Origin of the sequence: Gordonia malaquae, assembly GCF_037148075.1 — a bacterium.
In the GTDB taxonomy this organism is placed as follows: Bacteria; Actinomycetota; Actinomycetes; order Mycobacteriales; family Mycobacteriaceae; genus Gordonia; species Gordonia malaquae.
The window spans coordinates 57,672-288,357 of record NZ_JBBCUB010000002.1 but is presented as its reverse complement, the minus strand read 5'-3'; the positions used below and the strand labels follow the sequence as shown (position 1 = coordinate 288,357).

204 protein-coding genes, 3 pseudogenes and 1 riboswitch (2 of these 208 only partly in view) are annotated in these 230,686 nt (G+C 66.2%); of the genes and pseudogenes, 96 read left to right on the top strand and 111 right to left on the bottom strand.

The features are described from left to right. From WFK36_RS08400 to WFK36_RS08380, 5 genes are all read left to right on the top strand, one after another. Positions 1-195, top strand: partial view of a siderophore-interacting protein gene (locus WFK36_RS08400; RefSeq protein ID WP_336791303.1) — the end only. Its footprint begins 573 nt before the window's first position; 195 of the gene's 768 nt are visible here — the last part of the coding sequence; its start codon lies off the left edge, out of view; its stop codon occupies positions 193-195. A gap of 126 nt (positions 196-321) precedes the next feature. Continuing rightward, on the top strand, positions 322-969 hold the full coding sequence (locus WFK36_RS08395; protein ID WP_174316856.1) for an ABC transporter permease: 648 nt from the start codon (positions 322-324) through the stop codon (positions 967-969). Further along, positions 966-2,192 (top strand): ABC transporter ATP-binding protein, encoded by a 1,227-nt coding sequence (locus tag WFK36_RS08390; protein ID WP_336791302.1) that lies wholly within the window; start codon positions 966-968, stop codon positions 2,190-2,192. Before WFK36_RS08395 ends, WFK36_RS08390 begins: the two co-directional genes overlap by 4 nt. Next, positions 2,189-2,941 carry an ABC transporter permease gene (locus tag WFK36_RS08385; protein ID WP_008376305.1) on the top strand — a complete coding sequence of 251 codons (753 nt, stop codon included), beginning with the start codon at positions 2,189-2,191 and terminating at the stop codon, positions 2,939-2,941. The genes WFK36_RS08390 and WFK36_RS08385 overlap by 4 nt, the downstream gene beginning before the upstream one ends. Continuing rightward, on the top strand, positions 2,938-3,921 hold the full coding sequence (locus WFK36_RS08380) for a glycine betaine ABC transporter substrate-binding protein (protein WP_336791301.1): 984 nt from the start codon (positions 2,938-2,940) through the stop codon (positions 3,919-3,921). The genes WFK36_RS08385 and WFK36_RS08380 overlap by 4 nt, the downstream gene beginning before the upstream one ends. On the opposite strand, the gene WFK36_RS08375 is transcribed toward WFK36_RS08380, so the two are convergent. The 4 genes from WFK36_RS08375 to WFK36_RS08360 form a co-directional block, all read right to left on the bottom strand. After that, positions 3,911-5,215, bottom strand: a complete 1,305-nt coding sequence (locus WFK36_RS08375; RefSeq protein ID WP_336791300.1) for a flavin monoamine oxidase family protein — start codon at positions 5,213-5,215, stop codon at positions 3,911-3,913. The two genes, WFK36_RS08380 and WFK36_RS08375, sit on opposite strands and share 11 nt — an antisense overlap. Beyond that, positions 5,212-6,570 (bottom strand): flavin monoamine oxidase family protein, encoded by a 1,359-nt coding sequence (locus WFK36_RS08370; RefSeq protein ID WP_336791299.1) that lies wholly within the window; start codon positions 6,568-6,570, stop codon positions 5,212-5,214. Before WFK36_RS08370 ends, WFK36_RS08375 begins: the two co-directional genes overlap by 4 nt. A 93-nt stretch (positions 6,571-6,663) precedes the next feature. Continuing rightward, positions 6,664-7,266 (bottom strand): TetR/AcrR family transcriptional regulator, encoded by a 603-nt coding sequence (locus WFK36_RS08365; RefSeq protein ID WP_336791298.1) that lies wholly within the window; start codon positions 7,264-7,266, stop codon positions 6,664-6,666. Between the two features lie 64 nt (positions 7,267-7,330). After that, complete coding sequence (locus WFK36_RS08360; protein ID WP_336791912.1) at positions 7,331-8,338, bottom strand: AraC family transcriptional regulator; 1,008 nt, start codon at positions 8,336-8,338, stop codon at positions 7,331-7,333. Between the two features lie 158 nt (positions 8,339-8,496). On the opposite strand from WFK36_RS08360, the gene WFK36_RS08355 reads away from it, so the two are divergent. From WFK36_RS08355 to WFK36_RS08335, 5 genes are all read left to right on the top strand, one after another. Beyond that, positions 8,497-9,477 carry a quinone oxidoreductase family protein gene (locus WFK36_RS08355; RefSeq protein WP_336791297.1) on the top strand — a complete coding sequence of 327 codons (981 nt, stop codon included), beginning with the start codon at positions 8,497-8,499 and terminating at the stop codon, positions 9,475-9,477. A 21-nt stretch (positions 9,478-9,498) separates the two neighbouring features. Then, positions 9,499-10,380 carry a TauD/TfdA dioxygenase family protein gene (locus WFK36_RS08350; protein ID WP_008376317.1) on the top strand — a complete coding sequence of 294 codons (882 nt, stop codon included), beginning with the start codon at positions 9,499-9,501 and terminating at the stop codon, positions 10,378-10,380. A 94-nt stretch (positions 10,381-10,474) separates the two neighbouring features. After that, the gene (locus tag WFK36_RS08345; protein ID WP_336791296.1) at positions 10,475-11,527 is read left to right on the top strand and encodes a beta-keto acid cleavage family enzyme; all 1,053 of its coding nucleotides are present in this window, start codon (positions 10,475-10,477) and stop codon (positions 11,525-11,527) included. Between the two features lie 23 nt (positions 11,528-11,550). After that, the gene (locus WFK36_RS08340) at positions 11,551-12,888 is read left to right on the top strand and encodes an MFS transporter (RefSeq protein ID WP_336791295.1); all 1,338 of its coding nucleotides are present in this window, start codon (positions 11,551-11,553) and stop codon (positions 12,886-12,888) included. Beyond that, entirely contained in the window at positions 12,885-13,463 is a 579-nt protein-coding gene (locus WFK36_RS08335; RefSeq protein ID WP_336791294.1) for an RBBP9/YdeN family alpha/beta hydrolase, read from the top strand. The genes WFK36_RS08340 and WFK36_RS08335 overlap by 4 nt, the downstream gene beginning before the upstream one ends. On the opposite strand, the gene bluB is transcribed toward WFK36_RS08335, so the two are convergent. The 3 genes from bluB to WFK36_RS08320 all read right to left on the bottom strand — a co-directional run bounded on the left by bluB (position 13,448) and on the right by WFK36_RS08320 (position 15,581). After that, on the bottom strand, positions 13,448-14,095 hold the full coding sequence (gene bluB / locus WFK36_RS08330; RefSeq protein ID WP_336791293.1) for a 5,6-dimethylbenzimidazole synthase: 648 nt from the start codon (positions 14,093-14,095) through the stop codon (positions 13,448-13,450). The genes WFK36_RS08335 and bluB overlap by 16 nt on opposite strands. A 187-nt stretch (positions 14,096-14,282) precedes the next feature. Next, on the bottom strand, positions 14,283-14,750 hold the full coding sequence (locus WFK36_RS08325) for a nuclear transport factor 2 family protein (protein WP_336791292.1): 468 nt from the start codon (positions 14,748-14,750) through the stop codon (positions 14,283-14,285). A gap of 45 nt (positions 14,751-14,795) precedes the next feature. Then, complete coding sequence (locus WFK36_RS08320; RefSeq protein ID WP_008376329.1) at positions 14,796-15,581, bottom strand: SDR family oxidoreductase; 786 nt, start codon at positions 15,579-15,581, stop codon at positions 14,796-14,798. 104 nt (positions 15,582-15,685) lie between these two features. Between WFK36_RS08320 and WFK36_RS08315 the strand changes: the two genes are divergently transcribed. After that, on the top strand, positions 15,686-16,549 hold the full coding sequence (locus WFK36_RS08315; protein ID WP_336791291.1) for a helix-turn-helix domain-containing protein: 864 nt from the start codon (positions 15,686-15,688) through the stop codon (positions 16,547-16,549). A gap of 13 nt (positions 16,550-16,562) precedes the next feature. On the opposite strand, the gene WFK36_RS08310 is transcribed toward WFK36_RS08315, so the two are convergent. Continuing rightward, on the bottom strand, positions 16,563-17,894 hold the full coding sequence (locus tag WFK36_RS08310) for an HNH endonuclease signature motif containing protein (protein ID WP_336791290.1): 1,332 nt from the start codon (positions 17,892-17,894) through the stop codon (positions 16,563-16,565). Positions 17,895-18,315: 421 nt separating this feature from the next. Between WFK36_RS08310 and WFK36_RS08305 the strand changes: the two are divergent. From WFK36_RS08305 to WFK36_RS08290, 4 genes and pseudogenes are all read left to right on the top strand, one after another. Continuing rightward, positions 18,316-18,669: pseudogene (locus WFK36_RS08305) on the top strand (helix-turn-helix domain-containing protein); the annotation flags it as partial. A gap of 235 nt (positions 18,670-18,904) precedes the next feature. After that, the gene (locus WFK36_RS08300; RefSeq protein ID WP_336791289.1) at positions 18,905-20,113 is read left to right on the top strand and encodes a lipid-transfer protein; all 1,209 of its coding nucleotides are present in this window, start codon (positions 18,905-18,907) and stop codon (positions 20,111-20,113) included. Next, positions 20,110-20,619 carry a GNAT family N-acetyltransferase gene (locus WFK36_RS08295; RefSeq protein WP_336791288.1) on the top strand — a complete coding sequence of 170 codons (510 nt, stop codon included), beginning with the start codon at positions 20,110-20,112 and terminating at the stop codon, positions 20,617-20,619. Before WFK36_RS08300 ends, WFK36_RS08295 begins: the two co-directional genes overlap by 4 nt. A 6-nt stretch (positions 20,620-20,625) precedes the next feature. Beyond that, the gene (locus WFK36_RS08290; RefSeq protein ID WP_336791287.1) at positions 20,626-21,411 is read left to right on the top strand and encodes an acyl-CoA thioesterase domain-containing protein; all 786 of its coding nucleotides are present in this window, start codon (positions 20,626-20,628) and stop codon (positions 21,409-21,411) included. Here the strand turns inward: WFK36_RS08290 and WFK36_RS08285 are convergent. From WFK36_RS08285 to WFK36_RS08275, 3 genes are all read right to left on the bottom strand, one after another. Next, positions 21,404-22,348: an alpha/beta hydrolase gene (locus WFK36_RS08285; RefSeq protein ID WP_336791286.1), complete on the bottom strand. Its 945-nt coding sequence runs from the start codon at positions 22,346-22,348 to the stop codon at positions 21,404-21,406. The genes WFK36_RS08290 and WFK36_RS08285 overlap by 8 nt on opposite strands. 63 nt (positions 22,349-22,411) lie before the next feature. Then, entirely contained in the window at positions 22,412-23,173 is a 762-nt protein-coding gene (locus WFK36_RS08280; RefSeq protein ID WP_336791285.1) for an SDR family NAD(P)-dependent oxidoreductase, read from the bottom strand. 31 nt (positions 23,174-23,204) lie between these two features. Continuing rightward, positions 23,205-24,998: an acyl-CoA dehydrogenase gene (locus tag WFK36_RS08275; protein ID WP_336791284.1), complete on the bottom strand. Its 1,794-nt coding sequence runs from the start codon at positions 24,996-24,998 to the stop codon at positions 23,205-23,207. A gap of 131 nt (positions 24,999-25,129) precedes the next feature. Between WFK36_RS08275 and WFK36_RS08270 the strand changes: the two genes are divergently transcribed. Further along, positions 25,130-25,735, top strand: a complete 606-nt coding sequence (locus tag WFK36_RS08270; protein ID WP_040519377.1) for a TetR/AcrR family transcriptional regulator — start codon at positions 25,130-25,132, stop codon at positions 25,733-25,735. Here WFK36_RS08270 and WFK36_RS08265 read toward each other — a convergent pair. Both WFK36_RS08265 and WFK36_RS08260 read right to left on the bottom strand, forming a co-directional pair. Further along, positions 25,732-26,409: a type 1 glutamine amidotransferase domain-containing protein gene (locus WFK36_RS08265; protein WP_336791283.1), complete on the bottom strand. Its 678-nt coding sequence runs from the start codon at positions 26,407-26,409 to the stop codon at positions 25,732-25,734. The two genes, WFK36_RS08270 and WFK36_RS08265, sit on opposite strands and share 4 nt — an antisense overlap. 16 nt (positions 26,410-26,425) lie before the next feature. Continuing rightward, positions 26,426-26,998 carry a TetR/AcrR family transcriptional regulator gene (locus WFK36_RS08260; protein WP_336791282.1) on the bottom strand — a complete coding sequence of 191 codons (573 nt, stop codon included), beginning with the start codon at positions 26,996-26,998 and terminating at the stop codon, positions 26,426-26,428. 60 nt (positions 26,999-27,058) lie between these two features. Here WFK36_RS08260 and WFK36_RS08255 point away from each other — a divergent pair, with 60 nt between their 5' ends. Then, a complete protein-coding gene (locus WFK36_RS08255; protein WP_336791281.1) occupies positions 27,059-28,330 on the top strand; it encodes an NADH:flavin oxidoreductase/NADH oxidase family protein in 1,272 nt (423 codons plus the stop codon). A gap of 45 nt (positions 28,331-28,375) precedes the next feature. Here the strand turns inward: WFK36_RS08255 and WFK36_RS08250 are convergent, their stop codons facing one another. After that, positions 28,376-28,957 (bottom strand): TetR/AcrR family transcriptional regulator, encoded by a 582-nt coding sequence (locus WFK36_RS08250; RefSeq protein WP_336791280.1) that lies wholly within the window; start codon positions 28,955-28,957, stop codon positions 28,376-28,378. A gap of 114 nt (positions 28,958-29,071) precedes the next feature. Between WFK36_RS08250 and WFK36_RS08245 the strand changes: the two genes are divergently transcribed. Beyond that, positions 29,072-30,790, top strand: a complete 1,719-nt coding sequence (locus WFK36_RS08245) for a nitroreductase family deazaflavin-dependent oxidoreductase (RefSeq protein WP_336791279.1) — start codon at positions 29,072-29,074, stop codon at positions 30,788-30,790. Between the two features lie 54 nt (positions 30,791-30,844). Continuing rightward, the gene (locus tag WFK36_RS08240) at positions 30,845-31,540 is read left to right on the top strand and encodes a hypothetical protein (RefSeq protein ID WP_336791278.1); all 696 of its coding nucleotides are present in this window, start codon (positions 30,845-30,847) and stop codon (positions 31,538-31,540) included. A 37-nt stretch (positions 31,541-31,577) separates the two neighbouring features. Here the strand turns inward: WFK36_RS08240 and WFK36_RS08235 are convergent, their stop codons facing one another. From WFK36_RS08235 to WFK36_RS08225, 3 genes are all read right to left on the bottom strand, one after another. Beyond that, positions 31,578-32,126 (bottom strand): ferritin-like domain-containing protein, encoded by a 549-nt coding sequence (locus tag WFK36_RS08235; RefSeq protein ID WP_336791277.1) that lies wholly within the window; start codon positions 32,124-32,126, stop codon positions 31,578-31,580. A 604-nt stretch (positions 32,127-32,730) separates the two neighbouring features. Next, on the bottom strand, positions 32,731-33,621 hold the full coding sequence (locus WFK36_RS08230) for a hypothetical protein (protein WP_336791276.1): 891 nt from the start codon (positions 33,619-33,621) through the stop codon (positions 32,731-32,733). A 516-nt stretch (positions 33,622-34,137) separates the two neighbouring features. Next, on the bottom strand, positions 34,138-34,695 hold the full coding sequence (locus WFK36_RS08225) for a hypothetical protein (protein WP_336791275.1): 558 nt from the start codon (positions 34,693-34,695) through the stop codon (positions 34,138-34,140). Between the two features lie 80 nt (positions 34,696-34,775). Here WFK36_RS08225 and WFK36_RS08220 point away from each other — a divergent pair. Both WFK36_RS08220 and WFK36_RS08215 read left to right on the top strand, forming a co-directional pair. Then, positions 34,776-35,600: pseudogene (locus WFK36_RS08220) on the top strand (IS3 family transposase); the annotation flags it as partial. A 27-nt stretch (positions 35,601-35,627) separates the two neighbouring features. Continuing rightward, positions 35,628-35,798: pseudogene (locus WFK36_RS08215) on the top strand (IS481 family transposase); the annotation flags it as partial. Here WFK36_RS08215 and WFK36_RS08210 read toward each other — a convergent pair. Beyond that, the gene (locus WFK36_RS08210) at positions 35,795-36,271 is read right to left on the bottom strand and encodes a PaaI family thioesterase (protein ID WP_006896186.1); all 477 of its coding nucleotides are present in this window, start codon (positions 36,269-36,271) and stop codon (positions 35,795-35,797) included. The pseudogene WFK36_RS08215 and the gene WFK36_RS08210 sit on opposite strands and share 4 nt — an antisense overlap. Before the next feature lie 114 nt (positions 36,272-36,385). Here WFK36_RS08210 and WFK36_RS08205 point away from each other — a divergent pair, with 114 nt between their 5' ends. Together WFK36_RS08205 and WFK36_RS08200 are read left to right on the top strand one after the other, a co-directional pair. Next, positions 36,386-37,012 carry a TetR/AcrR family transcriptional regulator gene (locus tag WFK36_RS08205; RefSeq protein ID WP_006896187.1) on the top strand — a complete coding sequence of 209 codons (627 nt, stop codon included), beginning with the start codon at positions 36,386-36,388 and terminating at the stop codon, positions 37,010-37,012. An 86-nt stretch (positions 37,013-37,098) separates the two neighbouring features. Beyond that, the gene (locus WFK36_RS08200; RefSeq protein ID WP_006896188.1) at positions 37,099-40,140 is read left to right on the top strand and encodes an MMPL/RND family transporter; all 3,042 of its coding nucleotides are present in this window, start codon (positions 37,099-37,101) and stop codon (positions 40,138-40,140) included. 38 nt (positions 40,141-40,178) lie between these two features. Here the strand turns inward: WFK36_RS08200 and WFK36_RS08195 are convergent, their stop codons facing one another. Continuing rightward, positions 40,179-41,402, bottom strand: a complete 1,224-nt coding sequence (locus WFK36_RS08195) for an IS110 family RNA-guided transposase (protein ID WP_006896189.1) — start codon at positions 41,400-41,402, stop codon at positions 40,179-40,181. A gap of 237 nt (positions 41,403-41,639) precedes the next feature. Here WFK36_RS08195 and WFK36_RS08190 point away from each other — a divergent pair, with 237 nt between their 5' ends. Then, the gene (locus tag WFK36_RS08190; RefSeq protein WP_066172638.1) at positions 41,640-42,413 is read left to right on the top strand and encodes a metallophosphoesterase; all 774 of its coding nucleotides are present in this window, start codon (positions 41,640-41,642) and stop codon (positions 42,411-42,413) included. Positions 42,414-42,424: 11 nt separating this feature from the next. Here the strand turns inward: WFK36_RS08190 and WFK36_RS08185 are convergent, their stop codons facing one another. From WFK36_RS08185 to WFK36_RS08175, 3 genes are read right to left on the bottom strand one after another with little or no spacing between them, the layout of a single operon-like run. Next, a complete protein-coding gene (locus tag WFK36_RS08185; protein ID WP_226995584.1) occupies positions 42,425-43,888 on the bottom strand; it encodes a site-specific integrase in 1,464 nt (487 codons plus the stop codon). A gap of 17 nt (positions 43,889-43,905) precedes the next feature. Then, on the bottom strand, positions 43,906-44,271 hold the full coding sequence (locus WFK36_RS08180) for a helix-turn-helix domain-containing protein (RefSeq protein ID WP_062392913.1): 366 nt from the start codon (positions 44,269-44,271) through the stop codon (positions 43,906-43,908). Further along, the gene (locus WFK36_RS08175; RefSeq protein WP_062392914.1) at positions 44,268-45,419 is read right to left on the bottom strand and encodes a tyrosine-type recombinase/integrase; all 1,152 of its coding nucleotides are present in this window, start codon (positions 45,417-45,419) and stop codon (positions 44,268-44,270) included. Before WFK36_RS08175 ends, WFK36_RS08180 begins: the two co-directional genes overlap by 4 nt. 714 nt (positions 45,420-46,133) lie before the next feature. Here WFK36_RS08175 and WFK36_RS08170 point away from each other — a divergent pair. The 5 genes from WFK36_RS08170 (at position 46,134) to WFK36_RS08150 (ending at position 50,662) form a co-directional block, all read left to right on the top strand. Next, positions 46,134-47,240 carry a tyrosine-type recombinase/integrase gene (locus WFK36_RS08170; RefSeq protein ID WP_336791274.1) on the top strand — a complete coding sequence of 369 codons (1,107 nt, stop codon included), beginning with the start codon at positions 46,134-46,136 and terminating at the stop codon, positions 47,238-47,240. Then, complete coding sequence (locus WFK36_RS08165; protein WP_336791273.1) at positions 47,237-47,569, top strand: helix-turn-helix domain-containing protein; 333 nt, start codon at positions 47,237-47,239, stop codon at positions 47,567-47,569. Before WFK36_RS08170 ends, WFK36_RS08165 begins: the two co-directional genes overlap by 4 nt. A 385-nt stretch (positions 47,570-47,954) precedes the next feature. Further along, on the top strand, positions 47,955-49,082 hold the full coding sequence (locus tag WFK36_RS08160) for a hypothetical protein (protein ID WP_336791272.1): 1,128 nt from the start codon (positions 47,955-47,957) through the stop codon (positions 49,080-49,082). Between the two features lie 546 nt (positions 49,083-49,628). Next, positions 49,629-49,856: a hypothetical protein gene (locus WFK36_RS08155; RefSeq protein WP_336791271.1), complete on the top strand. Its 228-nt coding sequence runs from the start codon at positions 49,629-49,631 to the stop codon at positions 49,854-49,856. Further along, positions 49,853-50,662, top strand: coding sequence for a cytochrome c biogenesis CcdA family protein (locus WFK36_RS08150; protein ID WP_336791270.1), 810 nt, complete (start codon positions 49,853-49,855; stop codon positions 50,660-50,662). Before WFK36_RS08155 ends, WFK36_RS08150 begins: the two co-directional genes overlap by 4 nt. 114 nt (positions 50,663-50,776) lie before the next feature. Here the strand turns inward: WFK36_RS08150 and WFK36_RS08145 are convergent, their stop codons facing one another. The 8 genes from WFK36_RS08145 to WFK36_RS08110 form a co-directional block, all read right to left on the bottom strand. Continuing rightward, positions 50,777-51,691, bottom strand: a complete 915-nt coding sequence (locus tag WFK36_RS08145) for a M56 family metallopeptidase (protein WP_336791269.1) — start codon at positions 51,689-51,691, stop codon at positions 50,777-50,779. Positions 51,692-51,719: 28 nt separating this feature from the next. Beyond that, complete coding sequence (locus tag WFK36_RS08140) at positions 51,720-52,073, bottom strand: BlaI/MecI/CopY family transcriptional regulator (protein WP_336791268.1); 354 nt, start codon at positions 52,071-52,073, stop codon at positions 51,720-51,722. A gap of 49 nt (positions 52,074-52,122) precedes the next feature. Then, entirely contained in the window at positions 52,123-52,551 is a 429-nt protein-coding gene (locus WFK36_RS08135) for a hypothetical protein (protein ID WP_336791267.1), read from the bottom strand. A gap of 87 nt (positions 52,552-52,638) precedes the next feature. Next, a complete protein-coding gene (locus tag WFK36_RS08130) occupies positions 52,639-52,884 on the bottom strand; it encodes a hypothetical protein (RefSeq protein WP_336791266.1) in 246 nt (81 codons plus the stop codon). A gap of 37 nt (positions 52,885-52,921) precedes the next feature. After that, positions 52,922-53,854 carry a M23 family metallopeptidase gene (locus WFK36_RS08125; protein ID WP_419717485.1) on the bottom strand — a complete coding sequence of 311 codons (933 nt, stop codon included), beginning with the start codon at positions 53,852-53,854 and terminating at the stop codon, positions 52,922-52,924. Positions 53,855-54,148: 294 nt separating this feature from the next. Continuing rightward, positions 54,149-55,366, bottom strand: a complete 1,218-nt coding sequence (locus tag WFK36_RS08120; RefSeq protein ID WP_336791265.1) for a L,D-transpeptidase — start codon at positions 55,364-55,366, stop codon at positions 54,149-54,151. A gap of 139 nt (positions 55,367-55,505) precedes the next feature. After that, positions 55,506-56,993 (bottom strand): multicopper oxidase family protein, encoded by a 1,488-nt coding sequence (locus WFK36_RS08115; RefSeq protein ID WP_336791264.1) that lies wholly within the window; start codon positions 56,991-56,993, stop codon positions 55,506-55,508. 255 nt (positions 56,994-57,248) lie between these two features. Continuing rightward, positions 57,249-57,503: an SHOCT domain-containing protein gene (locus tag WFK36_RS08110; RefSeq protein WP_336791263.1), complete on the bottom strand. Its 255-nt coding sequence runs from the start codon at positions 57,501-57,503 to the stop codon at positions 57,249-57,251. Positions 57,504-57,821: 318 nt separating this feature from the next. Between WFK36_RS08110 and WFK36_RS08105 the strand changes: the two genes are divergently transcribed. Next, entirely contained in the window at positions 57,822-59,288 is a 1,467-nt protein-coding gene (locus WFK36_RS08105; RefSeq protein WP_336791262.1) for an NlpC/P60 family protein, read from the top strand. Between the two features lie 219 nt (positions 59,289-59,507). Next, positions 59,508-60,350, top strand: coding sequence for a DinB family protein (locus WFK36_RS08100; protein WP_336791261.1), 843 nt, complete (start codon positions 59,508-59,510; stop codon positions 60,348-60,350). Between the two features lie 53 nt (positions 60,351-60,403). Here the strand turns inward: WFK36_RS08100 and WFK36_RS08095 are convergent, their stop codons facing one another. Beyond that, positions 60,404-61,762 carry an MFS transporter gene (locus WFK36_RS08095; protein ID WP_336791909.1) on the bottom strand — a complete coding sequence of 453 codons (1,359 nt, stop codon included), beginning with the start codon at positions 61,760-61,762 and terminating at the stop codon, positions 60,404-60,406. A gap of 75 nt (positions 61,763-61,837) precedes the next feature. On the opposite strand from WFK36_RS08095, the gene WFK36_RS08090 reads away from it, so the two are divergent. Further along, positions 61,838-62,227, top strand: coding sequence for an ArsR/SmtB family transcription factor (locus tag WFK36_RS08090; protein ID WP_008376405.1), 390 nt, complete (start codon positions 61,838-61,840; stop codon positions 62,225-62,227). A gap of 323 nt (positions 62,228-62,550) precedes the next feature. On the opposite strand, the gene WFK36_RS08085 is transcribed toward WFK36_RS08090, so the two are convergent. Continuing rightward, the gene (locus WFK36_RS08085; RefSeq protein WP_005206748.1) at positions 62,551-62,904 is read right to left on the bottom strand and encodes an Rv2640c family ArsR-like transcriptional regulator; all 354 of its coding nucleotides are present in this window, start codon (positions 62,902-62,904) and stop codon (positions 62,551-62,553) included. 95 nt (positions 62,905-62,999) lie between these two features. Between WFK36_RS08085 and WFK36_RS08080 the strand changes: the two genes are divergently transcribed. Beyond that, positions 63,000-63,455 carry an ArsI/CadI family heavy metal resistance metalloenzyme gene (locus tag WFK36_RS08080; RefSeq protein WP_336791260.1) on the top strand — a complete coding sequence of 152 codons (456 nt, stop codon included), beginning with the start codon at positions 63,000-63,002 and terminating at the stop codon, positions 63,453-63,455. A 75-nt stretch (positions 63,456-63,530) separates the two neighbouring features. Here WFK36_RS08080 and nhaA read toward each other — a convergent pair whose 3' ends face one another. Together nhaA and WFK36_RS08070 are read right to left on the bottom strand one after the other, a co-directional pair. Beyond that, positions 63,531-64,799: a Na+/H+ antiporter NhaA gene (nhaA, locus tag WFK36_RS08075; protein WP_336791259.1), complete on the bottom strand. Its 1,269-nt coding sequence runs from the start codon at positions 64,797-64,799 to the stop codon at positions 63,531-63,533. 103 nt (positions 64,800-64,902) lie between these two features. After that, the gene (locus tag WFK36_RS08070; protein WP_336791258.1) at positions 64,903-65,856 is read right to left on the bottom strand and encodes a DUF1214 domain-containing protein; all 954 of its coding nucleotides are present in this window, start codon (positions 65,854-65,856) and stop codon (positions 64,903-64,905) included. Positions 65,857-65,947: 91 nt separating this feature from the next. Between WFK36_RS08070 and WFK36_RS08065 the strand changes: the two genes are divergently transcribed. The 6 genes from WFK36_RS08065 (at position 65,948) to WFK36_RS08040 (ending at position 70,350) form a co-directional block, all read left to right on the top strand. Continuing rightward, a complete protein-coding gene (locus tag WFK36_RS08065) occupies positions 65,948-66,526 on the top strand; it encodes a TetR/AcrR family transcriptional regulator (protein ID WP_336791257.1) in 579 nt (192 codons plus the stop codon). Positions 66,527-66,600: 74 nt separating this feature from the next. Continuing rightward, positions 66,601-67,686, top strand: a complete 1,086-nt coding sequence (locus WFK36_RS08060) for an ABC transporter permease (RefSeq protein ID WP_336791256.1) — start codon at positions 66,601-66,603, stop codon at positions 67,684-67,686. After that, positions 67,683-68,333: an ABC transporter ATP-binding protein gene (locus tag WFK36_RS08055; RefSeq protein WP_336791255.1), complete on the top strand. Its 651-nt coding sequence runs from the start codon at positions 67,683-67,685 to the stop codon at positions 68,331-68,333. Before WFK36_RS08060 ends, WFK36_RS08055 begins: the two co-directional genes overlap by 4 nt. A gap of 90 nt (positions 68,334-68,423) precedes the next feature. After that, complete coding sequence (locus WFK36_RS08050) at positions 68,424-68,804, top strand: ArsR/SmtB family transcription factor (protein WP_336791254.1); 381 nt, start codon at positions 68,424-68,426, stop codon at positions 68,802-68,804. Then, positions 68,801-69,910 carry an ACR3 family arsenite efflux transporter gene (arsB, locus tag WFK36_RS08045; protein WP_336791253.1) on the top strand — a complete coding sequence of 370 codons (1,110 nt, stop codon included), beginning with the start codon at positions 68,801-68,803 and terminating at the stop codon, positions 69,908-69,910. Before WFK36_RS08050 ends, arsB begins: the two co-directional genes overlap by 4 nt. Beyond that, positions 69,910-70,350: an arsenate-mycothiol transferase ArsC gene (locus WFK36_RS08040; protein WP_008376421.1), complete on the top strand. Its 441-nt coding sequence runs from the start codon at positions 69,910-69,912 to the stop codon at positions 70,348-70,350. The genes arsB and WFK36_RS08040 overlap by 1 nt, the downstream gene beginning before the upstream one ends. Positions 70,351-70,400: 50 nt before the next feature. Here WFK36_RS08040 and WFK36_RS08035 read toward each other — a convergent pair whose 3' ends face one another. From WFK36_RS08035 to WFK36_RS08005, 7 genes are all read right to left on the bottom strand, one after another. Further along, a complete protein-coding gene (locus WFK36_RS08035) occupies positions 70,401-70,826 on the bottom strand; it encodes a DUF6924 domain-containing protein (protein WP_008376422.1) in 426 nt (141 codons plus the stop codon). Between the two features lie 80 nt (positions 70,827-70,906). Further along, positions 70,907-71,440, bottom strand: a complete 534-nt coding sequence (locus tag WFK36_RS08030) for a hypothetical protein (protein WP_336791252.1) — start codon at positions 71,438-71,440, stop codon at positions 70,907-70,909. Further along, a complete protein-coding gene (locus tag WFK36_RS08025; RefSeq protein WP_336791251.1) occupies positions 71,441-71,965 on the bottom strand; it encodes a hypothetical protein in 525 nt (174 codons plus the stop codon). A 56-nt stretch (positions 71,966-72,021) separates the two neighbouring features. After that, positions 72,022-72,375: a transcriptional regulator gene (locus WFK36_RS08020; RefSeq protein WP_008376428.1), complete on the bottom strand. Its 354-nt coding sequence runs from the start codon at positions 72,373-72,375 to the stop codon at positions 72,022-72,024. After that, a complete protein-coding gene (locus tag WFK36_RS08015) occupies positions 72,368-72,805 on the bottom strand; it encodes a hypothetical protein (RefSeq protein WP_336791250.1) in 438 nt (145 codons plus the stop codon). Before WFK36_RS08015 ends, WFK36_RS08020 begins: the two co-directional genes overlap by 8 nt. Positions 72,806-72,924: 119 nt before the next feature. Then, on the bottom strand, positions 72,925-73,278 hold the full coding sequence (locus WFK36_RS08010; protein ID WP_336791249.1) for a hypothetical protein: 354 nt from the start codon (positions 73,276-73,278) through the stop codon (positions 72,925-72,927). 13 nt (positions 73,279-73,291) lie between these two features. Further along, complete coding sequence (locus WFK36_RS08005; protein WP_336791248.1) at positions 73,292-73,657, bottom strand: hypothetical protein; 366 nt, start codon at positions 73,655-73,657, stop codon at positions 73,292-73,294. A 469-nt stretch (positions 73,658-74,126) separates the two neighbouring features. Here WFK36_RS08005 and WFK36_RS08000 point away from each other — a divergent pair, with 469 nt between their 5' ends. Genes WFK36_RS08000 through WFK36_RS07990 form a run of 3 tightly spaced genes read left to right on the top strand, consistent with a single transcriptional unit; the run spans position 74,127 to position 76,577 of the window. Beyond that, positions 74,127-75,044 carry an alpha/beta hydrolase gene (locus WFK36_RS08000; protein WP_336791247.1) on the top strand — a complete coding sequence of 306 codons (918 nt, stop codon included), beginning with the start codon at positions 74,127-74,129 and terminating at the stop codon, positions 75,042-75,044. A gap of 18 nt (positions 75,045-75,062) precedes the next feature. Continuing rightward, positions 75,063-75,920, top strand: a complete 858-nt coding sequence (locus tag WFK36_RS07995) for an SDR family NAD(P)-dependent oxidoreductase (protein WP_336791246.1) — start codon at positions 75,063-75,065, stop codon at positions 75,918-75,920. Between the two features lie 21 nt (positions 75,921-75,941). Further along, on the top strand, positions 75,942-76,577 hold the full coding sequence (locus WFK36_RS07990) for a TetR/AcrR family transcriptional regulator (RefSeq protein WP_419717475.1): 636 nt from the start codon (positions 75,942-75,944) through the stop codon (positions 76,575-76,577). Between the two features lie 32 nt (positions 76,578-76,609). On the opposite strand, the gene WFK36_RS07985 is transcribed toward WFK36_RS07990, so the two are convergent. Next, positions 76,610-77,122: a flavin reductase family protein gene (locus WFK36_RS07985; protein WP_336791245.1), complete on the bottom strand. Its 513-nt coding sequence runs from the start codon at positions 77,120-77,122 to the stop codon at positions 76,610-76,612. A gap of 4 nt (positions 77,123-77,126) precedes the next feature. Further along, a complete protein-coding gene (locus WFK36_RS07980) occupies positions 77,127-77,744 on the bottom strand; it encodes a superoxide dismutase (protein WP_336791244.1) in 618 nt (205 codons plus the stop codon). Positions 77,745-77,822: 78 nt separating this feature from the next. Here WFK36_RS07980 and soxR point away from each other — a divergent pair, with 78 nt between their 5' ends. Next, positions 77,823-78,287, top strand: coding sequence for a redox-sensitive transcriptional activator SoxR (gene soxR, locus WFK36_RS07975; protein WP_008376443.1), 465 nt, complete (start codon positions 77,823-77,825; stop codon positions 78,285-78,287). 37 nt (positions 78,288-78,324) lie between these two features. Here soxR and WFK36_RS07970 read toward each other — a convergent pair whose 3' ends face one another. Continuing rightward, positions 78,325-79,914 (bottom strand): FAD-dependent oxidoreductase, encoded by a 1,590-nt coding sequence (locus tag WFK36_RS07970; protein ID WP_336791243.1) that lies wholly within the window; start codon positions 79,912-79,914, stop codon positions 78,325-78,327. Further along, positions 79,911-81,239, bottom strand: coding sequence for a cytochrome P450 (locus WFK36_RS07965; protein ID WP_336791242.1), 1,329 nt, complete (start codon positions 81,237-81,239; stop codon positions 79,911-79,913). Before WFK36_RS07965 ends, WFK36_RS07970 begins: the two co-directional genes overlap by 4 nt. Positions 81,240-81,366: 127 nt before the next feature. Between WFK36_RS07965 and WFK36_RS07960 the strand changes: the two genes are divergently transcribed. After that, a complete protein-coding gene (locus WFK36_RS07960; RefSeq protein ID WP_008376449.1) occupies positions 81,367-82,614 on the top strand; it encodes a PucR family transcriptional regulator in 1,248 nt (415 codons plus the stop codon). Here WFK36_RS07960 and WFK36_RS07955 read toward each other — a convergent pair. From WFK36_RS07955 to WFK36_RS07945, 3 genes are read right to left on the bottom strand one after another with little or no spacing between them, the layout of a single operon-like run. After that, positions 82,595-83,032 (bottom strand): nitroreductase family deazaflavin-dependent oxidoreductase, encoded by a 438-nt coding sequence (locus tag WFK36_RS07955; RefSeq protein WP_336791241.1) that lies wholly within the window; start codon positions 83,030-83,032, stop codon positions 82,595-82,597. The two genes, WFK36_RS07960 and WFK36_RS07955, sit on opposite strands and share 20 nt — an antisense overlap. Continuing rightward, entirely contained in the window at positions 83,029-83,787 is a 759-nt protein-coding gene (locus tag WFK36_RS07950) for an alpha/beta fold hydrolase (RefSeq protein WP_336791240.1), read from the bottom strand. Before WFK36_RS07950 ends, WFK36_RS07955 begins: the two co-directional genes overlap by 4 nt. Next, positions 83,784-84,713, bottom strand: a complete 930-nt coding sequence (locus tag WFK36_RS07945) for an oxidoreductase (protein ID WP_336791239.1) — start codon at positions 84,711-84,713, stop codon at positions 83,784-83,786. Before WFK36_RS07945 ends, WFK36_RS07950 begins: the two co-directional genes overlap by 4 nt. A 131-nt stretch (positions 84,714-84,844) precedes the next feature. On the opposite strand from WFK36_RS07945, the gene WFK36_RS07940 reads away from it, so the two are divergent. From WFK36_RS07940 to WFK36_RS07930, 3 genes are read left to right on the top strand one after another with little or no spacing between them, the layout of a single operon-like run. Further along, the gene (locus WFK36_RS07940; RefSeq protein ID WP_336791238.1) at positions 84,845-85,831 is read left to right on the top strand and encodes an adenylate/guanylate cyclase domain-containing protein; all 987 of its coding nucleotides are present in this window, start codon (positions 84,845-84,847) and stop codon (positions 85,829-85,831) included. Next, positions 85,828-86,766 carry a threonine/serine dehydratase gene (locus tag WFK36_RS07935; RefSeq protein ID WP_336791237.1) on the top strand — a complete coding sequence of 313 codons (939 nt, stop codon included), beginning with the start codon at positions 85,828-85,830 and terminating at the stop codon, positions 86,764-86,766. Before WFK36_RS07940 ends, WFK36_RS07935 begins: the two co-directional genes overlap by 4 nt. Positions 86,767-86,779: 13 nt before the next feature. Continuing rightward, a complete protein-coding gene (locus WFK36_RS07930; RefSeq protein WP_419717474.1) occupies positions 86,780-88,159 on the top strand; it encodes an amidase in 1,380 nt (459 codons plus the stop codon). Positions 88,160-88,229: 70 nt separating this feature from the next. Here WFK36_RS07930 and WFK36_RS07925 read toward each other — a convergent pair whose 3' ends face one another. Then, on the bottom strand, positions 88,230-88,862 hold the full coding sequence (locus WFK36_RS07925; RefSeq protein WP_336791235.1) for an LGFP repeat-containing protein: 633 nt from the start codon (positions 88,860-88,862) through the stop codon (positions 88,230-88,232). Between the two features lie 279 nt (positions 88,863-89,141). Here WFK36_RS07925 and WFK36_RS07920 point away from each other — a divergent pair, with 279 nt between their 5' ends. From WFK36_RS07920 to WFK36_RS07910, 3 genes are read left to right on the top strand one after another with little or no spacing between them, the layout of a single operon-like run. After that, on the top strand, positions 89,142-89,954 hold the full coding sequence (locus WFK36_RS07920) for an alpha/beta fold hydrolase (RefSeq protein ID WP_419717484.1): 813 nt from the start codon (positions 89,142-89,144) through the stop codon (positions 89,952-89,954). Then, positions 89,954-90,853, top strand: a complete 900-nt coding sequence (locus tag WFK36_RS07915; protein WP_336791233.1) for an alpha/beta hydrolase — start codon at positions 89,954-89,956, stop codon at positions 90,851-90,853. The genes WFK36_RS07920 and WFK36_RS07915 overlap by 1 nt, the downstream gene beginning before the upstream one ends. Next, positions 90,850-92,265: an MFS transporter gene (locus tag WFK36_RS07910; protein WP_336791232.1), complete on the top strand. Its 1,416-nt coding sequence runs from the start codon at positions 90,850-90,852 to the stop codon at positions 92,263-92,265. Before WFK36_RS07915 ends, WFK36_RS07910 begins: the two co-directional genes overlap by 4 nt. 66 nt (positions 92,266-92,331) lie before the next feature. Here the strand turns inward: WFK36_RS07910 and WFK36_RS07905 are convergent, their stop codons facing one another. Continuing rightward, complete coding sequence (locus WFK36_RS07905; RefSeq protein ID WP_008376466.1) at positions 92,332-94,566, bottom strand: NADP-dependent isocitrate dehydrogenase; 2,235 nt, start codon at positions 94,564-94,566, stop codon at positions 92,332-92,334. A 349-nt stretch (positions 94,567-94,915) separates the two neighbouring features. On the opposite strand from WFK36_RS07905, the gene WFK36_RS07900 reads away from it, so the two are divergent. The 3 genes from WFK36_RS07900 (at position 94,916) to WFK36_RS07890 (ending at position 97,159) form a co-directional block, all read left to right on the top strand. Then, positions 94,916-96,001, top strand: coding sequence for an NADH:flavin oxidoreductase (locus tag WFK36_RS07900; protein WP_336791231.1), 1,086 nt, complete (start codon positions 94,916-94,918; stop codon positions 95,999-96,001). Continuing rightward, positions 95,998-96,663, top strand: a complete 666-nt coding sequence (locus tag WFK36_RS07895; protein WP_336791230.1) for a DUF1345 domain-containing protein — start codon at positions 95,998-96,000, stop codon at positions 96,661-96,663. The genes WFK36_RS07900 and WFK36_RS07895 overlap by 4 nt, the downstream gene beginning before the upstream one ends. 106 nt (positions 96,664-96,769) lie before the next feature. Then, positions 96,770-97,159, top strand: a complete 390-nt coding sequence (locus tag WFK36_RS07890) for a GIY-YIG nuclease family protein (RefSeq protein WP_336791229.1) — start codon at positions 96,770-96,772, stop codon at positions 97,157-97,159. Between the two features lie 65 nt (positions 97,160-97,224). On the opposite strand, the gene WFK36_RS07885 is transcribed toward WFK36_RS07890, so the two are convergent. From WFK36_RS07885 to WFK36_RS07865, 5 genes are read right to left on the bottom strand one after another with little or no spacing between them, the layout of a single operon-like run. Continuing rightward, the gene (locus tag WFK36_RS07885; RefSeq protein WP_008376472.1) at positions 97,225-97,959 is read right to left on the bottom strand and encodes a MerR family transcriptional regulator; all 735 of its coding nucleotides are present in this window, start codon (positions 97,957-97,959) and stop codon (positions 97,225-97,227) included. A gap of 9 nt (positions 97,960-97,968) precedes the next feature. After that, positions 97,969-99,465: a flavin-containing monooxygenase gene (locus WFK36_RS07880; protein WP_336791228.1), complete on the bottom strand. Its 1,497-nt coding sequence runs from the start codon at positions 99,463-99,465 to the stop codon at positions 97,969-97,971. Between the two features lie 13 nt (positions 99,466-99,478). Next, positions 99,479-100,402, bottom strand: coding sequence for a ferritin family protein (locus tag WFK36_RS07875; RefSeq protein ID WP_008376476.1), 924 nt, complete (start codon positions 100,400-100,402; stop codon positions 99,479-99,481). Positions 100,403-100,417: 15 nt separating this feature from the next. Further along, entirely contained in the window at positions 100,418-101,302 is an 885-nt protein-coding gene (locus WFK36_RS07870) for an SDR family NAD(P)-dependent oxidoreductase (RefSeq protein ID WP_336791227.1), read from the bottom strand. Continuing rightward, positions 101,302-102,303, bottom strand: coding sequence for an alpha/beta hydrolase (locus WFK36_RS07865; protein ID WP_336791226.1), 1,002 nt, complete (start codon positions 102,301-102,303; stop codon positions 101,302-101,304). The genes WFK36_RS07870 and WFK36_RS07865 overlap by 1 nt, the downstream gene beginning before the upstream one ends. Positions 102,304-102,482: 179 nt before the next feature. Here WFK36_RS07865 and WFK36_RS07860 point away from each other — a divergent pair, with 179 nt between their 5' ends. The 3 genes from WFK36_RS07860 to WFK36_RS07850 are packed head-to-tail and all read left to right on the top strand — an operon-like array spanning position 102,483 to position 105,079. After that, complete coding sequence (locus WFK36_RS07860; protein ID WP_336791225.1) at positions 102,483-102,965, top strand: hypothetical protein; 483 nt, start codon at positions 102,483-102,485, stop codon at positions 102,963-102,965. Between the two features lie 7 nt (positions 102,966-102,972). Next, the gene (locus tag WFK36_RS07855; protein ID WP_008376483.1) at positions 102,973-104,250 is read left to right on the top strand and encodes a flotillin family protein; all 1,278 of its coding nucleotides are present in this window, start codon (positions 102,973-102,975) and stop codon (positions 104,248-104,250) included. A 10-nt stretch (positions 104,251-104,260) separates the two neighbouring features. Next, positions 104,261-105,079, top strand: coding sequence for a hypothetical protein (locus WFK36_RS07850; RefSeq protein WP_336791224.1), 819 nt, complete (start codon positions 104,261-104,263; stop codon positions 105,077-105,079). On the opposite strand, the gene WFK36_RS07845 is transcribed toward WFK36_RS07850, so the two are convergent. Further along, a complete protein-coding gene (locus WFK36_RS07845) occupies positions 105,064-105,684 on the bottom strand; it encodes a pyridoxamine 5'-phosphate oxidase family protein (RefSeq protein ID WP_336791223.1) in 621 nt (206 codons plus the stop codon). The two genes, WFK36_RS07850 and WFK36_RS07845, sit on opposite strands and share 16 nt — an antisense overlap. 14 nt (positions 105,685-105,698) lie before the next feature. On the opposite strand from WFK36_RS07845, the gene WFK36_RS07840 reads away from it, so the two are divergent. After that, entirely contained in the window at positions 105,699-106,163 is a 465-nt protein-coding gene (locus tag WFK36_RS07840) for a carboxymuconolactone decarboxylase family protein (protein ID WP_336791222.1), read from the top strand. A 97-nt stretch (positions 106,164-106,260) separates the two neighbouring features. Here WFK36_RS07840 and WFK36_RS07835 read toward each other — a convergent pair whose 3' ends face one another. The 5 genes from WFK36_RS07835 to WFK36_RS07815 are packed head-to-tail and all read right to left on the bottom strand — an operon-like array spanning position 106,261 to position 109,981. Further along, positions 106,261-106,593, bottom strand: a complete 333-nt coding sequence (locus WFK36_RS07835) for a GNAT family N-acetyltransferase (protein WP_008376490.1) — start codon at positions 106,591-106,593, stop codon at positions 106,261-106,263. Between the two features lie 5 nt (positions 106,594-106,598). Then, a complete protein-coding gene (locus tag WFK36_RS07830) occupies positions 106,599-107,561 on the bottom strand; it encodes a pirin family protein (protein ID WP_336791221.1) in 963 nt (320 codons plus the stop codon). Between the two features lie 10 nt (positions 107,562-107,571). Next, a complete protein-coding gene (locus tag WFK36_RS07825; protein WP_336791220.1) occupies positions 107,572-108,648 on the bottom strand; it encodes a heparan-alpha-glucosaminide N-acetyltransferase domain-containing protein in 1,077 nt (358 codons plus the stop codon). A gap of 14 nt (positions 108,649-108,662) precedes the next feature. Beyond that, positions 108,663-109,292, bottom strand: coding sequence for an LON peptidase substrate-binding domain-containing protein (locus WFK36_RS07820; RefSeq protein ID WP_008376496.1), 630 nt, complete (start codon positions 109,290-109,292; stop codon positions 108,663-108,665). After that, positions 109,289-109,981 (bottom strand): VOC family protein, encoded by a 693-nt coding sequence (locus WFK36_RS07815; RefSeq protein ID WP_336791219.1) that lies wholly within the window; start codon positions 109,979-109,981, stop codon positions 109,289-109,291. Before WFK36_RS07815 ends, WFK36_RS07820 begins: the two co-directional genes overlap by 4 nt. A 107-nt stretch (positions 109,982-110,088) precedes the next feature. Between WFK36_RS07815 and WFK36_RS07810 the strand changes: the two genes are divergently transcribed. The 3 genes from WFK36_RS07810 (at position 110,089) to WFK36_RS07800 (ending at position 113,486) form a co-directional block, all read left to right on the top strand. Then, on the top strand, positions 110,089-111,849 hold the full coding sequence (locus WFK36_RS07810) for an alpha/beta hydrolase (protein ID WP_008376500.1): 1,761 nt from the start codon (positions 110,089-110,091) through the stop codon (positions 111,847-111,849). Between the two features lie 27 nt (positions 111,850-111,876). Then, positions 111,877-112,734, top strand: a complete 858-nt coding sequence (locus WFK36_RS07805) for a crotonase/enoyl-CoA hydratase family protein (protein ID WP_008376501.1) — start codon at positions 111,877-111,879, stop codon at positions 112,732-112,734. Positions 112,735-113,090: 356 nt separating this feature from the next. Continuing rightward, positions 113,091-113,486: a hypothetical protein gene (locus WFK36_RS07800; RefSeq protein WP_336791218.1), complete on the top strand. Its 396-nt coding sequence runs from the start codon at positions 113,091-113,093 to the stop codon at positions 113,484-113,486. Here WFK36_RS07800 and WFK36_RS07795 read toward each other — a convergent pair. Next, a complete protein-coding gene (locus WFK36_RS07795) occupies positions 113,483-113,950 on the bottom strand; it encodes a nitroreductase family deazaflavin-dependent oxidoreductase (protein ID WP_336791217.1) in 468 nt (155 codons plus the stop codon). The two genes, WFK36_RS07800 and WFK36_RS07795, sit on opposite strands and share 4 nt — an antisense overlap. Next, entirely contained in the window at positions 113,950-115,908 is a 1,959-nt protein-coding gene (htpG, locus tag WFK36_RS07790) for a molecular chaperone HtpG (protein ID WP_336791216.1), read from the bottom strand. Before htpG ends, WFK36_RS07795 begins: the two co-directional genes overlap by 1 nt. Positions 115,909-115,952: 44 nt before the next feature. Between htpG and WFK36_RS07785 the strand changes: the two genes are divergently transcribed. Beyond that, complete coding sequence (locus WFK36_RS07785) at positions 115,953-116,717, top strand: PIG-L family deacetylase (protein WP_008376508.1); 765 nt, start codon at positions 115,953-115,955, stop codon at positions 116,715-116,717. Positions 116,718-116,723: 6 nt separating this feature from the next. Here the strand turns inward: WFK36_RS07785 and recD are convergent, their stop codons facing one another. The 4 genes from recD to WFK36_RS07765 are packed head-to-tail and all read right to left on the bottom strand — an operon-like array spanning position 116,724 to position 125,756. Next, a complete protein-coding gene (recD, locus tag WFK36_RS07780) occupies positions 116,724-118,574 on the bottom strand; it encodes an exodeoxyribonuclease V subunit alpha (protein ID WP_336791215.1) in 1,851 nt (616 codons plus the stop codon). Next, positions 118,571-121,924, bottom strand: a complete 3,354-nt coding sequence (locus WFK36_RS07775) for a UvrD-helicase domain-containing protein (protein WP_336791214.1) — start codon at positions 121,922-121,924, stop codon at positions 118,571-118,573. Before WFK36_RS07775 ends, recD begins: the two co-directional genes overlap by 4 nt. After that, positions 121,921-125,262, bottom strand: a complete 3,342-nt coding sequence (gene recC / locus WFK36_RS07770) for an exodeoxyribonuclease V subunit gamma (protein ID WP_336791213.1) — start codon at positions 125,260-125,262, stop codon at positions 121,921-121,923. The genes WFK36_RS07775 and recC overlap by 4 nt, the downstream gene beginning before the upstream one ends. A 38-nt stretch (positions 125,263-125,300) precedes the next feature. Continuing rightward, a complete protein-coding gene (locus WFK36_RS07765) occupies positions 125,301-125,756 on the bottom strand; it encodes an acyl-CoA thioesterase (RefSeq protein WP_223291377.1) in 456 nt (151 codons plus the stop codon). A 61-nt stretch (positions 125,757-125,817) separates the two neighbouring features. Between WFK36_RS07765 and WFK36_RS07760 the strand changes: the two genes are divergently transcribed. Beyond that, positions 125,818-126,423 (top strand): GNAT family N-acetyltransferase, encoded by a 606-nt coding sequence (locus WFK36_RS07760; protein ID WP_008376517.1) that lies wholly within the window; start codon positions 125,818-125,820, stop codon positions 126,421-126,423. An 88-nt stretch (positions 126,424-126,511) separates the two neighbouring features. Then, positions 126,512-127,945 (top strand): NAD(P)/FAD-dependent oxidoreductase, encoded by a 1,434-nt coding sequence (locus WFK36_RS07755; RefSeq protein WP_008376518.1) that lies wholly within the window; start codon positions 126,512-126,514, stop codon positions 127,943-127,945. 70 nt (positions 127,946-128,015) lie between these two features. Here the strand turns inward: WFK36_RS07755 and WFK36_RS07750 are convergent, their stop codons facing one another. Further along, positions 128,016-129,773, bottom strand: a complete 1,758-nt coding sequence (locus WFK36_RS07750; protein ID WP_336791212.1) for a BCCT family transporter — start codon at positions 129,771-129,773, stop codon at positions 128,016-128,018. 120 nt (positions 129,774-129,893) lie between these two features. After that, positions 129,894-130,298 (bottom strand): PaaI family thioesterase, encoded by a 405-nt coding sequence (locus tag WFK36_RS07745; protein WP_336791211.1) that lies wholly within the window; start codon positions 130,296-130,298, stop codon positions 129,894-129,896. 259 nt (positions 130,299-130,557) lie between these two features. Here WFK36_RS07745 and WFK36_RS07740 point away from each other — a divergent pair, with 259 nt between their 5' ends. From WFK36_RS07740 to WFK36_RS07705, 8 genes are all read left to right on the top strand, one after another. Beyond that, positions 130,558-130,950 (top strand): BlaI/MecI/CopY family transcriptional regulator, encoded by a 393-nt coding sequence (locus WFK36_RS07740; RefSeq protein ID WP_336791210.1) that lies wholly within the window; start codon positions 130,558-130,560, stop codon positions 130,948-130,950. Positions 130,951-131,013: 63 nt separating this feature from the next. Continuing rightward, positions 131,014-131,952 carry a M56 family metallopeptidase gene (locus tag WFK36_RS07735; RefSeq protein ID WP_336791209.1) on the top strand — a complete coding sequence of 313 codons (939 nt, stop codon included), beginning with the start codon at positions 131,014-131,016 and terminating at the stop codon, positions 131,950-131,952. 45 nt (positions 131,953-131,997) lie between these two features. Beyond that, complete coding sequence (gene guaB1 / locus WFK36_RS07730; protein ID WP_336791208.1) at positions 131,998-133,434, top strand: GMP reductase; 1,437 nt, start codon at positions 131,998-132,000, stop codon at positions 133,432-133,434. A gap of 9 nt (positions 133,435-133,443) precedes the next feature. Next, the gene (locus WFK36_RS07725; protein WP_336791207.1) at positions 133,444-134,820 is read left to right on the top strand and encodes a hemolysin family protein; all 1,377 of its coding nucleotides are present in this window, start codon (positions 133,444-133,446) and stop codon (positions 134,818-134,820) included. Next, on the top strand, positions 134,813-135,889 hold the full coding sequence (locus WFK36_RS07720; protein ID WP_336791206.1) for a hemolysin family protein: 1,077 nt from the start codon (positions 134,813-134,815) through the stop codon (positions 135,887-135,889). Before WFK36_RS07725 ends, WFK36_RS07720 begins: the two co-directional genes overlap by 8 nt. Further along, complete coding sequence (locus WFK36_RS07715) at positions 135,889-136,806, top strand: 3-methyladenine DNA glycosylase (protein WP_336791205.1); 918 nt, start codon at positions 135,889-135,891, stop codon at positions 136,804-136,806. Before WFK36_RS07720 ends, WFK36_RS07715 begins: the two co-directional genes overlap by 1 nt. A gap of 61 nt (positions 136,807-136,867) precedes the next feature. After that, entirely contained in the window at positions 136,868-139,033 is a 2,166-nt protein-coding gene (locus WFK36_RS07710; RefSeq protein WP_336791204.1) for a malate synthase G, read from the top strand. Between the two features lie 80 nt (positions 139,034-139,113). Then, positions 139,114-140,337 (top strand): hypothetical protein, encoded by a 1,224-nt coding sequence (locus tag WFK36_RS07705; protein ID WP_336791203.1) that lies wholly within the window; start codon positions 139,114-139,116, stop codon positions 140,335-140,337. 26 nt (positions 140,338-140,363) lie between these two features. On the opposite strand, the gene WFK36_RS07700 is transcribed toward WFK36_RS07705, so the two are convergent. Continuing rightward, a complete protein-coding gene (locus WFK36_RS07700; protein WP_008376539.1) occupies positions 140,364-141,002 on the bottom strand; it encodes a dihydrofolate reductase family protein in 639 nt (212 codons plus the stop codon). A gap of 213 nt (positions 141,003-141,215) precedes the next feature. Here WFK36_RS07700 and sfnG point away from each other — a divergent pair, with 213 nt between their 5' ends. From sfnG to WFK36_RS07670, 6 genes are read left to right on the top strand one after another with little or no spacing between them, the layout of a single operon-like run. Then, entirely contained in the window at positions 141,216-142,382 is a 1,167-nt protein-coding gene (gene sfnG, locus WFK36_RS07695; RefSeq protein WP_336791202.1) for a dimethylsulfone monooxygenase SfnG, read from the top strand. A gap of 35 nt (positions 142,383-142,417) precedes the next feature. Further along, a complete protein-coding gene (locus WFK36_RS07690) occupies positions 142,418-143,623 on the top strand; it encodes an acyl-CoA dehydrogenase family protein (protein ID WP_008376542.1) in 1,206 nt (401 codons plus the stop codon). Between the two features lie 4 nt (positions 143,624-143,627). Beyond that, positions 143,628-144,803 carry an SfnB family sulfur acquisition oxidoreductase gene (locus tag WFK36_RS07685; protein WP_336791201.1) on the top strand — a complete coding sequence of 392 codons (1,176 nt, stop codon included), beginning with the start codon at positions 143,628-143,630 and terminating at the stop codon, positions 144,801-144,803. 39 nt (positions 144,804-144,842) lie between these two features. After that, the gene (locus WFK36_RS07680; RefSeq protein ID WP_336791200.1) at positions 144,843-146,015 is read left to right on the top strand and encodes an LLM class flavin-dependent oxidoreductase; all 1,173 of its coding nucleotides are present in this window, start codon (positions 144,843-144,845) and stop codon (positions 146,013-146,015) included. Positions 146,016-146,055: 40 nt separating this feature from the next. Next, positions 146,056-146,568, top strand: a complete 513-nt coding sequence (locus WFK36_RS07675; RefSeq protein ID WP_008376547.1) for a flavin reductase family protein — start codon at positions 146,056-146,058, stop codon at positions 146,566-146,568. Continuing rightward, complete coding sequence (locus WFK36_RS07670) at positions 146,565-146,999, top strand: hypothetical protein (RefSeq protein WP_008376548.1); 435 nt, start codon at positions 146,565-146,567, stop codon at positions 146,997-146,999. The genes WFK36_RS07675 and WFK36_RS07670 overlap by 4 nt, the downstream gene beginning before the upstream one ends. Before the next feature lie 18 nt (positions 147,000-147,017). Here the strand turns inward: WFK36_RS07670 and gcvP are convergent, their stop codons facing one another. Next, entirely contained in the window at positions 147,018-149,909 is a 2,892-nt protein-coding gene (gene gcvP, locus WFK36_RS07665) for an aminomethyl-transferring glycine dehydrogenase (RefSeq protein WP_336791199.1), read from the bottom strand. A gap of 155 nt (positions 149,910-150,064) precedes the next feature. Continuing rightward, a riboswitch (glycine riboswitch) is annotated at positions 150,065-150,165 on the bottom strand. 125 nt (positions 150,166-150,290) lie between these two features. Between gcvP and WFK36_RS07660 the strand changes: the two genes are divergently transcribed. Together WFK36_RS07660 and WFK36_RS07655 are read left to right on the top strand one after the other, a co-directional pair. After that, complete coding sequence (locus WFK36_RS07660) at positions 150,291-150,842, top strand: hypothetical protein (protein ID WP_157435748.1); 552 nt, start codon at positions 150,291-150,293, stop codon at positions 150,840-150,842. An 11-nt stretch (positions 150,843-150,853) separates the two neighbouring features. After that, positions 150,854-151,021 (top strand): hypothetical protein, encoded by a 168-nt coding sequence (locus WFK36_RS07655; RefSeq protein ID WP_336791198.1) that lies wholly within the window; start codon positions 150,854-150,856, stop codon positions 151,019-151,021. A 73-nt stretch (positions 151,022-151,094) separates the two neighbouring features. On the opposite strand, the gene WFK36_RS07650 is transcribed toward WFK36_RS07655, so the two are convergent. From WFK36_RS07650 to secA2, 7 genes are all read right to left on the bottom strand, one after another. Then, on the bottom strand, positions 151,095-151,691 hold the full coding sequence (locus tag WFK36_RS07650) for a MerR family transcriptional regulator (RefSeq protein ID WP_052005283.1): 597 nt from the start codon (positions 151,689-151,691) through the stop codon (positions 151,095-151,097). Between the two features lie 259 nt (positions 151,692-151,950). After that, positions 151,951-152,466, bottom strand: a complete 516-nt coding sequence (locus WFK36_RS07645) for a bifunctional nuclease family protein (RefSeq protein WP_008376555.1) — start codon at positions 152,464-152,466, stop codon at positions 151,951-151,953. Positions 152,467-152,497: 31 nt separating this feature from the next. Next, positions 152,498-153,226: a transcriptional regulator FtsR gene (gene ftsR / locus WFK36_RS07640; RefSeq protein ID WP_008376557.1), complete on the bottom strand. Its 729-nt coding sequence runs from the start codon at positions 153,224-153,226 to the stop codon at positions 152,498-152,500. Then, positions 153,223-153,669 carry a glycogen accumulation regulator GarA gene (gene garA / locus WFK36_RS07635; protein ID WP_008376559.1) on the bottom strand — a complete coding sequence of 149 codons (447 nt, stop codon included), beginning with the start codon at positions 153,667-153,669 and terminating at the stop codon, positions 153,223-153,225. Before garA ends, ftsR begins: the two co-directional genes overlap by 4 nt. 274 nt (positions 153,670-153,943) lie before the next feature. Beyond that, positions 153,944-154,348, bottom strand: a complete 405-nt coding sequence (gcvH, locus tag WFK36_RS07630) for a glycine cleavage system protein GcvH (RefSeq protein ID WP_008376561.1) — start codon at positions 154,346-154,348, stop codon at positions 153,944-153,946. A gap of 108 nt (positions 154,349-154,456) precedes the next feature. Next, positions 154,457-155,065, bottom strand: coding sequence for a CDP-alcohol phosphatidyltransferase family protein (locus WFK36_RS07625; protein WP_008376563.1), 609 nt, complete (start codon positions 155,063-155,065; stop codon positions 154,457-154,459). Then, complete coding sequence (secA2, locus tag WFK36_RS07620) at positions 155,062-157,356, bottom strand: accessory Sec system translocase SecA2 (RefSeq protein ID WP_336791197.1); 2,295 nt, start codon at positions 157,354-157,356, stop codon at positions 155,062-155,064. The genes WFK36_RS07625 and secA2 overlap by 4 nt, the downstream gene beginning before the upstream one ends. A 99-nt stretch (positions 157,357-157,455) precedes the next feature. Here secA2 and WFK36_RS07615 point away from each other — a divergent pair, with 99 nt between their 5' ends. From WFK36_RS07615 to WFK36_RS07600, 4 genes are read left to right on the top strand one after another with little or no spacing between them, the layout of a single operon-like run. Then, positions 157,456-158,307, top strand: a complete 852-nt coding sequence (locus WFK36_RS07615; protein WP_336791196.1) for an META domain-containing protein — start codon at positions 157,456-157,458, stop codon at positions 158,305-158,307. A 27-nt stretch (positions 158,308-158,334) separates the two neighbouring features. After that, the gene (ppk2, locus tag WFK36_RS07610; protein WP_008376568.1) at positions 158,335-159,171 is read left to right on the top strand and encodes a polyphosphate kinase 2; all 837 of its coding nucleotides are present in this window, start codon (positions 158,335-158,337) and stop codon (positions 159,169-159,171) included. Positions 159,172-159,175: 4 nt separating this feature from the next. Continuing rightward, the gene (locus tag WFK36_RS07605) at positions 159,176-160,429 is read left to right on the top strand and encodes a polysaccharide pyruvyl transferase family protein (protein ID WP_336791195.1); all 1,254 of its coding nucleotides are present in this window, start codon (positions 159,176-159,178) and stop codon (positions 160,427-160,429) included. A gap of 13 nt (positions 160,430-160,442) precedes the next feature. After that, complete coding sequence (locus WFK36_RS07600) at positions 160,443-160,739, top strand: DUF503 domain-containing protein (RefSeq protein ID WP_008376572.1); 297 nt, start codon at positions 160,443-160,445, stop codon at positions 160,737-160,739. A gap of 3 nt (positions 160,740-160,742) precedes the next feature. On the opposite strand, the gene WFK36_RS07595 is transcribed toward WFK36_RS07600, so the two are convergent. The 3 genes from WFK36_RS07595 to WFK36_RS07585 all read right to left on the bottom strand — a co-directional run bounded on the left by WFK36_RS07595 (position 160,743) and on the right by WFK36_RS07585 (position 164,964). Next, a complete protein-coding gene (locus tag WFK36_RS07595) occupies positions 160,743-162,110 on the bottom strand; it encodes an MFS transporter (protein ID WP_336791192.1) in 1,368 nt (455 codons plus the stop codon). A gap of 68 nt (positions 162,111-162,178) precedes the next feature. After that, a complete protein-coding gene (locus WFK36_RS07590) occupies positions 162,179-162,526 on the bottom strand; it encodes a VOC family protein (RefSeq protein ID WP_008376576.1) in 348 nt (115 codons plus the stop codon). 38 nt (positions 162,527-162,564) lie between these two features. Next, entirely contained in the window at positions 162,565-164,964 is a 2,400-nt protein-coding gene (locus WFK36_RS07585; RefSeq protein WP_336791190.1) for a Tex family protein, read from the bottom strand. Positions 164,965-165,029: 65 nt separating this feature from the next. Here WFK36_RS07585 and WFK36_RS07580 point away from each other — a divergent pair, with 65 nt between their 5' ends. Continuing rightward, positions 165,030-166,217, top strand: coding sequence for a CaiB/BaiF CoA transferase family protein (locus WFK36_RS07580; protein WP_336791188.1), 1,188 nt, complete (start codon positions 165,030-165,032; stop codon positions 166,215-166,217). Here the strand turns inward: WFK36_RS07580 and WFK36_RS07575 are convergent. After that, positions 166,163-167,422 (bottom strand): MFS transporter, encoded by a 1,260-nt coding sequence (locus tag WFK36_RS07575; RefSeq protein ID WP_336791906.1) that lies wholly within the window; start codon positions 167,420-167,422, stop codon positions 166,163-166,165. The genes WFK36_RS07580 and WFK36_RS07575 overlap by 55 nt on opposite strands. A 118-nt stretch (positions 167,423-167,540) precedes the next feature. Here WFK36_RS07575 and WFK36_RS07570 point away from each other — a divergent pair, with 118 nt between their 5' ends. After that, on the top strand, positions 167,541-168,560 hold the full coding sequence (locus WFK36_RS07570) for a zinc-dependent alcohol dehydrogenase family protein (protein ID WP_336791187.1): 1,020 nt from the start codon (positions 167,541-167,543) through the stop codon (positions 168,558-168,560). Here the strand turns inward: WFK36_RS07570 and WFK36_RS07565 are convergent. Further along, positions 168,538-169,362 carry an ABC transporter ATP-binding protein gene (locus WFK36_RS07565; RefSeq protein ID WP_336791185.1) on the bottom strand — a complete coding sequence of 275 codons (825 nt, stop codon included), beginning with the start codon at positions 169,360-169,362 and terminating at the stop codon, positions 168,538-168,540. The genes WFK36_RS07570 and WFK36_RS07565 overlap by 23 nt on opposite strands. Beyond that, positions 169,359-170,030 (bottom strand): FadR/GntR family transcriptional regulator, encoded by a 672-nt coding sequence (locus tag WFK36_RS07560; RefSeq protein WP_040519357.1) that lies wholly within the window; start codon positions 170,028-170,030, stop codon positions 169,359-169,361. Before WFK36_RS07560 ends, WFK36_RS07565 begins: the two co-directional genes overlap by 4 nt. 158 nt (positions 170,031-170,188) lie before the next feature. Here WFK36_RS07560 and WFK36_RS07555 point away from each other — a divergent pair, with 158 nt between their 5' ends. Continuing rightward, positions 170,189-171,778 (top strand): 2-isopropylmalate synthase, encoded by a 1,590-nt coding sequence (locus tag WFK36_RS07555; RefSeq protein WP_336791182.1) that lies wholly within the window; start codon positions 170,189-170,191, stop codon positions 171,776-171,778. On the opposite strand, the gene WFK36_RS07550 is transcribed toward WFK36_RS07555, so the two are convergent. Beyond that, entirely contained in the window at positions 171,748-172,227 is a 480-nt protein-coding gene (locus tag WFK36_RS07550; protein WP_336791905.1) for a MarR family winged helix-turn-helix transcriptional regulator, read from the bottom strand. The two genes, WFK36_RS07555 and WFK36_RS07550, sit on opposite strands and share 31 nt — an antisense overlap. A gap of 127 nt (positions 172,228-172,354) precedes the next feature. On the opposite strand from WFK36_RS07550, the gene WFK36_RS07545 reads away from it, so the two are divergent. Continuing rightward, positions 172,355-173,806, top strand: coding sequence for an MFS transporter (locus WFK36_RS07545; RefSeq protein WP_336791180.1), 1,452 nt, complete (start codon positions 172,355-172,357; stop codon positions 173,804-173,806). 377 nt (positions 173,807-174,183) lie between these two features. Here the strand turns inward: WFK36_RS07545 and WFK36_RS07540 are convergent, their stop codons facing one another. From WFK36_RS07540 to WFK36_RS07515, 6 genes are all read right to left on the bottom strand, one after another. Then, positions 174,184-175,164 (bottom strand): glutathione S-transferase family protein, encoded by a 981-nt coding sequence (locus tag WFK36_RS07540; protein ID WP_336791178.1) that lies wholly within the window; start codon positions 175,162-175,164, stop codon positions 174,184-174,186. Positions 175,165-175,166: 2 nt separating this feature from the next. Continuing rightward, positions 175,167-175,871, bottom strand: a complete 705-nt coding sequence (locus WFK36_RS07535; protein WP_336791176.1) for a hypothetical protein — start codon at positions 175,869-175,871, stop codon at positions 175,167-175,169. Positions 175,872-175,945: 74 nt separating this feature from the next. Then, positions 175,946-176,440 carry a M15 family metallopeptidase gene (locus WFK36_RS07530; RefSeq protein WP_336791174.1) on the bottom strand — a complete coding sequence of 165 codons (495 nt, stop codon included), beginning with the start codon at positions 176,438-176,440 and terminating at the stop codon, positions 175,946-175,948. Between the two features lie 44 nt (positions 176,441-176,484). After that, on the bottom strand, positions 176,485-177,378 hold the full coding sequence (locus tag WFK36_RS07525; protein ID WP_336791172.1) for a crotonase/enoyl-CoA hydratase family protein: 894 nt from the start codon (positions 177,376-177,378) through the stop codon (positions 176,485-176,487). 9 nt (positions 177,379-177,387) lie between these two features. Next, the gene (helR, locus tag WFK36_RS07520) at positions 177,388-179,520 is read right to left on the bottom strand and encodes an RNA polymerase recycling motor ATPase HelR (protein ID WP_336791170.1); all 2,133 of its coding nucleotides are present in this window, start codon (positions 179,518-179,520) and stop codon (positions 177,388-177,390) included. Between the two features lie 96 nt (positions 179,521-179,616). Then, the gene (locus WFK36_RS07515) at positions 179,617-180,531 is read right to left on the bottom strand and encodes a LysR family transcriptional regulator (RefSeq protein ID WP_336791168.1); all 915 of its coding nucleotides are present in this window, start codon (positions 180,529-180,531) and stop codon (positions 179,617-179,619) included. A gap of 76 nt (positions 180,532-180,607) precedes the next feature. Here WFK36_RS07515 and WFK36_RS07510 point away from each other — a divergent pair, with 76 nt between their 5' ends. Then, the gene (locus tag WFK36_RS07510; RefSeq protein ID WP_336791166.1) at positions 180,608-181,801 is read left to right on the top strand and encodes an MFS transporter; all 1,194 of its coding nucleotides are present in this window, start codon (positions 180,608-180,610) and stop codon (positions 181,799-181,801) included. Here the strand turns inward: WFK36_RS07510 and WFK36_RS07505 are convergent. From WFK36_RS07505 to WFK36_RS07480, 6 genes are read right to left on the bottom strand one after another with little or no spacing between them, the layout of a single operon-like run. Further along, positions 181,785-184,133, bottom strand: coding sequence for an FdhF/YdeP family oxidoreductase (locus WFK36_RS07505; RefSeq protein ID WP_336791164.1), 2,349 nt, complete (start codon positions 184,131-184,133; stop codon positions 181,785-181,787). The genes WFK36_RS07510 and WFK36_RS07505 overlap by 17 nt on opposite strands. Further along, positions 184,130-184,993, bottom strand: a complete 864-nt coding sequence (gene fdhD / locus WFK36_RS07500) for a formate dehydrogenase accessory sulfurtransferase FdhD (protein ID WP_336791162.1) — start codon at positions 184,991-184,993, stop codon at positions 184,130-184,132. The genes WFK36_RS07505 and fdhD overlap by 4 nt, the downstream gene beginning before the upstream one ends. Next, positions 184,896-186,077, bottom strand: coding sequence for a sulfate/molybdate ABC transporter ATP-binding protein (locus tag WFK36_RS07495; RefSeq protein ID WP_336791160.1), 1,182 nt, complete (start codon positions 186,075-186,077; stop codon positions 184,896-184,898). Before WFK36_RS07495 ends, fdhD begins: the two co-directional genes overlap by 98 nt. Next, the gene (locus WFK36_RS07490; RefSeq protein WP_336791158.1) at positions 186,074-186,862 is read right to left on the bottom strand and encodes an ABC transporter permease; all 789 of its coding nucleotides are present in this window, start codon (positions 186,860-186,862) and stop codon (positions 186,074-186,076) included. Before WFK36_RS07490 ends, WFK36_RS07495 begins: the two co-directional genes overlap by 4 nt. Next, entirely contained in the window at positions 186,859-187,614 is a 756-nt protein-coding gene (gene modA / locus WFK36_RS07485) for a molybdate ABC transporter substrate-binding protein (protein ID WP_336791156.1), read from the bottom strand. The genes WFK36_RS07490 and modA overlap by 4 nt, the downstream gene beginning before the upstream one ends. Continuing rightward, positions 187,611-188,027 (bottom strand): TOBE domain-containing protein, encoded by a 417-nt coding sequence (locus WFK36_RS07480; RefSeq protein WP_336791154.1) that lies wholly within the window; start codon positions 188,025-188,027, stop codon positions 187,611-187,613. The genes modA and WFK36_RS07480 overlap by 4 nt, the downstream gene beginning before the upstream one ends. Before the next feature lie 99 nt (positions 188,028-188,126). On the opposite strand from WFK36_RS07480, the gene WFK36_RS07475 reads away from it, so the two are divergent. The 5 genes from WFK36_RS07475 to WFK36_RS07455 are packed head-to-tail and all read left to right on the top strand — an operon-like array spanning position 188,127 to position 191,926. Beyond that, complete coding sequence (locus tag WFK36_RS07475; RefSeq protein WP_336791152.1) at positions 188,127-189,218, top strand: ThiF family adenylyltransferase; 1,092 nt, start codon at positions 188,127-188,129, stop codon at positions 189,216-189,218. Beyond that, positions 189,215-190,417, top strand: coding sequence for a molybdopterin molybdotransferase MoeA (locus WFK36_RS07470; protein ID WP_336791150.1), 1,203 nt, complete (start codon positions 189,215-189,217; stop codon positions 190,415-190,417). Before WFK36_RS07475 ends, WFK36_RS07470 begins: the two co-directional genes overlap by 4 nt. Further along, a complete protein-coding gene (moaC, locus tag WFK36_RS07465; RefSeq protein WP_336791148.1) occupies positions 190,414-190,890 on the top strand; it encodes a cyclic pyranopterin monophosphate synthase MoaC in 477 nt (158 codons plus the stop codon). The genes WFK36_RS07470 and moaC overlap by 4 nt, the downstream gene beginning before the upstream one ends. Continuing rightward, positions 190,887-191,693 carry an NTP transferase domain-containing protein gene (locus WFK36_RS07460; RefSeq protein ID WP_336791146.1) on the top strand — a complete coding sequence of 269 codons (807 nt, stop codon included), beginning with the start codon at positions 190,887-190,889 and terminating at the stop codon, positions 191,691-191,693. The genes moaC and WFK36_RS07460 overlap by 4 nt, the downstream gene beginning before the upstream one ends. Then, positions 191,690-191,926: a MoaD/ThiS family protein gene (locus WFK36_RS07455; protein WP_336791144.1), complete on the top strand. Its 237-nt coding sequence runs from the start codon at positions 191,690-191,692 to the stop codon at positions 191,924-191,926. The genes WFK36_RS07460 and WFK36_RS07455 overlap by 4 nt, the downstream gene beginning before the upstream one ends. A 22-nt stretch (positions 191,927-191,948) precedes the next feature. Here WFK36_RS07455 and moaA read toward each other — a convergent pair whose 3' ends face one another. Genes moaA through WFK36_RS07440 form a run of 3 tightly spaced genes read right to left on the bottom strand, consistent with a single transcriptional unit; the run spans position 191,949 to position 193,862 of the window. Next, positions 191,949-192,950: a GTP 3',8-cyclase MoaA gene (gene moaA, locus WFK36_RS07450; RefSeq protein WP_336791142.1), complete on the bottom strand. Its 1,002-nt coding sequence runs from the start codon at positions 192,948-192,950 to the stop codon at positions 191,949-191,951. Next, positions 192,947-193,372 carry a molybdenum cofactor biosynthesis protein MoaE gene (locus tag WFK36_RS07445; protein WP_336791140.1) on the bottom strand — a complete coding sequence of 142 codons (426 nt, stop codon included), beginning with the start codon at positions 193,370-193,372 and terminating at the stop codon, positions 192,947-192,949. Before WFK36_RS07445 ends, moaA begins: the two co-directional genes overlap by 4 nt. Continuing rightward, complete coding sequence (locus WFK36_RS07440; protein ID WP_008376619.1) at positions 193,347-193,862, bottom strand: MogA/MoaB family molybdenum cofactor biosynthesis protein; 516 nt, start codon at positions 193,860-193,862, stop codon at positions 193,347-193,349. Before WFK36_RS07440 ends, WFK36_RS07445 begins: the two co-directional genes overlap by 26 nt. Positions 193,863-193,934: 72 nt before the next feature. Between WFK36_RS07440 and WFK36_RS07435 the strand changes: the two genes are divergently transcribed. The 3 genes from WFK36_RS07435 to WFK36_RS07425 all read left to right on the top strand — a co-directional run bounded on the left by WFK36_RS07435 (position 193,935) and on the right by WFK36_RS07425 (position 198,009). Beyond that, positions 193,935-195,395: an ABC transporter permease subunit gene (locus tag WFK36_RS07435; protein ID WP_336791138.1), complete on the top strand. Its 1,461-nt coding sequence runs from the start codon at positions 193,935-193,937 to the stop codon at positions 195,393-195,395. Beyond that, on the top strand, positions 195,392-196,141 hold the full coding sequence (locus tag WFK36_RS07430) for an amino acid ABC transporter ATP-binding protein (protein ID WP_336791136.1): 750 nt from the start codon (positions 195,392-195,394) through the stop codon (positions 196,139-196,141). The genes WFK36_RS07435 and WFK36_RS07430 overlap by 4 nt, the downstream gene beginning before the upstream one ends. A gap of 536 nt (positions 196,142-196,677) precedes the next feature. Continuing rightward, positions 196,678-198,009 carry an HNH endonuclease signature motif containing protein gene (locus tag WFK36_RS07425; RefSeq protein WP_336791134.1) on the top strand — a complete coding sequence of 444 codons (1,332 nt, stop codon included), beginning with the start codon at positions 196,678-196,680 and terminating at the stop codon, positions 198,007-198,009. Between the two features lie 44 nt (positions 198,010-198,053). Here WFK36_RS07425 and WFK36_RS07420 read toward each other — a convergent pair whose 3' ends face one another. The 11 genes from WFK36_RS07420 to WFK36_RS07370 form a co-directional block, all read right to left on the bottom strand. Further along, a complete protein-coding gene (locus WFK36_RS07420; protein WP_336791132.1) occupies positions 198,054-199,229 on the bottom strand; it encodes an MFS transporter in 1,176 nt (391 codons plus the stop codon). Then, on the bottom strand, positions 199,226-200,356 hold the full coding sequence (locus WFK36_RS07415) for an alkaline phosphatase family protein (RefSeq protein WP_336791130.1): 1,131 nt from the start codon (positions 200,354-200,356) through the stop codon (positions 199,226-199,228). Before WFK36_RS07415 ends, WFK36_RS07420 begins: the two co-directional genes overlap by 4 nt. Before the next feature lie 52 nt (positions 200,357-200,408). Next, positions 200,409-213,038: an amino acid adenylation domain-containing protein gene (locus tag WFK36_RS07410; protein WP_336791128.1), complete on the bottom strand. Its 12,630-nt coding sequence runs from the start codon at positions 213,036-213,038 to the stop codon at positions 200,409-200,411. Beyond that, entirely contained in the window at positions 213,035-221,839 is an 8,805-nt protein-coding gene (locus tag WFK36_RS07405; protein WP_336791126.1) for an amino acid adenylation domain-containing protein, read from the bottom strand. Before WFK36_RS07405 ends, WFK36_RS07410 begins: the two co-directional genes overlap by 4 nt. Continuing rightward, positions 221,836-223,671 (bottom strand): siderophore-interacting protein, encoded by a 1,836-nt coding sequence (locus tag WFK36_RS07400; protein ID WP_336791124.1) that lies wholly within the window; start codon positions 223,669-223,671, stop codon positions 221,836-221,838. Before WFK36_RS07400 ends, WFK36_RS07405 begins: the two co-directional genes overlap by 4 nt. A gap of 40 nt (positions 223,672-223,711) precedes the next feature. After that, the gene (locus WFK36_RS07395) at positions 223,712-224,986 is read right to left on the bottom strand and encodes a lysine N(6)-hydroxylase/L-ornithine N(5)-oxygenase family protein (RefSeq protein WP_336791122.1); all 1,275 of its coding nucleotides are present in this window, start codon (positions 224,984-224,986) and stop codon (positions 223,712-223,714) included. 75 nt (positions 224,987-225,061) lie between these two features. Beyond that, positions 225,062-225,940 carry an ABC transporter ATP-binding protein gene (locus tag WFK36_RS07390; RefSeq protein WP_336791120.1) on the bottom strand — a complete coding sequence of 293 codons (879 nt, stop codon included), beginning with the start codon at positions 225,938-225,940 and terminating at the stop codon, positions 225,062-225,064. After that, positions 225,937-226,989, bottom strand: a complete 1,053-nt coding sequence (locus WFK36_RS07385; protein WP_336791118.1) for a FecCD family ABC transporter permease — start codon at positions 226,987-226,989, stop codon at positions 225,937-225,939. Before WFK36_RS07385 ends, WFK36_RS07390 begins: the two co-directional genes overlap by 4 nt. Then, entirely contained in the window at positions 226,986-228,020 is a 1,035-nt protein-coding gene (locus tag WFK36_RS07380) for a FecCD family ABC transporter permease (protein ID WP_336791116.1), read from the bottom strand. Before WFK36_RS07380 ends, WFK36_RS07385 begins: the two co-directional genes overlap by 4 nt. 47 nt (positions 228,021-228,067) lie before the next feature. After that, a complete protein-coding gene (locus WFK36_RS07375) occupies positions 228,068-229,072 on the bottom strand; it encodes an ABC transporter substrate-binding protein (RefSeq protein ID WP_336791114.1) in 1,005 nt (334 codons plus the stop codon). Between the two features lie 67 nt (positions 229,073-229,139). Then, positions 229,140-230,686: the 3' portion of an ABC transporter ATP-binding protein gene (locus WFK36_RS07370; RefSeq protein WP_336791112.1), read on the bottom strand. Its footprint extends 226 nt past the window's final position; only the last 1,547 of its 1,773 coding nucleotides appear in the window; its start codon lies off the right edge, out of view — the gene reads right to left on this strand; it ends in the stop codon at positions 229,140-229,142.

Genomic DNA, 230,686 nt, shown 5'->3' with positions numbered 1-230,686 from the left:
TCGCGAATCCCGGGCGCGGCGCTCGACGAAGCGCTCCGCGCAGCGTCGGTCGCATCTGATGTGGGTCTGGTGTGGCTGTGCGGAGAACGGTCTGCGATTCGCCGCATGCGGCGACACCTCGTCGAGGATCGAGGAGTCGGGCGCGAGCGGATTCTCTTCTCCGGGTACTGGCGACTCGGCGAAGCGCGCGGCTGACTTTCCATCCGGAGAAGCCCTGGCCAGGACCCTTAAACTGCGTCCTGGGATCGTCGATAATCGTATGAACGAACGATTGACTGTGCGAACTGGGCTACGGTCTATATCGATTAGAGGAGAAATCCACTGAACGATATCTGGAATTTCATCAGCCACCGGCGGTCACAACTGGCCGTCGATTCGTACCTGCACGTCAGTGCCGTCATTCAATGCCTTCTTCTCGCGACGGTCATCGGGGTCCTGGTCGGAATCGCCGTGTATCGGAGCCCGGCCGGGTCAGCGATCGCCACCGCTTTGTCGAGCACCATTCTCACGATTCCGTCCTTTGCACTCCTGGGCCTGCTGATCCCGATTCTCGGTCTGGGAGTTCCTCCAACTGTCATCGCGCTGACCATGTACTCGCTGTTGCCGATCGTGCGGAACACGATCGTCGGTCTCGGCGCCGTCGACCCCGCCGTGACAGACGCGGCACGCGGCATCGGCATGAGTCGGCTCCGTGTCCTCACCCGAGTCGAGCTGGTTCTCGCATGGCCTTCGATCTTGACCGGCATGCGCGTCAGCACTCAGATGGCGATGGGAATCCTCGCGATCGCGGCCTACGCCAAGGGGCCCGGTCTAGGAAACCTGATCTTCTCCGGACTGTCCCGAGTGGGCAGCCCGACAGCGATCCCACAAGCACTCACCGGCACGGTCCTGATCGTGATCCTCGCGCTGATCCTCGACGGGATCTACGTTCTGATCGGCCGGCTCACCACCTCGAAGGGAATCCGATGACCGAGAGTCCAGAATCGAGATCCGGTGACGTCTCCGGCGTGGAGATCGTTCTCGATCATGTCTCGAAGACGTATTCCGGCCAGAAGACGCCGGCGGTCGCCGACGTGTCGATGACGATTCCCGCAGGCGAGATCGTGGTGTTCGTCGGGCCGTCCGGCAGTGGGAAGACGACCACGATGAGAATGATCAACCGGCTGATAGAACCGACGTCCGGCCGGATCACCATCGGTGGACGCGACGCGTTGTCGCTCGACGCGAACAAGCTCCGGCAGAGCATCGGGTACGCCATCCAGCAGGGTGGCCTGTTTCCGCACATGACTGTCGCCCAGAACATCGCGGTGGTCCCGAAACTGCTGAAGTGGGACAAGCAGCGGATCGCCGATCGCGTCGCCGAACTCCTCGACATGGTCGGACTCGACGCCGACCAGTTCGCACATCGCTATCCCCGTCAGCTGTCCGGAGGGCAACAGCAGCGGGTCGGCGTGGCTCGCGCGCTGGCGGCCGACCCGCCGGTCCTCCTGATGGACGAACCGTTCGGCGCGGTTGATCCCATCACCCGCGGCCTGCTCCAGGACGAACTCATGCAGCTTCAAGAGGAACTGCGCAAGACTATCGTCTTCGTGACCCACGACTTCAGTGAAGCGGTGAAACTCGGTGATCGCATCGCCGTCCTCGGCGAACAGTCCCGAATCCTCCAGTACGACACACCCGAGGCCATCCTCGCCAATCCCGCCAACGACACGGTCGCGGGCTTCGTCGGGCAGGGCGCCTCACTCCAGCAGTTGAATCTCAAACGGGTCCGTGACGTCGACATCGAAGACCGTCCGACTGCCAGAGAAGACGAACCTGTGTCCGACTTCGCTACACGCATCGACGACTGGGGCGTGATCCTGGACAACCGGGATCGTCCCGTCCGGTGGACGGACCGCGCTCACCTCGCGGGAGCCACGTCGCTCCGGAACGTCGGGCTCCCGCTCGGGGAGATGGTAACCACCTCCTCGACTCTCCAGGACGCGTTGGAGGCGATCCTGGCCGAACGGAACGCATCGACAGTGGTCACGGGCACTCGCGGCCGGTACGCAGGAGTGGTCACGATCGAGACGCTGATCGACGCGATCAGGTCGATGCGTGACGAGCACCGCGGCGATCCGCCGATCGCCGAAGCCGGGCTCGTTGCGAATCCCGTCGAGACGCCTGCGGCGACCGACGGCCCGGCCCGATGACCACCGAGACGAAGGTCGCGCGCTCGACGACCATCCAACTCTGGGCGCAACCGCTCGTGGTGGCAGTTCTCGCGGGCGGCGTCCTCACGTGGGCGTTGAGCAGAGACTTGACCGACACGCAGAAGGCGACGATCAACACCTCGTACATCGCCCAGTTGATCGGCGAGCACCTCGCACTGACCGTGGCGATCACTGCGATCGTGCTGGCCGTGTCCGTTCCGCTCGCCGTCCTCGTCACCCGGAACCGCTTCCGCTGGCTGGCGCCGTTGTTCGTCGGCATCGCGAACATCGGGCAGGCGGCGCCCGCCATCGGTCTGCTGGTGCTCTTCTTCCTGTGGACGGCGACCACCGGCTTCTGGATCGGTGTGCTGCCGGTCGCGTTCTACTCACTGCTGCCGGTGTTGCGGAACAGCATCCTCGGCCTCAACGAGGTCGATCGCGCGTTGATAGACGCCGCGCGCGGCCAAGGCATGTCGGAGGTCCGGATCCTGCTGACCGTGGAATTGCCGCTGGCCGTGCCGTTCATCCTCGCGGGACTGCGGACCTCCCTCGTCCTCGCAGTGGGCACGGCGACCCTGTGCTTCCTCGTCGACGCGGGTGGTCTCGGCATCCTCATCGACACCGGCTACAAACTCCGGGACAACGTGACGCTCGTCCTGGGTGCCGTGCTCGCGGTGAGTCTCGCTCTGATCGTCGACTGGTGCGGCGCACTCGCCGAACGGTACCTGGGACCGAAGGGACTCCGATGAGAAGACGTTCACTGCGCATCGCGGTCGCCGCGACCGTCGCAACCGTCATGGTCGCTGCTGGAGCCGCGTGCGGCCTCGAATCGGGTGGTGCGCTTCCCTTGCCGGTGAAGCCGGGGTCGATCACCGAACAACCCGACCTGGTCGGCGCCAAGATCACCGTCGGCTCGAAGGATTTCACCGAACAGGTGACGCTCGGTTACATCCTGGAGTTCGCGGTGGCCGCGGCGGGCGCGGACGTCCGGGATCTGACGAACATCCAAGGATCGAACTCGTCCCGCGACGCGATGGTGGCCGGACAGGTCGACCTCGCGATCGAGTACACGGGAACCGGATGGATCAACTATCTCGGCAACGAGAAGCCAATCGCCGACCCGACCGCACAGTTCGATGCGGTTCGCGATGCGGACCTCAAGCAGAACGACGTCGTATGGGTGAACCCCGCGCCGCTGGACAACACGTACGCGCTCGCGGTCAATCAGAAGAATCTCGCCTCGCTGGGAGTTCGGACGCTCTCGCAGTACGCGGACCTGGTCAAGCGTGATCCGGGTTCGGCCAGCACATGTCTGGAGACCGAGTTCAGGAGCCGTCAAGACGGTTTTCCCGGGATGGCCAAAGCGTATGAGTTCCCGGTGTCGGCTGCGCCGACGCAGATCCTGCAGACGGGGATCATCTATCAGGCCACTGCGAACGGCAACTGTGCGTTCGGCGAGGTGTTCACGACGGATGGCCGCATCAAGGCGCTGAATCTGGCACTTCTCGAGGACGACCGCCACTTCTTCCCGCACTACAACGCGGCGGTCACGATGCGGTCGGAGACTGCCGAGGCTCACCCGTCTATCGCGAGGGTCACCAAGCCGGTGATGGACGCGTTGACGTCCGAGGAGATGAGCGAACTCAACCGCCAGGTGGACGTCGACGGACGGGAACCCGCCGACGTCGCACGCGACTGGATGGTCAAGAAGGGATTTGTCACGGTCTGAGGTCGGTGATCTCGGCAGCCGCACGCCGGCCTGCGCAGATCGCCCCCTCCAGATAGCCGGGGTGATCGTCGGACGTCTCGGTTCCCGCCCAATGGACCCGACCGGACGCCGTCGAATATGCGGGGAGGTCTGCGCCGACGGTTCCAGGCAGCGGCATCGCGACGTATCCGCCCTCGACAAAGGCGTCCAGATGCCACACCTTGTCGTGCCAGTCGGCAGGAGTGCGGGCGTCGTCTCCGAACAGGTCTCCGAGGACGTCGAGAATGCGAGCCCGGCGTTCCTGCGGGCCGAGATCGTCGAACGTCCGAGCGTCCGATCCTCCGACAAGCACGGTGAGGTGACCTGCCCCGCCGGGGGCAGACGAATCGAAGACGCCGATTCCGATGTCGCCCATCGCCAAGGTCTCCGCGGGACCGTCCTTTCGCCAGAACGGCGTCGGGTAGACGGCGACGGCTTTGTACACCGACCCCATGCGCATCGACCGCTCCGCGTTCGTTCGGCCGTCTGGCAGTCGCGGGTGATGGGCGATGCGCTTCGCCACCGGCGGCGGCACCGCGATCACCACATGATCGGCTGCTATCCGCCCCGCCGAGGTCGATACGTCGACTCCCTCATCGCCCCGTCGCACCGCGGTGGCCCTCACACCGAGCACCACTCGCGCGCCGAGGTCGTCGGCCATGCGATCGACCAGGTGACCTGCTCCTTCAACGATCAGGGACTCCTGTGCGCCACCCCGTGACGAGAGCATTCCCACGGTGCCACCCATCACGCCCACTGTGGTCGCGAACGCACCCAGAGTGACTTTGTCGAGTTCGGCCGTCGACGACACGCCCGCCACCAACGAGAGCAGTCTGCGGGTCCGTGCACCGGGGACACGTGAGATCAGTCGGTCGAGCGTGAGGCCGCTCCACTTGTGGGGCACGCGGGTCCGCGACATCAGTTCGAGCGCGGCGATACTCGCGACCCCGGTGAGCATGGCGGGGGAGTACGGCCGAACCCGGCGACCGCAGTCGACGATGCGCGGAACGCGCGGAGTCTCCATCGGGTAGACCGTTCCGCCGAGTTCGTCGGTCAACGCGAGCAGCCGCTCGTGCCCGGCCCCGACCCACTGTCCGCCGAGGTCGAGCCGGGAGCCGAGGCTCGACGTGACACCGTAGGCGCGTCCGCCGGGTCGATCCGCTGCCTCGACGACGCAGACGTCGAGGCCGGCGCGCGTCAGATCACGCGCGGCGACGAGTCCGGACATGCCTGCGCCGACGACCACGACATCCACGCGATCCGGGAGGCCACTCATGCGTCCGCGCGTCCCGAATCGCGGATCTCGGCCGCAGCGCGGCGACCGGACCTGATCGCGCCGTCCATGTATCCGTTCCAGACATCCGACGTCTCGGCGCCCGCCCAGTGGATGCGGCCGACCGGTGCCGCCAGCGCCCGGCCGTACTGGGTCCACACGCCCGCACCGAGCCGACCGCCGTAGCACCCGCGGGTGAACTCCTCGGCCATCCAATCCTGTTCGATCACCTCGATCGGCTCAGAGGCCTGCGGTCCGAAGTACTCGACCAACTGCGCGATCACGGCAGCCCGACGCTCGTCGGCGGTCTGCTCGGCGGCCGTGCGGGCGTGCGCGCCTTCGATGAATCCGACAAGCACGCCGCAGGAGGCGTCGTTCGGTGAGTTGTCCAGGACCACTCCGAACGCACTGTCCAACCCGAGTACGAACCCGCTCAGACCGTCTTCACGCCAGAACGGGGTGTTGTACGCGACGTGGTACTTGATCACCGATCCCGCAGGCATCTGCTGCGTGAGGGCGTCGCGCGCGGACGGCAGCGGCGGCGAGTACCGGAAGCGTGAGGCCAGTGTGGTCGGCACTGCGACGACGATATGCGACCCGGACACCTGTCCGCCCTCAAACGTGACGACCACGCCGTCGTCGTCCTGCGCGATGTCGCGCACCACAGTGTTCAAGCGAACGCGCTCACCCAGTTCGGCGGCCATGCGCTCGGAGATGAGATGTGTGCCGCCGACCACGCGGCGCTCCTGCGCGCCGCCCGTGGTGGCGGCGAGGATCTCGAGGCTGGTGCCCGACTTCACGTAGAACACGAAATGGAGAAGCGACAACTCGGGAGTCTCGGCGGAGAAGATGGCCGGCACCAGGGTGCGGAACATCCGGATCGCGATGGAGTCGTCGGAGATTCCGGTGAGCCACCCGTCGAGCGTCTGCCGGTCGAGAGTCGCTGCGTCCGGAGAAGCCCATGGCTGTGCGAGGTCGACAGTCGACGCCAGGATCTCGATCTGCTCCCAGATCCGCCCGACCTCGATTGCCACCTCGACCGGCAGACCGAACGTCTCGTCCGAGTACCGCAGCCGCTGACCGTCGACGTACGTGATCGCCTCGCCGTCGTCGTAGGTGGGGAAGGTCTCGAGACCGAGTTCGTCGATGAGGTCGAGGACCACATCCTGCGTCGCGCCGACCCACTGACCGCCGAGTTCCACTGGGACACCGTTCGAGAGGAATCCGCCGTGGTTTCGACCGGCGACACGGTCGCGCGCCTCCAGCACCACAACGCGCTTGCCGTCCGCCACAAGGGAGCGCGCAGCGCTCAACCCTGCCAGTCCGGCCCCGACCACGATCACATCGACGTTCTCCATGCCGCTCTCCTCAGCGCTTGTCACGAACTCAGTCAGTCGTATGACTGTGTCAGGAGTGTAAGGCAGATCACACCAAAGATCCAGAGTCGTGGATCAGGCGGAGATGCCCGCGACGGCGACGACCATGTCGATGACGCGTTCGAGGTCTCGTTCGGAGCGGGCGTTGTCCGGATTCACGACGCTCTGCAAGAGCAGCCCGTCGATTCCGCCGACGAGCAGACGTGCGAGCTGACTGAACTCGAGCGCCGCCGTTTCTCCCGACCGGTCCGCGGCCGCGGTGAACCACGAGGTGACCGCATCGACGTACGAGTCGTATTGGCGGCGCGGAAGTTCTTGCAGCCCAGGAGTTCTCAAAGCGTGGGTGACCAGTTCGTACTGCAGAAGCTGGAGATCCGCATGCTCGACGACGAGACTCGACCAGAACGTCCTGACGCCCTCGCGAATCGAGTTCTCCAACCCTGATTCGACCGATCCGGATGCCCGAAGAACACGTGCGATCTCATCGACGAGATCATCGATCACTGCCTCGAGGAGACCGAGCTTGGTGGGGAACACGTACTGGAGGGTGCCGAGCGGAATCCCCGCCTCCGCAGCCACCACCCGCATCGACACACGACCGACCCCCTCACGCATCAACGCGACACGCGCAGCGTCGATCACCTGCCGACGACGTTCACCCGACTCGACGTAGACCATGCGGAATCCCTCCGATCACGAGCGGCACACCGTGACCGGCGGACCCATCAATCGAGTATCGCAGTCACGTGCCGTCAGACCGCGCAGCCCGCCACTCACGTGGGGTGCAGTCGAACCGCGCGCGAAACCACCGCGAGAAGTTCGACGGGCTCGCGAACCCGAGAATCGAGGCGATCTCGGTCAGCGAGTAGCGGCGACCGGCCACCAGATGGCCGGCGAGGGCCGCCCTGGTGTCGTCGACGACGGCGCTGAACGTCGTCCCCTCCGCGCTCAATCGGCGGTGCACGGTGCGACGGTCGACACCAAGACTCCGCGCCACCTGATCGACCGAACACCGTCCGGTCGGCAAGAGCATCTCGACGAGCTGACGAGTGCGTTTGGCGACCGTGGGCGCATTCTCGGCACTCGTGTCGGCAAGCATCCGTCGTGTGTACTCGAGCAGCTGCGGATCCGACGCGCCGATCCTCGTGTCCAGGTCGGACGCGTGGAACGTGACTCCGTCGAAGTCGCGGTCGTATCGTGCGAGGCCGGAGAACATACGCGTCGCCATCGCCTGGTCGACCGGAGGCGAGTGGGTGAACGACACCGACAGCGGGCGCCACGTCGCAGGCGACAACTCCCTCATCAGCGAGTAGAGCACACCGACACCGAGGTCGATGGACTGCCGGTCCGGAGCGGGAACGCCCAGATCGATCTCGATCCGCACAGTGGCGACACCGTCGGCCTCCGACAGGCTGGTGTGCAACGCCTCGTTGTACATCCGCTCGTGACGAATCAGAAGTGTCAGCGCGTTCCGCATGCTCGACTCTTCGCGGAGCACAAGGCTCAACGGCCCGAGGTGTGACAGCCTGCGGAGTTCGGCGAGCCGCAGGCCGATGTCGTCGCGCTGCGCCTGTGCCGCCGTCGCCTCGAGCAGTTCGACGACGGCCTCCGCGGGAATCCACCTGTCCTGCAGGCTGATTCCGCCCGGATCGAGCCCAACCGATCGGAGCATTCCGAACGGGTCGACTCCGAGCGACCGCGCCAGATCGACGTAGTTCGCCAGCGAGGCGTACCGAGCCAGTGGTTTCACATCACTCCTTTCGACGATAGTGACTGCCATCACGATAGTGTCCCGATATGAATAGTTCCGCGTCCCGTCAGGAACAGTTTATCGAGTTTGTGGCCCATAGTGTCGTTCGCATCACATCACGGCGAGGCCTCCGGGCCACTGAGAGGATCACGATTCACATGGCACAGGCGATTCGCTTCCACAAGGTCGGCGGACCCGACGTCCTCCAGCTCGAAGACGTCGTCGTCGGCGAACCGGGCGCAGGCGAGGTCCGCGTCCGCCACCACGCGATCGGCCTCAACTTCGCCGACACGTACTATCGCACCGGCCTCTACCCGGTCCCACTGCCCAACGGCATGGGCGTCGAAGCGTCCGGCGTGGTCGAGGCGGTCGGCGAGGGCGTCTCCGACTTCGCCGTCGGCGACCGGGTCACCTACACCTACACCGGCAGCCCGCTCGGCGCGTACAGCACCCACTTCGTGCTTCCGGCCCGCCACCTGATCGCGCTGCCCGACGAGATCTCGTTCGAGACCGCCGCGGCCTGCACCATGCGCGGCCTCACCGCCTCATACCTGATGCGCCGCATCACCCAGTACCGCGAGGGTGACACCATCCTCCTGCACGCGGCCGCGGGCGGAGTCGGACTCATCGTCGCCCAGTGGGCCAAGATCCTCGGCCTCACCGTGATCGGCACCGTCTCCACCCCGGAGAAGGCTGCCGTCGCCGTCGCGGCCGGCGTCGACCACATCGTCTACTACCGCGATGAAGACACTGCCGCCCGGGTCCGCGAGATCACCGGCGGCAAGGGCGTCCCGGTGGTCCTCGACAGCATCGGCAAGGCCACCTACGAGACCTCACTCAACTGCCTCGCCAAGCGTGGGCTCCTCGTCTGCTTCGGCACCTCGTCGGGCCCGATCCCGCCGATCGACCCGATGCAGCTCGCCATCAAGGGCTCCCTGTTCGTGACCCGCCCAGGTCTGGCCGACTACATCGCCGACCCGGAAGAGCGTGCCGAACTCGCGGGCGAACTGTTCGGGCACATCGCCGCGGGCCGAATCACGGTCCAGGTCAACCAGAGCTACCCGCTCGCCGAAGCGCCGCGGGCCCACACCGAACTCGAGTCCGGCGCCCTCACCGGCTCGTCCATCCTCACCATCTGACCGCAAGGAGGAGACACCGCCATGACACTCATGCACGACGCACCGCGCACCGCGATCCGGGCCGAACGCCTCACCGCTCACCTCGGAGCCGAACTGTTCGACGTCGACCTGGCCGCAGTCGCCCACGACGACGAACTGTTCGCCCAACTCCGCGGACTGCTCACCGAGCACAAAGTCCTCTTCGTCCGCGACCAGCCGATCAGCCGCGCCGACCACGTCGCACTGGCCCGCCGCTTCGGCGAGTTGGAGGACCACCCGGTCGCCTCGTCCGATCCCGACCACCCGGGGCTCGTCCAGATCTACAAGGACCTCGACAGCCCGGCCGAACACTATGAGAACGCCTTCCACTGCGACGCCACCTGGCGCGAGTGCCCGCCGTTCGGCTCGATTCTGCGGTGCGTCGAAGGACCCGCGGTCGGAGGCGACACCATCTGGGTGGACATGGTCGCCGCCTACAACGCGCTTCCGGCCGACGTCAAGACTCGCATCGAGGGCCTGACCGCTCGGCATTCCATCGAAGCCAGCTTCGGCGCCGCGATGCCGGCCGAGAAGCGCGCGGGTCTGCACGCGTTGTACCCCGACGCCGAGCACCCCGTGGTCCGCACCCACCCGGACACCGGCGAGAAGATCCTGTTCGTCAACGCGTTCGCCACCCACCTGACGAACTTCCACACCCCCGACAACGTGCGGTTCGGCTACGACTACGCGCCCGGTGCGTCCGAGCTGCTGAATTACCTGGTCCGCCAGGCGTCCGTACCCGAGTTCCAGGTGCGCTGGCGGTGGACGCCGAACAGCTTCGCCATCTGGGACAACCGCTGCACCCAGCACTACGCCGTCCAGGACTACTGGCCTGCCGTCCGCCGTATGGAGCGCGCAGGCATCGTCGGCGACCGGCCGTACTGACCCCTCGACTGCGCTCGGGGACCGACTCGACTGCGCTCACAGACCACCCCTCGACTCCGCTCGGGGAACCTATCAATCACACAAGGAGATCACCATGTACTTCCACGACGACTCGTTCTTCCCCGAGACCCAGGAGAAGCAGGTCATCACCGTCGCACCGTATGGCCCGGAGTGGGAGGTCGACGACTTCCCGGAGGACCTGCCGCTCAGCATCGACCAGCACGTCCAGCAGGCCGTCAACTGCTACGAGGCAGGCGCCACCGTGCTGCACATCCACGTCCGCGAACTCGACGGAAAGGGCAGCAAGCGGCTCTCCAAGTTCAACGAGCTCCTCGCCGGTCTGCGTGAGGCCGTGCCGGACATGATCCTGCAGGTCGGCGGCTCGATCTCGTTCGCACCCGAGGGCGAGGGCGCCGACGCCAAATGGCTGTCCGACGATACCCGCCACATGCTGGCCGAGCTCGACCCGAAGCCCGATCAGGTCACCATCGCCATCAACACCAGCCAGATGAACATCATGGAGCTGATGACCGAAGACGACATCGCAGGCACCTCGATGCAGCGCCCCGAGCTGTACGACACGTACCGAGAGATGACCGTGCCGGCCGGCCCCGCATGGGTTGAAGAGCACCTGCGTCGTCTCACCGCCAACGGCATCCAGCCGCACTTCCAGCTCTCGAGCATCCCGCAGTTGGAGACCGTGGAGCGCCTGATCCGTCGCGGCAAGTACATGGGCCCGCTCAACCTGACCTGGGTCGGCATCGGCGGCGGCTTCGACGGCCCCAACCCGTACAACATCACCAACTTCATGCAGCGCGTCCCGGACGGCGCGATGCTGACCCTCGAGACGCTGATGCGGTCGGTGCTCCCTGTCAACACCCTGGCCATCGCGATGGGTCTGCATACCCGCTGCGGCAACGAAGACACCATCTGGCGCCACAAGGGCGAGAAGATCACGTCGGTCGAGCAGGTCCGCCAACTCGTCCGCATCAGCAACGAGCTCGGCCGCGAAGTCGCCACCGGCAAGGAAGCCCGCGACATCTACCGCATCGGTGAGCAGTACGACTCGGTCGACGAGACGCTCGCCAAGCTCGGCTACGCGCCGAATCGTCAGCCCGGTCAGCTCGGTTTCACCCAGCACGCGTAAGGATTGAGACGACAATGGCCCTCATGACGCCTCGCGCGGCGCTCGATGCACCGGCCACGGTTGATCTGCCTGTGGGACGCACCTCGTCCCGCAGGCGGATCTACCCGTGGATCGTGTTCGGACTCGCATTCGCTCTACTGCTGTCGGATTACATGTCCCGGCAGGTGCTCGCCGCGGTCTTCGTGCCGCTCGGGGAGGAACTGGCCCTCGACAAGGGACAGCTCGGTTCGCTGATCTCGGTCGTCGCTCTGATGGTCGGACTGCTCACGCTGCCGATCTCGATCCTCGCCGACCGGTGGGGCAGGGTCCGCAGCCTGGTGGTCATGGCGATCCTGTGGTCGATCGCCACACTGGCGTGTGCGTTCGCGCAGAGCTACGAACAGCTGCTGATAGCTCGCTTCTTCGTCGGAGTCGGCGAGGCCGCATACGGCAGTGTCGGCATCGCCTTGGTGCTGAGCCTGTTCGCTCCACGTGTTCATGCGGCCCTGTCCGCGGCGTTCATGGCCGGCGGATCGTTCGGGACCATGATCGGGACCGCCGTAGGCGGTGTCGTCGCCGTCCACTTCGGATGGCGCTGGTCGATCGGCGCGATGGCTGTGCTCGGCCTGCTCCTCGTCGCAGCGTTCAAGGTGATCGTCACCGAGACGAGGGTCCGCCGGCATCAGGCCGTCGACGACGCCCCCGCCACGCCCGCGAAGGTCGAAACGCCCAAGGGTGCCCGAGCTCCGCTGTCGAGTCTGTTCACCAATCCCGCCGTCATCTGTGCCTATCTCGGCAGTGGCCTCCAGATGTTCATGGCCGCCGTGATGTTGACGTGGCTGCCGACGTTCTTCAAAGAGGAGTACACGATGACCGTCGACAAGGCGGGCGGCGCAGCAGCGTTCTTCGTCCTCCTCGTCGGCACCGGCATGATCGTGTGCGGCGTCATCGCCGACCGCGTTAGTCGACAGGACCCCACCCGCAAATGGACCGCAGGCATCGGATTCTGCTCGTTCGCATTCGTCTCGTTGATGATCGCGTTCCAGCTTCCGACCGGCGGACTCCAATTGACGCTGATGGCGGTCGGCGCGTTCTTCTCGGCAGGTTGTTCCGGCACCACGGCCGCGATGGTCGCGTCGCTGACCCACAAGTCGGTTCAAGCGTCAGCCATGGGAACGCTGACCTTGGCGAACAATCTCCTCGGCCTCGCCGCGGCGCCGTTCATCATCGGCGTTCTCGCCGACCACATGTCGCTTGCCGACGCCCTCGCGATCGCACCGTTGGTCTACCTCCCGGCAGCCGCCGCGATGTGCATCGGCCGACGTCTGCACCCGCGTGGCCTAGCGAAGCTGCAGGCCCTGTCGACGCGAGTCGACCGATGAGCACGCCGACGGTGGTGATCGTGCCCGGCCTCCGCGGCGATGCACCGGCGCACTGGCAGGAGCTGTACGCTGCTCGGACACCCGGTACGGTCACCGTCGGATTCCCGCCGAAGGACCGGTGGCACGACCTGCACGCCCGCACCGCGCTCATCGAAGACACGGTCGCCGACGTCAACGGTGCGGTCATCCTGCTCGCCCACAGCGCAGGTGTGCTCGCCACGGTTCACTGGGCGCGGACCCACGGTACGTCGACAGCCTCGGTGATCGGTGCCGTGCTGGCGACGCCGCCCGACTTCGACGTCGACTGGCCGGCACTGCACCCGCGACCCGCCGAGTTGGCCGCCGAGGGGTGGACGCCGATTCCGCGTTCCAGGCTCCCGTTCCCGTCGGTCCTGGCGGCCAGTCGAAACGACCCGCTGGCACGTATGCGAACCAGCGCCGGATTGGCCGAAGTGTGGGGCAGCAGGCTCGTCGACCTCGGAGACGCGGGGCACCTCAATCCCGCATCGGGATTCGGCGAGTGGCCGCTGGTGGACGACCTGATCACCGAGATCGCGCTTCAGCGCACCTCGTAGCGGACCTCCGGGGAAGTGCGAGACTGCCACCCGAGCCGCTCCAACTCCGGTGTCTGCTCCAGCGTCTCCGGGTAGCCCACACACAGATATCCGACAAGAATCCAGTCGCCCGGGACGTCCAACGCCCGGGCGACTGCGTCTGGTTCCACGATCGACACCCAGCCGACACCCACACCTCGAGCGCGGGCGGCCAACCACAAGGTGGAGATCGCCGTGACCACGGAGTACTCGAGCGTTTGTGGCATCGTTCGTCGTCCGAGGCCTGCGCCCTGATCCGGTTCGGGGACGCAGAAGACTGCGAGGTGGACGGGTGCGTCGTCGAGTCCGGCGAGCTTGAGACCCGTGTACATCTTCGCCTTCTCGCCCCGATAGCCGTCCAGGGCTTCGGCGTTGCACCGCTCGAAGTTCGCCTTGACCGCCGCGCGGGGAGCGTCGGACACGACCTGGACCCATCGCCAGGGTTGACTGTTGCCGACCGACGGGGAGAGTTCTGCGGATGCGAGGATCTCATCGAGGACGCCGTCGGCGAGCGGATCGGGCCGAAACCGACGGACGTCGCGGCGCCAGCGAAGAAGTTCGTCCAGTTCGTCGACGAACTCAGCGCTGAACGTACCGTCCTTGTTCGTACCCATCGGCCGACCGTACCCCTAGCCGGGTTGCGAAACTCACTTCGCCTGTCTCGACGGCCCGATGGACACCTGGCCGCGTTGTCGTCGGTCGTGATACCTACCGGTATCCCTCCCTCCTCCGCCTTGCCAGCCGCCCATCGGATCCGCCGATCCTAGGCGGAAGAGTTTCGCAACCCGGCCTGCTAACGACTCAGTTGACCGCCGGTCCCGGTGTGATGTGCCATCCGCCTGCCGACAGGATCCCAACGGCCTCGTAGGTTCGGTCGTAGCCTGTCGAGGAGATCTTCCAGCCGTCGTCGGTGCGCCGGTACTCGTCGCGATAGAAGGCGGATCCGATGATCATCCGGTCGTAGTCGGGGACGATCACTCGGTCCTGCAGATACCACGATCCGGTTGCGGTGTCGCCGTCGACGCGGATCACGGGGTGGTCCACACGATGTTCGGTGATCAACGTGCCCTTCATCGCGCCGCGGAAGTAGTCGAGCACCGCATCGCGGCTCGTGAACGCGAGCTTCTTTCCGCCCATCTGAGTGCCGTAGTCGGTCACCACGTCGTCGGTGAGCGTCTCCGCGAGGGCGTCCCAGTCGCGGGTGTCGACGGCTCGCAGATAACGGTACTTGAGTTCTTCGATCTCGCGGATCATGTCGGGAGTGGTCATCGGGAGCCTTTCATCGGGGAGTGGTGTGGCGGTTGTCGGCGAGTGTCACAGGTCGGGGATCGGCAGTGCGAAGTTCGGGGCGCCGAGACCGCCGTCCACCTCGACGATCTTGCCCGTCATGTATCGGCCGGCGTCGCTGGCGAGGTAGACCGCGGTAGCGGCGATCTCGTCGGGTTCACCGATCCGGCGCAGCGGTGTCTTCTGCTCGATGGCGGTCCGCATGTCGTCGTTCTGTGCGACGTAGCCGAGCGCGGGCGTGAGGATCGACCCTGGTGCGATCGCGTTCACTCGAATGCGCGGGGCGAGGTCTTCCGCCGCGAGTCGCGTGTAGTGGGCCACTGCGGCCTTGGCGGTTCCGTACGCCAAGTAGCCGCGGCCGGCGAACCGTCCGATCGATGACGACACGTTGATGATGGATCCGCCGTCGTCGTTCTTCAGCATTTCGGGCACAGCAGCGAGGCAGAGTGCGTGTGCTGTGCCGACGTTGAAGGAGAACGCTCCCACCAGGTCGTCGACCGACGTGTTCATGAACGGTTTGGGCATCGCGCCGCCGACGTTGTTGACGATCACGTCGAGCCTGCCGAAGTTCTCCGTCGCGGCCGTGACCAGAGCCGCCGGATCCGCGGACGCCAGATCGAGTGGGACGCTCACGGCACGACGTCCAATGGCGGTGATCTGCGACGCCACGTCCGCGAGGTCGGAGTCGGTGCGCGCCGAGATGACGACATCGGCGCCCGCCTCGGCGAATCCGAGCGCGATCGCCGCGCCGATTCCGCGTCCGGCCCCGGTCACGATCGCCACGCGCCCGTCCATCTGAAACTTCTCGAGCATGTTCCTTTGACCCCTTGCTAATCGAATATTCGATCAATACGGTGTGAATATCCGGCACACCGTAGCCGCATCAACCGCTCGAAACAAGAGGGGACGCGCCGCACATGGCCGGTTCACCACCCACTCGTCGTGTGGTCGAGACGATCCAACTGCTCAGCGAAACTGACGAGCCTCGCACGATCGCTCAGATCGCCGACACCCTCGGCATCACCCGACCCACGATGTCTGCGATCCTTTCCGAACTCGACAGCGCGGGATGGGTGGTCCGCGACTCGTCGCGCGGCTACCGTGTTGGCGCCGCGGTTGCCGGACTGTCGCGCAGAGAGCCGGGGGAGTCGTCGATGGTCACTCCCGACGTCATCGCTGTCATGGAGGAACTCGCCGCCGAGACCGGCTGCGGCACCACCCTCAGCAGATTCACTGCCGACCGGATGACGGTCGTCGGCAAGGTCCACTCGCAGACTCGCCCGGTTCCCGGACTCGGTCTCGGACAGTCGTTGACCGTCGGCTATCCCGCGGGTGCAGCCGTGATGGCGATGCGCGGGGAGGACGAGCAAGCGGCGTGGGCCGGAGCGCATGGCGCTGACCCGGACCGTCGTCACGGTGTGCTCGACGTCGTGCGGGCGCTCGGCTATGCGGCGTATCGTCCCGCGTCCAGCGACGCGTCCCTTGTCGAATCGCTCGCGGATCTCCTCGGGGCGGTCGGGCCGATGTTGATCGACCCCGCCGTCCGTCGATCGGCGACGCGACAGCTCTCCGAGTTGAGTTCGCGCGCATATCGCTTGGACGATCTCAACACGCGCAGCCCGCTGCCACTCAGTTATCTCGCTGCGCCGGTTGCACAGCGCGGTTCGACCGATTACGAGTTGCAACTCGGTGTTCTGAGATCGGCGGTGCCTGCCGCCGAACGCACCGACCTCGGTCGTGCACTGGTGGAGGCAGGGTCCCGCGTGAGCGCCCTCTGGTGACTGCCCGGCCATCTCACGCCGCGTAGGCACTGGAGGTGAGGGTTCTCCTCGCGTGGGACCTGATCGGGATCCGCGGTCGATCGGGCCGTGCCGGGTCGGCCGGTTCGAGGAACCAGGGGTGGCCGTCGTGGCCGATGAACACCTCCCACCCGGACTGGTGAATCAGGGTGTGGTGCATCCTGCACAACAGCACTCCGTTGCCCAGGCTGGTCTCGCCTCCTTCTGACCAGGGCGTGCAGTGATGGGCGTCAGTCCAAGTCACTGGGCGTCCGCAGCCGGGGAATGCGCATCCGCAGTCCCTCGCAGCGAGGGCCTTCCGAATGCCGGGTGTCATCAATCGCTGTTCCCGTCCGACATCAAGCGGGACTCCTTCTCCGTCGACGGTGATCCTGGCAACCGCGGAGGTGCACAAGCTCAACGCGACCGTCGCCGGCGACACCGGGCCGGTGAACCCGAGCCTCGCGACCCCATCACCCGGCGCTCCGGCGGTCGGGATCACAATGCTCGCGTGCGGCAGGACACCGCCGCTGGTGGGTCGGTCCGATCCGGACAGATACGTCCGGATGATCTGCCCGAGCGCATCAGCCCTGCGCTGCCTCGCGGACCGCGGATCAGCCGTGCCGTCCGGCAACGGCACAGGCCTGCACAGCGGATCTAGAGCCGCGTTCAACTCTTCACCGGTCACGACGTCGAGATCTACAGTGGCCTCGACGCGTCCTTCGTCGTTCAGATACAACGACATCTCATTGAGTTCCGGATTCTCCGACGCCGGAACCAAAACTGGATCATCGGACTCCGCAGCCAACGCGATCGCCTCCTGCTTTGCCGCGGCCTTCACCTCCGCGGGGGTGGTGTTCAACGCCAACTTGCGAGCCAACCGCTGCTGCTCGCCTGGGGCGAGCGGAACCCGCTTCGCAACGGTCGCAACACCGACTCCGATCGCATCGGCGATCTCCGCCGACATCGACCCGTCGCGCATCCCACGCCCGACGTTGGCGAACCGCTCGGCGTGATGACCATTGCGAACAATTCGATCCGCCACAGCGGGTGGTACACCGATTTCAGTCAGCAGCATCCTCGCTGACCGGAGGTGTTTGCGGAACGGGATCCCCGCCCGCTCCGCGGTGCGAACCAATTGCGCTTGGGCCGCGTCGAGAACATTGCGGGCCCGCGCGACTTGCACAATCGCCGACAGGATGTCGGCATCATCGGCGCCAACCTTACTCGCCGACGCCAGACGGCACGCCAACCTGGTCGACTGCCCGGAGTCAGTCTCGGTGGCGGTGGGTGGTGCGAGTTCGTCGACGATTCTGTCGGCGAGCTCGCGCACAATAGACGTGAACATGACAAACCCCCTTCTAAACCTAAGGTGCGTGGCAACAAACGTGAACCGACCAACGGTTCGGCAGTGACCTCCGACAGCACCACTCATCCACAAGCGGGTGGTGCCCGTCGGCGGTCACGTGGTGCCGGGTCACCAGCCCGGCCAAGTGCCGCTGCGAGTCTCCCGCGGCCCGCACTCTCACCCGAGGAACGAGCAGTCTGTAACGGGTTCGCCTGACTGCAGCGCGCTATCGACTTGTCAAAGAACCTGCGCCCCCGGCGTCAACCGGAAACTAACTACATGATATAGATCACCTCTGACAAAAACGTTTGTTCGAGCGCACGGACCGCGTGTTATGTCGCAGGACATCGGTGACAGTTCTGCATCAGGACATCGGTGACAGTTCCGGTGGTTCAGGTGGTGACACTTAGACGATCAGTCGATGGCTGCGAATGAACCGATTGATCCTCGTGTGCGCCTGGCGATTTCCCAGTGGCCCGACGATGCGCCGCGCGGTGCCGTGGCGACCTTTTGCATCGAGCACGGCATCTCCCGGCAGTCGTTCTACAAGCTGCGTAGACGATGTAGGCAGGAGGGCCAGGCGGCGATTCTCGAACCCCGATCCCGCCGGCCGCGATCGAGTCAAACGAAGATCGCCGACGACGCCGTTAGCGAGGCTGCGCAGGTCCGGGCCGCGCTCGCGGCGTCAGGTCTGGACCATGGACCGATCAGCGTCTACGAGAAGATGACCTCGATGGGCCTGGATCCTCCTGCAAACAACGAAAGCCCCACCCGGAACGACGTACGTCGGCCGCCGCACAAAAGCCACGCCACCACAACCGTCACCGAAGTCCTGACACACCAACCGTCACCGATGTCCTGACACAGAACTGTCATCGAAGTCCGGATACATCACAAATGAACGGACCGCGGAGATCGCCTCGACGAAAGCCGAACGGGCAAATTCAAACACCCTCGGCTCGTCGTGCGGTAGAACCGGTTACAGAAATCGGAGACGGAAGAGGAAAAGAATGGCAGGCGACAGGGTCTTCGTCATAGGTGTCGGGATGACCAAGTTCGAGAAGCCCGGGCGACGTCGGAACGACGACGGCTCGGTGTGGGATTACCCCGACATGGCTCGAGAAGCCGGAACAGCAGCTCTGGAAGACGCCGGCGTCGACTACACCGACATCGAGCAGGCCTACGTCGGCTACGTCTTCGGTGAGTCGACCGCTGGTCAGCGTGCCGCGTACGAACTCGGCCTGACCGGCGTACCGATCGTCAACGTCAACAACAACTGTTCGACGGGGTCGACTGCGTTGTTCATGGCGGCTCAAATGATCCGCGGCGGCCTCGCCGACTGCACCCTGGCCTTGGGATTCGAAAAGATGCAGCCGGGCTCCCTTAGAGCGACGTTCGACGACCGCGAGAACCCCCTCGCACAGCACATGACCGCCCTCGGGAAGATCGCCGACTTCGCGATGCCGCCCGCGCCGTGGATGTTCGGCGTCGCCGGCCGCGAGCACATGCAGCAGCACGGCAGTACGGCCGAGCACTTCGCGAAGATCGGCGTCAAGAATCACCGACACTCGGTGAACAACCCGTACTCGCAGTTCCAGGACGAGTACACCCTCGACGAAGTCCTCGCGTCGCGCTCGATCTATGAGCCGCTGACGAAGCTGCAGTGTTCGCCGACGTCGGACGGTTCCGGCGCCGTTGTGCTCGCGTCCGAAGCGTTCGTCGACAAGCACGGCCTCGCTGGGCGAGCGGTCGAGATCGTCGGACAATCGATGACGACGGACTTCGCGAGCACCTTCGACGGATCGGCGAAGAATCTCATCGGGTACGACATGAACGTGCAAGCGGCACGACGCGTGTACGACCAGTCGGGCCTTGGCCCGGACGAGTTCCAGGTGATCGAGCTACACGACTGCTTCTCAGCGAACGAACTGCTGCTATACGAGGCTCTCGGACTGTGCGCCGAAGGCGACGCGCCGCGGCTGATCGACGGCGGCGCGACAACTTACGGCGGCAAGTGGGTCGTGAACCCGTCCGGCGGCCTCATCTCGAAGGGCCACCCCCTCGGCGCAACCGGTCTCGCCCAGTGCTCTGAACTCACATGGCAGCTTCGCGGTGACGCTGACAAACGCCAGGTAGACGGCGTGACCGCAGCACTCCAGCACAACATCGGGCTGGGCGGTGCCGCAGTGGTCACGGCCTATCAGCGAGCGGATCGATGACGATCCGACTCGCGCGTTCATCAGAACTGTCGACGATCGGAGAGATCGAACGGGCAGCGGGTGTGCTCTTCGCGGAGATCGACATGGCGCCGGTCGCGTTCGACGAACCGATGACGATTGAGGAACTCGAACCGTTTCTTGCGAACGGTCGTCTGTGGGTGGCGGTCGACGCGGACGATCAGCCGATCGGCTACGCCTGCGCCGCCGAGGTCGACGGAGTGACCCATCTCGAGCAGGTGTCGGTGCACCCCGCCTACGGGCGCTCGGGGATCGGTACGGCGCTGATCAACACGGTGATCGACAACGCCCGGACGAGCGGCTCATCCGCGGTCACCTTGACGACCTTCGTCGATGTCCCATGGAATGGGCCCTACTACCGGCGCCTCGGCTTCGAGTTCCTGACGACCTCGAGCGAGACACCGGGACTGCGCGCAATTCGCGCGGCGGAGGCCGACCACGGCCTCGACCGATGGCCACGCGCTTGCATGCGCCTGGATCTGGACTGACCGCGGATGGCCTTCTTCACGGTCCGAGACGACACGTCCTTGCACGCGGAGCTGCTCGCGATCAGTCCATGGTCGGCCACCCAGGTCGGCGGATACGCGGTCTGCGGCGCCCTCGCGCGGGCCGTCGAAGCCGAGATGGCCGACTCCGGATTGTCGCCCCTGCGGTTCACCGTCGACCTTGTGAAACCGGTCCGGTCCGACGGATTCACGACGCGAACCACGGTGGTCAGGCGGGGCCCGCGGATGTCTGTGGTCGACGCCGCAGTAGTGCAGGACGGCGAAGTGCGAGCGCGCGCGACATCGGTGTTCGTCGTGCCGAGTGACGAACCGCCGGGGGAACTGTGGCAGTCCGCCGATCCGCTCCCGACTCCGCCGGAAGGCGCGGACGCAGTCGGGCCGCCGCTGATCAGCAGCGGACACAACGCTTGGTCGCGTGACTATCGAATGCACCAGAACGCCGGACGCAAATCTGCGTGGCAGACGTTCCCGCCACTCGTCGCGGGAGAAGACATGACGCCGTTCCAACGCGCGGTGACGATGTCCGAGACCACCAGTCTGGTGTGCCATTGGGGCACCGAGGGCGCCGGTTTCATCAACACCGACGCCACGCTGGCACTGGTCAGGCTCCCGATCGGCGGCAGCGTGGGTCTCCGCGCCGACAGTCAGGTCAGCAGCGCCGGACTGTCAGTGGGCACAGCGACGATGTTCGACAGGCATGGCGTCGTCGGACACTGCACCGTCACCGCGATCGCCAACGCGCGCCGCCAAGTGGATCTCGGCGGGATCATCTGAACTCGGCGAGCCGCTCCTGGCAGAACCTGTCGACGGCGTCGACCATCTGATCCAGACCGGGCTGCTCCAGCGGATAGTGTCCGGCGTTCTCCAGTATCACGATATCCACCGGCACTCGCGATACACGGTTCAAGAACGGCGTCGACAGCGGGAGTGGCGTCCACCTGTCCGCTCCCGGCTGGGTCAGGAGAATCGGGCAGACGTCGAACCGTTCGGCAGCTTCGGGCGCACGGTAGTTGAGGTACGAGTCGAGAAACGCCACCGACACCGAGTTGCCCGCGGATGTGCGGTCGCGGTAGCAGTCCTTCTTCGCGGCAGAAGAGTTGACCAGGGCCCGCATCTTGCTCACCCAGCGCATCGGGACTCGTGCCCGCCGGGCGGGAGTACGGGCCAAGAATTTCATGACGGGCCCGCCCACGGCGCCTGTCACCGGATCGAACGCCGTGTCGCGACGCACCTTCGCCGACGACTGGTCGAGAAACGTCATGCCGACGATCCCCGCGACGATCCGGTTCGTCGACGCCACGTGAAACGTCTCCATGCCACCAGCGGACAGACCGTACAGCACGATGGGCCGACCGTCTCGTTCCTTCTCAACCAGCGCCGATCCGATCCGGACCCAGTCGTCATATGTGACGAGCGAGTCGTCGGCGACGTCGGTGACGCCATAACCCGGCATGTCGATCGCCACTGTCTCGTAGCCGCGGGACGCGAGCGGCCGCCCGAGGATGAGTGACATCTGGCGGCCGTTCGTCCCGACGCCGTGCAGCAGGAGCACTTTCACCGGCGCTTGCGGATTTCGGTAGGCGTCGAGATGGATGCGGTGACCGCTATGCTCCCACCACTCCTCGGCCGGCTCCGTCTCCGATGTGAGCCGATAGGCCTCGGGAAGGTGCCGCTGAACAGTTCTCCAGGCGTCCTGAGTTCGGTAGTCCACCCGACCAGTGTGACCAATCGCGACGCGCGTGACCAGACCCAGCCAGTCGCCACCACTGTCGAGCTAGGTGATGGTGACGCCGCCGTCGACGGTGATCGTCTGTCCGGTGACGTAGCCACCGGCGGGGGAGGCCAGCCAGACCATGGTCGCCGCGATCTCCGCCGGATCGCCCATGCGGCCGAGGATCACGCGGGGCAGCAGGGATTCGATGTACCCCGGGTCGTATTCATCGGTCATCTCGGTGGCGAAGAAGCCCGGCGCGATCCCGTTGACGCGGATGCCCTTTCGCGCACCCCACTGCTGCGCGAGGTCACGGGTCAAACCGATGACACCGGCCTTGCTCGCGCTGTACGCGGCTTGGGGGAGACCGGCCGTGGTGATGCCGAGAATGCTCGCGATGTTGATGACCGAGCTTCCCGGACCCATGACCCGACCACAAGCCTGAGCAGCCCAGTACGACCCGTTGAGGTTCACGTCGATCACCGAACGGAACTGTTCGGGAGTCTCGCGGGTGGCCGGGTACGCGCTTCCGACGCCGGCATTGTTCACCAGCACGTCGACCTTGCCGAACTCGGCCACCGCGGCCTCGACCATCGCGCTGCAGGCGTCGGGGTCGGAGACGTCGGTCTGCACGGCGAGCGCCTTGCGACCGGTCTTCTCGACCAGCTCTGCGGTCGCGGCCAGCTTGTCGACCCGGCGGGCGGCGAGCACAACGTCGGCCCCTGCTTCAGCAGCCGCCTGCGCAAACGCGACGCCGAGGCCGGACGACGCACCGGTGACGATGACGACGCGGTCGTCGAGGCGGAAGGAATCAAGAACACTCATCTGAACAGCTCCTCGGGAATTTCGGGTGGGGTCAGAACCACGCGGGGTTCATGTCGGTGGTGGTGGTGTCACGCGATGCGAGCAGGTCGATCCACGGGCCGGTCTGGGGCAGTTCATGAGCGAAGAAGTACCGCGTCGCCATGCGCTTGCCGTCGTAGAAGTCGCCGACCTGTCCGTCGGCCGCGAGGAACTGCTCGAGCCACAGCCACGCGACGACGCCGTGGCCGAAGGCCTCCAAGTAGACGCTCGCGTTGGCCAGGGCGGAAACTGGATCGGCGTCGGCCCACAGTGCACCGGTGACACCGACGATGCGGGTCCATGCGGCGTCCAATTGGTCCGCGTATCTGCTCGCGTCGCCGTCCGCCTCACGCCCTGCGGCGACGGTGGCCGCGATCCGCTCGGTGAGAAGGGCGAGGCCCCGGCCGCCGCGCATGATCACCTTGCGGCCGAGCAGGTCGAGCGCCTGCACACCGTGGGTTCCCTCGTGAATCGGGTTGAGTCGATTGTCCCGGTAGTGCTGTTCCACGTCGTAATCACGGGTGTACCCGTATCCGCCGTGCACCTGAATCGCCAGGTCGTTGGCTTTGAGACACCACTGCGACGGCCAACTCTTCGCGATCGGCGTCAGGACGTCGAGCAGCAGGCCGAGGTCGGCGGCCTTCTCCGGATCGGTCTCGACTGCGAGGTCGTCCACGATTCTGGAGTTGTAGAGGCCGAGGGCAAGTCCGCCTTCGACGTACGCCTTCTGCGCGAGGAGCATCCGCCGGACGTCCGGATGCTCGATGATCGCAACCGGCGGCGCCGACGGATCTTTCGCCCCGAGCGGCCGACCCTGCGTGCGGCCCGCGGCGTACTCGACCGCCTTCAGATAGCCGACGTAACCGAGGGCGGTGGCGAGGAATCCGACGCCGATGCGAGCCTCGTTCATCATGTGGAACATGTACGAGAGGCCCTTGTGCTCCTCCCCGACGAGGTAGCCCACCGCGCCCGCACGACCACCCGGCAGATGCGTGCCGTCTCCGATCGCGAGGGCTGCGTTCGTGGTGCCGCGGTTGCCCATCTTGTGGTTGAGGCCGGTCAGCGTGATGTCGTTGCGTTCGCCGATCCCGTCGCCGTCGGGGAGGAACTTCGGAACGATGAACAGCGAGATGCTCTTGACGCCGGGTTCGCCGCCAGGCGTCTTCGCGAGCACGAGGTGGACGATGTTCTCGGAGAGGTTCTGGTCGCCTCCGGAGATCCACATCTTCGATCCGGTGACGCGGTATGTGCCGTCGTCCTGCTTCTCTGCACGCGTCGCGACATCGGCGAGCGACGATCCGGCTTGCGGCTCCGACAGGCACATGGTGCCGAACCAGCGACCCTCGAGCATGGGCTTCACAAAGGTCTCGACCTGGTCGCCGGTCCCGTATTCGGCGAGCAACGCGGCGTTCGCGGTGGTCAGAAGCGCATAGGACGACGTTCCTGCGTTGGACGCCTGCAGCCAGGCCATGGATGCGCGGGCGACCGTCGTGGGCAGTTGCATGCCACCGATCGACTCATCGAAGGTTCCGGTGATCAGACCCGACTCGCCATAGGCGTCGAGGGCGGCCTTGACCGCCGGGATCGTCTCGACTGTCCCGTCCGGCAACATGTGCGGCTCGTTTGCGTCGGCGTCCCGGTTGTGGGGGATGAAGTGCTTCTCAGCGAGATCGGCGGTCAGGTCGAGAACAGCGTCGAACGTGTCCCTGGAATGTTCGGAGAATCTGCCATGCGCCGTCAACGACTCGACGTCGAGCCATTCGTACAGGAGGAAGTCCAGATCACGTCGAGACAGTGCGTGCGCCATGAGAGTTCCGATCGGAGATGTCGCGTACAGGAGACGGGAAACTATGCGTTCGTATAGTTTCTATTCATACGCATACTTCAGCACAGTTGCCCGAGTGTCAAGGACCAAGGAAGGATATCCACGTGTCGAACATGACGGAGGCCGAACTGGCCGAGCATCTCGGAACATCGAAGGCCGCAGCCCGCATCCGCACAGCGGCCGGAGACGTGTTCGCAGCACGCGGCTACGGCGTCGCAACCACACGCGAGATCGCCGCGAGCCTCGATCTGAGCCCCGGTGCCGTGTATCCGCACTACAAGACCAAGGAGTCACTGCTCTTCGCCATCGCACTCGAGGGGCATTGGCGGGTACTGCAGACGGCTACAGACGCCGACGATCCAGCATTGCCGCCGTCGGAACGTCTATCCGCAGTGACGCAAGCATTTGTCCTCTGGCACGCGCAACGCACCGCGATCTCCAGCGTCATTCAACACGAACTGCGGTCACTCGAACCCGAGCATCTCGCCGTGATCGCCGACATCAGGCGCTCGACGACAGCCCTCTTCGACTCGATACTTCAAGCCGGAGTCGACGCCGATGTGTTCCACGTCGACGACGTGTCGACGGCGACCCTCGCGATCACCTCACTCGCCATCGACGTCAGCCGCTGGTTCCCGACCAAGCGGGTCTCCGACGCCGAAGAACTGTCGCGACGCTACAGCGACATCGCGCTTCGCATCGCGGGCGCCACGCCCTAAAGAGTCTCGACGATGAGCTTGGCAGTCGCCTTCGCCGATCCCGGGTTCTGCCCGGTGACGAGGTTGCCGTCAGCGATCGCGTACGACATGAACGGAATCCGCCCCTTCTCGTACAGTGCGCCGCGAGCCTTCATCTCGTCTTCGGCGTTGTAGGGCACGAGTTTGTCGACCCGGGCCAGCTTCTCCTCCTGCCAGGCGAACCCGGTGACGCGCTTGCCGTCGACGAGGTTCGTGCCGTTCGACAGGGTGATGTCGAGCAGTCCGCAGTAGCCGTGGCACACCGAGGCGACGACCCCGCCGTTCTCGTAGATCTCTCGGCTGATCCGCTGCAGCCCTTCGCTGCCCGGGAAGTCGTACATCACCGCGTGACCGCCGGTGTAGAAGATCGCGTCGAAGTCGGCCGGATCGATCTGATCGGGACTGCGCGTGTCGTCCAACAGCGCCATTCGAGCCGGGTCACGGTGCCACGCCTTGGCGCTCTTGTCGTAGTTCGGAAACTTGAGCGACCGCGGTTCGAGCGGCGAATGACCACCGGCCGGACTGACGATCACCTGCTCAAAACCCGCTTCCTCGAACACGTCCCACGCGTGCGTGAGTTCGGACAGCCAGAGGCCGGTCGGATGTGTCGGATCGTCGTAGTGGGCGATGTTGGTGACAACGTTGAGAATGCGCATGGTGACTCCAGGTTCGTCAGTGGACGGCGAGGACTGCAGAGAATGCGGCGCGAACCCGCTCGGCGATCTCCTCGTTCGACTCGGCGGGCAGCTTCCCGTCGAGAAACAGATACGCGAGGCCGTGAGCGAGGGCCCAGCCGCCGGTCGCGAGGTTCTCTGCGTCCGAATCGGGGTAGACCGTCGCCATGCCGATTCGGAGGAGCTCTCGGATGTCTTCGGCCGCCTGCACTCGATCGGCATTACCCTCGTCGCACGCGTTGTTGAACATCAGCCGGAACAGTTCCGGTCGGCGTAGACCGAACTCGACATAGGCGACCGCGAAATCGGCGAGATCCGAGGGTTGGGTCGGCATCGAGCGGCCATTGAGCAGGTCTGCCTTCAGGTCGCGCAGCCCCTGCGCGGCGAGAGCGGATTCGAGAGCATCCCTGTCCGTGAAGTGGCGGTACGGAGCCGTCGGCGAAACGCCCGCCTCGCGAGCGATCGCGCGCAGCGAGAAGGGCTCGCCCGCCTCGAGCAGGCCCATTGCCGCCTTCAGCAGCGACGCACGCAGGTCGCCGTGATGGTACGCACTCTTGGTCGATGTTGACACCGCTAACTTCCCTCTCTAGCGTGATGTGTACACCGTCAACATACCGTAGAAGGAAGCACGATGCCAGCGACAGCCGATTCTCCCGTCTTCACACCGTTCAGGCTGCCGAGCGGCGCGCTGATCCCGAATCGCCTCGCCAAGGCCGCCATGGAGGAGAACATGGCCGTCTTTGGACAGCTTCCCGACGAGTCGCTGTTCCGCCTCTACCGCCGCTGGAGCGAGGGCGGTGCCGGACTGCTCATCACGGGCAACGTGATGGTGCACGCCGAGGCGCTCACTGGCCCGGCGGGCGTCGTCCTGAACAACGATTCGCCGATCGAGCCGTTCCGCGAGTGGGCGAGTGCCGCCAAGTCGGGCGGCTCGCAGGTGTGGATGCAGGTCAATCACCCAGGACGCCAGGTCCGCGCCGACATGCCGGGCGTAGCGTGGGGCCCGTCAGCCGTCCGAGTCGAACTGGGCAAGAACACGAAACGCTTCGCCCAGCCCGTGGCCATGACGGAAGAGCAGATCCACCAAACCGTGACTCGTTTCGCCGACACTGCTGCACGCGCCGAGGAGGCAGGCTTCGACGGAGTCGAGGTTCACGCCGCACACGGCTACTTGCTGTCACAGTTTCTCTCGCCGCTGTCGAACCGGCGCGACGACGACTGGGGTGGACCGCTGGAGAACAGGGCCCGCCTCCTTCTCGACATCGTTCGGGCGGTGCGCGCCCGCGTGTCGCCAACCTTTGCGGTCGCAGTGAAACTGAACTCGGCCGATTTCCAACGCGGCGGATTCGACGCCGACGACGCCGCCACCGTGATCGAGATGCTCGCACCGTTGGGTGTGGACGCCGTCGAGTTGTCCGGCGGCAGCTACGAAGCGCCCGCGATGACCGGTCAAGCCGGCGATGAACGGAGCCGGTCGCGCGAGGCCTACTTCCTCAGCCTCGCCGAAGAGCTCGCCGCAAGCAGCCCGCTGCCCCTCATGTTGACCGGCGGCGTCGTCCGACGGTCCGTCGCCGAGGAAGTTCTTGCCGGGGGAGTCGACATCGTCGGCATGGGCACGGCACTCGCGATGAACCCGGAGCTGCCGAATCAGTGGCGACACAACGCCGACGAGGCCGTCGCAGTGGCTCCGGTGCGAATCGCCGACAAAGCAGTGGCGTCGGCCGCGAGCATGGCGCGCGTTCGACGCCAGTTGCGACGTCTCGGAAAGGGACGATCGCCGAGGCCTGGGACCGACCCGAAGATCGCACTCGTCATCGAGACGATCCTTCAGTCGTTCGCACTTCGCCGCTATCGCGGATGGCTCGCGAAAAGTGCACGTGAGCGAGCCCTCAATCCGCTATAGAGCATCGTGAGACCGCTGACGTCCACATTTCACACAACCGACCCGTCATTGTCTTTGTGAGTCGTCGGCCGCGACGACTGAAAGATGAAGAGCGACGAGTTCGCGGAGGCGCGTGGCCACCTCAGCCAGCGGGCGAGTCGAGTGTTGCGCTTGTGAGGCGATCACTGCACCTTCGATGGCCGAGACGATGGTGATGGCCAGAGACTGAGCAGTGGCCGAGTCGATCCCATCGTCGACCATTCGATCCCGGACGAGTCCGTGCCATTGATCGAATATGTCGCCCGCGAGGTCGGCTGCGGACGGCGCGTCTGCACGGCCGAGTGCCGCGGCCACTACCGGACATCCTGCGTCGAATTCGCTGGAGGTGAGCACTTCGACCCACATGTCAGAGAACGCGGCGATGGGATCGGGGGAGTCGAGGATCGCTTCGATCGCCTGGGTGATGACGGCCCCGGACGCACGCGTCGCTTCGGTGACGAGTTCGGCCTTCCCGTCCGGAAAGTTGAGGTAGATCGATCGTCGAGCGACGCCGCTTGTCGACAGGATGTCCGACAGTGACGTGCCGGCCACTCCGTGGCAACGCATCAGCGACGCTGTCGCCTCCAGCAGGCGGTCTTTCACGCTCATCCGCTTCGTCCTCTCACTCTCGTCTTGAAATATACCAATCGGTCTCCTAGTGTGAACGAAGTAGACCGATCGATATAGCTCGTTCGGCGTTCCGACTCAGTAAGGACTCCTTCGATGACCGAACTCGACGTTTCCGCGTTCTGCACGACGCTCACGCTGCCGTCCGGGCAGACACTTGGGAACAGGCTGATGAAATCAGCGCTCAGTGAAGGGCTCGCCGCCGACAGCGGGGCACCCGACGAGCGGCTTGTTCGGCTCTACTCTCGGTGGGCCGACGGGGCATTCGGCCTGGTGGTGACCGGCAACGTCATGGTCGACCGGCGTCAGCTCGGCGAGCCGGGCAACGTCGTCATCGAAGACGACAGTCGGCTCGCCGAGTTCACCCGATGGGCCGAGGCCGCGAAACGGGGCGGCTCGCGGGTGTGGATGCAGGTGAACCATCCCGGCCGACAGGCGAACCCTCTCCTCGGCGCGTCGTACACGGTGGCACCGTCGGCGATCGGCCTCCAGATGCCCGGAATCCCCACGCCACGCGCTCTGACAGGCGATGAGATCGTCGACCTGGTCGCGCGGTTCACGACCGCCGCCACGGTCGCCGAAGCGGCAGGATTCGACGGCGTGCAGATTCACGGGGCACACGGATATCTGGTGTCGCAGTTCCTCTCGCCACTGAGCAACCAGCGCACCGACGAGTGGGGCGGCAGTGTGGAGAATCGAGCGCGGTTCCTGCTCGAGATCGTTCGCGCTATTCGCTCAGCCGTCCGTCCCGACTTCGGCGTCGGTGTGAAGTTGAACTCGGCCGATTTCCAGCGCGGCGGATTCACCGAAGACGATTCGAGAGCTGTCATCTCGCTGATCGCGAACGAACAGATCGACTTGATCGAGATCAGCGGAGGCAGTTACGAGTCACCCGCGATGATGGGGCGCCCCGTCGAATCGGATCGCACCCGAGCCCGCGAAGCATACTTCCTCGAGTACGCCGACACCGTTCGTGAACTTGCGCGCGATGTTCCGCTCGCGGTGACCGGCGGATTCCGGTCGCGACACGCGATGGCCGATGCTGTCGACGGCGGTCATTGCGACGTCGTCGGTCTCGGTCGCCCGGCGGCGATCACTCCGGATGCGGCACGGGAACTCATCGACGGCACGGCCGACGTACTGCCGTCCCGCGCCGTCACGATGCCCGTCCCGAACCGCGTGCGGAGGTCTGCGAGTCAGGTGAAGACCATCGAGGGTGCACTGGATCTTCAATGGCATGCCGACCAGCTCCGCCTGATGGGCGACGGCCACGACCCGGATCCCGATCGAGCGATGTGGCGCACGGCGATCGCAGCGGCTCGACACAACGGCCTCGACGCCTTCCGCAGTCGCCGCGGCGGAACGGCGGCGTCGGACGCCAAGGCACTGCGGAAGTTCCGGTTCGAGCGCGCTGTCGGCCGACGCCTGATGAATCCGACTGTGGCGTTTGCGCAGCGGCTCGGCTTCGGCGGACGCCTGGCGACGCACCTCGAGACCACGGGCCGCAAGAGCGGCGCGACGCGGGTGGTGCCTGTGTCCGCGGTGTTCGACGATGAGGGCGCCTGGGTTATCAGCCAGCACGGCACCCGATCGGGTTGGGCGCTCAACGTTCTCGCCAATCCGATCGTCCGGATTCGACAGGGCGACGAGTGGCGGTCCGGTACCGCCACGATCGTGCACGATGACGACGTCCGGGCACGAGCACGGACGTTCGCACCGCATCCGGCGCTGGCCGGTGTCACCGCCGCCACTTTCCAGGCGATGGAGAGCGATCCCGTCTCGGTGCGAATCGTCTTCGATCAGGACGTCGACTGACAGGCTGTGGAATTCGTGGTAGCCGAATGCCCGAATTGGGCCTAGCGTCGGGCCATGACAAATATCGGGGGAGTACAGCACACGTGGAATCCGCGTCGGATGAGTCGTATTCGCGACGAGCTCATCGGAGGCTACGAACAGATCCTGGCGACTCTGCCGGATCTTGACGGCCCGGGCGTCGGACAGATCGAGTTGATGGTGACGGCGGCACGATCGGCGTTACGCGAGTCTCCGCCGACGTGGTTGACCGACGCCGCTGTCGATGCATTCGGACGCACCTTGACCACTCCGGCAGCCGCCACGGACCTCGTCGGCGCAGGCCCGTCAGGGTTCCTGGTATTCGAGTCACCGGTCACCATGACCACCCTCGGCGACGCCGGGCCTACGGGCGTTGCGCCCCTTGATGCAGTTCTGTGGTGGTCGGCGTCGTTCGACGGCCACGACCTCCACCACGACGCTGAGCACGCGGACCTGGTGGTCGTCCACGGCCTGTCGACGTACGTCACCAACGACGCTCCGTGGCCTGCGAGCGTGTGGTCAGAGTCGACGCTCACCGACATCGGCATGTTCCCACTGCCGCTTCTCGGCGAGGTGACACCGCCGCATCCGACCGACGACGACCTCGCCCCAGCGATCGTCGTCCTTCTTGCGCTCGGCGCCGCTGTTCGCGCGGATCGTGTTCTGTTCTCCGCGGCCGGGTCGTCTGCAGTCGAACCGGCGGCACCGCGAGCTGTTGACGTCGTCCTGTAGGTCGCGGCCGTCCCTCACGGTTCGACGGCGCTCCGGCTCATTCAGCACCCGCCGAGAAGACTGACGTCGCGGTGTCGTCGAATATTCGCATCGTGTCGAGTACAAACTCTCGCCGGGTCACCCCGCATGCTCTCATCGCTCGACCGTGGTCGACCGAGACGACAACAATCATGGTCGCCGCCAGGCCGCGCCAGATGTGTTTGATCACGATCCGTGCCGGAGTCGAGGTGTCGCGGAAGCCGAGTCGCAGGCGTCGGATCTGGAACGGGACATGATGTGCCTCGTCGCTGAGAATGCGCTCGGATACGTCAACAAGGAGTTGATCGCCGCCACCTTCGGCCAGGGCACGGTAGTAGCGCAATGCAACCACCTCCGCAATCGTCAGGACCATCAACTCGAGTCGGAGCCCCAGGAGTCGCCGGAGCCGCACGAAGACAGTGTCCGACCAGTGCCAACGTTTCGTTCGCGCACCTGCGGCGCGCAGCAACAACGCCAGCATCCGCGCGTGGTTCTGTTCTTCCTCGACAAACAGTCGCACGGCGGCCTCGTAGTCGCTGTCGCCCGCGGCCACGGCGTTGGCGATCAAATGAGTACCGTCGCCGCTCTCGCCGACCTGGAATTTCTGCAGGCTTCGAATAATCTCCGCATCGAGTCGACTCCCAACCGACCACGGCGGGTCGGATCCTTCAGATCGTTGCTCAGCGCGCACGCGAAACCCATCGGACCAACTGCCGGGCTCAACCTGTGAACTCATCGATCGCACCCCGATGGCGGGTCGACCCGATCGCGACGAGATCTCGCATACACAACAGAACTGATCATTCGTTCATTGTGCAGGATTCGAGTACCCGTAAGACGAGTTCTCTGCCACTAGAACTGACATCATTCATGGGTGTGAACGCGTCCGCGAGCCGACTGATCATCTCGCACATGGCACGCCGCCAAGCCCGGCGACGGTTGTCCGATCCCGCTAATGGTGAGAGTCGATGAACCTCGTGACCAGGCAGCGGTCAAGTCATGCCGGACATTCGCTTTGCTGACCATCCACGATGGCGTGAGAGTGTAGGAGAAGAATCCGGAAAGATGCGAGATTGTCAGACGCACCCGCCTGCCGGAACTTGCAAGCGTCTTCTCGAACAGCAAGGACGACGAGCGACTAACTGGCGGCGAGTCAGCTCACGCAGCTCTGTTTACTGGCGCATAGCGACAAGCACAGGTTGCAGACTTAGCTCTGCCGCTCGCACAACGAGGCGCGTTGCGGTGGGGGTTTCCTCGGTCGGTTCGTCCCCACCTACCGGAAACTGCTCGGCGGGTAGTGAGAACAACTCATCTGGTAGAGGAGTTGACAGCGCCGTTGCTATCTTCTGGTAATCGACCTCATCCTCCGGCCCGGTCGCTTCGATCTGATTCTGCGATGCGATATCGATAGATCTCGATAGGCCCTCAAGTTGTCGGCTGAGGAAACTGTCCAGACTTTCCGGCTCAGAGTCAATGAGAGATGAAATTGTGCTTGCAACGGCTTCATTGAATCCGGCTCGAGAGGGCTGGGAGGGCTGGGAAAATGCTCGCACTGTGTACGGTCTCCCCGTGTCGTATGCAAACACATGCCTATCGCCTTCGCCGATCATTCCAAGCAGTGACGGCTTTACGAATACACTGTAGTCACAGACCGTCCCAGCGAAGACGTGTCGACGGAAAGCATTATTCGTGTAAAATGCTGGCGAAGCGTAGAAGACCTCAGTTTTACGGACCTGTTCGAGCTCGACGAGTACATTATGCTGAATACAGCCATTCGAGGTGACGTCCGATTTGACCTGAAATCGGTAGAATGGCGGAACCATGGGAGGGCTCTGACTCGCCCCTCTTGTCCATAGCAGTTGCGGGACTTTATATTGGAAATAGTACATACCCCATCGAGCTGTTACACCTAGATCGTATCCTAGGTCTGCCTCATCCCTAGGTGTCGGCAGCAGTGGCACTGAGTCGAGACCTGGCGGCCCGAGGCTCCTGAATGCTTCGGTGATTTCGTTGTTTAGATGCTGTGCATATGTAGCCTCATTGAATTCTGTTGACTTTGGCACTCGAACCTCCTTCTGCTAGTCATGTTGAGCATTTAGGCACTCGGTTAGACCACGATGCCAGCAGCGTCGCGGGAATACTTCACATTCCCCGGTGATCGGGGACGGCGGGTCACCTGCTACCGCTTGCGCAGTTGAACCCATGTGAACAACCTTGCCAGAAAGTATATGGATAATCGACATTATCCTCTTTTCGACGATTGCCGCAGGTCGACAGAGCAGAGAAGGACCCCGCGGAGGCGCCTTTTAGCGTCACAGTGACGTTTCAAACAGGGCGGAGGAAGTTCTCTCGACCCAGAGCTAGCCGCTACTGAAGTCACGGTGAGTCACGGTGGCGGCTCCATGCCGACTCTCATTTGCACGTGGATTCCGATCAAGTTTCAGACGACCATCTATTCATGGATCGGACAGGACAGTCGAGTTCTCTCATCTGTTTCTACTCGTCCTAGTGTACTGGTAACCACTCGTATCACTTTGTCTCGAGTCCAAACCAGCTGAGGCAGGCTCCGAAACCTGCCCTCAGGACGAAAGGGCAGGGACCGGTTTCGTGTAGCCGTCATCGCTGGCAGTTGGTTTGGGCGGGGCGCTGACCGATCGGCGGTGTCCCACGGCGGTGAGGATCACGCCACCGACGATCCACCCGGCGAGTACCAGCCACGATGACGTCGTGTCGGCCTGGGGGAAGTACGACAGTTCACGGACCAGCGTCGCCGATGCACCGGGTGGGAACCACTGTCCGATTTCGCCCCATGCTCCGGGGAGGAACTGTGACGGCAACGCGCTTCCCGAGATGGGGTTGGCGAACAGCATCATCACGACCGGGCCGATTGCAGTACCAGCGCGGCCGATCAGCGCAACGCAGCCGATCATCGGTGCGGCGATAGCGGCGATGGCCACGGCGAAGGCGCCGACGTTGAGTAAGTAGTTGCCCTGGATCGACCCGAACCAGAGTTGCAGGATGCTGGCGAGGACGATTCCGCCGACGATGGCGTACGTCGTCACTGCGAGGATGCGTCGCCTCGCTCCGACGATGACAGTCGAGATGAGGACGCCGCCGATGATGCCGCCGAAGAGCATCGGGAAGAACGCCGAGTTCAGCAGCGCGCCATTGGGGTCTTCGTCGGAGAACGGTGCAACGTCGGTGAGGGTACTACGCCGCCCGCGGCCGCGCCCCGTCGGCTCGAGCGGTCCGCGACGAGTATCTGAAAGAGCAGATCATGGACGTCTACGAAGACTCCGGCGGCATCTACGGCCGCCGCAAGATCCGCGCCGCCCTCGCCCGCCGAGGGATCACCGTCGCCAAGTGCACAGTCGAACGACTGTGCCGTGACCTGGGGATACGTGGCGTCGTGCGAGGTAAGTTCCCGCGTACCACGAAACCGGCACCCGAGACCGAACGCCCTGCTGATCTAGTCGACCGCGCGTTCTGCGCGACTGCGCCGAATCAGCTATGGGTTGCCGACATCACCTACGTTCGAACCGAGGTCGGTTGGGTCTACGTCGCGTTCGTGTTGGACGTGTTCTCGCGGATGATCGTCGGCTGGCAGACCTCGACCCGCATGTTCGCCGACCTGGCGATCGACGCATTGGCGATGGGCCTGTGGCTGCGTCGCCGGGCCGGCCAGGACATCACCGGCTTGATTCACCATTCCGACCGGGGCGTCCAGTACCGGGCGATCCGCTACACCCAGGCCCTTGCCGAGGCCGGCGCCGTCGCCTCGGTCGGCTCGCGCGGCGACTCGTATGACAACGCGATGGCCGAAGCCTTGAACTCACTGTACAAGCACGAGTTGATCTACCGGAAGGGCCCGTGGGCGTCGACGAACGCCGTCGAGATCGCGACTGCCGAGTGGGTCCACTGGTACAACACCACGCGCCTGCACGGCGAACTCGATCACCGGCCGCCGGCCGAGGTCGAAGACCACTACTGGCAGCAGCACGCCGCTGCTGCTGAGACAGAACCTGCACTACAGAACAAATGATCGGTCTCCAACAAACCCGGGTCTTGACAGACCCTGCAGGAGGAATGGGCCTACGCCCGTCCCTACCTCAGTGAAACCGAACGCGTCGCGGCCTTCCCCGAGTTCCTTCGCATCTACAATCACGAACGCGGCCACACCGCACTCCGAGGCAACTCACCCGCCGACCGCGTACCCAACCTGTCGGGTCAGTACAGCTAGTCGGCCTGAAAGAATCTGGTGATGAGGTCTGCTGTGGCGCCCCAGTCTCCGTGACGAAGAAAATGACTCAAGTCGACCTTTACGAAGACCGCTTCTGCGGCGAAATAGGTTGTGTCGCCGACAGTACCGTTGGCTTCGATGAAGAGCGCGCGGTCGGTTTCGTCGACGAGGGAGGCGGTGATGTGCACGGGGGTGTGCAGTGGGACCGGGCGTCGATACTCCACGGTGAGGGTTCGGGTGACTGCGGGTGTCTCGGCGATCCACAGGGTGAAACCCATGATGTCATCGCATGCCGCTGAGATGGCTCCGCCGTGGGCGAGTCCCGGGGCTCCTGAGTGGCGCTCGTCGAATTGCAGGTCGGCGTAGACGTGGTCGCCGTGCAGGTGTACCTCGAGGTGCAGGCCATTGGGGTTGTCTTCGCCGCATCCCATGCACCATGGTGCGTGTGCTGGTAGTGGTTTGTCGCCCCTCATAAGTGACCTTTCTGAGCCTTCAATCGGTACCGCCACTGGCAGTTTCGCTCTGTTACCGACGGTATTGTTGTGCAGTCAGGGGTTCGTGATTTTGGCTATATAGGGAGTGGCCAGGTGGAAACCATCGATTCCGACGATGTTGACCCGAGGCGGGTTCGGTCGCGTCAGCGTTTGTTGGATGCTGCGGTGACCTTGCTGAACAGTGGCGGGGTCGAAGCCGTTACCGTGGAGGCGGTCACTCGACTGTCTCGTGTTGCTCGCACCACCTTGTATCGTCACTTCGAGAGCTCCACAGATCTGGTGGCGGCTGCCTTCGAGCGATTGTTGCCTCAGGCCGAGACCCCCGAGACGACGACGTCGATCCGTGATGACCTGCTGAAGCTGATGCAGCGGCAGGCTGAGCTTATTGAGCAGGCACCGCTGCAGTTGACGACGCTGGCATGGTTGGCAATGCTTCCCGAGCAGCCCCGGCAATCCGGGCAATCCGACGGGGATCAGAACGCGCTCGCGCCACTGCGTCGTCGAGTCGTCGAGCAGTATCGAGAACCATTCGATCGAGTTTTGACGAGTGACGTGGCCACGGCGGAGCTCGGCGACCTCGATTTGACCATGGCAGTCACTCAACTGGCGGGCCCCCTTGTCTTTGCCAAGCTCACGGGCATTCGGTCGATGACCGTTGGCGATCTCGAACAGCTTGTCGACGATTTCCTCATGGCCCACCGGCGACACCAAACCTCCTGACCTCCTCCCCCATCTATGGTACTGCTAGTACCGTAACGATACCGTCGGTTTCGTAGACGGGCTGGGTCGAGGGTGAGGTGCTGCGTATGGTGGTCCAACGTCCAAGTGGTGGGCGCTTGGCGGCGCGCCGGTTGGCGGAACGCAGCGAGTACAGCACGACATTGGGGCGGTTGGCACGGTTCACCTTGGCGCACAGATTCCTCGTCATCGGGGCGTGGGTGGCTGTGGGTATCGTCTTGGCGATACTGTTTCCCCAGCTGGAGACGGTGGTGCGGCAGCAGTCTGTTGATCCGATCCCTGCTGGGGTTCCATCGTTTCAAGCACTCGATCAGATGGGTGGTGCGTTCGGTGAGAAGGGCGCCAAGACCACTGTTTTCGTGACCATGGAGAACCCGAACGGGTTCACCGACGTGGCGCGGGAACGCTACGACATGCTCGTTCTGCAGTTGCGCGAAAATTTCGACGATGTGCAGTCAGTGCGGGATTTGCTCTCCGATCCGACGACGGCCGGCCAGGCCTTGAGTGAGGACGGGCAAGCCTGGTACTTGCCTGTCGGGGTCACCGGAACTTTGGGAGGGCCAACGGCCACGCATGCTGTGGAGACCGTGCGCCAAACCGCGCAGCGCGTGTTTGACGGTACGGACACCACTGTCCATGTCACCGGGCCGACGGCCACTTTCAGTGACCAGATCGTCAGTGCTGAAAGCGATTTAGTCGTGATCACTGTGGCGACGGTGGCGCTTATCGCGATCATTCTGTTGATCGTTTACCGATCGCTGTTCACCGCGCTGGTGCCGTTGTTGGTGATCGGTGTCAGCCTCGGCGTGGGCCGCGGGGTCTTGTCCGCACTCGGCGAACTCGGTATGCCGGTATCGCAGTTCACCGTCGCGTTCATGACCGTCATCCTGCTCGGAGCCGGGGTCGACTACTCAGTCTTTTTCATCAGTCGCTATCACGAACGGCTACGCCAGGACGCTACCACTGAGGTTGCGCTCGTGGACGCGACAGCAACTATCGGACGGGTCATCCTGGCTTCAGCTGCCACGGTGGCGCTGGCCTTTTTGGCGATGGTGTTTGGTCAGCTGAGCGTGTTCTCCACCTTGGGTCCGGCATGCGCGATCGCCATCCTCATCGGATTCCTCGCCACGGTCACCCTGCTACCACCGGTGTTGCTGTGGGCGGCGCGATTCGGCTGGGGCGCACCCAGACGAGATCTGACCCGAAAGTACTGGAATCGCGTCGCCGTGCTCGTCGTGCGGCGTCCTGTGCCTCTGCTGGCACTAACCCTGGTCGGGCTAATCGTGCTTAGCGTCTTCGCGATGGGCATCCAGATCACCTTCGACGATCGTGAGGGGCAGCCCGCGACAACCGACAGCAACGAAGGCTACGCGTTGCTCGACCGTCATTTCCCTCAAGACGTCACTATCACTGAGTTCCTCGTTGTAGATGCACCGATCGATCTCCGTACTGCCAGCGGGCTGGCCGATCTTGAGCAAATGGCCTCACGTGTATCCCAGATCCCCGGAGTGACTCGAGTCATCGGTGTTACCCGTCCCACCGGGGACAAGCTCGAGCAAGCCGAGCTGTCCTGGCAGAACGGTCAGATCGGGGACCGGCTGGCGGGTGCGGTCGACGATGGCCAGAACCGCCGAGGTGACCTCGAACAGCTCCGTACCGGCGCATTCCAACTCGCCGACGGGCTTACTCAGCTCGACACCCAGGTACGCACCAACTTGGCCCCCCTGGCCGGCATCCTCGATCAGGCAAGCACAGCAGGGCAGCAAATTCAGCAGTACCAGCCGATACTCCGCCAACTCGCCGCATCTGCACCAGCGCTCGATCGCGCTTCTCAGAATGCCCCACAGCTGGCCGCGCTCACCCGCCAAACATCTGCAGCCCTGGCAACAGTGACCTCGATCCTGCCCATCCTCGATAATGCGCCCTGGTGCACCCAAGTCCCGCAGTGCGCAGCTCTGCGCGCGCAGACCCGCAATCTCGACGCCCTACTGAGCAACGGGACCCTCGACCAGATCGCCACGCTGTCAACACAACTCGCGCAGCTGGATACACCGATCTCAACAGTCACCGACCAACTCACTTCCACCGTCAACTCACTGGGCTCCACGCTGGGAAGCATCAGCAGCCAAGACCTTCCCGGCAAGCTCACCCAACTGCAAACAGGTATCAGTCAACTCGCGGCGGGATCACGCCAACTCGCCGCCGGTGTATCCGCGCTGATCGACAGCAACCTTCAACAACTCGCCGGGATGGCCGCGCTAGCCACACAACTACAAACCTCCGCCCGCGAGACCGCCGGAACAAACTCAGCAACCGGCTTCTACCTCCCACCTCAGGCCAACGCAGACCGCCGTTTCGTCGACGTCGCTCGCCAGTTCGTCTCGCCCGACGGCCATACCGTGCGCTACGCAATACAAACCAGCTTCGACCCCTACAGCACCGAGGCCATGCAACTGGCCGACACAATCACCGATGTCGCACTCGCCGCCAGACCGAACACAACCCTGCAGGACTCCAACATCGCGATAGCCGGGTTCCCCGCCATCAACGCCGATCTGCAACGTCTACTCACCGAAGACTTCCGACTCCTAGCGTTGGCCACCCTCACCATCGTCGGCCTGATCCTGATACTCCTACTCCGAGCACTCATCGCGCCGCTATACCTTCTGGGCACCGTCATACTCAACTACACCGCGGCACTGGGTATCGGTGTCCTGATCTTTCAACACATCCTCAAAACCGATATCGCCTGGCCCGTACCACTACTGGCCTTCATAGTCCTCGTCGCGGTCGGCGCCGACTACAACATGCTTCTTATCTCTCGCCTACGCGAAGAATCCCAAAACAACATCCGCATCGGCGTCCTGAGAACCGTCACCAACACCGGATCAGTCATCACCTCGGCCGGCCTCATCTTCGCTGCCAGCATGTTCGGACTCATGGCCGGATCCATCTCGATCATGACCCAGGTCGGACTCATCATCGGCATCGGCCTGCTGCTCGACACCTTCATCGTCCGCACCATCGTTGTGCCGACCATCGCCACACTTGTCGGCAGAGCAAGCTGGTGGCCGAGTACCCGAACCGACACGCATCCAGTGTCCCGCTAGTACGCACGCACGTGCCGAGATCTGACCGGCCCCGCCAGTCATCCAGCCATCGCGCCCACCTCATCGACTGACACCCGCTCGACGGTCGGCCGCGGCAACCACACCCTACCGTCGCGGATCAGTGCCCAGACCACGTCAACCAGACGTCTAGCGAGAGCGATGAGAGCGTGGACGTGGGAACGCTTCTCGCGTCGTTTGCGCTGGTAGAACTCGCGGGACGGGCCGTCGCGTTGCGAGCTGTTGAGTGCGGCCATGTAGAACACCTTGCGAAGTCCTCTGTGGTAACGCTGGGGTCTACGCAAGGCTCCCCGGCGGTTACCGGAGTCGTGCGGTACCGGAGCAAGACCGGCGTAGGCGGCGAGTCTGGCGGGCGAGCCGAACGAAGTGAGGTCGCCGCCGGTGATCGCGACGAGCTCAGCGCCGCTTCGGGTGCCGATGCCTGGCACGGATTCGAGAATCCGTGCGTGACGGTGGCGGCGGAACACCTCGGTGATCTGCTTATCCAGGTCGGCGATCTGACGGGTCAGCATGACCAACGAGGTAGCCGCGTGTTGCACCAGTAGGGCTGTGGTCGCCTCGCCAGGCAGGGTGACGGTCTGCGCGGCCGCCGCGGCACGGGCTTTGTCGATCATCTTCGGGATCGTGGGTCGGCGGACGCCGTGACTGCGCAGGTGGTCGTAGATCTCGTCGTCAGAGACCGCAGCGATCGCAGATGGCGTGGCGAAGCGGGTGAGGAACGTTAGACCGGTCAGTGTCGAGTAGTCGAAACACCGTTCTAGTGCAGGGAAGATGCGGGTCAGCAGGCCGCGCAGGCGGTTGATGCCTCGCGTACGTTCAGCGACGAGGTCGTTGCGATGTCCGGTCAGCAGGTCGAGTTCGATCGCGACGTCGTCGGGCGCCGAGACGGTGGCGAGATCGCCACGTAGGCGGGCTGTCTGGGCGATCACGACCGCATCGCGGGCATCGGTCTTGCCCTCACCCGCGAACGCACCGGTCATGCTGTGCACGACCCGGCCGGGCACGTAGCGGATCTGCTGGCGCCGCGCAGCCAGCACACCCCTCAGCAGCGCCGATTCCGGTGCGGTCATGTCGATCGCCCACACCACGAATTTCATGTCGGCGACCCGGTCCATGAGCGCTTCGATCGCCGGTTGATCGTTGGGAAGCCGCCGAGACCACAGCACCGTTCCCGCCTCATCGACCGCGGCGGCGTGATGCGCATGCCGACCGACATCAATTCCTACCCAGATCTTTTCGTCCATACTGTCCTTCCGTGTGCGGTTGGCTCGTCAGGGTGGTTTCGCCGGCACACCTTTACACAGCGACAAGTTCGCGAACACATCTCAATCAGCGGCCGAAACGACCCGTCACGGTCCGGGGTGACCTTCCACGCCAAGCCACCAGCGACAACAGGTGATTGTCGAGCCACGCCCCGAACCGCGGACGAACGTCCGAGGCGACCGCCCCGGACGTACTCCAACGTAAAGGTGATTGTGGCGGTGGGCACCACGCTCTACGGCGTGGGTGAGGCCGCGTCGGTGCGGGTCAATCAGGAGTCGGTGACGTTGAAACGGCTGCCCGCCGAGTTCGACGGTCTACGCGTGGCCGTCGTCAGCGATTTGCACCTGGGACCCGCCCGCGGGGAGGCGTTCACACGCACGATCGTCGACATGGTCAACGCCGAGCGCCCCGACCTCATCGCGATCGTCGGTGACCTGTCAGACGAAACCATCGAGCATGTCGGATCAGACCTGCAGCCACTCGCTGATCTGCGAGCGCCGTTGGGTGTCTTCGGTGTCTCAGGCAACCACGAACAGATCTCCGACGACGTCGGCGCCTGGATGGACGAGTGGCGTTCGCTGGGTATCACCACCATCAACAACTCAAGCGTGGAGATCCGACGCGGGGCAGCCACCATCGATGTCGCTGGAGTGCATGACCTCAGCAATTCCGCCCCGTACGAACCCGACCTTGACGCCGCGGTCGCCGGTCGACCCGACGATCGATTCACCCTGCTACTGGCGCATCAACCCAACCACGTCCGGGAGGCAGCAGCCCACGACGTCGATCTCCAGGTATCCGGACACACGCACGGCGGGCAGATGTGGCCGCTGCGTTACGCCGCCGCTGCTGCCGCCGACACCGCAGTCACCGGACTCGACTTCTACAAGGACACCACCGTGTTCACCACCTATGGGGCCGGCGCCTGGGGACCGCCCGTCCGAGTGGGTGCGCCGCCTGAAATCGCCATCCTGCAGTTGCGCAGCGCCTGATCGACCGACAGTCATTGCTCGCGTTGGCCGTTTCGTGCTGCAACGTATGCGCCAAACTGACTCGATCCGCGGAGTGCATGATTGATCGCCGTCTGTGTGTGGATGCCGAGTGCGTCTGCAAGGACAGGAGGCGGTGAGGTCTGGGTGATGGTTTGCCAGGTACCGAGACGCGTTGTGAGCGAGGGAAATCCGAGTGCCTTGAGGCGGCGCCTCAGGTGACTTTCGTTGAGATGGTTCCCAGGCTGATAACCGGGGAAGACCCACACCGATTCGCTATGCGCGGCGGTCTGCCGGTTGGTTGTCGCCTCGGCGACCTCGGCGACGAGCCGATCCAATGGCGACTCCAATACGATTGGGTGCTTTCCGAGGGTGATGGTGCAGGTCTCCTCGCGGTTGATCTGATCCCATCGCAATGCGGCGACTTTGTGAGTGGGCTGCCCGAACACCACGATCAGCGCAGCGGCCAGGCGATCGCGCGGAGTCAGCGCGTCGTTGGCAAAGAGCCGTGTGAGTTGTTCGACTTGCATGGTTTCGGTCAGGGCTCGTGTCGTGCCGCGTTGGTGAGGCGCGATCGTCAGCGGGGGCAATCGATACGTGGCGACTACCCACGGGAGAAATCGGCTCAATAGCCGGTTGGTTTCGGTGCCGGACGCGACGAACGTATCGACCTGACTTTGATCGACGTCGGTGACCGATATCTGCAGCATGTCGAGGAAGTTGAGGAAGTCGATTGCAACGGTCACTCCCTGCTTGGCGGCGAGAAACGTTCCGTTGGTGCACTTGTCGTCGAATCGTCTTGACACATGCCACCGAATGTAGCTGCGGATCACGAGCTGATTGTCAGGGTTGGTGAGCGTCGCGAGCTTGCTGTCGGCCCACGCGGTGAACCTGGTCCGGAAATCCACTCGGGCGCCATCGATGCCGTGCTCATCGAGGAGGGCGCGAATGTGCACGGACGAACGGTTCACCGGTAGCGCTGCCAGCAGTCGCTGGTCCACAGTGTCGGCGGCGGCGATCTGTTGGAGCACGGCGCGAACAGTTGGGTTTCGCAGCCACGTGACCCCGCTGTTGGCGCGAGGCATCTGTTTAAGCGCAGCTGCGAGGCCGGCCAGTTGCGGATTGACGACACCGGTGTGCGGGTTGGTGAGGAGTTCGTCGACTTGATGGGCGAGCTCGCAGCGCCAGCAATGACCGCGACGGTAGAGCTCGGCCTCGGCTCCGCATTCGACGCAATCGACGTTGAGTTGGATGCCGCTACAGGTGCGGCACAGGTATTGGCCGGTCGGTGTGCGTCCCGGGACAATTCCTGAGTGTGCGCATTCAACACATTGCCCGACAACGCGTTTGGCTTGGTTGTAGCAATAGCAGCAGATTGGGGTGTCCTGCCACCACGCGGCGGTGAGATAGGCCTCACCGCATCGTTCGCACGGCTCGTACCGGTCAGGTTCGGGTGCGGGCTTCCGGCGTGCCATCATCTATCATCACCGCGGGCCTAGGTATCTCGTGGGCCGTCGTCGGAATCGACCACGCGAACGCGACGAACCCCGGGAGCCTTCTTCGGTCGGGCTTCTCCTGCCGGCAGAATGTCGGGTGCGGTTCCGGTTGCCCTACCTTGCATCACCACGACGGGCTCGAACAATTCGGCGGGGGAGCAGTCGAGGATGTCACACAGCGCGGCGAAGACCCGGCTGTTGATGCGTTCCGGTTTGCCCGTCATCAATCGGTACGCCTGAGGTTGAGAGAGAGTGATACCGCGGCTCCGAAGGAGGGTGACCAGTTCGGTCGACTTCCACAGATTGCGGTCGGCCATGAGTTTTCGCAGGTTCCAATGGAAATCGACGCGCTTCTGAACGTTCATGCCTGGTTGCTTTCGCCGTAGGGGACAGCCGCGGATGCGAGTCGCTCGCGGATCATGCGCTGCAGGGTCTTCTGTCGGTAGTCCGAACTCACCTGGGTGTAGAGCGCCGTGGTGGATGAATGCTCGTGGCCCACCTGTTGTTGCACGAACAGCGGATCGTAGCCGTCCTCGATCAAGTGCGTGACGTACGACCGGCGAAACCCGTGAAGCGACAGACCATCTGGCAAACCGGCACGTCGACGATGGCCTGTGAATCGAGTGGCGTACGAGTTCAAGGTCAACTGGTCACCGCGTTCTGACGGCCACAGCCAGGGCGAGTCCGCCGCATGTCCCATGAGTTGTCGGCATCCTTCTGCGCCCACCCACGCCTCAAACACATCCGGACCCCAGTCCATCAGGGGAACCGTCAAGACAGTACGTCGCTTGTGTGCGGAGCCACGCGACCCTTTGCCGTACCGGACGTAGACAGCACCAAAGGCCTTATATTGCGGCACATGTGGATTCGGTCCGAAGTCATGGATCTGCAGTCGTAGGAGTTCTTGACGACGAAGGCCGTAGCCGTAAGCAACCTTTGCGATGCAGGAATCGCGCAGCGTGGTCAGCCAGGCCTTGTTGTTCTTCGCGTAGAGACGCTCAACTTCGTCGTCGAAGTAGTCGAACAGGGTCTGAACTTCATTGCGGGAGAACGCTCTCCGTTCTGGCTCCGCCTCGTTGTCAGAGACATGGACCGGAAGATTGTAGGCGAAGCAGATCTGCGACGGGTATTCGCCGAAGACCTGGGCGCACAGGTCTGGCCACCGGTAGACCGGCTCGCAGAGAAAGCTACAGAAGCCCCTGACCACCATCAGATAGGCGCGAATGGTTGACTTGGCGGCCGTCCCGCCATTGCGTGCGTTCAGCGTGGTGACGTACTCGTCGACGTCCTGCGGCATCCATCGCCACGGGTAGTCGCCAGAGACTGCCTGAAAATCCTGAAGGACTCGCAGGTAGCCATAGATCGTGGATGCACCCAACGTGCGTGCCATCAGCGCCGATTTCCAACCCTCGAGCATCTCTGTCCAGATCTGCTCTTCGGGACGAAGCAACTCGGCGCCAGACGAGACGAGTCGTAACGGGGCGCTACCAGGCAGTGGGTGTTCACCACTCATAATCCAGCACCATACGCCTCTATTCATCCAATGAATAGAGTTTCGGCAAATATCAGTGGGGCAGACCCGCGCCGGCGCCGACAACGATTCGGGGCCACGCTGTATCGAGCAACCAGTAAGGAGGCAGTGGTCCATACATGCTGCAGAAGAACTGAATCCACTCAGACGTGCAGAATCGTCACAGTGACATATTGCGCGCTCGCGCCAGGTGATGTCAGACGGGAGACCCGGCGAACTCACGGTGCATCGCACCTCATCCCGCGACCTTTCCATGCATCAGATGAATTATCTTGTCATGTCTGCACGTAGATCGGACGGAACCGTGCAGCTGCGTCATGCCGCGGGAGGCGAACAATCCGCGTTCCCGCTGGTTCTGGCGTTTTACCAATGATCTCGAGTATTCACCTGTTTGCGAACTCGATAGATAACTGCGCCGATAAGATACATTATGTCAACTTGAATCTTGCGTATTGCATCAGATGAATCATCTCGGATCCCCCACGCCAGGTGGATCGTGTTTCATCTTAGAGTGTCGCGACCTGCGCTTACGTGCCTGTTCAGCCATGCCGAGCGCCGACAGCCGAGGCTAGCTGCAGTCACGCCGACCGCTGGCTTGATGGATTGCGGCACTCGATTGACCTGCGGGTATTGACGTACCGTCTCATCGGATGCATCATTGAATCATCAGATGAAACCAATTCTGTGGAGGTTCCAATGCAGATCGATGAGGTCGGCCGAGTGCATCTGGTCGAATCTGTGCCGCTTCTGCGGCCCGAAGAACGTGTCGTCGAGCTGATGCTCGACGGATGGCGGAACCAGCAGTTGTCCAGGAATCTGCAGTTCTCCACGATCGATCGGCGTGTGCGCTGTGTGCAGAGGTTCATTGAGCACTCGAACGAGGAGCCGTGGAACTGGACGCCGGTGATGGTTGAGGAGTTCTCTGCGGACCTTCGGTCGGTTCGTCACGTGACGCACTCGACGTTGCGTGGTTACCACAGTTCACTGCGGGCATTCTGTTCATACATCTGCAACCCCGACTACGGGTGGGACCGCGTCTGCGAGCATCTGTTCGACGCGTACCCGGCGCAGGTCTTTTCTGCTTGGAACACCGCGAGCCACGTCCAGGAGTACGACGGCCGGGCGAGCAAACGCCCGTACACCAAGGACGAGCTTCAGGCCTTGTTCGAGTACGCGGACGACGAGGTCGCTCGGGTCGGTGCGACTAGCAAGAAGGGCTGGCAGGCGGCCTATCGGGACGCCACGATGATGAAGGTCGCGTATGCCTACGGTTTGCGGTTCAACGAGCTTACTCACCTACAACTGGTGGACTTCGCCCGCAATCCTCATGCTCGCGAGTTCGGGAAGTTCGGGGTGTGCAAGGTCCGCTACGGCAAGGCGTTCCGCGGATCACCGCCGAAACCCCGGTCGGTGTTGACTGTGTGGCGGTGGACACCGCCGATCATCGAGGATTGGATCGCAAACGGGCGAGGCGATCCCGACAGCCTTGACCTGTTCTGCAGCGAACGAGGCGGTCTGGTGGTGGGGTCGACGCTCCTTCGTCGTGTACGCCGTTACTGCGTTGATCTCGGTATCCCGGACGGAGTGGATCTGCATTCGTTTCGGCGGTCGTACGCCACACATCTACTCGAGGATGGATGGGATCCCCGGTTTGTGCAGGACCAGATGGGACACGAGTACGCCTCGACGACGGGGATCTATCAGTTCACCTCGGACGAGTTTCGGCGGTCGACGTTGAGGTCGGTGTTGGACCGGACGGTGAGACAGGCATTGGACAGCACGACGAAGGGCACTCCCGAATGAAACGCAAGGTCGATTACACGTGGCGGCTGGCGGAATTGATGGCTGCGCGCGGAATGAACACGACCACGGACTTGATCCCCTTGCTCGCCGAACGCGACATCACGTTGTCCCGCCCCCAGGTCTATCGGCTGGTCAACCAGCGACCTGAGCGGGTGTCGTTGCAGTTGATGTCGGCATTGTGCGACATCTTCGGGTGCGGCCCAGACGCCCTTCTCACAGTCACCGCAGTCAATGCTCGCGAGCACCACCGAGCCGCCAATGCCGGCCCGAACGTTGTGCGGTTGGACCGCGCGGTGCGTCCGCGGCGGGCCAACATTCTCGACGAGTAGCAGCCACGGACAGTGAGGTGAGTACAGGATGGAACCTGACGGCCTAGTCCCCTATCGGCCGGTACGCGGCCGGCCACGACAGACGTATGGAGCGTGGATGTGCGATCGTTGCGGTAGGTCGACCACGCGGACGCAGGCGCACTGGCCTGAAGGCAGAATCTGCTTCACCTGCTGGTTCACCGCAATCCACACTCACGGGACGTGCCCAGTATGCGGCGCCGAACGGCTCCTTCCGGGCCCGCCTCTCCCCGACGGCACACCAGTGTGCGGACCGTGTGCGGGTATCGTCGACGACTTTCGGTGTAGCCGCTGTGGCGAGGAGTCCGGTCACCACCGTGGGACGATCTGCGCTCGCTGCGCGGTACGTGACGACCTGCACGAGATCATGGGTGGGCCGCCGTCGGACCCGGTTCTCGTTGGCCTGGTCGACGCCCTCTGCGCCGCCAAGCGGCCCGAGTCGACGCTGATCTGGAAACGGTCACCGAAAGTCCAGGAGCTGCTGCGCGGGCTAGGGACCGGCACGATTGCCGCCACGCACGAGGGTTTGGACACCAAGCCCAGTCGAGCGGCTGAGCATCTGCGGAATGTCATGGAGCACCACGGCCTCCTACCACCTCGAGATCGGTGGCTGCCACGTTTCGAACAGTGGATCCACGACAAGCTCATCGATCTACCTGCTGAGGTCGCCAGGCCCGCTCGCCACTTCGCGACATGGCACCATCTGCGGCGGATTCGCGCGATCGCCGACACCGGCGGCGATACCCAACCGTCCGTGCGATCGGCCAAACAAGAGATCACCGAAACCGTCAAGTTCCTGAGCTGGCTGTGGACCACCTACGGGCGCACAATCGAGACCTGCACGCAGCGCGACGTCGACCAATGGATCGCAACAGGACCAACGACGCGACACACCATCCGAACGTTCCTGGTCGTGTGCAAACGAGACAGGCTCAACGCCGCCGTGCAGCTCGGCCACCGGGCTCCGAAGACGTCGCCATCGCTGACGCAAGAGCAGAGGATCGCCTGGATCAGGGAACTACTCACCGGCGAGAGTGAAACGCTCCCCTACAGGGTCGCAGGCGTCCTCATTCTGCTCTACGCGCAGCCACTGAAAAGCATTGTCCGACTGCAGACATCATCGATCGTCGACGGCAATCCGATGGTGATCACGTTCGGCAAACACCCTGTCGATGTGCCGGAACCATTCGCTCAACTTGTCCGTGACCTGCTCTCCCATCGCACGAACCTACGCACCAGCGGACACGGCAACCCATGGCTGTTCCCCGGCACGCACGCCGGAGATCACCTTCATCCGGACACGATCATGCACCGCCTGCGCCTGATCGGCATGAGTAACCTCGGTGCCCGCAACAGCGCACTCGACGACCTCGTCCTCGAGTGTCCTCCCCCGATCGTCGCCGACGCTCTCGGCTACAGCCACCAGGTCGCGTTCCTTCACGCCGAACGTTCCGGCGAAACATGGGCGCGCTACGCGGGCCGGCGAATCCGCTAACCGGTAGGAGGCGAGTTCGGGGCCAATGTGTTTTCGTTCGTCGAGCTCACTGGTGGCGCTGGGGATCACGAGTGCACCAGTGTGACGATGACGATGACGAGTCAGACGGTGCGTAGCGTGGGACCAGAACCGCCAGAAGATCAGCAGTGCGGCGAGGGAGGTGATGGTGATCGCGGTCGGGTTGGGGGTGCCCCAGTCGGGGATGTCCATGTGGACTGGTCCCCAGGTGACCGATACGGCCCACCGGTTGGCGCTAAGCACGGTCAAATGTGCTGAACCGCAAGAACGTGGATTGCCGCTGCAACTGAATTGGACGACCCCATGGCCAACTTCGTGGTCAGTAACCGCGGTGGCGTGCACCACTCTCTCCAATTACTAAAGTAGATAGTACTACAATCCTTAGTAGATGGAGGTGGTTGCGTGCGACCCGGACACGTATTCCAAAACAGGCGCGACAACACCGAAAGGGCACTCGGTTGCACGCGTCGCCGACGCCGACGCGTGCTGCGGCCGCAGTGCATAGGGATCCAGTGTCGTGATTCGCGCTTGACCTCACAAGATGTCACCACCGCCCCTTGGGCCCCCGATCGGTCGATCGTCGACCACGGCGGTGCCATCCACGCAGCCCTCGGAGTCCCCGTGGGCGTCGTCCCGATCGCTCTGGTACTAGACCGGCGGCACCGACCAGCGACGCTGTTCCTTCGGGCGATCGCCGTGCTCGAATTGCGTGCCGCCTATATGACGTTGGCCGAGGAGAAGGCGGCGCCGAAGTGAATCAGCTATCCCTGGCGGATCTGGGTTCGACGTTCGCGGCCACGGTCACCAGTGGCCCTCTGCTGCTGGGCTTGGGTGTCGCGGCGCTGGTCGGGATCATTTCTTTCGCCTCTCCGTGCGTGGTGCCTCTGGTGCCGGGCTACTTGTCGTATCTGGCAGGGCTGGTTGGTGCCGAAGCTCCCGCCGTCCAGGTCGGCGAGGGCCCTAAGTCCGGCCGCTGGCGGGTGGTTGCTGCAGCAGGGTTGTTCGTCCTCGGCTTCACGCTCGTCTACGTCCTGGCCACGGTGGCACTGTTCGGTGCGACGTCGGTCTTCCTTGATCAGGACCGCCTGGCAGTGATGCAACGCGTCGGCGGGGTCGTGACCATTGTGATGGGCTTGGTGTTCGTCGGCGTGGTTCCGTTCTTCCGGCGCGAACACCGTATGACGCCTCACCGCCATACGGGTATAGTCGGCGCTCCGCTGCTGGGGGCCGTGTTCGCCATCGGGTGGATCCCGTGCAGTAGCGCCACTCTCGGTGCCGTCATTGGGCTAGCGATCAGCACGAACGGCGACACGCCGTTCCGCGGTGCCCTGATGGTTATCGCGTACTGCTTCGGCCTCGGTGTCCCGTTCGTGGTCCTGGCGTTCTCATCGGCATGGGCTGTCCGCAGCCTCGGCTTCCTCCGCCGCCACGCCCGCATCATCCAGATCGTCGGGGGCGTGCTGCTGGTCGGTGTCGGCGTGATGTTGGTGACGGGCTTGTGGAGCGTGTTCGTGGATTGGGTTCGGGTGGCGCTGATCAGCGATGTCGTCCTTCCCGTGTGACCGGGCATCAAGCAGCGTCCGATCCCTGCCTGACGGCGTCCGTCGGCGTGCGGACTCTCGATCACGATCGATGAGGATAGGCCGGGCGAGCACGGGCAGGGACTCCCGGCGAGGTCAGGCCGGGCAGGCGGCCAGAAAAAGGGTAGCGAGACCCGCGAAGAACAGCACCATTGGGAGCATCGCGGCCGCGGTTGGACCAGCGTAGGACGAACTTCGCGACGGGCGCGTGCCGTGAGCGGCGGAACTGCCCAGTCGATGCAATCGCAGTTCGACGCAATCACGAGCGATCCCCAGAGCGCCCGCCGGCGCAGTCGGGTGAACGTTGGTGATCGCGCGAACGACGGCGTCGTCGCCGTGCTCGTGCGCGGCGTGTGCGTCGGCGTCGAACTCGACCAGGGCGCGCACGATGGGACTGGCCTGCCGAGTCAGTGGTAGCCACGGCACAGAATACGAGAGACAGTCGGCAACGCGGACGAACAAATGGTGGTGACCATGGACGTGCGCCTGCTCGTGCGCCATCACTGCCGACAACGCCGCCGGGTCTAGTCGCTGCCGCAGCCCTTCGCTGGCCACGATCAGGCCCTGGGTCCGTCCGGGCGTGCTGTAGGCCAGAGGTGTGCTCGTCGGCAGCCACAGCGGCGACCGTGCACCCGTCGGGTTCAGTAACCGCGCCAGCAGTGCGTGGTGCGCCCCGATCTCGAGGTCCCGGCGACGGGCCGTCCGCCAGAACGTCGCAGCCCGCCACCCGGACACGGCTAGGACGAGGGCGAACACGCCTGGCCCGGCGAACAACTCAAGGGTGCGACTGGCCGCACTGTCGAGCCCGTTCAGGCAGGTTTGCAGCACCCCACCTACGACGCTCGCGTGGCCGGGAATGGCGACGATGGCTCCCGAGCTCGCAGCGGCGACGAACACGCTAGCGGTCAACGCCGCCCACACCCGCAGCAGGGTCCTGGCTGTGACGCGATTACGCGCGATCAGGGCGTCGAGGACCCGGTCGCCAGCCAGAGCCGCAGCTAGCGCACTCACGCCCAACAGGGCCGCCGTGACCACCGCGTCAGTCCCGTTCCCGCAGGCCCTGAGCGATTGCTGCGCTTTCCTCGTCGGAGGCGTGCCGCACGAAATGCAGCAGCGCGTCAGACGGGTCTCCGGCGTCAGCCAACACCGCGCGCAATGCATCGCTGACGGTCTGCTCGCGCGACTTGAGCGGGTGATACCAAAAGGCTCTGCCGCGGCGATCGCGTCCCAGCCAGCCCTTCTGGTACAGGTTGTCCGTCACCGTCATCACGGTCGTATATGCAGGTTCGCGCTCCACGTCCAGCCCTTCGAGCACGTCGCGGACGCACTTGTCCGTGTCATCGCGCCAGAAGACCTCCATAATGCGCGCCTCCAGCTCGCCCAGACCGTGCATCGCACACCCTTTCCTTCACACCACCGTACTGAGCACGGGAGCATCCCAATCAGACCGCGACCGCGCACAGCCGCTCGCCCTGCAGCCGTCGCTGTAGCGCCCAACCCAACAATGCCACGGAAACAAATGCGAGGATTGGTTGCAGCGGAGCCCAAACAGTCAATGCTCCACCCACGCCGACAACCGCGACCACAACCTTGTTACACACCGGACATCCGACAGCCAACGCCGAGCCGACGGTGGCCCAGAGCTTCTTCTCCACTCGCGGTACCGTGCGGGCTTGAATGTAGGTGGCCGAGATCAGGCCGCCCAATACAGCAGTAGCCAGCCAAGTCGGGTAGTTCCACCACACGGTCGGCGTCATTCGTGAATACCACGGTGTATGGATCAGGCCGGACGGAATGCCGATGGCCAACGCGATGACGACGGCCATGACTGCCGCCACCACCCAGCGGACCAGTGACCACTCACGCAGCATCGCAACCCCTTCTCGCATCGGTTAACATCTCCGTCGCGGACCACGTGTACGACCCGCTTCCGCAGGCCAGCGGTGGCGGTCGTCTGATCACCGCGAACCGTCGCGGTCGGCAATCAATCGCCGCAGCAGCGCACGCGCAGCGAGCGCCACGACCGCTGCCGCCAGTGCCGCCCACACCCAATGCCCGGTCGGCGGCCAGTCGAGTCGATGCGGGTGCGGGCGCCCTCGCGAGTCGACGGTCTCGGCATAGAGCAATATCATTGCGCCACTGAGGCCTGCGGCGAGAATGCCGACCATCACGCCGAGTCGACGACTGACCATCGTCTGTGTCACTGCCAACCACCCCTCATCTACTAAGCAACATAGTAGGTCACGGTCGTCGGTCGCGCACCTGCTCTCGCGCAAGGATTGGCGCGTCCGAAGGAGCCGCAGGTGGCGGCTGCGACGCTTCGGTGGAGATCGTGACGCCGCGGGCCTGCAGCCACGGCAGAGGGTCGATCGCCGTTCCTGCCGGGTCGGCAACCTCGAAGTGCACGTGCGGCCCGCTCGATACCCCGCGGCTGCCGACTGTGCCGATCTGCTGACTCACGCGGACACGGTCGCCAATGTTGACTGAGTTCTGGTCGTTGTGACCGTATGTCGTAACAGTGCCATCAGCGTGACGGATGCGAATCCACAGGCCGAACCCCTCAGCAGGCCCTGAGTTGATGACCTCGCCGTCCTCTACCGCGAGGATCGGCGCTCCCAGTCTGTTGCCAATATCGATACCCTGATGACCGCGACCGTCACCGAACGTAGAGGTCAGAAACCCCCCGGGGGTAGGGGCGACCGCACGCTGCCCAGGGGCGGGGAGAATCCCGTCCGGGGTGGCCCGGTCGGTGGACCCCCCATGAACGATCGACGGGTCGTGCGGCGCGACGGCGGCAGCGAGAGTCGCCAGCAGTCGTCCGACGGGGAACGCGTCCAGGACCAACGGCACTTGCCCACCAAAGGCCGCACCAGCAGCCGCGAAGCACCCCAGAGCCCCAACCTGATCGCCCGCGGCGGGACCGGCATCAGCAGACACGGTCAGACACGAGGTCACCGCGGCCATCGGAGCCAGCAGCGTTTCCAATCCGTCAGGTCCAGCTACGGCGCGGACGCTGTCTTGGACAATGTTCGCGAGCTCGCCGACGACATGACCATCAACACCATTTGCGGCCTCAGCGGTGGCCGACGCTGGACTCAGCGACCCCACCGCAACGGCCCCGGCCAGCCCGAGGCAGACAAGTGCGGTCCTCACCCAATACCGCACGTGATGCATGGGCGTTGCCAGTGGCGCCCCAGCAGAGGTGAGCCCGAGATGGTCTTCATTCATGAACGCCACTATGACACCCGAGCCACACCAGCACCACCAGCACCAAAACGGACATTCAGTAGGATGGGAGTTGGGTGAGTTGCGCAACCTTGGGCAGATAATCTGCAGTTCAGGGCCGTCGAGAGACCGGTCTTGACAAGGTGTTCAACACCGCCTGCGGCGCGGGAGCGACCTACTAAGCAACTTAGTAGATTGTTGCGGGAGTGAGATCTGTTCGTGATCGTCTCGCGGGAGTTCCGATCAGGCCAACGCACTGCCCGCGCGCCATTGATCCCAGGGCACCCCCCAGTCGCCGTTCTGCCAGACCTCCAGTGGCGTCCCGCCGGTGTTGCGGACTTCGACAACGTCCCCCGGGATCGAGAACTGGTAGAACCAGCGGGCGTTGGCACCGTTGAGGTTGAGGCAGCCGTGCGACAGATTCGTGTTGCCTTGCGCCCAGACAGTCTCGTCCAGTTGATGCAGATAGACGCCGTCGGTGCTTATCTTCGTGGCGTAGGCGATCGTCTGCTTGTAGCCGAGCCTGGAGTTGACCGGTAGACCGTAGGTAGACGAGTCCATGACGACCGGATTCGCCTTTTCCAGCACTGTGTAGACGCCACGCTGAGTCCAGAAGCTGATCTCGGTGCCCCCGACGACCTCAGTGCCACCCATCCCCATCGAAGTCGGCATCGTACGGACGAGGTCGCCGTTCTCGTACACCTTGACCTGCTTGGTGCGATCGTCGGCGATCGCTACGTGCGAGTCACCGATCGTGAAAGTCGCCTCGGCATCTTCTTGACCGTAGAGGCCGCCGCCGAGCTCGGCGCCGTAGATTCGCGCCTCAACGGTGACCTTCGTTCCGGGTCGGTAGTACTCGCGCGGTCGCCAATGGGCATTCCGGTCGTCGAGCCAGTACCAGGAGCCCTCCACTGCGGGCGTAGTGCGAACCGACAGACGACGCTCGGCTGCGGCGCGGTCGCCGATCGGCTCGTCGAAGTGAGCAACGATGACGATTCCGACTCCGTAGTTCCGCCTGGTCGACAGCGGCGTGCCGCCGGTCGTCTGTAGGGTGACGCCGACTTGTTTGTCGGGGGTGAGCGTGGTGAACGACCCCGTGCGGGAGGCTAGCTGTCCGTCGCCGCCGCGAGCAGTGGCGACGACGGTGTACGTCCGGCCATAGCCAAGTGGTTCACCGACCTTCCAGGAGGAGCGGTCGGGTGTCATTATGCCGACTACGGGCAGCCCGTCATCGTTGACGAGCATCACGTTCTCCAGGGTGCCGCCGCGAACAGTGGCCGTGACCGGGGCGAGGGGGTCGACTCCGCGCGCGCCGTCGTCGGGGGTGAGCTCTATCGACGGCGCAGCCGACGCAACCGACGGATCGACCGACGACTTCGGGGACGCCTGCGAACAACCCGCGATTGTCAGGACGGCAGCGAGAAGGAGGGCGGAGGTACCGCCTCTAGTGAATTTGACCATGGGGTAAGACCTCTCGTGTGCACAGAACGCGCGGAGGGGCGAAACCACCCCATCTACTAAGGAGCTTAGTAGATGGGGTGGTCGAGGTGGCGAGGTCGGCCTGCGACGTACCGGCCGAGATACAGCCGGGCTGATACGTCTACGTGTATCGGAGCGTGGTCATCATGCCGGTCTCCATGTGATAGATGTTGTGGCAGTGTAGGGCCCAGGCGCCCGGGTTGTCGGCGTCGAGGTCGACGTTGACACTGCCCATCGGGCGAATCAGAACCGTGTCCTTACGCAAGCCCGAGCGGTCGGGCAGTGACCAGGTGTGGCCGTGGATGTGCATCGGATGCACCATCATCGTCGAGTTCGTGATCTGCATTCGCAGGCGCTGACCCGGCCGAACAGTCAACGGCGTGTCCTGGCCATATTTCTTGCCGTTGATCCCCCAGGCATACGGCGACATCTGCCCATTCAGAGTGACTTTGAGCGTGGCGTCAGGATCGCGGTCAGGCAATCGTGCCGATTCTGCGGCGGCGAGATCGTCGGCGCCGAGAAGTACTGGCCCGTCAAGTTCACGTGGGTGGATAGTGCTCGACGGGGCCTGTCCGGAAGCCGTCCGCAGTAGCGCCAAGGCTTGACCGCTCTTGCCTTCGGCTGCCGCGACAAGCGGGAACACGCCATCTCCGGCTGTGATGGTCACGTCGTAGCGCTCGCCCATCGCAATGTATAGAGCGCCCGCCTCCCTGTCGTTGACCCGATGTCCGTCGCTGTGGGTCACCGTCATCGTGTGACCGGCCAGCGCGACCTTGAAGACCGTGTCCGATGCCGCGTTGATCAGTCTCACCCGTACTCGCTGCTTCGGTCGACAGCGAAACTCAGTCGGTGCCTGCGGAACCCTACCGTTGATGAGGTAGTGCCGGTAGCTGACGTCCCCGGCGTCGCCTAGCGACGAGTAGCCATGGTTCATTCCCGGCATTGATGAGTGGTCCATTCCGCCCATGCCGGAGTTCAATGCTCCGGACTTGGCCTGAAAGTCGGCCAGAATCTGGTCAGGACTCCTGCCGACGCCGTCGGTCCAGTCATCGAGGACCACGATCCATTCCGCGTCGTAGTCGCCAGCGTCGGCCGCGTCATCGATGATGATCGGCGCATACAGACCTCGGTCGAGCTGTGCCCCGACGTGCGGGTGGAAGAAGTGCGTCCCAGCATCCGGGGCCGTGAATGCGTACACGAACCGGTTTCCTGGCTCGATCGCCTGCTGCGTGAGGTCCGGGACACCGTCGGCCTCGTTGCGAAGCCGGATGCCGTGCCAGTGAACGGTCGTCGGCGCAGGAAGTCGATTGTCGACAGCGACTCGCAAGAAGTCGCCCGCATTTGCGCGGATCGGCCGACCTGGAACTTCGTCACCGTACGCCCACGTATTCGCGATGATGCCCGCACCGAGATCGATCGCCGTCTGTCGGGCCGTCAAGGACGCCTCCACCACCTTCTGCCCTGGCTTCGGCGACGCCTGCAGGGGCGGCCCCGGCAATAATGACGCCTGCGGGCGCTGAGCGCGGTCCGGGCCGCACGCGCCGAGTACACCGACGCCCAGCGCCGCGACCCCTCCAATGAGCACCGACCGCCTCGAAACCTCAACCATCCTGATCAGCCTTTCTTGTCCGCGCACGATCCGCGAACGTGTAATAGGAAGACCTACCCCAGGGTGGTCTCCAATTGGCTGCGTGGCGACCCTTCATGGACGATCTTGAGGAAGCCTTGAACTGATGCTAACGAAACGAATGGACGCGGCGTCGTGGCGGAAAGTCAAGCACCGCCGCGATGGTCCCGGCTCACTGCTAGCTGTATCAATGGTCATGATCACAGGCCGCCGACACCTGTGGAGACGGGGCGGGTCTCACCAGTTCGGGGGGCCATGAGGATCGTCGCGAATCAGGCGAACCATCCGCGTGTATTCCAAGTCAGAGATTTCCCCCCGCACTAAACGCTGCCCCAGAATGGATTCGGGGTCCTGGGCTGATGAGCTTCGTATCGACGAACGGATAGCCAGCGCGATCCCGACCATGGCCACCACCCCGATTGCGATCGTTGCGAGCAACATCCAACCGTGCCCGAAAGTGCCCATATGGTCGCCACTGTAGGACGTCATCATCGCTACACCTCACTCGCCCGTTGCCCCCAATAATACGCCCGCTGACCGTGATGGGTCACGTCTCGCCACTGGGTGCGATCCGGCAACTTCAGGTTCAGTCGCGGCCAGACAACACCGCCGCCACAGCGCACCTGCGGAAAGTTCATTCTGTGCGCTCCGACGGCACATCACTCTCGGGCAGCCGGGCGTCACCCGAGCCTCAGTTCGCCTCGGCTGACGTTTCGATCGAACCTGTTTCTGAGATCAACCGGTGTGATGTATCGTGCGAAACACTATTTGTGAGACGCAAGTGCTCAATGTTAAGGATGTGCACCAAGGATGCGATTCACGTCGTTCACGAGCACCTCGGCCATCGCCGTCACGCTGGCAATCATGACTATAATCTCAAGTCCGGCGTACGGAAGTCCGGCACCCCGGAATCCGCTGGCGTCGCTGATCAATCAGATTGGGGACATCGACGAGGCACTGACCGACATGTCAGCTTCGGTCGCAACCAAACAGCAACACGTGAACAAGACCGTTGTCGACTTCCAGAACGCTGTCGCGGCGCTCCAAATCGCAACAGCCGCAAACGATGGCGCGAAAGCATCCCTCACGTCGATTGGCAAGCAGGTCGAGCTCGCCCAGCGCGACTTCGACAACCTCGTCCGGACGATCTACCGGCAGGGAAATAATCGCGGATCGATGGCTGAATACCTCGCCTCGGGCGAACCCGAGCAGGTCCTCGAGCGCATGACGACACTCGATCGGATCACGGCAGATCAGCAACGGACCGTCCGGCGTCTCCAGGTCGCCCGCAACCAACAGGCTAACAGGGTCGCGGCAACCGGCGTCAGTCGTGCGCAGATCACCGCTGCCGCCAACGACGCAAATGAACGTCGCCAGGAAGCCTTGTCCGCGTACGAAACTGCCCAGACCGCAATGTCGAAGCAGCAAGCCACTAGAGCAGATCTGCTGCGTCAACGCGACGCGCTATCGCGCCGAGTCGCCAAAGTTCGCGGCACGCCTAACCGGCGGCCTGAACCTCTCCCAGCGCCCCGCGTTCCCGCGCCCGTCGCCGATGGTCTCGACCGCGCGATCAAGTCGATTCCGTCACGACCTGTCCAGGGAGATGACCAGTTCGCCCAGGCCGCCGAAGCCGCTACAGCCTTGGCCGCCGACACCGGACAGGCATTGCTCGCGAGCTTGATTGGCCAACGCGAGGTCCCAAACTCGACGCTTCTCGACGCTATCGGCATCGGCGGGACAAGCCTGGCCGGTCCTGGGGACAACAACGTCTTCACACGGCTAGGCACCGGTTCCCTGGGCAGCTTGTTCGGCGGGACAAACGGCGCGCCAGGAACGATCCAACCCGGCATTCGGGGGCCCCAAGGGGTCGAAGTAGTTGTCAATCGCATGAAATCGCAGCTCGGTGTGCCCTACGCGTGGGGCGGCGGTGATGCGAACGGACCGACACTGGGCGTTCGAGACGGCGGCGTCGCCGACAGCTTCGGCGACTACCAGAAGGTTGGCTTCGACTGCTCTGGCCTGATGAAATACGGCTTCGCCGGCGTCGGCATCGATCTGCCGAAGTACTCGGGCTACCAGTACACAGCGGGCCCTCAAGTGCCACTGTCCGAAATGGAGCGCGGAGATATGATCTTCTACGGTGCCGGCGGCACTCAGCACGTCGCGCTGATTCTCGGCGATGGAACGATGCTCGAAGCGCGAGAGTCGGGGACGACGGTCCACATCGTTCCGGTCCGCACTGACGGTGCCGAGCCAGTCGTAGTCCGAATGCTGTGAACATGCCATCGACGGAATCGCGGCCATGTCGGTAACGCCTCGGGCGAAACCTGCTGAAGTCCCAATCTGATGACAGTTGCGGCACCGCCGGATATGACGATCTCCTTTTGCCTACGGAGTAGTCGCGTTGTTCACTGCCAGCAACCGGTATGGCCTGCAATACGCATCAAGTTGATACGCAGGGTATCCAGTACTGACCGGTGGGCGTACGTTGGATTCATGGACCCCACCTGCTCCGACTGCGGGTACGACTACCGAACGCTGAACAACGACGACGCGTCGTCCACACTCGTGCGCGAAGTCGCCGACACCGTCCGCACGCTCCGGTATCGACGCCAGACGGCACCCACTCCGGACGATTCGTGGTCGGCGCTCGAATACGCAGGTCACCTCCGTGACGTACTCATCGTCACTCGAGAGCGCACCTTGCACGCGCTACGGGAAGAGTCGCCGGCAGTCGTAACGATGGGTGCTGACGATCGCGTCCGACGCGGCGAGTACGCCAACCTCTCGTACTTCCAGGCTGCGGCCGAGATCTCAGAGGCCGCCCGACGGCTCGCAGCCACCTGGAACCGTCTGAGCACCCAGGACTGGGCGCGGACACTGCGGTACAACTACCCCACTCCTGCGATCCGCGAGTTGTCATGGCTCGCCGCGCACATCGTCCACGAAGTGGTCCACCACCGATCGGACATCGAACGGCTGACCACCGCCAGGAAAGCAGTCTCACTGAGCCCCGACTACGGTGCGCCGTGGGGACTGTGGTCGAGCAACCCTCCGCACCCGTCCCCACCCGCGAGCACCGAACTGCTGACACCCGCGAACTTCGGGTTTCCCGACTCCGTCGTCGTCCGGCTGCGCACGTGGCTCGACGCGTGGACGGCGAACTTCGCCGACGCACCGAGCGACGATCAGTACACGTGGCGTCGCGGATTCGACGTCGCCGGGTGGCTTCACGAAGGCGATGCACTGGCCGACCTCATCGCCGAGGCGCTCCCCGACTACACCGTCGAACGCCAGTATCGGACTTACGCGGCCAACGCCGTGCGGCGCACCCCGTGACCCGAGCAAACGTCGACACCTTTCATTTGCCTCTGTCGAGGATCGCTCGCCGGTCACGCCGCTGAACGGCACCTATGCGGCCATTGTCGATGCAATTCGTCGATCACGAACGTGTGGGTGTGCACGTATCCGACCGCGGTCGCCGCAGTGCCGCGAACGTGATCGACGTCGGTGATATCGGCCGGATGCACGTGCTCGAGCGCCTCCGGCTCCCGCGCGGGCCAGCACCACAGCGCTACACACGCGCCAGTCCCGGCCAGTCCTGCCAACACCATCCACGTCACCGAGTAGCCAGCCACGGTCGCGCCCCAGCCGGCGATCGGATACGCAAGGAGCCAGCAGGCGTGCGACAGGGAGAACTGCGCGGCGAACACCGCGGGCCGATCGTGCGGTGCGCTCGACCGGCGCAGCACGTTGCCCGTCGGTGTCAAGATCGCGCCACTGCCGACTCCAATAGCCGCCCACAGCACCAGCAGCGCGGGCCACTGCCACTGGTCGGCGCTGGTGAATGTAAATCCCCCCGCGGAGGCCGCAGCGAGAAACAGCACGCCGCCACCGGTGAGCATCACTGCACGGTCACCGAATCGAGCGGACAGCATTGGCACGGCGAATGCGATCACCAACACTCCGAGCCCGTTGGCGGACAATAGCCACGCAACATCAGCAGCCGGTCGACCTAGCGTGTCCTGTACGAGATTGACCGTATTGACCATCACGATCGCCCCTGCCCCGGCGACTGCCAGATTCAGGCCCATCAACCCACGTAGTCGCGGGGTCGCAAGGAACACCCGCGCCCCCGACACCACGCGATCACGAACCCGATAGCCACCGACAACCACAGCATTGGGAACCCGACTGGACACCACCAGCGCCGCCGACCCGAGGAACCCCGCCGCCGTTCCAGCGAACAGCCAGTGGAAGTCGATCACACTGATCAACAGCGCCGCCAGCAACGGACTCGACAAAGTCTCCATCGTCGAGGCGAGCTGCGAATACGACAGAGCGCGAGTGTACTGCTCCACATCGGGCAGAACATCAGGCAACGCCGCCTGAAACGTCGGAGTGAACGCGGCCGACGCCGACTGCATCAACGCCACCAGCACGTACACATGCCACACCTGATCAGCAAACGGCAGCGCCACCACCACGGCGGCACGCACAACATCCAGACTCACAAGCAGGCCGCGCCGATTGAACCGTCCCGCGTAGGCACCCGCGACCGGCGCCACCAGCACGTACACCACCATCTTGATGGCCAATGCCGTCCCCAGTACCGCCGCCGCATTCGCACCGGCGACCTTGAACGCCAACAGTCCCAACGCGACGGTCGTCAGCCCATTGCCCGCCAACGCCACCACCTGCGCACCAAACAGATGCCGGTAGTCACGCACCTCAAACAACGATCTCGTCATATGCCCTGCCGCCTCCTGACCCGCCACGCCGATCGGGCTCGATCGGAACAGGTTCACTATGACAGACTGGTGCACATGTATGCACACGATGAAGTTAGGGGTTGGGGTGCACAAGGACCGTCCGACGACGTCATCGACGCCGCCTCAGTCCTCCTCCGAATGCTCGCCGACCCCACGCGGATGCGGATACTCTGGCTCCTCGGACGACGCGAATACGACGTAGCCACCCTGGCCGAGGACCTGCAAACCGCGCGGCCTGCGGTCTCCCAGCACCTCGCCAAACTCAAGCTCGCAGGACTCGTCCAATCAAGCAAAGATGGACGGCGCAGCGTCTACAGCCTCCGAGGCCTCCATCTCCATGAACTACTAACCGAAGTGTTCAGCGCCGCGGACCATCAAGCCAACGCGCTGCCGGACCATCGGTACAACGCATCGATGAGTCCTGGGCGCGGCCGGGCCGGCTGAAACGAGAGTTGTCGATCTCTTGCTGAACTGAATTGCGGACGCTTCCAGCGCGGTCTCGCCGACCCTGTCCACCCATACCCGCGGAACCTGCCCATCATGCAGCGTAAAAGCGCTTCCATCTGGCCCACCTATCCCCGACTACACTCCAGCTGCGGGCCATGTTCGGGCACCACCGACGACTTACGGTGCGGTCAGTCTGCAGCCCGCCGCGGACCTTACCGGCGAGCGGTTTGTCGGTGCCGATGAGGTTTGTGACTCACACACGGCGCCGGGCAATAGTGCAGGTCGTCCGGCTAGCGAAATCGCGATGCCGATCACCCCAGCTAACAGCAGGTGTCGAGCACTCCCCTCAGTGCTTCCAGCGAGTCCGGTTCGGCTCGATGCAGGACGTTCACACCTCGACGCTCGGAGCTGACAAGGCCTGCCTTCTTGAGTTGACCGAGGTGGTGGCTCACCGTACCCGCCGAGAGCGCGAGCGCCTCGGCGAGATCACTGGTGCTGATCGCACCTGGTCGGGCGCCCATGAGGATGGAGACCAGCTGAATTCGCGCCGGATCGGCCAGCGCCTTCAGCCGGAGAGCCAGCTCAAGAGCCGCATCAGCCTCCATTGGACCCGCGGAGATCGGCGCACAGCAGATCGGAGCACTGATGTCGACCACGGGGAGCGTCTTGGGCATGACCCCAACCTACCCATCCGTTGACATATGTCAAACTCTGGCCTAGAACTTGAGTCGCAACACTTTTGATGTATGTCGAATCCTTGGAGGACCTCATGTCACGCGTGCAACTCGCCCTCAACGTCGACGATCTCGACCAGTCGATCGCCTTCTACACCAAGCTGTTCGGCGTCGGCCCGGCTAAGACCAAGCCGGGCTACGCCAATTTCGCCGTTGTCGAGCCGGCACTGAAGCTGGTGCTGCTGGAGAACCCCGGCCACGGCGGCAGCATCAATCACCTCGGCGTAGAGGTCGACTCCAGCGAGAAGGTGCACGCCGAGATCGCCCGATTCACCGAAGAGAAGCTGTTCACCGAAGAGGAGATCGGAGCAACCTGCTGCTTTGCCACCCAGGACAAAGTGTGGGTCACTGCTCCCGACGCTGAGCGCTGGGAGGTCTACACCGTGTTGGCCGACGCTGAGACCTTCAACGGCGAGCCGGCCGCTGCCTCGGTCCCCGTCGGCCAATCTACGTCCGCGGCATGCTGCACTCCCGCGGCGAACTGCTGCTGAACGCTACTTTTCTGGTAGGCCGCTGGACTGGCCGCCACCCTATGCCAGGGTGGCGACCAGTCCCGTTTCCGCACGTCAGAGCAGTGTGGGGCGCGTTGCGGCCGCTTGTTTGCCTCGGCGGTTTCGAAGCGCCAGCGCCGCACCCGCCAATACCGCTGCCAGTGCTGATGCAATCACGACCGCCGTCTTGCCGTGCTCCAAGGTCGTCGAATCGGCGGTGAGGCTCAGTTCGGTGACGAGAAGTGACACAGTGAATCCGATGCCGGCGAGGACGCCGACGCATGTGAGGTCGGCCCAGCGCACGGACGGATCGAGTGCGCTGCTCGTGAAGCGCACCGTCAGCCACGTCGCGGCTAGGATCCCGACCGGTTTGCCGATGACGAGTCCGATCAGAATGCCAAGCGCTACCGGGTCGGTGAACACCTCCCCCAGACCAGTCAGGCCGCCGACCGCCACGCCGGCAGACAGGAAGGCGAAGGCGGGTACTGCGAACCCGGCCGAGATCGGACGGAAGCGATGCTCGAACTGCTCGGCGAGCCCGGATCCGCCGCGGCGAACCGGAATCATGAACCCGAGCGCGACACCGGCGATCGTGGCGTGGATCCCAGAGGCATGCACCAGTGCCCAGGCCACAACGCCGAGTGGAAGCAACACCGCCCAAGCCGCCCAACGCCGCAGCGCGAACCAGTCCGCGTACCGGTGAGCGAGAATGCCGAACACCGCGACCGGAACGGTGGCCGCCAGCAGCGGCGTCAAGTTGACCTTCTCGGTGTACACGACGGCGATGATCGCGATCGCGATCAGATCGTCGACCACAGCCAGGGTCAGCAGGAACAGCCGAAGAGAGGCAGGGAGGCCTCGTCCGACGACTGCGAGCACCGCGACCGCGAAGGCGATGTCGGTCGCGGTCGGAATCGCCCACCCGTCGACGCCTTCATGACCCCAGTTGATGGCCAAATACAGGACGGCAGGCGCGATCACGCCGCCGACTGCGGCGAACACAGGAACGATCGCGGCGCGGGCTGATCGGAGCTGTCCGGCGACCAGTTCGCGCTTCAACTCCAGGCCGACGAGGAAGAAGAAGATCGCCAGCAGCCCGTCGGATGCCCATTGTCCGACGGTCAGCTCGAGATGCCAGGGCTCGTAGCCGATCCGGGTGTCGCGGAACCTTTGATAGAGATCGGCAGCCGGGCTGTTCGCCATGACGATCGCGGTGATCGCGGCGCCGACCAGCAGGAATCCACCGACCGCTTCTCGGCGAAGAAGTTCAACAACTCGGCGTGTCTCGGCGACAGGGCCATGGCGAAACACGCGGCGCGTCAGGTGATTGTCGGTGTGGGGCATCGATCTCCTCTGGTCGGTACGACAAACGTCGACGCCGACCAGACTTCCCGGCACACCAGAAGGTCACACTACCGGACTGGCAGCAATGTCTCCCCGAGGTCCGTCAGCCCGCCGGAACTGCGGTAGGCATCGGAAACGACCACGTTCCATCCAGAATCTCCGCACGCGGGCGGTAAAGCCGAACGAGGTAGTTCCAGTCGTTCGGAGTCACGATGACGTTCGGCGTCCCGGCCGGATACTGTCCGAACCGCACCGTCACAGTGCCGTCGTCATCTTTCTCAGCGGTGACGCTGTTGATCGTGTATGAGTCGGCATCGTTCGGTTCGAAATACCCTGATGAGTTATATACCGAGATGGACCAGAACCCGTCCACCGGAACATCTTCGACGGTCATCTCGTATCTGCCGTCGGGCTGCGGCACTGCCCCGCCGACGTAGCAGGCCTCCGTGGTGGGTAGCCCACCCCAGCCGGCTGCGGTCCCGATCAGGTGGCGCACCGGATCGGTCTGCTCCACAGAGCCGAACATTCGGTCGTACCCCGTGAGATTGCTCGCCAGCGCGAGCAAAGCATCGCGCGTGTCGTCGAATGTCGCCGCGTCGTACTCCGGAGTCTCGAACGGCACGGCCGAATTGCTCGTCAATCCAAGCATGTCTTGAATGGCGCCGACCTCCGCGATGTCGGATGGATCCGACGGGTCGGCGAGAATCCGGACCGCGAGAGCGACGTACTGGGACCCGAATTCGCCGACGGAAAGTTCGTATGAGCCCGCTGAATGATAAGTCCGATTGATGTGGTGAGCCTCATTGACCACCATGGCCGACAGGTATCGATCCCCGTGTTCTGGGATCGTGAACGATGCGCCACGCGAAATGTCGACGATCGCAAAGCTATAGAGCGTGTCCCGATTCAGCCGTATGACTGTCTGTTTTTCGATCTCAACCGGTCGCCGGTTGTGAAGGAAAGTGTTGACCCCTCCAGCATCTCGCTGGAGATCCTGGAACATGCGCGCATTCTCTGCGTGTACGAAGTTGTCGACATTCACGAGCGTTTTGGCCATACCGACCAATACCACGCCGTGCGTGTGGTCATGTCGACTTCGGCTCGAACAGTAGACTTCATACACTCACGACCGATGGGAGTTGACTCAAGTGCCGAAGATCAGCACGGGAACCGTCGTTGAGCACCGGGAGGCGGTCCTGTCCTCGTTGATGGACGGCGCGCAGCGAATCCTGCTCGGCGAGACCGGGACCAGACTGACGGCTTCTGCGGTCGCCGCGGAGGCCGGGATCGCCCGAAACAGCATCTACCGGTATGTGTCGTCCATTGATGACCTGGTCGATCTCGTGTTGGCTCGCGGCTTCGCCGAGTGGGCGGCAAGAGTGGCCGAGGAGGTCGACGCCGCGGCCAGTCCCCAAGAAGCGGTGATCGCCTACGTTCGAAGCAACCTGACCCAGGCGGCTGAGGGCGAACACGCACTGCAGCAGTCCCTTGCCGGCCATGCGCTGTCGGAGTCGGCACGCGAACGGATCACTGCACTTCACAAGCAGATCGCCGCCGTGCTTCATACGGCGGTCATCGACCTCGAACCCGCAGAGCCGGACCTCCTTGAGGAAGCCGTGCAGGCCCTCGTCGACTCGATGATGCAGAGAATCTCCCCCGAGGAACCTGCCGATCGCGTGATCGACTTCGCGTGCGCGTCGACGGAAGCGCTCATCAGCATGAGTTGAACGCACTTTTGCGACACCCTGTCGCGCTGCTGTACGTTCTCCTGGAGACACGGTGTCTCGAAGGAGGTGCGTTCATGTTCATAGCAGTGCGGGAGCTACGAGCGGCGTGGGGCCGCTTCGCCATGATGGGACTGGTGATCGCGTTGGTCGCGGCACTGGTCGGCATGGTTTCCGGGTTCACACTCGGCCTCGGGAACGACACCGTGTCGGCGCTACGCGCATTGAACGCCCAGGCGATCGCATTCTCTGACGGCGCGACCGACTTCAACCGGAGCGTCGTCAGCGAGAAGGACGTACGGGCGTGGACATCATCCGCCGACGTCGACGCGACGCCGCTGGGCGTCAGCATGACGCACGGCACCAACGAATCCGGGATCGCGGTCGACATGGCTGTATTCGGAATCGATCCGAGCGGCTCCGTGAATCCGGGCGCGGAACAGGGTTCGGCGCTGACCGCCGGTCCCGACGAGGTCGTGATCACAGCGGATCTGCTTGAGGAGGGCCTTGCGGTCGGCGACCTGGTGTCCGTAGACGACAGCGACGTCCGACTCCGCGTCGTCGGAGCTGTTGACGACCGGTCGTTCGGCCACGTGCCTGCCGTCTACACGTCGCTCGACACATGGCGCGCCATTCGTTACGGGACCACTGACCTCACAGATCGTCAGCAAGGAACCGCCGCGGCGATACTGATCCTCGGCGGAGATGCGCCGAACAATCTCGGCGGTACAACGCTGTCGGGCACCGACGTCATGCTGGAGGCCGCGCCCGGATACTCCGGGGAGCGACTGACGATGAACTCGATCCTCGCGTTCCTGTACGTGATCGCCCCGCTCATCGTGGCCGCATTCTTCGCCGTGTGGGTGCTCCAACGCCAAGGTCTGTACGCGTTGCAGCGCGCCCTCGGCGTCTCCCGATGGTCACTGGTCGGGTCGACCCTGGCTCAGGCCGCGATCATCGTCACCGCCTCGACGATTGCGGGATCGGTCGCCGCCTACGGTCTCGGAATCCTGCTGGGGGACGCCGTGCCTTTCGATCTACCGCTCGGGTCCCTCACGATCACCACCCTCGCCGTCATCGGCGCATCACTCGTCGGTTCGGCCGTGACTCTGCGTTGGGTCGCTTCCGCCGATCCGCTGACCATGCTGGGAGCCTTCCGATGAGCCTGCACCTGACAGAAGTGCGCGTCGACTACGAGACCGCCGGAGAAAAGCTCACCGTCCTCGACAGTTTCTCGGCCACCTTCGCTCCAGCAACGATGACTGCCATCGTCGGTCCGTCCGGCTCAGGCAAGTCCACTCTGCTCGGCGTATGCGGGGCACTGCGTCGCCCAACCAGCGGCCGCATGGAACTCGACGGGATCGACGTGACCGGGCGGTCCGACCGCGAGCGCAGCCGCGTGCGACGCACGATGATCGGCTACGTGTTCCAGAGTGGAAACCTCTTCCCTGGCCTTCGGGTGATCGATCAGGTGGTCGCAATGGCGTCGATCGCGGGTGAGCGGCCACGCGCCGCGCGCGCACGGGCTGCGGAGCTTCTCGATGCGGTCGAGTTGTCCGATCATGCGAACCGGCGTCCCGACGAACTGTCCGGCGGCCAGCGCCAGAGGGTCGCGATCGCCCGCGCCCTCGTTCATCGCCCTCGACTTCTGCTCGTGGATGAACCAACTGCCGCGGTCGACCGCAGCCAAGCCGGCCGGATCACGGAACTCCTCCGCGCGATCACTGTCGACTCCGGCTGCATCACAGTCGTTGCGACTCACGATCCCGAGGTCGTCGATGCTGCAAGTCGGACCGTCGAACTGGGCTGACCCGCAGCGCCTGGTCGACCGTTCGTTGAGCGGCTGACGGGCTGTGCGGGCCAACTTGACCTGGATATCGACAACTGTCAATATCGATGGATGTCGATATGGATTGGATCGACGGATGCCTCAGTGCGGTGTTCGCCATTGGTGCGGGAGCCGCTGTCGGAACCGCAGTCCGTTGACCTCGCGCTTGTGTTCCGGGCCCTCGGCGACCCGGTTCGACTACGCCTGTTGAGCCTGATAGCCAGTCACTCGAACGGAGAGGCGTGCGTCTGCGACATCTCCCCGGCCGTCGACATCTCGCAACCGACGATCTCCCATCACCTCAAGGTCCTCAAGACTGCAGGGCTTCTCGACTCCGAGCGCCGAGCATCGTGGGTGTACTACCGCGTCGATCCAGGGGTTCTGTCGTCACTCGCCGAGGTCCTGCGAACAGGCGAGCTTGCTCCCGCGATCGAGACGAAGGCCCAACAGTGAGCACTTCGGAGCGCCAACACGTCGTCGGCAGATTGTCGACACTCGACCGGTTCCTGCCCGTGTGGATCGGCGTCGCCATGGTCGCCGGACTGTTTCTGGGCCGGATGATCCCCGGACTGAACACAGCGTTGGAGAAGATCCAGGTCGACGGCGTCTCCCTCCCCATCGCCCTGGGCCTGTTGATCATGATGTACCCGGTTCTGGCGAAGGTGCGCTACGACCGCCTCGACACCGTCACCGGTGACCGAAAACTGCTTCTGGGGTCACTGCTACTGAACTGGGCGCTGGGTCCAGCACTGATGTTCGCCCTCGCCTGGCTGATGCTCCCCGACCTGCCCGAATACCGCACCGGGCTGATCATCGTCGGCCTTGCCCGATGCATCGCCATGGTGATCATCTGGAACGACCTCGCCTGCGGCGATCGTGAGGCCGCAGCCGTCCTCGTGGCCCTCAACTCGGTGTTCCAGGTGGTGATGTTCGCCGTCCTGGGCTGGTTCTACCTCTCGGTTCTGCCCGGCTGGCTCGGCCTCGAACAGACGACCATCAGCACCTCGCCGTGGCAGATCGCGAAGTCCGTGCTGATCTTCCTCGGCATCCCACTGCTCGCCGGGTACCTGTCACGCCGGATCGGCGAGAAGACCAAAGGCCGCGACTGGTACGAAGACCGCCTCCTTCCAAAGGTCGGGCCGTGGGCGCTGTACGGTCTCCTGTTCACCATCGTCATCCTGTTCGCGCTTCAGGGTGAACAGATCACCAGCCGCCCGTGGGACGTCATTCGCATCGCACTCCCCTTGCTCGTCTACTTCGCGGTCATGTGGGGAGGCGGATATGTGCTCGGCGCAGCCATGGGCTTGGGATACGAACGGACGACAACACTCGCGTTCACCGCGGCAGGCAACAACTTCGAGCTCGCCATCGCCGTCGCGATCGCCACCTACGGCGCCACCTCCGGGCAGGCACTCGCGGGAGTGGTCGGCCCGTTGATCGAGGTCCCGGTGCTGGTCGGCCTCGTCTACGTCTCACTTGCTCTCCGCAAGCGCTTTCCTTCTGCCCCGACATCCCCCACGGCCGCCGCCGGCGCCGACCCGACTAGGAGCGTGAACTGATGGCCGACTCCCCCTCCGTTGCCGACATCGCGGCAACACCGAGCGTGCTGTTCGTATGCGTGAAGAACGGCGGCAAGTCCCAAATGGCTGCCGGCCTGATGCGCAAGGCAGCCGGCGAGGTCGTCGAGGTGCACTCAGCAGGAACCAAGCCCGGGACCACTGTCAACGGGCTGTCTGCCGAGAGCCTCGCCGAAGTCGGCATCGACATCACCGGCGAGACTCCGAAACCCATCGACCCCGAGTTGCTCGCCCGCGCCGACCTCGTGATCACCCTCGGCCGCGAAGCCGTTGTCGATGCCCCCGCCGGGGTCACGCTGATCAACTGGGACACCGACGAACCGTCCGAGCGCGGGATAGACGGCATCGAACGGATGAGGCTCGTGCGCGATGACATCACCGCCCGTGTGCTCGCGCTGGCGGCCGAACTCACTGCTGGGTAGCGACCGTCGGTCTACGAGACGCAATATCGACCGTGGACAGCGGACCGAGATCAGATTCCGCGCAGCACCCCGTCGTCGTCCGATGCGTCAATGAAGTCTTCCGGGTCGAGATTCGCGATGAGGAGATTGTCGACGACCGATGAGAGCATCCGAGGGATCACTCGAAGTTCTGCGAGTTCCGCGCTGTCTTCGCCCGCGAGCAGGTCGACTACGAGGATCGGGTATTCCGGAGACGACAGAGTGCGACAGTCTGCAACGTACGCGAAGTCGTTGTAGTCACCGCCTGAGTCCTTGGCCAGTCGGGCCAGGAAACCCCGATCTGCACCCTCGAATGCGCGGTCATCGACGAACGTGAAGTCCGATTCGCCTCTCGTGAGCTCCGTGACGACATCGATCAATTGCCGCCACTCCGCGTCACTGTCCGAATAGTCGGTCCGAAAGATGAGTACTGATCCGGTGGGGTACGCAACGGCCATACGCCAGCACGCTACCTGGGCAAACATTTGGAATCTGCGAAGTCGCTGGGACGAGATACTTCTGTCTATTCGCCCAGCAGTTACGACGTCAGACGGACCGCTCCGACGTTGCTTGAGCATTCGAGGTATGGAACGCCGGTTCCGCTCTCGCCGCACACCCACCTCTGCCCCGCCGCCGACACGTAGGTGACGCCGCGATCTCCCGCTTCGCGCTTCGCCCCGAGAGCAGCCGAAACGGCCATCGCCGTGGCGCATTCCGGGCCGAATGACCACACGGCGAGCTGGTTGTAACCGTCGCCGCAGTATGTTCCGGCGGCGGACGGTTCATTCGGGTCCACCGGACTGGCCTCCGTCGGCTCGGACGGTGGCGTGGTGGTCGCGGTGTCGGCAGCCTCCGTAGCGGTGTCCGGAACGAGGACGGACGGCCGAGCGGACGACGGATGAGGTTGCGGCGCTTGCGTGCTCGGTGACGATTTGAGGGTCGATGCCGACGTCGGTTCAACGTTCGGCCCGCATCCGACGAGTAGCACCGCCGTCACGGCCGACACCAGAACGCCGGCCGGTGCACGATTCTGCGCGAAGGGAAGGTGATCATCATCCTCTGCTCCTGACACTCACGGAACGATCAATGCATTGAGGCCGGGAATGATGCTGCTGGGCGCACTCCCCTTGTACTGCTCACGCATCACCGTCACTGTCGCCACCACTGCACCGGCCCCCGTGCGGGCTGTCGCTGCGGTCGGCAATGTGGCCGCGTTCCCCGTCACCGGAAAGCTCGGTCGCCGCCAGTGCCGCAATGCGACAGTTCCCGTCGCGCCGGTGGATAGGTTGTGCCACGCGACCGAGACATACCGGTAGGCGTACTGGTAGAACCACGGCGCCAGTCCGGTCGCGGCGAACACGACAGAAGCCTCGCCCCGTGGTCGGGCGGTCACTCGAGTCTGTTGAAACGACCCGCCGGGGACTCCGCCGGGTCCGATCTCCACTCCGCCGATCGCCGGGATGGCGAAGGTCAATTGCCCGGCGGCTTGATTCGCTTCGGGTGCTGCGGACGCGACTCCGTCGGTCAGAGACGACGCGAGGATCGCGCCGCCAAGTGCGACTGCTGCGAACGAGAGCGTCCCGGTTGATGTCGACATCTCTTCCATCTCCTGTCCAGCGGTTGCCGCGACGCGGATCGGTCGCAGCCGCAGATCTACTCGACGCCCGACCCGGCGTCAGACCTCGACACCTCCGGTCGTTCAAGCTCCTCAACAGGCGCCGAAGACTCGATGATGTCTTTGAGTGCCCGGACGTGATCGCGGTAGGCCTGGAGCCCGTCCTCAGTCAGAGCGAGTCGTAGCCGCGAACGCCCTGCTCGCGTCACGTACTCCTCACTGAGGTACCCGGCTTCTGTCAGCTGGGCGACCTGCTTGCTGAGGGCCGACTTCGACAGGTCCAACCGCGTCTGCAGTTCGCCGAACTCGACGTAGGACGAGGCAGCGGCGATCGCGCAGATCCGGAGGCGGGCCGGCGCGTGGATAACAGGATCGAACCTCGGCTCATGCATGGCCGAACCTCGCGCGGTACCGGCGGCCCATGTCAAGAGTCGTCGCACCAGCGAGCGCGCCCGCGACAAGCCACAGCCACGGCCGCTCGAGCCCGATTGCGAGAGCTGCGGGGGTTCCGGCCAGAACACACATCGCAACGACATAGGGTGCTGACTGCCGCGCGTCCGGCCGCACGTAGCCGTAACCGGGCCTCCCATACACCCTCCGAATCCCGACGCCGACGACGCCGACCAGGCAGACGACGGTCACGGCCTTTCCGATGTCGTGAGGAAGGACCTGAGCCCAACACGCCACGGTGAGGAGCGTCGCCTGGACGACGAAGAACACCCACGGCAGCGGCGGGTTGCGAGTCGACTTCTCCGACTCGAGCGCCCACTGGATCATTCGTCGTGCGTCGTCGCGGTCGGACGCTCCCCCTACTGTTTCCATATAGGAAACAGTAGCACCGTTCTCGAGCAACTCAAACGGTCGGACGACGGACTCCCCCGCTCGTTGCGCGAGTCGAAGCAGCAGAGGAAAGGCCGTGCTCGCCTCAACCGCAGGAGAGGCTACTGCCCGTAGGTGTACCGAAGGTTCGCGTTGATGAGCGTCCCGATGCGTTGGCAGACGTGTCGGAGATGAGAGTCGGGAACGGGACTCTGCGCGAACAACGTCCACCGCAGGTCGGTTTCGCCGTCGACGTCGAGCAAGTCGAACGCGACCTGCAGGTCAGGTCGCCTGGTCCACAGCGACGACCAGACCACACGCAGGGGTCGTTCAACTTCGATCACAGTCGGCTCGACCTCGTCATCGAACAGCGTCAGCCACTGCCTGGCGGGCTGCCGGTTCGGGGAGGTCAGATCCTCGAACAACACCGTCGGCGGCGCCGGTTGCCTGCGGCGCTTGGTGGCTACCGGTTCCATACCCGAGCGTCGGTCATCGCTTCGGGGTGAGGACGAACGATCCGATGACCGCGCCGCCGAGGTATGCCGGTCCACGGTAGCCTCCGCGCCCGTCAGGATTCATGATCACGCGATGGCCCGGAAAGAAGTCGACGTAGTAGCTGCCGCGGCCCATCGGGTGGATCCGGTAGCGGCCGATCAAGACGAGGTCGTGGCCTTGCACGCGACCGTCACGCTTGAGCAGAACGGCACCGCCAGACAACGTCGTGGATGTGTAAGCGCCCGGTTTGACGTCGGCAGACGCTTGGCCCGCGACTCCGCCGACGGCCACGGTGGCGGTGACCGCGACCACGACTGCAGCACTACGGAAAACCGCTGAACGCGATGGTGTGGTCATCATGTTCTCCTGACGTCTCGGGGGTCCCAGTGTACGCCGAGATCACACCGCAAGCGCCGAATATCCGCTGGCCACACAGGTTTTCGCGTGTTTGACCGCTTCGCCGCACGCTCTTCCTCCGTAAGATCAGGCAATGATCGCATCTGAGCGCACACCACGAGGCTGGACTGCCGACGACCTGCTCTCCATCGCGCCGGACACGTCATGGACAACCGCTGACGTTCACCTCCACCAGCCAGGCACGGTCGGGAGCTGGTGCCACCGATCGACATACATCGGAGCGAGCGCAGCGGTTGTCGAACAGTTGCTCCTCACACCCGGGATCGAGGCGTGGCCCACCGATCAGAACCACAGGATCACCTGGGATGCAGACAGACTCAACAGTTCGAGCTGATCCAATTTTTAGATGGTCTTCCAATTTTAGTTCTCAATCTATATTCTGGTCTCACCAACGCTCCCGGAGGAGACCTGAATGACCCCTGACCAGACGCCAGCACCCCGCACCGACGTCACTTTCGCATCCGGCGGTGCCCAGTGCGCGGCATGGCTCTACCTACCCGCGGGGTACTCGCCGACCGCCCCGGGACCGATCATCGTGATGGCCCACGGTCTGGGCGGCGTCCGCGAGGAACGGCTCGACGCATTCGCTGATCGTTTCTCCGCAGCCGGCTACGCCTGCCTCGTCTTCGACTACCGATACTTCGGCGCGAGCGGCGGCGAGCCACGCCAGCTGCTCGACGTCGCCAGCCAACGCGCCGACTGGAAAGCCGCCGTCTCCTACGCCCGCAGCCTCCCGGAGATCGACCCCGACCGCGTAGTCGTGTGGGGCACGTCGTTCAGCGGCGGTCACACGATCGTGACAGCCGCCGACGACAAGCGGATCGTGGCGGCAATGGCACAGTGCCCCTTCACCGACGGTCTCGCCTCAGGCCTCACGATGTCGCCACTCGTCAGCGCAAAGGTCACCGCGCGGGCCGTCCGCGATGTGATCGCCTCTCGCCTGGGCAAGGGTCCGATCATGATCCCGACGTACGGAGCACCCGGCTCGACCGCGCTGATGACCTCGCCCGACGCCGCCGCCGGCGTGCAAGCCCTCATTCCGGAGGGAGCGAGCTACCCGAAGGACGTGGCCGCTCGCATCGCCCTGCAGATCCCCCGCGAGTTCCCCGGACGCAAGGCGAAGGACATCACGTGCCCGCTGCACGTGGTGATCTGCGAACGCGACACCGTCGCTCCCCCGAAACCTACGCAGAAGCACGTCGCCAAGGCGCCGAACGCCGAGATCAAGCTGTACGACGCCGGCCACTTCGACATCTACGTCGGCGACTGGTTCGAGCGCAACGTGACCGAACAGCTCGACTTCCTCACCCGCACCGTCCCCCTCGCCTGACACCGATCGGAACTTCTGATGACTCGATACGAACTCAGCGGACGCACTGTCGTCCTCACCGGATCCACCGGCGGCCTCGGCGCCGCACTCGCCACCGAACTCCACGCACGCGGAGCCAATCTCGCCCTCCTCGACCTCCACGCAGAGGCAGTGCAGGATCAGGCGACGTCGTTCGGCCCCGACTCCGTGGCGCGGGCCTGGACCGTCGACGTCCGGGACCTGACAAGCATCCAGACCGCCGTCGATGAGGCGGCCGAGCACTTCGGCCGAATCGACGTCGTCATCGCCAATGCCGGCGTCGGATCGATGGCATCGATCGAGACTCTCGACCCGACAGCGTTCGAGCGAGTCGTCGACATCAATCTGACCGGCGTGTGGCGAACGTTCCGCGCCGCGGTCCCTCACGTGAAGCGTCAGCGCGGGTATCTGCTCGGCATCTCCTCGATGGCGGCGTTCGTCCATTCACCGCTCAACGGTCCGTATGTGGCGAGCAAGGCCGGAGTCTGGGCATTGGCCGACGCCACTCGACTCGAACTCCGCCACCACGGCGTGGACGTCGGCAGTGCACATCCGACGTTCTTCGAGACCCCGATGATGGACGACGTCCACGCCGACCCCGCAGGTCGGCGCCTCTGGGGCGGCAACACGTCCGGACTCTGGAAGATGATTCCGTTGGACGAGGTGGTGGCCACGATCGTCGACGGCATCGAACGACGGAAGCCGTTGATCGTCGCACCGAAGAGCAATTCGCTGTTCGCACGGATTCCCGGTCTGGTCCGACCGATCGTTGATCGAATCGGCTTCCGCGGCAACACGATTCCCGAAGTTGCGGCGCTTGCGAGCGAAACCGGCTGGATCAGCTCCCGGCGCGACTGACAGTTCGGGTCGCGTGACAGAATGCAGTCGTCGAGAGGAGGCCCGGTGCCCGACGAGAAGTCCCCGTCCCGCCAGATGCGCAAGCGCACGGCGACGCGTGAAGCGATCATCGACGCGGCCGAGACCCTCCTCGACGACGGAGGACTCGACGCAGTGACCCTGCCCGCGGTGTCCAATCGGGCGGACGTCGCGCTGCAGACCATCTACAACCGCGTCGGTACTCGTGACGCACTTCTGCTCGCGGTCGCCGAACGAGCACTCGCCGCGAACCGCGAGTACATGGACGCCGCTTACGCCCGTCCGGGAACGGCTGAAGAGCGTGTGATGGGCGCGGCCGCGGCGTATGCCGCCTTCGCCGCCGAGCGACCGCACCAGTTCCGTCTGCTGGCGTCGCCGCCGGACGTCCCGGAAGCGTTGGAGCGGATCGCCGATCTCACTGACGAGCAGAACGGCAAACTTGCGGACGCGATCCGCGATGGAGTCGCCGACGGCACCGCCCGAGCCGATCTCGACCCCGACTTGACCGCCACCCTGCTGTGGGCGGCGGTCAACGGGGTCCTGAGCCTGAGTTGGCACGTCGGACGCTATCGGCACGACGTGGACGAACTCCTCGCGCTGTTCGCATCATTGGTCGCCGACGGCCTCCGACCGCGGTGATCGACTGGGCGTGATCGGCTAGGCGTGTTCGGCTAGGCCGACAGCTTCCGTTCGGCGCCGCCTGCGACCGTGTGAAACTCGTGGTCCCACCGCAGAAGAGGCACGTGGCCCGCCCCCAGCACACCTCGGACCACACTGCCGACAACGAGGACCTGGTCGTTCACGGGCGTTGTCGACGCCGTCACGCATGAGAACGTCGCAAGCGCGTCCGGCATGTGCAGTGTCCCGTCCGGCGACCTCTCGGCCCCGGCAGCGCGCAACGCGGCAAGGCGTTCGGCGTTCGTGGTCTTCGCCGTGAGACGACGGACCAGTTCCAGATGACCTGCAGCGAGCACGGATACCGTCCATGGCCCACCCTTGCTGATAGCGGCGAGTCCGGGCCGCGTCCCCCCGACCGAGACGGCCAGCGCGAACGGATCCACCGACGCCGTCAGCACGGATGCGGCGACAAATAACGCGTCGTCGCCTCCGTCTCGGACGGTCACCAGACAGACTCCGCTGCCATACGTCGCGAATGCGTCGTACAGGTTCGTGTCCGATCCCATCGGTTCAGAAGACCAGGCGTCCGGGCGTGATCGCCGCGTCGAACCGCTCTTGCGCGTCGGCCCAGTTCGCGATGTTCCAGAACGCCTTGACGAAGTCGCCCTTCACGTTCAGGTAGTCGAGGTAGAAGGCGTGCTCCCACATGTCGAGCTGAATGATCGGGACAAGCGTGGCCGGGATGTTGCTCTGCTGGTCGTACAGCTGAACGATGTGCAGTTTGCCACCGAGCGTGTCCCACGCGAGGATCGCCCAACCCGACCCCTGAATGGTGAGTGCCGTCTGCTCGAAGTGCGCTCGGAACTTGTCGAACGATCCGAAGTTCTCGTCGATGGCAGCCGCCAGCTCACCGATCGGCTTGTCACCACCGTCTGGCGAGAGGTTCTTCCAGAAGATGGAGTGGTTGATGTGACCGCCGAGGTTGAACGCGAGAGTCTTCTCCAGACCGACGATCGCACCGAAATTCCCCGAGTCACGTGCCTCGGCCAACTTCTCGAGAGTGGTGTTCAGTCCGGCCACGTAATTCGCGTGGTGCTTGGAGTGATGCAGTTCCATGATCTTGCCGGAGATGTGCGGCGCGAGTGCGTCGTAGTCGTACGGGAGTTCGGGCAGCGTGTAGTCGGTCATGTCGACGTCCTTTCGAAGAGGTACGTTCGCCACGCTATGACCTCAAGTGCACTTGAGGTCAACGGCTACAGTGGAGACATGGACCACACGGGCGTCACGCACCACGAGCCGGACGAACTCCTCACCGTCGGCGAGATGAGTCGCCGTACCGGCGTCGCAGTGTCCGCACTCCACTACTACGAGTCGCTCGACCTGATCGCGTCACAACGAACGGCAGGCAACCAGCGCCGCTACCCGCGCCACATGCTGCGGCGAGTAGCGCTGGTGTCCGTGGCGAAGCGTCTCGGCATTCCACTCTCGGACGTTCAAGACGCCTTCGCCGAGGTCCCACTCGACACCAGGCCGAGCCACGAGGACTGGCAACGGGCGTCACGCCGATGGAAGACGACACTCGAACAGCGCAGGTTGGGCATCGAGAAGCTCGAGAAGGAGCTCACCGGATGCATCGGCTGCGGCTGCTTGTCGATGAAGGCGTGCGGTCTGCTCAATCCGGACGACGAATTGGCCCAGACAGGATCGGGCGCCCGGCGTGTCCCGTTGTGAGCGTCGTGTGATCCCCGACCAGGACGAATGAGTGATCTCACCGGAGTGCCACTTCGGCGCCGACGGCCAAGAGGTCCGAGACGTCGGCGATCTTGATGCGCGGACGCCCTTCCGCACTGCCCGCAGTTCGCTCAGCGGCGTCGATGCGACGCCAGCCGTCAGCGTCGATGACACACGCGCCATTGCGTTCGGCCAGGGCGACGACATCGTTGCCCACGCGTCGATCGGTGCGCGTCGCCAAGTCGTCGATCACCGATCGCGCCGTCTCTTCGGCGCATCGCCGATTGGCGCCGATTCCACCGCGCGCACCACGCTTGATCCACCCCGCGACGTACTGCCCGGCGACTATCTCGCCCGATTCGGCGTCGACCACGCGGCCGTCCCGATGAGGAACTGTTCCGGCCCCCGAGTCGAATGGGAGTCCGTCCAGCTGGGCACCCCGGAAACCGACCGCTCCGATGATGAGTCCGGTCTCGATCACGTCCGCGGATCCGTCGTGGTCCACTTCGAGACCGGTCACCGACCGATCACCCAGGACGGCCCGGGGAGTCGTGTCGAAACGGAACACGAGGCGGCGGTCGTGGCTGCGCGTTCGAGTGTCGACGAGGGTGCGCAAGAGCGCGACCGCCGAGTTGTCGGCGTCCGACTCGTCGCCGACTGGATCGCCGACGACGATGTCTGCTGGAAGGTCGACCAATGCGGCGACCTCGCCGACGGTGAACGCGGCGTTCGCCGGGCCGCGTCGTCCGAGGATGACGACTTCTCGCACGGCACTCGACCGGAGGGCATCGAGCGCGTGATCGGCGATGTCGGTGGTCGCGAGCGCGTCGGGGTCGGCGAGGAGAACGCGTGCGACGTCGAGCGCGACGTTCCCGTTGCCGATCACCACCGCGCGGTCAGCGGACAGATCGACGGCGAGACCTGCGGCGTCGGGATGACCGTTGTACCAGGCGACGAAATCACCGGAACCGATGTATCCGGCACGGTCCTCGCCGGGGACTCCGACCGTCTTCGACACCGGCGCGCCGTGCGCGAACACGACCGCGTCGTACGACGACGAGAGGTCGTCGGGAGTCACGTGCACGCCGACATCGATCCCGAGCAGGTACCGGAATCGCGGTGACGACGTGGTCGAGTCGAGAACGTCGCCGGCTTTCTTGGTAGACGGGTGATCGGGCGCGACACCGGCACGGATCAAGCCCAGTGGCGTCGGCAATCGCTCGATGACGTCGACGTGCACGTTCGGCTCGGTGAGCAGCTCTGCGGCCGCGTACAACCCCGCAGGTCCCGCGCCCACGACGGCGACTCGGGCCGGCGAATGGACACGAGTCGGCGGCGCGGGTCGGAACGGAACGAGTCCGTCCCGCACATCGTGATCGCGATAGTACGCGGCGTTGATGTCGACGAACACCTGCTGATTCGGGCGGAGAGCGTCGGCATGAACGATCGCGTCCACCGGGCACTCCGGAACGCACGCGCCGCAGTCGATGCAGGTGGCCGGGTCGACGTACAACATGTCGGCGGTCGCGAAGGCCGGTTCGTCGGGTGTGGGATGAATGCAGTTCACCGGACACGCCGCGACGCACCCGGCGTCGTTGCAGCACGATTGGGTGATCACATGGCTCATCGGACCACCGTCACCCGGCCGCCGCGGCCCGGTGCGAACGGCAGCCCGCGGAACACCACCCGTTCTGCCCGTTCGGTGGTCGGCAGCACACGGAACTCGCTCAACACGGTTCGCAGGATCACCGCCATCTCCATGTTTGCGAACGACGCCCCGATACAGCGCCGATTTCCGCCGCCGAAGGGCACCCACGCATAGGTGTCGGGCATGCGGCCGAGAAAACGTTCGGGCATGAACTCGTCGGGTCGCGGAAAGTTTCGCGGATCGTTGTGCGCGACAGACGCCGCAACGTACACGTTCATACCGTGCGGGATCACCCACTCGCCGAGCGCCATTCGATCGGCGCGCACCGTTCGCACGGTCCCGTCGATCACGGTGCGCGAGCGCATCACCTCGTGAATGGTGGCCTGCAGATAGGACGACCCGCCGTCCTCGATCTCAGCGACGAGCCTCTGCAGAACGTGAGGATTGCGGCTCAACCGTTCGAACGCCCACGCGAGCGACGTAGCCGTCGTCTCGTGACCCGCGGCGAGAAGCGTCACGAGCTCATCACCGATCTCCTCGTGTGTCATCGCCGACCCGTCGTCGTACCGGGCTCGGAGCAGGAGCGACAGGACGTCGGTCCTGGTATCGAAATCCAGGTCGGATTCGGCCCTGCGGATGAGCCGCTCCAGAATCTCATCGAAATGCTTCCGCATGGCGAGGTGACGGCGCCACGGGCTCAACGGACCCCAATCCCACTGCAGCGGACGGATTGCGAAGATCGTCGCGCCGAATCTGATCCACCTGGGCATGAGGTCCCGGAGTTCATCGAACTCGGCGCCCTCGGCCCCGAACACCGCCCGCAGGATGATGTTCAGCGTGATGCTCATCGTCGACGGGTGCGTCGGAAAGTGCTTCCCGGTCGGCCAGGTGGCGATCTCCTTGCGGGTCTCCTCCTCCGCGATCGACTCGAAGTCCCGAAGGCTGCGCCCGTGGAACGGTGGGGTGAGCAGTTTCCGGTCCCGGCGGTGTTCGGAGGTCTGTTTGCCGAAGATCGACCCGGATCCGAACATGACGTCGAGACTCGGTTCGATCCCGCCCGCGACGTCGGACGGGACGTGGAACAGTTCGTCGAACATCGTGGGCTCGGTGATCACGACGGTCCGCCCGAAGCTCAGCAGGGGCATGGTGAACGTCGGCCCGTAACGCTCGGCGAGTTCGGCCAACGATCGCGGCCGGTCGGTGACGAACCGGATCTGCGCGCGAGGACTGAAGCGCGGACCGTCAGGCAGTCGAACAGGCGCCTGCGAGGTCGTCGAGGTGTCGGTGGACAGTCGTGTGGTCATGAGGGCCTCCCGCGGCGTCGCGCTGTGATGTGCTTCTCATGGTCTTCACTCCTCGTTCACATCGGTAGGTGCATTCGCACCAGAGCACCTTCATGTGAGTGCACTCTGCAGCGGATAGTCTCGGGCAATGGACTCCTCCGAGTGCACGCCTGCAGTGAAAGACCTGATCCGTCGAGCCGCGCAGGCGGTGATCGACGCACCGCCCGATTGGTTCGACGAGATCGATGAGGCCGCGTTCCAGGCGCCCGACACGCGACCGGTAGCCGACGACCCCGCGCTGCGTGCCCTGACAGTCCGCAACACCCACGCCATGCTCACTCGCTGGGCGACGGCCAACGTCGACGCTCCCGGTGTGCCCGTTCCGCCGTTCATCGACAACATCCAGGAGACCGCGCGCCTGATGGTCGCGCGCGGGCACACCGACGCCAGCGGCGAGGCGTACCGATTGGGCCAGAACGTCGCGTGGCGTCGATGGATGAAGATCGCGTTCGGCCTCACGTCCGACACGGACGACCTACGGGACATGCTCGACGTGTCCGCCGAGCTCATCGGAACGTTCGTCGACGCGACGATCGAGGCGCTGACCGCGCAGATCGCCGTCGAGCGTGAACACGTCGTACGAGGCCGAGACACCGCGCGACTCGACGCGGTGTCGTTGATCGTCGACGGCGGCGCCGTGGACGTGCCTGCGGCCGAACGGTTGCTGGGATATCGATTCGAGCAACCGCACACCGCGATCGTCGTGTGGACGACAGCACCGTCGCCTCGGCTGTCCGAACTCGAACACACCGCCGACACTCTCGCTGCTCATCTGGGTGCCACTCGGACCGTGCGCGTGGTGGCGAGTCCGGGAGCAGTGTGGGCGTGGTTCGCATCCGTCAACCGCGACCGACTCCACGACGTCGAGTCAGCTCTGGCCATCGGCAACCGGCGGCACGTCGCGATCGGCTCGACAGGTACGGGCATCGACGGCTTCCGGACGTCGCACCTCGACGCCGTGAGCACTCAGCGGATGATGGCCCGGATGGACACCGACCACGCCGTCGCGACCTTCGACGACGTGGAAGGCGTCCTGCTGGCAACCGCATCGCCGGACCGCGCCGACCGGTTCGTCTCGCACACCCTCGGTCCGCTCGAGAACAGCCATCCGGATGTTCGAGCAGCGGTGCGGGAGTACCTTCGCGCCGAGTGCAACGCGTCGCGCGCTGCCCAGACGTTGTTCACTCACCGAAACACGCTGCTCCGCCGGATCAAGCGAGCGGACGAACTCCTCCCCCGCCCGCTCGGCGAGAATGCGCTCAACATCGGAATCGCACTCGAGATCCGCCACTGGCGCGGATCGGCGAACGAAACGATCAGCGAGTCTCGCAGATAACCACCGGGATGTCGCGGGAGGTGCGCTTCTGGTACGACGCGTAGCCGCCGTATGCGGCCACGATCTGCGGCCAGAGCCGCGCCTTCTCGTCCGGGGTGGCGGTCCGAGCAGTCACGGGGCGGGTCACGCCGTTGACGACGATCTCGGCGTCGGGAGTCGCCTGCAGATTGCGATACCAGTCGGGATGGCGATCGTCGCCGCCCTTCGATGCCACCAGGACGATCCGTTCGGCGTCGTGAACGGGGCTGGTGAGGAAACATGATCGAGGGAGGCCGGACTTCCGTCCGACCGTGTGGAGTTCCACGGTCGGCATGCCGAACGGGGTCGACAGCAGTCGGCCGCCGCTGACCGCCAGGATCAGTCCGTGACCGCGGTTCATCAGTTTGCTTCCGAGGTCTTTCACGGTGTTCGAGTTCATCGGCGTTCCTCATGTTGTGCCCACCAGTCGACGATGCGGTCGACGACGTGCTGCGGTGAGCGGACCCAGTTGATGTGATCGTTCGACGCACCGTCGGGTACGTCCTGGTCGCGGTAGTGCCATCGTGTGACGGCTGTCGGTGTGAACAGGCGACCGGCGAGATCGTCGACGGCGGTCGTCGGCGACAGTCGATCGTGGTCGAGGCTGATGACCAGCGCCGGGGTGTCGATCTGCCTCGGCACGTCGAACGGAGGTGTGCCGGTGAGGACCATCCGTGACCATTCACGCATCAGCGTCCGCGCGCCGGGTCCCCCGAAGGCGGGCTTCGGGAGGTGCCCGAACAATGCAGTGGCGACCGGGACGATCACGCCGGCCATGAACGCGATCGGCAGACCGCCGTGCGGGAAGTGCCGGTAGAACGGATAGGCGCCGCCGACGGTCACCACGCCCTCCACGGGAGTCCGGGTCAGCTCGTGGCCCGCCGCCAATTGTGCGCCGAGACTGTGGCCGAGCAGGATGACCGGGCGGTCGGGGTTCTCCCTTCGGACCACCGCAACAGCTGCCTCGATGTCGCCTATCTCGTCGTCATAACTCCAGTCCGCTGCACGTCCGGCCCGCGGCTGATCACGCTCGAACCCTCGACGGCCGAGTGCGCGCGCATCCCATCCGTGGGTCGCGAACGCCTCTGTCACTGGTCTGTAGAAGCCCGACCCGATCGCCATCGCCGGGGCGATGAGAACAATCGGCGAGGTCATCGCGCGTGGGCGACGGCCATCGGCACGCCCGTCAGTTCCTCCGACACCGCCCACAGCCGCCGGATCCCTTCGTCGGTGCCCGGACGGATCATCGGGCGTCGGACGGGTGACCCGAAGCCGGCAAAGGTCGGACCGTAGAGCGTCCCGCCGACCGCCGCGGGATCAGTCGCCGCGCGAAGTTGGCTGAGGGCCCCGCGTGGGACCGACATCCCGAAGAACCGCGTCGTGTAGCCGCCGAGTGCGCCGAAGACGCCGCCTCCACCTGCCTGGTGAGTTGTCGTCTGCAGGTCGGAATCGGTCCAACCGGGATGGCCCGACAGCGCCTTCGCGCGAGCGCCCGCCTCGACGAACAGCCTGTTGAGGCCGATCGCGAAGTGCAGATTGGCGAGTTTGGAGTTCCCGTACGCGCGCCACGCGTTGTACGTGCCGGCGAGGAACGGATCGGCTGGGTCGAGATTTCGGCCTTGGTGGCGCGCGACGCTGGTCACGGTCACCACGCGACCGGAGTCGGCGGCAAGCACCGCGGGCAGGAGGTCGGCTGTCCAGGTCCAGTGGCCGAGGTGATTGGTTCCGAGCTGCGTCTCGAAACCATCGACGGTTCGGCCCTCGGGCGTCGCCATGACGCCCGCGTTGTTGATCAGCAGGTCGATGCGATCATGCTGGTCGAGGACGCGGGCTGCCGCAGCCCGCACGGATTCCTGCGATGAGAGGTCGAGCGGCACGATCTCGATCGATGCGCTCGGGGTCTGCGCGAGAATCGCCGTCGTGGCGTCGTTCGCCTTGTCGATGTTTCGAGCGCCGATGACGACATGTGCCCCTTTGCTCGCCAGGGCGGTCGCCGTTGCGAGCCCGAGGCCCCCGTTGCCGCCGGTGACGACTGCGACGCGGCCGTCCTGCCGTGGAATGTCCTTCTCTGACCAGCTCACGTTGTTGTCCTCCAGTGATGTTTACATTGCTCACAAGCATAGGAACGATAAGTGAGCAGTGTCAACATTCATGGGCGGATCAGGCTCGAAATCCGCACACCGGGACCATTCATCGACATACCGTTTCGATCGTGGACACCGATCACGACGACGCCGACACCCGCGCCCTCGCCGAAGCCATCGAGTCGATCCTGCTCGGCGGGGACCGAACGCTCAGTCCGAACGATCTCGCCGAGCGCACCGGAATCGACGCCGACTACAGTCGCCGACTCTGGCGGTCGATGGGGTTCCCCATCACCGACGACGACGCGATCACCCTGACCGACAACGATCTCGCCGCGATGAAACGTGTGAAACACGCACTCGATCTCGGAGTGGTCAGCCCCGCGACCATGACCGCTCTCGCTCGGCAGACCGGTCAGGTGTTCTCTCAGCTCGCCGAAAGCGAGGGGGACGAGCTGTTTCGCGTGGCACTGTCGGCGGTGGACGACGATCCCGATGGAAAGGACGCGCTCGTCCGGCTTCTCGCCGACGACCTCGTCCCGCTGATCGAGAGCATGCACTCGTACGTCTGGCGCCGACAGTTGGCCGCCTACGTGGCGCGGACGGTCGCCCGCTACGAGCGGTCGGGGACCGCCGACGTCGATGTGACGGTCGGATTCGCCGACATCTCTGGTTTCACATCACTGTCGAGGCACGCCACGGAGTCGGACCTCGCCGGACTCCTCGAGCTATTCGAGTCCGTGGCGACGGACGCGGTCGGCGCACACGACGGTCGCGTGGTGAAACTGATCGGCGACGCTGTCCTCTTCACCACGGCCGAACCGACCGCCGGAGTCGCGATCGCAGCAGAACTGCTCGCCCTGTGGCCCGCCGACAGGCCGCCGGTCCGCGCGGGGCTGGCGACGGGCACCGTCTTACGAAGGGTCGGCGACGTGTTCGGTCCGACGGTCAACATCGCCAGTCGACTCACCTCATTGAGTCGACCGAACGAGGTCCGAGTCGACGAGAAGACCGCGGCTGCGCTCGTCGATCGACATCGATTGGTCGAACAGGATCCCCAGGACGTCCGCGGATACGACGGCCTCCGATCGTGGACACTAATGTCGGGACCGTGATCACTGCAGACGATGTCCGCGCCGCCCGCCGTCGAACCGGCGGCCATGTGAGACGCACACCCGTTCTACGCGCCGACTCCCACGAGTCCGGCGCCGACATCTGGTTCAAGGCCGAGTTCCTGCAGCGCTGCGGAGTGTTCAAAACCAGGGGCGCCTTCAATCGTCAACTGCGCGCCCGGGAGAACGGACTCCTCGACGCCGCGACCGGAATCGTCGCGGCGTCAGGCGGAAACGCGGGCCTCGCCAATGCGTATGCGGCCTCGGTGCTGGGCGTGCCCGCCACCGTGTTCGTCCCCGAGACCGCACCCCGGGTGAAGGTGGATCGGCTCCGGGCGTTCGGCGCGGACGTGCGGCAGGTCGGCACCGAGTACTCCGAGGCCTACGCCGCGTCCCAGAGTCATGTCGCCGAGACCGGTGCGCTGTTCTGCCACGCATACGACCAGCCCGACATCGCCGCAGGCGCGGGCGTGATCGGTCTCGAGATCGTCGACGACGTGCCCGACGTCGACACTATTGTCGTCGCCGTGGGCGGCGGAGGCCTGTTCGCGGGCATCGCCGCTGCCGTTCACGATCACGGCGTACGAGTGGTCGCCGTCGAACCAGAACTGATTCCGACCCTGCACGACGCTCTCGACTCCGGGCATCCCGTGGACGTCTCGGTGTCGGGCGTGGCGGCCGACTCGCTCGGCGCCCGCCGGATCGGCGACGTCGGATTTCAGGTTGCTCAAGCCACCGACCCGATCAGCGTGCTCGTGACCGACGACGACATCGTCGATACTCGTCGAGCGCTGTGGGACGAGTACCGGATCCCGGCTGAATACGGTGCTGCGGCAGCCCTCGCCGCGTTGCGCAGCGGCGCGTACGTTCCCGCGCCGTCCGAGACCGTGGCGGTGATCGTGTGCGGCGCGAACACCGACCCGTCGACCCTCCGGTGACAACCCGGTTAGCATGGCCCGCATGACGCCTGACCGCCCCTGGCACGAGCTCGACGCCCACGACTGGCGAGAGCGAATCGCGACGGGATCGGCAACGGCGGTGGACGGCGTCCGAGCGTCGCTGCAGCGGATCGACGACCTCGATGATTCGCTCAACGCGTTCTCCGTAGTTCTCGCCGACGAAGCACTCGCCGCTGCGCGGACACTCGACGCACTCCCTGAAGATGAGCACGGACCGTTGCATGGCGTGCCGATCGCGATCAAGGAGGAGAACGACGTCGCCGGCTGCGTCACGACTTTCGGCACGTCGGCCAACAGGACCCCGGCGTCTGCCGATTCGCACGTCGTGGCATTGCTGCGGAAGGCGGGCGCGATCATCATCGGCAAGACCCGGATGCCTGAGTTCGGGGCATGGCCCTTCACCGAATCCGCTTCGGGCGGGATCACTCGCAATCCGGTCGACCCTTCGCGCACACCGGGCGGGTCGAGTGGCGGCACCGCCGCCGCGGTGGCGTCCGGCATGGTGCCGGCAGGCATCGGCGGCGACGGAGGCGGCTCCATTCGCATCCCGTCCGACCGGTGCGGCCTGTTCGGGCTGAAGCCGCAGCGCGGGCGGGTGAGCCCCGCACCGTACCCGCACCTGTGGTGGGCCCTGGGCACGATCGGGCCGCTGACCAAGACAGTGCGCGACTCTGCGCTGATCTACGACGTGATCTCCGGATCGACGCCCACCGATCTGTTCACGACCGAACCGATCGGTTCACTCGTCGGCTCTCTGGAGAGGGGCCCGCGGCTGCGCATCGGATGGTCGATCGCGTCCGGCACTCCTGGGTTGCACTCGCATCCCGACAACGTGGCGGCGGTCCACCGCATCAGCGAACTGCTGCGATCGGCAGGCCACACAGTGGTCGAGTATCACCCGAAACACTCCGACCCGACGGCGGCGTTCGTCCCTCAGTTCTTCGCAGGCATCCGGAGCGAGGCACAGGCCGTCGAGGACTACAGCGCTCTCGAACCGCGGACTCGGTCGGTCTACCGGCTCGGGTCCTGGGTCACCACGGCGGTGCGGGAGAGCGCGATCCGGCGCGGAGAGAGAATCGCGGGCCAGGCGGACCGGATGTTCGACGACGTCGATGTGCTTCTCACCCCGACTGTCGCCGATCGGCCGCGGCCTGCCGGTGTGCTGAGTGGCGCGGGGCCAGTTCGTGCATTGATCTCGTCACGCCCGTCGATCGCGTACACGGCTGTGTGGAACGTGACCGGCCATCCCGCAGCCACCGTGCCTGCAGGACTTGGAACCGACGGACTTCCGGTGTCGGTGCAGATCGTCGGACCCCGCAACGGCGAACCCCGCCTCATCTCACTGGCGGCCGAGATCGAAGCGTCCGTCTGACCGACGACGGCAGCCGAGCTCGAGCAGTTGCTCGAGCTCGGCTGCCTCGTGTCGGGACCTGCAGAAGGTCCTACTTTGCGGGAACGACGGTGCCCTTGACCGTGACCTCGACCTTGTTGGTCTTCGAGTCCCAGGTGATGGTGCCGTTCTCGAAGGTCGACTTCTTGACGGTGCCCTCCTCGGTCTCGTCGCTCGTCGCGGCGCCGAGAGGCCCATCGGAACCGGACTCTCCGTCGTCGGACGGCTTGCCCGACGCGTCGCGTTCGACGTTCCAGGCGTCGCGGATCTTGCCCCACGTGATGAATGCGGGCGTGCCGGCATCCGCGTTCTTCGCTGTGATGACGCCGCCGTCGAACTGCTGGAACACGACACCGCTGTCGCTCGTGCCCGCGTAGTCGTCATCACCGGCCTTCGGCTTGCCGAGGTCGGTGCGCTGCTTGTCCGTCGCGGCCGAGTACTTCGCGGCGATCGGTCCGGTCAGCGTGACCTTGGTGCCGTCGGCGGCGGTCAGCTCCACGTCCTTCGCCTTGTCGGCGCCTGTCGAATCACTCGAGCTCGTCGACCCGTCGGCGCTTGTCGAAGCGACCGCAGTCGACGAGTCGGCTCCGTCGTCCGACTTGTCGTCACTGCAACCCGCCACCACTGCCGCGGTGAGCGCCAACGCTGCGGCGACCCCCGCCGTCCGTCGCATGATGTCTCGCATGATGTCCTTTCGATCTTCGTCGAGTCGATCTCCGGTCGAAGCCGGTGGACGTTCTTCGATCCCACCGACTCCGCTTGACGACACTAGCCAAGGTTTGCTGGTTGGGAGCCGTTCTGACTCATAACAATTCGAAGAATATTCATTCAATCGGACTACAACGGGCATAGTCGGCCCAGTTTCGATTCGAAAGACCTTCTCCTATACGTTCGTATAGTCGCCTGTAAGGAGGCTCACGTGACCGACATCAACATCGAGACCATCACCGTCGACGTCGACGGAATGCACCTCGTCGGAGACCGCCGCCGCACCGCGTCGACAACGGGCTCACCCATCGTCCTGGTCCACGGCGGCGGCCAGACCCGCCACTCGTGGGATCGCAGCGCCGACGCCCTCGCCGTCCGCGGCCGGGACGTCTACACGTTCGATCTGCGCGGTCACGGTGACAGTTCGTGGGCGCACGACGGTTACGGCATCGGCGGATTCGTCACCGACCTTCGCGGGGTCTTGCTGACCCTCGACGCGCCTCCCGTGTTGATCGGGGCATCGCTCGGAGGCATCACCAGCCTCTGTGTGACGGGTGAACAGCCCGGATCAGTGTCGGCGCTTGTCATGGTCGATGTCGTGGTCGACGTGGAACCCGCAGGCATCGACCGCATCAAGGCGTTCATGAGCGGTCACATCGACGGCTTCGACACCTTGGACGACGTCGCCGACGCGATCGCCGAGTACACCCCCGGCCGGGCTCGCACGCGGAATCTCGACGGTCTGCGCAAGAACGTCCGGCAGCGTGACGACGGACGCTGGTACTGGCACTGGGACCCCGCGTTCATCCTCGGTGACGGGGATGAAGCCCGGACCGTCACCGACCCCACCCGCCTCCGGGCAGCCGCAACGAGGGTCGATGTCCCGACGCTCATCGTGCGGGGCGGCAAGTCCGACGTCGTGAGCGACGCGGGTATCGCGTCGATGAAACAGCTGATCCCCCACGCTGAGGTGGCCGATGTCGCCGCGGCGGGCCACATGGTGGCCGGCGACGACAATCAGGTGTTCGCGGCGTCCATCGAAGAGTTCCTCGACCGGCACGGTCTGTGATGCGGCTGCGTCTGGCCGATCTCGTCGATCCGCGATTGGACGCGTTCGCCGCGGAATCGCGCGCCCACCAGGCGACCACGAACGGAGCCCGCGGTCCGGCCGACCTCGACGGGCTCCGCGCCATGCGTGCTCAGATCGCCGCACGGCCGTCCGTGGCGGACCCGGCGGCCCGCACCTCGACCATCGACGGTGTTCCGGTCCGAATCCTTGAGCCGTCGTCAGGTCTGAGCCGCGGGGTCTACCTCGCGCTCCACGGAGGCGGCTTCTACCTCGGCTCGGCCGTGCGCAACGATCCACGTCACCGGGACCTCGCCGAATCGCTCGACGTCACCGTCGTCGCGCCCGATTACCGACTCGCGCCAGAGCATCCATGGCCCGCGGCAGGCGACGACTGCGAGACGGTCGCACGGTGGCTGATCGACCATGCAGGAGCAGAGTTCGGAACGGACCGCTTGATCATCGGCGGCGCGTCGGCAGGAGCGACGCTGGCACTCACCACACTGCTGCGTCTCCGAAACCACGATCTGTCCGGCGAGTATCGCGGAGCCGTCCTGACCTTCGGAACCTACGACATCAGCGGCCGAACACCGATGGGTCGCGCGATAGACGACGAGTACTTCATCGAGGCGTACGTCGGACACGTCGACGACCGGAGCCACCCCGACATCTCCCCCGTGTTCGCCGATCTCCGTGGACTCCCGCCCGCTCTGCTGACCGTCGGCGCCGACGACGTCGTGCTCGAACACAGCCTGGTGCTGGCGGCACGCCTGACGGCCGCTCGATCGGACGTGACCCTGAACGTGTATCCCGACGCGCCCCACGCCTTCACCGGAGCTCCGACGGCGATGGCGTCCGCCGCGTGGGACGACATGTACCGATGGATCGACGGTCTCCTATGACGCAACCACATCCGCGGCTCGCGGTTGTCGTCCTCTGCGCAGCGGGCATCGTGGTCGCACTGATGCAGACGATCATCGTCCCGCTGATCCCGAGCCTCCCCACGCTGATCCACACCTCGGACAACAATTCGTCGTGGGCGCTGACGATCACCCTGCTGGTCGGGGCCGTCGGAACCCCGATCGCAGGTCGTCTCGGCGACATGTTCGGCAAGCGACGCGTCCTCGTTGGCAACATGCTCGCCGTGACCCTCGGCTCCGTGGTCTGCGCGGTGTCGACGAGCCTCATTCCGTTCCTGATCGGCCGCGGTCTGCAGGGCATCGGAATCGGCACCATCGCGGTCGGCATCAGCATCATGCGCGACATCGTCCCTCCCGCGCGTCTCGGGTCGTCCGTCGGCACGATGAGCGCATCCCTGGGAGTCGGAGGCGCGTTGGGTCTGCCGTTCTCCGCGATCATCGCTCAGCACATCAGTTGGCACGCCCTCTTCTGGATCAGTGCGGCGACGGCCCTGGCCTGTGCGCTCGCGATCCTCGCCTACGTTCCGGAGAGTCCGTCGATCGCAGGCGGCCGCTTCGACGCCGTCGGCGCACTCGGCCTCGCCGCCGCACTGACCTTCATCCTGCTCCCGGTGTCCAAGGGCGCCGCATGGGGTTGGACGAGCCCGATCACCGTGACCGGGTTCGTCGCGTTCGCTGTCGCAGCTGTGCTCTGGTGGAGATATGAGCGCCGGGTCGCCAATCCCCTGATCGATCTCGACACTCTCACCAGCAGACCGATTCTGCTCACCAACATCGCATCCGTCGCGACCGGCTTCGCGTTCTACGCAATGCAGATGGCGCCGATCCAGATCCTCATGGCGCCGGAAGGAGCACCGGCTGGCCTTGGCATGAGCATGGTGCTGGCGAGTCTCATCCTGATGCCGACCGGACTCGTGATGTTCGGCTTCTCGTATGTGAGCGCCTGGCTCACACGTCTACGGGGCGCCCGGGTGTCGCTCGCGACGGGTGGGCTCGTGATCGGCGCGGGGTACATCGTGTTTCTGGTGATGCTCCTCGGTCCGTGGGCCATCGCCTGGTGGTGGATCATCGGCTCGAGCAGCCTCGTCGGCGCCGGTCTCGGCATCGCCTACTCGGCGATGCCCGCTCTCATCATGCAGGTGGTGCCGGTCAGTCAGACCGGTGAGGCCAACGGCGTCAACGCCCTCATGCGCTCGGTCGGCACAGCTGCCGCCACCGCGGTGGTCGGCATGGTCCTGACGGCGTCCACGGTGACCGTCGCCGGGCACCACGTCCCCACCGTGGCCGCCTACACCACCACTACGGTCATCTGCGTCGGCGTGTGCCTTCTCGCCTTCGTGACCGCAATCGCGATCCCGAAACGGACCGCGCTCGTCATCGACGAGGTCGCGTAAGCACCGAACAGAAACAGCGGGCCCACCCTGTGAAGGGTGGACCCGCTGATGTCACTTCGGCGTGGATCAGCCCTGAGCTGCGGCGAGAGCGGCGTTGAGCGTCGCACTCGGACGCATCGCGGCGTCCAGCTTCTCGAGATCGGCCTGGTAGTAGCCGCCGAGTTCGACGGCGTTGCCCTGCACTTCGCCGAGCTCGGCGACAATCGTGGCCTCCTGAGCCGCGAGCGTCTCGGCGAGCCCTGCGAACGTGGCCGCCAACTCGGCGTCCTCGGTCTGAGCGGCCAGTTCCTGGGCCCAGTACAGCGCGAGGTAGAACTGGCTGCCCCGGTTGTCGAGCTCGCCCGTCGTCCGCGACGGCGACTTCCGGTTGTCGAGCAGCTTGCTGGTCGCGGCGTCGAGCGTGGTGCCGAGGATCGCGGCCTTCGGGTTGTCGTTCTTGCGACCGAGGTCGTCGAGGCTCGCCGCGAGCGCGAGGAACTCACCGAGCGAGTCCCAGCGAAGGTGGTTCTCTTCGACGAGCTGCTTGACGTGCTTCGGCGCCGAGCCGCCCGCACCGGTCTCGTAGAGGCCGCCGCCCGCCATCAGCGGGACGATCGACAGCATCTTGGCGCTGGTGCCGAGCTCGAGGATCGGGAACAGGTCCGTGAGGTAGTCGCGGAGGATGTTGCCGGTCACCGAGATGGTGTCCAGACCGCGCATCGCACGCTCGAGGGTGTAACGCATCGCGCGGACCTGCGACATGATCTGGATGTCCAGACCCTCGGTGTCATGATCGGCCAGGTACTTCTTGACCAGCGTGATCAGGTTGTTCTCGTGCGGGCGGTACGGGTCGAGCCAGAACACGGCCGGCATTCCCGATGCACGCGAACGGTCGACGGCGAGCTTCACCCAATCCTGGATCGGCGCGTCCTTGACGATGCACATGCGCCAGATGTCGCCCTGCTCCACGTTCTGCGACAGCAGGACCTCACCGGTCGACGCATCGACGATGTTGGCGACGCCACCCTCCGGAATCTCGAAGGTCTTGTCGTGCGAGCCGTATTCCTCGGCCTTCTGCGCCATCAGGCCGACGTTCGGCACGGTGCCCATGGTGGTGGGGTCGAACGCGCCGTTGGTCTTGCAGAAATTGATGATCTCCTGGTAGATCCGGGCGAAGGTCGACTCGGGCATCACTGCCTTCGTGTCCTTCTTGCGGCCGTCGGCGCCGTACATCTTGCCGCCGATGCGGATCATCGCGGGCATCGACGCGTCGACGATGACGTCGCTGGGCGAGTGGAAGTTCGAGATGCCGCGTGCCGAGTCGACCATCGCCAGCTCGGGACGGTGCTCGTGGCAGCGGTGCAGATCCTCGACGATCTCTTCGCGCTTCGACGCCGGGAGGCTCTCGATCTTGTCGTACAGATCGACCATGCCGTTGTTGACGTTCACGCCCAGTTCGTCAAAGAGGTCGCCGTGCTTGGCGAAAGCGTCCTTGTAGAACACCTTGACGCAGTGGCCGAAGACGATCGGGTGCGAGACCTTCATCATCGTCGCCTTGACGTGAAGCGAGAACATGACGCCGGTCTCCTTGGCGTCGTTGAGCTGCTCCTCGTAGAACTCCAGGAGCGCCTTCTTGCTCATGAACATGCTGTCGATGACGTCGCCCTTGTCGAGCGGAACCGTCTTCATCAAGTGCGTCTCGCCGTCGGGGGTCACGACCTCCATGCGGGCTTCGCATGCGTGATCCATGATCATCGACTTCTCGCCGGCGTAGAAGTCGCCATGGTGCATGTGTGCGACGTGCGACTGCGATGCCATCGACCACTTGCCCATGCTGTGCGGGTTCTTGCGGGCGTACTCCTTGACGGCCTTCGGCGCGCGGCGGTCCGAGTTGCCTTCGCGCAGCACCGGGTTCACGGCGCTGCCCAGACACGCCGAGTACCGGTCGCGGATCTCGACCTCTTCGGGAGTCTTGGGATCCTGCGGGTAGTCGGGCAGATCGTAGCCGTGCTCACGCAGCTCGGCGATCGCGGCGTTGAGCTGCGGGACCGACGCGCTGATGTTGGGGAGCTTGATGATGTTGGTGTCCGGGTCCTGGGTCAGTCGACCCAGTTCGGCAAGGTTGTCGGGGACTCGCTGGTCCTCGGTCAGCCGCTCGGGGAACGCCGCGAGAATGCGGGCGGCCACCGAGATGTCGCTCGTCTGGACGTCGATCCCGGCGGGCTCGGCGAAGGTGCGGATGATCGGCAGGAACGCTGCGGTGGCGAGGCGAGGCGCCTCGTCGGTGAGCGTATAGATGATCGTCTGCTTCTGGGAGGTCATGGTTGCAGCCTCTTCTGATCGTCGTCGTTCTTGTGGAACTCGTTGCTATCGCTGACATTGTCCCGCCGAACGTGACCCAGTGCGCGCGGTCCCGGGAATTGCGAGGCAGCACACACAGCGATCGGCCACTGACCTGCACTGCTTGCTGTGTACAGCAGTTCGGGTCGTCTGGTGGGACGGTTTTCTTTCGATCGGCCGGTATGACCCGGCGATTCGGGGCGCTCGGCGGAGTGATTGTCCGTCTCCCGCTTCGCTATTCATTCTAGCGATGTCGATATTCGCCATGCCCGGCACGCCTGCACCGCGACAGGCCGATAACCTCGGCGTAGATCCCCCGTGAAGGAGTCCGATGTCAGCCTCGTCCGCACCGATCACGTTCAGCCATGGCCCGACATGGCGAAACCGAGTCGCACTCGCCCCGCTGACCAACCTGCAAAGCGGGTCCGACGGCGTCTTGAGCGACGACGAACACACCTGGCTCACTCGGCGTGCCGAAGGAGGCTTCGGTCTGGTCATGACGTGCGCGGCGTTCGTCAGCAGCGCTGGCCATTCGTTTCCGGGCCAATTGGGCGTCTCCGATGACATGCACCTCGCAGGGCTGACACGGCTCGCCGACGGTCTCCGCGCGGCGGGTTCGGTGTCGTCGCTTCAGCTCCAGCATGGCGGTCGTCGCGGTGACCGTGCCCTGTCCGACGATCTCGTCGCTCCGTGGGACGACGCGAAGTACGGTGCCACCGCACTCACCACCGAGGGCGTCGAGCAGATGGTCGACGACTTCGCGACCGCTGCGCGCCGCGCCGAGCAGGCCGGCTTCGACGGTGTTGAGATCCACGGTGCACACGGATACCTGATCGCGCAGTTCCTCGACGGACGAAGCAACACGCGCACCGACCGATACGGCGGCAGCGCCGACAACCGCTTCCGGGTGGTTCACGAGACGGTCGCCGCCATCCGAGCCGCCACGGGCCCCGACTTCCAGCTCGGCCTGCGTCTATCCCCCGAGCGATACGGGATCGTGCTCGACGAGGCTCGGGAACTCGCCGCACAGGTGATGGCCGACGGCGCCATCGACTATCTCGACATGTCGATGTGGGACGCGTTCAAGATGCCGCACGGTGAAGAGCCCGGCGATCGACCACTGCTCGACCTCTTCACCGAACTCCCCCGCGGCGACGTCCGCCTCGGGGTGGCAGGCAAGATCTTGACCGCGGCGCAGGTCCGCGAATGCCTTGAGCGGGGCGTCGACTTCGTGCTCGCAGGCACCGCGGGCATCCTTCATCACGACTTCCCGAGGCGCGTGGTCGACGACCCCGACTTCGCCGCCACCCATCCGCAACCGGCTTCACATTTCGTGGCCGAATCAGTCGGACCGTTGTTCCTCGACTACCTGTCGACCAATTGGGACGACTTCGTCACCGCCGACGGCGTTCGATGATCGACCGGGACGACGTGGCGGCAGGTGTCGCCACCGCAGCGGACCTCATCGTGGTCGTCCTGGCGCTGTACAGCCTGTTCGCCGCGAATTTCTACGCACTGCTCGCGTGGGAGATCGCGGCCGCGGTGTATCTGCTGTGCACCGGCGTGGTCATTCGGCGCCGGGTCCGACGGGGGACGTCGGACCCCCGCACCGGACTCCTCAGCCGGTTGTCGTGGATCGTTCCGTTGGCGACCAGCCTGGCCGGGGTGAACGCCGCCGTCGTCGCGCTTCTCGGGCAGTCGTACGCGGAGAAGTACGCGGACAGCGCAGGATCGGCAGCTTTGCTCGGAGTGACCGGAATTGTGCTGTCCTGGCTGCTTCTGCACGTCGCGTTCATGCACATCTACATGAGCCGCTACAGCGAATCAGCTGCGCCTGCGCTGTCGTTCCCCGAGGATCGTGATCCCGATGACGACGACGTCCCGCCGCGTGAGCCGGGATACCCGGAGTTCATCTACTTCGCGTTCACGCTTGGCACCACGTTCGCGACGTCCGATGTCGAAGTCCGCACCCGGCGAATGCGGTCTGCCGTCGTCGTGCACAGCGTGTGGAGCTTCTTCTACAACGCTCTCGTCGTGGCGGTGGCGTTCCAGGTGCTCCAGCGGTTCGCGACCCTGTGACCGCCTCCACCTGGTGGGCACTCCTCGGTGCGGCTTGGTGATTGAGCCGGACGGAGCGGAGCGGAGTCCGTGTCGAAATCTGGTGACGTGCGCTGAGTCGGTGGACGTGCCTGTGGATAACGTGCTGGTCAGATCCAAGCAGGCGGTGGATGCTGTCGGAATGGCCGGGTATCTGTACATGCTGGAATGCGCTGACGGATCGTTCTATGTCGGGAGCACTCGCAATATGTTTGAACGTCTCCGACAGCACCGCGCGGGCGAGGGTGCCGCGTACACGAGTCGACGTCTCCCCGTCCGCCTCGTGTACGTGGCGGAGTTCCCGACGGTCGCCGAGGCGTTCGCGCGCGAGAAGCAGGTCCAGGGGTGGGGAAGGTCCAAACGAGTCGCGCTTGCCCGCGGTGACTTCGATCAGCTGCACATGCTTTCACAGCGTGGCCAGCGCGGTGCCGTCCCGGACGACGCTCCGCTGCCGTCGATCACGATGTTCGACGAGTAGGTGTGGGCCCCAGCCCGGGTGGCGGCGATTTCGACTCGTCTCCTCGGCTGCACCTCGTCAACGGCTCAATCACCAAGCAAGGCCTCCGCGAGGTATTCCTTGATCTCCTGTTCGCGCGCATCGTCGAGAGCTCGATCGAGGGCGGCGTAGGCGTTCGCCGTCGCCGAGGAACGCATGGTGGCGAGGAGATCCGTCACCCACTCCACCTCGTCGGACGTAGTGGGCAGCCAGCCGACGCCCTCCCGCCGAACGATCTCGTCGCGCGCGCCCGACATCAGCACTCGAACGGCGTCGGCGAGACGATCGGTGAACTCGCGGTGAACTCCGATCAGGGTGCGCAGTTCCATCCCGCGCTCGACGAGTCGCCCGAGGTTCTTCAGGATGTGGTCGTCGACGGCACGCACCCGCGACGACCCGTCGACGCGTGTGACGATCCGCGCGTCGACGAGTGCGTCGAGAGTCTCGGCGTCGACCGGGCCGAGCACGCGTTCCAACTCGTCATGCGTGATCTCGTCGGGCCGCCGTTGCGCCCACCGGAGATCCAGCAGATCCGGCAGATCGAGCGCCTCGGCGACCATTGCACGGGGGTTGGTGAGAAACGTCCCGATGTGCTTGAGCGTGAAGCCGTTGCCCAACAACCGATTGATGGCCCGCAGATTCGCAAGATGGCGCTCGGTGTAGATCGCCACACGCCCCCGGCGCAGGGGCGCGGGCAGCAGCCCACGCTCCTGGTAGCCGCGAATGTTGCGCGTGGTGGTGCCGGATGCCCGCGCGAGGTCGTCGATCCGGTACTCGGTCATCGCACGAACCTACCCGGACATCACCGGAGTCGCGACAGCCGCCGCGTCGGTGTGCACCAGGATTCGGTAGTCCTGCAGGTCGACTTCACGGAGTTGATTCGCGTACTGGGTCGCGAAGCCGGGGAACATCGTCGCGTTGAAGCCGTCGTCGGTGAGATACCAGCTCTGGCAGCCCGAGTTCCACGTCGTCGATCGAAGCCGACGTTGGATGTCCTCGTTGTACTCCGCCTGCACCTCGGCGCGAACGTCGAGTGCCTTCCACCCGTTCGCCTCGACCAGACCGATCGACTCGGTGAGATAGTCGATCTGCGCCTCCATGTAGACCAGCGCGGAGTTGTGTCCGGGGCCGGAGTTCGGTCCGAACGTCACGTACAGGTTGGGGTAGCCCGACACGGCGACGCTGCGGTACGCGTAAGCACCGCCCGACCACTCGTCGGCGAGGACTCGCCCTCCGATGCCCGTGACGGGGAACGGTGTGCCCTGCTTGCCGACCTCGAACCCGGTTGCGAAGACGATGCAGTCGAACTGATGCTCGATGCCCTCAACAGTGCGGATGCCCTTGGGCGCGATCCGGGCGATCGGCCAGGTCACGAGCTTGCAGTTGTCCTTCTGCAGTGCCGGGTAGTAGTCGCTTGTCATCAGCAGTCGTTTGCAGCCCGCCGAGAAGTCGGGTGTCAGCTGACGACGCAGCCACGGATCCTTGACTGTCAGGCGCAGGTTGAGGCGGCTGACCGCTTCGACGACGCGGGTGATCGGACTGTCCCAGACCAGGCCGAGAGCCATCGACTCGTGTCCCCAGTACCAGGCCGACCGTGCGAGGCTCTGAGCGCCGGGAACGTGACGGTAGATCGACTTGGCGAACTCGCCGGTCTCGACGTCGACGCGCGGAAGAACCCAGCCCGCGGTGCGTTGGAACACCTTGACCGAGCCGGCCTGCTTCACGAGGTGGGGCACGATCTGGACGGCACTGGCGCCGGTCCCGACCACCGCGACCTTCTTGCCCGCGAAATCGTAGTCGTGATCCCATCGTGCGCTGTGCACGACGTGCCCTTCGTAGTCGTCCAGACCCTTGATGTCCGGCAGTGACGGATTCGCGAGCGGACCGGCGGCCATGATCACCGAACGCGCTCGGACCGCACGACGACGTCCCGCGAACCGGATCGTCCACTCGCCGGTCTTCTCGTTGTATTCGAGCCCGGTCACCTCGTGACCGAACTTGATGTGCCGCGCGACGTCGAAGTCGGCGACCATCGAATCGATGTAGTCGAGGATCTCCGCACTGCCCGAATACGTGTGCGACCACTCGGGATTCTGCGCAAAGCTGTACGAGTACAGCCGTGATGGGATGTCGCATGCGGCGCCCGGGTACGTGTTGTCCCGCCAGGTGCCCCCGACGCGGTCACCTCGCTCGAAGACGACGACGTCGTCGATGCCCTTCTGCTTGAGGCGGATGGTGGCGCCGATGCCCGCGAACCCGGCGCCGATTACTGCAACTGCAATGGTCATGTGTCTGTAGTCCTCAGGCGGCCGGCTCGTAGGTGAGTTCCTGCGACCACGACGGTGTGCGGTGCACGAGGTCGAACGGGATGTACGACGTCACCTTCACCAGCGAGTCGGCGACGAGGTGGTAGGGAACGTTCTTCCGGTCGATCACCCAGCTGCCGTGCATGGCGACGACCTGGAACATCGGGAGCCGGCGGACGTACTCGGAACGCTCGCCGACGGCACGGTACTTCCGCATCGCACCGTAGAGCTTCTCCTCGTCGACGCCCATCGCCACGATGTTGTCGCGCATCTTGTTCAGCAGCGGCATGTAGCTGAGGAAGCCGACCATGAGCGACGGCTTGACCCAACCGCCGACGAAGTCGGCGGTGCGCTTGCGGAGATCGGCGTGGCCGAGGATCTCCATGACCTCGTAGTCGACGGCGAGGTGACGGGACTCGTCCGAGTTGATGTGACGGAACACCTCCTGGGCCACCGGATCCTTGACCTCATCGGTGATGAACTTGATGAGCGCACCGTCGAGCGCCACCTCCAGCATCGGAATCACGGTGCCGAGGAACGACAGCGACATTCCGTCCGAGTACTTGTCCAGCCAGTTGATGATGAGCTGCACATTGACGTTCGGCGACGGGATCTCGTCGTTCTCGAGCATTCCCCACCGACGCATCAGGGCGAGCTCCGCGTTCGCGTGCTTCTGCTCCTCGGCGTGGAAGTGCTCGTAGATCGACTTCAAAGTCGGGGTCGGGGCCTTCTTCGCCATCGCCGCGAATCCGCGGGCGCCGACGTTCTCGATCCACATGAGGTCGGAGAGGAACGGCTTGAGCTTGGCGTGGAGTTCCGGCTCGATGAGTTCCGCGCCGGGCGCATCCCAATCGATGTCGGCGAGCGCCCACTGACGGTTCTTGATCATCGCAAGCATGCGATCGAGGTCCATGGCCATGATGTGTCCTTAGTCTTATCGGTGGTCGGCGGGTTCGGCGGCGTCGGTCTCCAGGGGCGCGACCCGTCCCAGAAGACCTGCGCCCCAGGTGTAGACGCTGGGAATATGACGTTTCAGGTGCCAGATGACGTTGGCGTCGAACTGCGGGACGACATAGAGGCGTCCGAGGTCGTTCGCGTCGAGGGTCGATGCCGCGACGCCGGCCGGCGACATGCCGGTGAGTTCCATGAGGCGCCCGGCCAGGCCCTGCCCGGCTTCGGTGATCCGGCCGTCGCGGGCGACGTTGGTCTTCACGAACGTCGGGCACAGGACCGTCACGTTGACACCGCTGCCGCTCATCTCGGCGGAGAGGGTCTCCGACAGGGACATGACTCCAGCCTTGCCCACGTTGTACGGCCCCATGGCAGGCGCCGCGGCAAATCCGGCGGCCGACGCGACGTTGATGATTCCGCCATGGCCGGTGGTGCGGAGCATCGGCGCGAACGTCTCGCACCCGTGGATGACGCCCCACAGGTTGATGCCGAGGGCCCAATTCCAGTCGTCCATGCCGATCGCGCCGACTGCCTTGCCTCCGATGCCGACGCCGGCATTGTTGATGACAAGCGTCGGCGGCCCGTCGAACTCCCGGACCGCGAGGTCGGCGAGTTTCGTCACGTCGTCGCGGATCGCCACGTCGCACACTGCGGCGACGGCACGGCCGCCGCTCCGAGTGATCTCACGGACTGTGTCGTCCGCGCGTGAACCGTCGATGTCCGCACACACCACGTGGCCACCGCGGTTGGCGAGTTCGAGCGCGAATGCACGGCCGATTCCACTTCCCGCGCCGGTGACGACAGCTTTCGCGTTGTGGCTGCGTCTGTTGCGGACGAAAGTGGACAGCACTGAATCGATGCCGAACATCAAGCGACTCCTTCGGTGGTGGTGGCAGGTGTGGCGCTTGGCGCGCTGAGTGCGGCGACGACGAAGTCGCGGATCCGGAGCAGGGCGGCGTCGGCGTCGGGCGTCAAACGTGGCAAAGCCTGGAAGACGTGCATTTGGCCTGGCCAGACCTCCAATTGAGCCTGACCTCCGCGTGCGTTGATCTGGGCCACGAAGTGGCGAGAGTCGGCGGACAGCATCTCTGCGCCACCTGCCTGCACGAGCATCGGCGGAGCGTCTGCTGCGGCCCGGTAGTCGAGTTCGAGTCTGCGGTCGGTCAGATCGGCGTCTCGTGTGTACAGGTCGACGAGGCGGCGGGCCGCGGCGGCAGTGATCATCGGATCGCGGCGACGGCGCTCCTGCTGCGCGGACAGTCCGAACGTCAGGTCGACGACCGGTGAGAGCAGGACCGCGGCAGCAGGACCCGGTTCACCGTCCGCCGCACGGTTGAGCACAAACGCTCCCGTCAGATGCCCGCCCGCGGAATCGCCCGCAACGATCAGGTTCTGCGGTTCGTACCCGCGGTCGAGCATCCACTGCCACGCGGCGTCGACGTCGTCTGCCGCAGCCGGGAACCGATGTTCGGGCGCGAGCCGGTAGTCGGGGACGAAGCACGGCAGGCCGAGCACTCCGGAGAGTCGCGCGACGAAGCTTCGGTGCGTGCCGGGCGAGCACATCATGTAGGCGCTGCCGTGCAGGTAGAGGACTGCGGACTCACTGCGCCGGTCGACGCCCGGTCCATACACCCACTCTCCCACCACGTCGCCGTCGCGGACCTGAACCACGGACGCGCCCCGCGGCATCCGGCCGGCGGCGCCCATGAGCCCGGCGATCAGACCCCGGGACACGGCGACACCGGCTCTGCTCGTACCGATGCATCCGGTCACGGAGCCGACGCCGACTCGAGTGATCAACGCGTTCAGTCGGGTTCGAGTCGCCGCCGTTGCGGGAACCCGCGGAGCGGGCACGGTGTGTTCAACCATTTCTCGATGACACCACCAACCGTGCCACTTGTCAATGGCACGGTTGTCGATGTCAACCGAGTCGTTCGGGCAGACGGTGCCGAACGTCCGATGTGCGAGAATGAAGGCACGCGAAACACGTAGCGGATTGGGGTGCCGTGCTCGGAATCGTCTTACTTGCAATAGGTCTCGTCGGCTTGGTGCTCACTTTGCTCTCGCTGATCGGGTTCGAGTTCGCCCAGTTCGACGTGCACGTCGGAGACTCTGGAGCGGGGCTCCTGTCGGTCGCAACGCCGTTCCTCACCGGATTCGGGCTCCTCGCAGGTGGCCTGATGAAGTTCAGCGACACCTCCACTCTCGTGGCTCTCGCGGCCGGAATCGGCACCGGAGTCGCGCTCAGCGTCGTCGCGATCGTGATCCTCGGTTACCTCGTCGGCTCCGAGGAGGAACTCCCCTCGTTCGACCTGATCGGATCGACGGTTCGGATCGTCGAACCCGTGTCGGACGGCCGTCTCGGCACCGCCGAAGTGGCGACGCCTCTCGGATCGCGGCAGATCACCGTCCGATCCGACGATCCGCTCCCCCACAATGCCCAGGCCGTCGTCCTCGAGAAGGCCGACGGTCGAGAGATCTTCACCGTGTCGCCGATAACCTTCGGCGACGTTCATCCAGAAGGGAATTGATACACCCATGACCACTGTCATCTGGGCTGTCGCAGCCGTGGTGGTACTGCTCGTGCTCGTCGTTCTGCTCCTTCTGTCCCGGTACCGCGTGCCGGGCGCCGAGGAGGCGTTCATCGTCACCGGTACCGGCAAGGGGCATCAGGGCAAGGTGTACCGCGGCACCGGCACATTCGTGCTGCCCGTGGTTCAGCGTGCGACCCGCGTCCAATTGTCCTCGATCAAGGCCGACCTCGACACGTCGACGCCGGCCAACGACGGCATCGAACTGAAGGTGCGTGGTGTGGCCGTCGTGAAAGTCGGCGACACGCCCGAGGACATCCTCAAGGCCGGTCCCCGCTTCGGCGACGACCTCAATCGCGTCAACGCTCTCGTCACCGAGCAGCTGTCGGGTGAACTGCGTTCGATCGTCGGCACCATGACGGCCAAGAGCATTCTCGTCGACCGCCAGCAGCTCGTCGATCAGGTCGCGCAGTCGATCAAAGAGATCCTCGGCAATCAGGGTCTGGTGCTCGACAGCTTCTCGATCAACGACGTCCAGGACTCGGACGGCCAGTACTTCAGCGATCTCGCCGCCAAGGAGCGATCCGATCAGTCGGCGATCGCCGCCCAGTCGCGCGCCGAGGCGCATCGTGTCGCTGAGCAGAGCCGTATCGCCAACGAGCAGGCGATCATCGAGCAGCAGCGTGAGCTGGACATCCAACGTGAAGCCGCCCGTCAGGCGACCGACCGCGCTGCGGCCGAGGCCGACGCCGTGCGTCCGCTCGTCGAGGCGGAGCGTCGTCGCATCCAGGTGGAGAAGGACAACGAGGTCGCCGAGCAGGCCGCTCGTCTGCGCGACACTCAGCTCGACGCCGAGGTGCGACGCCCGGCAGAGGCCGAGCTGTACGCCGCACAGCAGCGGGCGGAGGCACGCAAGGCCGAGATCACCGCGGAAGCCGAAGCGAAAGCCGCAGGCATTCGGATCACCGGTGAGGCCGAAGCCGAAGCTCTGGAGAAGCGTGCCGACGCACTCGGCAAGCTCGACAAGGTCGGCCAGTTGGAGCTCGTCATGAACAAGCTCCCCGACATCGTCCGTGCCGCAGCAGAGCCGCTCGCCGACTCGAACATCACACTGGTCGGCGATTCAGTGAGCCCGCTGACCCGCAGCGCAGGCGCGGGTGTTGCCAGCACGCTGGAAGTCATTCGCAGCACGACGGGCATCGACGTCGCGTCGATGCTCGCCGATCTCGGCCGATCCGAGACGACTGCGGTCGAGAAGACTCCGGACACGGCCTCGACCGACTAGCGTCCTAGGCGTGAACAGACGCCGCCGCTTGTACAGATTCTCCATCGCTCTCATCGTCGGAGGTCTGGCAGCGGCGGCGTTGTCGTCTGCTCCCGCGCACGCGGACACCTGGCGCAGCAAGTCGGTGAGCGACCACTTCACCCTTCTGTACAACGAGGGGCTCGCAACCGACCGGATCGGGCTGCTGCATCCGAGGGGCACCCTGTCGATCCGGCCCGACCTATGGCAGGCAGGCTGGCAGCACATCGGCGACCAGGACATCCACGCGGGATACACCTACGACGACTACGAGAACCTCAGTGCGAGCCGCAAGCTGTACACGATCACCAGCCCGCACGGAGTGATGACCAAGTACTACCACCCGCTCGAGCCCGGCGAGATGGCGAACAACTCGTTCGTCACCGTCGACCCGACCGGCGCGTACCTGGTGAGCGGCGAGTGGTTCACCGAGCAGCGATTCATCGTGTTCGCCAACCCCAAGGGTCGACCTGCAGGCTCGACAATGCCGATCCTCAGCGAGATCCGGCTCGACACCCCGCTGACCAACGTGCAGAGCTGCGACTTCATGACCGCCGACCGTCTGCTGTGCGCCGTGGACGAACCCGTGAACCGCGTCGTCTCCGTCCACCTGTCCGCGCCCGTCGGGGCGGCGTCGGTCGACGGCACCGTGGAACCGGAGTTCACCATCCCCAAGCGGAGCGTCTGTCGTGGAAGTTACGAATCCGAGGGCATCGATTACGACGTCTCGCGGCGGATCCTCAGCGTGGCGATGATCAACCCGAGCCCGTGCTTCGTGGGGACCAAGGTGTTCCGCTATCGCGCCAACTGACTGACCGACGCAGGCACGTCCGCGTCGCGACCGGTGTACGTGATCGGCGAGTCGTAGACCGTCCGCATCGGAATCACACCCGTCCAGTCGTCGGTCTCGACACCCGGACCACCGGTGCGCGCTTTCGCGATCCATTTGCCGTCTTCGATCGGCAACCTCAGGGCGATCGTGGCGGCCAACTCTTTCGGCAGGATCGCAGTGGTCTCCGCCGAGCGGCCTGGAACGATCCGATCGCTGAGCGCGGTCAGCGCCGTCGCCGGATCGTCGACCGGCTGGAGCACACCGCGAACGACGACGGCACGATAGTTCGCCGAATGGTCGAAGAGGGTGTCGGAGACGACGAGACCGTCGACCACAAACGCGGTGAGGGTGACTGCCGCGCCCGCGGCGACGTGTCGGAGCATCCCGGCTCCGGTCGATCCGTGGACGATCACGTCGTCGCCGATTCGAGCGAACAGCAGCGGCACGGACCAGGGCCAGCCGTCGACGACTGTCGACAACGTGCCCACCATGGCCTCGTCGAGCACCTCGTCGAGGAGCGCACGATCACCGCCCCGCTCGGTCTTGCGGGTGAGGCTGTGCAACTGCTGAGGTTCAGTGCTCATGTATACGTTGTGTCATGCCGACTCCGCGCGTGTCCATCGATAAACAGACCCCGGCCGCCTACAAACAACTGGTGACGGTGTCTGCCGCCGCCAAACAGGCCGCAGCCGATGCCGGCCTGGACCGGACCGTCGTCGAACTCGTCAATCTGCGGTGCTCGCAGATCAACGGTTGTGCGTTCTGTCTGAGCCTGCACCACGCCGACGCTGTGGCCGCAGGGGTCACCGAACAACAGATCGCCGTGCTGCCGGCGTGGCGTGAAGCTCCTGCGCTGTACACCGACCAACAGCGAGCAGCACTCGAACTGGCCGAATCGGCGACCGAACTGCCGTCCGTCGACGACGCCGACTGCGCGTACGAGCGCGCAGCCGACATCCTCGACGCAGCCCAGATCTCAGCTGTCACCTGGGCTGCAGTCGCGATCAACGCCTTCAACCGCGTTTCCATCATGAGCCGCTACAACGTCCACCCGCGGCCGTAGGTTCGGCGGTCGCCGCACATTCCCCTGCTCGTTGAGCCGACTCCGAGGCGATAGCCGAGGCGTCGTGTCGCAGCGTGCCCTCCCCGACAGAAAGCGCTCAGCGACTGCGGAGGAATTCGAGGATCTCCGGCGTCGGGCGGTCGACGATGTCGGAGAGTTCGTCGTGCTTGGAGACGTATCGCGCGACAAGCGGGCACACCGGCACCACACGCAGTCCGGCGGCTCGTGTGTCTGCGAGGGCGTCACGAACCAGAATCGAGCTCAGGCCGCGACCGGAGAACTTCTCGTCCAGTTCGGTGTGCGGAAAGATCCGCTGCTCGCCCCGGTCGACGAACTCGGTGAAGCCTGCGAGTTCACCGTCCACACTGATGTCGTAGCGCCCCTGGGCGTCGTTGCGAGCGACGGTGATCTGCTCGGTGCTGTCAGTCATTCCGATTACCTCTTCCTCGGCTTGAGCCGACTGGTCGGGAGTGGTGGCGCGGGAATCCGGTCATCCGACGTCCACCCGTCCACTGTGCCGAAACGCGTTGCGGCGCTCTCCCATTCCTCGCGGTACTCGACGATCTCTTCGTGGGTCCGGCCGACGAAGTTCCACCACATGATGATGTCCTCGCCGAACGGAGTGCCGCCGAGGAGGATCACTCGGGCGACGGTGTCCGACGGGTTCGCCAGCCGGATCGTGGACACTCCTGGACCGACGTAGGCGAGGTCACCGTGGGCGAGGTCGACATCGTCGACCACCAACTGCTCAGTGTCGAGGAGAAACCCGTGTTCGAAGTCGGAGCGGACCGGCAGCACGACCTCGGTGTGCGGCTCGAGCAGGATCTCCGCGCCGAGCAGCGGCGTCGCGGTGACGATCGGTGACGACGTCCCGACGAGCTCGCCGATGAAGACCCGCACGCTCCCGGCGTCGCCGAGAGGCGCCGACTCCGGCGCGTGGTGCTGGAAACCGTGCGGATCGTCGCGAACTGCGTCGGGCAGGGCCACCCAGAGCTGAACACCGTGCAGGACCGTTGTCGCGTCGGTCGACATCTCCGAGTGACTGATCCCGTGGCCCGCCGACATGAGGTTGATCTCGCCGGGTAGCACCATCGCGTGGACTCCGGCGCTGTCGCGGTGTTCGATCTCGCCCTCGAAGAGCCAGCTGACGGTCTGCAGTCCGGTGTGCGGATGCGGGTAGACGCGCATACCGCCGCTGTCGGACACCGGATCCGGCCCGTAGTGGTCCGCGAAACACCAGGCGCCGATCATCGAGCGGTCACGGGTCGGCAGCGTTCGATTGACGATCATGGCGCGGATCCCGCCGAGGGGAACCTTTCGCGGTGTCACGACGTCCACTCCGGTGGTCGGACGGCCGGAACAGTCGATCTCGCCAGGTTCTGCGTCGAGGTTGCTCACGCCGTCGAGACTAGTCCCGATCTGCCGGTCGTGTCGTAGGCACGAGCGGACGCGCCACCACGAGCGAGAGCTTGAACACCAGGCCCTCCAGAGGTCCACGACCGATGGTCGCCGCCCACGCCGTGCACCCGATGATCACACCGACGGTGATCGGCCAGAACGGGTGCAGCGCCCGGAACTCGGTGATGTCGTTCACCGGTCGGATCGCGATCCAGACCCACCAGATCAGGAGGTGTGCGGTGTACGCCGTCAGCGGCATCGAGCCGACGGCGCGGAGCGGGAGGCTCGCGGCGCGCAGCGGTGTCGCCACCACGAGTGTGCACAGGCCGATGACGACCAGAGCGAAACCCCCCGATCCGAGTGCTTCGCCGACGCCCGACGAGTGCGGTGCCGAGCTCATCTCGGCGATGCCGTGGTCGGCGGCGATCCCCCCGACGACACCGTCGCCGAGCAGCACGAACAGTGCGCCGACCCCGACGAGCAGCGCTGCGTCGCCGGTCCGGCGGCGAGTGAGCACTCGACCTGCCGCCATGCCCGCCGCCAGGAAGCCCGCCCACAACACAAAGGGGAAGTACCAACCGATCAGACGGCCTCCGGCGATTGCCGTGTCGCCGTCGGCCGGCCACGGCACAGCGTCGATCGCGGTGAGCAGGAACGGCGCGACCACACCGAGCCCGACGGCCGTGGCCCACAGGAGGGACGTTCGAAGGTGTTGGAGTCCGATGCCGATCAGAAAGAGCACACCGTATGCGGGCAGGATCACCTCGACCGGCAACCCGAGGAACAGAAGCAGGACACCGGCGGCCCAGATGATCGCCGCGCGGGCGGCCAGCATTCTGTTCGGGCCGGCCGACCCGGCACCGCGGTTACGAGACGGATCACCGACCAGGGTGATCGACACACCGGCCAGCATGGCGAAGAGAATCGACGACCGCCCCGTCGCCGCCCCTGCCCACGTCGACGGCGAACTCCATTCGAGGTCCGGCAACGTCGTCAGGTGGACGGCGAACATGCCGATGACGGCGAGACCGCGTGCGAGGTCCACGCCCGCCAGTCGATCGGTCGCGTCGAGACGCGCAAGGCTCATACGGGCACCACCGATCATGGTTGCAGTCGGAATCGGAGCGCGGCGATCAGGTCGTCGACCGCCGAGATCAACACGTCGACGCGTGCCGCCGGATCCGGCGCGGACAACGCCCGATGACGGTCGGCCGCTCCGAGCGGAAGGTCGGACGCCGCACGCCACGACGCCTCCTCACGGTCGGGTCCGCTGTAGTCGACGGGTTCGGCGAGTTGAGAGGCGATCCACCGCAGTTGTGGATCGAGGCGGCCGCCCTGACCGCACAACAACTGGAGTTGCGCACGGCCACCCGTCAGTGAATCCCAGTCGGGTTCACCGCCGGTCTCGTCCGGGAGCCGCCGGGTCGCCGCGCGCGGATACGGGTCGTCCGGCAGCCACTCGTCGACGACGATTCGCTCGATACCCGCGCAGTTCAGCGAATAGCGTCCCGGGCCCGTTTGAGCCCAAGTGTCAACGCGTGCGAGGGTCCCCACGGTTCCCCGCTCGTCGCCGCCTCCGACCTCCGACCCGCGCTCGATCAGCACGACGCCGAATGTGCGGTCACCTGCGAGCAGGTCGTCGAACATCGCCGCGTAGCGCGGCTCGAAGATGCGTAACGGCAGAGTCTCTCCCGGCAGCAGCACCGAGCCCAACGGGAACATCGGAGTCATGGCTTGGGCGTCTGTTCGATCAGCAGGGTCGGCGTCCCGAACGCGCGATCGCGAAGTGTGCAGACGCGGGTGCCCGGTTTGCGCCCGATCCGGACCTCGCTGACGTCGAGTCCGGCGTCGACGAGGCGTTGCTGTTCGGCGTCGATGTCGTCGACGAGCCATGCGACTCCCCCGAATCGGTCGCGGTCGGCCATCGACGGTCCCGCCACGACTTCGACGATCACCGACGAGGTCCGGAAGAACAGCTGGGCGACGCCTTCGGCGATCTGACGGTCCAGCCGCAAGTCCATCCCGAGCCTGCCCGCGTAGAGCGCAACCGCGGCGTCCACATCGTGGTGATACATCACGACGTGGTCCACACGCGGGCCGTCGCCGCAACCCTTGCGGGCGGTGATCCCCACCGGCACCACGCCTTCGAGTTCGTACGACGTCTCGTCGCGAAGAACCGCGGCGAGTCCACGTCGGCCGAGCAGTCTGACACTCTCGTGCAGATCCGCGACAGCGAAGTCGACGGCCGCCTCGGCATCTCCGGGCAGCAACTCCACGCGGCCGTTTCCGAATGACCAGACTCCCGCGTCGAACGGCTCGCCGAGCAGAATTCGATACGCGTCGGACGATGCCGCCATGTCGGAGACGGGAATCCCGAGGACGACGTCGGACGTGCGGAGAGGATCAGTCGAAATGCTCACGGCGCTAATCGTTGCACAACCGGCGATCAACCTCGGGTGTCGTGTGCTCACGCGTCGTACGCTGCAGGTATCTTCATCGTGAATCTCTCGAATACGAAGGAGGCGGCGTGGTCACTGACGACGCAGCCGGCACGGATGCTCCGGAGCCGACCGACCCGCTCGACACCGCTTCTGAGACGGAGGCCGCTGAGCCGTCCCCCGCATCCGGTGCGCGCAGCCGAGTCGCGACCTGGACGAGCGACTACGTGAGCCGCCTGTCGTACACCGGAGCCGTCCTCGCGACGCTGTTCCTCTGGCTGTCGACGACGCCGTCGCTGTTGCCTCGCGGCCCGTTGTTCCAGGGAGTGGTCGCCGCAGGCGCGGCGGCCATCGGCTACGGGCTCGGAGCCTTCTTTGCATGGTTCGCGCGGTACCTCGTCTCTCGACAAGAGGCGTGGCCTCGCCCGAGCCGGATCTGGTGGATCGGACTCGGCGTCGTCGCCTCCGTCGGCACGGTGGTCGCGTTGTACTGGTTCCACCGATGGCAGGACGAACTCCGCGACCTGATGGGAGTCGATCACCTCACGTGGACGTCGTATCCGCAGATCGCGATCATCGCCGTCATCGTGTTCGCGATCCTAGTCGGTGTCGGTCAGGCCTGGGGCGCTCTCGTTCGGTTCATCGCCCGAAAGCTGACAGCCCACATCCCTCCACGCATCTCGGGAGCCGTCGCGGCACTCGTGGTCATCTTGGTCAGTATCTTCGTCGTGAACGGCGTGGTGACCAACTACGGCATGAAGGCGCTGAACGAGACGTTCGCCGCCGTGAACGACGAATCGACTCCAGACTCGTCACCTCCGTCGTCCCCCTTGAAATCCGGCAGTCCCGAATCACTGGTGAGCTGGGAGAGCCTCGGCCGACAGGGCCGAGCGTTCGTCTCGACCGGGCCGACCAAGGAGGAGATCGGCGAGTTCAACCACAAGCCCGCACTCGAACCGATCCGCGTGTACGCAGGTCTCGAATCGGCGCCCACCATTGCCGAAGCCGCGACTCTGGCCGCCGATGAGCTGGTTCGAGCGGGCGGTCTCACCCGCAAGGTGATCGCGGTCGCGTCGACCACCGGCACCGGGTGGATCAATCGAGCCAACCCCGACTCCATCGAGTACATGTACAACGGCGACACCGCGATCGTCGGCATGCAGTACTCCACTCTGCCGAGTTGGCTGTCGTTCATCGTCGACCAGGAGCGCGCACGCCAGGCCGGTCGAGCCCTCTTCGAAGCCGTCGACCGACGTGTCCGGGACATCCCCGAGGCGACGCGGCCGAAGATCGTCGTCTTCGGCGAGAGCCTCGGCTCGTTCGCCGCGGAGGCCCCGTTCGGATCGATCCCGACGATGTCCGCACGCACCGACGGCGCTCTGCTGACCGGCCCGACGTTCAGCAACACACTGTGGCGAGACACGACGAACGGCCGCGACTCGGGCTCCCCGGAGTACCTGCCGATCTTCGACAACGGCGATCAGGTCCGGTTCATCATGGACCCCGCCGACCTCGACCGCCCGGCGGGCCAGCCGTGGACCAAGGGACGCATCGTCTACCTCCAGCATCCCTCCGATCCGATCTCCTGGTGGTCTCCGGATCTGCTGTTCGACGAACCGGACTGGCTTCGTGAGCAGCGCGGCCCGGACGTGCTCGATTCGACGACGTGGTTCCCGATCTTGACGTTCCTGCAGGTCGCTGCGGATATGGCAGTGTCGGTGGACGTCCCCGACGGCCACGGCCACAACTATCTGGCGGCGATTCCGAAGGCGTGGGCGCAGATCCTCGAACCGCCCGGCTGGACGAATGAGGACACGATCCGACTTCTCCCCCGCCTGACCCGCGACTAACTCCTACCGGCGAGTAACATTCGAGAAATGAGCGAGATGAGCATCCCCGAATACCGCGACAGCGACCAGTACAAGGCGTTCGACGTGACTGTCGCCGACCACGTCGCCGAGGTGACCTTGATCGGTCCCACCAAGGGCAACGCGATGGGCCCGGATTTCTGGGCTGAGCTCGTTCCCCTGTTCCAGGGCATCGACACGGACCCCGACGTCCGCGCGGTGGTCCTGACTGGATCGGGCAAGAACTTCTCATTCGGCCTCGACCTTCCGGCGATGGCCGGCGACTTCGGTCCGGTGCTCGGCGGCGACGGCAAGGCGGCCAAGGCCCGCACCGACTTCCACAACATGATCGGCCGCATGCAGGCGGGCATCAACGCGGTGGCCGACTGCCGCAAGCCCGTCATCGCCGCCGTCCAGGGCTGGTGCATCGGCGGCGGCGTCGACCTGATCACCGCCGCGGACATCCGCATCGCCAGCGCCGACGCCAAGTTCAGCGTCCGCGAGGTGCGCGTCGCGATCGTCGCCGACATGGGATCGCTCGCGCGCCTCCCGCTGATCATCGGCGACGGCCACACCCGCGACCTTGCCCTGACCGGCAAGGACATCGACGCGGCACGCGCGGAGAAGATCGGTCTCGTCACCGACGTCTTCGACACCCCCGAGTCGCTGCTCGACGCCGCACGCGCGAAGGGCGCCGAGATCGCGGCACTTCCGCCGCTCGTCGTCCAGGGCACGATGAACGTGCTGGACCACTCACGCCGCTCCCGCGTCGACGAGAGCCTGCGCTACGTCGCGACGTGGAACGCGGCCTTCCTCCCCAGCAACGACCTCGGCGAAGCCATCGCCTCGGTCTTTGAGAAGCGTCCCCCGCAGTTCAAGGGCGAATAGGTCCCTTCCCGCACCAGTTCTCTATTCACGCCTGATGCGCTGGATTCCCGCTAATTGTCAGACAATTAGCGGGAATCCACGCATCAGGCGTGAGTTCGATGAGGCTGTCGTAACGAGCAGGACGGTGGGGCGTCGACCTACTCACGCTCGACAATCTCCCGCAGTGCCTCTACACAAGCGGACATGCTCGGAATCGGCACGACCTCGACGGTGACGTCGAGTACCCGGACGACGACTCGCCCGCGGCTCTGTACTCCTACGAAACAGCCGTCATCCGAACGGCTCTGGACGCTCTGAACGATCCCGAACGCGCCGAGCCGTGGGAGTCTCTCGCAGTCGACTCGATTGACAGTGCGGTGGTCGACGCCCTCGCGGTGTTGAACCGCCAGCCGGAACGACTGTTCGAGACGACCCACGTCGTCCAACGCGCGCAGGTCCCCACGCCGGCAGACCTTCTCGCGAGCATCCCGAACGGATACTTCGAGGGCGACTGGTCGCCGTTCGCAAGCCATACGGTCGCGCGCCGAATGCACGACGAGCACGGTTACGCGTTGATCGGTGTCGGAGCGTCGACGCTCGCGTTCCAGCGGACGGCAGCCGCATCTCCCGACCCGACAGCGCTGATCGCCGACGTGCAGCACCTGTACGGCGCCGCGGACTCACCCGCGTGGGACGAGGTCCGCGACACCGTGACCGACTCGCCGATCCTCGTCCTCGGGTACGCCGAGGACTTCGTCGAACTCGCCGACTAGCTCGGCGAGAGCCGGAAGAGGGGAATCGTGCGGTCGGTCCGCTGTTCGTAGAGAGTGAAGTTCGGCCAGACGCCGAGCAGGCAGTCCCACGCCCGGGCGCGGTCCTCTCCCGACAACTCGGTGGCCGTCATCGGCACGTCAACACCCTTGACGCGCAGTGTTCCGCCTGCGGCGGCGCGCATGTTGAACACCCACGCCGGACTCTTCGGGCCACCGAAGTACGACCCAGCGACGATCCAGTCGTCGCCGTCGGGCGCGGCGAGCACCGTCGTCGTCCGCGGCTCGCCGCTCTTGCGGCCGACGACGGTGAACGTCACGCTCGGCAGACTCGCGATCCACAGCAGGTCGATCCGACCCCGGCTGATCCGCTGGATCCACCCGTCGACCTTGACGATCTTCGGGAGATACGGCGGCAGCCAGGGCCAGGATCCGATCCAGATCGCGGCCCGCGTGATGATCGACATCAGGCGAGCGAGTCGGCGACCTGCTGTGCGATCAACTTCGCGACGGCGGCGGGATCGGTGAGCTCACCGCCCTCGGCGAGGACGGCACTGGCGAACACCAGCGACGCGGCGGGCGCCAGCGCTGTGTGATCGTCGTCGGCCGACCCGAACTTCTCCTTCAGACGCGTCACGACCGCGTGGCTCGGATTGAGTTCCAGGATCCGCTTGCTGTGCGGAACCGGCTGCCCCGACGCCCGGTACAGCTTCTCCAACTGCGGGGTCATCGAGAACTCGTCGCCCACCAGGCACGCGGCGGAATCGGTGAGGCGCGACGTCAGACGTACCTCCGAGACGTCGTCCGACAAGGTCTCGCCCAGCCACGTGAGCAGCGGCGCGAACGCCTCGTCGCGCTCGGTGTCGGCGGCGTCCTCGTCGCCGTCCAGGTCGACGACACCCTTCGCGATCGACACGAACTTCTTGCCGTCGAAGTCGGGGACGTTCCCGACCCACACCTCGTCGACCGGGTCCGACAGCAGGAGCACCTCGATGCCCTTGGCGGCAAACGCCTCCAGGTGCGGGCTTCCGACGATCTGCGCACGCGACTCGCCGGTCATGTAGTAGATGACGTCCTGGTCGTCGGCCATCCGCGTCACGTAGTCGGCCAGTCGGGTCGGCTCCGTGTCGCTGTGGGTGGACGCGAACATCGACGCCTTGAGGATGGCCTGCGCGTTGTCCGCGTCGTTGATCAGGCCCTCCTTGAACACTCGACCGAAGTTCTCCCAGAACGTGCGGTAGTCGTCGGGTCGCTTGTCGGCGATCTCCTGGATCGTCGAGATGACTTTCTTCACGAGGCGACGACGGATCGCGCGGATCTGTCGGTCCTGCTGCAGGATCTCGCGGGACACGTTGAGCGAGAGGTCCGCCGCGTCCACCACGCCCTGCACCCAGCGAAGGTACTCCGGCATGAGGTCGGTCGCGTCGTCCATGATGAAGACACGCTTCACGTACAGGTGGATTCCGCTGCTGCGTTCCCGCATGAACAGGTCGAACGGTGCCTGCGTCGGGATGAACAACAGCGCCTGGTACTCGAACGTGCCCTCGGCGTGCAGTGAGATGGTCTCCAGCGGCGCGTCCCACGCGTGCGAGATGTGGCGGTAGAAGTCGGCGTACTCCTCCTCGGTCACCTCGTCCTTCGACTTCGACCACAGTGCCTTCTGCGAGTTCAGCGTCTCGTCGACGGGCTCCGCGGGAGTCGCGGGCTCGTCACCCTCGGCGGCCTCGACGGGCTCCGGCGTCTCACCGAGCATGCGGATCGGCCACGCGATGAAGTCCGAGTACTTCTTCACCAGTCCCCGCAGCACGTAACGGTCTGTGTAGTCGTGGACGGCGTTCTCGTCGTCGACGTCACTGAGGGCGAGAGTGATGGTCGTGCCCTGCGGAGCGTCGGCGACGTCGTCGATGGTGTACGTGCCGTCACCGGTCGACGTCCACTTGGTGCCGACGCTCTCGCCGGCCTTGCGGGTGACGAGGGTCACCTCGTCGGCCACCATGAACGTCGCGTAGAAGCCGACGCCGAACTGGCCGATGAGGTCCTCGGTCGTCGACTTGTCAGACTCGGCGAGCTTGCGACGCAGTTCCGCGGTCCCCGACTTCGCGACGGTGCCGATGAGGTCGATCACTTCGTCGCGCGACATGCCGATGCCGTTGTCGGTGATCGTGAGAGTGCGCGCTTCGGCGTCTGGGATCAGCCGAATGTGCAGGTCGGAGATGTCGGCGTCGAGATCCTTGTCGGTCAACCCGGCGAGTCGCAGCTTGTCGAGAGCATCCGACGCGTTCGACACCAACTCTCGCAGAAAGCTGTCCTTGTTCGAATAGATCGAATGGACCATCAGGTCGAGCAGTTGGCGGGCCTCCGCCTGGAACTCGTGAACCTGTGACGTCAAGGCAGTACTCCTTTCGTACCCTCGGTCGGAGGGCATCGGCTGATCGGCACAGAACAGTTTACTGACCCTCGACGCGTACTGTGGAGCACGTGTCCGGCATACCGAGCGCCTTGTTCGTCCACGCCCACCCCGACGACGAATCGTTGTGGACAGGCGGGACCATCGCCGCCCACATCGCCCGCGGCGGCGACGCCGACCTCATCACCTGTACGTGGGCTCCCGGGACGGTCCGGCACAGTGAACTCTGTGACGCCGCCAGAGAACTCGGCCTCCCCCGGCCACCGATCGCACTCGGGTACGCCGACAGCTTCGTCCCCGAGTCGGCACCCGACGCGCCGTCGATCATCGACGTTCCGTTCGACGAGGAGGTCGGCGTGCTCGTCGACCACATCCGACGTGTCAGACCGGACGTCATCGTCACGTACGACGCGTTCGGCATCTACGGCCACCGCGACCACATTCACGTCAACCGACTCGTCTGCGCTGCCGCCGACGCCGCGAATCTCGTCCACTACCGACCGGAGACCGGCGACCCGTGGCAGGTGAAATCACTGTACTTCGCGACGATTCCGGTCAGCGTCGTCGACGAAGTGAGCCCGCATCTGCCCGAAGCGTCTCACCTTCCACTCATCGGCACACCTGACGAGCAGGTGTCGGTGACCCTCGACCTCCAGGCGCACATCGGCGCCAAGATCCGCGCGATCACCTCGCACCGCACGGAGATGGCGCGCAGCGCGTCGATGAAGGGCTTCGCCTCGCTGCCCCGTGATCAACAACGTCAGTTCCTCGCGTGGGAGTCGTACCTGCGCCGCGACCTCGTCCCCGGCGGAGCCGACCTCGGCTGACCGGGTTCAAGGAGCAGGACGCTCCACGGCGCGGGTCCGGAGACCACTGGCTCGAGCGACGCGCCGACCCACGGCTGCGCGGAGTGCGTCGGCGGTCCCGACGATCCTGACTCTGCTCTCGGCACGGGTGATCGCCGTGTACAGGAGTTCGCGGGTCAGGAGTTCCGCGCCCGCAGGCGGCAGCACGACGGTGACCTCGGTGAACTGACTACCCTGGCTACGGTGGATGGTCATCGCGTACACCGGCACCACGTCGGCGAGCTGGCTCGGATGCAGGCGTTTGATGGAGTCGCCGCGTTCGAACACCGCCACCAACGAGTCCCCGTCGGCGATCACCACGCCGGAATCACCGTTGTAGACGTCTTGCGCACGATCATTGGCTGTCACGAGCAGCGGCTCACCCGCGTACCACGCTCCACCGTGCGTCGTCGCGCCTCCCAGATCGTCCGTCGTCCATCCGGTGATCCGTCGGGACCATCCGGCGACTCCGAAGCGGCCGGCCCGATGTGCACACAGCACCCGATGTCCGCGGAGCGCCTCTACCGCGAGCCTGGCGTCGCCCGACCCGGCGGCCTCGCGGAGGCTGCGAGCCCAGGCGACAACCGATCCTCTGACTCCGGCCAAATCATCGGGGTCGACAAGCGTCACGGGGTTGTCGTCGCCCGGCGACCCGATGAGCTCCAGCACCCTGTCGGCGTCGCCTGCGTTGACCGCTTCGGCGACCTCACCGATCCGGTCGCCGTACCTGTGCCCGCGACGCAGCGTGATGACACCTCCGCCGAGTGCCGCCTGTTCGGCATCGGTGAAGTCGGCGTCGTCGATGCCGGCGGCCGCACCGAAGGCCGAGGACTTCTCGACCGATGCGACGTCGGCCGGGTCTCGTTCCACCAGGTCGGCGAGCACCGCGCCCGCCTCGACCGACACCAATTGGTGCGGGTCTCCGACGAGGATCAGTCGGGTGTCACCGCGCAGGGATTCGAGGAGTCGGCACATCATCGTCACCGGCAACATCGAGGTCTCGTCGACGACCACGACGTCGAACGGCAGTCGGTTCCCCGAACCCCGTACGAACGTCCCGTCCGGCCGCGAGCCCAGCAGCCGGTGAACGGTCACCGCCGCCGGATCACTGGTGAGCCGACGCCGGGTCCGGCTGTATTCGCCGATCGCCGACTGCAGCTGCGCTGCGGCCCGACCGGTCGGCGCGCACAGGCCGATGCGGATGTCCGGACCGAGAACGGTCTCCATGACCGCGAGGATCCGCGCGACCGTGTACGTCTTGCCGGTCCCGGGCCCTCCCGCGAGGACCGTCGTCCAACTGGTCGCGGCGAGCGCCGCAGCGGCGCGCTGCCGGTCGTACAGCCCCGAGTCGTCGGAGGTGAACGCCTCGTCCAACGCTCGGGTGAGCACGTCGACGTCCACGTCCGGTCGAGTCGCGGCGCGGTCGTCGAGGATGGTGCGGATGCTCTGCTCCTGGCGGAAGTACTTGCGCAGGTACAGAAGTGGCCCGTCGGCTGATTCGGCCAACGCCAACGGGGTCAGCGGTCCCGACGATGCGCCCACCACCAGGGGCGACGTCGCAAGCGCGGCGGTCAACCGCTCGACAGGCGGCCACGGCAGTTCGACGGGCTCGCCGTCGACGGTGTGCTCGACCGACGTCTCTGCGATGCGATCGAGTTGCACGCAGGTCGAACCCGTGCGGACAGCACGAACGGCCAGGGCGGTAGCCAGGAGCACGTCGTCGTCGGTCGTGCCGCCGGCGAGCGCGGCCACTCTGCGGGCCACGTGGACGTCCGACGCGTGCAGCACACCCGCCTGATTGAACGGCGCCAGGACACCGGTCTCGGAGGTGACGATCATCGCTTCACTCCCTTCCCGGCGAGCAGGTCGCTCATCGATGTGACCAGATCCACCGGCATCCGCCACTCGAACACGCCGCACCCGGGCGGTGTCGTCGGGCCCGCCATGCCGCGCACGAAGTGATATTGAACCGGCCCGAGGTGCTGCTCCGGGTGATAACCGGGCAGTCGCCACAACAGGTACCGATGCAACGCGACCGAGTACAGCAACGCCTGCAGCGGATAGTGGGCCGTCATCATCTCGGCCGCCATCGCCTCACGACCGAAATCCTCAACGGCGAGTTCGCCCGGCCTCAGTCGGTTCGTCTTGTAGTCGACGACCACGAAGCGTCCGTCCGGAGTGCGCAGCACTGAGTCGATGCTGCCGGTCAGGAAGCCGCGGAACCGGTCGTCGGACACCGCACGGACGAGATCTGCGTACGGGGCGAGCGGGTCGTCCCCGGGCAGATGCTCGGCGAGCAGATCACCGACCTGATCGAGCCCGAAGCCGCCTCCCACCGCGGACAGCGGGAGTTCGAAATCCAGTTCGGCGAGCCGATCGCGAGGCGCGACAGACCACAGGTCTCCGAAGCCCAGCGGTGTGGTCAGCACACCGACGAGCGCTGTCGCGAGCACATCGACGTCGATGTCGACACCGCGCCGAGCAGCCCCCTCCTCGGTGAGCTGTCGGACGTGCACCGTGATGTCGTCGGCAGACGTGTCGACGTGTTCGAGCACCTCGTGCACCAGGGTTCCGAACCCCGCGCCGAACGGCAGACCGTTCATCGGCGACGCGATCCCGGCCGTCACTGTCTGGTCGCCGAGTGTCGGATCGGCGGCGTCGACGGGTTCGTCGCGGCGGTCGACGCCGTCGGGCTCGCTGCCGGTCCCGATCACCGACACCGCGGTGTGCTCAGCGTGCGCCGCCGCGTGTGCAGCGGCGACGATCGCGGAGTACGACGTGCGACGCCAGGCGTCGTCCACCCGACGAGTGAACCGCGACACCGTGAGCCGCGGCGCGGCGCCGCCCCCGGTCACCGCACGGGGGACGCGAACCCCGTCGCGTCCACCCGCGTGTTCAACGCTGATCGCCGGGCTCAACGACGCCGCCTCACGCAGGACTCCGGCGCAGTCCATGTCGTCCGCCGGGATGGGCACCATGTCCGGGATCGTGGCGACCTCGCCGGATCGGACCGCCGCCCGCCTGTGCTGTCCGGTGAACAGGAGTCGGTGCAGCGCGCCACGTGTCGTGGTGGTGCTCGGCGCCCACCAGAGCACCACCATGGACCGTGCTCGAGTCGCGGCGACGTACATCAGCCGCAGGTCTTCGCCTGCCGACTCCGACCGCGCGAGCGCGTCTCGCCTGCCGTAGCCCGGCGCGCCCTTGCCCGCCACGTCGAGGCATCGGGTGTCGCCGTCGTCGTGGAACACGAACGTCGCCGGGTTCACGCGGGACGCCCCGTCCCAGCCGAACGGCACGTAGACGATCGGGAATTCGAGACCTTTGCTGGCGTGGACGGTCATGATCTGAACGGCGGCGGTGTCCCGGTCGAGTCGGCGGGTCGCATCTGATCGGCCGGACCACTGGGAACTGTCGGCGATCTGTTCGCCCAGCCAGTCGACGAGCGAGGTGAGTCCGCTCCCGCTGTCGGCGGCGTACCGGTTGCAGACATCGGCCATCTGGCGCACATCGGTGAACAGTCGCTCGCCGCGTGCCGAGCCGAGGAGCCGTTCCGCGGTGTTGAACTCGTCCAGAAGTCGAGCCGACATCGCGGCGAATCCACCGTCGACGAAAACGCGCCCGAGTTCGGCGAACTGCGCCGCAAGGGTGCCGATGCCGGTCTCGCCCTGTGTCTCCAGAGTCTCCGCCGTGAGCCCGACCAGGGGCGTCAACGCGGCGAGCCGGACCCTCGGCTGCCGAGACGGCTGGTCTATCGCGGTGAGAACGTGCCACCAGTGGCGGGCCGCGTCGGTGGTGAAGATCGACGTCCCGGACGTCACGACAGATGCGATACCGCGGTCGGCGAGAGCTCGCTGCAGTGGCTCGATCGTCCGGTTCGCGCGTAGGAGCACCGCGATGTCGCCGGACTCCACGGGCCGGGTCAGCCCGTCGACGTCGATCGTGACCGACGACTTCAGCAGCGCCGCGATGTCGCCCGCGACGTCGTCGATCACCCTCTCCCTGACCTGGGCCACCTTCGGGGTGGTGCCGTCCTGCGTGTGGACGGTGAAGTCGTTCTTGTCGAAACGTCGGATGCGCACCGCGGGCGCACCGTGGATCCGCGATCCGGAGTGATGAGCGGTGACCGGGCGGTACACGATGTCGGGATGCCCGAAAGCGGCGCCGTCGAACAGCACGCTGAGCCCTTCCACGACGTTCTGATCCGAACGGCGGTTGACGTTCAGGATCCGCCGGTCCCCCGCCGCCTGCACGGCGTGGAGGTAACTGAGCACTTCGGCGCCACGGAATGCGTAGATCGACTGTTTCGGGTCACCGACGAGGACCAGCGGGAGGTGGTCGTGGAAGCAGCGGCGGACGATCTCCCACTGCTGCGGGTCGGTGTCCTGGAACTCGTCGATGAGAACGACGGAGAACTGATCGCGGATGCGGTCACAGGCTCTGTCGCCGATGGCCGGATCGGTCACGATGTCGTACAGCGTGTTCTGCAGGTCGTCGTACGTCCGTAGTCGCGCCAACCGCTTCCGGATCTCGGTCTGACGGCGCACGTGTGTCGCCATTGCGACCCGCAGGTCGGAGTCGTCGTCGCGTTCGCCGGGCCGGAACGGCGCGAGGGTCGCGGTGGGATTGCGGACGGCCTCCTTCGCGATCTCCAGAGTCTCGTCGAAGGCCGGAGCATCGGACGGGTCGCCGGCGAATCGTGCGATGTAGGCGTCGCGCGCCACTTCCGCGACGATCTCGTCGACGTTCTCGACGATCGGGTACTGCTGTTCACGTTCGCCGAGGAAACCGAGCGCGGCGAGCATCCGATTGCAGAATGTGTGAGTGGTGGCCATCGTGGCTGCGTCGAAGTCCGACAGCGCCGAGACCAGCCGCGCGCGACGTACCGCGATCGTGTCGTCCGTGCCGTCGAGGAGCCATTCGACGAGGACGTCGTCGCCGGTGACCCCCTGATCGACGGCGGCGAGGCACTCGCGCAGCCGTGATCTGGTCCGGTCGCGAAGCTCCGCAGACGCCGCATTCGAGAACGTCGCCATCAGCAGTCGAGACACCGGGACGCCTTCGGCGACGTAGCGGACCGCGAGCGACACGATGGCGTACGTCTTGCCGGTGCCCGCACTCGCCTCGAGGACGACGGTCCCGGTCGGCAGCGGATCGCGGAGGTCGAAACCTCGGGTGTCGAGGGTGTTCATCGGTCCTCCTCGTTGCTCAGCAGCGGCGAGAACAGAGCACATGCCAGCCGCAGATACATCGGCGTCGACTGATCACCGGTCAGGAGGTGCTCCACGTCGCCGAGCGTGTCGAGCGATGGAACTGCAAGGCACAATTCATCGAACTCGACCGACGCGTCGGGGTCGTTCTGGAACACCAGACCCGCGTAGCGGTTCTTGTCGCCGAACGACTTCTCGTAGGTGAACTTCGCACGCCGCATGGCCTGCGGCGCACGACCGCGACGATTGAACTCGGAAGCCGCCGATGCCGCTGCATCGAGCGTGAGGCCGATCGGCGCTCGAAGGCCTGCATCCCGCAGAGCGACGAGGAGCGTGAGTATCTCGAGCGCGTCGTCCGGTGCGGACAGGCGACTGACCTTGGCCGACGGCGTGTGGCCGCCTGCCCCGCCGACCACGACGGCCTGCGGAACGCGTCGGCTGGAGCCCGCGGCCATGGACAGCAGTCGTATCCAAGCCCCGACCCGATGCTTGGCGCCGAGGCGGGAATAGCTCACAGGCACGAGACGGTCGCCGAACACGTCGCCGACAGTCCCGTACAGGCGACGGCCGCCGGGCAGATCGACTCGGACGTCGACCGCGTCGGCCGAATCCGTGCGGTAACCGTCGGCAGCAATGGATATCGCTTGAGCCTTCCCACGGATCGGGCCGAACGTGTCGGCGCCGAACGTGAACGGCGGAAGGGACCCTCGCCGCAGTTCCGCACCCGCTGCGGCCGCCGGATCGCGGCCGTCGAGCAACGCCTGCAGGTACCGATTGCCGACACTCCACTGTTCGAGGCCGTCGAGTGACACCGCCAACTGATCTGGATGCCCGTCGGCACTCTCCGGCAGTCCGACGCCGAGCCGCTGTCGTGCGAACCCTTCAACCGGCGCGCACAGGAAAGTGATCAGATCATCGAGGTCGACGTCACCGAGTTCGAGTTCGCCGAGGCGTGCGTCTGCCAGCCGGGGCAACGCGCGAGCGGGTGCACCGGAACGGTCGATGTCGCTCAACGCTCGAGCTCCCGCGAGCAGCGACGAGTCGTAGCTGAACGGCGCAGCACCGTCGGCCGCGACGAAGTTCCGCGTGTCGAACGCGTGCAGAGTGTGCCGATGCACGATCGGCGACGGCCCGTCGGAGTGCCCGACGATGACATTCGCGGCGTCGATCAGTTCGCTGACCACAACCGCAGGCGGCAACACGGTTCCGGTGAGCGGATCGGCGCCCGTGTAGAACACGAGCAGATGTTGTCCGGCGGCGCCGACGGCGTCCAGGAACGCCTGACGGTCTTCGTCTCGTCGGTCGCGTTCGCCGACGAGGGGCGCCACGGCGAGCACATCGTCTCCGTCGACTGACGACGGACGCGGGTACGCGCCAGTGTCCAACCCGAGGACGACGATCGCGCGATGCGGAACGGACCGCATCGGGACCATCGTGCAGACGGTCAGTTCACCCGTGCAGAAATTGGAACGCGTCGGGCGCGCCACCAGCAGTCCGGCCATCAGATCCCGAAGGTCGGCGAGTTCCAACCGCAGATCGTCGGCCGAACTCAGCGCGTCCGAGATCATTCCGACTGCTTGTGCGCGTTGCCACTCGTCGTCGTCGGCGACGTCGGTCAGGCCGTCGACGGCGCCGTTGAGGATGTCGGCCCATTCGCCTGCCGTGTGGGGGCGCCCGACCGCGTCGATGAGCGTCGTCAGGCGGTCGGCGAATTCGGCGAACCGGCCGACGAGGTCGGTGTCGGTCGAATCCACGCCCGCGAGCGGGAGTGCGGTGGCCAGCCACTCGTTCTCCGACTCTTCTGCCACCACGCCGAGAAGCATGCGGTCGAGCCCGGACGCGACCGTGCCCTGGGGGAATCCGCCGAGCCCGAACCGGCCGCGCTGCGCGGAGTCGACCCCCCATCGGATTCCGGATCGGTGGATCCATCCGGCGAGAGTCTCGACGTCGTCGTCGGTGAAGCCGAACCGTGTCCGAACCGGCGTCGACGATGCGAGATCGAGGAGTTCTCCCGCCCGCACCCGGCCTGCCGCGAGGTCGAGGACCCGTGCCACGACGTCGAGGACGGCATTCGATTCGCGCAGACCACGATCGGCGAGCCGAACCCGCAGCGTGTACGCGGGATGATGCAGGCCGGATTGGCCGAATGCGCCGCGTATCAGCGGTGCGAACGCTTCGACGTCCGGGCACATGATGAGGACGTCGCGCGGTTCGAGAGTCGAATCGTCGTCGAAGAGACGCAGGAGCCGGTCCCGCAGAACTTCCACTTGACGTTCCGGTCCATGGCAGGCGTGGACCTCCAGGGAGGTGTCGGCGCGCACTCCCGGCGCCGGTTCGAGAGCGTCGCGCCGAAGTCCGTCTTGGAGGGCTTCGAGCACCGTGATCGGAGCCGCCGCCTCCGGCTGCGGATGGTGGACGTCCACACCGATCGACGGTGTCAGCACCTCCTGCAGCTCTTGCACGTCACGCGACAATGCAGCGAGGAGTGGGTGGTCCGGCGCGTTCACCCCTCGGTCCGCACGCCTGCGTCGCGACCGTGGCGGTTCGGCGGAGATCCGCCGCCACAGCGCATCAGACGAGTGCGGGAGGTACAACGCCACGTCGCGTTCCGCGCTCAGTGCGTCGAGCACCACGTGCATGGTCTGCGGAATGCGGGTCGGACCGAACAGCGCGAGCCGTTCGGGCAGATCGACTACGCCGGGTTCGTCGCGAAGACGTGCTGCGAGGGCGTCGATGTCCTCCGCCGGGTGTGAATGACCGATCTCCTCGCGGACGAGCCGCCAGAACCACGGTTGCCAGGTGAGATGTTCGGCGAGGGGGTTGCCTGCCCCATCGGTGTCGCGGCCGAGTGCCCAGTCGGCGATCATCGTCGGCCGTTGCCAGCCGTACGCACCGAACAGTCCGGCGATCGTCGCCGCGGTCGAGAACCGTCTGCCGCGTCGAAGGAGTTTTCGAGTGGCGTCGTCTCCGGTCATTCCGAGGTGCGCTGCGATCACACTGAGCCGCGGGTCGTCGACGTTGGCGTCGAGAACGCGCAGCACCGGCCACCGGAGCCGGTCCGTGTACCAGCGCTCGGCCGCCTCCGGGTCGGCGGACGCTGAGACGGTCACCGTGCGCAGAAGCGCCGACGGTGAGTCGAAGTCGATGTTGGCGGCTATCCCCAGCCGCAGCGACAACTGTTGCCGGAGCCAGCGTTCGACGCCACGCTCGGGTACGGCGACGATCTCGGGCCGCATCGGGTCGGCGGACGGTGTCGCCAGCACGTCGGCGAGCACCCCGACCAGCGTGTCGGCGCGTTCGGCACGATGCACTCTCAGCACGTCATCTCCCCCTGTCGCACAGTGTGTAGGGCTATCGCTCAGCGACGGCGACGTAGCGGAACCGGGTCTCCGCTGTTCGCCTGCAGCACCGCGACGACGTTCTCGGGCATCACCATCTTGTGCCCGGTCCGGAGGTCGAGTCCGGCCAGCGTCGTCTCCGCCAGAGCGGCGAGTGCTCCGTCGGCCCCGTACAGGGCGCATCCGAAGTCGAACGAGGTGGTGCCGATCCGGGGCACCCACACGTCGACTCTGACCGGCTCGTCGGAGTAGTGCAGGATCGACGCGAACTCGATCTCCTGGCGCGCGATCACTCCCGCGTACCCGCTGCGGGCACCGCCGAACCACGAGCTCATCGTGCGGACGCGCGCCTCTTCGAAAAGCCGCGCGATCTGCACGTTGTTGATGTGACCGAGCGAATCCTGATCGCCCCAGCGGAGGGCGATCTCGACGCTGTGGGGCCGAGGCGAGTTCGACGAGTTCTGTATGTCCGACACGCGACTGACCATATCGCTGCCATCCGACACGAACTCCACGCGCATCGATAGACTGCTGTAGATGGCAATCGACTCGGAGCGTCTACGACTACGACCGGTGTCGCACGCCGATGCCGACCGGCTCCTCGAACTCGACGCCGATCCCGAGGTGATGCGGTTCGTGAGCGGCGGTGAGCCGTCGACGCGCAGCTCGGTGGAGGACTGGGTGATCCCGCGTTCCGAAGCACAGTTCCGCACCCACGGCACCGGGCTGTGGACGTTGACTGCGCGGCGCGGCGGAGAGTTCATCGGCTGGGCGCAGTTGCGGGTGCCCCGCCACACCGGGATCCGGGAGCTCGAACTCAGTTATCGGCTGCACCGCCGATTCTGGGGTGGAGGGCTCGCTGCGGAAGCTGCCACGGCGTTGATCGCAGTGAGCTTCCTGACGTCGGACACCGATCGGATCTTCGCCAGCACCCACACCGACCACGCCGCCTCGCAGCGGGTGATGAGCAAGCTCGGCATGCGACTGTCGGCCGGTTCACTGTCGTCGGAGCAACTGTCCCCCGGTCTCCCCGACGGCGACGTCGAATACGAGATACTGCGCGAACAGTGGCTGCGAACGCGTGGCCGACACAGCGGCATCACCGCGGCCGGATCGCACGACGAGTCGAATCGCACAGCCTGAGATGCCCCGCATCCGGCCAACGACTACCGTTGGACTCCTCGGGCCACAAGCCGACGACTAACCCAAGACGACACTGGAGAAGACACCGATGAGCAACACCATTGCCACTGACCCGATGCGACGCCGACGGGTCGTCATCATCGGATCGGGCTTCGGCGGTCTGTTCGCGGCGCAGCGCCTCAAGAAGGCCGACGTCGACGTGACCCTGATCGCGAAGACAACCCACCACCTGTTCCAGCCGATGCTGTATCAGGTCGCGACAGGCATCATCGCCGAAGGCGAGATCGCTCCGGCGACGCGTGTGATCCTCCGCGACCAGCGCAACGCAAGCGTGATCCTCGGCGAGGTCTTCGACATCGACCTGGCGAAGCAGGTGGTCCGATCGCAGCTGCTCGAGCGCACCACCGAGACCCCGTACGACGATCTGATCATCGCCGCCGGCGCCGACCAGTCGTACTTCGGAAACGATCACTTCGCCGAGTTCGCGCCCGGCATGAAGACGATCGACAACGCCCTTGAGCTCCGCGGTCGCATCCTCGGCGCGTTCGAGCAGGCCGAGCTGTCCGACGATCCCGCAGAGCAGGAGATGCTGATGACGTTCGTCGTCGTCGGCGCCGGCCCGACGGGCGTCGAGATGGCCGGCCAGATCGCCGAGATGAGCGACAAGACGCTCAAGGGCGCCTTCCGGAACATCGATCCGACCAAGGCGAAGGTGATCCTGCTCGACGCCGCCCCCGCTGTTCTCCCGCCGTTCGGCGAGAAGCTCGGTCAGAAGGCGAAGGCTCGCCTCGAGAAGATCGGCGTGGACGTCCGGCTCGGTGCGATGGTCACCGACATCGACGACGACAGCCTGACGGTGAAGTACCCGGACGGTCAGATCGCCACGATCGCCAGCCAGTGCAAGGTCTGGTCAGCAGGCGTGCAGGCGAGCTCGATCGGCAAGATCCTCGCCGATCAGTCGGACACCGAACTCGACCGCGCGGGCCGCGTGAAGGTCGGACCGGACCTGACGATCCCCGGCCACTCCAACGTATTCGTGGTCGGCGACATGATGGCCGTCGAGGGTGTCCCCGGCGTCGCACAGGGCGCCATTCAGGGCGGACGATACGCCGCCGACGCCATCCGCGCGTCCCTCAAGGGACACACTCCGCAGGAGCGGAAGCCGTTCAGCTACTTCGACAAGGGCTCGATGGCGACGATCTCGCGGTTCAGCGCCGTCATGCAGGTGCCGATCCCCGGGACCAGCAAGAAGTTCGAGACCGAGGGCTACATCGCGTGGCTCGGCTGGCTGTTCCTGCACCTGATCTACATCGTCGGCTTCCGCAACCGCGTGAACACCTTCGTGAACTGGTTCTTCGCGTTCAGCACCCGCGGCCGCACGCAGCTCGCCGTCACCGAGCAGCAGGTGTACGCGCGACACGCCCTCACCGAGTTGTCGTACCTCGAGCGTCTCCGGCTCGCCGACGACGAACGCGCCAAGGCGAAGAAGGACCTCGAGGAACGCAACTCCTCCGCAGGCTGACGCCTGGACCTAACGACAAACGCTCCTGTCAGGATCTGACAGGAGCGTTTGTCGTTCCGGGACCGGCGGCCTACGTGGACGGGTCCGGCTTCACGAGACTGTCGTCCGCGTGGTCGGCATCGTCGACGTCGGACTCCGTGTCGACGCCTTCCATGTGCTTCACCGGGTCTGTTCCGGTCTCGCTGTAGCGGGTCACCAGATCGAAGTTGTCGCCGTAGCTGTCTTCACCGATGGCGACGGCGCGCTCGACGAGCAATGTGCTTCGATCACTCACTGCGACGATCCGGTCGCTGCTCAGGTCCTTGTACAGCGCGACACACAGCACGATCATGACGATGACGAACGGAACCGACGCCACGATGGTGATGTTCTGCAGGCCGGTGAGCGCCGTGGCGCCGCCGTCGCCGACCACCAGCATGATGGCGGCCACCGCACCCGTCAGAGCACCCCAGAAGATGACCGTCGACTTCTGCGGTTCATGCACACCACGCTCCGACAGCGACCCCATCACGATGGACGCGGCGTCGGCGCCCGACACGAAGAAGATCGCAACGAGCATCATCACGACGACAGTGGTGATCCCCGCCCACGGCATCGTGTCGAGCAGGGAGAACAACGCGCCCGTGGAGTCGACCTTGCCGTCGGAGGCCAAGTCGCCTACTTCGTGCTGCCGGTTGATCGCCGCGCCGCCGAAGATCGCGAACCAGACCAGGCTGACGAGCATCGGGACGAACAGCACTCCGCTGACGAACTGCCGGATGGTCCGGCCGCGGCTGATGCGCGCGATGAACAGTCCGACGAAGGGCGTCCACGAGATCCACCAGGCCCAATAGAAGATCGTCCACGACGACAGCCACTCGGCGAGTTGTGCGTCGCCGTCGGCGTTGGTGCGTGTGCTCATCTGGACGAAGTCCTGCGCGTAGTCGCCGAGCGCGGACGGCAGCAGGTTCAGGATCAGCAGCGTCGGCCCGGCGACGAACACGAACACCGCGAGCGCCAGGGCGAGAACCATGTTGATGTTCGACAGCCACTGGATGCCGCGCGCCACGCCGGACACGGCGGACAGGATGAAGCAGAACGTCAGCACCGCGATGATGATCACCAGGATCGGTGTGCCGACCGTGCCGACCCAGCCCGCGAACTTCAGACCGTCGCCGATCTGCAGCGCGCCGAGGCCGAGCGACGCCGCCGACCCGAACAGAGTCGCGAAGATCGCGAGGATGTCGATGACCTTGCCGCCGATGCCGTTGGCGCGGTCGCCGAACAGCGATGTGAATGCGGCGGACAGCAGCTGTGAACGTCCCTTGCGGTACATGCCGTAGCCGATGGCGAGGCCGACGACCGCGTAGATGGCCCACGGGTGGAGTCCCCAGTGGAACATTGTGGTGCCCATCGCCGTCTTGAACGCTTCAACAGTCTCCGGGTCGACCGTTCCCGGCGGCGGCGAGACGTAGTACGTCAGCGGCTCGGCGACGCCGAAGAACATGAGGCCGATACCCATGCCGGCGCTGAACATCATCGCGATCCACGAGCTCGTACGGAACTCGGGCTGGTCGTCGTCACCGCCCAGTGGAATGCGGCCGAACCTGCTCATCGCCAACCAGATGACGAAGATCACGAACCCCGTCGAGGCGATAACGAAGAGCCATCCGAGGTTGGTGATAACGCCGTTCTTGGCGTTGGCGGAAATCGTCGAAAGGCTGTCCTTGTCGACGAACCCCCAGACGACGAATGCGATCGAGAACGCGGCCGTGATCGAGAAGACGACCCAGTCGCGCTGCGATCTCTTTGTAGTGCTCTCAAGCTTTGACACGACTCCCCTTCGCATGAGCTCCGTTGATCAGTGCCGTCTGACCGTAACAGGTTCTTCTCAGGTGGAAACGGACCGCGTCATACACCGACGCCGACCCCTGTCAGCTGAACAGAGGACGGCGGCGGAGGGGCAGTGTCAGAGATTCTGCATGCGAACCTTCGACTGCGCAAGCAATCTTCCCTGGTCATCGGTCATGTCGATGAGCCACAGCTGCTGACGCTTTCCACGGTGCACGGGGGTTGCCACGACACTGATGACACCCTCGGAAACGGACCGCAGAAAATCAGTCGAATTGTTGACGCCGACGGCATGGCCGCCGATCCCGCTCTCCTGCAGCCAGCAGAACGCGCTCACGCTCGCAGCGGTCTCGGCGAGCGCACAATACGTTCCGCCGTGGACGATTCCGAACGGCTGATGATGGTCGGAACGCACAGCGAGAGTGCCTCGCAGACCCTCGCCCGTCGCTTCCGCGATCTCGAATCCGAGAAGCGCGTCGAGTCCGGTGGCCGTCTTCACAAGAGCTTCATAGTCTTCAGTCATGACCTCAGCGTGCCAGCGTGCTGGGCGGCAAAGTCAACGGCCCCCGGAGCTCCTCATCGGAGCCCGGGGGCCGTCGCCGCGGATCGGGGGTCTCTGCAGCCCTCAGGACACTCACGCGATCGCTGAGATTGAATGTAGGCTAGCCTTACTTACATTGTCAAGCGCGCCACGGAGAACCGGCGAGGGAACTAATCGCAGCGCCCTCGCGTTAACACATTCGACCGGGCGGGGAGCGATCAACGAGAGGAGCCGACGTAAGATGAAGAAGATGAACGGACTGGGAGAGCTGGAACGTGCCGTGATGGACACTCTGTGGGCGTCGCCGACCCCACAGACGGTTCGTCAGGTTCACGCAGAGTTGTCCCGCTCGCGGGCCCTCGCCTACACGACCGTGATGACCGTGCTGCAGCGCCTCACCAAGAAGGAACTGGTCACGCAGATCCGCGACGATCGTGCGCACCGGTACGCAGCGACGCGCCCACGTGAAGACCTCGTCGCCAGCCTGATGGTCGACGCGCTCAAGGGCGCCGAAGCACCGGGCTCCCGACATGCCGCACTCGTCTCGTTCGTCGGCCAAGTGGACGCCGACGAAGTCGCCGCCCTCCGCGGGGCTCTCGACGAACTCGAGTCGTCTCGCGGCCTGAAACACTAGAGTCGACATCGTCGACAACCATCAGTCGAGCCTCGGCTCGACCGCACGATTCGAGGAAGGCCGATGACCGCGCTGCTGTTCGGCATCCTCACGATCGCTTTTGTCGGACCGATCCCCCAGGCTCTGTCCCGAGCGACCTGGCCGCTCTACGCACCGCGAGCCGCGATGGCGCTCTGGCAGTCGGTCGCACTCGCCGCCGTCCTCTCCGCGTTCTCCACCGGACTCGCGATCGCCGCGAATCTCCTCACCCCAGGCCACGACGGAGCTCCGACCACCAACCCGCTCGACGAGATCGGTCGGCTCGGATGGTTCCTGTGGACGCTCTACGTCGTGGTGTTCGCGCTGACCCTGCTGGTCGGCGCGCGACTGATGTTCACCGTCGTGCGCGTCGGCATCCGCACGCGTGCGCGCCGAACCATCCACCGGAATCTGGTCGACCTCGTCGATTGCGTGGACAAGCGTCGCGGCACCGACCGGGACGTCCGCGTGCTCGACGTCCCGACCCCACTCGCCTACTGTCTGCCGGGGCTGCGCAGCCGCATCGTGGTCAGCGAGGGAGTTCTCGACCGCCTCACCGACGATGAGCTGACCGCCGTCATCGAACACGAACGCGCTCACCTTCGCGCACGTCACGATCTCGTCCTGGAGGCCTTCATCGCACTGCACGAGGCCTTCCCCCGATTCGTCCGATCGCAGTCGGCGCTCGGATCGGTGGAACTCCTCGCCGAAGCACTCGCCGACGACCAAGCCGCCCGCGCGACTGCCCCGACGACCGTCGGCCGTGCGCTCGTGGCCTGTGCCGACGCGACCGCACCGCGCGGCGCGATGGCGGTGGGCGGGCCGACCACGCTGACCAGAGTGCGACGCCTCGGCTATGTGCGGCCGGTCCCGTTGGTGTCCGCCACCGCGTACACGCTGGCCGCAGCGATTCTGGTGGTGCCGACCCTCGCCGTCGCGATCCCCTGGCTCACCGAACTCAACCGGCTCATCACCCACTTCTGACATCCCTCAGCTCTGGCATCCCTCAACAAGGAGAAAGGTCCGCGCGTGCGATTCCTGGACGGGCACGAACCCGACCACGACCTCACCTACGACGATCTGTTCATCGTCCCGAACCGATCGGCCGCCACCTCGCGGTTCGACGTCGACCTCGCGTCGACCGACGGGACCGGAACCACGATCCCGCTGGTGGTCGCGAACATGACCGCGATCGCCGGCAAGCGGATGGCCGAGACCGTCGCACGCCGCGGCGGCCTGGTCGTCCTCCCCCAGGACGTGCCGCTCGACGCTGCTGCGCAGACGATCGGATTCGTCAAGAGCCGTGACCTCGTCGCCGACACACCCGTGGTGATGTCGCCGAACGATCTGATGGCGCAGGCCCAGTCGTTGATCCCCAAGCGAGCGCACGGCGCCGCGGTCGTCGTCGACGACGGACGGCCGGTCGGCCTGGTGGCTCGCAACGTGACCGGCCACGACATCGACATGTTCACCGACCTGCGCTCGGCGATGACAGCGATTCCCGTCGTGCTTCCCGCCGGCACCGATCCGCGGACGGTGTTCGACACCCTGACCGACGCGAACGCCGAACTGGCCGTCCTCGTGGACGACGGCGGTGCACTGGTCGGCGTGCTGACTCGCACCGGCGCGCTGCGGGCAGGCATCTATCGCCCGAACGTCGACGCGCAGGGTCGCCTCCGCGTGGCCGCCGCGGTCGGCATCAACGGCGACGTCGTCGGCAAGGCTCGCGGTCTCGTCGAGGCCGGTGCGGACGTCATCGTCGTCGACACGGCGCACGGGCATCAGGAGAAGATGCTCACTGCGCTGGCCGCCGTTGCAGGCGCCGATCTCGGCGTCCCGATCGCCGCAGGCAATGTGGTCTCCGAACGCGGTGCACTCGACCTGATCGACGCGGGCGCGACGATCGTCAAGGTGGGCGTCGGTCCCGGCGCCATGTGCACCACGCGCATGATGACCGGTGTCGGACGACCGCAGTTCTCCGCCGTCGCCGAATGCGCCGCGGCCGCCCGGGAACGCGGCGCACACGTCTGGGCTGACGGCGGGATCCGGCATCCGCGCGATGTGGCACTCGCCGTCGCCGCCGGTGCGTCCAACGCCATGGTCGGATCGTGGTTCGCCGGCACGTACGAATCGCCGGGAGACCTCCACACCGATACGAGCGGCGAATACAAGGTCAGTTTCGGCATGGCCTCCAAACGAGCGGTCGCCGCACGATCGGCCACCGACAATGCCTACGACCAGGCTCGTAAGGGCCTCTTCGAAGAAGGCATCTCGTCGTCGCGCATCCGGATCGATCCGGAGCACCCGAGCGTCGAGGATCTCATCGACCACATCTGCTCCGGTGTCCGGTCGACCGCGACGTACACCGGCGCGACAACCCTCCAAGAGATGCACGAGAAGGTGGTGCTCGGGGTTCAGTCGGCCGCCGGATTCGCCGAGGGCAGACCGCTGCCCGGGGGTTGGTGACCCGCCCACGTGGACATAGTGATCATCGTCGCGAGCCTCATCGGCTTCGTGGCGCTCACCCTCGGCACCGCACTCTTCGTCGCCGGAGAGTTCTCGCTCACCGCACTCGAACGATCGACGATCTCCGACGACCTCGCCCGTCGAGGTGACCGACGCGCACGGTCGGTCGACCGGGCGCATCGAGAACTGTCGTTTCAACTCTCGGCCGCCCAGCTCGGCATCACCATCACCACTCTGATCACCGGTTACATCGCTGAGCCGGTGCTCGCCCGCATCTTCAACCCGATTCTGGACGCCGTCAAGATCCCCGAGTCGTGGCAGGCGGGTGTCTCGTTGGCTCTGGCACTGGTGATCGCGACGTCGTTGTCGATGGTCTTGGGCGAGTTGGTCCCCAAGAACCTGGCCATCGCCAAACCGCTCGCCGTCGCCCGCGCCACCGCAGGGCCGATGAGTGCGTTCGCAACGATGTTCAAACACGCCATCAACGGATTGAACGGAACCGCGAACAGGCTGGTCCGACGTCTGGGTGTGGAGCCGACCGAGGAACTGCAGTCGGCCCGTTCGGCCGCGGAACTGTCGGTCCTGGTCCGCAATTCGGCCCTGCACGGTGAGATGGACGCCGACACCGCGGCCCTCGTCGACCGATCACTGCGCTTCGGCGATCTGTCCGCCGAGGACCTGATGACACCCCGTGTCCGCGTGGAGAGTCTTGAGCCCGGCGACTCCGTACACGATCTGATCGAGGCGTCCTCGAGCACCGGTCACTCCCGCTTCCTGGTGGCGCCCGACGGCGACCTGGACAATCTGATCGGCGTGGTCCACATCAAGCAGGCGTTCACCGTCCCAGCTCGCGAGCACTCGACCACTCCCCTCCGGTCCATCGCACGACCGGTCACCCGCGTGCCCGACAGTCTCGACGGTGACGCACTCATGGACCGCATCTCCGCCGACGGCCTCGAAGTGTGTGTCGTCGTCGACGAGTACGGCGGAACGGCAGGCATCGTGACATCTGAGGACATCATCGAAGAGATCCTCGGCAATGTGACCGACGAGCACGACGACGAGGAGTCCGAGGTCGCCCGTGTCGGAAACGGCTTCCGGTGCGCCGGTCTGCTGCGACTGGACGAAGTGCAGGACGCCGTCGGGTACCGCGCGCCCGATGGCGCATACGAGACTCTCGGTGGATTGGTGATGTTCGTTCTGCGGCGGATCCCCGAAGTGGGCGACGTCGTCGACTTGCCGGTTCGCGAATCGACGTCGGACACCGACCGCGGTGAGCCTCCGCAACGATGGCGCGCGACTGTCGTCCGGATGGACGCCCGGCGCGTGGACCAGGTGTGGTTGACCATCGTCGACAATGAGACGACGGGAGACGCTCATGGGTGACATCTGGGGAATCCTCCTCGCGGTACTCCTGCTGGCGGCGAACGCCTTCTTCGTCGGTGCAGAGTTCTCGCTGATCGCAGCCCGACGAGACCGACTCATCGCCTTGGAGGAGTCCGGCAAGAAGCGGGCCCGCACCGTGATCACAGCGTCGGAGAATCTCTCGCTGATGTTGGCGGGATGCCAATTGGGCATCACGATCTGCTCGATCCTGCTGGGTCGGATCGCCGAACCGGCGATCGCCCACCTCATCGAGAAGCCGCTCGGGCTCATGCGCATCCCGGATGGCCTCCTGCACCCGATCGCGTTCGCGATCGCACTCGCGATTGTTGTCGTCCTGCACATCCTGGTCGGCGAGATGGTGCCGAAGAACATCGCACTCGCGGGCCCGGAGAGCGCCGCGATGCTGCTGGTGCCGGTGCATCTGTGGTTCCTGCGGATCGCAAAACCGTTCATCTGGGTGTTCAACGCACTCGCCAACGGCGTTCTCCGGTTGATGCGCGTGGAGCCCAAGGACGAGCTGGCCTCGACCGTGACCGAGACCGAGCTGGCGCAGATGATCGGCGAGTCACGTGAGTCCGGGCTGCTCGACGCCGGTGAACACGATCGACTCACTCGGGCCCTCGAAACCGTCCAGCGGACGGTCAGCGAGGTGATGATCCCGTTGACCGACGTCCACAGCGTTCGGGTGCTGCCGGATCCGGCGACCGGCGGGCTGGGCCCACGCCTGAGCGCACTCGAGGACGCTGTCCGTGAGACGGGCTACTCTCGTTTCCCTGTTCGGGGCCTCGACGGCTCGTACATCGGCTACTTGCATCTCAAGGACGTGCTCGACGACGTCTTCGACGACAACGTCGACTCCGACTCCCTTGTCGCCGTCGACAAGATCCGCCCGTTGCCGACGTTGGCGGCAACGCTGCCTCTCGACGAGGCCGCGACCGCGCTGCAGCGTGTCAGCGCGCATCTCGCCGCCGTGGTCGACGCATCGGGCGCGGTCGTCGGCATGGTCGCCCTGGCCGATCTCGCCGAGGCGTTCGTCGGTGCGGTGCGGGACTCCACACACCGAATCTGATGTCCGGCCACGATCGGCTCCTGACGCATTCAGAATGGTCAGCACGGGCCGCCACGCACCGAGACAGAATGAATGCGCTGGTCGGACCGTATTTCGCCGGGCGCAGGGCGGGAGTGGCGCATCCCGTTGTCGATTTTCTGTTCACGTACTACGCGGTGCGTCCGGCACAAGTCACACGATGGCACCCGGGGTTCGGTGTGTCACTCGAACGAGCACGTCGGTACACCGGGCTACGCGGCTACATCGTCGACGATGACGGCACTGCAACCGTCTCGCAGGAGCACCTCGAGTCCCGCATCGACCTGCTCGACGCGACGCTGGCGATCACGCAGGCGACAGCGGGACGGGCGCCGAGATTCGGGTGTTTCGGGCTCCACGAATGGGCGATGGTGTATCGCTCCGACGCCAATCGGCACCCACATCCGTTGCGCCTCGGCGCTGTCGAGACGGATGCCGTCGTCGAACGGAGTGGGCTCCGGTGCACACATTTCGACGCGTTCCGCTTCTTCACCGATCCCGCGCGCCCACGCAACGCCATGGACCTGACCAGGGCCGATGCCGTTGCCAATGAGCAGCCAGGGTGCTTGCACGCCACGATGGACCTGTACCGGTACTGCCTGCGCCTGTCTCCGCTGATCGGTTCGGACCTGCTCGGCGACTGCTTCGAGTTGGCGCTCACGGCGCGAGAACTCGACATGCGGGCCAGCCCCTACGACCTCACCGGTGTTCTCGACATGACCGGCAGGCCGTACGAGCCCGTCCCGATCGAGACCGCAGAGGGTCGCGCGCAGTACGCGGCCGAGCAGACAGTCGTCGCCGAACGCGGCGCGGTCCTCCGAGAATCGGTGATCGCCAGATGCGACGACCTGCGCAAGCGGTGTCGGGGGGCGAGTCCGATGGAGCAACCGGGCCGGTAGAATATCTGTGCCGGATGATCTCGCGCCGGCGAATTCGCGAACGCCCACCAGAAAGGTCGTCATGTCTGATCGTGTCACCGTCAACGGCTTGCAGGTCGCTGAGGTCCTCTACGACTTCGTCAACAACAAGGCTCTCCCGGGTACCGGTGTAGACGCCGACGCCTTCTGGACCGGCGCCGCCGCGGTGATCAACGACCTCGCACCGCGCAACCGCGAACTCCTCGCGGTCCGCGACGACCTCCAGGCCAAGATCGACGCCTGGCACCGCGATCACCAGACTCTCGACTTCGACGAATACAAGGCGTTCCTCAGCGAGATCGGTTACCTCGTGCCGGTTCCCGCCGACTTCGAGATCACCACCGAAGGCGTCGACACCGAGATCACCTCGGTCCCCGGCCCGCAGCTCGTGGTCCCGATCCTCAACGCCCGCTTCGCCCTCAACGCGTCCAACGCGCGCTGGGGATCGCTGTACGACGCGCTCTACGGCACCGACGCCATCTCCGAGGCCGACGGCGCGGAGAAGGGCACGTCATACAACAAGGTCCGCGGCGACAAGGTGATCGCATTCGCGAAGGCGTTCCTCGACAAGGCAGTGCCGCTCGAACAGTGCAGCCACGCCGACGTCACCTCGTACACCGTGTCGGGCGACTCCGTCGTCGCAGCGTTCGGTGACGGACAGACCACGACGTTCGCCGATCCGACTGCATTCGTCGGCTACACCGGCGAACCCGCTGCGCCGACCGGGATCCTGGTCCGTCACAACGGTCTGCACCTGGAGATCCAGATCGACGCGTCGTCGCCGATCGGTTCCACGGACTCCGCCGGGGTCAAGGACGTCGCCGTCGAGTCGGCCGTCACCACGATCATGGACTTCGAGGACTCGGTCGCCGCGGTCGACGCGGACGACAAGGTGCTCGGCTACACCAACTGGCTCGGCCTCAACAAGGGCGACCTGGCCGAAGAGGTCAGCAAGGGCGGCAAGACCTTCACCCGCACGCTGAACCCCAACCGGACCTACACGGCTCCGGACGGCTCGACCCTGGAACTGCACGGCCGCAGCCTGCTGTTCGTCCGCAACGTCGGTCACCTGATGACGAACCCCGCCATCCTCGACGCCGACGGCAACGAGGTCCCCGAAGGTATCATCGACGCCCTCGTCACCTCCGCGATCGGCATCCACGGCATGTCCGCCGAGGGCCTGCAGAACTCGCGCACCGGATCGATCTACATCGTGAAGCCGAAGATGCACGGTCCCGACGAGGTCGCCTTCACCGCCGAGTTGTTCGGTCGCGTCGAGGACGTCCTTGGCCTGGAGCGCAACACCCTCAAGGTCGGCATCATGGACGAGGAGCGCCGCACGTCGGTGAACCTGAAGGCGTCGATCAAGGCCGCGTCCGAGCGTGTCGTGTTCATCAACACCGGCTTCCTCGACCGCACCGGCGACGAGATCCACACCTCGATGGAGGCGGGTCCGTTTGTCCGCAAGGCTGAGATCAAGGGCCAGACCTGGTTCAACGCGTACGAGGACTCGAACGTCGACACGGGCCTCGCCGCGGGTCTCGAGCACAAGGCGCAGATTGGCAAGGGCATGTGGGCCATGCCCGACCTGATGGCCGACATGCTCGAGCAGAAGATCGGTCACCCGAAGGCCGGCGCGAACACCGCATGGGTTCCGTCGCCGACCGCTGCGACGCTGCACGCGCTGCACTACCACGAGGTCGACGTCTTCGAACGCCAGGACGAGATCGCCAAGCGCGATCCCGCGTCGGTCGACGACATTCTCACGATCCCGCTCTCGGCGAACCCGAACTGGACCGACGAGGAGAAGCGTGAGGAGCTCGACAACAACGCGCAGTCGATCCTCGGTTACGTCGTCCGCTGGATCGATCACGGTGTCGGTTGTTCCAAGGTTCCGGACATCCACGACGTGGCACTGATGGAGGACCGCGCCACGCTGCGCATCTCGAGCCAGTTGCTCGCCAACTGGCTGCGTCACGGCATCGTGACCGAAGACGACGTCGTCGCCGCGCTCAAGCGCATGGCGCCGGTCGTCGACCGCCAGAACGCAAGCGATCCGGAGTACCGTCCGCTCGCAGCCGATTTCGACTCGAACATCGCATTCAACGCTGCGAAGTCGCTGATCCTCGAAGGCGCTGCTCAGCCGAGCGGCTACACCGAACCGATCCTGCATCGGGCGCGCCGCGAGTACAAGGCCGCGAACGCCTGATACACCTGATGGTGTAGGTGCCGGGCCACGTGGTGGGAACGCCTCGTGGCCCGGCGTTTTCAGTTCAACCGAAGAAGACAGTGGACGGGCTCGGGGGTGGGCCGAGCGCACAGGAGGGACACGCGTTGTCGAAGCACTCGACAGGCGAGAAGAATCGTCAGTTCATCGCACGACCGATCGTCGCCGGAGCACTGGTGGTGATCCTGATCGCGGGCGTCATCACTGCGTGGTCGAGGCTCGGCGACGATATCGAGCAGACCGCGTCGACCGACGCCTCGGCATGCGTCGACGGAAAGGCGACAGTTCCCGTCGTCGCCGATCCCGCGATCGCCCCGGGGCTGCAGCGCATCGCACAGAACTTCAACAGCACCAATCCAATCGTGCGGGACAAGTGCGTGACCGTGCAGGTTCGCCCGGCCGACGCGCGCGCGACGCTGGAAGGCCTCACCGCGAAGAAGTGGGACACACGGTCGTTCGGCCCCTACCCGGGCGCGTGGGTTCCGGAGTCGTCCGTGTGGGCCGCCGCCCTGCAGACGAAGAACGAGTCGATCCTGCAGGGTCCGCCTGCATCGCTCGTCTCGTCCCCTGTCCGACTCGTGATCGAACGTGAACTGGCGAAAGCGATCAACGGACGCATCGCGTGGAAGGACCTGCCGGGACTGACTCAGGCCAATTCCCTCGCTGCCTACGGACATCGCGAGTGGGGGTCGCTGCGCATGGCGATGCCGAACGGACCGCAGTCGGACGCCTCTGCTCTCGGCGCGCAGGGCGTCGCCGCCGCCGTCGCCGACCAGAAGGGATCGCTCACCGCCGCTCAGGCCGAATCCCCCGCTGTGAAGCGCGCCGTGGAACAGTTGATGTCCGCGCCCCCGAAGATCGGTGACGGCTCGACCGCGGCTGCGGTGACGGCGATCGGAGCGGCCACGGACCCGGCGAATGCCAAGGTCCGGGCTGTTCCGGCGACAGAGCAGAGCGTGTTCGCGTCGACTGTCGACGACAAGACCGCCAAGGTCGCCGTCGTCGCACCGACCGGAGCGACTCCGGTCGCGGACTACCCCGTCGTCAAACTGGCGGGCGACATGGTGCCCGCATACGCCGGTGATGCGATCTCGGAGTTCTTCACATTCGCCCGGAAACCTCCACAGATGAAGATCCTGACCGGCATGGGCTTCCGCGGTACCGGTCCACTCCCCGCCCCGACTGCCACTGTTCCATTCGGTCCCGTGGTCGACGCGCTCCCCGCGCCCGAACCCGCCGCGGCCGTCGCCATCAACAAGATCGTCCTCCCCGCCGCCGCTCCCTGAGTCGCGGAACGCTGATTCATCGCTGATCAGCGGCGACGATTCCAGAACTGGTGTGTGAGTCCGCTCGCGGTGGTGACCGATTCGATGTCGAAACGGTCGTGGACGTCGCGCCCACCGTCGAAGACGGACACGCCTGAACCGAGGACGATCGGCACGGTCACCAGGTGCACGAAGTCGACGAGGTCGGCGTCCAAGAACTGACGGATCGACGACGGTCCCCCGCCCAGCCGGATGTCGCCGCCGTCGGCGAGTTCCCGAGCCTGCGCGATCGCCTCTTCCGGGGCTGCGTCGACGAAGTGGAAGCTCGTGCCGTTCTCAAAGGTCAGTGTCTCGCGTTCGTGGTGGGTCAGCACGATGACGGGCGTCTTGAACGGCGGTTCGGCGCCCCACCAGCCGATCCACTCGTCGTCGGTCCACGGTCCGCTCTGCGGCCCGAACTTCTTGCGGCCCATGATCTCCACGCCGATTCCCTGTCCCCAGAGACTGTAGAACGCACGATCGGCGGTGATCGGATCGTCCACGGTGTGGACGCCCTCGATGACACGGCCGTCGAAGCGGCTGAAGAGGTCCCGGGCGTGCCCGATCGGTTCGTCGACGGTGACGGTTCCGCCGGCGCTGAAGCCGTCCAACGAGATGTTCAGGTTGTGTACGCGCACTTTCGACATGCCCAGAACGGTACTCGTCGTTGTGTGCTCGGTGAGTCCAATTCACGTGCCCTGCACCCGATCCCGACAGTTGAATTCATCGCGGGCCGATCCGTCGACGGACCGTCGACGGCGGCGCACCATCGTTGTCATGACCGCTGTCGAACTCTCCCGGAACCGATGTCGCTGACCATGCGTCCTGACGTCCACTTCACGAGGAGAACCACCACTGTCATGTCCGACATCGTTTCCGAGCGGCTCAACGCCGCATCAGCTCCACTCCAGTTCGCGTACTGGGTGCCGAATGTGAGCGGCGGCCTCGTCGTCTCCACGATCGAGCAACGCACCGACTGGAGTTACGACTACAACCGCAAGCTCGCCGTCCTCGCAGAGAACAACGGCTTCGATTACGCACTGTCGCAAGTCCGATACATCGCGTCGTACGGTGCCGCCTACCAGCACGAATCGACGAGCTTCTCACTCGCCCTGCTGCTGGCAACCGAAAGACTCAAGGTGATCGCCGCCGTGCACCCCGGGCTGTGGCAGCCCGGAGTCCTGGCCAAGTTCCTCACCACCGCCGACCACCTGTCCGGCGGGCGAGCCGCCGTGAACGTGGTGTCCGGATGGTTCAAAGACGAGTTCACCAAGCTCGGCGAACCGTGGCTCGAGCACGATGAACGCTACCGCCGGACCGAGGAGTTCATCACCTACCTGCGACGGATCTGGACCGACGATCACGCCGAGCTCAGGGGCGACTTCTATCGGCTCCACGACTTCGACCTGAAGCCCAAGCCCGTCGACCTCCCCGGTCGCCCGCACCCGGAGATATTCCAGGGCGGCAACTCGACGGCCGCACGTGCACTCGCCGGCCGGGTGTCCGACTGGTACTTCAGCAACGGCAAGGACTTCGACGGGTTGACCGAGCAGGTCGTCGACGTGAACACCGAAGCCGCCCTGCACGGTCGAACCGTCAAATTCGGGCTCAACGGCTTCCTCATCGGCCGTGACACCGAAGCGGAGGCACGCGACGTGCTCCGCGAGATCGTCGACAAAGCCGACCGACAGGCCGTCGAAGGCTTCGGCTCCGCAGTCAAACAGGCAGGCAACTCGACGGCGGACGGCAAGGGCATGTGGCAGGACTCCGAGTTCGCCGACCTCGTCCAGTACAACGACGGGTTCCGCACAGGTCTGGTCGGCACTCCCGAGCAGATCGCCGAGCGCATCGTCGCCTACAAGACACGCGGTGTGAACCTCTTCCTCCTCGGATTCCTGCACTACCTGGAGGACGTCGAGTACTTCGGCACCCACATCCTTCCCCTGGTCCGGGAGCTCGAAGCGGACCTCACCTCCAGCGGACGGCTCGAGTCCGAACTCGCCCGCAACGGCGTCCTGACCGCCTGACACCCCACACCTCACCTGACAAGGAATCCCACACCATGACCACCTCACTGTCCCCCGACACCACCACCACCAGTGCCTTCGACGAGGCCCTCCACCGCGCCGACCTGGTAGCCGCAGAGCTCCGCGCCACTGCCGCGGAGCGCGATCGCGCCAACGCCGCACCGACCGCCGAGATCGAGCTCCTCCGCAGTCACGACCTGCTGCAGGTGGGCGAACCCGTCGAACTCGGCGGGTCCGGCCTGAACTATGCGCAGACGCAGCAGATCACTCGCCGTATCGCGCGCGGCGACACCTCGATCGCCCACCTCCTCGGCTATCACTACGCACAGCAGCGGATCGCCCACCTCTTCGGCACCCCGGAGCAGGCGGAGGCGTTGTCCCGCCGGAACGCGCAGGAGAAGCTGTTCTGGGGCGGCGTCCAGAACCCACGCGGTGGGAGCGGCCTGGTGCTGACGCGCGACGAAGACGGCTTCCGGCTCAACGGCCGCCGCACGTTCGCCTCCGGAGCCGGTGTCGGTGATCAGCTGTCGGTGACCGCCACATTCGGCGACGCCCTGGTCTTCCTCTCACTGCCCGCAGGCAAGGAGGGTTTCACGCCGCTCGGCGACTGGGACAACATCGGCCAGCGCCTCACCGACTCGGGCGGTGTCGAGTTCGTGAACACGCCGATCTCGCGTGACGAGATCCTCGGCGACCCAGACTCCCCGCCGACGTTCACCGCGTTCCAGCAGCTTGTGACTCCGCACTGGCAGCTCGCCTTCGTGAACTTCTACATCGGCACCGCTGAGGGAGCCTTGGACGAGGCCCTCGACTGGACTCGACTCAACGCAAGCGCGTGGGAGACGTCCGGCCTGGAGGCCGCGACCGACGACCCCTACATCTTGGAGCTCGTCGGAGAGCTCCGCGCGGAGATCACCGCAGCCGTCCTGCTCGCCGACCGTGCAGGCGACGCCCTGCAGCATGCGCTCGACATCGGTGAAGCGCTCACGGACGAGCAACGCGCCGTGGCCGCGGTCGCGATCGCCGAGGCGAAGTACGTGACGACCAAGGTCTCGTTGGACGCGGCGTCCCGACTGTTCGAGATTCAGGGCGCTCGCGCGACCACCACTGACTACGGCTTCGATCGGCACTGGCGGAACCTCCGCACGCACACCGTCCACGATCCGGTGGCGTACAAGGCACGCGAGGTCGGCGACTGGACATTGAACCACCGCGCACCGCAGTTCTCGCTCTACAGCTGACACTGTGACACTGCGAATCACCGATCACGACGCCGCGCTCGACGCGGCTCGTGCACTCGCACCCGCCGTCGCGGCGGGTGCGAGTGCCCGTGACGCCACCAGGCAGCTCCCGTTCGACGAGGTCACTGCGCTGTCGGCGTCCGGGCTCCTGTCCATCACGGTGCCGACCGAGTTCGGCGGGCCGGGGCTCGGCGCTTCAACACTGGCGTCAGTTGTGGCAACGATCGCCGCCGCCGATCCGAACGTCGCTCAGATCCCACAAAGCCACTTCGTGTTCGTCGACGCCGTCCGCCGAGTCGGGCCGGACACGCTCAAGGAGCACCTGTTCCCTCGGGTCGTGGACGGCGGACGGGTCGCGAACGCGCAGACCGAGCGCGGCGGTCGGACCGCTCTCGACGACTCCACGGCCCTGCACCGGACCGCGGACGGCCTGCGGCTCACCGGGACGAAGCATTACAGCACCGGTGCGCTGTTCGCCGACGTCCTCGCCGTGCGGGCGAACGGTCCGGACGGCGGCAGCGTGATCGCGTTCGTTCCAGCCGACTCCGACGGTGTCGAGATCGTCGACGACTGGGACGGGTTCGGTCAGCGCACCACCGCGAGCGGCACCGTGGTGCTGACCGATGTCCCGGTCGACAGCGGTCACCTGGTGGACTTCACCCGCCTGCTCGCGACGCCGAGCACCTACGGGACCCGTGCCCAACTCCTGCACGCCGCCATCGACGTCGGCATCGCGCGAGGTGGTCTCGACGCGGCGCCGAGCGTGGTCAGCAGCGCTCGCCCATGGTTCGAGGCAGGCGTCGACAGGGCGGGCGACGACCCACTGCTGCTCGCCCAGGCCGGAGACCTCGAGCTCGACGTGCGCGCAGCAGAGGCCCTCCTCGACGTCGCGGCCCGCAGTATCGACGACGCCGACGCCGACCCGACTCGCGAGACGATCGGCGCCGCGGCCCTCGCGACCGCGGCGGCGAAGGTCAGCGCGGGACGAGCAGCGCGCCGCGCCGGCGCGGACCTGTTCGACTTCGGCGGCACCCGCGCGGCAGGTTCGCAGGCCAACGTGTCGCGCTTCTGGCGTGACGCACGAACTCACACTCTCCACGACCCGGAACGCTGGAAGGTCCAGCACTTGGGCCGATGGGCGCTGGACAGGAAGCTCCCGCCGAGCCACGGAACGCTTTGAAAACAGACGCTCTAGAAACAGACAAGGAAGTCACGACTGATGTCCCTCAAGCTCCACTGGTTTCTGCCGACGTACGGCGACTCGCGCTTCATCGTCGGCGGGGGTCACGGGCAACCGGCCGGAATCGCTCGCGGCGATCGCGATGCGTCCATCGGCTATCTGTCGTCGATCGCCAGGGCCGCCGAGGACTTCGGATTCACGGCCGCGCTCACGCCCGCGGGCGCATGGTGCGAGGACGCCTGGCTGACCACCGCGATGGTCGCACGAGAGACCGAACGCCTGGGCTTCCTCGTCGCTTTCCGCCCGGGCCTGGTCAGTCCGACGCTCGCCGCCCAGATGGCGGCGACCTTCACCAAGCACGCGCCCGGCCGTCTGCTGTTGAACGTCGTCACCGGAGGCGAGTCCGCCGAGCAACGCGCGTACGGTGACCATCTCGACAAAGCGGCACGCTATGCCCGTTCCGATGAGTTCTTGAGCGTCGTCCGACGATTGTGGGCCGGGGAGACCGTCACTCACCGCGGCGAGCACATCACCGTCGAGGAGGCGGCGCTCGCGACTCTTCCCGATCCGGTGCCGCCGATCTACTTCGGCGGATCGTCTCCGGAAGCCGGAACGGTCGCCGCACATCACAGTGACGTGTACCTGACGTGGGGCGAACCTCCCGCCGCTGTCGCGACGAAGATCGACTGGATCCGTGGCCTCGCGGCCCAGCAGGGCCGGACCGTGACCTTCGGTGTGCGCCTCCACGTCATCACCCGTGACACGTCGGAGGCCGCGTGGGCCGAAGCCGGACGGCTCCTCGAGGCTCTCGACGCCAACACGATCGCGCACATCCAAGAAGGACTCGGTCGGAGTGAGTCGACCGGCCAGGCGTCCATGCGTGCACTGCACGAGCAGAACCGAGCCGACGGCTCGTGGCAGGATCCGCGTGCCCTCGAGATCGTGCCGAATCTGTGGTCCGGAGTCGGCCTGGTTCGTGGTGGCGCAGGCACCGCGCTCGTCGGGTCCCACTCGGAAGTCGCCGACTTGATCGCCGAGTACGCCGCCGTCGGTGTCGACGAGTTCGTCCTGTCCGGCTATCCGCACCTCGAGGAGCTCTACTGGTTCGGCGAAGGAGTGGTGCCCGAGTTGACCAGACGGGGACTTTTCGACAACCGACTCAGCCGATCGATCACGACTTCCGGGACACCATTTGTTCCGGCCGCCCGCTGAGCGGGACCGACACCCGCTCAACCGTAGGAGTCAGGACATCATGACAGCCATGCTCGCATCTCCCGTCAGCAGTGATCCAGCCGAACTGCGCCGTGTGTTCGCCCAGTTCCCCTCCGGCCTCGTCGTCGTCGCCGCACTCGGGCCCGACGGCCCCGCGGGCATCGTCGCGTCGTCGTTCACGTCGGTGTCACTCGATCCACCGCTCGTGTCGGTGAACATCGCCCGGACCTCGACGACCCTTCCCGTGCTCAGCGGCGCCGAGCACTGGGGCGTGAGTGTGCTCTCCCACGAGCAACATCAGGTGGCCGACCTGCTTCGACGACCGGCGTCCGAACGGTTCGACGGAATCGACTGGGCTGCCGCCGACACCGGAGCCGTCCAGATCGACGGCGCCACCGCAGGCTTTCACACTCACGTGCACAGCATCCTGCCCGCGGGCGATCACGTGATCGCGCTTCTCGAGGTCCGCGGGCACTTCACATGTCCGGACAGTGATCCGCTCGTCTTCCACCGCAGCCGTTTCCGCCGCCTCGAACAGGAGAACAACTCATGACGACCACGCTCCGCATCGCCGTCCAAGCCGACGACGCCGAATGGATCGAGCTCACGCCGGCCGACGACACGCCCGTCACCCGGATCCGGACTGGAAGCCTCGGTGAGGCCGCTCACGCGACCTCGCGGTCCGAACGGCCGGTGTTCGTGGACCTCGACGTGCACGTCGCCGACACCGTCTCACACGCCTACGCGGAGTACGCCGCACAGCACCCCGGCTGGACCGCGGGTGCACGCACCGGAACGATCGTCCATCCGGGCACGGCGACGACCCTCGCGAATCTGCTCAACGACGTGTCCGCCGCACACGTCGCCGACGGGGTCACGCTGCGCGGGCCCGACGCATCGAGCCTCATCAGGGTCTTGCTCGACGACGTCGCTCCCCTGCTCGCGGCCCGCGGGATCGCGCTCCGCGATCCCGCGGCCGCCTAGGCCCACCGCCCAGCGCGACTACTCGGCGAAAGCGTCGAGAGGCGGGCAGCTGCAGACGAGGTTGCGGTCGCCGAATGCGCCGTCGATGCGGCGGACGGACGGCCACACCTTCGGACGTGCACCCGACGACGGGAGTCCGTTCGGGTACACGGCCGTCATCCGGTCGTAGCCGTGGTTCCACTCGTTGACCAGGCTTTCGGCGGTGTGCGGTGCGCCCGCGAGCGGATTGTCGTCCACCGCCCACGTGCCGTCGGCCACCTTGTCGATCTCACCGCGGATCTTGATCATCGCGTCGATGAACGCGTCGATCTCGGCGAGGTTCTCACTCTCGGTCGGCTCGACCATCAGTGTGCCCGCGACGGGGAAACTCATCGTCGGAGCATGGAATCCGTAGTCGGCGAGGCGCTTGGCGACGTCGTCGACGCTCACGCCGGACTCCTTCGAGATGTCGCGGAGATCGAGAATGCACTCGTGCGCCACCCAACCGTTCTCGCCGGTGTAGAGGATCGGGTAGTAGTCGCTGAGTCGACGCGCGATGTAATTCGCCGACGCGATGGCTGTCAACGACGCCGCACGCAGCCCTTCGGCGCCCATCATGGCGATGTACGCGTAGGTGATCGGCAGGATCGACGCCGAGCCGTACGGGGCCGCAGAGATCGTCACGCCGGTCTCGGGGAGCTCCGACGCCAGCGGGTGTCCGGGAAGGAACGGCGCGAGATGCTCACGGACCGCAACCGGTCCGACGCCCGGTCCGCCACCACCGTGCGGGATGCAGAACGTCTTGTGGAGGTTCAGGTGCGAGACGTCGCCGCCGAACTGACCGGGGCGGGCGAGACCGACCATCGCGTTGAGGTTCGCACCGTCGACGTACACCTGACCGCCTGCTTCGTGGACCGCGTTGCAGATGTCGGTCACCTCGTGCTCGAAAACGCCGTGCGTCGAGGGGTAGGTGATCATGATCGCGGCGAGTTCGTCGCGGTGCTTCTCGATCTTGGCGCGCAGGTCGTCGATGTCGACGTCGCCGGTGTCGCGGCTGGCGACCACAACAACACGCATGCCTGCCATGACGGCGGAGGCCGCGTTGGTGCCGTGGGCGCTCGACGGGATAAGGCACACGTCGCGGGCGTCGTCGCCACGCGAACGATGGTAGTTGCGGATGGCGAGGAGACCTGCGTACTCACCCTGCGATCCCGCGTTCGGCTGCAGGCTGACGCGGTCGTACCCGGTCACCGCGACGAGCCAGTCCTCGAGGGTCGTGATGAGCTCACGGATGCCTTCGGAGTCGCCGAGCGGGGCGAACGGATGCAGTCCACCGATCTCCGGCCACGTGACGGGTTCCATCTCGGTGGCGGCGTTGAGCTTCATGGTGCACGAGCCGAGGGGGATCATGCTGCGGTCGAGCGCGATGTCCTTGTCCGACAGCTCGCGCAGGTACCGGAGCATGGCGGTCTCGGTGCGGTAGGCGTGGAACGCGATGTGCTCGAGATATCCGCTGGTCCGGGTCTCGATCGCGTCGGCGAACGTCGCCGGGGCCGATGCTGTGGCGCCGAATGCGTCGAGCACGGCCGTGATGTCGGCGGCGGTCGTCGTCTCGTCGCAGGCGATGCCGACTCGATCCGCGTCGACCAGTCTCAGGTTGATCCCACGAGCCTTGGCGGCCGTGACGATGTCCGCGGCGCGCCCTTCGACGAGCACCTGGACGGTGTCGAAGAACGATGCGTGCTCAACGGTGTGGCCCGCTCCGGTCAGCCGGTCGGCCAGGTCGGCGGCATGTCCGTGGACGCGCTGAGCGATGGACTTGAGGCCGTCAGGTCCGTGGTACGACGCGTACATCGCCGCCATGATCGCCAGGAGCACCTGCGCGGTGCAGATGTTGCTGGTGGCCTTCTCGCGGCGGATGTGCTGTTCGCGGGTCTGCAGTGCGAGGCGGTAGGCGATGTTTCCGTCGGCGTCCTTCGACACGCCGACGAGGCGACCGGGGAGCTGACGGGTGACCTTGGTCGGCACGGCGAGGTATCCGGCGTGCGGACCGCCGAAGCCCATCGGGACGCCGAAACGCTGAGTGGTGCCGAAGCACGCGTCGGCGCCGAGTTCGCCCGGCGCGGTGATGAGTGTGGCGGCGAGGAGGTCGACTCCAGCGGCCACGAGGGCGCCGCGCTCGTGGGCTGCGGCGATCACCGGGCCGGCGTCGACGATCCGACCCGATGCACCCGGAGTCTGGAAGATGACACCGAAGAAGTCGCCGTCGGGCAGGCCCGCGTCGGTCGCCGTCGGGTCGAGCCGAGCCTCGATCACCTCGATGCCGAGCGGCTCGGCACGGGTCTCGATCACCGCGCGCGTCTGCGGGAACAGGTCCGCGTCGACCACCAGTCGCGGTGATTTCGACTTGCCTGCACGACGCAGCAAAGTCATCGCTTCGGCCGCCGCGGTCCCTTCGTCGAGCATCGAGGCGTTGGCGACCTCCATGCCTGTCAGGTCCGCGACCATCGTCTGGAAGTTGAGGAGCGCTTCGAGTCGACCCTGGCTGATCTCCGGCTGGTACGGCGTGTACGCCGTGTACCAGGCCGGGTTCTCCAAGATGTTGCGCTTGATGACCGCGGGTGTGTGCGTGTCGTAGTAGCCGAGGCCGATCATCGAGCGTGCGACGACGTTCCGGCTCGCCAGTTCACGCATCGCCGCTGTCGCGGCCGCCTCGCTCAGCGGAGCCGGCAGTGCATCGAGCCCGGTGGGAACACCGTTCTCATCGACACCGTCGGCGATCGTCGCGGGCACGACGTCGGCGGCCAGTTCGTCGAGCGACGAGACGCCGAGGACGTCGAGGATCGTCGCGAGCTCGGCCGAATCGGGTCCGAGGTGGCGCTGGGAGAACGGCGAAGCGGGAGCCGAGTTCGGCAGGGACGTGTCCGACACGAGGGGACCTATCTTCTTCGGTCCGAACAGCACGCTCGGACACCGGTCCTCTCCCTCTGTCGTGTCGCGAGCGACGCCTGAGAGATTCGGCTGCGGGTGACCGCGGCCTTTCACCGTGGGCGGACGAGCGGACCCGTCACTTTCCAGAGACGCCGGCAGTTGCCACGGTCCCGGGTGCCTGAGAGTTTGACGGAGAGGTGTTGCTCCTTCGGCGGCCGTCCGAGGTGATCGGACGACGCTCTCCCGCGGCGTAGCGGCGCACGCACAGGATACCAAGGTGCGCGGACAGATCCGCGATCGTGCACGGCGGGACTGGTCACATTCGCTGTTCGTTCGTTCGCATTCTATCGGCGGAAGACGGGCGCACCTACTCTGAACCGAATGTCGACCGGACCCCTGCCACCACCGCCACCGAGACCCCGTCCGCAGTACGGTCCGCCGCAGGCGGCTCCACCGCCCGCCTATGCGCCGCCGACCTGGCAGACCGCTCCCCCTCGCCCGATGTACAACCCGCACCCGCGGCAGACCGGCGCAGCCGAACACGCCGCTCTCGTCCGCCCTTGGCAGGTGACGTTCTACGGGTGGCTGATCGTCATCGGCTCCATCGTGAGCCTGGTCGCGATACTGCCGTTGATGTTCGTGAACGACGCCACCCTGATCTCATGGTGGGTCGAACTCGACAACCAGGCGGACATCACCGTCCAGAACCTCGACACCGCGCGAGCGATCATCATCGGCGCCGACATCGTGATGGTGATCATCGTGGGCATCAACCTGCCGCTGGGAATCGCCATGCTGCGCGGCTCGCGCGGCGCGTACCTCTACTTCTGCGTGATGCTGTGGCTCAACATCGCGGCTGTCGTCTTCGCGATCGTCGTCGCTGTCGCCGTTCTCGTAGGCGGCGTCATGCTCTTCGGCGTCTCCACCACCTGAAAGGGGCAACCATGGATGCCACTGTCGCCATCGTCGTCCTCGTGATCGCGCTCGCCACGCCGATCGTGCTGTTCGGCTTCTACTGCTATCTGCTGATGAACCGGCGGACGCGGGCCTATTTCAGCCCGCAGAGCGTCGAGATCCGACGGCGGGCCCGCGCCGAGGGCCGGATTCGGTAGCAGAAAGCCAGAAAAATCACGCGAGGTCCTGGTTCAACCAAGACCGCCGCGTGACTTTTGTGGCGCTGCGCTGCTAGCCGGTCTTCGCGGTCCGGTTCTTGCGGCGTGCGGCGAGTTCATCCTCCGGAGACTCCTCGCTGAAGCCGCCGTCGGCCCGCTCCGCCGGGAAGTCGGAGATCGTGCCGGTCAACTCGCGCATCGCACCGGACACTGCGATGCCGAACACGCCCTGTCCGCCCTGGAGGAGGTCGACGACTTCTTCGGCCGACGTGCACTCGTAGACGGTGGTGCCGTCGGAGAACAGGGTGATCCGAGCCAGATCCTCGACGCCACGCTGGCGGAGGTGATCAACGGCCACACGGATGTTCTGCAGCGAGATGCCCGTGTCGAGAAGACGCTTCACGATCTTCAGGACCAGGATGTCCTTGAAGGAGTAGAGACGTTGGGTGCCCGAGCCGCCCGCACCGCGGATGGACGGGACGACGAGTTGCGTGCGAGCCCAGTAGTCGAGCTGGCGGTAGGTGATGCCGGCGATCTGGCACGCCGTCGGAACACGGTAACCGACGAGTTCGTCGGGAACGACGTCGTTGGGGAACAGACCCGGCGCGATGTCGTCGAGACCACCCTGGACGGGCTCGGTGACGGCATCGGGCCGACTATCGGACGGCATATCGCCCACGGTGACACTCCCTCGTGAACAGGACTGCGAACGCGAGCCCCTCTGGCAAGGGTACTCCCGCACGCAGTCTGCGTGAATCCCGAAGCGAACTGCTTCGGTGCTGGGAATGAAACTAGGGCGCTTCGCGACCGCAATCAACGCAACACACCGTAAACCTCAACTTTAGGTTCAGCTGTGACGATTCCGTTACCAATGAGGCTGATGTTACTCGTGTGACTAGAGAGGCGACTGCATCGGCTCGCGGGCACGCCTAGGAGTCGGATTCGGGTCCGAGGAAGTCCTCCGGCGACACCTGATCGAGGAACTCGCGGAACGCCTCGACAGCTTCGTCACTCGAGTCCGACTCCTCCGCGGCAGCGGCCGAATCGTCCTCATCGGGGATCAACAGTCCTGCGTCGTCGAGGACGTCGTCAGACGCGACGATCGGCGCCTGAACCCGCATGGCCACCGCGATCGCGTCCGACGGTCGCGCCTGGACCACGACGTCGCCGTCGAAGACCATCTCCGCATAGAACGTGCCTTCTTGCATGTCGACGATCCGGACCTGGACCAGCTCGCGGCCGAACGACTCCACGAGCGAGACGATCAGGTCGTGCGTGAGTGGACGGGGCGGTTCCACGCCGCGTTGCTCCAGTGCGATCGACGCGGCTTCACTCTGCCCGATCCAGATCGGCAGGTACCGCGGACCGGTCACCTCACGAAGCAGGAGAACCGGCTGATTCTGCGGGGGCTCCACTCGGATCCCCACGATGCGCATCTCGCCCATGTCTCGGGCCTCCTCACAGTGACGTGACGTGTCAGTCGAGCGCGGTGCGGACCGCGGCCTTGACGAGTTGAGTGTGGAGCGTGACGGACAGCGCCGCCATTTCTCGCACGAGCTCTTCGGCACGGTCGCGGGCACCGGTCCCCTTGCCCTTGGCAATGGGCCCGGCGATCTGCGCGACAAGTCCGGCCTCGCGGTCGGCACTCACCTTGAACGCGCGAAGGTGGCGTGTCTCCACGCCGAAGTTCGCGAGCGCCGCGGCGGCCTCCACCAGACGCACCGCGTCCTCGTCGAAGAATCCGCCGGGGCCCGACGACAGCAGACCGTTGCGCATCAGCTCGGCGATGAACGCCGAGTCGACACCGGTCCGCTCGATGAGCGATTCACGGTCCACGCGCCCACCGCGCGACGCGAAGTCGGTGGCGGGTGCGACGGCCGTGCGGGCCGAGGTCAGCAGGCGAGCACCGCCTGCCGCCTCGGACGTCTGGCCGTCGATGGCGTCGAGCTGCTCGCGGATCACCTTGAGCGGCAGGTAGCGGTCGCGCTGTGCGGTCAGGACGAACCGCAGCCGTTCGCAGTCCGCATCGCTGAAGCGACGGTAGCCCGACGGGGCGCGCTCCGGGGTGACGAGCCCCTCCGCTTCGAGGAAGCGGATCTTCGAGATCGTGACGTCCGGGAAATCCTCACTGAGGATAGCCAGGACCGACCCGATCGACATCGTCCGTTCGCCGCCGGCGTCCGAACGTGCGGCGGAAGCGCTCACGCTTCCCCTGCGCGGGGTCCCGCGAGGAACACCAGACGGAACTTGCCGATCTGGACCTCGTCGCCGTTGGCCAGGGTCGCGGTGTCGACCGGCTCGCGATTGACGTACGTGCCGTTCAGGCTGCCCACGTCGACCACCTGGAAGTCGTCGCCGTCACGACGGAACTCCGCGTGGCGACGGCTGACCGTGACGTCGTCCAGGAAGATGTCACTGTCGGGATGACGGCCCGACGACGTCGCCGCCTGGTCGAGCAGGAAACGCGAGCCCGCGTTGGGGCCACGCTTGACCACCAGCAGCGCGGTGCCGGGCGAGAGACGCTCCACACCGGTGTCGGCGGGCTCGCCCGTCGTCGCGGGAGCATCGATCTCCTTGATGAACTCCTCGCGGAAGACCGAAGTCGTCTCCACAGGCGCCTCAAAACCGTTGTCGTTACCGGTCACCACATCTCCTTAACCACTGCGATCGCGTCGTCCGGGGTTCCCGGACTGTGCCACCGCTCGCCTATTCGTGTGCAACAGATCGCGTTTCGACGTTGAAACGGCTGCTAGCCGGAAGATCCGGATGGTCACATCCGAACCTACCGTTTTTGTCCACTCACCACCCGGGGTCGGGCGGGAACGAACGAACACTGGCAATCATATCCGTCCCCACCGGGTCGGTGAGGGTTCGTCGACGCTGACGTGACGGATCGTTAGCCAATCGTTCAGATTGGGCCGCTCAGCCGCCGATGACTGCGGCGTAACCGGCAGCGTCGAGCAGATCGTCGAGCAGCGCATCGAGGTCGACGTCGTCGCCGACGGTGATCTCGACCAGCCAGCCGTCGTCGTAGGGCGACGAGTTGACGAGTTCCGGGGCGCCGTCGAGTGCGTCGTTGGCCGCCGAGACGGTTCCGTCGATGGGTCCGTAGATGTCGGAGACGCTCTTGGTCGACTCGACCTCGGCGAACGACTCGCCGGTCTCGACCGCGCTGTCGGCGTCGGGGAGCTGAACGAACACGACGTCGCCCAGCGCATCCTGCGCGAAGTCGGTGATGCCGACGCGGACGGTCTTGTCGCCCACCTTCGAGATCCACTCGTGCTCGGCGGTGTACTTGAGATTCTCGGGGATCTTCGTGTCGCTCACGACAACTGCCTCTCTGGTTCGGACGGACTACGCCAGGAGCACTCCCCCGACGTGACGGAACAGAACTCTATCGTCTGCGGTGCCGCCGTCATGGCGGAGGGCGCAGATTCAGGCCCGAACCGACGGCATCCTGCGGATGACGTCGATCGTCTGAATCCAGTACAGGACGAGCGTCCACACGTACAGACCGACGCCCCACAGCAGGAAAGCCCACCCGAACGGATAGGTGATCGTCCCGACAAGACCGTCGATCTGGCCGGCCAACAGCCAGGGGAACGAACTCATCAGAGCGAATGTGGCGGCCTTCCCGACGTACAGGGTCGGAAGGGCACGCACGCCACGAGAGGCCAGCAACGGCGCCGTCGCGAACAGCAGGACGTCTCGGCCGACGATCACCGCGATCAGCCACCACGGAACGAACTCGCGGAGACCGAAGCAGATCGGGATGACGATGACGTACAGGCGGTCGGCCGCCGGATCGAGAAGAGCACCCAGCTTCGACGACTGCCCCAGCCACCGCGCGAGTTTGCCGTCGAGCCAGTCGGTGAGACCGGACACGAACAGCACCACGAACGCCCAGCCTGCCGACTCCTCCACCATGAGGAGCCAGATGAACACCGGGATCAATGCCAAGCGCAGCACACTCAGCGCATTCGGCACCGTCCAGATCGCGTCGCTCTTCTCCGGCGCGACCCGCGGCGACGGCTCCTCGGTCACCGGAAGATGCCCACGATCCCCTGGACGGCCTGGGCGCCGGCGGATGCGAAGTGGTTCTCGTGGACCAGGTAGGTCCAGGTCATCGTCGAACGGTGCATGTCGGCGTCGTCGAAGTCGATGCCGTCTTCGGTGATCGTCGCGGTCGTGAACGTCTCGCGTGCCGCCTCCATCGCCTCGTCGACGAGTTTGGTGAACTCGGCGAAGATCAACTTGTGGAACTCCTCGAGCGGACTCTGCTGGCCGAGCGCGCGGAGGTGGATGCTGGCCTGCACGTCCGCGACATACGCCAGATGGTCGGCCCACGCGCGGTCGAGGTGGAACAGCACGATCTGTCGGGCCACGTCTTCGAGGACGTCGTCGCCGATCGTCTCCGACAGTTCCTCGTAGCGCTCGGTCTCGAGGTCCTTCAGGTCGGTGAGCGCCTGGTCGGTCTTGAGAATCGACATGCGTCGACGCACGATCGAATTGCGCTGCTCGTTGACCTGAGCATTGAAGTTCCACGTGTTGGCGTGCAACTGCAGCATCGCGCCTTCGGCGATCCGCTGGGCCTGCTGGACGATCTCCACACCGCGAGGTCCCATCGAACCGTCGCTGTCGATCGGCTGCGACTCCCGCAGGTGTGTGTGGTTCTTGGCGACGAGAGGGTCCTCGAGGCTGGAGAAGAACACCGACCGGCCCGGGTCGCCCTGGCGACCGGCACGGCCGCGGAGCTGATTGTCCAGGCGTTCGGTGTCGTATCGCCCGGTTCCGACCACACACAGGCCGCCGAGCTCAACGACCTCGTCGCGTGCCTCGTCGTCGCCGTCCGATCCGCCGAGTCGGATGTCGGTGCCGCGGCCCGCCATCTGCGTCGAGACGGTGACAGCGCTCTTGCGGCCGGCCTCGGCGATGATCGCAGCCTCCTCCGGGTCGTTCTTCGCGTTCAGCACCACCGATGTGACACCGGCACGCTCCAGGAAGTACGCGAGCTCTTCGGACTGCGCGACGTCGTGCGTGCCGATCAGGACCGGCTGTCCGGTCTCATGGACGGTCTGCACGTACTCGACGACGGCCTCCATCTTGTTGGCCTTGTTGTCGTAGACCCGGTCCGGTTCGTCTTCACGGACGTTGGGCATGTTCGACGGGATCTGCGACACGCCCAGGTTGTAGAACTGGCGGAGCTGCTCGCCTGCGGCGATCGCCGTTCCGGTCATGCCCGCAACCCGCGGGTAGCGGCTCATCAACGCCTGGACGGTGATCGTGTCGATGACCTCGCCTGCCGCGGTGGGCTTGAGCCCCTCCTTGTACTCGACGGCCGCCTGAACACCGTCGGGCCAACGCTGGAGACGGGCCACACGGCCGCGCGACGCGTTGATCAAGTGGACGCCGCCGTCCCGCACGATGTAGTGGACGTCGCGTTCGAGCAGGTAGTAGGCGTAGAGCGCGACGTTAACGTGCACGAGAGTGGTGCCGACGTGGTCGTCGCCGTAGATGTCGATGCCGCCGAGAGTGTCCTCGACGAACCTGGCGCCTTCCTCGGTCAGCGAGACGTTGCGGCCGTCGGTGTCGACGTCGTAATGCTTGCTCTTGAGGTGCGAGACGACTTCGTGGATCGCGCTGTTGGGCGTCTCTGCCTCTGTCGAGCCGGCCAGGATCAGGGGAACGAGGGCTTCGTCGACGAGCACCGAATCGGCTTCGTCGACGAGGACGACTTCGGGGACCGGCGCGACGAGTTCGTCCTCGTGCAGTGCCAGCTGATCGCGGAGGACGTCGAAGCCGATCTCGTTGACCGACGCGTATGTGACGTCGCATTCGTAGGCGACCCGTCGCTCCTCGCGGGTCGAATGCTCGGAGATCGCGCCGACGGTCACGCCGAAGAGATCGTAGAGAGGGCGCATCCATTCGGCGTCGCGGCCGGCGAGGTAGTCGTTCACCGAGACGACGTGAACGTGTTTGCCTTCGAGGGCGTAACCGATCGCGGCGATCGCTCCGGCGAGCGTCTTGCCCTCACCGGTCGCCATCTCGACGACGTCGCCGTCGAGCATCCGCAGGGCGCCCTGCAGCTGGACGTCGAACGGCGTCATCGACACCGCACGGGAACCCGCCTCCCGGATCAGTGCGAGGAACTTGACCCGGCCGTCGACGGTCTCGATCTCGAGCTCTGCCGCCTCACCTGCGAATTCATCGTCCTTGAGCTCCTGAGCCCACGACTCGTGCTCGTGCGACTTCTCGATCAACGAGATGGACTGCGACTGGTTGCGCGACGCCTGAGCGCCGAGCAGGCGCCACATGGCGTTCGAGAACTTACCCACTAGCTACCTGTTCCTCACGTGATGGTGGTGTCCGATCGTGATCTACCGTACGCGGCGCGGCGCACGATCGGCCGCTGCGGCTGCACTACCGTTGCCCTCATGGAACACCGACACGACCGCGGCCCCATCCGCTGGACCCGGCTCATCCCTCTGATCGCAGCCGTCGGCGCGGCGGCGCTCGGGATCACTTCGTGCGGTTCGGACACCTCGTCCTCCGCGTCCTCCACCCCGGACCCTGCGGCACTCGACGGCAAGACCTACGTGTCGGACGACGCCACGAACCAGGTGGTGCCGGGTAACGGACCACTCACCGTGTCGTTCGGCGCCAAGGGACAGATCAGCGTGAACGGTGGATGCAACGGCCACGGCGGAACAGCCGCGTTCGACGGCGGCACGATCACCGTCAGCGGCCTCGTCGGCACGATGATGGCCTGCCCGCCACCACGTGACAAGGTCGACGGCTGGATCAACACTCTGTTCGAGTCCCCGGTCACGTGGCGGCTGGACGGTCGAACCCTGACGTTGAAGGGCGACGATGTCACCCTCACCCTCAACGAACGCGTGACGCGTGCCGTCGCGGGGACCACGTGGACGGTCAAGGCGTTGGTCCGGAACGAAGCCGTCGAGAGCTCGGCGGTCATCGAGAGGGTCAAGCCGACCGTGCGGATCGGCGCCGACGGATCGTTCACCGGTTTCGCGGGCTGCAACCAGATGCACGGCGACGCGACGGTCGTCGGCTCCGGGAGCGAGCAGAAGGTCACCTTCGGCCCGATCGCGACGACCCGCAAGATGTGCCCACCGGAGGTGATGGACGTCGAGCAGGCGGTGACCGCGGTACTCGACGGCGAGGTCGCAGCGGTGGTGGACGGTGACGAACTGCGACTGACGAACGTCAAGAACCCGACGATCGGACTTCGACTCACCGCGGCACCGGCGACTGCGGGCAACTGAGCGCGGCCGACCTCTAAGATCGTCCGCATGGCGAAGAATCCGGCACCTGCCGCGGAAACCAAACTCCCCAAGGACGTGTACGAAGCCGAACTGTTCCGGCTGCAGACAGAGCTCGTCGCGCTGCAGGAGTGGGTGCGAGCGACCGGTGCGCGTGTCGTCGTGATATTCGAAGGCCGAGACGCCGCAGGCAAGGGCGGCGCAATCAAGCGCATCACCGAGTACCTCAGCCCTCGCATCTGCCGCGTCGAGGCACTGCCCGCCCCGACCGACCGCGAGCGTGGTCAGTGGTACTACCAGCGATATGTCGAGAAGCTCCCCACCAAAGGTGAGATCGTCCTGCTCGACCGCTCCTGGTACAACCGGGCAGGTGTCGAGAAGGTCATGGGCTTCTGCACACCGGAGGAGCACACCCGTTTCCTGCGACAGACGCCGATCTTCGAGCAGATGCTGATCGACGACGGAATCCTGCTGCGGAAGTACTGGTTCTCGGTGTCCGACGACGAGCAGTTGCGTCGATTCCGCGCACGCCGTGACGACCCGGTCCGCCAGTGGAAACTCAGCCCGATGGACCTCGAGTCGGTGTACCGGTGGGAGGACTACTCTCGCGCCAAAGACGAGATGATGGTCCACACCGACACGTTGACCAGCCCCTGGTTCGTCGTCGAGTCGGACCACAAGAAGAACGCGCGAATCAACATGATCTCGCACTTGCTGTCGACGATTCCGTTCACGCACATCGAGACCGAACGCGTGAAGCTGCCGAAGAAGCCGATCGCCACCGGCAACTATCACCGTCCGCCGCGCTCGCTCTCGAAGTTCGTTCCCGATCACGTCGCGACGCTTCTCGGCGACCGCGAGAACTGACACGATGGCGCTTCCCTCCGTCACCGAGGTCGCCCAGCGAACCCGGTCGGTGCGCTCCAAGGTGCGCTCACGTGTCGATTCGGCAGACCTGATCTACCTGGTCACCACGGCAGGCTTCCCGAATTTCGGCGACGAGTTGATCACCGAGGCCTGGCTGCGGCACATCGCCATCCGGAGGCCGATGGCGCGGGTCGTCGTCGACTCACCTCGTCCCGGTCAAGCATCGCTGCTGCTCCGACACGCCAATCGACGCGCGGTGTTCGTCGACACACTGTGGGAGCTGGTTCATCACGCGGTGTCCCCGGACGCCCACGACGTCGATCCCGACGCGCCGTGGGAGTGGGTCGCCGACACTGCGAGCAGGCTCGGCGCGTCACCCCGCAACGACGCCGGGATCGACATGCTGCTCCGGGCGGGAACGATCCATCTGGTGGGCGGCGGATTCGTCAACGCCGTGTGGCCGCATCACGGAGCCCTCCTGTCCGCGATGGCCGCCGTCGCTGAGAAGACCGGGGCGCGGACCGTTGCGACGGGCGCCGGTTTCACTCCGGCGATCGATGGAGCTACGGGTGCCGCGATGCTCGCCGCCGCCTCCCGCTTCGACGTCCTCGACGTCCGTGACGCACCGACCGAGACGCTGCTCGCCGGCGCCCCCGGCCTGTCGCGGACGGGAGACGACGCCTGGCTCTCCCCCATACTCACTCGTCCTCGCACACCGGCCGGCACCGGCGTCGTGCTGTGCGCTCAGAGCGATCTCACGGACACGTTCTCCTGGGACGGGCGGACGGGAACCGATGCCCTCGCGTCGTTCATCCGGGCCACCCTGGACGCCTGGGACGTGCCCGGCCGCGATGTGACGGTCGTCGAGTGCATCCCGGGCCACGACTACACCATCCCGACGATGCTCGCCGATCGTCTCGAGGGCGCGGCGGTGATCCCGTTCCGAAACCTGTGGCGCGACGGGCTGCCCGTCAACCGCGGCACCTGGCTGTCGACGAGGTACCACCCGCACATGATCGCCGCCGCGGCGGGCGATTCGGGGGTCGCGATCTCGGCGAGCACGGACTATTACGCCACCAAGCATCAGGCTTTGGTCGATGCCGGGTCGGCATGGACCGTGGTGTCCGGTGGCGTCGACCTGCAGACTCCGGCGCGCCCCACCGCAGGCGGGTACACGCCGGAGGCGGTGCAGGAGAACGTCAGGCGGAAGAAGTCGCTCGCCGACAGCCTCTATCCGATCGGTGTCCGTATCAGGTAGAGTCGGCGCTTCTATGTGGATCGGTACTCTTGAATTCGATTTCCTTCTCGGTGACGTGCACTCCCTCAAGGAGAAGCGTTCGGTCGTCCGGCCGATCATCGCCGAGATCCGCCGCAAATACTCCGTCTCGGTCGCCGAGACGGATCATCTCGACCTTCACCGCCGAGCCGGTGTCGGAGTCGCTGTCGTCAACTCCGACATCGCACACCTGACCGATGTTCTCGACACCCTCGAACGTCACGGCGCGTCCCGACCAGACGTGACGCTCTTGTCCGTCCGTCGACGCGTCGTCGACACCGACGAACTGTAGACCTCACACGTGGGCCGGGTCGCCGGTCTCCTCCGCGGCGTCGCCGGTCGTCGACGCGTATTCGGCTGACACGCTCCGATACACGGGTGTCGCGAAGGCGATCGCCGCGGCGAGGACCGTGACCGCGCCTGCGATCAGGAAGACCAGGGCGATGCCTCGCCCCGGTCCGGTGCCGAGCAACGGCGCGAGGGCGGCGGCGCCGTCGCCGTCGGCCCACGGGATCACGACGGCTTCGGCGATCGGTGCGATCAGGAACGCCGTCACCGGGGCGGCCGCGGCCTCGAAGGCCCCTGCGAACCCGAACACGCGTCCCTGCTGCTGCAGCGGGACCACCCGCTGGATCACCGTCTGTTCGGCCGCCTCGACTGCGGGCATCGTCGCCATGAAGAACCAGGCGGCGATGATGCAGAGAACTGGAGACGCCCGGAACGAGATGGCCGCGCCGATCACTCCGGTGATCATGACTGCGATCAGCATCGTCCGCATCGGGTTGGCGCCAAGGCCGAAGCGTCCGATGAGTGCGCCGCCGACCATGAACCCGGTGGCGCTGATCGCGAAGACCACACCCCACATCTGCACGGAGAAGAGTTCGAGTCCGTACGGATCGAACAACGCCATGTGGACGCCGCCCACGAAGTTGTTGAACGTCGAGAAGATGATCAACGCGAAAAGGCCCGGGACAGCGTGCACCGCGCGCAGAGAGCCGCGAAGATCGTACGCACCGGCAGCGTCGGAGGCGACGACGTGCTCCTCCTCCGGCATCGTCAGGAACAGCAGATGAACATACCCGACCGCGACGAACACGATCGAGATGACGACCGTCGGTCCCATGCCGAGGAAACCGACTGCCAGACCCGAGAACACACTGGTCACCATGAACGAGAGGCCCTGAACGGTCCCGACCCAGCCGTTCGCCTTGTCGCGGCGGTCGGCGTCGACGAGGATGGTGACTGTCGTCGACAACGCCACCGATCTCATGTTCTCGATCACCGCGCCGACCAGCACGAGAATCGCAAAGACCCACAGCCACGGCGAGGTGAGTGACACATCCGTCGAGTCGGGCATCGCCACGTACGCGAGCCCGGCGAGCAGAAACATCACCAACGTGAACAGCGCCGACACGCGCATCACGATCAGTTTTCGGAAGCGATCCACGATCGTGCCGAACCCGATGCTCGCCATCGCGATGATCAACATGTACCCGCCGCCGATCACACCGGTGGCGATCACGTTGCGGGTCTCGAGGTACATCCAGAACGTCAACGCGAACCACAGGAAGCTCGTGGTCACGTTGGCGATTGCCGTGTTCAGCAGAATGTTCGCAAATGTTCGATCGCGCTCTTTCACCGAGCGTACGACTGAGTTACCCATAGCTGCTCCAGGCTAGTAGCCGACGTATCCGCCGACCAACCGAATTTCGACAGCCCGGCCTCAGATCGTCAGCCGTGTTCGGCGACGCAGAACTCGTTGCCCTCCGGGTCGGCGAGCGTGGTCCAGGTGAAGCCGGGCATCGACCGCTCCCCGACGACAGTCGCGCCCGCCGACACGAGTCCGGCGACAGCAGCGGCCATGTCGTCGACCCCGAAGTCGAGGTGCAGACGATTTCCGCCTGCCGGGGCGTCCACCTTCTGGAACGCAAGGCCCGGGCGGCCCTCGCCGAGCGAGACGAAGACGAACCAGCCGTCGTTCTCGTCGACGATTCGACCGTCGAACGCGCTTGCCCACCACTGCGCGAGACCGAGTGCGTCCGTTGTGTTGAACGTGATGTTGAGGAGAGAGTTCTTCATGGTCCGGACACTACCGCCGGGGTCCGACAATCCGTCCCTCAGCGACCGAATCCCGCGTCCCGCAGTGCCTGTGCCATCGAACCGCTCGCATCACGCTGACCGCCGCCGCGCTGACCGCCGTTCCGCTGACCTCCGCCCTTCTGAGCGCCGCCGTTCCGCTGGCCACGATTCTGTCCGCCGCGACCGGCCCCGGGGTTGTTCTGCTCACCGCGTGGCCGGCCTCCGCGGCCGTCAGCTCGGGCTCCCTTGTCGCCCGGCTCGTCGTTGAGACGCAACGACAGCCCGATGCGCTGCCGATCGACGTCGACCTCCATGACCTTCACACGGACCACCTGGCCGGACCGGACCACATCGTGCGGATCGGAGACGAACTTGTCCGACATCGCCGACACGTGGACCAGGCCGTCCTGGTGAACGCCGACGTCGATGAATGCACCGAATGCGGCGACGTTGGTGACGACACCCTCCAGGACCATGCCGGGCCGCAGATCCGACACCTTCTCCACTCCGCTGGCGAACGTCGCGGTCTCGAAGGCCGGGCGCGGGTCACGACCGGGCTTCTCCAGTTCCGCGATGATGTCGGTGACGGTCGGGACGCCGAACCGCTCGTCGGCGAACGACTCCGGCTTGAGGGCGCGCAGCGTGCGGGTGTCGCCGATGATCTCGTCGAGCGGACGACCGGCCCCGTCGAGGATCTTGTGGACCACCGGGTACGACTCCGGGTGCACGCCGGACGCGTCGAGCGGATCGACGCCGCCGCGGATGCGAAGGAAGCCTGCGCACTGCTCGAACGCCTTCGGCCCGAGGCGCGGAACGTCGAGCAGCGACTTCCGGCTCGCGAATGCACCCACCTGATCACGATGGGCGACGATCGCGGTCGCCAGCCCCGGCGTGACACCCGACACCCGCGCGAGGAGCGGCGCCGAGGCGGTGTTCAGGTCGACTCCGACAGCGTTCACCGCGTCTTCGACGACAGCGTCCAGGCTCCGAGCGAGCGTGGCCGGTGCGACATCGTGCTGGTACTGCCCGACGCCGATGGATTTGGGATCGATCTTCACCAGTTCGGCGAGCGGGTCCTGCAGGCGCCGAGCGATCGAGACAGCCCCTCGAATCGAGACATCCAGCTGTGGCAGCTCCTGCGACGCATACTCCGACGCCGAGTACACCGACGCGCCTGCCTCGCTGACCACGGCTTTCGCCGGCGCCTTGCCGCCGCCCGCGGTGATCTCGGCGATGAGTTCGGCGGCGAGGGCGTCGGTCTCGCGCGACGCGGTGCCGTTGCCGATGGCGATCAGTTCGACGTCGTGCCGGAGGACGAGCGCCGCGAGTTCGGCCTTCGCTCGGTCCCACTGCTTCTGCGGCTGGTGCGGAAACACCGCTGTGGTGTCCACGACCTTGCCGGTGGCGTCGACGACGGCGACCTTGACTCCGGTGCGGAAGCCCGGGTCGAGGCCGAGTGTTGCGCGGGTGCCCGCGGGCGCGGCGAGCAGCAGGTCCTTCAGATTGGTCGCGAAGACCGCAACGGCCTCCTCCTCTGCGCGCTGTCGCAGCCGCATGCGGGCTTCGATGGTCGCGGTGATCATCAGCTTGGTGCGCCACGCCCACCGCACGGTGCCCGCAAGCCAGGTGGTGGCTCCGCCGGGCGTCGAGAGGTCGACGCCGAGTGTCTGGGCGACGAGGGCCTGGTAGGCCTCGTCCTCGCCGCCGTCGAACGTCAACGACAGCGCCTCCTCCTTCTCACCGCGCAGCACGGCGAGCACTCGGTGCGACGGCATGTCGTCGAGTGATTCGGAGAAGTCGAAGTAGTCGCGGAACTTCTGCGCGGCGGGGGTCGCTTCTGCACCCGTGCGGACCTCGGTTCGCAGGCGGCCCTCCGACCAGAATCGTGTGCGGACCGCGCCGACGAGTTCGGCGTCCTCGGAGGCCCGCTCGATGAGGATGTGCCGCGCACCGTCGAGTGCTGCCGCGACATCGGCGACGTCGTCGGTGAGGTACGCCGCGGCCGCCTCATCCGGAATGAGCGAAGGATCGGCCAGCAGTGCGTCGGCGAGCGGTTCGAGCCCCGCCTCACGGGCGATCTGCGCCTTGGTCCGACGCTTCTGCTTGTAGGGCAGATAGATGTCCTCGACACGCGCCTTCGTGTCGGCGGCGAGCAGTTGTGCTCGAAGCACGTCGGTCATCTTGCCCTGCTCCTCGATCGAGGCGATGACGGCAGAGCGCCGTTCATCGAGTTCACGCAGGTAACGGAGACGTTCGTCGAGCAGTCGGAGCTGCGCGTCGTCCAGGCTCCCGGTCGCTTCCTTGCGGTAGCGGGCGATGAAGGGAACGGTCGAACCATCGTCCAACAACGCGACGGCGGCGGCCACGCGCCCCTCGGCTACGCCGAGTTCACGGGCGATTCGGGCGTTCACGGACTCGACGGGCACAGTGTTGCTCACCCGGAGCAGGCTACCGAAGGCGTCCTCGACCCGGCGAACCCGCAGGAACCGTTAACGTGGGCGGCATGTCGGAACTCCCCCTCGAGGGCATCACCGTGGTCTCGCTGGAGCAGGCGGTCGCCGCTCCCCTCGCGACGCGTCATCTCGCCGACCTGGGCGCCCGCGTGATCAAGATCGAACGTGTCGGCGAGGGCGACTTCGCACGCAACTACGACACGGCTGTCGACGGCCTGGCGAGTCATTTCGTGTGGCTCAATCGAGGCAAGGAGTCGATCGCCGTCGACCTCAAGTCGGACGAGGGTCTGGCGATCGCCCGGGAACTCGTCGCCCGCGCCGATGTCTTCGTTCAGAACTCGGCGCCGGGAGCGGCGGCGCGGCTCGGACTCGACCCCGCCGAGCTCGCGACTGCCGATCCCGCCCTGATCACCGCGAGCATCAGCGGATACGGCACATCAGGTCCGTACCGGGACCGGAAGGCGTACGACCTGCTCATCCAGGCCGAGACCGGACTGGTGTCGCTGACCGGCAGTCCTGCCGAGCCCGCGAAGACCGGGGTGCCCGCATCCGACATCGCGGCAGGTCTCTACCTCGCGCAGTCGATTCTCGCCGCCTTGTTCCGGCGATCCAGAACCGGCCGAGGCGGTGTCGTCGACGTCTCGATGTTCGACGCGACAGCCGAATGGATCGGGCACCCGATGTACATCCAGATGCACACCGGACGACAGACGCAGCGGCACGGACTGGGGCACGCGGCGATCGTCCCGTACGACTCATTCCCGACGGCGGACGGTCGACTCCTGATCGGGGTGCAGAACGATCGCGGATGGCAGACGTTGATGAACGGCGTGTTCGGCCGTCCCGACGTCGCTGACGATCCCCGCTTCGTCACCAACACCGACCGCGTGGCCCACCGAGTGGAGTGCGATTCCGCAGTGGCTGCCGAGACCATCCGCTTCGCGGGGGCCGACCTCGCGGCGCGGCTCGAGGCCGCGGGTGTTCCGTCAGCCGTCGTCAACGATGTCGCCGGGCTGGTGAATCATCCGCAGCTCGCCGAACGCGACCGCTGGCGCACGATCGGCACACCCGTCGGGCCGGTCCAAGCGCTGCTGCCTCCGATGGGCTTCGCCGACGTCGAACTCGCGATGGGCGACGTGCCCGCTCTCGGACAGCACACGCGCGCACTGCTCGACGAACTCGGCTATCCCGCCGCGCTGTCCGCGGAGTGGGTCTCCTCCGGCGTCGTCGGCGTCTGATCGGCTCTCGCCGCCGGGCCGAACCGCCGAACCAGAACGACGACGGCGACGATCATGCTCGCCTGGACCAACGCGCCGCCGATCAGGGGTGCACGGGGGCCGAGCCATTCAGCGAGGAGCCCGAGGAGTGGCGAACCGATCGGCGTACCGCCCATCAGGACCGTTATGTAGAGGGCCATCACCCGACCCCGGACCTGCGGTTCGACGCTGGTCTGCACGTACATGTTGGTGGACGTGAGCGTGATCAATGCGGACAAGCCGACGAGCGGCAGGCTGATCGCGTACAGGAGGTACGTGGGCGCAGCCCCCGACAGTCCGATGAGCAGCGCGAACACCAGCGACGAGATCACGACGAACTTCAGACTCGGCGCGGCCTTCCGACGGGCCGCGAGCAACGCGCCGAGCAGCGATCCGATGCCGAGGACGGAACCGAGCACACCATAGGTCTGGGCTCCAAGCCCGAACTCGTTGCGGACCATCAGGGCGTTGGTCATCTGAAAGTTCATGCCGAAGGTGCCGACCGCAAAACCGACCCCCAACGCGATCAGCAGGTCGGCACGTCGGGCGACGTATCTGAAGCCCTCCCGGACCTGGCCTTTCGCTCGTGGAATAGGTTCACTTCGGACAAGTTTCGATTCATCGAGGATCACAAGCGCCAGCAGGAACGCGATGTAACTGACACCGTTGGTGAGGATCGCCCACCCGCTGCCGAAGGCTGCGATGACGAGTCCGGCGATCCCCGGCCCGATGAGGCGCGCCGCGTTGAACGCGGAACTGTTGAGGCCGATCGCGTTGGTGAGCCGGTCCGCGCCGACCATCTCGGAGACGAACGCCTGCCGCGCCGGGACGTCGAGCGCGGAGCCGATGCCGAACACGAACGCCAACACGTACACGTGCACGGTGGTCGCGTCCCCGGCGATGGCGAGCGCCCCCAGGATCAGGGCGGAGACCGCCATCCACGACTGGGTGGCCATGAGCAGCCTGCGCTTGTCGAAGCGATCGGCGAGGAGACCTCCGACGGGCGACAGCAGCAGAGCCGGCAGGAACTGCAGCGCAGTCGTGATGCCGACAGCGACCGCCGAGCCGTTCGAGAGTTGAAGAACCAGCCAGTCCTGCGCGACGCGCTGGACCCACGTCCCGATGTTGGACACGAACGCTCCGGTGACGTATGTCCGGAAATTGGGTACGGAGAGGGAGGCGAACATCGTCGAACTCCCGCGTCTCACGCCTGCACTCTCCTCATGGTCCAAGCTCGTGCAACCTCGCCCGCGGGCGATCTATTCCCGCGGGCGGCGGGACAGTGGAGTCACTAGTGTGGAATCCATGCGTGGAGTGATCATGAATGCCCCCGGCCAGGTGTCCGTCGTCGACCGACCCGATCCGGTGATCGTCGAACCGACGGACGCGATCATCAAAGTCGCAGCGACGTGCATCTGCGGTTCGGACCTGTGGCCGTATCGCGGCGCCAACGACGTGCACGACGCACCGATGGGCCACGAGTACGTCGGCTACGTCGAAGAGGTCGGCTCGGCGGTCACCACGGTGAAACCGGGCGACTTCGTGGTCGGCTCCTTCATGGCGTCGGACAACACGTGCGAGATCTGTCAGGCCGGCTATCAGTCCAGGTGCGTGCAGGTCCACGGCATGGGCGGCATCGGGACACAGTCCGAGTACGCGCGGATCCCGCTCGCCGACGGCACGCTCGTGGCCACCGCCGAGGCCCCGGACACCGACCTCATCCCCGCGTATCTCGCAGCGTCCGACGTGCTGGGCACCGGATGGTTCGCGGCCGTGGCGGCCGACGTGAAACCAGGTTCGACCGTGGCCGTGGTCGGCGACGGCGCCGTCGGCCTGCTCGGTGTGCTCGCAGCGCGGGAGCTCGGCGCGGAGCGGATCATCGCCATGAGCCGCCACGCCGATCGTCAGGAACTCGCTCGCCAGTTCGGCGCGACAGACATCGTCGCCGAGCGTGGGCGCGACGGAGTCTCGGCGATCAAGGAACTCACCAACGGGCTCGGTGCGCACTCGGTGATCGAGGCGGTCGGCACGCAGGAGTCGATGATGCAGGCGATCCGATCGACCCGACCCGGCGGCCACGTCGGCTACGTCGGCGTCTCCCACGGCGTGGAGCTGCCCGGAGACAAACTGTTCTACTCCACTGTTCATCTGCACGGCGGCCCGGCTCCGGTCCGCCGTTTCCTGCCCGACCTGCTGGACCGCATCGCACGACGCACCATCGATCCGGGCAAGGTGTTCGACCTGACGCTTCCGCTGGAGCAGGCGGCCGAAGGTTACCGTGCGATGGATCAGCGAACCGCGATCAAGGTGCTTCTCGAGCCCTGACTGCACGCGCGGACCAGCGGCCTGCGTCGTGGCCGACCGTGATCGGATGCTCGAACGCCCGGCTGATGATCTCACTGGTCACGACGTCGTTCACGCTGCCGGAGGCCACCTGAGCGCCGTGCGCGATCACCAGCGCATGGCTCGTCGACTCGGGCAGCTCCTCCAGATGATGGGTCACCAGGATCGACGCGACGTTCGGCGCTGTGACAGCCAATCCGTCGATCGTCTCGAGCAGTTGTTCGCGCGCGGCGACGTCCAGCCCGGTCGTGGGCTCATCCAGCAGCAGCAGCTCCGGATCGCTTGCGAGCGCACGCGCCACCAGCGCTCTGCCGCGTTCGCCCTGCGACATCGTCGGCCACGTGCTCGTGCGCCGATCACCGAGTCCGACGTCATCGATCAGCGCGTGAGCGTGGTCGATCTGCTCGGCGGTGGGCGTCCATCGCATCGGCGTGTCGATGGTTCCGGTGATCCCCGTGAGCACCACGTCGACGACACTCAACGGCGAACGCAACGGATGACGCGGGTTCACGTGGCCGATGTGTCGGCGGAGTTCCTGCATGTCGACGCGACCCAGGCGCTTGCCGAGGACATCGACAGTCCCGGTCGTCGGGTGGGTCTGCGCTGCGCAGAACCCGACGATCGTGGTCTTGCCCGCACCGTTCGGACCGAGCAGCGCCCAATGCTCCCCCGCACGGACCGTCAGGTCGATGCCGTGCAGGATCTCCCTGCCGTCCCGGCGGAACGTGACCTGGGAGAGCACGAGAACGTCGTCTGCCTTCGTGTCGGGGACTGCTGAGGTCATGACAGGGCCTCCTTCAAGGCGGTCAGGTGGTCTCGGCTGGCGCGGGCGGCGTCGTGGCCCCGACGGTCGGCGACGGCGTCGGCGAGGTCGGAGTGCGCGGCATGGTCGGCGTCCGAGCCGAAGCGGCCCACCATCGCCAGCATGTCGATCATCGCCTCCCTCATGCGGGGCGTCGACAGGTCGTACAAGTCGGTCAAGACGGGGTTCCCGGCTGCCACGACGACGGCACGGTGGAATGCCAGATCGGCGTCGACATGCGCGGCAGCGTCGTGAACGGCGACGGCGCGCGCAGCAAGGGCTCTGCGAATCTCCCTCATCTGCGCCGGAGTACGGCGTTCCGCTGCGAGCGCGGCCGCCTCCGCCTCGATCGCGACACGCGCTTCGATCACCGCGACGATCGACGCGCGGCGCATGACCTCAGCTCGGTCCTCTGCGGCGTCGAGTGCCGCAACAAACACTCCGGAGCCCTGCCTGCTGATGAGGACACCTCGGCCGGCCAGTTGCCTGATCGCCTCTCGGACCGTGGATCGCCCGACTCCCAGTTGACCCGCGAGAGTGTTCTCACCAGGGAGTTTCGCTCCGAGTGCCCACTCCCCACCACGGACTCGATCCAGGAGAAGCGCGGCCGCCTGGTCGGCCAACGGCGTTCTCGTCACCCTTTGCGTCACAAAAGCACCTCTACTTGTCTGACAACTTCTGCTACATTCTAGCCATGCGTTCGAGCCTTCTCCTCCTTCTCTGCCACGGCGAGTCCTGATCCCAGACCGGCGACTCTCCGTGGGATGCACTCGCCGGTCTGAGGGTCTCGAGGAAGAAAGCTCACACAATGAATCGCCAGCAACCGTCCCCCATGCCGTCCCACCGTTATCGCGACGTCTTCGCCCGCGTCGACGTTCCTCTCGTCGACCGGATCTGGCCGTCGAATCGCATCACCGAGGCGCCCCTGTGGGTTCCGGTCGATCTCCGCGACGGCAATCAAGCACTGCCCGAACCGATGGATCCGGCGCGCAAGCGGGAGTTCTTCGAGTTGATGGTCTCCATCGGCTACAAGGAGATCGAGGTCGGATACCCGTCTGCGTCGGCCACCGACTTCGACTTCGTCCGGCTGCTCGCCGACCGGCGACTGATTCCCGACGACGTGACGATCGTCGTCTTCACACCTGCACGCCGCGATCTGATCGAGCGGACGATGCAGTCCGTCGCCGGCATCACGACAGACGTCGTGATCCACATGTACACCGCCACCGCACCGGTGTGGCGCGATGTGGTCCTGCAGCGCGACGTGGACGACCTGAAGCGGCTGATCACGAGCGGCGGCGAGGACGTGTTGGAGTTCGCCGGCGACGCCGACAACGTCCGCTTCGAGTTCTCCCCCGAGGTGTTCAACGTGACCGAACCCGACGTGGTGCTCGACATCTGCGACACGATGACCACGCTGTGGGATGCGAGTCCCGACCGGCCCGTGATTCTGAATCTCCCGGCGACCGTCGAGGTCGCCACGCCGAACGTGTACGCCGACCAGATCGAATACATGCACCACAACCTGGGCCGTCGCGAGTCGTTGATCCTGTCTGTGCATCCGCACAACGACCGTGGCACCGGCGTCGCATGCGCCGAACTCGCGGTGCTGGCGGGCGCCCAACGCGTGGAGGGCTGCATCTTCGGCAACGGCGAACGGACCGGCAACGTCGACATAGCCACCTTGGCCCTCAACCTGCACGCACAAGGTGTGGACCCGATGATCGACTTCTCCGACATCGACCGCATCCGGCGCGTGGTCGAGCGCGCGAACGGCATCGAAATCCATCCGCGCCACCCGTACGTCGGCGATCTGGTGCACACGGCGTTCAGCGGCACCCACCAGGACGCGATCCGAAAGGGTTTCGTGGCGCACAGTCGCGACGCCGCCCGACGAGGCGTGGCCGAATCCGACGCAGCGTGGGCAGTGCCGTATCTGCCCATCGACCCCGCAGACATCGGCCGCTCATACGACGCGGTGATCCGCGTGAACTCGCAGTCCGGCAAGGGCGGGATCGGATATCTCATCGAGTCGGCCGCAGGTCTGACCCTGCCTCGTCGCCTCGAGATCGATTTCGCCGCCGCCGTGCAGCGGCATACCGACGGGTCGGGCGCGGAGGTGACCGCCTCCGAGCTGTGGACGCTGTTTCTCGCGACCTACGCGCGGACCGCCGACGCCGACGGCAGATCCGTCAGCGTCGTCGAACGGCACATCAGGACCGCGACCGTCGACGGCCAGACCCTCAACGTCGTACTCGTCGAGTGGACGGCGGGCGCCGGCGCTCGATGGGCGATGGGCGTCGGCGACACCGTCGAGTCGGCAGTGACGTCAGCGACCGCCGCAGCCGAGGTGATGGCGCGCGAGCATCAGCCGTCGGACGCGAGCCTGCGGTCGTAGGCGTCGTTGAACGCCTTCAATTGAGCGAGCAGACCCTCCGGTGTGCCCGGTGCGAGGTCGGAGAACACTCGGTCGAGTCGCTGTGCGCGGAGGAGGCCGTCGTGCTCGAACGCCCGGCGCCCTTCCTCTGTGGGCCGATGCAATCGACTGACCTGACCTTCGACCTCGTACCGTTCGACGTAGCCGCGTTTGATCGCGGCGTTCACCTGGCGGTTCACCGTCGACTGTTCGAGCTCGAGCGCATCGGTCAGTTCGCGGAGCGTACGCCCAGGCCCCTCGTTCAGCTGCCAGAGAATGCTGAACGCGGAGCCGTCGAGAATCGCGCCGTTGTGTTCGTCGGACCTCCGCTTGCGCATGCGCAGCAGTTCTTCCACAAGGCCGCGGTACACCGGCGACGACCAGATCGAGTCGTCATCCTCCGACAACACGCATGCCCCCTCGTCGGCCATCTCCACCTCGTTCTCCGCGAATGTCGCAGCCGAGTATGCCACATGCCCGATTTTGAATGTGCATCATGCATATGTACCGTGCATAGTCTATTCGATGTATCCCTCAGATCCACAGAGAAGGACACCCATGTCACTCGACACCGCACCTGACGAGTCGCCGGAGCAGAACCGCTCGGCACTCGTCGTCGTCGCAGTGCTCTGCTTCGGCGGGCTCGTGGCGTCACTCATGCAGACGCTGATCATCCCGATCCAGCCCGAACTTCCGACTTTGCTGAGCACAAGCATCGGCAACGCCTCATGGATCATCACGGCGACGCTGCTGGCGGCAGCCGTCGCGATGCCGATCGCGGGCCGCCTCGGCGACATGTTCGGCAAGCAGCGAGTGCTCCTCGCGAGCGCGATCCTCCTGATCGTCGGCTCACTGATCTGCGCGTTGTCGACCTCGTTGGTCCCGATGATCGCCGGACGCGCCGTGCAGGGCCTCGCCATGGGCTTCGTCCCCGTCGGCATCAGTCTGATGCGTGAGGTCACTCCCCCGCGACTCACCGCTGTGGCGGTGTCGGCGATGAGCGCAACCCTCGGCGTCGGCGGAGCGATCGGACTCCCGCTGTCGGCGTGGATCGCGCAGGACCTCGACTGGCACGCCCTGTTCTGGGTCGCCGCGGGCCTCGCCGTGGTCGTTGCGCTCCTCGTCCAGTTCGTCGTCCCGCACATCGACGACGCCATCGGCGGCCGCTTCGACGGCATCGGGGCGATCGGCCTGACGATCGGTCTCTCGAGCGCGCTCGTCGCCATATCGAAGGGCAACGACTGGGGATGGGGCTCGGGCAAGACCCTCGGATTCCTGCTCGGCGGCATCGCTGTCCTGCTCATCTGGGGCGCTTTTGAACTGCGTCAGTCCAATCAGCTCGTCGACCTGCGGACCACCGCCCGACCGGCCGTGCTCCTGACGAACCTGGCCGCGATCGCCGTCGGCTTCGGCATGATGGCCCAAGCAGTTGTGATGCCGATGCTGATGGAACTCCCCGAAGCCGCGGGCGGCATGGGGCAGTCGATCCTGCATGCCGGCCTGTGGATGGCTCCCGGCGGCCTGATGATGCTGGTGTTCGCACCGGTGTCGGCGTCGATGATGAACAAGTTCGGCGCCAAGGTGACGCTTGCGGTCGGCGCGACCGTCCTCGGCGTCGGCTACCTCTGCGCATACTTCCTGATGGACGCACCGTGGCAGCTGGCGGTCGCCTCCGTGATCGGCTCGGCGGGTGTCGGCATCGGCTACGCCGCCATGCCGACCCTGATCATGGGTGCCGTCCCGATGACCGAGATGGGTGCGGCCGTCGGCCTCAATGGCCTCATGCGCTCCATCGGCACCACCCTGTCGTCGGCGGTGATGGCCGTGATCCTGACGAGCTCGACGTTCACGCTGGGCGTCAAGGAGGTCCCGACGAACGACGCGTTCAAGTGGTGCTTCCTGATCGGTGCGATCGCAGCGTTCGTCGGCGTCGCCATCACCCTCGCCATCCCCGCCGTCAAGAAACTGAAGCAGGACGACGTTCCAGTCAAGGACGAAGCGCTCGTCTGAGGCCGTCGCGGCATTCACTGACGAACGCTGCACTTCTCGACAGATCGACGCTTCAATGACAAACGCGGCCTTCCTGAAGGCCGCGTTTGTCAATGAAGGTCGCGGCGGTGTGGGCCGGTCTTCTGTGTGACACGTCCACTCCTTCCGGGGCTTCCTCAAAGAACGCCAGGACGACGGCGGGTGCCAGAGCGGGCACATGTTCGCACGTTCCCTCTGCTCAAAGCGCCATTGAGCCGATCACGAAGCGCGCGTTCAGGCCACCGCGACCCTCGCTGACAAACGCGGCCTTCAGGAGGCCGCGTTTGTCGTTGAAGCGTCGGTTTGCGTCGAGGAGCGCAGCGTTTGTCGTCGAACGCCGCGTTAGGCAGTTGAAGCGGCTAGACCAGCGGGGCCGGAGCGGTGCCGCGGCCGAAGGGCGAACCGCCGAGCGCTTCGCGACCGTGCGGCTCGGCCCAGTTCGCGAGATCGGGGCCCTTCGGCACGATGCCGGAGGGATTGATGTCGCGATGCACCTCGTAGTAGTGCGACTTGATGTGGTCGAAGTTCGTCGAGTCGCCGAAGCCCGGTGTCTGGAACAGGTCTCGCGCGTAGGCCCACAGCACCGGCATCTCCGACAGCTTCTCGCGGTTGCATTTGAAATGGCCGTGGTACACCGGATCGAACCGGGCGAGCGTGGTGAAGAGACGGACATCGGCCTCGGTGATGGTGTCGCCGACGAGGTAGCGCTGAGTCTTCAGCCGATCGCTGAGCCAGTCCAGCCGGGAGAACAGCTGATCGTAGGCGGCGTCATACGACTCCTGCGAACCCGCGAAGCCGCACCGGTAGACGCCGTTGTTGACGTCGCGGTACACGAGCTTGTTCACGTCGTCGATCTCGACCCGGAGATCCTCGGGGTACAGGTCCGGCGCTCCCGCCCGATGGAAGTCGGTCCACTCGAGCGAGAAGTCGATGGTGATCTGCGGAAAGTTGTTCGTGACGACAGCTCCCGACGGAACGTCGACGATCGCGGGCACCGTGATGCCCTTCTCGTAGCCGGGGACACGGGCGAAGTAGGCGTCCTGCAGCCGCGGGATCTGCAGCACCGGATCGAGGTGTCCCGGGTCGAGGTCGAACGTCCACGACCGACTGTCGTGCGTCGGTCCACACACGCCCATGCTGATCGCATCCTCCAGGCCGAGGAGACGGCGGACGATGATCGCGCGATTCGCCCACGGGCAGGCATACGAGACGACAAGACGGTAGCGACCGGCCTCGACCGGGTACCCGTCGGCGCCGTCCCGGGTGATGCGGGTCTCGATGTAGCGGGTGTCGCGCTCGTACGGCTGGTTCGCCTCGACGTACGTGCCCTGATCTGCCATTCCTATGCCATCCCTTCGAATGCTCGGCCGAGTTCGACGTCGACGTCGATGAGTCGCGCCTTCTGAACCTCGGGCTTGTCGACCTCGTCGGCGACGAAGCGCGCGATCACACGCCGGATCTCGTCGTCGACCTGCGCCAGATAGCGGATGATCGATCCGCGGATGTTGTGCGACGCGACATCGACGAACACGTCTCGCGGGTGTGGCGTCTCCACCTCGATGCGCAGTTGCAGTGGTTCGGCGCACCGGACGGCGAGCGGCAACGTGACCAGACCGTCGACGTCGTACCGGATGCGGTCGACCTTCAGATCGATGACCAGTCCGATGGAGAGCGGGAGCTTCACGGTGAAGGTGATCGTGTCGGCCACCTGTCGCGTGATCTCCGGCTCGTCGATCTTCACGTTGGCTTGGACTTTGACCACACCGCCGGGGCCCGCGGCGATCGGGCCCACCTGGAACTCTTCTCCGGCGATCGCGGTGAACGCGGCTCCGATGCGCGCTTCTGTCACCGCCACTTCGAAGAAGCGTCGCCCGAACTGCTCGTACGTCAGGTATGCACGGCCGTCATCCGTGGTCTCGACAGGAGTGCTCACCTGGACGACCTCACTGACTTTCCCCTCTGACCGGTCACCGGCATGCACAGCGTCGACCTTGTCGACCAGGCTCTGATCCGGCGTCACTTCTTCGGAAACCACGTTCTCGGACACGGTTACATCGTGCCGCATCAGCGAGTGAATCGCCTACCTCGCGTTGTCGCTCGAATGAGTCACTCGCAACCCCGTCAGCGTCGACTCGCGTCCGGAACGCGAGGTCCGCACCGCGCTCCCGGCATGGTGGTGAGCTCAAAATGCCACCACTCGTTGTCGAACGTTCGACACAGTCCGTACCGGAACCCGTACCGTTCGAGCCACGCGGCTCCCCGACGCGCCCCCACATCGATCGCGCGACCAGTCACGTGTGTTGATCGCGACGGCGGAAGCACCCACCGGCTCGCTTCTGCGGCGCTGCCGTAGCGGCGGACGCCGTCGCGCCACATCCGGGTCTGCTCGGCCCACGACCGCTTGCCGGACGTGATGTGCATCCCGACCCCGGCCCGCTGGGCGTCCGATTGTGCGACGGTGTAGGCGATCGCGAGCTGCGGCGTCAATCCGGCAGTGTCCGGCGCGAGCCGGACGCCCAGGACCTTCGCGGCCGGTGCGGCCGCTGCCGTCGCCGGCAGCGCCGCCCCCAGTCCGATGAGCACCGCCACGGCTACGAGGATCCGAGATGTCATCATCAATCGAGGGTACCCACGGCTCGGCCGACCGGAGAAGACCCCGGTCAGGTGTGCGACGTCGCGTCGTCGCCGGTCCATTCGGCGTAGAACGGCGGCATCTGCGACGCGCGTGACGTGAAGGCGGGCGAGCGCTTCTCCACGAACGCGCGAACGCCCTCGCCGCCGTCCGCGATGCTCGTGTAGAACATCGCGAGGGAATCCACGCGGTGCGCGTCCACCGGGTCCGGTGCCGCGGAATTGCGGAGCATCATCTGGCGAATGAACGCGACCGACACCGGCGAACGCCCCTTGGTCCACGCATCGGCGAGGGCTCGCGCTTGGGGAAGCAGGTCATCGGGTTCGTGCACACTCTGCACCAGCCCGACGTCCTTCGCCGCCGTCGCATCGAGGATGTCCGCACGATACACGAGGTCGAGCGCCGCGGGCATCCCCACGATGCGCGGCAGAAACCATGTCGAACACGCTTCCGGCACGATGCCGAGCCTGCCGAACACGAACCCGATGCGGCCCTTCGTCGACACCAGTCGCGCGTCCATGGGGAGCGTCATCGTCGCACCGATCCCCACGGCAGCGCCGTTGATCGCCGCGATGACAGGCTTTCGGCAGGCGTGAATCGCGAGGGTCACGCGACCGCCGGTGTCCCGGATCTGCTCGAGCGACGGATCGTCGAGGTCGACCATGTCCTCGAGCATCGGCGTGGCCGACTCGTCGAGACCGAACACGTTTCCGTCGCTCGCCAGGTCCATGCCCGCGCAGAACGCCCGACCCTCGCCGGTCACGATCACCGCACGCACCGAGTCGTCGGTGTTCACGGACGTGAACGTGTACTCGAGTTCGTTCGCCATCTCGACGGTGAACGCGTTCAGGTTGTCCGGGCGGCTCAGATGAACAGTGAGGACGCCGTCCTCGAGGTCGTGCCTGATCGTCGTGAATTCCATGAGTGGACCCTATCGAAGGACGACCAGTTCGCGGGTCGAGCGCGTCATGGCGACATATCTGTCGACGGCGCCTGCGATCTCGTCGCCGAACTGTTCAGGACGCACGAGGACGACGAGGTCGAATTCGAGTCCCTTCGCGGTGACCGGTGTCAACGTTCGGACGCGCGGGTCGACGACGGCGGTGCTTGCGCCGATGACACACACCGTGCCGTTGTCGTCGGCGAGCCACGCCGTGACGATGGTGTCCAGATCTGCCGCGGCGCCGAATCTGACCGGTTCTCCCGACGTCCGGACGGCTGACGGAACACTCGCGTCGGGCAGGGCGGCCGTGATCGCCGGTCCGGCGACCGCCATGATCTCCTCGGGAGTCCGATAGTTGACTGTCAAGGTGCGCGTCGTGATCTCACCCAACGCGGCACGAGTAAGTCCGACGCGTTGGAGGCGGTCCGCCCACGATTCGGTGAATCCGTCACGTGCCTGCGCGCGGTCCCCGACGATCGTCATGCTGCCCGAGGGACACCGGGCGATCAGCATCTGCCATTGGGCGTCGGACAGTTCCTGCGCCTCGTCGACGACGATGTGCGCAAACGGCCCGGCCAACGCATCCGGTTCGGCGCGGTACAGGTCGGCGTCGTCGACGATCACCCCCGCGATGTCCTCCGCGCGGAGCATGGTCACCAGACTCCCTGCGTCGTCAGCCGCGTCGATGAGGTCGTCGACGACGCTGTCCATCACCCGTCGGCGTTCAGCGCTCTCTGATCTCGCTGCAGCCGCTCGGCGAGCGGCGCCCGAGTCGCCGAGGCGGCGGGCCGCGGTGTCGAGCAACGGGACATCGGAGACCGTCCAGGCCGTCGGGTTCTCGCGTTGCAGAAGGTCGACCTCACTCGGTGTGAGTCCGGGTGAGCATCTGCGCAGGTAGGCCGGCACGCTCCACAGATCCGACACCAGATCCTCGGGTTCGATGAGCGGCCACACACGGCTGATCGCACGATGCAGATCCGAGTTCCGGGACAGCTCGGCCCGTACAACGGTCGGATCGAGGTCATCGTCGATCGTGTCGATGAGGATGTCGAGCACGGCTGCCCAGAGGTCTCCGCGGGCCTCGTTGTGCGGGGTTCCCGGGGGAACGGCGGCGATCGCTTCGGCCCAGTCGGCGGGGCTCAGCCAGAAGTCGCCGTAGTCGGTGTCGATGTCGGTTCCGTCGCGTGGCGGCTCTTCGTAGAACGTCACGGCGGGTTCGATCGCAGCGACCATTGCGACCGTTCCTTTGAGCGCGGCGACGCCTGGATCGGTCTCGACGGGAAATCGATCACCGCCGTCGACGGTCTCGGCGAGTGTGCACGCGGCGACGCCTTCCTCGCCGAGGCTCGGCAACACGTCGGAGATGTACGCGAGGTACGGGCGGTGCGGTCCGACGATCAGGATCCGCCCCCGGCCGCCCTGCATGCGGGGATCGGAGTACAGCAGGTAGGCGGCGCGGTGAAGCGCGACGACAGTCTTTCCGGTGCCGGGCCCGCCGTCCACGAGGAGCACTCCGCGCGACGATGCTCGGATCGCCGCGTCCTGGTCGGCTGCGATGGTGCCGAGAACGGATTGCATCGTGGATGACCGGCTCGCACCGAGGCTCGCGATGAACGCAGACTGAGCGTCGAGCGCCGCGGATGCGGTGTCGTCGCCGGTGAATCTCTCGTCCCAGTAGTCGACGATCGCGCCGGACGCCCATCGATAGTGGCGCCGATTGGCGAGTCCTCGAGGATCTGCGAGGGTTGCGGCGAAGAAGGGCGCGGCGTCGGGTGTGCGCCAGTCGAGCAGGAGTGTCGTGCCGTCCGTGTCACTCAGGCCGATCCGGCCGATGTAGACGGGTTCGCCGTCGAGCGGGTCGATGCGCCCGAGCACCACGTCGGCGCCGAGCCGCGACAACGTCCTCAGCCGGGTCTCGAGCCTGCGGATCTCCAGGTCCCGTTCCACACCGGCGCCGCCGCGCAGGTCGGTGACACGGCGCGCCGCAGCCAAGTCGTCGGTTGCTCGGGCAGTCTGCTCCACGATCCGAGCGGCGACCCTCGTCAGGTGAGCGATGTCGGCGTCGATGAGGCCGGGGGCGGCCTTGGCGGCGGTGGACAGTCGGAAAACAGTGCTGGTCACAGAGCCCTCTCGTCGGTGAGTGGACCATTGTGCACCCGCCCCTGGGCCTTGCCGCAAGCCCACTTACACAGGTTATGGTGGAAGGGGAAAGACCAGTCAGCGCACTGTGGTCGCGAGCAGCTCGGCCAGCGCCGCGAGTTGGGGCGCCGCAGCATCCGCCCGCCACAGGAGTCCAAGACGGCTCGTCCCCTCCAGCCCGCGCACCGGAATGAACCGGACGTCCGACCTCTGGTTGTACTCGATGTACGCCCGGCAGACGAGCATCGCGTGGTCGCCGGTCGCGGCCAGCACGAGCCCCTGTTGCATGCTTGTCACACCGGTCGTCGACACGATCGGAAGCCCGTTGGGTGTGACGATCGGGGTGTGCACCATCTTCCAGTGCTCGGGCGCGTCGCCGTCACGGTGCAGCATGTCCAGACACGCCAGTTCTTCGACGTCGATCTCGTCTCGATCCGCGAAGGCGTGTTCGCGCCCGACGGCCACCAACCGGTCCTGCGCCGGAAACTCGAATCCGACGACGAGTCGGTCGACCTCGGCGGGAAGCTCGACGATCGCTCCGTCCACGTCACCGGCGAGCAGCGCGGTGAACGGTGACCCGAGCGGCAGATCAACGCTGTGCACTCGCACTCCGTGGGTCGTGCGGAGTTCGAGAAACGCCGCCGTCACCTGCTCGTACACCATTCCACTGAACCCGATCCGGAGCTCCTCGAGAGCTCCGCGCATCGCTCGGTCGCGGGCACGCTGGAATGTGGTCAACAGCCCCGCGTACGCGGGTGTCACCTCGTCGACGAACTGCTCCCCGATTCGAGTGAGAGCCACCCGCCTGCTTGTCCGTTCGACGAGTCGAGCCCCGACCCGATGCTCGAGTTGAGCGATCAACTGGCTCACACGCGACTGTGAATAGCCCAGCCGCTCAGCGGTGCGACCGAAGTGGAGCTCGTCGGCGAGCGTGATCAGGCACTCGATCTGCTGCACGTTCACCTGGTGCATCGTCGGCTGACGAGAGGTCATATCAATCACTCTAAGTGATCGATCGGTGAGAGAGTCAGCGTTGATCCGCGTGCGATCCGCGGGTGGAATCAACGGAGTGACCGATTGCATCTCACCTGTTCTTCCGCCCGCTTCCCCACCGGCAACGACACCACGACGCAGTTGGGCCTCCGTCGCGGTGATCGCCGCCGGGACATTTCTGGTGGTGACTGCCGAGATGCTCCCCATCGGGGTGCTCACTCCCATGTCGTCCGACCTCGCGACCTCATCCGCCGCGATCGGGCTCGCGGTGACTGTCACCGGACTCGTCGCCGCTGTCGTCGCGCCCGTGGTGCCGCACCTTCTCGGGGCACTGGACCGGCGGATGGTGCTGGCCGCGGCGCTCGTCGTGCTCGGTGTCGGCGACGTCGTGACGGGCGTCGCCGACAGTCTGCCCGTCCTGCTGGTGTCACGCCTGCTGGTGGGGCTCGGCATGGCGACAGTGTGGGGCATGGCGTCGGCACTGGCGGCGCGACTGGTTCCCGGACGACGCGGTCCGCTCGCGGTGTCGATCGTCATCGGCGGGGTGGCCGCCGCTTCGGTGCTCGGCGTGCCGTTGGGAACCCTCGTCGGGAGTGTGCTCGGGTGGCGTGCCGCCTTCATCGGTCTCGGCGTCGCCACTGTCGGCGTCGGCGCGGTCGCCCTGCGGGTCATGCCCGAGATGCGTCGTCCACCCGAGGTCGAGTCGCCGACCGGCGGCGTTCGGCCGCGGTTGCTGCGTCCGTCCGTGATGGTCGGCGCGATCACCGTCGCACTGGTCGTGACCGCACACTTCGCGGCCTACACGTACGTTCGGCCGTTGCTTGAAGATCGCTCCGGCTTCAGCGCGGTCGGCGTGACGGTCGCGCTGCTCGTGTACGGCGTCGGAGGGCTCATCGGCAATTTCGTCGCAGGCGCCGTGGCGTCCAAGTCGCCCCGATCATGCATGGCGACGCTCGGTGTCGGCATCGCCGTCGCCGTCGTCGTGCTTGCGACTCTCGGCACTGCGCCCGCCGCTGCGATGGTCGGCCTCGTGCTGTGGGGCGTCGCCTACGGAGGCGTCTCGGTGACCGGACAGCTATGGATGACAACGGCCGCACCGGACCGGGTCGAGCAGGTGACGGGCCTCTACGCCGGAGTCTTCAACGCGTCGATCGCTCTGGGCGCGTTCCTTGGCGGACGCGTCGTCGGAGTCGGACATGCACCGTTGCTGTGGCTCGCGGCGGGGATCGCAGTCGCCGCGGCCGCCGTGGCCCTCACGCCGACGCGGTGACTCGGACCTGGACGTTCTTCATTAGCGGCTGGTCACTCTGGACGCTGTAGTCCGCCGCGCCGATCAATGCGTTCATCTCGGGCATGTATCCGGCGGCCGCACCTCGTGGCAGGTCGTATCCCACGGCTCGATACCGGTTCAGGGAACGCTGAGAACCGTCCTTCGACGTCGCGACGATGTCGACGAATGAGCCTTCGGACAGTCCCCTGTCGTCCATGTCGGAGCGATTCATGAACACCAGTTCGCGGAGATTCTTGACGCCTCGATACCTGTCGTCGCTCGAATAGATCGTGGTGTTCCACTGATCGTGCGACCGCATGGTCTGCAGGACCAGGACGTCGGACGACGCCGGGATCACATCGGGAGTCGGCGCGTGACTGAACTCGGCGCGACCGCTCGGAGTTCGGAAGATCCGCTCCCGCGCCGCTTGCGGGATCCGGAAGCCGAGAGGGCGGCGAACCAAGTCGTTAAATCCCTCGAACCCGGGAAGGACCCGCGACATCGAGTCTCGGATCAGGTCGTAGTCGTCGACCATCGCCTCCCACCGCGTTGCGCTCGTCGGCAGGGTCGCTCGAGCCATACCGCCGAGGATCGCAGGCTCCGACTTGAGGTGCGGTGACGCGGGCTTGCGTTTGCCCGCGGAGAGCTGGACGTTGCTCATCGCGTCCTCACACGAGACCCCCTGGGGTCCGCCCGCCTGCACGTCCACTTCGGTACGACCCAGGCACGGAAGAATCAGCGCTTTGCGTCCGTGGACGAGATGACTTCGGTTCAGCTTGGTGCTGACCTGCACGGTGAGTTCACATCGGGTCAGCCCCTGTGCGGTGAACTTGGTGTCGGGTGCGGCCAGGACGAAGTTTCCACCGAGTGCGACGAACACCTTCACCGTCCCGTCGTTCATTCCGGCGACGGTCTTCACCGTGTCGAGCCCATGCTCGCGCGGCGACGTGATCCCGAACTCCGCGTCGAGCGCTTCAAGGAACGCCTCCTTCGGCCGGTGGTCGATTCCGCATGTCCGGTTGCCCTGCACGTTGCTGTGCCCGCGGACGGGCGACGGTCCCGTCCCCTCCCGGCCGATGTTTCCGCGCAACAGCAGAAGGTTGGTGAATTCGCGGACCGTGTCGACGCCGTGTCCGTGCTGGGTGACGCCGAGGCACCACGAGATGATGGTGCGCGGCGACGCGAGGTACAGCTTCGCCAACGTCCGGATGTCGCTTTCGCTCACCCCGGCCTGCGCGGTCAGGTCGTCCCACGTCGCCGCGTCGACGATGGCCCGGTACTCGTCCACCCCGTGGGTGAACCTGTCCAGGAACTCGTGATCGAGCGCACCCCGGCCGGGGGCCGCGTCTTCGGCTTCGAACACCGCCTTCGCGACGCCGCGGATGAGCGCGAGGTCACCTCCCGGCCGCACCTGCACATCCATGGTGCCGGTGTCAGTCGACTTGAACATCGCCATCTCCAGCACCTCGTGCGGAACGATCGTCCTGGTCGACGCGACTTCCTTCATCGGGTTGATGTGGACCACCTGTGCGCCGCGCTTGACCGCATGGGCCAGCGACGTCAGCATCCGCGGTGCGTTCGACGCCGCGTTGACACCCAGCACGAGCAGCAGATCGCATGCGTCCCAATCGTCGAGTGACGCGGTGCCTTTGCCTGTCGCGATCGACGCCGTCAGTGCACGACCAGAGGCTTCGTGGCACATGTTGGAGCAGTCCGGCAGGTTGTTGGTGCCGAACTCCCGAACCCAGAGCTGGTACAGGAAGGTGGCCTCGTTGCTGAGTCGGCCGGACGTGTAGAAGGCCGCTTCGTTCGGACTGTCGAGGCCGCGCAGTTCCTCGCCGACCATGGTGAACGCATCGTTCCAGCTGATGGGGACGTATCGGTCGCTCGACGCGTCGTAGACGAGGGGCTCGGTCAACCTTCCGACGTCTTCGAGGTCGAAGTCGGTCCACTGGGAGAGTTCGGCGACCGTGTGCCGGGCGAAGAAGTCGGCGTCGGCGCGCTTGTGGGTCATCTCCCACGTGACGTGCTTGATGCCGTTCTCGCAGATGTCCAGCTTCACGCCGTGATTCGAGTCCGGCCATGCGCACCCGGGGCAGTCGAACCCGCGGACCGGATGGTTCATCTCCAGCATCGCCTTGGTGCCCGCGAACAGTTCACGTTCGGAGATCAGGACCTTGGAGACCGACCGTGCGGCGCCCCACGCCGCCGCCGGGTGGTGGTAGGGAGAACTCGACCACGGCTTGGTGGTCGACGGACCGAACCCACCCTGGCGCGGGATGTCGGCGAGCAGCCCCGGGACGTGCTTCTGTCCGTGCATCGAGTCGGTCATGACACTGCTCCTTCGCTGACGGCGATCGGGTTCGCGACCCGCCGGGGGTGGGTGTACACGTTCATGGTGCGGCCTCGGAGGAAGCCGACGAGGGTCACTCCGGAGTCGCGGGCGAGTTCGACGGCGAGCGACGACGGCGCAGACACCGCCGCCAGCATCGGGATCCCGGCCATGACAGCTTTCTGGACGAGTTCAAAGCTTGCGCGCCCGGACACCGCGAGCACGGTCCGCCGCAGTGGCAGCAGGTTCTCGCGGAGCGCCCAGCCGACGACCTTGTCGACCGCATTGTGTCGCCCGACGTCTTCACGGAGCACGAGGAGTTCCCCGCTGTCGGCGTCGAACAACGCTGCAGCGTGCAGTCCGCCGGTCTTGGCGAAGACTGTCTGCTCGGCGCGCAGGGCGTCGGGAAGTCTCGACAGGTCGTCTGCGGACACCTCGACATCGTCGGCCGCGACGTCGAAGCTCGACACCGTCGAGACCGCGTCGATGCTCGCTTTCCCGCACACGCCGCACGCACTTGTCATCGAGAACGATCGTGCGTGCTCCCTGCTCGGCAACTCCGCGTCGGCGGCGAGCGTCACGTCGAGAACGTTGTAGGTGTTCTGGCCGCCTCCGGTGCCGGGTCCCCCGCATGCGATGGCGCCGACGAACTGATCACGACGGCGGACGATCCCTTCGGAGACGAAGAATCCCGCGGCGAGATCGACGTCGTTGCCCGGCGTCCGCATGGTCACGACCAGCGGCGACCCGCCGACCCTCAGCTCAAGCGGTTCCTCGACCGCGAGCACGTCGACCCGAGTGCTGTTGCTCTGTGCCACCGACATCTTGGTGATCGGCCACCGAGCGGTAATCCGTCCCACGCTTCGACAGTACGTCCGGTGACTGCCATTCGTCTGCCGGTACCACCCGAAGACCGTGAGGAGCGAAGTCGAAATTGTCGCCGAGGGACGGCAGGCGGCCACCTCCAAACGCTCGCGCCGCGTCGACGGAAAGCTCTGCGGTGATGCCGGCACTGGAGTCGAGGCGCACCATTCCGGCCTGCACGGACACACCTGTCACCGCTGCCGCAAGCACGCCGGCGCGGCCACGCGGTGCGGAGACGGCGACATCTCGGGGGGCGACGATCCCGACGGCAGCCTGCCCGGCGACCACTCCGTCCGGTTCACCCGGGAGGTCCACGCCACCCACGTCCAGTGTCGATCCACTCCAGCGCCCGCGCAGGACACCGAAACCGGCGAGCAGTGCCGTGAACTCACGGCGCGGACGCATCGTCAGCCGGTCCGGAGAGCCCTGCTCCACTACCCGACCGCGGTCGAGGACAAGACACTCATCGGCCCATTGCCACGCGTCCGCGAGGTGGTGTGTCACCAGGACGGCGGTGGTCCCGGTCCGCGCGAGTTCCTCGGCCAGCACGCGCCGGACGATCGGTCCACTCTCGGCGTCGAGGGAGGCGAACGGTTCGTCGAGCAGGATCACGCTCGGTTGCGACGCGAACGCCCGCGCGATCGCGACGCGCTGTTGTTGACCGCCGGACAGCTCGTGGGGTTTGGCCCGAGCTCGGTCGGCGAGCCCGAGCCGACCGAGCCACTCGTCGACGACGGTCCGCACCTGGGCTCGCGGCAGGCCGAGCGCCCGCGGACCGAACGACAGGTTCTTCTCCACGGTGAGGTGTGGAAACAGCCGGGACCGCTGATCGAGAAGCGCCACTCCCCGGCCCTCGGGTGGCACCCGTCGACGACCGGGACCATCGAGGGTCCGGCCGTTCAGTGTGATCGTCCCCGATGCGAGCGGAGCGAGGCCCGCAAGTGCCGCGAGGATCGTCGACTTGCCCGCCCCGTTCGGCCCGAGGATCGCCAGACATCCGCCGGGTTCGATCTCGAAAGACGCCGACACGGGGAACGGTCCTCTGTCCACCACGATCTCCGCCGCGAGCGCGCCGGTCATCGGACCGCGTCCTCGCGCCACGATCGCAGGCCGCACACCACGATCGCGGCGCTCACCAACAACAGCAGCGACAGTGCGACTGCCGAGTCCGCAGTGACTCCGACCCCGTTGAAGGCGGTGTATATCGCGAGCGGCATAGTCCGTGTGACACCTGGTGCATTGCCCGCGAACAGCGCAGTCGCACCGAACTCACCGAGCGCCCTCGCGAACGCCAGGACCGTGCCTGCGACGAGCCCTGGGACCACCAATGGAACGGTGATCTGCGACAACACGCGCCACCGCCCGGCGCCCAGGGTGGCGGCGATCTGTTCGTGACTCACGCCCGATGTGCGGAGTGCTCCCTCGACGGTGATCACGAAGAACGGGAGCGCGACGAACGACTGTGCCACGACGACGGCCGCGGTCGTGTACGGCAGACTGTGGCCGCTCCAGGTGAAGACCGGCTCTCCGATCAGACCGGATCGCCCGAGCAGGGACAGCAACGCGAGGCCGCCGACCATCGGCGGCAGTACGAGCGGAACGAGAACGAGGGTCCGGAGCAGCGACGCCGTCCGGCGCGTGGCGCGCGCCATGACCACGGCCATCGGCAGCCCCAGGACGATGCACACCACCGTCGCTGCTGCGGCCGTCACCAGCGACAGCCGCAGTGCGGTCATCGACGCGTGCGAGAACAGGTCGTCGCCGAGAGTCGACCATTGCACGCGCGAGACCAGGCCGACGATCGGCAGGATTAAGAAGGCGAGACCCAACGCGGCCGGGACGTACAGGACGCGTGGCAGCCTCACGGCGCGCCGAAACCGTGCTTCCGCAGGATCGCCTGGCCGGCAGCGCTGCGCACGAAGTCGACGAACCACCGCGCTTCCTCGGGGACCTTCGCGCCGGTGGCGACGGCGATCGGATACCGGTTGATCGCGACGGCGGCGTTTGCCGGGGTGACACCGACGACGGCGCCCTTCGCCCCCGTGACATCGGTCGTGTACACCAGGCCCGCGTCGGCTTCGCCGTTCCGTACACGAGTGAGGACTGCGGTGACACTCGTCTCCTCGCTGACCGGGGTGACGGCCACACCGGCGTCCTTCAGGAGCGTCTGCGACGCCGATCCGCACGGCACCTCGGGAGCGCACAGCACCGTCGAGACACCGTTCTTCGTCAGGTCGGTGAGCCCGGTGATGCGCTTAGGGTTGCCCGGCGCGACAGCGATCTGCAGGGTGTTCGTCGCGAACACCTGACCCGCGTCGGACTTCTTCGCCTCGACGACCGGGCCGAGGCTCTTCTGACTGGCGAACGCGATCACGTCGACGTCAGCCCCTTCGACGATCTGCTGGGCGAGCGCTTGTGAACCGTCGTAGACGATCGGCGCAACGTCGATGTCGGAATGCGCGCCGGTGAACGCCTCGGCGAGCTCGTCAAACGAGCCTTGCAGTGAAGCTGCGGCGAAGATCGTCAGTCGAGTTCCGGATTCATCGTTTCCACATCCGGCGACGATGAGACCGAACGCCGCGAGAACGGCGACCGACAGGGCGGACATGCGCTTCATCGGGTGGTCTCCCCTGCAGTGGACGAGGTCTCGACGATGACCGTCGTGGCCTTCACGGTGGCGGTCGCGAGTGAGCCGACTTCGAGGCCGAGCTCCCGGACGGCTTCGGTCGACATCAACGACACCACCCGGTGGGGTCCACAGCGCAGTTCCACCTGTGACATGACGGTGTCGCTCAGCACGCCGGTGACGATGCCGACGAACCGGTTTCGGGCGCTTGATCCCCGATCGATCGGATCACCCGGATCGCGGGACTCTGCAGTGAGAAGCGTGGCGAGGTCGGCACCGTCGACAACCGCGCGACCCGCCTGGTCGGTACGGGATTCGATGCGGCCCGCGTCGATCCAGCGCCGGAGGGTGTCGTCGCTGATGCCGAGGAGCTCTGCCGCTCGGCCGATCCGAAAGACAGTCATCGTGCGACTCTAACACCGCGAATACGGATCTATTCCATGCATCGGGCCCGCGAATGCGGTACGTCTCGCCGGGATTTCAGCAGACGATAGTGTTGTTCCATGCCTCTGCCTCCGCTGGTGGACCCCGCGCCGTCCCTGCCGTCGGACGAGTACACGCGGGCCGCCCGGCAGATTCGGCTCGCCTCGATCGGAGACGTGGGCCAACGTCGTCTCTCGGCCGCGCGGGTGTGTGTCCTCGGCGCGGGCGGCCTCGGATCGCCGGTACTGACCTATCTCGCCTCGGCCGGGGTCGGAACCATCGGTGTCGTCGACGACGACACCGTCGAGGAGTCGAATCTGCAGCGCCAGATCCTGTTCGGCGTCGACGACGTCGGAGCGCGCAAGACGTCCGTCGCCGCGGCCCGCATCCGTTCCATGTCACCGCATACACGCGTCGTGGAACACCGCGAGCGTCTGACCGCGGCAAACGCCTCCGCGGTTCTCGCCGATTACCACCTCGTCATCGACGGCACCGACAACTTCGACACCCGATACTCGGTGGCCGACACGTGCGCAGATCTCGGGCTGCCACTCGTGTGGGGTTCGGTGCTGGGATTCGATGCGCAGGCGACGGTGTTCTGGTCGTCACCACCTGTCGGTCCCGGTGTCACGCTGCGGGACGTGTTCCCGGTTCCGCCGCCGGCAGGCGATGTCCCGGACTGCGCCGAGGCGGGGGTTCTCGGAGCACTGTGCGGCCAGCTCGGGTCGATTCTCGCAGCGGAGGCGGTGAAGCTGATCGTCGGGATCGGCGACTCGATCCTGGGGAGGATGCTCGTGCTCGACGGTCTCACCGCCCGAATAGACGAGGTCCCGATCGCGCCACGCACCGACGTCGCCGACATCCGGCGGGTCGATGCCGCGGCGCTCGGGCTCCTCGACGACACGGTTCGCAGTGAGACCGTGCTCCTCGACGTCCGCGAACCCGACGAGGTCGCTGCCGGAGCGATCCCCGGCGCGGTGCCGATCCCCCTCAACACGCTGCTCGCCGACGCCGCCGCCGTCGACATCGGTGACGTGACCGTCGTCTACTGCCAGCGGGGACCTCGGGCTCGGGTCGCCGCCGCCGCGTTGAGGGCTGTCAACCCGACCGCCGACATCGCCCTTCTCGACGGCGGCTACGCCGCATGGGCCGAAAGGACAGGATCCCTGTGAGAACCGTGGACGAGCATCGCGCCCGCATACTCGGCACCGCGGCACCGCTGCCCGTCGAGACTATCCCGCTCGACCGGGCTCGGGGACGAGTGCTCGCCTCCGACATCCGTTCACGCTGGCCGGTGCCCCTGTTCGACAATTCCGGCATGGACGGATACGCCGTACACGGCGCGGACGCGACGGTCGGCGCCGAGCTGCGGGTCGTCGCGGATGTCCCGGCCGGGTCATCGCTCGATCCGGCGCTCGGGCCGGGGCAGGCGGCCCGCATCATGACCGGTGCACCCGTCCCCACCGACGCAGACGCGGTGATTCCGCTCGAGCACACCGATCTGGGCACCGAAGTCCGCGCTGACGCGCCGGACCGGATCACCGTCACCACACCGCCCCGACCCGGTGCGCATATCCGACGGGCGGGTGAGGACGCTGAAGCCGGATCGGTGACTGTGGCCGCCGGGACCGTTCTCGGTCCGTGGCAGCTCTCGTCGGCGGCTTCTGCCGGCCACGACACGGTCGACGTCCACCGATCGCCCCGTGTCGCAGTCGTGTCGACCGGATCAGAATTGATCGCACCGTCGGCCCGGCCGTTGCGCGGACAGATTCCGGAGTCGAATTCGGTGTTGTTGGCGGCCGCTGTCGCCTCCGCGGGCGCCGAGGTCGTCGCCGTTCGCACAGTGGCCGACGACGAACCCGCACTGGTCACCGTGCTCGACGGACTCGACGTCGACGTCGTGGTGCTGTCGGGCGGTGCGAGCGTCGGGGCGTTCGACGTGGTCAAGGCCGTACTCGACCGCACCGGGAGCATCGAGTTCGGGCCCGTGTCGATGCAGCCGGGCAAACCCCAGGGCTTCGGCGTCGGCGACGACGGCGCCCTCTACTTCTGTCTGCCCGGCAACCCGGTGAGCGTCGCGGTGTCGTTCGAGATGTTCGTGCGGCCGGCGCTGCTGGCCCTGGCAGGCAGATCGGATGTCGACCGCCCGCGGGTCACCAGGCGTGCCGCTGTCGGCTGGCGCACTCCGCCTGGACGAACCCAGGTCCTGCCGGTGGTGTTCGACGACACGACGGTGCGCCCGGCGACGTCCGGCGGCAGCGGCTCGCATCTGGTGAGTTCTTTGGCGGTCGCACAGGCGCTCGCGATCGTTCCCGCCGACGTCGAGCGGGTCGACGAAGGCACATCGGTGGAAGTGATGGTGTTGACATGACGCACGGACAGCGATTCACTCACCTCGACGCGGCCGGTCAGGCCCGCATGGTGGACGTGACCGAGAAGCAGCCGACAGTGCGCAGTGCGACCGCGACGGGTCTCGTCCGCTGCTCTGCTGCGATAGTCGCCGCCCTCCGCGCCGGTTCGACGCCGAAGGGCGACGTCCTGGCCGTCGCCAGGATCGCCGGCATCGCTGCGGCCAAGAAGACAGCAGACCTCCTGCCCCTCGCTCATGTGATCGGCGTGCACGGCGCCGTCGTCGACCTCGAGGTGACCGACGAAGGCGTCGAGATCACTGCGACGGTGCGCACAGCGGACCGCACCGGCGTCGAGATGGAGGCGTTGACCGCCGTGTCTGTGACGGGTCTCGCCGTCGTCGACATGGTGAAAGGCCTCGACAAGTCCGTGGAGATCGAGCGGATCCGCCTCATCCGCAAAACCGGCGGCAAGAGCGGCGACTGGAACCGATGACCGCCGCCATCGTGCTCGGCGGCGGACGCGCCACCCGATTGGACGGCGCCGACAAGGCATCGATCATGGTCGACGGCGCCAGGCTCGTCGACCACGTGTTCGCGGCAGTCGCGGACTGCCCGCAGGTGATAGCCGTCGGCCCCGACACGCTCGTCCGGCCCGGGGTGACCGTTGTCCGCGAGGATCCTCCGTTCGGCGGACCGGTGGCGGGCATCGCCGCAGCGGTGCAGACCGTCGACTGCGATGACGTCTGGTTGCTGGCCTGTGACTTGCCGCGCGCCGTAGAGATCGTCCGGCGTCTCGCCGATGAGCCGATCGGCGACGACGACGGCGTGATCCTCGTCGACGCGACCGGACGCGCCCAATGGCTCGCGGGCCGTTACCGGACAGCGGCGCTGCGGTCGGCTCTCACCAGGATCCGCGACGCACACGGTGCGTCGATGCGACAGCTCGTCAACGGCCTGAACCTCCGGACCGTCCACGATCGCACGGGTGCCGCCGCCGACCTGGACACCTGGGCAGATGTGGCGGACTATCGGCTTCGAACGAAGGGACAACCCATGACTGACACACAGCCACCGAATCTCGACGCCTGGATCGCGGACCTGAGCCGTGAGCTCGGCCTCGGCGACGTCGATGTTCCGGTGCGCGAGCTCCTTGACCTGACGCGCGAGGTGGCGCACGGCGTCGCTCGTCCGGCGGGGCCGATCAGCACGTTCCTCGTCGGTCTCGCCGTCGCGCGCGGAAGCACCGTGACCGACGCACAGGCAGCCGTCTCGGCTCTCATCGAGGCTCGCGCATGAGAGTTCGGCTCTTCGCAGGCGCCGCCGAGGCAGCCGGGCGGCGGGAGCAGCAGGTGGACGGCTCGATGACGCTCGGCGACCTCCGCCAGGCGCTCGCCGCCGACAACGGCGTGGAGTTCCCCGCGGTTCTGGCCCGATGCTCGCTCATGGTCGACGGAGTCCGACTGCCCGATGACGCCGTTGTACCCGACACCGCGACCGTCGACGTCCTGCCTCCGTTCGCGGGCGGCTGACAGTCTGACTGCCGGCCGGCTGTCAGCCGCCGATCGCCGACATGGGCCGATCCGGCTGAAGGAAGTCCACGTCGTTGATTCCGTGGCCCGACGCCTTCCCAGCGATAGACCTGCGAATCATTGCGGCCAGGTCGGCGTCCGACCCACCGGACCGGAGGAGCCCGAGGACGTCGGACTCGTCGCGGGCGAACAGGCAGTTCCGTAGTTGGCCGTCGGCGGTGATGCGGACACGGTCGCACGCGCCGCAGAACGGTGCGGTGACCGATGCGATGACCCCGACTGTGCGTGGACCGCCGTCGACGGAGTACAGGGCTGCCGGGTCTGCGCCGCGACCGGGCAGCTCCGTCAAGTCGAATGACTCCGAGAGTCGATCCACGATCTCGGCGCCACTGACCATCTTTGCTCGGGACCAGGTGTGCCCGGCGTCGAGCGGCATCTGCTCGATGAAGCGGAGTTCGGCGTCGTGGTCGATCGCGAACCGGAGCAAGTCGACGAACTCGTCGTCGTTGACTCCGTGCATGGCGACCGTGTTGACCTTCAGCGGGCGCAGACCCGACTCCTGCGCGGCGCGGATGCCCATGATCACGTCGTCGAACCGATCGCGCCTCGTCAGTTCTCGGAAACGAGCGGGGCGCAACGTGTCGAGGCTGATGTTGACACGCTCCAGGCCTGCATCGGCGAGGTCAGACATCACCCCGGCGAGGCGTATCCCGTTGGTGGTCATCGACACCCGCAGCAGCGTGCCGTCGGACGTCGGGACGTTGGCCAGCCGCCGCACCACGTCGACGACGTCGGGCCGCAGGAGCGGTTCGCCGCCGGTCAGGCGGACCTCCTCGACGCCGAGGTGGGCGAACACCACCGCGACGCGTTCGATCTCGTCCGTGGTCAACAGGTTCTGCTTCGCGATCCACGGAACTCCGTCCGCGGGCATGCAGTAGGTGCAGCGGAGATTGCACTTGTCGGTCAGCGATATCCGCAGGTCGCGGTGCACGCGCCCGTATCGGTCGACCAACGGCTGCGTCATACCAGACCGCCCAGGCCGATCCACGACGACGTTCCGTCGGTCTCCACCTGCTTCTTCCAGACGGGCAGTTCGGCCTTCACACGTTCGACCATGTCGCGGTTCACCGCGTACACATCACCTCGGTGTGCGGCCGAGACCGCGCACACGATCGCGACGTCGCCCACCGCGAGATCGCCGACGCGGTGACTGATCGCTATCCGGACGGCCGGAGTGTCCAGTCCGTCGACGATCGACATGAGTATCGTCGACGCGTCGGGGTGAGCGCTGTACTCGAGGCGTTCCACGCGGCCTGTCGCATCGGGGTCGTGGTCGCGCACGGTCCCGACGAACAGTGCCGTCGCACCCGCCGACCGCTCGGCGACGGCGTCGAGGTGCTCGGCCACGTCGAGCGGGATGTCACTGATTCGTGCGAAGACGATCATGGTCACCCCCGTCCACTTGCGACACCACGTGTGAAGCGACCTGCAGGATCACCGGAACACCGTCCTTGACCGCGCCCGTCGATCCCGCGAGATTCACCACGAGTGCACCGTCGACGATGCCCGAACGACCCCTCGACAGCATTGCTTGAGGCAGCACTGCGACGCCGACGGACCGGATCGTCTCAGCGATGCCGGGCACCTCGGGATTCAACAGAGACGCCGTCGCTTCGGGAGTCACATCGCGTGGCCCCACACCGGTGCCGCCGGTGGTGATGACAAGCCGGGACTTCTCTTCCACCGCACCCATGATCGCCCAGGTGATGCGCTCGCGTTCGTCGGGAACTACCACGACGTCCACATCCCAGCCCGCCTCTACGAGCATCTGCTGCGCCAGCGGACCCGAGACGTCGACGGCTTCACCCGCGGCGCACCGGTCAGAGACGGTGATGACGGTCGCGCGCGGATTCCTCTGGTCAGTCGCGTCAGTCATCCCTCCAGTGTTCCACGACCGGTGTGGGCCCAAACCGTCCCGCTCCGATGGCGAGCGCGTTTACTTGTCATCATGACTTCCCGTGTGCGGGCGATCGTTCCGCTTCTCGTCGTGCTCATGGCGGCACTCGGTCTGCTGACTGCGTGTTCGTCGAGCGCGGACTCCGGAGATTCCGACGTCATCCGATTCGGCACCGAGGGCACCTACTCGCCGTTCAGCTTCCACGATCCGGCGACCAGCGAATTGACCGGTTACGACGTCGATGTGGCGAAAGCCGTCGCCGCGAAGATGGGCAAGCGCGCTGAATTCGTCGAAGCGCCATGGGATTCCCTGTTCGCTGCGTTGGGTGCCGACAGATTCGACGTCGTGGCGAACCAGGTCACGATCACGCCCGAACGCGAGGCGAAGTACTCGATGTCGATCCCGTATGCGATCGGCGAAGGAGTCATCGTGACACGCGCGGACGACTCGTCGATCACGTCCCTCGACGATCTCAAGGGTCGAACGTCGGCCCAGTCTGCCACGAGCAATTGGACCGACGTCGCCACCGAAGCCGGCGCCAGGGTCGAAACTGTCGAAGGTTTCGCGCAGGCCATCACACTGCTGAGGCAGGGTCGGGTGGACGCCACCGTCAACGACAGCCTGTCGGTGTACGCCTACCTGGCCGAGACCGGCGACACGTCTGTGAAGATCGCCGCCAAGACCGGTGAGCGCAGCGAATCCGCGTTCGCCGCACCGCGTGGGAGTCCCCTCACCGCAGACATCAACAAGGCGATCGAGGCCCTGCAGGCCGACGGGACCCTGACTGAGATATCGCAGCGCTATCTGAAGACCGACGCGAGCGGAAGCGTTGCGAAGCCGGTCGAGCCTCAGTCGACGTGGGACCTCGTCCGCTCGAACCTGTGGCCGATGGCGAAGGCGACCGTCACCACGACGATCCCACTCGCGGCGATCAGCTTTGCGATCGGTCTGGTGATCGCACTTGTCGTCGCATTGGCTCGCCTCTCGGAGAAGCGCGGCGTGGCGTGGCTCGCTCGGGTCTACATCTCGATCATTCGCGGCACTCCGCTGCTGGTCCAATTGTTCATCATCTTCTATGCGCTGCCCGAGATAGGCATCAAAGTCGAGCCGTTCCCGGCAGCGATCGTGGCGTTCTCGCTGAACGTGGGTGGGTACGCCGCCGAGATCATCCGCGCCGCGATCATCTCGGTGCCGAGCGGCCAGACCGAAGCCGCGCAGACGATCGGCATGAACTACGCGACGACGATGCGGCGGATCATCCTGCCGCAGGCGGCACGCATCGCAGTTCCTGGGCTGTCCAACACGCTCATCTCCCTGGTCAAGGACACGTCGCTCGCTTCGGTCATCCTGGTGACCGAACTGTTCCGCACCGCCCAGATCGCGGCCGCGCCGACATTCGAGTTCCTCCCCCTCTACGTGACCGCCGCCGTCTACTACTGGGTGGTGTGCTTGGTGTTGTCCATGCTTCAGGGTCGACTGGAGCTTCGTCTCGGAAGGTTCATCGCATCATGACCGAACTGATCTCCGTCCAAGGACTGCACAAGGCGTTCGGCGACCTCGACGTGCTCCGGGGCATCGACTTCACCGTCGACGAGGGCACTGTCACCGCAGTGATCGGCCCATCCGGTTCTGGAAAGACGACCCTGCTCAGATCCTTGAACGCACTCGATCTGCCCGATGCGGGTGTGATCCGCGTGGCGGACTCGACGATCGACTTCTCGACTCGACCCCAACGCGAGGCCATCGCCGAATACCGTGCACAGTCGGGTTTCGTGTTCCAGAACCACAATCTGTTCCCACACAAGACCGTGATGGAGAACGTCATCGAAGGCCCCGTCATCGTGCAGAAGCGGCCGGTCGCCGAGGCCACCGCTGATGCACGTGCGCTCCTTGACAGCGTTGGTCTCGGCGATCGGCTCGACTCCTACCCCAGCCAACTGTCCGGCGGTCAGCAGCAACGGGTCGGCATCGTCCGTGCACTCGCCATGAAGCCGAAGGTTCTGCTGCTCGACGAGCCGACATCCGCCCTCGACCCCGAACTCGTCGGCGGTGTCCTCGCCGTGATCAAAGACCTCGCCTCGCAGGGGTGGACGATGGTCGTCGTCACCCATGAGATCGCATTCGCGCGGAAGGTGGCCGATCAGGTTCTCTTCGTCGATCAAGGTGTCATCGCCGAGCAAGGTCCCCCGTCTGATGTGATCGACAACCCAACCGAAGAACGCACCATTCAGTTCCTCCACCGCCTGACAGAGGTCTGATCACGCGGGTCGCACTCCTCGCGCGGGGCACAGGGAGATGAGCCTGCATACACGCTCCCGGCCGGTCACAACGACGGGGAGCGTCGTCCAGCGGGAGATCGCCAGGCGCACACGAGGGTCAATCGGTTCATTCGCAACCATCGACTGATCGTCGAAGTGTCACCGATGTCCTGATGCAGGACTATCACTGATGTCTTTAGACAAGACAGGATGCCACGCATTCGAACGTACGTTTTTGTCGGAGGTGATCTATATCATTTGACTAGTTCCCGGTTGACGCCGGGGCGAAGGTTCTTTGACAAGTCGATAGCGCGCTGCAGTCAGGCGAACCCGTTACAGACTGCTCGTTCCTCGGGTGAGAGTGCGAGCCGCGGGAGACTCGCAGCGGCACTTGGCCGGGCTGGTGACCCGGCACCACGTGACCGCCGACGGGCACCACCCGCTTGTGGATGGGTGGTGCTGTCGGAGGTCGCTGCCGAACCGTTGGTCGGTTCATGTTTGTTGCCACGCACCTTAGGTTTAGAAGGGGGTTTGTCATGTTCACGTCTATTGTGTGCGAGCTCACCGACAGAATCGTCGACGAACTCGCACCACCCACAGCCACCGAGCCCGACTCGGGCGAGCCGCCTAGGTTGGCGTGCCGTCTGGCGTCGGCGAGCAAGGTCGGCGCCGATGACGCCGAGATTCTGTCGGCGATTGTCGAAGTCGCGCGGGCCCGCAATGTTCTCGACGCGGCCCAAGCGCAACTGGTTCGTACGGCGGAGCGGGCGGGGATCCCGTTCCGCAAACATCTCCGGTCGGCGAAGATGCTGCTGACTGAGATCGGTGTCCCACCCGCGGTGGCGGATCGAACTGTTCGCAATGGTCATCACGCGGAGCGGTTCACCAACGTCGGGCGTGGGATGCGCGACGGGTCGATGTCGGCGGAGATCGCCGATGCGATCGGAGTCGGTGTTGCGACCGTTGCGAAGCGGGTTCCGCTCGCCCCAGGCGAGCAGCAGCGGTTGGCTCGCAAGTTGGCGTTGAACACCACCCCCGCGGAGGTGAAGACCGCGGCAAAGCAGGAGGCGATCGCGTTGGCTGCGGAGTCCGATGATCCAGCTTTGGTTCCGGCGTCGGAGAATCCGGAACTCAATGAGATGTCGTTGCATCTGAACGACGAAGGACGCGTCGAGGCCACCATGGATCTCGACGTCGTGACCGGTGAAGAGTTGAATGCGGCCTTGGATCCGTTGTGCAAGCCGGTTCCCGAGCCGGACGGGTCACCCGATCCACGGACGGCCCGGCAGCGCAGAGCTGATGCACTCGGGCAGATCATCCGGACCTACCTGTCCGGATCGGACCGGCCTACAAGCGGCGGTGTCCTACCGCACGCGTCGATCGTCATACCCACAGTCGGTTCACCTGGTGATGGGGTCGCCAGGCTCGGGTTCACCGGGCCCGTGTCCCCGGCAACGGTCGCGTTGAGCTTGTGCACCTCGGCCGTCACCAGGATCACCGTCAATGGTGAAGGCGTCCCGCTTGATGTCGGACGCGAGCAGCGATTGATGACACCCGGCATCCGTAAGGCCCTCGCGGCGAGGGACTGCGGATGCGCATTCCCCGGCTGCGGACGACCAGTGACCTGGACTGACGCCCATCACTGCACGCCCTGGTCAGAAGGAGGCGAGACCAGCCTGGGCAACGGAGTGCTGCTGTGCAGGATGCACCACACCCTGATTCACCAGAGCGGGTGGGAGGTGTTCATCGGCCACGACGGCCACCCCTGGTTCCTCGAACCGGCCGACCCGGCACGACCCGATCAACCGCGCGTGCCGATCAAGTCCCACGCCCGACGAACGCTGACCGCACACCCTGCCGCGGCGTGATCCGCCTCGGCCCTGCGACTCGTTCCGCGGGCATGGGCGCTGCGTCAGGTTTGTGACCGAGCCGAGGCACGCAGGTCCGATGCTCCGACGGTCGCGGCGAGGAGTGCGACAACGCCGGCGAACACCAGGCCGGCCTCACGGAGTCCGAGAGGGATCGCGAGGAGCCCGACACCGACGGCGGGGAACGCGAGCATCACGTAGATCACCGCGAAGAACGCCGACGACACCCCGCCGCGAAGAGACGCGGGCACACGTTCAACGGTCGTCGACAGTCCGACATTCATACACACGCCGCACCCGAGACCGACGGCGACTGCTGCGGCGATGAGCGGCGCGAGGACCTCACCGGCCAGCGCCCACGCGAGGAGCCCTGCCGATAGGACGAGGACCCCGCATGCGCCGGGCATCGCCCACCGTGCCGAGACCCGTTTGGTGAGGAGCTGCCCAAGGGCGACGCAGGTGAAGATGAGGCAGACGATCGCACCGATGGCGGTGTGACTGGCGATTCCGAGGTAGCGGACCAGAAACAGCCCGGTAGTGGCCGTCAAAACGCCGCTGGAGGCGAAGCCCGCGCCCGCCGACAGCGTGCCCCGGGCGAAGGCGCCGCGTATCTCGCGAGGCACCGCGAGCCGTTCGATGCGGAACACGAACCCACCGCGCCGTCGGTCGTCGACGCCGAACAGTCGCAGGCCGACCATCGCGACGAGGGTGAGAACGAGGTGGATCGCAAACGGCACGACAAGCGGCGACGAACTCAGATCGGCCACAACGCCGCCGAACAGGTTTCCGAGTCCGAGACCGCCCGAGTTGACCGCGACCGCCAGCACTCCGGCGCTCGCCCGACGAGCCACCGGATAGAGGTCGATGATCGCCGCCGTGCCGGCACCGGTCATCAGACCGGCACTCACCCCGGACAGCAGTCGCCCGACGATGAGGCTCGCCAGACTCGGCGGTATCAGGAAGACCCCCGCGCTCAGGACCGCGAAGACCAGCGCCGCCATCAGAACGGGACGTCGCCCGATCTGATCGGAGAGCCGACCGAACATCAGGAGCGCCCCGAACACACCGCACGCGTACACGCCGAACAAGACGGTGACCGTCAACGACGAGAAGCCGAGCCGGTCGGAGTAGATCGGATACAGGGCGGTCGGGATCGTGGTCCCGATCATCGCGACGGTGAAGGCGAACGCCGTCACTGCGACGGCTCGGCGATCCATCATCTGTTCGTCACCAGCGGCACAAGCTGCTCATCGGCGGTCCACGCCCCATGATGTCCGCGCATCGTGGACTCCATCGGTTCGGCAGCCGGTCGGACCAGAACCGTCTCGCCCTCGGCGACCGCGATGACGTCGCCGATGCGAGCGGCGATGTCCGCCGTCGGGACGGCCGACCCGAACCACTGGTCGTCGAACGCCTGCTCGCGTGTGACGACGCGGGCGTGCGACCCGAGGACGCCCCGCCACGCCTCCGCCACGTCGTCGAGCGCGGCGCGATCGTTCAGATATACGTGTCGGACACGGGCCTCCCCCGCGATCTGGCGAACCCCACGATGCAGATCGGGGGCGGCGTCGAGGTCGATGATCGTGCCCGCACTGATCATCCCGTGATCGCCTGTGATCAGGAGTGTGCACGTGGACGGCAGATCCGTGAACAGGTCTGCGACGAAACGGTCGACGTCAGCGAGGACAGTGAGCCACTCGGGTGACTCCGGCCCATGGATGTGTCCGTTCATGTCCAGATCCGTGTAGTACGCGTACGCGAATCGGCGACCTGGGCCGTCGTGTCGCGCAACGGCGAGGATTCCGTCGCGGAGTTCGTCGAGCGTCGCCGCCGGGTGTACGACACCCGTCGCGCGGAACGCGGCGCGGGTGAGCCCGGACCTGGCCTGGTATCCGGGCACCACGTAGTGGACCTCAACCCCGTGCTCGGCCATCGCCTGGAGTCGGCTCTGGGAAGGCTGCGTCCGCTCCGGGTCCACGACGTCCCGTGCATCGGACCCCTGCGCAGTGTCGAGGGTCCACCGCAACGCGTTGAGCGTTCGTGGCCCATCGGGCTGCGGTACGGCGAAGCTGTACCCGATGACACCGTGCACGGCGCACGGAGCACCGACCGCGAGACTCGTCAGGCTCGTCGCCGTCGTCGCCGGGAACCCGGCCTGAAGGACGTGGCCGACCCGGCTGTTCAAGGTCGGCGCGATCTCGGCGTGACGTGCGACCAGCTCGGCGCCGAGCCCGTCGATCAGGAGCACCACCACGTCACGATTCGGTTCCACCCCAAGCAGATTCGGCCCAGCTAGATCGAACGACGATCCGACGGAGGGCAGGACGTCCGCGAGGGTGTGCACCATGATCCCACCATGGCACACACCGCCGCCGATCGTCCGACGACCCGATCGAGTCTCACCTCCAGATTCGACGCACCGGCGAGATCCAGGATTCGACATGCTCCGACGTCACCAACTCGTCGTGCGCGGCGGACACTCCGATGACGTCGACGTCCCCGGTGAGATGCGACGACCAGGTCGACTCGACGGGCACTGCGGCCTCCGCCTCGATCGTCGAGTAGACCAGCACGGTCGGCACGTCGACAGACCCGGCGGTCGGTTCTGTCAACATCCGCTCACAACGAGCATGCGACTCGAAAGACGCAGCCAACTCGCCGTCGGTCAATCCGACAAGCGGCGAACCATCGAGCGCCGACCGGACCACGTCCACCTCGGACTCCGATTCCGACGCGCCGACGAGCGCCCGGACACGGCGTCGCGACTCCGCGGCGTCGATCGTCTCGGCGTCCGCTGCATCGACTGCGTACGCGTCGACCACAGTGAGCGAGACGACTCGCTCGCCTCGCGTGACGAGGGCACGTGCGACGGCGAACGCCAGGTGACCGCCGTACGACCAGCCGAGCAGGTCGTAGGGGCCGGACCGCTGCGTGGCCTGGACCGCGTCCGCGTAGATCTCGGCCAGCGCTCCGAACGACGACGGTTCCACCGAGTCGGGCACCGTGCAGACGTCGCTCACACCGACCACGCCCCACCCCTCCGGGACCTGGTCGACGAGACTCGCGTAGGCCGCGACAAAACCGAACGCCTCGTGGAAGCAGAACACGCGGCGGCCCGTCGTCGACGCTGCGAACTCGGTGACCGCGGGATGCGTCGCGGTGTGCTCGGCGTCGACGTCGCCTGCCGTGGCGAGTGCGGCGATCGCCCGCGGTGTACGAGCGGAGAACACGTCCCGCACGCGCACCGAGAAGCCGTGCTCGCCGTCGTTGAGGCGAGCGGCCGCCTTCATCGCGATCAGCGAGTTGGCCCCGGAGTCGAACACGTCGGCCGTCGCCGACACCGCGGGCACACCGATGAGGTCTGCGAACACGGAGCAGGCGAACTCCTCGGCCGGACCGTCCGGCGGGACCAGTTCGTCGGCAGCGAGCGGCACATCCGGCAGCGCGGCGACGTCGAGCTTGCCGTTGACGGTCAGCGGCAGGTCGTCGATCAGTCCGATCACGGCGGGGACCATGTAGTCCGGCAGCGTCTCGCGCAGCGCTTCGCGGACCGCAGCCGGATCGACGTCGTCGGCGTCCGGCACCGCGTAGCCGACCAGAGCGGGCACGCCCGACGGCGACGTGACGACGCGGACGGCGGCCCGGCTGACTCCGTCAACGGCTGCGATCGCGTCGGCGACCTCGGCCGGTTCGATGCGGAAGCCCCGAATCTTGACCTGGGCGTCGGATCGTCCCAGGTAGTCGAGCGAACCATCGTCCCGCCACCGGGCGACGTCACCCGTCCGGTACATGCGCTCACCGTCGCCCCACGGGCACGCGACGAAGCGTTCCGCGGTCATCCCCGGCTGGCCGAGGTAACCGCGAGCGGTGCCCGCACCCGCCAGGTACAGCTCACCGGGTGTGTTCGGCGGCACCGGCGACAGACCGGAGTCGAGGACGTACGCGCGTGTGTTGTGGATCGGCTCCCCGACCGACGACGTGACGCTGTCGGCGAGATCTGCGCCCAGCGCGTTGATGGTGTATTCGGTGGGCCCGTACAGGTTGTAACCGGACACGCCCGGCGCTTCACGAAGCGCCGTCCACACGGCGTCCGGAACCGCTTCACCGCCGAGCGACACGAACGACACCCGGGTGTCGAGCAGCCCGGCGTCGAGCAGAACCTGACCGTACGACGGGGTCACGTCGAAGCCGTCGACTCCCGCGCGGTCGTAGTAGGCGAGCAACGCGGGCGGATCCTTGCGGAGTTCCTCGTCGATGACGTCGACGCTGTGGCCGTCCAGCAGCCAGAACAACTGCTCCCACGACGCGTCGAACGAGAACGACGTGGTGTGCGCGATCCGCATCCGGCGTCCGCCCTGCTCGGCGACCACGCGGTCGAAGATCTTCGCCCGATGGTTCACAAGCATGTTCGTCAATCCGCGGTACCCGACGGCCACCCCCTTCGGGCGGCCCGTGGAGCCGGACGTGTAGATGACGTAGGCGAGGTTGTCCCCCGCCGCGCGGGGCGCCTCACCGACGGCGAGATCCGTGTCCGCGATTCGCGCCAACTCGTCGCTGATCGACGGATCGTCGAGGTCGACGACCCGCGCCCCCGCGGGGAGCCGGCCTGCCGGAAGCAGATCCGTGGTCCCGACGATCACCTCCGGATCGGCCGTGGCGATCATGTAGGCGATCCGATCGGCCGGATAGTCTGCGTCCACGGGGACGTATGCCGCGCCCGCCGCGAAGCACGCGAACATCGCCAGCACCATCCGCTCGTCACGGGGCAGCAGCAGGACCACCCGTTGCTCGGGTCCGGCGCCTCGGGAGATCAGCAGTCGAGCGAGCCGGTTCACCCGCGCCGACATCTGCGCGAATGTCAGAACCGTCGATCCGGCGACCAGCGCCGTCGCGTCGGGTGTGCGACGCGCCTGCGCCGTGAAGAGCTCGGCGATGGTGACGTCCGGAACGTCGTGGCCGGTGTCGTTCCAGCGTTGCACCACCAGCTCGTGCTCGACCGGGGTGGTGACACCGATCCGCGGGACGAGTGTTGACGTGTCCGTCGCCATCGTCGTGAGCACGTCGACGTATCGGTCGGTCAGGACTCGGGCCTCGTCCGCGTCGAGGACGTCGGACCGGTACGCGCACCGCAGCACGATCTGCTCAGCCGGATCGGCTGCGAACGACACCGGGTAGTGCGTGGCGTCGTTGACGGTGCGGGACACCACCTCGAGTCCGCCGAAGGTGTGTCCCTCCACGCTGGCAGGCACGTTCTGAATGATGAACAACGTGTCGAAGAGGCTGGGCACCCCGGCGTCGTCGGAGATCTGCGTGAGTCCGACGTGATCGGCGTCGAGGACGGTGACCCACGCGTCCTGTTGGGCCCTGACCTGTGCGGCGACCGATCTCGGACGGGACAGGTCCACACGGACCGGAACTGTGTTGAACAGCAGTCCGACCACACGTTCGGCGCCGTCGACGTCGGCGGGTCGGCCGGCGACCGTCGTTCCGAACACGACGTCTGTCCGGCCGGTGAGGCGCCCGAGGGTGATTCCCCAGGCGGTCTGCAGGAAGGTTCCGACGGTGACGCCCGCCGCGGCTGCCGCCCGGCGGACACGACCGCTGAGATCTGCGTCGAGCGTCCGGTGGTGGTCGGCTGCGCGGAGGGCGTCCGGTCGACTCGCGGTCGCGGCCGGATAGAGCACCGTCGGCTCGTCGACGCCCGACAGGTACCGACGCCACGATGCCGCCGCAGCGTCGTCGTCGTGCTCGGACAGGCGGTCGAGGCAGGCCCGCATCGACGCGGCAGGCGCCGCCGACTCACCCGCGTACAACGCGAACAGGTCGTCGAGAAGTCGTCCGATCGACCAGCCGTCCATGAGGACGTGCTCAAAGGAGAACACCACGAGCCACTCGTCGTCGGCTGCGGGCACCAACGCGAATCGGATCAGCGGGGGACGCTCGGCGTGGAAAGGCGCGAAGCGTTCGGCCGCGAGGATCGACTCGACGCCGTCGCGCACCACATCGGCGCGCGTGTACACCCGGATCGGAGCGTCGACACTCGAGACGATCACGGACACCGACCGTCCGGCGACCGTCGCGAACGCGGCGCGCAGGCTCGGATGCCGCTGCATCACCGACCCGATCGCTGCCCTCATCCGCGGCACGTCGAGTCGGCCCCGGACGGCCGCGACGGACTGCGATGCGTACAGGTCGACGTCGCCCGAGTCTGCGGCGACCTGCAGATGGAACAGCAGGCCTTCCTGGAGGGCGGTCACCGGCCACACGTCCTCGATCGGGCCGTGCCGCTCGGTCAGTGCGATGCGGTCCGCCGCGGTGAGTCGCAACAGATCGTGGTGAACCGTCTCGGTCCTGTCGACCGCCGCGGCGAGCAGGTCGACGTGCGGCCTCTGCTCCCCCGTCGATCCCCCGGTCAGTGCCCCGGCGATCGCCGCGACGTCCACGGACATCGGATAGTCGTGGACGACGCCGACCTCGACCCGGCCGGAATCGGTGATCGTGACCGTCACGACGGCTCGGTAGTCCCCGAGACCGGATGTACCGAGGCCGGCTGCGTCGGGACCGGTGACGACGGTGTCCGTGTGGTGGACACGAACGAGCAGGTCGGAGTCCGGAAGGTCGGCGAACATCCCCTGTGCGTGCACCGAGTGGTACCGCAGCAAGGTGTAGTCGCCCGCTTCGTCGACGGGCGGCAGTTCGCACACGCCGCGATACATGAGGACCGGGTACCGCCAGGTGAGGACACCCGGCACAAACGCGTCGTCCGGGGTCCGGCGTGCGGTCTCCTCGACGTCGACCAGCGGGTTCTCGCCGAGGTCGACTCCTGCCTCACGGAGTGCTTCGACAACGGCGTCGACGGCCCGGTCGGTCATTCGCCCGGACACGGCGCCGTCGGCGCCGAAGCGTTCCACACGGAGGTCCCCGCGGGCCACGACGGCCGGTTCGTCCGCGTCCACGGCCGCCTCGGCGACGTCCACCCAATGCCCGTCGAGCAGGTCGTCGGACGCTGCGCGGGTCAGTTGCCGGTCCCACCAGTCGGTTGCGGACGGCAGCGCGACGGTCAGGTCGGCGCTGTCGAGGAGCACGCCGACCAGTGCGGCGGCAGCGTCGAGTCGAACGGGGTCGGTTCCGTCGTCGAGCAGGTCGAGACGTCTGACCACTCCGCCGTCGGTGAGCACCCGGGCCCCGCCGGATGGTCTGCGGTCGTCGGCCTCGAACCCGAGGGGATCGTGGTGGACGACGATGCTCGCCAGGCGGTCGACGGCGACTTCCGGACGCGCCGCGTCCGAGCCTTCCGCGGTCAGTCCGAGTGCGGGCGACAACGCGGCGATCACGGCTGCGACCGGGTGATCGACTGCAGCGGCGACGGTTCGGTACGCGGTCCAGAGGCCCCCGGCGTCGAGTCGCCGGTCCACATCGGCGTCGGCGGCCGGATCGACGACGTCGACCGGATCCGCTTCGACAGCGGCGCGGGCGATGCCGATCAGATCGTCGAGCCCGGTGTCGGGCAGTCGCCCGATGAGCACGATCACCGATGTCGCCACACCGACGAGCACGTCGACGACCGAGTCGTCGAACAATCCGTCGGGGACGTCGACGCCGACCTCCCAGCCGCCGTCCGGGAGTTCGGCGAGGGAGGCGACGATGTCGGTGACGCTCCCGCGGCCCACGTCGGCGACCGGAGCGAGGCGACGACCCCCGAGTGTCGGCGCGAGGTCGACCGAGTCGTCGAGGTGGGCGATCATCACCTGGAAGATCGGCGACACGCCGGCGGGGCGGGGCGGGGATAGCCGGTCGACGACGTCACCGAACGGGACGTGCCGCCGGTCGAATGCGGTGAGGGTCTCGGTGCGGAGCCCGTCGGCAGCGGCCCGGAACGACGGCCGCCCGCGAAGGTCACTGCGCAGCACGACGGTGTTGACGAAGTACCCGACGGTGTCTGCGAACGCTTCGTCGTCACGCAGGGTGACCGGCGTTCCGACCGCCACGCGGTCGCCTGCGCCGAGCGCGTCGAGGGCCGCACCCACCGCGAACTGCAACACCATCAGGGGTGTGGTCCGGACCGTCGACGCGACCGCACGAACGGCTTCGACGTCGGACGAACTGATCCGGGCGCTCCGGTACACGACGGACCCGTCGCGGTCGTCCGAGCTGTACGGCAGGTCGGCGACCAGCGGGAAGTCGGCGAGTGCTGCGGCGGTCGACTCCAGGTCGGCGGCCGCGGTCGGCGCTGACCGCTCCTGCTGCCAGAGGCTGTACTCGGCGTACTGCGCGGGCCGGCCCGCCCATGCGGGCGCCTCCCCGTCGGTCCGCGCCGAGTACGCGACGTCGAGGTCGCGGTAGATCAGCGGCGTCGACGTCTCGTCTGTGACGACGTGGTGCAACGACACCGTCAGGACATCGGCGTCGCCGGTGTGGAACAGTCGGATCCGGATCGGAAGGTCTGACGCCAGGTCGGTCCGCTCGGCGCGGAGTTCGACGAGTCGATCGTCGAGGTCGGCGGCGGCGCAGGTCTCCTCGGTGACGACGGCCGTCGGGGTGATCTCGGCGAGCGGGCGCACCGTCTGCCACAGATTGTCACCGTCCCATTCGAAGACGGTTCGCAGCACGTCGTGGCGCCCGAGCATGTCGACGACGGCGGCACGCAAGGTGTCGACGTCGAGCCGGCCGTCGACGGTCCAGACTCCGTGATTCTCATACGCGGCGCCCGCGTCCATCTGGGCCAGCAGCCACAGCGACCGCTGCCCCGGAGTCGCCGGAGCACGAGTGATCTCGGTCCCGCTGACGGTCGGTCCGCCCTGGTCGGAGGCCGATGTCGCCGCGACGAGTGCGGCCAAACCGGAGACGGTCGGGTGCTCGAACACGTCGCGGACGGCGAGCCGTCGACCCGTGGCGCGGGCCAGACCGGACACGAGTCTGGTGGCGATCAGCGAGTGTCCGCCGAGTGCGAAGAAATCCGCGTCCCGCACGGAGACCGGTACGTCGAGGACGTCGGCCATCACCGCGGCCACCGCCTCTTCGACGTCCCCGACGAGTCCGGGGCCGGTGGGTGCGGGTCCGTCGGCCGCGTCGAACGGCGGGAGGGCGCGTCGGTCGATCTTGCCGCTCGCCGAGTGGGTGAACGCGTCGATCACCTGTACGGCGGACGGGACCAGATGGGCAGGGGCCGATCCGGCGCGCAGTGTCGAGAGAAGAGTGGACGCGTCGAGGCCGGCGGTGGTCACGTAGGCGACGAGCCGGGTGGACGCGCCGGTGCCGACGGTGGTCGCGACCGCGGCGTGCACACCGTCGACGGCGGTGAGGATCGCCTCGACCTCGCCCGGTTCCACCCGCATGCCGCGGATCTTGAGTTGGAAGTCGGTGCGGCCGATGAACTCGAGTGCGCCGCCTCCGGTCCAGCGGACGAGATCGCCGGTGCGGTAGAGGCGTCCACCGTCACCGAACGGGTCGGCGACGAAACGGCAGGCTGTCAGTCCCGGTGCGTCGAGGTAGCCGCGGGCGAGCGGTCGGCCGCCGATGTGCAGTTCTCCGATCACTCCGGGGGCCACCGGACGCAGGGACGTGTCGAGGACGTAGGCGCGGGCGCCCGGGATGGGGGCGCCGATGGGAACCGGACCGCCGTGGTGGCCGTGCAGATCGGCGGCGGTCATCTCGACGGCGGCCTCCGCCGGACCGTAGGTGTTCCAGAGATGGACGTCCCACCGAGAACCGATCGTCTCGATCAGGTCCGGGCGGAGCGCTTCGCCGCCTGCCGACAGTTCGAGCCCACGGTCGCCTGGTCTCGCGATCGTGACTCCGGCGTCGATCATCGCGCCGATCATCGACGGGACGAGCTCGACGAACTCGACGTCCTGCTCCACGATGAGCTCACCCAGCTCCACCGGGTCGCGTTCGGCGCCGTCGGGTGCCAGCACAACGGTCGCACCGACAGCCAGCGGCCACAGGATCTCCGGGATGTACGGGTCGAACGCGGGTGACGTCTTCTGAAGGAGTCGTCCGCCGACGGTCAGGGAGAAGGTGTCCTGGCGCCACGCGACGGTGTTGGCGATGGCGGCGTGGGACACGACGACACCCTTGGGAACACCTGTCGATCCCGAAGTGAAGGTGATATAGCAGGTGTGGTCGCCGCGCACCGGTGCTCGTCGTTCGGCATCGGTGATCGGCTCGTCGGAGTAGCCGCCGAGAGACTGATCGTCCAGACCGTCGAGGATCGCCGCGGGTCGGGCGGCGTCGATGATCGCCGACCGCCGGTCGGCGCCCTGGGCCGGGTCGACGGGCACGAAGGCGGCGCCCGCAGCGACGACGCCCATGATCGACACGACGGTGTCGATGCTCCGGTCGGCGATGACGACCACCCGGTCGTCGGCGCCGACGCCACGGTTCAGCAGGTGGCGTGCGAGGCGGTTGGCACGCCCGGCGAGGTCGCAGTAGGTCACCGTGGCCGGCGAATCGGGTCGGCTGACGGCGACTGTGGTCGGGTGCGCCTGCGCGCTCCGATCCAGTGCCCCGACGAGGGAGTCGAGGCCGACCGCGGGCCCGCCGTCGGGCCACGTCGCGGTGACGAGTGCGGCATCGGCGGCGGTGGCGGCCGGCAGGTCGCGGACCTGGACCGTCGGGTCGGTCGCCAGTGCTCGCGCGACGGTCCGCCAGGCTGCGGCGATGCGTTCGACGGTCGCCTCGTCGAAGAGGTCCACCGCGTAGTCGATCCGGACCGCGAGACGGTGCCCGTCGTCGAGCACCGTGGTCGACAGGTCGAACTGCACGAGGTCGGCGGGGTGGTCGACGGCCTCGACCCGGTGACCGGCGAAACGTGGGGAGTCGCCGGGCGCCCGGTAGGCGACCAAGTTCTGGAACAGCGGATGGCGCGTCAACGACCGAGTCGGTGCGAGTTCGTCGACGATCCGCTCGAACGGCGTCTGCTGGTCGTCGATGGCGTCGAGGTCGATGTCGCGCACCGTGGTGACCAGGTCGCCGAGCGTCGCCGACGGACTGATCCGTGTACGCAGGACAAGGGTGTTGACGAAGAGTCCGACCAGGTCGGCGACGGCGTGGTCGGTGCGGCCCGCGACGGGGGTGCCGAGCACGATGTCGTCGCCTGCGCCGAGTTGTGCGAGCGCGACGGCGGTCGCGACGTGCGACAGGACGAACATCGACGCGCCGGTCCGGCGTCCGAGCGCACGCAGCCCCGCGGTCTGGGCCGCGTCGACGGTGAAGGCGACGGTCGCACCGCGCTGGTCGGACACGTCGGGCCGGTGCCGATCACGTGGGGTCGGGATCTCGTCGGGAATGCCTGCGAGGCGTTCGGTCCACCGGGCCAGTGCGTCGTCGGGGATCGGTGCGGCCGCGTAGTCGATGTATTGGACGGGAAGCGGACGCCAGGTGGGGACGCGCTGCGCGAGTCGTGCCTCGTAGGCCGTCGAAAGGTCGCGGACCAGGATCGGCGCCGACCACTCGTCTGCGGCGATGTGGTGGACGGCGGCCACCAGCACACTGTGCCCGTCTGCACCGCGGATCAGGGTGAGACGGATCGGCTGTTCGGCGGCGATGTCGAAGGCGTGTGCACCTGCCGCGGCGACCGCCGCCCCGGCCGCGTCGCCCGCCGACGCGAGGTCGACCACGTTCGGGTCGGCCACCTCGACGTCGATGACGGCGACCGCGGTGTCGGCGTCGTCGACCGTCAGGACGTGCTGCCACGATCCGTCGTCGTCGGCGCGGTACACGGTTCGGAGCACTTCGTGTCGCTCGATCACGTCCGCGAACGCCGCGGTCAACGCCGCGTGGTCGAGGGTCGCCGGAATCGCGAGCGCAAACCGGATGGTGTGGACCGCGCTGGGCCCGTCGAGCCGGTGCAGGAACCACATGCGTTCCTGCGCGGCGGACAGCCGCGGCCGCTCGGGCCGGTCCGTCGACGCCACGACGGCGTCGGGTCGGGGAGATTCCGCACGGCGGGATTCGGCGCGGAGCCGGTCGATGCGGTCGGCGAGCTCACCGAGGACCGGGTGGTCGAACGCTTCGCGGATCCCGACGGTCACGCCGAGTTCCTTGGTCAGTCGCGCCGTCAGCCGCGCCGCGGACAGCGAGTGGCCGCCCAGCGACAGCAGATCGTCGTCCATGCCAGGGTCTGCGGTGTCGAGGACGTCCGCGACGGCGGCGGCGACTGCCCGTTCGGTCTCAGTGGCGGGCGGTCGGTGCAGATCGGGTCGCGGCGCGGGAACGTCCAGAGCGGCGAGCGCGCGGCGATCGACTTTGCCGTTCGGCGACAACGGGATGGCGGGGACGGGCGCCAGGACCGTCGGGACCAGGTGGGTGGGCAGTGATGCGCCGAGACGTCGGCGCACGTCGCCGAGGTCGACGTCGCCGACGACAAAACCGGCGAGGACGTCGCCGCCTGCGGTGGACAACACGGTGACTGCCGCGCCGTCGACGCCGGGCAGCGCGGAGAGCGCGGCTTCCACCTCACCCGGTTCGACTCGGAATCCTCGGATCGAGAGTTGGGCGTCGGCGCGGCCGTCGAAGACGAGGGCGCCTGTCGGGTCGCGGTGCACGAGGTCGCCGGTCCGGTAGAGCCTGGTCCCGTCCCCGGTCGGGTCGGCCACGAACCGGACGGCGGTGACGTCGGGAGCGCCGGGGTATCCGCGGGCCAGCTGCGGCCCTGCGACGTACAGGTCGCCGGTCACCCCGTCGGCGACGGGCCGAAGCCACTGGTCGAGGATCACCACGGTGGTGCCGGGCACCTCGTGACCGATGGGGACGCTGCTGCCGGAGCCGATGGTGTCGGCGTCGACGCTGTGCACCGTCACATCGCCGACCACTTCGGATGAACCGTACGAGTTCACCAGGCGGGCAGCCGGGTCGACGGCGAGCAGCCGGGCCGCGACGTCCGTTCGGAGCGCTTCGCCGCTGGACACCCACAGCGGGGGTCGGGCGGCGACGGGGAGATCGTCGACGAGCACGTCGAGGAGTGCGGGGACCGCACCGAATCGGTCGACGGGATGCGTGGCGAGGAGGTCGGCGAGCACCGTCGGGTCCCGTCGAGCGGCGTCGTCGGCGACGACCACCGGCGATGCGGTCGCGACGGCCAGCAAGATCTCGGTGAGTCCGTCGACGAAGCTCGGTGAGCTCTTCGCGAGCCGCGCGCGGTCGGCCCCCGCTACGTCGAGGTCCCAGCTCAGGCGGGTTGCGAGTCCACGCTGAGTGGACAGGACGGGCTTCGGGCGACCGGTGGAGCCGGAGGTGAACAGCAGGTACGCGCCGTGGTCGGGACGCGGTCGCGGCAACTCGATCTCGTCGTCGACATCATCGATCGGGTCGTCGACGTTGACGACGGGTAGTCCCGCGACGAGGTCTGCGGTGGCCGACGACACGACGGCGACGGCGGGCCCGCCGTCGCCCAGCATCGCGGTGATGCGATCGGCCGGATAGTCGGGATCAACAGGCATGGCGACGGCGCCCGAACGGACGACGGCCAGGAGCGCGGTCACCAGGTCCGTGCGCCGGTCGAGGACCACGGCGACCGGTACGTCCGGTCCTGCTCCCGCCCGCACGAGGCGGCGAGCGAGTCGTTCGACGCGCGCCCAGAACGCACCGCGGGTGACGCGGCCGTCGGGCCCGTCGACAGCGACGGAATCAGGATCGACGGCGGCTGCCGTCCGGGCAGCGGCGAAGACGTCGTCGACGAGGTCCGGTCCGTCGATCGGTGCAGGCGGCGCGATGTCTGCGGGCACTCCCGCGATGCGTGCGAGAATCGGGTCGTCGCCGGATGCAATCGTCTCGAGCACACGCGCGAGGACTGCGGGAGCGTGCGCGGCAACGGGGCCTGCGGTCGCGTCGAGTTCGATCGCGACGTCCAACTCGCCGGTCGGCTCCGGGGTCACGGTGAGGACCACCGGGTAGTCGGTCTCGTTCCGACCCGGTGTGATCGACAGGGTGAGGCCTGCCTGTCGGCCGAGGTCGGTGAGTGCGGCCTCGTCGAGCGGGTAGTTCTCGAACACCACCAGACTGTCGAAGAGCTCACCGAGGCCCGCTCGTGCCTGTACGTCGTGGAGTGCGACGTGGTGTGAGGTGAGGAGCGCGGACTGCTCGGCGGCCATCGCTCGGAGCAGTTCGCTCACGGTCGCGGCCGGATCGAGCCGCACTCGCACGGGAACAGTGTTGATGAACAGTCCGACTGTCGACTCGACGTCGGGCAGGTCGGCCGGACGCCCGGACACGACGGCCCCGAACACCACGTCATCGTTCCCGGTGAGCGCAGAGACGACCAGGGCCCACGCCGCCTGGATCACGGTGTTGACGGTGACGCCCGTCGACCGGGCGAGTGCGGTGAGCCGCCCGTGGGCGGCGACGTCGAGGGTGGTCCGGACGGTGACCGGGTCGCCGTGACGGCGGGTCCCCCCGGATAGGCGGGTCGGCGAGGCGAGGCCGCCGAGGTGGGCAGACCACCGGTCGGCCGCGGCCGTGTCCGCGCCGGCCAGCCACCCGAGGTACGAGCGGTAGCTCGGTGCCTCCGGCAGGTCCATGCCCGCGTACAGCCGGAACAGGTCGGCGACGACGATCGGGGTCGACCACCCGTCCCAGATCAAGTGGTGGTTGGTGATGAGGAGGCGGTGTCTGCCTCCCCCGAGGTCCGCGACGGTGAAGCGGACGAGTGGCGGGCGGGCGACGGTGAATCCCCGGCGGTGGTCGGCGTCGACGATCGCCGTCCACGCGGACTCGGCGTCGGCGGCGTCCCGCAGGTCGACGACGTCGACCTGCGGCGTCACCCGGTCGACGATCATCACCACGGGCTCCCCCGACGCCCGCTGCCGGAACGCGCCGCGGAGTCCGGGGTGCCGATCGACGAGTGCCGCCGCCGCCGTCCGGAAGCGGTCCACGTCGAACGTGCCGTTGATGTCGACGGCCAGCTGGACGACGTACGGGTCCACGCCGTCGGTGCTGCGCGCCACGTAGAACAGCCCCTGCTGCAGCGGGGACAGCGGCCACAGGTCGACGACTTTGGGCTGTGCGGTTGCGGGGGTGGCGCGGGTTGTCACAGGTCCTCCAGATCGAAGTCGGCGAGGTCGTCGAGTTCGGCTTGCGAGATGGATACGAGGGTGTCCGACGGGGTGAGGCCACCGGAGGTGTCGGACGTCAGGTGCTCGATGAGTTCGTCGACGGCCCGCCGCCACGCGTGGACGAGAGCGTCGACCGCCACGGTCGACACGCTCGCCGCGACACGCCAGGAGGCGGCGAGGCACGGTCCGTCCGGTCCGTCGACGAGTTCGACGTCGAGGTGCACGAGGTGACTGAGCACCAGGTCGTGGGCCATCGTCTCGGCCTTCTCGACCGCGGAGCCGGACGAGTCCGCGATCCGCCACTCCCCCGTGTCGGCCGGGGCCGTGCCGTCCGCGCCGAGGTAGTTGAGCAGGACGGCGGACGGCGCCGTTCCCGGCAGTCCCGCACCGTTGTGCGGGACCGCGAGACGGGCCTCTTTCGCTGCAGGCAGCAGCCCGGCCGGTGTCGCGGTCTCCTGGTCGAGGCGCAGCGGAACGACGGTGGTGAACCATCCGACGGTCCTGGACAGATCCCACGGCCCGTGTGCTCGACCATGGTCCTCCACGTCGACGGTGTCGTCCTGCCCGCAGGCACGCAGTGCCGAGACGGTCACGGCGGCCAGCGCGTCCTGGGTGGTCGCCCGGTAGGTCTCGATCGGCCGGGTCAGCAGCACGTCCGTGGCTTCGACGTCGACCGTCACAGTCCGCGTGTGTGCGGTCCCAACGGTGTCCGAGAGGTTCGACGGACCGTCGTCGGTCGATGCGGGCTGTGCGAGCGCCGGCCGGTGAACAGTCATCCATTCGCGGTACGACGTGGCGGCCGGTTCGACTCGCCCGCCGGACCACAACGCCTGCAGGTCGTCGACGACGACTCGCCACGAGTAGGCGTCGACCACCAGGTGATGTGCGACCAGCAGCAGTTCTCCCGAGTCGCCGGACGGTCGCCACCACGCGGCGAGCATCACTCCTGCAGCTGGGTCGATCTGGTCGAACACCCAGGTCAGGGCGGTTTCGAGGTCGGTGTCGGCGTCCAGGAGCGGAACGGCGTCCGGACGTTCGGGCACGTCGAGTGCGCCGTCGACTTCGAGTCGCGCGCCGAGTACCTCGTGCGTCGAGACCAGTGCGCCCAGTGCCGCCTTGACGTCGTCGACAGTGCACCGCGGCGGTGCCGTCAGCAGTCGCAGTTGGACGAACCGCTCCATCCCGCGGCGGCCGACGGCGGACGCGGCGATCGGCGATGCCGGGACGTGCCCGTGCCGGTCGACGGTTCCGGTGGTGATCTGCGAACCGCTGATGCGGGCGCGTGCGGCGAGGCCTGCGACGGTGCGGGTCTCGAAGACGTCGCGCGGATCGAACTCGAGGCCGGCCCGGCGGGCGCGGGCCACGAGTTGGATGGACACGATGCTGTCGCCGCCGAGGTGGAAGAAGTCGTCGTCCACCGACACGGGTTCGTCGAGCCGGAGAACGTCGCCGATCACTTCGACGAGGAGTTGTTCCACCGGGGTGCGTGGGGCGCGCCCGTCTGCGACTGCGGTCCGCGCCGGGTCGGGAAGCGACCGTCTGTCGATTTTGCCGTTCGGCGTCACCGGCAGCGCGTCGAGGAGCACCAGGTGCGCCGGTACCAGATGTGCGGGCAGACGCTGCTGGGCCTGCTCACGGACCTGTTCGACCGTGGTCGTGCCGGTGATGTACCCGATGAGTTGCAGTCCGTGTCCCACGTCTCGGGCGACGACCACGGTCGCCGCCACGCCGTCGAGGGCGGCCAGCGCGGCTTCGACGTCGCCCGGTTCGATCCGCTGTCCGCGGATCTTGACCTGGAAGTCGCTGCGCCCGACGTAGTGCAGCGCCCCGGTGTGGTCGTGGTGGACGAGGTCGCCGGTCCGGTACAGCCGGCGGCCTGTGCCGGTCGGGTCGGCGACGAACCGGCCTGCGGTGAGTCCGGGCCGACCCACGTAACCGCGGGCCACCTGGACGCCGCCGAGGTACAGCTCCCCCACCACCCCGGTCGGGACCGGGCGCAGCCACTGGTCGAGGACGTGCAGGCTGGTGCAGGCGACGGGATCGCCGATCGGGACGGGCCCGGCGTCGTCGAGGACCCGACACGCCGTCACGTCCACGGCGGCCTCGGTCGGCCCGTACAGGTTGTGGACCTGCGCGCCGAGGGCGATGGCGGCGGACGCGGTGGGACGACCGAGCGCCTCACCGCTGCAGAGGACCCGCATCCCGCTCAGCACGGACGCCGTGGGGTCGAGCACGAAGGCGGCGAGCATCGTCGGGACGAAGTGTGCGGTGGTGACACCGTGGCGGGCGAACGCTGAGGCGAGGTACGCGGTGTCCTTGTGCGTCTCCGGAGCGATCACCAGCGTGGCGGCCCCGGCGAGCGCGGGCCAGAACAGTTCCCACACGGACACGTCGAAAGTCGACGGTGTCTTCTGGACGACGACGTCGTCGGTGGTCAGGCCGTATGTCTCCTGTGCCCAGACCAACCTGTTCGCGGCCGCGGCGTGCGACACGACGACGCCCTTGGGACGACCGGTGGAGCCGGAGGTGAACAGCACGTACATCGGGTGGTCCGCCCGCAGCGGACCGGTGCGTTCGGTGTCGGAGATCGGCGTCGTGCGGTGCGCGCGAACGACGTCGACGGTCGACGGCTCGTCGAGGACCACGAGGTCCCCGTCGCGACCGGTGAGAACTCCCGCGGAGCCCGACGTGGTGACGATCACCGATGCGGACGCATCGTCGAGCATCGCGTCGATGCGTTCACGCGGGAGATCGGGGTCGATCGGCAGGTACGCGCCGCCTGCGCACACCACCGCCCACACCGAGACCAGGAGGTCGACGCTCCGCGGCAGGACGACGGCGACCACACTCTCCGGGCCCACGCCGCGACCGATGAGTTCGCGTGCCAGACGGCGGATCGAGTCGGTGTGCTCGGCGAAGGTGATGTCGGGAGAGCCGTCGACGATCACTGCGCGTCGGTCGCGGCAGTGGTCGACGGACGCGTCGAACAGGTCGACGACGGTCCGTGTGCCGATCGGCGAGCGCAGTGGTCCGCCTGCGGCGAGCGGCTCGGCGACGGCCGCGGGAATCGCGGCCACCGGCACGTCGGGCCCGGTGGCGAGCGCGACGACGGCCGACAGGAGTCCGTCCATGAGGGCTCGGGCCACGTCGGCGGGCACCCCGTCGTGGTGTTTGAGGACGATGCGGGTGGCGGGTCCCGGGATCACGATCACCGTCACGGGGTAGCCCGTGGAGTCGCGGATCCCGGTCACCTCGACCCCGCCGGACAGGGCGTCGTCGGAGTAGTTCTCGAAGACGAGAAGGGTGTCGAACAAGCTGTCCGCGCCGACGACCCGATGGATCTCGGCAAGGGCCACGTGGTGGATGTCGGCGAGCGCGGCTTGTTCCCGCTGCACGCGGTGGCACGCCTGGTGCGCCGTCTCCCGCGGGTCGAGGGTGATGCGCACCGGCACCGTGTTGATGAGGAGACCGATGATCGACTCGACGCCGGGCACGTCGACGTCACGTCCGGACACCGACGTGCCGAACACGATGTCGCCGTGGCCGACTCGGGCGGCGAGCACTGCGGCCCACGCGGTCTGGAAGAGGGTGTTCGTCGTCAGTCCCGCCGATCGGGCCGCTGCGCTCACCGCGGCCGACTGGTCGACGTCCAGTTCGGCGTGCAGGTCGTGCGAGCCTGCTCCGGGTCCGGCGTCGACGATCCGGGTCGGGGTCGCGATTCCAGCGAGGGCTGTGCGCCACCGGTCGAGTGCCGGAGCGTCCGCGGCCCGGTCGCCGACAGCCCGGAGGTAGTCGACGATGCCTGCCGCGGGCCCGATCTCGTGGTCCGCGTAGCCGTCGAACAGTTCCCGGAGGAGAAGGGGCGACGACCAGCCGTCGAGGATCAGGTGGTGGTGTGTCAGGACGACCCTCGAGCCGTCGCCGAGGCCGTCGACGACAGTCAGGCGCAGGAGCGGGATGCTGCCGTCGTCGTCACCGTTGAGCGGCCACTCGCGGGATCGGTCGAGGTCGAGGAAGTGTTCCCAGTCCGCGGTGTCGGTGATCGTCAGGTGGTCGACGGGGACGTCGACTCGAGTCGGGATCACCGACACCGGAAGCCCCGCCGAGGTGGTCCGCATGGTCGCCCCGAGATGCGGGTGGCGGATCATCAGACGATCGGCCGACTCTTTGAGGCGGATCGGGTCGATCGTCTCCGGTGATTGGAGCAGCATCTGGACGACGTACCGGTCGGCGTCCTCGGAGGCGTAGGTCGCCTCGAAGAGCAGGCCCTGCGCCAACGGCGTCGCCGGCAGCACATCGACGACGCTCATGTGCCGTTCGAAGTCGGCGAGGTCGTCGGCGGTGACGTCGGCGAGCACGTCGGACGGGGTGAGACCGCCAATCAGGCCGTCGCGCTCGGCGCACGCGATGTCGTCGAGGGCGGTCCGCCAGGCTGCGGCGAGGCGGTGGACGGCCTGCAGGTCCACGGCGTCGGGAGCGCAGCGCCACTGTGCGGTCAGCGCGCCGTCCGGGGTCGACGCCACGTTGATCTGCAGGTGATGGGTCAGCGGCATGTCGGGATCGGAGCTCACCCCGAGGGCGCCGACACCGTCGCGTCCGGGTGCGGGCAGCACCGTCCAGGGCCCCTCGGATTCGGTGTCGTCACCGAAGCGTCCGAGGTAGTTGAAGAGGATCTGGCGGGCGGGGGCGTCGGAGAGGTCGGCGTCGGGTCGGTGGGCGTACAGCGCGCCGTAGCCGATTCCGCGGTCGGGCACCGCCCTGATCTGTTCCTTGACGTCCTTGAGGAGTCGGTCGACGTCGACGTGCGGTCGGGTGTGCAGACGGACCGGTGCGACGGTGGTGAACCACCCGACGGTGCGTGACAGGTCGAGGTCCTCCGGAAGGTGTCCGGTCTCGCGACCGTGGCCTTCGAGATCGATCACGAGGGTGTCGCCGTCCATAGCCCGCAGCAGTGCGGCGGCGAGGACGTCGGCGACGGTTCCCGAGATCGCCGCTGCCGCGGCGCTGATCGCGACTCCGGTCGCCGCGCTGATCTCGACGGTGAGATCGGTGGCGGCGCCCACGGTGTCCCGGTCGGCGTCGAGTGCCGACCCGGAGAGCCGCGCGTCCCACTCGGCGAGCGTCTGCCGCCAGAACGGAACCTGGTCTGCCAGCGTCCCGTCGGTCGCGGACTGCCGCAGGCTCTCGCCCCATGCGCGGAACGGTGTCGGCGCCGGTTCGACGACGGGGTGCACCCCGGAGGTCACCTGTTCGCATGCTGCGCGCAGGTCGTCGAGGATCACCGACCAGGACACGGCGTCGACGGCGAGGTGATGCACGGCGATGACGGCACACGGACCGTGTGCGGGCGATACGACGTGCACGAACCTCGCGAGCACACCCGCGGCCGGGTCGAGGGCGCGGTATGCGCGCTCGCCGATGTCTGCGGGGTCGCCGGAGTCGTCGCCGAGCCACCGGTGCAGAGCATTCTCGTCGACGGCGGAGATCGTCAGGTCGCCGTCGGCGCGCATGCGCAGCACGTCGTGGGCGCGGATGACGGCGGATGCGGCCGCGTGGAGGGCTGCCGCGTCCACGTGCGGCGGCAGGACGACCATCATCGCCTGTCCGTGTCCGCGGGTCCACGGACCGTCGTGGTCGAGCACTTCGGCCATGATCGGCGTGGGGACGACGGCGCCCGTCGGGTCGATCGTCGGTGCGGCGCTGTCGTCGACGGGCCGGGCCAGCGCGGCGATGCCCCTGACGGTGGCGCCTGCGAACACGTGACCGGTGGTGATGGCGAGGCCTGCGCGACGGCATCGGGACACCAGGCGCAGGGCGGCGATGCTGTCGCCGCCGAGGCTGAAGAAGTCCTCGGACGGATCGGTGACGGCCGTACCGAGCAGTTCTTCCACCGTCTCGGCGACGATGCGCTCGACAGCGGTCCACGCGGAGCTGTCGACGACGATCGTCTCGGTGCCGAGGTGGGCGGTCTCGATCGCGGCGAGCGCTCTGCGGTCGAGCTTTCCGCTCGAGGTGACCGGGAGGGCGTCGAGCACGGTGACCGTGGCCGGATGAAGGTGCGGCGGCGCGGACTCCGCGACGGACGCCTTGATCCGACTCGGCTGCAGTGCCGCTCCGCGGCGAGGGGCGACGAACGCGGCGAGGACGTGCTCGTCGCCGCGGCGGCGGGTGATGACGGCTGCGGCCGCGACGTCGTCGAGCCCGGCGATGAGGGACTCGAGTTCGCCGGGCTCTACTCGGTGCCCGCGGATCTTGATCTGGGAGTCGTTGCGGGCGACGAATGTGAGCCGGTCGTCGTCGCCGCGACGGACGATGTCGCCGGTCCGGTACAGGCGTTCGCCGGGTGCGCCGAACGGGTCGGCGACGAAGCGGCCGGCCGTGAGGTCGCCGCGTCCGAGGTAGCCGCGGGCGAGTTGGACGCCCCCGATGTAGAGCTCCCCGGTCTGCCCGGGTTCGACCTGGCGCAGCCACCCGTCGAGCACGTGCGCGGTGGTGTTCGGGATCGGTCGGCCGATGGGCACCGACCCCGCGGCGGCGGAACCGGGTGCACGTTCTCCGGTCACGGTGTGCGCCGTGACCTCTACTGCGGCTTCCGCAGGCCCGTAGGTGTTGACGACGGTGCAGTCCCAGGCGGCGCTCAGCCGCTGGGCGAGCCCGGTGTCGAGCGCTTCACCGCCTGCCGACACGGTGCGGATGGTTCCCGGTCGCGGGCCGCGACCGGTCTCGAGCAGCGCGGCGATCACCGACGGCACGAGTTCGACGAACTCGACGGGCGTCGCGGCGAGGACGTCGGCGAATGCGTCGAGGTCCCGATCGGCGCCGGGTGGCGTCATGACGACGGCGCCCCCGACCACGAGCGGCCACAGGATCTCGGGGACGAACGGGTCGAAGCCGGGCGAGGTCTTCTGCAGGAGCCGCTCCCCCGGCGCCAGTCCGAACTCTGCCTGTCGCCACCAGATCAGGTTGCCGATGGCCCGGTGGGAGACGACGACACCTTTCGGGCGACCGGTCGATCCGGACGTGAACACCAGGTAGGCGGCGTTGTCGAGGTCGACTCTGTGTGAATGAGGTGTTGGTGGTGTACCGACGGTCGCCAGGTCGGCCATGTCCACCGCGAGACCGCCGACGGCGTCGTGGACCGCTGCGGGGGTGGCGGTGTCGACGATCACCAGGGAGGGCTCGGCGTCGGTCACAATGAGCGCGATGCGGTCGGCCGGGTAGTCCGGGTCGATCGGAGCGACCACGCCACCGGCGAGGAGGACGCCGACGACGGCCTCGACCAGGGCGCGGCTGCGCGGCACGGCGACCGCGACGACGGTCTCCGGGCACACTCCACGGTCGACGAGGGCGGATGCGACACCGCGTGCCGACTCCAGGATCTCGGCGTACGTCGACTCACGGCCGTCAGCGACGACGGCGACGGCGGCGGGTGTGCGTCGGGCGGCGTCGACGATCTGTGTCGCGATGTCGAGGGCGGGCGCGAGGTCCGGATCGACGTCGCTCCGCAGCGCTGTCGACGCTCGGTCGACGACTCGGGCGAGTGGAGTGTTCGGTGCGGAGATGAACGCGCGGACACCGTCGGCGAGGTCCGATGCGACGGTGTCGAGGCGCGCGGTGTCGTACCGGTCCGCGTCGGCGTCGAGCAGCAGCACGAGGTGCTCGCCTGTTCTCTCCACGGTCACCGACAGATCGTCGACCGGTCCCCGCGCATACGACACGATGTGGCCGGTGACCCCGCCGAACCGGAATCGGTCGCCGCCGGGTTTGACGTTGATCCAGAGTCCCGAGGTCATCGACTCTCCGCGGGTCCGCTGGTGCGGACGCACGTCGGCGACCCGAGCGGCGACGGTGCGAGTCGCCTCGACCGGTGTCGCCCACGGTCCGATGCGCAACGGAAGCGGCAGCACGTTGACGGTGGTCGTGGGAACGGTCAGGGCGGCGCTGCGCATGCGGTCGGCCACGGGCAGGCCGATCGTGACGTCGGAGCACGCCATCACCGACGAGGCGTGTGCGGCGACCGCGGCCACCACGGCCTCGATCCATGTCGATCCGGCCTCGGCGCCGAGCGCGTCGAGGTCGACCGCGTCGATCCGGACGACTGCCGTGCGGATGGAGGAGGCGATTCCGGGCACATGTCGAGGGCCGCTGATGCTGGCGGCCGACTCGTGGTCGGAGTCGACGAGGACGTCGTCCCAGAAGGCCTCGTCGGCTCGGGCGTCCTCGGACTCGAGGTAGGTGCGCTCTTCGTCGACGAGTGTGGCGACGGACCCGTATCGTCCGCGCTCGGTGTCCGAGCCGTGGGCGTGGATCTGGGCGGCGCGCCGGGCGATGAGCCCGAGACCGTGGGCGTCGACGACGATGTGGTGAGCGCGCACGGCCACGGTGATCCCCGACTCGCCGCCGTCGAGCACGATCGCCTCGACACACGGATCAACGGCGGGATCGATGGGACGAGGCCACCAGTGCGCGACGAATGCGGACGCGTCGGCGCCCGCGAGGTCGTGCACCGGGACCGTCGACACGTCGTGCGCGCGCAGGTGCGCCACGACCTCGTCGTCGACGACGTCGAAGCGAGCCGACAGCATCTCCGCCTCGGCGAGCGCTTGTGAGAAGGCCGCGGCCACGGCGCGCGCGCCGCCGTCGGGCACCTCGGGAAGCACCCAGGCGTCCGCGACGACGTGGCTGACGCTCGACGGTTCGACGAGCGTGGAACTGAACCAGATTCCGCGCTGCGCCCCCGTGGCGGCCAGAGTCCCGGTGGCAGCGAGAGTCTCCGTCATGCGAGCGTGTACACCGTCTCGCCGCAGTAGATGTGTTGGGCGGACGTCACCCGCAGCCCGGCGTCGGCGAACAGGGCCCGGTGCTCGGCGTCCGTCCGGAAGCCGGAGCCGTAGACGGCGAGATTGGTCAGGTCGGCCATCGTGTCGTGGTCGCTGATCTGGCTCTCCTGCATCGGCTCTTCGACGACGATGAGGCGGGCTCGACTCGACGAGAGGCGGCGGAGGAGGTGGACGGCGTCGGCGTCGGGGTTCTTGTCGAGCATCGACACCAGCAGCACGCCATCGGCCTCGGGCAGTTCCTCGAACACCGACTGGGCGCAGAAGCTGATCCGTTCGAACAGCGGGTCGGAGGCGATCGCCTCGGCGAGATCGGCGCGGATGTGCTCGATCTGGGCCGGCATGCCGAGGATCGTGACCCGCAGGTCGCCGAACGTCTCGGCCAGTTTGGTGGCGTAAGTGGCGGCGCCGTCGGCATGGACCACGACGTGCGTCAGCCCGTCGAACACGTCGGTGGTCACCAGGGTGGGCGCGATGTAGTTCGCGAAGTCGTCGGCGTCGGCGAAGTATCGTGCGCCGGACGGGTGCGACCCGAGGAGGCTGCGGTAACCGATCCCGAACATGTCGCCGTACACGGACTCACCCGTGCGGACGGCGTCGGCGAGGCCGAACAGTGCACGTTCGGCGAGCGCCTCCGGGCTGTGCAGGTGGAGGTCCTTCGCGTAGTAGTCGTCGGTCAACTGTTCGCCGAGGTTCGTCAGCCGGTAGTCGTCGCCTTCCTGCTCGACGAGGTCCGCGGTGATCAGGTAGCGGAGGAACTTGCTGAGCGCTGCGGGGTCGCATTCGGTGGCGGCGGCGAGGTCGGCGAGCCTGCTCACCCCGCGCGAGAGCTGCTCGGGGACGTCCAGGGTGACGGCCACGCGCAGCGCGATCGGAGGAAGCAGTTCGCACATCTCGTGGAACTTGTCTTCGGCCCAGTCCTCTGTCGCGTCGGGCAGAGCGGGATCGTCGGCGAGGGTCGCCACGGTCTCCCGACGCCAGTAGCCCGCGACCTCCAGGTGGTTCTTCGGCAGACCGCGGACTTCGACGAGGTGGCGTCGAATCGCTTTGAGACTCAACGTCTCCCCCGCGACCCATGCGTACACCGAGCCGTCGGGCCAGTCGAGTCCGGCGACGGCGTCGAGCATCAGGTCGGTGGTGCCGCCCGGCGCGTCTCCGCGTACCAGCCACCGGACGTCGACGTCGGGGCCGGCGACCAGATCCTGTTTGTCGGCGCCCGCGGCGACCTCGATGATCACGGTGGCGGCCTGTCCGGCGGGGTGGTCTTCGATCCACCGACCGATGGCCGGGAGCGCCGTCTCGTCGCCGACGATCAGCATGTGGTCGATGTTCTCGGGGTGCGCGTCGGTGACGTGCGGTCCGACGATGTGGGCCCGGTCCCCGACCGAGCAGCGGGCCGACCAGGTCGACGCGATGCCGGTGCCGTGGCGGACGAAGTCGACGACCAGGCGCGCGGAGTCGGCGTCCCAGTACCGGACCGTGTACGCCCGGACCATCGGCCGACGGTCCTGCGGGTGGATCAGTTCACCGTCTCCCTGTACCGGGAGCGCTGCCTCGCTCTCACCGGGCGACGGGAAGACGAACCGGACCGCGTCGTCGAACTCGTCGCTGCGGAACGCGGGCACCTCGATGCCGTCAACGGTGACGTATCCGCGAAGCTGTTCACCGCCGAAGACGATCCGCCGCATGCCCGGCGTCACGTCGTAGGCGTCGATCACCTCGATCTCGCGGATCGCGGGACTGTAGAACGTCTTCTGACGGACGGTGCGGGGCATGGTTGATCGACTCCTGGTGCGTGGGCTGGACGGACTGTGGTCAGGCGGTGTGGGACAGGTCGCGCGCGGACACCACAGACTGCAGGATCTCGCCCGAGCGGATCGCGATGTTCGACAGCAACGACGAGGTGAGGCCGTGAGTGTGCTCGGTCCCGCCCTGCGTGTAGACGGCGCCCGCGATGGGGCGGGTGGTCACGACGCGGTAGTCGCGGTCGACGTCGCCGGTGAACTGGTCCGCTTCGACGAGGTCGCCGAGGAGTCCGCCGAGATCGGTCGGGGTGAATCCCGTCGCGTAGACGACGGCGTCGACGCTCGTGTGCTCGGTCTCGCCGGTGAGGAGGTTCTCGATCGCGACGTTCACGCCGTCGTCGGCCTCGTCTGCACTGAGGAGTTTGGACGCTCCGCGCATGAACAGCCGACGGTCGCCGTCGACGTGCTCGGCGTACTCGCGGCGGTAGAGCTCACGAATGAGGTCCAGGTCCACGCAGGAGTAGTTCGTCGACCGGTGGTAGTTGAGCAGCGACTCGCGCTGCGAGTTGTCGGCCATGTAGAACTCGTCGACTGCTGTCGCGTCGAAGATCCGGTTGGCGTAGGGACTGTCGTCGGCGGGCACGTACCCGTACTTGGCGAAAACGTTGTGGACCTGCGCGGACGGGTAGTTGTCGTGGAGGTACTCGACGACTTCGGCCGCGCTCTGTCCCGCGCCGACTACGAGGAACCGGTTGTGGGTGGCGGCTGGGAGCGCCGCCAGATGATCAAGCAGACGGTGATTGTGAAACTGGCGGTTCGACGAGGACACACCGTCGGGGAGCGACTCGCGCAGTCCGCCCGCGACGACGACGTTCCGCGCGTTCAGGGTGATCGGTCCGGCGGGTCCGGTCGCCTCGACGACGAGGTGGCCGTCCGCCTCGCCGACGGCATCGGCGCGGGTGCCGTATCGCACGTCGGCGTTCACCTTCCGTTCCGCCCACCCGAGGTAGTCGTGGAACTCGCGGCGGGTCGGGAAGAACGTCTGGTGATTGATGAAATGCGCCATCCGGCCCCGGTCGGCGAGGTAACTGAGGAAGGAGAAGTCGCTGGTCGTGTTGCGCTGCGTCACCAGGTCCTTGAGGAACGAGATCTGCATGGTGGTGCCCGGCAGAAGCATTCCGGGATGCCATGCGAATGCCTGCTTCGACTCGACGAACACGGCGGAGACCCGATCTGCAGGCCTGGCGGCCCGGTTGTGCTCCTCGATCGCGATCGCCAGGCCCAGATTCGACGGTCCGAATCCGACGCCCACGATGTCGATCACGCTTGACGAGTCGGTTCGCATGAGCACGTGTTCCTCAATCCCTCGAGAGTCGTTCCTTCGTTTGGCTGAACTTCATTCATTCAGCCTTTGGTTAGCCTAACCTATCTCTGTTTGTGTTTCGAGTTGGGTCCCGCGAGCAGCGATCGACTCCTCGCTCAGCGGAATCACGATGGGCGTCAACGTCTCCGGGTCGGCGATGATGCGGCACGGCAAACCGAACACATGCTCCACGAGCTCTGCGGTCACGATGTCGACGGGCCGCCCCTCGGCGACGATCGCCCCCTGTTTCATCACGATGATGTGGTCGGCGAACCGGCACGCGTGATGAAGGTCATGCAGCACGGCGACGATGGTGTGCCCGTTCTCTCGCATGAGTCGCCTGCACATCGTGAGCAGATCGATCTGGTACGCGACGTCCAAGTACGTCGTGGGCTCGTCGAGCAGGATCAACGGCGTCTCCTGTGCGAGCACCATCGCGAACCAGACCCGCTGACGCTGTCCCCCGGACAACTCGTCGACGACTCGTCCGGCGAGGTCCCCGACACCGGTGGCCCCCATCGCCGTGACGACGGCCGCCTCATCACGTTCGGTCCACTGTTTGATGAGGCTCTGATGCGGATACCGCCCGCGCGAGACCAGGTCGACGACCCTGATTCCGTCCGGAGCCGTCGAATGCTGCGGAAGCAGGCCGAGCCTGCGCGCGACCTCCTTCGACGGGTACGAGTTGATGCTCTCGCCGTCGAGGATCACCCGGCCGCCCTTCGGCGCGAGCAGCCTAGACAACGACCTCAGCAGCGTCGACTTTCCGCAGGCGTTCGGACCGACGATCGCCGTCACCACCCCGTCCGGGATCGCGACGGTGAGATCGGAACTGATGATCGTCTTGTCGTAGCCGGTGGACAGTCCGTCGGCCCGGAGGCGAGAGCCCTCACCCGTGCCCTTGTCGTCCGTCCCCGCACCTTTGTCGTCTGTCATCGCCTGGTCCCCTCTCGGAACAGAAGCCACATGAAATAGAGTCCGCCGACCGACACCGTCACCACGCCGACGGGAACCGGCTGCGGAAGGAGTTGCGTGACGATGTCGCACACGCTCACCAGGAATGCGCCGACCGCCGCCGATGAGACCATCCCGACCGTGCCGGTGCGGGTGATCCGCCGAGCGATCTGAGGTGCGGCGAGGGCGATGAACGCGATCGGACCGGTGACGGCCACACCGAACGCGCTGAGTGCGGTACCGGTCGCCAACATGCCGATCCGGGTGCGCTCGACGCCGACACCGAGCGCTTTCGCCGTGTCGTCGCCCATCTCCAGGACCGGCATGCGCCATGCCACCCATCCGATCGCGATCGCCGCGAACGGAAGGAACACGAGAGACGCGTTCACCGCGCCCCAGTCGGAGCCGTCGAGGGTCCCCATCCCCCACCGTTGCAACGCCATCGCCACTTCGGCGCGCCGGTACAGCAGCAGCCACGCCGTCACCGACGACAGCATGAAGCTGACTCCGATTCCGACGATGATCAGACGGAAGCCCTGGACTCCCCCTCGAAACGCGAGCAGGTACACCACGGCTGCGGTTCCGAAGCCGCCGATCAACGCGCCGACCACTTTGAGGTCGTACGATCCGCCGACGTACAGCGTCGCGACCACCACGCCCAGGTAGGCGCCGGAGTCGAAGCCGATCACGTCGGGACTGCCGAGCGAGTTGCGGGTCAAGGACTGGAATATCGCGCCGCTCACACCGAGGACGGATCCGACGATCAACGCCATCACGATGCGCGGCGCCCGGATCTCGTCGACGATGAGGACGTCGTAGGAGTCGGCGCGGCCGAGAATGACGTCGAACACTGTCGTCAACGGGACCGCGATCGGACCGACGGTGAACGCGACGACCGCGGCCGTCGCCGAGGCGACGATGAGCAGCGTGACCGAGGCGAGCACTCGAACGTCCACCCGCAACGACAGTCCACCCGGCCCTCGGACCGGGATCACTCGGCGCCCGTAGTCGACGCCTTTCGTCCCGCTCACAGTTCGCTCGCCGTTCTGCGTCGAGCGAGGGCGATGAGCACCGGCGCGCCGATGAAGGCGGTGATGATGCCTGCCGGGATCTCCTCGTCGCCGAGGGTCACCCGACCGAGCATGTCGGCGCACACGACCAGGATGGCGCCGCCGACGAGGCTGAACGGCAGGATCCACCGCTGATCGGGGCCGACGATCCAGCGCACCACGTGCGGGATCATCAGACCGACGAACCCGATGGGGCCCGCCGCAGCGGTCGCGGCGCCGCACATCAGTGTCACCGCGGCCACTCCGAGGACGCGGACACGCGTCAACGGCACGCCGAGCGCAACAGCCATGTCGTCGCCGAGAGCCACCGCGTTCAGCGCACGCGCCACCAGCACCGCGACGACGGCGCCGACCAACACGAACGCGGCCATCCCCGCCACCACGCCGAATCCGCGGTTGGTGATCGAGCCCGCCTGCCAGAACCTCATGGTCGTGAAGGCCGCCGAGTCGATGAGCACCATGCCCTGGGTCACGCCTCCGAGGAACGCGGCGAGCGCGACGCCGGACAACGCGAGGCGCACCGGTGTCGCTCCCGCACGTCCGCTGTTCGCGAGGGCATACACGATCACCGCGGCGACCGCGGCGCCGATGAGGGCGAACCACACATAGCCCCAGTAACTGCCGATGCCGAACACCGACACGGCTACGACGATGGCGAACGCCGAGCCCGCGTTGACGCCGAGGATGCCCGGATCGGCGAGCGGATTGCGGGTCATCGCCTGAATGATCGCACCCGACATCGCCAGCGCGGCGCCGACGAGGACCGCGAGGAGTCCACGCGGGATCCGCTGATCCCACAGGACGTTGACCTCATCGAGGTTCGGGTTTGTCGGCGACCGGTCCGCATGAAGCAATGCGTCGACGACGTGTGAGACGGGGATGTCGCGTACGCCGACTCCGAGGCTGACCACGAACAGCGCAACGACTGCGGCGATCGCGAGGCACATCGCGATCGACCGCAGCCGGTTGGATCGTACGAGGCCCTGTGGCACGTCACGATCCGGTGCCGCCGCAGTGGACGGCTCGTGGTCGACAGCGGTCAGCGCTTGACCTTTCCGGCGGCCGCCGTCAGCGCGTCACGCACGCCCGCATTGTCCAGAACGTAGTTCATGTTCAGGTACGTCGGAGTGCCTGCGGCCTCCGAGAGCGCCTTGTTCTCGATCGTCCGGCCGTCCCTGACCACTGCGAGGTTCTTGAACACCGAGTTCTCGGTGATCTCCTTGCGGTCGGCGTAGAAGTTCAGGATCAAGATGTCACGATCGAGCGACGACAGGTCTTCCAGGGAAGGCTGTGCCGGATCGGTGGAGGGCGGCGGGACCAGACCGAACATCTTCAGGTAGTTCGCGACGTACGGCTCGACGGAGTCGTTGGTGATGCCTCCGCCGATGTACTGGACGGCGAGCGCCGCGGTCTTGCCGACGACCGTCGGGTTGTCCTTGCGCCACTGTGCGGCCTTGGCGTCGGTGTCGGAGATGACCTTCTCCGCTTCGCTCTCCTTGCCGAGAGCCTTGGCGACGGTGCGCAGGAACGTCGGAGCGTCGACGTCCGACGGCGAGGTGAACGGCTTGGGGAACGTGACGACGGGAGCGATCTTGCTCAGCTGCTTGTAGGTGTCGTCCATGTACCAGCTGCCGACCGCCAGGATCAGGTCGGGCCGCGCCTTGACGACGTCTTCGGTACGGATCTCGTACGAGGTTCCGGTCCAGATGCGCTCAGGGTCGGCGTCGGCCTTCTTCAGCGCGTCCTTGGTCCAGGTGTTGAACGGGAACTCCTTGTACTCGGCGACCACGCTCGGCGTGACGCCGAGTGCCTGAGCAGCGTTGAGGTCGGCCTCGGACACGGCGAGGATCCGCTTGGGCGACGCGGGGACCTTGACGGTGCCGAACGCGTTCTCCATCGCGATCTCGCCGCCGGCGGAACTGCCGGAGTCGTCGGAGCCGCACGCTCCGAGGACGGCGGCGAGGAGCGAGATGACTGCGGCGAGGACGACGGCGGTCAGGCGGGATCGCCTGCGGACCGAGTGTGTCGGGATCGTCTGCTTCATAAAGGTCTTCCTTCGATGTGCGGCGTGATCGGTCCGGCCGATCACTCAAACCGTAACTAAGCGTAGCCTAAGCTAGTTCGCGACCTTTTGCCCAGGCCGCCCAGATCTCGCTGTAACGACCGCCGGAGGCCACGAGGTCGGTGTGCGGACCGGCCTCGATCACGCGCCCACCGGCCAGGTGGACGATCCGATCCGCGGCGGCCGCCTGACTGAGCCGGTGCGCGATGATCAGCGCCGATCGACCGTCCAGCACGGCCGCGGCCGAATCCTCCAACACTCCGGCGCCGACACTGCCCGCATCGGCGGTCGCCTCGTCGACGATCACCACGTCCGGATCGAGAAGGTCGATCCGGGCCAGGGCGAGTTGTTGAGCCACCATCGCATCGACCTGGTGACCGTGCTCGCCGACCACGGACTCCAGACCGTCGTCCAGACTCCTGGCCCACGCTGCGGCTCCGACCTTCTCCAGAGCCGCCCACACGTCCTCGACGTCGGCGTCGGGGCGCGCGAGGAGCAGGTCCTCGCGGAGAGTTCCGGAGAACACGTGAACCTCTTGAGTCAGCAACGCCACTCGTCGTGCCCGCTGAGCATCCGGGATGTCTGACACCGGCACTCCCCCGAGGGTCACCGTTCCGTGATCCGCGGAATGGATGCCCGCGAGAATCGTGGCGAGCGTGCTCTTGCCTGCGCCCGACATGCCGACCAGTGCGACGTGTTCACCCGGCCGGACGGCCACCGACACGTCGTGCAGGATCGGATGCTCACGCGTGTACCCGAAGTCGACGCCCGAGGCGACGAGCCCGGTGCCGTCGTCGCGGCCGTCGACATCACTGTGCGTCCTGGTGTCGGGCACGTCGAGGACGCCGACGATGCGGCCGAGCGCCGCGGCGCCAGACTGGAGGTCGTCGAGGACGTACATGAGCTGTCCGATCGGGTCGAACAGCGCGAGGAAGAACAGCATGGCGGCGGTCACGGCGCCGACGGTCACCGCTCCGTCGCCGACCAAGGTGAATCCGACGAGCAGGATGACGGCCATGCCGATGAACTCGCCGAGGTTGAGTCGACCGGCCAACCGGTTCTGCAGGACGGTCGCCTGCATGGCGCGCCGCACAACGGCCCACGAGTGCTTGTCGATGCGGCGGCTCAGACGCGAGCCGAGGTCGAACGCACGGACTGTCGGCAGGCCCTGCACCGGTCCGAGGACGTGGTGTGCGCGGTCGGCCGCGGCGACACGTTCGGCTGCGTACACGGCGGGCGCCTGCTGGATGTACATGCGGGCGGTGACGTAATAGAGCGGTGCGGTCACCACGGCGACCAACAGGAATCGCCAGTCGATCGCGGCGAGGCCGATCACCGTGACGACCACTCCCGCCTGAGCCATCAGGACGGACGGCAGCGCCGTGCCGATCGCCTCACCGACCTTGTCGACGTCGTCCGTTGCGCGCGAGAGGACGTCGCCGCTGCCCGCAGCCTCGACGCGGGCGACCGGCAGGCGCAGTACCCCGGCCAGCATCTCTTCGCGGAGATCGGCGAGGACGGACTCGAACACCGATGCCGCGGCGGCGATCCCGATACCGGTGCAGACCGCGCACGCGACCGCCGCGGCGACCATGA

What these genes read in the sequence shown, in the direction of transcription:
- WFK36_RS08315 (WP_336791291.1), top strand. Translation starts at nt 15,686, where the DNA reads ATGGCCGGTTCACCACCCACTCGTCGTGTGGTCGAGACGATCCAACTG.
- WFK36_RS08125 (WP_419717485.1), bottom strand. Translation starts at nt 53,854, where the DNA reads ATGCATCACGTGCGGTATTGGGTGAGGACCGCACTTGTCTGCCTCGGG.
- WFK36_RS08140 (WP_336791268.1), bottom strand. Translation starts at nt 52,073, where the DNA reads ATGCACGGTCTGGGCGAGCTGGAGGCGCGCATTATGGAGGTCTTCTGG.
- WFK36_RS07570 (WP_336791187.1), top strand. Translation starts at nt 167,541, where the DNA reads ATGCGTGGAGTGATCATGAATGCCCCCGGCCAGGTGTCCGTCGTCGAC.
- WFK36_RS08375 (WP_336791300.1), bottom strand. Translation starts at nt 5,215, where the DNA reads ATGAGTGGCCTCCCGGATCGCGTGGATGTCGTGGTCGTCGGCGCAGGC.
- WFK36_RS07955 (WP_336791241.1), bottom strand. Translation starts at nt 83,032, where the DNA reads ATGAACTCGAACACCGTGAAAGACCTCGGAAGCAAACTGATGAACCGC.
- WFK36_RS08085 (WP_005206748.1), bottom strand. Translation starts at nt 62,904, where the DNA reads ATGCCCAAGACGCTCCCCGTGGTCGACATCAGTGCTCCGATCTGCTGT.
- WFK36_RS08100 (WP_336791261.1), top strand. Translation starts at nt 59,508, where the DNA reads ATGGACCCCACCTGCTCCGACTGCGGGTACGACTACCGAACGCTGAAC.
- WFK36_RS08115 (WP_336791264.1), bottom strand. Translation starts at nt 56,993, where the DNA reads ATGGTTGAGGTTTCGAGGCGGTCGGTGCTCATTGGAGGGGTCGCGGCG.
- WFK36_RS08290 (WP_336791287.1), top strand. Translation starts at nt 20,626, where the DNA reads ATGGCCTTCTTCACGGTCCGAGACGACACGTCCTTGCACGCGGAGCTG.
- WFK36_RS08320 (WP_008376329.1), bottom strand. Translation starts at nt 15,581, where the DNA reads ATGCTCGAGAAGTTTCAGATGGACGGGCGCGTGGCGATCGTGACCGGG.
- WFK36_RS07710 (WP_336791204.1), top strand. Translation starts at nt 136,868, where the DNA reads ATGTCTGATCGTGTCACCGTCAACGGCTTGCAGGTCGCTGAGGTCCTC.
- WFK36_RS08000 (WP_336791247.1), top strand. Translation starts at nt 74,127, where the DNA reads ATGACCCCTGACCAGACGCCAGCACCCCGCACCGACGTCACTTTCGCA.
- WFK36_RS07650 (WP_052005283.1), bottom strand. Translation starts at nt 151,691, where the DNA reads ATGCCGTCCGATAGTCGGCCCGATGCCGTCACCGAGCCCGTCCAGGGT.
- WFK36_RS07565 (WP_336791185.1), bottom strand. Translation starts at nt 169,362, where the DNA reads ATGACCTCAGCAGTCCCCGACACGAAGGCAGACGACGTTCTCGTGCTC.
- moaC (WP_336791148.1), top strand. Translation starts at nt 190,414, where the DNA reads ATGACGCACGGACAGCGATTCACTCACCTCGACGCGGCCGGTCAGGCC.
- WFK36_RS07375 (WP_336791114.1), bottom strand. Translation starts at nt 229,072, where the DNA reads ATGAAGCAGACGATCCCGACACACTCGGTCCGCAGGCGATCCCGCCTG.
- WFK36_RS08160 (WP_336791272.1), top strand. Translation starts at nt 47,955, where the DNA reads ATGGGTGGGCCGCCGTCGGACCCGGTTCTCGTTGGCCTGGTCGACGCC.
- WFK36_RS07745 (WP_336791211.1), bottom strand. Translation starts at nt 130,298, where the DNA reads ATGACTGAAGACTATGAAGCTCTTGTGAAGACGGCCACCGGACTCGAC.
- WFK36_RS07985 (WP_336791245.1), bottom strand. Translation starts at nt 77,122, where the DNA reads ATGGGATCGGACACGAACCTGTACGACGCATTCGCGACGTATGGCAGC.
- WFK36_RS07455 (WP_336791144.1), top strand. Translation starts at nt 191,690, where the DNA reads ATGAGAGTTCGGCTCTTCGCAGGCGCCGCCGAGGCAGCCGGGCGGCGG.
- WFK36_RS08225 (WP_336791275.1), bottom strand. Translation starts at nt 34,695, where the DNA reads ATGCTCTTCGGCGGCATCATCGGCGGCGTCCTCATCTCGACTGTCATC.
- WFK36_RS08345 (WP_336791296.1), top strand. Translation starts at nt 10,475, where the DNA reads ATGTACTTCCACGACGACTCGTTCTTCCCCGAGACCCAGGAGAAGCAG.
- WFK36_RS07525 (WP_336791172.1), bottom strand. Translation starts at nt 177,378, where the DNA reads ATGGAATTCACGACGATCAGGCACGACCTCGAGGACGGCGTCCTCACT.
- WFK36_RS08325 (WP_336791292.1), bottom strand. Translation starts at nt 14,750, where the DNA reads ATGACCACTCCCGACATGATCCGCGAGATCGAAGAACTCAAGTACCGT.
- WFK36_RS08380 (WP_336791301.1), top strand. Translation starts at nt 2,938, where the DNA reads ATGAGAAGACGTTCACTGCGCATCGCGGTCGCCGCGACCGTCGCAACC.
- WFK36_RS07475 (WP_336791152.1), top strand. Translation starts at nt 188,127, where the DNA reads ATGCCTCTGCCTCCGCTGGTGGACCCCGCGCCGTCCCTGCCGTCGGAC.
- WFK36_RS07820 (WP_008376496.1), bottom strand. Translation starts at nt 109,292, where the DNA reads ATGACTCCGATGTTCCCGTTGGGCTCGGTGCTGCTGCCGGGAGAGACT.
- WFK36_RS08270 (WP_040519377.1), top strand. Translation starts at nt 25,130, where the DNA reads ATGACGGAGGCCGAACTGGCCGAGCATCTCGGAACATCGAAGGCCGCA.
- WFK36_RS08055 (WP_336791255.1), top strand. Translation starts at nt 67,683, where the DNA reads ATGAGCCTGCACCTGACAGAAGTGCGCGTCGACTACGAGACCGCCGGA.
- WFK36_RS07720 (WP_336791206.1), top strand. Translation starts at nt 134,813, where the DNA reads ATGGGTGACATCTGGGGAATCCTCCTCGCGGTACTCCTGCTGGCGGCG.
- WFK36_RS08170 (WP_336791274.1), top strand. Translation starts at nt 46,134, where the DNA reads ATGCAGATCGATGAGGTCGGCCGAGTGCATCTGGTCGAATCTGTGCCG.
- WFK36_RS08210 (WP_006896186.1), bottom strand. Translation starts at nt 36,271, where the DNA reads ATGAGGGGCGACAAACCACTACCAGCACACGCACCATGGTGCATGGGA.
- WFK36_RS07390 (WP_336791120.1), bottom strand. Translation starts at nt 225,940, where the DNA reads ATGACAGACGACAAAGGTGCGGGGACGGACGACAAGGGCACGGGTGAG.
- WFK36_RS07425 (WP_336791134.1), top strand. Translation starts at nt 196,678, where the DNA reads ATGTTCACGTCTATTGTGTGCGAGCTCACCGACAGAATCGTCGACGAA.
- WFK36_RS07865 (WP_336791226.1), bottom strand. Translation starts at nt 102,303, where the DNA reads ATGGTTGAACACACCGTGCCCGCTCCGCGGGTTCCCGCAACGGCGGCG.
- WFK36_RS08005 (WP_336791248.1), bottom strand. Translation starts at nt 73,657, where the DNA reads ATGATGACCACACCATCGCGTTCAGCGGTTTTCCGTAGTGCTGCAGTC.
- WFK36_RS08050 (WP_336791254.1), top strand. Translation starts at nt 68,424, where the DNA reads ATGTCGATATGGATTGGATCGACGGATGCCTCAGTGCGGTGTTCGCCA.
- WFK36_RS08180 (WP_062392913.1), bottom strand. Translation starts at nt 44,271, where the DNA reads ATGAACGTTCAGAAGCGCGTCGATTTCCATTGGAACCTGCGAAAACTC.
- WFK36_RS08370 (WP_336791299.1), bottom strand. Translation starts at nt 6,570, where the DNA reads ATGGAGAACGTCGATGTGATCGTGGTCGGGGCCGGACTGGCAGGGTTG.
- WFK36_RS07990 (WP_419717475.1), top strand. Translation starts at nt 75,942, where the DNA reads ATGCAGTCGTCGAGAGGAGGCCCGGTGCCCGACGAGAAGTCCCCGTCC.
- WFK36_RS07795 (WP_336791217.1), bottom strand. Translation starts at nt 113,950, where the DNA reads ATGTCGATCATCACGCGGGCCGCGATCTGGATCGGATCCTGGCCCTGG.
- WFK36_RS08010 (WP_336791249.1), bottom strand. Translation starts at nt 73,278, where the DNA reads ATGGAACCGGTAGCCACCAAGCGCCGCAGGCAACCGGCGCCGCCGACG.
- WFK36_RS07395 (WP_336791122.1), bottom strand. Translation starts at nt 224,986, where the DNA reads ATGCGAACCGACTCGTCAAGCGTGATCGACATCGTGGGCGTCGGATTC.
- WFK36_RS07530 (WP_336791174.1), bottom strand. Translation starts at nt 176,440, where the DNA reads ATGATGACATCTCGGATCCTCGTAGCCGTGGCGGTGCTCATCGGACTG.
- WFK36_RS07580 (WP_336791188.1), top strand. Translation starts at nt 165,030, where the DNA reads ATGTCGGAACTCCCCCTCGAGGGCATCACCGTGGTCTCGCTGGAGCAG.
- WFK36_RS07415 (WP_336791130.1), bottom strand. Translation starts at nt 200,356, where the DNA reads ATGGTGCACACCCTCGCGGACGTCCTGCCCTCCGTCGGATCGTCGTTC.
- WFK36_RS08265 (WP_336791283.1), bottom strand. Translation starts at nt 26,409, where the DNA reads ATGCGCATTCTCAACGTTGTCACCAACATCGCCCACTACGACGATCCG.
- WFK36_RS08385 (WP_008376305.1), top strand. Translation starts at nt 2,189, where the DNA reads ATGACCACCGAGACGAAGGTCGCGCGCTCGACGACCATCCAACTCTGG.
- WFK36_RS07735 (WP_336791209.1), top strand. Translation starts at nt 131,014, where the DNA reads ATGACCGCGCTGCTGTTCGGCATCCTCACGATCGCTTTTGTCGGACCG.
- WFK36_RS07750 (WP_336791212.1), bottom strand. Translation starts at nt 129,773, where the DNA reads ATGCGAAGGGGAGTCGTGTCAAAGCTTGAGAGCACTACAAAGAGATCG.
- WFK36_RS07715 (WP_336791205.1), top strand. Translation starts at nt 135,889, where the DNA reads ATGTCCGGCCACGATCGGCTCCTGACGCATTCAGAATGGTCAGCACGG.
- WFK36_RS07740 (WP_336791210.1), top strand. Translation starts at nt 130,558, where the DNA reads ATGAAGAAGATGAACGGACTGGGAGAGCTGGAACGTGCCGTGATGGAC.
- WFK36_RS07675 (WP_008376547.1), top strand. Translation starts at nt 146,056, where the DNA reads ATGACAGCCATGCTCGCATCTCCCGTCAGCAGTGATCCAGCCGAACTG.
- WFK36_RS07870 (WP_336791227.1), bottom strand. Translation starts at nt 101,302, where the DNA reads ATGTTCGGCATCGATTCAGTGCTGTCCACTTTCGTCCGCAACAGACGC.
- WFK36_RS08390 (WP_336791302.1), top strand. Translation starts at nt 966, where the DNA reads ATGACCGAGAGTCCAGAATCGAGATCCGGTGACGTCTCCGGCGTGGAG.
- WFK36_RS08095 (WP_336791909.1), bottom strand. Translation starts at nt 61,762, where the DNA reads ATGACGAGATCGTTGTTTGAGGTGCGTGACTACCGGCATCTGTTTGGT.
- WFK36_RS07430 (WP_336791136.1), top strand. Translation starts at nt 195,392, where the DNA reads ATGACCGAACTGATCTCCGTCCAAGGACTGCACAAGGCGTTCGGCGAC.
- WFK36_RS07680 (WP_336791200.1), top strand. Translation starts at nt 144,843, where the DNA reads ATGTCCCTCAAGCTCCACTGGTTTCTGCCGACGTACGGCGACTCGCGC.
- WFK36_RS07550 (WP_336791905.1), bottom strand. Translation starts at nt 172,227, where the DNA reads ATGGCCGACGAGGGGGCATGCGTGTTGTCGGAGGATGACGACTCGATC.
- WFK36_RS08250 (WP_336791280.1), bottom strand. Translation starts at nt 28,957, where the DNA reads ATGAGCGTGAAAGACCGCCTGCTGGAGGCGACAGCGTCGCTGATGCGT.
- WFK36_RS08120 (WP_336791265.1), bottom strand. Translation starts at nt 55,366, where the DNA reads ATGGTCAAATTCACTAGAGGCGGTACCTCCGCCCTCCTTCTCGCTGCC.
- WFK36_RS08020 (WP_008376428.1), bottom strand. Translation starts at nt 72,375, where the DNA reads ATGCATGAGCCGAGGTTCGATCCTGTTATCCACGCGCCGGCCCGCCTC.
- WFK36_RS08255 (WP_336791281.1), top strand. Translation starts at nt 27,059, where the DNA reads ATGCCAGCGACAGCCGATTCTCCCGTCTTCACACCGTTCAGGCTGCCG.
- WFK36_RS07900 (WP_336791231.1), top strand. Translation starts at nt 94,916, where the DNA reads ATGTCAGCCTCGTCCGCACCGATCACGTTCAGCCATGGCCCGACATGG.
- WFK36_RS07835 (WP_008376490.1), bottom strand. Translation starts at nt 106,593, where the DNA reads ATGACTGACAGCACCGAGCAGATCACCGTCGCTCGCAACGACGCCCAG.
- WFK36_RS07970 (WP_336791243.1), bottom strand. Translation starts at nt 79,914, where the DNA reads ATGAGCCATGTGATCACCCAATCGTGCTGCAACGACGCCGGGTGCGTC.
- WFK36_RS08040 (WP_008376421.1), top strand. Translation starts at nt 69,910, where the DNA reads ATGGCCGACTCCCCCTCCGTTGCCGACATCGCGGCAACACCGAGCGTG.
- WFK36_RS07615 (WP_336791196.1), top strand. Translation starts at nt 157,456, where the DNA reads ATGGAACACCGACACGACCGCGGCCCCATCCGCTGGACCCGGCTCATC.
- WFK36_RS08080 (WP_336791260.1), top strand. Translation starts at nt 63,000, where the DNA reads ATGTCACGCGTGCAACTCGCCCTCAACGTCGACGATCTCGACCAGTCG.
- WFK36_RS08135 (WP_336791267.1), bottom strand. Translation starts at nt 52,551, where the DNA reads ATGCTGCGTGAGTGGTCACTGGTCCGCTGGGTGGTGGCGGCAGTCATG.
- WFK36_RS08035 (WP_008376422.1), bottom strand. Translation starts at nt 70,826, where the DNA reads ATGGCCGTTGCGTACCCCACCGGATCAGTACTCATCTTTCGGACCGAC.
- WFK36_RS07980 (WP_336791244.1), bottom strand. Translation starts at nt 77,744, where the DNA reads ATGACCGACTACACGCTGCCCGAACTCCCGTACGACTACGACGCACTC.
- WFK36_RS07435 (WP_336791138.1), top strand. Translation starts at nt 193,935, where the DNA reads ATGACTTCCCGTGTGCGGGCGATCGTTCCGCTTCTCGTCGTGCTCATG.
- WFK36_RS07905 (WP_008376466.1), bottom strand. Translation starts at nt 94,566, where the DNA reads ATGACCTCCCAGAAGCAGACGATCATCTATACGCTCACCGACGAGGCG.
- WFK36_RS07595 (WP_336791192.1), bottom strand. Translation starts at nt 162,110, where the DNA reads ATGGGTAACTCAGTCGTACGCTCGGTGAAAGAGCGCGATCGAACATTT.
- WFK36_RS08110 (WP_336791263.1), bottom strand. Translation starts at nt 57,503, where the DNA reads ATGATGACGTCCTACAGTGGCGACCATATGGGCACTTTCGGGCACGGT.
- WFK36_RS08335 (WP_336791294.1), top strand. Translation starts at nt 12,885, where the DNA reads ATGAGCACGCCGACGGTGGTGATCGTGCCCGGCCTCCGCGGCGATGCA.
- WFK36_RS07910 (WP_336791232.1), top strand. Translation starts at nt 90,850, where the DNA reads ATGACGCAACCACATCCGCGGCTCGCGGTTGTCGTCCTCTGCGCAGCG.
- WFK36_RS07995 (WP_336791246.1), top strand. Translation starts at nt 75,063, where the DNA reads ATGACTCGATACGAACTCAGCGGACGCACTGTCGTCCTCACCGGATCC.
- htpG (WP_336791216.1), bottom strand. Translation starts at nt 115,908, where the DNA reads ATGCCCTCCGACCGAGGGTACGAAAGGAGTACTGCCTTGACGTCACAG.
- WFK36_RS07960 (WP_008376449.1), top strand. Translation starts at nt 81,367, where the DNA reads ATGGACTCCTCCGAGTGCACGCCTGCAGTGAAAGACCTGATCCGTCGA.
- modA (WP_336791156.1), bottom strand. Translation starts at nt 187,614, where the DNA reads ATGAAGCGCATGTCCGCCCTGTCGGTCGCCGTTCTCGCGGCGTTCGGT.
- WFK36_RS07805 (WP_008376501.1), top strand. Translation starts at nt 111,877, where the DNA reads ATGAGCGAGATGAGCATCCCCGAATACCGCGACAGCGACCAGTACAAG.
- WFK36_RS07540 (WP_336791178.1), bottom strand. Translation starts at nt 175,164, where the DNA reads ATGGCAGATCAGGGCACGTACGTCGAGGCGAACCAGCCGTACGAGCGC.
- WFK36_RS07660 (WP_157435748.1), top strand. Translation starts at nt 150,291, where the DNA reads ATGTCGACCGGACCCCTGCCACCACCGCCACCGAGACCCCGTCCGCAG.
- WFK36_RS07445 (WP_336791140.1), bottom strand. Translation starts at nt 193,372, where the DNA reads ATGATCGTCTTCGCACGAATCAGTGACATCCCGCTCGACGTGGCCGAG.
- WFK36_RS07440 (WP_008376619.1), bottom strand. Translation starts at nt 193,862, where the DNA reads ATGACTGACGCGACTGACCAGAGGAATCCGCGCGCGACCGTCATCACC.
- WFK36_RS08090 (WP_008376405.1), top strand. Translation starts at nt 61,838, where the DNA reads ATGTATGCACACGATGAAGTTAGGGGTTGGGGTGCACAAGGACCGTCC.
- WFK36_RS08060 (WP_336791256.1), top strand. Translation starts at nt 66,601, where the DNA reads ATGTTCATAGCAGTGCGGGAGCTACGAGCGGCGTGGGGCCGCTTCGCC.
- WFK36_RS07545 (WP_336791180.1), top strand. Translation starts at nt 172,355, where the DNA reads ATGTCACTCGACACCGCACCTGACGAGTCGCCGGAGCAGAACCGCTCG.
- WFK36_RS08175 (WP_062392914.1), bottom strand. Translation starts at nt 45,419, where the DNA reads ATGAGTGGTGAACACCCACTGCCTGGTAGCGCCCCGTTACGACTCGTC.
- WFK36_RS07700 (WP_008376539.1), bottom strand. Translation starts at nt 141,002, where the DNA reads ATGTCGAAAGTGCGCGTACACAACCTGAACATCTCGTTGGACGGCTTC.
- WFK36_RS07930 (WP_419717474.1), top strand. Translation starts at nt 86,780, where the DNA reads ATGGCCCGCATGACGCCTGACCGCCCCTGGCACGAGCTCGACGCCCAC.
- WFK36_RS07575 (WP_336791906.1), bottom strand. Translation starts at nt 167,422, where the DNA reads ATGTTCGCCTCCCTCTCCGTACCCAATTTCCGGACATACGTCACCGGA.
- WFK36_RS07915 (WP_336791233.1), top strand. Translation starts at nt 89,954, where the DNA reads ATGCGGCTGCGTCTGGCCGATCTCGTCGATCCGCGATTGGACGCGTTC.
- WFK36_RS07920 (WP_419717484.1), top strand. Translation starts at nt 89,142, where the DNA reads ATGCACCTCGTCGGAGACCGCCGCCGCACCGCGTCGACAACGGGCTCA.
- WFK36_RS08025 (WP_336791251.1), bottom strand. Translation starts at nt 71,965, where the DNA reads ATGTCGACATCAACCGGGACGCTCTCGTTCGCAGCAGTCGCACTTGGC.
- WFK36_RS08185 (WP_226995584.1), bottom strand. Translation starts at nt 43,888, where the DNA reads ATGATGGCACGCCGGAAGCCCGCACCCGAACCTGACCGGTACGAGCCG.
- WFK36_RS08165 (WP_336791273.1), top strand. Translation starts at nt 47,237, where the DNA reads ATGAAACGCAAGGTCGATTACACGTGGCGGCTGGCGGAATTGATGGCT.
- WFK36_RS07755 (WP_008376518.1), top strand. Translation starts at nt 126,512, where the DNA reads ATGAGCAACACCATTGCCACTGACCCGATGCGACGCCGACGGGTCGTC.
- WFK36_RS07655 (WP_336791198.1), top strand. Translation starts at nt 150,854, where the DNA reads ATGGATGCCACTGTCGCCATCGTCGTCCTCGTGATCGCGCTCGCCACG.
- WFK36_RS08280 (WP_336791285.1), bottom strand. Translation starts at nt 23,173, where the DNA reads ATGAGTGTTCTTGATTCCTTCCGCCTCGACGACCGCGTCGTCATCGTC.
- soxR (WP_008376443.1), top strand. Translation starts at nt 77,823, where the DNA reads ATGGACCACACGGGCGTCACGCACCACGAGCCGGACGAACTCCTCACC.
- WFK36_RS07845 (WP_336791223.1), bottom strand. Translation starts at nt 105,684, where the DNA reads ATGAGCACTGAACCTCAGCAGTTGCACAGCCTCACCCGCAAGACCGAG.
- WFK36_RS07590 (WP_008376576.1), bottom strand. Translation starts at nt 162,526, where the DNA reads ATGAAGAACTCTCTCCTCAACATCACGTTCAACACAACGGACGCACTC.
- WFK36_RS07420 (WP_336791132.1), bottom strand. Translation starts at nt 199,229, where the DNA reads ATGATGGATCGCCGAGCCGTCGCAGTGACGGCGTTCGCCTTCACCGTC.
- WFK36_RS07495 (WP_336791160.1), bottom strand. Translation starts at nt 186,077, where the DNA reads ATGACCGGCGCGCTCGCGGCGGAGATCGTGGTGGACAGAGGACCGTTC.
- WFK36_RS07925 (WP_336791235.1), bottom strand. Translation starts at nt 88,862, where the DNA reads ATGCGAGACATCATGCGACGGACGGCGGGGGTCGCCGCAGCGTTGGCG.
- WFK36_RS07880 (WP_336791228.1), bottom strand. Translation starts at nt 99,465, where the DNA reads ATGACCATTGCAGTTGCAGTAATCGGCGCCGGGTTCGCGGGCATCGGC.
- WFK36_RS07515 (WP_336791168.1), bottom strand. Translation starts at nt 180,531, where the DNA reads ATGACCTCTCGTCAGCCGACGATGCACCAGGTGAACGTGCAGCAGATC.
- WFK36_RS07895 (WP_336791230.1), top strand. Translation starts at nt 95,998, where the DNA reads ATGATCGACCGGGACGACGTGGCGGCAGGTGTCGCCACCGCAGCGGAC.
- WFK36_RS07600 (WP_008376572.1), top strand. Translation starts at nt 160,443, where the DNA reads ATGTGGATCGGTACTCTTGAATTCGATTTCCTTCTCGGTGACGTGCAC.
- WFK36_RS07690 (WP_008376542.1), top strand. Translation starts at nt 142,418, where the DNA reads ATGACCACCTCACTGTCCCCCGACACCACCACCACCAGTGCCTTCGAC.
- bluB (WP_336791293.1), bottom strand. Translation starts at nt 14,095, where the DNA reads ATGGGTACGAACAAGGACGGTACGTTCAGCGCTGAGTTCGTCGACGAA.
- sfnG (WP_336791202.1), top strand. Translation starts at nt 141,216, where the DNA reads ATGTCCGACATCGTTTCCGAGCGGCTCAACGCCGCATCAGCTCCACTC.
- WFK36_RS07775 (WP_336791214.1), bottom strand. Translation starts at nt 121,924, where the DNA reads ATGAACACCCTCGACACCCGAGGTTTCGACCTCCGCGATCCGCTGCCG.
- WFK36_RS08195 (WP_006896189.1), bottom strand. Translation starts at nt 41,402, where the DNA reads ATGGACGAAAAGATCTGGGTAGGAATTGATGTCGGTCGGCATGCGCAT.
- WFK36_RS07965 (WP_336791242.1), bottom strand. Translation starts at nt 81,239, where the DNA reads ATGACCACACGACTGTCCACCGACACCTCGACGACCTCGCAGGCGCCT.
- WFK36_RS07460 (WP_336791146.1), top strand. Translation starts at nt 190,887, where the DNA reads ATGACCGCCGCCATCGTGCTCGGCGGCGGACGCGCCACCCGATTGGAC.
- WFK36_RS08365 (WP_336791298.1), bottom strand. Translation starts at nt 7,266, where the DNA reads ATGGTCTACGTCGAGTCGGGTGAACGTCGTCGGCAGGTGATCGACGCT.
- WFK36_RS07840 (WP_336791222.1), top strand. Translation starts at nt 105,699, where the DNA reads ATGCCGACTCCGCGCGTGTCCATCGATAAACAGACCCCGGCCGCCTAC.
- WFK36_RS07555 (WP_336791182.1), top strand. Translation starts at nt 170,189, where the DNA reads ATGAATCGCCAGCAACCGTCCCCCATGCCGTCCCACCGTTATCGCGAC.
- WFK36_RS07950 (WP_336791240.1), bottom strand. Translation starts at nt 83,787, where the DNA reads ATGACCTCGCCGATTGTTCTCATCGCCCCGGCGATGGCGATCGGGTCG.
- nhaA (WP_336791259.1), bottom strand. Translation starts at nt 64,799, where the DNA reads ATGCCCCACACCGACAATCACCTGACGCGCCGCGTGTTTCGCCATGGC.
- WFK36_RS07855 (WP_008376483.1), top strand. Translation starts at nt 102,973, where the DNA reads ATGACCACTGTCATCTGGGCTGTCGCAGCCGTGGTGGTACTGCTCGTG.
- moaA (WP_336791142.1), bottom strand. Translation starts at nt 192,950, where the DNA reads ATGACGCAGCCGTTGGTCGACCGATACGGGCGCGTGCACCGCGACCTG.
- WFK36_RS08295 (WP_336791288.1), top strand. Translation starts at nt 20,110, where the DNA reads ATGACGATCCGACTCGCGCGTTCATCAGAACTGTCGACGATCGGAGAG.
- WFK36_RS07875 (WP_008376476.1), bottom strand. Translation starts at nt 100,402, where the DNA reads ATGGCCATGGACCTCGATCGCATGCTTGCGATGATCAAGAACCGTCAG.
- WFK36_RS08340 (WP_336791295.1), top strand. Translation starts at nt 11,551, where the DNA reads ATGACGCCTCGCGCGGCGCTCGATGCACCGGCCACGGTTGATCTGCCT.
- WFK36_RS07405 (WP_336791126.1), bottom strand. Translation starts at nt 221,839, where the DNA reads ATGACGGAGACTCTCGCTGCCACCGGGACTCTGGCCGCCACGGGGGCG.
- WFK36_RS08240 (WP_336791278.1), top strand. Translation starts at nt 30,845, where the DNA reads ATGACAAATATCGGGGGAGTACAGCACACGTGGAATCCGCGTCGGATG.
- WFK36_RS07480 (WP_336791154.1), bottom strand. Translation starts at nt 188,027, where the DNA reads ATGACTGTCTTTCGGATCGGCCGAGCGGCAGAGCTCCTCGGCATCAGC.
- WFK36_RS07505 (WP_336791164.1), bottom strand. Translation starts at nt 184,133, where the DNA reads ATGACCGACTCGATGCACGGACAGAAGCACGTCCCGGGGCTGCTCGCC.
- WFK36_RS08245 (WP_336791279.1), top strand. Translation starts at nt 29,072, where the DNA reads ATGACCGAACTCGACGTTTCCGCGTTCTGCACGACGCTCACGCTGCCG.
- WFK36_RS08300 (WP_336791289.1), top strand. Translation starts at nt 18,905, where the DNA reads ATGGCAGGCGACAGGGTCTTCGTCATAGGTGTCGGGATGACCAAGTTC.
- WFK36_RS08275 (WP_336791284.1), bottom strand. Translation starts at nt 24,998, where the DNA reads ATGGCGCACGCACTGTCTCGACGTGATCTGGACTTCCTCCTGTACGAA.
- WFK36_RS08310 (WP_336791290.1), bottom strand. Translation starts at nt 17,894, where the DNA reads ATGTTCACGTCTATTGTGCGCGAGCTCGCCGACAGAATCGTCGACGAA.
- ppk2 (WP_008376568.1), top strand. Translation starts at nt 158,335, where the DNA reads ATGGCGAAGAATCCGGCACCTGCCGCGGAAACCAAACTCCCCAAGGAC.
- WFK36_RS07605 (WP_336791195.1), top strand. Translation starts at nt 159,176, where the DNA reads ATGGCGCTTCCCTCCGTCACCGAGGTCGCCCAGCGAACCCGGTCGGTG.
- WFK36_RS08070 (WP_336791258.1), bottom strand. Translation starts at nt 65,856, where the DNA reads ATGGCCAAAACGCTCGTGAATGTCGACAACTTCGTACACGCAGAGAAT.
- WFK36_RS07400 (WP_336791124.1), bottom strand. Translation starts at nt 223,671, where the DNA reads ATGCCCCGCACCGTCCGTCAGAAGACGTTCTACAGTCCCGCGATCCGC.
- WFK36_RS07670 (WP_008376548.1), top strand. Translation starts at nt 146,565, where the DNA reads ATGACGACCACGCTCCGCATCGCCGTCCAAGCCGACGACGCCGAATGG.
- WFK36_RS08355 (WP_336791297.1), top strand. Translation starts at nt 8,497, where the DNA reads ATGGCACAGGCGATTCGCTTCCACAAGGTCGGCGGACCCGACGTCCTC.
- WFK36_RS08015 (WP_336791250.1), bottom strand. Translation starts at nt 72,805, where the DNA reads ATGGAAACAGTAGGGGGAGCGTCCGACCGCGACGACGCACGACGAATG.
- WFK36_RS07885 (WP_008376472.1), bottom strand. Translation starts at nt 97,959, where the DNA reads ATGACCGAGTACCGGATCGACGACCTCGCGCGGGCATCCGGCACCACC.
- recD (WP_336791215.1), bottom strand. Translation starts at nt 118,574, where the DNA reads ATGATCGTCACCTCCGAGACCGGTGTCCTGGCGCCGTTCAATCAGGCG.
- WFK36_RS07760 (WP_008376517.1), top strand. Translation starts at nt 125,818, where the DNA reads ATGGCAATCGACTCGGAGCGTCTACGACTACGACCGGTGTCGCACGCC.
- WFK36_RS07825 (WP_336791220.1), bottom strand. Translation starts at nt 108,648, where the DNA reads ATGAGCCTTGCGCGTCTCGACGCGACCGATCGACTGGCGGGCGTGGAC.
- WFK36_RS08350 (WP_008376317.1), top strand. Translation starts at nt 9,499, where the DNA reads ATGACACTCATGCACGACGCACCGCGCACCGCGATCCGGGCCGAACGC.
- WFK36_RS08105 (WP_336791262.1), top strand. Translation starts at nt 57,822, where the DNA reads ATGCGATTCACGTCGTTCACGAGCACCTCGGCCATCGCCGTCACGCTG.
- WFK36_RS08200 (WP_006896188.1), top strand. Translation starts at nt 37,099, where the DNA reads ATGGTGGTCCAACGTCCAAGTGGTGGGCGCTTGGCGGCGCGCCGGTTG.
- WFK36_RS07645 (WP_008376555.1), bottom strand. Translation starts at nt 152,466, where the DNA reads ATGGGCGAGATGCGCATCGTGGGGATCCGAGTGGAGCCCCCGCAGAAT.